A 230,686-nucleotide genomic window follows, 5' to 3' on the forward strand; every position below is an offset into this window, starting at 1 on the left:
TGCGCGCCAACATCGAGCTGAACAACGTCTCCTTTAAATACGACCGCGCCGAGCGCTACGCGATTCGCGACATGAATCTCAAGATCAAGCCCGGCCAGCACGTGGCCTTTGTCGGCTCCAGCGGCTCGGGTAAGAGCACCATGGTCAACCTGATCCTCGGCTTGTATCCCCCGACCGAGGGCGAAATCCGCGTCGACGGCATTCCGCAGGAAGAGCTGGCCATCCGCTGGTTCCGCCGCCACTGCGCGATCGTCATGCAGGACAACTTGCTCATCTCGGGCTCCGTGGCGGATAATTTGCGCTTCGCCAAGCCAAGCGCCACGCACGAGGAGGTCGTTCACGCCGCCAAGGTCGCCAACGCGTGGGACTTTATTCAAGATATGCCGCAGGGCTTGGAAACCAAAGTCGGCGAACGCGGCGTCGCGCTCTCCGGCGGACAACGCCAGCGCATCGCCATCGCCCGCGCCGTGCTGCGCGACCCGGTGCTGCTGATCCTCGACGAGGCCACCAGCGCGCTCGACAACGAGAGCGAGCACATCGTGCAGGAGGCATTGGAACGCGTCGCCCAGAACCGCACCACGATCACCATCGCCCACCGCCTGAGCACCGTCCGCAAGGCCGACCTCATCGTGGTCCTCAACCAGGGCCAAGTCGTCGAAATGGGTCCTTACAAGGAGCTCTCTACGAAGAAGGGTGGCGCCTTTGCCGACCTGCTATCCATGCAGGAGCGGTAGGTTCCCCACATCTTGCATTGTAGTTGAAAAGGTGGCGCGGACCGAGACGGTCCGCAAGGATTGAGGAATTGCAATAGAAGGTTCACGCGACGCGCCTTGCGCTAAACCGATTTAACGAACTGATTCGACTCATTTGCCACTGCTTGCGGACCGAGACGGTCCGCGCTACCTCGATCTCGCGCAACCACCAAACCGTCTAGGCGCTTTCCGCGGTAAAAAAACGTCACGCTGCCCATAACCTGAAACCTACCCGGCCTACTCCGAAAAAGACTAGTGCTGCTTTTTAGAAAAACCCCATGCTTCTTTTTGGAAAAGCCTAGTGCTGTTTTTTGAAAAAGAAGCATGCTGTGTTACTCCAACAACACTACTGTTGTTGCCTCAACATAGGCACTGTTGTTGCCCTAACACCACCAGTGTTGTTTTCGAAAAGCCTCATTAGGCTTTTTTGCATCACCCGCTGCGGGGTGTTCGGCTTAAGCGCAACGACGGCGAATCATCATGGCCAGCTGGGCAGTCGGTTCTCCCATGCGGGTTGCGCCAAGGTGCCAGTTACGAACAGATTCGACTCACTGCCACTGCCTGCGGCGCGAGACGCGCCTGCGCTACCCTTTCCACGACTCAGATATTTTCCACGACTCAAGTAGCTACCCGCTCACGCCAAACCAATGGCCGATGACGCCGGTGACAATCATCGCCAGTGCGCCCCAAAACGTCACCCGCAGCGCAGCGCGGCCCACCGGCGCGCCGCCCGCCTTGGCCGCGATGCCACCCAGCATCGCCAAGCTGATCAACGACACCACGGACACCACCCAGACCAACGCCTGCCCTTGGGCGATGAACGCCGTGAGCAGCGGGGCCAACGCGCCGGCGGCAAATGCTGCCGCCGAAGAAAAGGCCGCCTGCAAGGGCCGCGCCGTGGCAAGATCGGTGATGCCAAGCTCGTCCCGCGCATGCGCGCCGAGTGCGTCCTTTGCCATCAGTTGGCGCGCGACTTTCATGGCCAACTCTTTATCAAGACCGCGCTTTTCGTAGATTTGAGCCAGCTCCGACATCTCCTCGGCGGGGTGGATCGCCAGCTCGCGTTTTTCGAGCTCCAGGTCCGCCTGCTCGGTGTCGGCCTGCGAAAAAACGGAGACATACTCGCCCGCCGCCATCGACATCGCGCCCGCTACCATGGCCGCCAGGCCCGCCACCAAAATCGCCTCGCGGCTGCTGTTGGCCGAGGCCACACCCACGACGATGCTCGCGGTCGATAAAATGCCGTCGTTGGCACCAAGCACGGCGGCGCGCAACCAGCCAATTCGATCACTACGATGCATTTCCGGAGAGGGCATGGCTTCATCAAATGCGTGCCCTCGGAACTGGCAAGCCGTTTGAGCGCGTTTGACACCAACGCGATTTCCCACAAGCGTGTTATTAGAAACGCAACGACCAACCTATGAAGCAGCTACTTATTTTAATCACCTGCCTGATTGTTTGCACTGGCCTCTTTGCCCAAGACGAGGCACCCGCGCCAGCCGAAAAGAAGAAGCTTATCGTCGCCACCAAGGATGCCCCGCCCTTTGCCTTTAAGGACCCCAGCGGCGAGTGGACCGGCATCACGATCGAGATGTGGGACGCCATTGCCAAGAAGCTCGGCTACGATTACGAGCTGACCGAAGACTCGCTGGAGGGCGTCCTGCGCTCGGTTTCCTCGGGCAAGGCCGATATCGGTGCCGCAGCGATTTCCGTAACGGCGGAGCGCGCGCAGATCATGGATTTCACCCACACGTATTACGGCTCGGCGCTCGGCATCGCCACCTCCTACCAGCGCACCGACATCTGGTCGCAGCTCTTCTCGCGGTTGTTTACGTGGAATTTCCTCAAAGCTCTCTTCGCGCTGATTGTGGTGCTGCTGATCGCCGGCGCACTCGTGTGGGTCTTTGAACGCAAGCGCAACCCCGAGCACTTTGGCGGCAAGCCAATGCATGGCCTCGGCGCGGCATTCTGGTGGTCGGCGGTGACGATGACCACCGTAGGCTACGGTGATAAAGCACCGGCAACGCCAGCCGGGCGCGTCGTTGGCCTGGTCTGGATGTTCACCTCGATCATCATCATTTCCGGCATGACGGGGGCCATCGCCACAGCCCTCACCGTCGGCTCGCTGACCCCGCGCGTCAAAGGCCCGCAAGACCTGCACAAGGTCGAGGTCGGCACGATCCAAAGCTCCGTCGCCGACGGGTATTTGAAGTCCATCGGTGTGAATCCTACTTATTACAATAGCGTGCAGGAAGGCCTCCAGGCCGTGGACGACGAAGCCATCGGCGCCTTCGTCAACGACCACGCCATCATCGGCTATTGGGCGGGCAAAGACTTCGCGGGCGATGTGGATGTGCTGCGCGACACCTTCGAGCCCAGCTACCTTGCCCTGGCCATGCCGCTCGACAGCGAGCATCAGCGCGAGATCGACCTGGCCCTCTTGGAGTTTATCCAGACACCAGCGTGGGACGCGATTCTGGCCAAGTATCGCGCGGCGCAATAACGGTAGTCTAAAACAGGAAGATCGGGGAGTTTCAATCTGCTTTCCGGTCTTCCCGTTTTGAAATCCCTCGCCGAGGGCGGGTATGCAAGGCGATTGTAATTCGATGGCAGCCTGGAAGGCTGCTACTTAGTAGCGAGGGGCAACGCCCCTTGAGAATGCAAATCTTAAGTCTCAAGCCTGGAAGGCTTGTCCTAAAGACACGGGCATCCTTCGCTTAGGACAAGGCCTTCAGCCTTGGATATCCTATACTTACTCTACGAGGGGCGCTGCCCCTCGCTACTAAGGATTAGCCCGTTGGGCTATAGGTTTACAAATCGAATAGCATATGTCATTCGATTGAACCTACTCCATCAGCGCCTCGACAGCGTCGATGGCATTCTCCGCCGCGAGCGCTGCCGGCAGTTGCTTTGTATCGCAAAGTAAACGGTAGCTCAGCCCATGCGATGAGCCGCGACGCTCGATTCCGATGCGCACTTCGCGTGCGAGGGCCGCCGCGCCGATGCCCCAACCACGCCAGGCACCGATGGATTCCGCGAGGCTCGATCCCGGCAAAAACGCCACCGTGGGCACACCGGCGGCCGACATTTCCAGCACGGCGCGCGCCTGCTCGACGGACGATACATCCGTGAATACCGCCACCGATGCATCGAGTGCAAACACGGTTTTCAAGGCCTCGTCGAGTGAAGGCTGCTCCTCGCCATCGCCATAAACAATCTCCGTCAGGAAGCCTTCGCGGCGCAGCGTTTCGTGCTTGGAGATCAGCACGCCCGCGCGTTGCTCCGGGCAAAGTCGACGCGCCAGCGACAGCACGTGGAAGGCCCCCGGTAAGTCGCGCGGCGTGGACATCAGGTAGAGTCCGCCCGGCGTGGCCAACGTTTCTTCCAGCTTCGCGCGCTGGTCATCGGGCAGCTTCCAGATGCGATCAAACTCCGGGTGATCCTGCTCAAAGCGAATGATGTGCACACGCTCGCTATCCACCGCCACCGCATGCGCGGCGTGGAACCGCGTTTGCACGCCATCAGCGGAAAAGGTAAAGGCCGAGCGCGCGGCCGTTGCCTCCGTGTTCAACGACGCCGTTTCGCAAAGACTGGCGGCGATTTCCTGGCCGAGCTTTACTTCGAGCTTTTCGAGCAAATGCGTTTCACCGCCGATGTTGTAGATCAGCTCGGCGCGCTGGCCCTCTTTGTCGATGCGCAGGGCCAGGCTGTCCCACGCGTCGCGCGCCATGCGGCGAAAGAGGTCGTTGACGAGCATGCCGACTTCCAGCTTGGCGTCTTCGGTGTGGCCTAAGGGTTCGGACAAGCCGGTACAGACTTTGTGATGCAAAGCTTCCAGCGCACCCACGTAGGTATCGCGGTTAGCGGCAAGCTCATCGAAGAGCGCATCCACATCGGACGCATTCAACGTTACTTCGTTGCGGTGGACCTTGGGCTTGATGCGGCCGGCGGTGATAAACTGGTAGAGCTTGGCAATGCTGACGCCCAGGCGCTGAGCCGCCTCGGCTGTGGTGAATGTCTGCGGGCTGTCTTCTTTGTCTTGCGCCATGGCCTACTCCTCCACCTTCAGCTTCACGCCCTTGGCGGGCAGTTTCACGTTCATCCCCGCTTCGGCAAACGCCTGCCGCAGGTCCTCCACGAGTTGCGCAAACACCTGCACCGCGTTGGCGCGGCACTTGGCCTTGAGCACCGAGCGCACGCCATCGGGGGTGACCTCCGCGACGTCCAGCTCGGGCGCCGGGTTTTGCAAAATGTGCTCATTGGCGACCAAGACCTGCGAGGCCAAATCGCGCACCCAGGCCAGCTCCAGCGTAGGGTCGATGGTTAAATCGAACCGGATCGTGCGCTCCTGATTGCTGGAATAATTCTTGATCATGTTACGCCAGAGCACGCCGTTGGGCACGACGATGCGCACGTTGTCCAGCGTATCGAGCACGGTGCTCGACATGTAAACATTCTGCACGATGCCGATCTGAAACGGCGGGCCAAACTCGATCAAGTCGCCCTTGTGAAAGGGGCGTGCCGCGAGCATCGCCACCCCGGCAAAGTAGTTGTTGAGCTGCGCGCGAACGCCCAGGCCGATGATGACGCCCGTGATCCCAAACGAGGCCAGCATCGAGTTGACCGGGAAGCCCAGCGCCTTGAGCGCCGAGATGAGGAACATCGTCATGATGCTGATGAAGATCACCAGCGCCAGGTATTCGGTGATGGCTTCATCCCACTCACGCGCCGCACCAAATTTGATAAAGAGCGCGCGCACCAGTCGTGCAATCAGGAATCCGATCAGCGCAATGGCCAGCGCCTCAATCGAGCCCGGCCCGTATTTCTCAAAGGCCTGCTTGGTGATGGTCTCGTATTTGTTCGCCTCGTGCTGGACGGACTCCTTGCCGGTCACGACCTTGGCCACGTCACTCGCGGCGTTGTCAATCGCGTCGGGCTGGTCGGGGGTCTTCGGTTTGGCAGCCGGTGCCGCTGCCGTGGTGGCGGGAGCCGCAGGAGTTGTCGTTGACGTGGCGGCGGGAGCCGCAGTGCTTGCGTTGTCCGGCGCGGCTTCCGGTTTGGCCGGGGCATCCGTCGCCGGGTTGGTCTCCGCGGGCTGGCTGGAAGCCGGGGTGGCCGCATCCGGCGTGGCGGCAGGAACCGCGCTCTCAGGCACATCCGCTGGCGTGGGCTCGGTTTGCGCGGCGTCGCCCTCAGCCGTATTCTGCTGGACAACCTTCGTCGCAAGCGAGTTATTCGACTGGCTTCCGCCGCTGGTGTCCTTACCCGCGGCAAACGCCACCGAACCGGCGGCCCACAAAAGCAACAACCACGCGCCAGCCCAAAAATGCCGATGCATCAACATGCCTCCATGGGAAGCATTTTCCTGACCAGCGTCAAGGCGCACGTGGCATAAACCAACATCTGCGAGCGGTCTTTCGCAATTGGTAGTTTAATTCCACTGTGATAGATTAAAACATTCCTCATGCCGCGAGTCTTTGAGCAAGACGGGTTCCTGTTTTTCTTCTACAGTAACGACCACCACCCGATTCATGTCCACGTTCGCTACGGGGACGGTGAAGCGGTTTTCATCATTGCAGATGAAGTAACCTTAAGAGAATCCGTAGGCTTAAAAGTAAAGGAACTTTCCAAAGCCGAGAAGCTTGCGTCGGACAACAAATCTCTTATTGTTCAAAAGTGGAATGAGCACATTGGTTGACAAAGCTAAAGCGGCAGCCTTTGCCAACGGATACGTGACTGTCGTGATGGAGAGTGGCGTGGAGGTGAAGTTCCCCATCAAGGGCAATCCACGCCTGGAGCAGGGAACCGAGGTGCAGCTCAATAACATCGAGCTGTCTCCGTTTGGGCTGCATTGGCCGGACTTGGACGAAGATCTGTCGTTTCGAGGACTGTTTGAAGGCAATTACGGGCAGCGTAAATAGCCGCTGTATTCGCTATACCCCCACCACTTCGCGGCGGCCGCTGCGGAGGGCGTCGAGGATGCGGTCTTCTTTGTTGCCGATGTGGTCCCACATGAGCTGACGGGCACGGGTGGCGTCGCGTGCGGTGATGGCGTCGACGATCGCCAGGTGCTCGGTGGAAACTTCGGCCGGGCTCGTGCAGACGCCCAAATCGATGCCGTAGTAAATTGGCTGCTGGTCTTTATCGAGCGCGGAGAGAATCGCCTCTTCGAGCAGCAGGTTGTCGATACTCGCGGCGACCGAGGCGTGGAAGGCGCGGTTGGCCTCGCAGTAAACGCGCCCGCCGTCGGGGTCGTCCAGCTCGACCGGCACCGTGGCGGCGCGGCACATGTCTTCGATATCCTGCGCCGTGGCGCGCTCGGCGGCCAGCGCGGCGGCCTGGCTCTCCAGCACACGGCGCAGCTCGCAGATATTGCGGAACGACTCCTCGGTCAGCGGCGCGACGCTGAACCCGCAATTCGTCTTTAAAATAACCAGCCGCTCGCCAGACAAGCGGTTCAGCGCTTCCCGCAATGACGCGCGCGACACCTCCAGCTCTTCACAAAGCGTCTTCTCAATCAGCCGCGCACCGGGCGGCAGCTCGCAATGCAGGATGCGGCGCTTGAGCTCGGCATAGAGCTGATCGGACAATGCTGCGGGTTTGAAGGACATGTGACGTTCGAAGGTTCGAATGGTTTGAAAGTTCGAAGGTTCAGGTAGCTTGAGCGAAGCCAACTTTCGAACCTCTGAACTTTCGCACCTTCAAACCTATATCCGCCAGAAAGGCAGATGTTAGTCAATATTGTAAGATTGTCAGACGATTGAGCCGACCTCAGCGACGGCGACGCCGCACCATCAGGCCGAGCACCGCAGCGCCCGCCATGAGCGCGTAGTGGGCTGGCTCGGGGACGTTGTTCGTTAGGGTGATTTCCAGATCGTAGTAGTTGCTGTCGTTTGGATCGAGGCCGGAGAAGATACCCGTCAAGCCGGTGTTCTCACCCGGGTCAAAGACCAACCGCGACAGGACGCTCACCGCGCCGTTCAGATCCAGATTTTCAACGGACCCAATAATGGTATAAGTTTTCGGCTCACCCGGAGCGAGCGTGTCGCCAAACTCGTCCAGGCGAATGGTAATGGTACCCGAAGTGCCCCAGAAATCCAGCGTGCCCGTCGGCGCGCCCATGCTGATCGGGATCGTCGAGTTGCTGTAAAGATCGATGACGATGATGGCCCCTTCATAAATGGCCAAATCGTTGGTGATGACCGCGGAATAAATTTCACCCACGTCGCCGTTCATGTGGAGATCCAGCGTTGCCCCGTCGAAGACGGTGATGCTGTTCGCCACAGTCTCCAGACTGGGCAAGGCACTCGCACCGACGAACCGCAAGGTAGGCGCACTGCCCAGAAAGCTGGCGTTGGCGACGAATGAGGAATTCTCGAAGTTGCCGCTAAACTCCGCCAGTGAGTCGAAGCCAGTGGTGTATTGATGCGTGCCGCCATTGTCACCGCCGATAAAGGTAGCCTTGCCGCCAGATATCGTCACGGTGCTCGAGCCACTGGGGTTAAATTTGCCATTGTGCCGGAAATCACCGCCCAGGATCAGCAGGTTGCCATTTAGCGTCAAGGCATGGTTAAATCTCGCTTGGCCGCCCTGCATCGTAAGGCCGTCCATCGTGACCGGTTCGCTGGTTTCAAGCATGCCGCTCACGAGCGTCACCAGTTGCGTGAAGGACACATTTTGCGCATTCACATTTACCGTTGCCCCGGAAATCTGAACCGTGCCGTCGACAGTCGTGTTGTCGCCATCGATGTTAAAGACGCCTCCACTCAGGCCCAGCACATCCGTGATCGCCGAGGGCGTGTATTGATTGGCAATGATCGTGTTGCCCGATCCGGTGATGTTCACCGTGCCCGCACTTTGAGTAATCGGCGCGATGTTTTGGCTGGTTTGCGCGATGTTCAGCGTCGCCCCGCTTCCGTAGACCTGGTAATCGCTGGTCGTGCTTGTCGAGCCGGCAGCGAGCGTAACGGTGCTGCCGTTGACAAACGTTGTACCAGCGTATGACTGGGAGCCTTGGATGACCATTTCGCCGCCGCCCTGGACAGTCAACCGGCCCTTGGCGTCGTCATTGGAGTCATCGCCAGCGCCAGCGAAACCGGCGCCCCCCAGGCTGTTGTCGCCAAAGGTGAGCGTTTCCCCGCCGTCGATGTTGAAGACCACATCGCTGCCAAGAAAGAGGTCGTTACCAATGGCCATGCCCGCATCGCCATTAGAAGTGCCGCCGACCGCCGAGTTGTTGTTAAAAGTAACGCCATCAATGGTGACGGAAACGCCCTTCATGGCATAGACGGCACCACCCGCGCCCAGGCCACCGCCGCCGGAATCTTCACCACCATCACCGGCGCCAAAGCCGCCCTCTCCGGCAAAGTCCGAGCCATTGGCGCCACCGCCACCACCGCCAAAACCACCATTGCCAGCGAATGCCGCCGAAGCCGCGCCACCACCACCGCCGAAACCGCCAGCGCCAGCCTGACTGCCTTTACCGGCACCACCGCCACCGCCGCCCCAGCCGCCAGCGCCGCCGTAGGCTTCCTCGTCTGACCAGAAAGCATCCTGGCCACCGACGCCACCACCGCCACCGGCACCATCGCCGCTGCTCAGAAATTCGTCATCATAATAGGCACCACCGCCGCCGCCATTGAGGCCGCCGCTTTGGCCACCCGTGCTGGAGCCAGCGTAACCGGCAGTCAGGAAATCACCCACTCCGCCATCATTGGCCCCGCCATCGTAGGCGCTGCCACCGGCTCCGCCGAGACCGACGCCACCGCCGCCACCGGCTGAGCCAGCCTCTAAAAAGCCGTTGCCATAACTGGTTCCGCCATCACCGCCGAGGCCGCCACCTCCCCCACCGCCGGAGTCTGTCGTGTAGGAGGAATTGCCTCCCTGCGCCTGGTTATTGGTAAACGAGACATCCCGCAAAGTGAGCGCAGTGGGCGTCCAGTAGCCGCCATTGCTGATGGACCCGCCATCGGCAACAAAGATCGCGCCTCCCGCGCCCATGCCGCCACCGGCCCGGTCATTGGAGCTACCGCCCTTGGCGACGGCGTTGGCGATTTCCATATTTTGGATCGTCACGCTCCCGCCCACGACGAAAAACGCCCGGTCGGCCGATTGCATGTCCAGGCTAAAGCCGCCGCCATCAATCACCAAAGGCGATCCGTCCTTGGTCAGCGTAAACAAATTCGTGGCCGAGGTTCCGTCATAGATCAAATCTTGCGTGAACTGAATCGTGTATTGGCCGTTGTCCGGCGGCTGCCCGCCGGCATTGTTCACGGCGTTGACCAATTGGGCGTAGGTGGAAACGTTGACCGTGGTATCGGCCCAAACGGGCGCAAGGGAGGCCGCCCCCAGCATGGCGGCACAGGTGAAGCGCGGAATGCGTATCATAGTGGCAAATATAGTGTTATTACATCATAACAGAATAGAGGCAAGTGCCAGTATTCCAAAGACATGAGATGAGCGAATCAATTCATTTTTTATTCCAATCCATCCTCAACAACGTGATTTTATCCGCATTTGCGCAAAATGAGGCGTCCAATTACCGCCATCATCGGATCCGTGACTTTCCGTGTTCTTTGACTTGAAAAAGAGCGCTATCTGTATTGTAAGATTGTCAGACGATCCGACAATTTTCCAACGACCTACATTTCATGTCTTATTTGAGCGACAATCCACGCGAATCCGCCCGCCACTACATCCCCGCCGGGGACGCCGACACCAGCGCCATGCTGGAGAAAATCGGCCTGAAAACACTCCGCGACCTCTATAACCACATACCCGCCGAGGCCTTTCAGGACGGCGAACTCGCGCTGCCGGACGAGCTGGGCTACGCCGAAACGCAGACCAAAATGCAGGGCCTGGCGGACAAGAATACCATCCGCGCCAACTTCATCGGTGACGGCCTGCCGGACTACTCCGTGGACCCCATCGCGCCCTATGTTTGCACGATTCGCAATCTCGCCACGGCCTACACCCCCTACCAGCCAGAGCGCAGCCAAGGCACGCTCATCACGCACTGGATCTACCAATGCGCCCTCACCTCGCTGACCGGATTTGAGGCAATAAATTCCTCCCTTTACGACCGCGCCACGGCGCTCTTTGAGGCCATTTGCTGCTCCCTGCGCATCGCGCGCAAGGCGGACACCGTCCTCGTCGCGGGCAACCTCTACCCGGGCGACATCGAGGTGCTCGAAACGCTCCTGCCGGAGACGGACATCAAGGTCGACTACATCGCGCCCAACCCTGCCACCGGCCTGCTCGATGCCGACATGGTCCGCTCGCGCGCTGAGGCTTTGGGCAGCTCTCTGGCCGCCGTCGCGTTCCCACAGGTCAACAACCTCGGCCTGCTGGAAGACGTCGATGCGCTGACCGACGCCATCCAGGCCGCGGGCGCGCTGGCGATTGCCGTGATTGACCCGATTTTGCTCGCCGACGGCGGGCTCAAGCCACCCAGCCAATACGGCCAAAAGGGCGCAGACATCCTCGTGGGCGAAGCGCAGCACCTCGCCATCGGCCCCAACTTCGGCGGGCCGGGCCTCGGCTTGTTTGGCGTGCGCCACAACGACGAAGTTAAAAACCACGTCCGCTCGACGCCAGGTCGCTTCGTTGGCCAGGCTAAGGACGAGGCCGGCCGAGACTGTTGCGTAATGGTCATGTCCACCCGTGAGCAGCACATCCGCAAGGACAAGGCCACGTCGAACATTTGCTCAAACCAGGCGTTTATTTCAACCATCGCCGGTGCCTCGCTGATTGCGCGTGGTGACGCCGGTCTTGGTGCCATGCTGGCCAAGAGCCGCGAGCTGGCCGCGAAGTTTGTCGCCTCCTGCAGCGCGCAGTTGGCCTTCCCGAACGCGAGCTGCCTGAACGAGGTAACCATCGTCGTGAACAACGCCGAAGCCTTCATTGAAAAGGGCCGCGAGTCCGGTCTCTGGGCCGGTGTCAACGTAAGCAGCCGCATCAACGACGGCCGCCAGTTGGTCAAGCTGAGCTTCACCGACCGCCAGAGCGATGAGGATGTCGCCAAGCTGGCCGCGCTGGTCGGCGGCGAGTCCGACTCCGCCATTCCCGAGGTCCCCGCCGCGCTCCTGCGCACCGAGGCACCCGGCATCCCGGCCTTTTCCCAGGAGCAATTGCAGGGTTATTATCAACAACTCGGCGAGTTAAACGTCTCTCCGGATGACGCCTGCTATCCGCTCGGCTCCTGCACGATGAAATACAACCCCGCGCTCAACGAGTGGGCCGCCGGGCTGACCGGCTTTACCGACGCCCACCCGCAGGCCCCACACGCCGACATGCAGGGCTGCCTCGAAGTGCTTTACGATGTGCAGGAGTGGTTCAAGGCCATCACCGGCCTCCCCGCCGTGACCACGCAACCGGTCGCGGGCGCCCAGGGTGAGCTCGTCGGCCTGAAGCTTTTCCAGGCCTACCACCGCCACGCTGGCGAGGAGCACCGCGACGTGGTGCTGATCCCCCGCAGCGCCCACGGCACGAATTTCGCCACGGCATCCATGGCCGGCCTGGCCACGGGCAAGATCGACGGCAAGATGCGCGGTATCGTCCTGCTCGAAGACGGCGAAGACGGCCGCATCGACATGGAAGATTTCGACAAGAAACTCGCCGAATATGGCGACCGCCTTTGCGGGGTGATGATCACCAACCCCAACACCTGCGGCCTGTTCGAGACCGACTTTAAACTCGTCGCCGACAAGGTGCACGCGGCCGGTGGCCTCGTCTACATGGACGGTGCCAACATGAACGCCATCGCCGGCTGGCTCGACCTCGACAAGCTCGGCGTCGACGCCGTCCACAACAACCTACACAAAACCTGGACCATTCCACATGGTGGTGGTGGCCCGGGCGACGCCATGGTGGCCGTCTCCTCCCGCCTGATCGACTTCCTGCCCGGCTATCAGATCGAAAAGCAAGGCGAGCAATTCGTCCCGGTTAAGCCTAAGCACAGCATCGGCTCATTCCACCGCCATTGGGGCAATTTCGCGCATAAAATCCGCGCCTACACTTACCTGCTGCGCCTCGGCAAAGACGGTGTCCGCCGCATGTCCGCGATGTCCGTTCTGGCCTCGCGCTACCTGCTCAGCCGTCTGCGCGAGCGCTACCCGACGCTGCCCGCCGGTGCCCCCAACGCCCCGCGCATGCACGAGTTCATCCTCACCCTGAGCGAAGACGACTTCAAGCGCCTCGAAGCCGCCGGCGTGCCCCGCGCCCTGGCGATCACCCGCGTGGGCAAGCTCTTCCTCGACTTCGGGTTCCACGCGCCGACCGTCGCCTGGCCCGAGCAGTTTGGCCTGATGATCGAACCTACGGAAAGCTACACGCAGGCCGAGCTCGACCGCTTTGCCGACGCCGTGATCCGCATCAAGGACGTCATCGAGCAGCACCCGGACGCGCTCAACACCGCGCCGCGCTTCACGCCGGTGGACCGCGTGGACGAAGTCTCCGCCAACCGCCAACTAACGCTCTCCGCCCCGCTGACCGGCCTCCCCAGTCTGCACGAAAACCGCCTTTCCCCGCGCGTCATCGCCGAGATGCCGGTGGACGAGATTTTCGAGCGCGTCACCGGCTGCTGCGTGACGGCCTAGCGGCACACGATCAGGTCTCTAAAATTAAGTGGAAAATCAAAACGGATGTAGTAATATGCATTCGTAATGATTTTTCGCTGTACTCTTTTTCTATTGGCTGCACTCACCCTCAGTGCGGCCAACGAAATACTCATTCAAGATTTTGATATCGCGCTTGAAGGCGGCGAAGATCAGGAAGTAATCGTCCTCTTCACCGGGCCCAACGGGACACCACACGACATCGCGCGAATACTGCCTGGCCCCTGGTCGATCGATCTAGCTGACCTTCCGCCGGATTATTACACAGTGACGCTTTACAGCGAGGGATATGCAGAGACAGATATGAGGCTCAAGTATACCGACGATGGCTTCGTTGTCACCAGCACCTTTCCCAACAACACGGTAACGCTTTATCGCAAGCGCTATGTCACACTGGAAATCATTCGCAACACCAAGCGAGGCCGCGAACTCACCGGCCCTGATGTTGAGCGCAGCATTAAAACGTACACTTACCGCTCAACGCCAGAGTCCATACGCCACGATTACCGGCTAACACAAATACCGCCAGATGCAGACCGCAACGACACGTCTCGCGAATCCGGATCGGACCTGATATTGAGAAGACATCGATTCAGCGGTTTCTTCGGCACAGCGATTCCCAGCAAGAATGATGAGTTTGAACAAGCCAGCCTGGCACCCTCCAATGACGAGTATGATCAAGGAAGAGTGACACCCTTAATCCCGGGCTCGTGGTTTTTCATGCGGATCAGCGGACATCGACCAGAAACCATAGCCTATTTAAAAGTTCGCGTATTGGCTTATGGACTGGAGCCACCCAATGACATACCCGTTGAAGAAACTATCAGCTTAAGATGGGAACGGGCACTCGACACCGCCGAGCGCCTCGGCATCGACCTGCCGCAGTAGCGGTCGCCGACAAACCAAGCGCGGCACCCGAATGGCCGAAAGTCAAAGAGAAAAACGAGTTAGGCTTGAATATTGCAAAGCTTCGATCAAAGCTTTGCATCATGAAACGTTCCCCACTCCCCTTGTTGGGCCTATTGCTGGCCCTATCGACTAACACGTTTGCCGCGAATTATTACATCGACTACACCGGCGGCTCCGACACGGCAGACGGCACATCTCCGCAGTCTGCCTGGAAGCACAGCCCCGGCGATAAGAACGCCACCGGCAACCCCAAGGCCGCCGAGCTAAAGCCTGGCGACATCGTTACCTTCAAAGGTGGCGTGCAATACCAGGGCGAAATTTACTTCCGCGACCTAAAAGGTGCCGAGGGGCAGCCCATCGTGTTCGACGGCAACTCCGCGGGCAACTACGGCGAGGGCCCGGCCATCCTCGACGGTGCCACCATGATTACCGGCTGGAAGAAGGTCACGTCCGCGGATCAGGTCGACGGCAACCCGAAGTGGCGGGATATCATGTTTGCCGATGTGGACATGGACCTGACCAGCAACTTCACGCAGGACAAATTCATCCTGCACCGCGACGGAAACCCCGCTCGCCAGGCCCCCTGGCAGCGCCTCTTCCTGATCGATGGCGAAAAGCGCGTGCTGCCTATCGCCCAAATGCCGAAGCCCAGCGACGAGTTTTTCCCCGATATGCCACACGATTTCTACTCGTCGCCCATCGCACTCAGCGACAGTTATCCGCATAAGATTTACTACCCCGAGGGTTCCAAGGGCAACCGCAGCCTCCCCATCATCGGCATTACCAATAACGGGGCCGCGCCGGTTATCGAGCCATTCAACGGCGGCGAGGTCGCACTGGATTTGGCTCAGCCGGAAACCATTGCCGAGATCGGCGTAAAGCTCCACCGCCCGAAGTCCAATGAACCACCCGAATCGGTCGCCTTCTATGCCGACGGTAAGGAAGTTTATGTGGCCAAGATCGATCCGGAAAAGTCCGACATGCAGCGCTTCAAGCTGGATAAAAACATCACCGCCAACCAGATCACTTTCCAACTGCGCGCCCCCGGCACAGACAAAAAGTGGACCAAGCTAGAGCAACTCGCGGCCTACTCTCCCCAGGGCGTCAATATAGTCGAGCACGACGTGACCTCCGTCATTGAGGACCCCGAGCGCCTCACGCAGAAGGATGCCGATTGGTATAACGGGATGTTCGTCGGTGTGCATGGCGGCAATAACCACGTTTACTTCGCACCCGCGCGGCGTTTCGATCCGGACTCGCACCGCCTCTACGTGCCTCACTTTACCTCGACGACCTACAAGACCACGCAATACGCCTTCTTCAATTCGCCCAAGTTTATCAGCCTGCCGGGTGAGTGGGCCCTGGAGCCGGCCGATGGCGGCAAGACCCGTATTTTCCTGCTGCCAGAAACCCTCGAAAATGGCCAGCCGATCAATATCGGCTACCCCGTTCTGACCACTGCTTTGTCCATTAACAGCGCCTCCGAGCACATCGAAGTGCGCGGCTTTCTCATGCAGCGCTATGCCGGCGGCAAGGGCGGTGTGGCCGTTAATGGCAGCGGCGACGCACGCCCAAGCCACATCCGCATCGCCGACTGCGAGGTGCGCTTCATGAGCGGCCAGTCCGGCATCAGCCTCAACCACAGTGACAACGTGACGGTTGAAAACTGCTACGTGCACCACTGCCCGGGCTGGACGGTTGGCATTTATGTGAACCGCATTACGGGCTATAAGCTGCTCAACACCCGCGTAGACTACAACTCCGGCTCCGGCATCCGCCACTACGAAGCCAAGCAAGGCGTGCTCAAGAACAACGTGGTGCTCAACCACTACGGCATGCACTCCTCCGGCCTCAACTTCTACGAGGGCTGCCGGGACATTCTCTTCGAAGGCAACTACGTGCAGAACGTAATCCCGATCAACCGCAGCGCCGAACGCATCACCTTCCGCAATAACGTGGTCGACAGCCAGCATCGCAACGCCATTAGCGTCGCCATGTGGCAATCAGGCAAAGTTGGCGGAACACACATCAAGGACATCACTTTCGAAAACAATACGTTCATCAACTCTGACACCGAAGCCAACTGGTATACCGCTATCTTCGTTCAGAGTGGCGCTAGTCGGCCAGAGGGTCTCGTGGCCCGCAACAACGTGCTTTCGCGCCTTCGTGCACCATTTCCTGGCGTTGTGGAGGGCAACGTCTACCTGCACGAGACCGACACCAACGTCGCGGGCACGGATAGCATGGTCGTCAGCGACCCGGCCGAGCTCTTCATCGACCCGGCCAACGGCGACTACCGTCGCAAGCCCGGCGGCCCAATGATGAACGCTGGTGCCAACGTCCCCGCCCCACCGGCTAAGTGGTCGCGCAAGTAATACCAGCAGCGATTCGACAGACAGTTCGGCCCTTCTGGGCAAAACGGAACCTCCGGCGATACCAACCGGAGGTTTTTTATTCGAGCGAGGAAAGGTTACCTGAGGCCTCAAGGCGTCGCGGCGTCTACATAAGTGGTGACAGTCCATCTCCAGCCTTCGACAAGCTCTTGGAGTTCTCAACTCTTCGCGGACAAAATAAAACCTCCGGGGAATGTCCACCGGAGGTTTTGAAATTGGAGCGAGCGAAGAGGTTCGAACTCTCGACATCCACCTTGGCAAGGTGGTGCTCTACCAACTGAGCTACGCTCGCATTTGAGAAAGTGCAAAATAGTGCTGCTTCAAGAGCCTTTGTCAAGCTCTACGAGCATTCTTTTTCGAACATTTTCTGGAAGTGGAACAAATCCCTCATCATCAAGGCGTTCCGCAAGATCATCGCCCAGTAAACTGCGCAAAAGTGGTTTTAATTCTGCCTGTTTGTTAATCGGAAAAACCAAGTAATAGCTCAAACGCAGCGGATACTCCCCATAGTGCACATTTTCCGGAGTTGGGCCGAATGCAAACTCGTCATCACCGGATACCGACAGCGCTCGCACCTTCTCCCCAAGGAGGACTTGGTTGGAGATGCCGATCGAGCCGCTGTCGCTGGCAATCATCTCCATTAACTGCAGGTTGTTGTTTACGCGGTTCACATTAGCCTTAAGCGATCCGCTGTTGAGCACCTCAAATTTGAAAAGCTCCAGCACGATCGTTCCATCGTTATCCAGAGCCAGTGGCAGGATGGAGCGCTGAGCGATCGGCCCCTGTAGGTTGAGTTCGCCCCAGCGGTTAAACTTCTCCTGGGAAGCCCCGTAAATACCGGCCAGCTGAGAAGTGGAAATCTCCGTAAGTGGATTGAACTTCTCCACCACAATGTAGGCTACCTCGTAGGCGATGGGGATAGCCTTGAATTTCGTGCTATCCGGCAAGTGCGTCTCATCCGGTGCGGCAAGCACGGCTAGATCTGCATCACCGCTTTTGAGGTTCTCTTTGCCGGGGACAGAGCCGATAAATTCCGTGCTTATGCTCAGGTCGTTATGCTGAGCGTATCCCTCAACGACGGGCAGAACGGCGGGAGCTAGCAGGTCGGAGCCCACCACCGTCCACTCAGCCATTGAGCAGAGTGGCGTCAGCAGGGCGATGAAAGGGATAAAATTTCGCATAACCGGAGATTTGACAGGGAGTTAAAAGCGCCCTGGAGCAGCTATCAATGTAATTCTCAAGTGCATGACCCATTGTAACCTCAAAAGTTCCCTCACTTTAGCCATCACGGTCAAAGCGTTAAAAAGATCAGCAAGATCGAACGTCATTTGAGCGTAGTCCAATAGCACAACCAAAATGAACGATAACCGCATCCCATCATAAGCATAAACCCTCATTTGTATCATTTCAACTTTACATGGCCAGCGATCCATCCTTCTGTGATAATTAATCTAGCATTAAAGGAAATGAGCATGCCAACAAACCATAGCCGAAGCGGAGATTTAGACGAACTGGAGCATGACCTGGAGAAACTGGCGGATAAAAATGAGCGACGTGGCCTCATTTTAGCCAGCACATGCGCCGTGATGGCCTCGCTAATTCCAGCTCTGGCCGCCATGCTAATGGGCTTTAGCTTAACCGGCCGATCATTTACCTTTTGGGCTCTCTCAATCATAGCAGGCTGCATCCTCGCATTCACTATCTGGTATTGTCTGCTGCTGACACTCGTTCCCCCGCGCGACCATCTGAAAAAGATGATTCATGCCATCCAATACGCCGGAAAGCACCCCAACTGCGTGAGCAGCAATCTCGGCGGTCAAGAGATCAACATCCACCTACCCGAAGAACGGATTATCCTGACAGGTCCAGAGGCAATGCTCTTCCGCAAGCACTGGACCAATGCAAAATAAAAGCGACCCATTCCTGGATCGCTTTTAGCAAAGAGATTGGCGAAGCAACTAGTAGTTCTTCTTTTTCGCCAGCTTTTGAATAACTGCGAAGCGGACCACGCGCTCGAGTTCTTCGATCTGCGCCGGGTCGACATTCTCGTCCTTGGCCTTCTGCAGGGCTGCCTCCGCACGCTTCTGCGCCTCTTCCACCAGGTTGATATCGATCTTCTCGATGTCGATGGCGGCTTCGGTTAGGATGGAGATCGTGTCGTTCTGCACACGGGCAAAGCCCTGGTCAATGGCGAGGTGTTCAACGGAACCACCTTTTGCGGTCACTTCGCCGCCTTCGACAACAGTCAAGAGCGGTTGGTGCCCGGGCAGGATGTCGATTTCGCCCTGCTTGGTCGGCAGGACCACCTCATCGACCGACTTGCTGTAGACGATCTTTTCGGGCGTGACGATTTCGAGTTTAAGAGCCATGTGAGCTTAGGCCTTCGCCTTTTCGAGGACGGAGTCGATGCCGGCCTTCATGTAAAAGTCATTTTCGTTCACGTGGTCGAGCTCACCATCGAGGATCATCTTGAAGCCCTTGATGGTTTCGGCAACCGGAACGTAAACGCCGGGGAAGCCAGTGAAGATTTCCGCCACGTGGAACGGCTGAGACAGGAACTTCTGGATCTTACGAGCGCGGAAGACGACTTGCTTGTCTTCTTCGGAAAGCTCGTCGAGGCCGAGAATCGCGATGATGTCCTGCAGGTCCTTGTAGCGCTGCAACACCTGCTGAACGCCACGGGCCACTGCGAAGTGCTCTTCGCCCACGATGTCCGGAGCCAACGCGTTGGACACCGATGCCAGCGGGTCAACCGCCGGGTAAATGCCGAGCTCGGCAATACGGCGCTCAAGAACGATGGTGGAGTCCAGGTGAGCAAAGGTGTTCGCCGGAGCCGGGTCAGTCAAGTCGTCCGCCGGAACGTAAACGGCTTGGAAGGACGTAATCGAACCCTTCTTGGTGGAGGTAATACGCTCCTGGAGGATGCCCATTTCCTGAGCCAGCGTCGGCTGGTAACCCACCGCAGACGGCGAGCGACCGAGCAGCGCGGACACCTCGGAACCGGCCTGCGAGAAGCGGAAGATGTTGTCGACGAACAGGAGCACGTCCTGGTTCTTTTCGTCACGGAAGTATTCGGCCATGGCCAGACCAGACAGCGCCACACGCATACGTGCGCCGGGCGGTTCGTTCATCTGACCGTAAACGAGGGCCACCTTGGACTTGGAAAGATCGTCTTGGTTGATAACGCCACCTTCGGACATTTCCCAGTAAAGGTCATTACCTTCGCGGGAACGCTCACCCACACCAGCGAACACGGAGTAACCACCGTGCGCCTTAGCGATGTTGTTAATGAGCTCCATGATGACCACGGTCTTACCAACACCAGCACCACCGAAAGCGCCAACCTTACCACCTTTAATGAAGGGGCAGATGAGGTCGATAACCTTAATGCCGGTCTCAAGGATGTTCGCTTCCACGTCTTGGTCGACGAGCGCTGGCGGCTGGCGGTGAATCGGGTAACGCTTCTCCGTGACGCAAGGTCCGCGCTCGTCCACGGTGTCGCCGGTGACGTTGAAGATGCGGCCCAGAACGGGCTCACCAACGGGAACGGTGATCGGGCTGCCGGTGTCGGTGACATCCATGCCGCGAACGAGGCCCTCAGTGGAGCTCATCGCAACCGCGCGGACAGCGCCTTCACCCAGGTGCTGCTGCACCTCGATCGTCAGGCGGGTCTCTTTGCCCTGCACCGTGAAGTCGATGTGCAGTGCGTTAAAGATTTCGGGGACATTGCCCTCTGTGAACTGCACGTCTACGACGGCGCCGAGGATTTGGACGATTTTACCGATGTTAGCCATGGGACAAATGTGGTGAGGGTTCTTCTTAAAGTTAGTTGAATTGCGTAGCGGCGGCGATTTCCAGAATTTCCTGGGTAATAGCAGCCTGGCGGGCTTTATTGTATTCGAGGGTCAGGTCGCTGACGAGGTTCTTGGCGTTGTCGGTCGCCGACTTCATCGCCACCATACGGGCGCTGTGTTCGGAGGCCTTGGCACCGAGCAGACTCTGGAAAATGAGCTGCTTGACGTAGAGAGCCGGCAGCTCTTCGAGAATCTCGTTCGGGCTGGGCTCGAAAATCATTTCGCGGTCATCCGAGCTGGTGTCGGATAGCTCGATCTTGTTGCGCTTCTTGACGTCCTCAATGAGGTCGTGGATGTCAGTCATCGGCACGATCGGCATCAGCGTTGGCTGCTGCAAGAGGGTGTTGATGAATGCGCTGTAAAGGATCTCGATGGTGTCGATCTTGCCCTCTTCGTAGAGCTCGAGCATGTAGTTCACAATCGCGCGGACTTCGGCGTAGGTCACCTTGTCCGAGAGCGGGAAGTCCGCCATCAGCGGGCGCTTGGTGCGCGAGAGGAACTGCGTGGCCTTCTTGCCGATGGCGATGTAAACCGCATCGTCCTTGATGGCCATGATCTCCTTGAAGAGGTTACCGTTGAGCGGTCCGCAAAGGCCCTTGTCGGTGCCGATAACGAGGATGCCGCGGCGCTTCACTTCGCGCTTTTGCAAGAGCGGGTGATTCTGGGCAATTTCCTGACCGGCGACGGACTCAAGAATCTCAGCGAGCAGCACGGCATAGGCGCGGCCAGCCGTGGCTGCATCCTGCGCCTTCTTCATCTTCGACGCCGCCACGAGCTGCATCGCGCGGGTAATCTGCGATGTGTTCTTGACCGACTTAATGCGGCCGCGAATTTCCTTGGTTGAGGGCATTGATCAAAAATTCAAAATTATAAATGCAAAATTCAAAAAGCAGGACGCTGAGCTATGCTTTCGATTTCTTTATGATGGTCGTGAAAATTGCGGTCAGTTGCTTGGTTTCTGCAATGATTGGTTCGAGCTTATCGGCGGGAAATATGTTTTCAGCATTGAGCAGTTGAAGCCAGTATTCGGATTCGTTCAGCTCGCGAAGGCAAATCCCCATGGTTGAGATAAATTCGGCTTTGGATCTACCACGCTCCGCTTCTCGGTAATTAGCCCCGACTGACGTGCCAGAGCGAAGCAGCTGTTTTCCGAGAACTTGAGCGACAGTTGATTTCGGCAATGCAGAAAACAAACGCACAACTCGGCGCGCATACTGGAAAGTACGCTCGCTGAGATCACGCTCACTTTTTTGCATTTTGAATTTTGCATTTTAAATTTACTTGAAGCTGCGCTTCCACTCTTCGACGGCGGACTTGAGCTTGCCAGCCACTTCGTCGCCGATCTTGCCACCACCGCGCACGGCGTCGAGGACGTCCTGCTTGGCAGTGGAGAGGAATTCGTGCAGGGACTGAACAGCGTCGCGAACGCGCTTCACCTCGATGTCCGAGAAGAAACCTTCCTGCATGGCCCAGATCAGCGCGATCTGCTCTTCAGCCTTCTTGGGCGAGAGCGGCGGCTGCTTGAAGAGCTCCACGAGGCGGTCACCCTTTTCGAGGATGGACTTGGTTTGCGCGTCGAGGTCGGAACCAAACTGAGCGAAAGCGGCCAGCTCACGATACTGGGCGAGCTCACCCTTCAGCTTACCGGCAACCTGCTTCATGGCCTTAACCTGAGCGGCCGAACCCACACGGGAAACGGACAGACCCACGGAAACCGCTGGGCGGATACCTTGGTTGAAGAGGTCGGTTTCGAGGAACACCTGACCGTCGGTAATCGAAATCACGTTGGTCGGAATGTAAGCCGAAACGTCGCCAGCCTGAGTTTCAATGATCGGCAGCGCGGTGAGCGAGCCGTTGCCATTGTCTTCGTTCACACGAGCGGAACGCTCGAGGAGGCGGCTGTGCAGGTAGAAAACGTCACCTGGGTAAGCTTCACGACCCGCCGGGCGCTTCAGAATCAGAGAGATCTGACGGTAGGAAGCCGCGTGCTTGGAAAGGTCATCATAAACGATCAGCGCATCCATGCCATTTTCCATGTAGTATTCACCCATGGCGGCACCAGCGAACGGAGCAATGTATTGGTTGGCCGGATTGTCAGCAGCCGGAGCAGCAACGATCGTGCAGTATTCCATGGCGCCGGAGTCTTCCAGGGCCTTGATCGTGCGGGCGATATTGGACTGCTTTTGGCCAACCGCGACGTAGATGGAATACATCGGGCGGAAACCTTCTTCAAAGGTTCCGTCTTCCTTCTTGTGCTGGTTGTTGATGTTGGCCTGGTTGATGATCGTATCGATCGTAATGGTGGTCTTACCCGTGGCGCGGTCACCAATGATGAGCTCGCGCTGGCCACGGCCGATCGGAATCATCGCGTCAATCGCCATAATACCGGTTTGCACCGGCTGGTCGACGGACTTACGGGGAATGATGCCCGGGGCAATCTTTTCGACCGGATAAGTGGTGTCGGACTCGATGGCACCCTTGCCGTCGATGGCTTGGCCAAGGGCGTCGACCACGCGGCCGAGCAACGGCTTGCCGACGGGAACGGACAGCAGACGACCGGTTGCCTTGGCTTCGTCGCCTTCCTTCAGGTGAGAGTAGTCACCGAGGACAACGACGCCGACTTCGTCTTCTTCGAGGTTCAGTGCGATGCCGTAAACGCCACCGGGAAACTCGATCATTTCGTTATACATGCAGCCGGACAGGCCGTCGAGCTTGGCGACGCCGTCGAAAACGCTCGTGATCTTACCGACATTGGTTTTGACGGTCTTGGTTTCGAGCTTGGCGATTTCCTGTTGGATCTGTTCGAGGACGGAACTCATTGGGTGCTTTCTAATTAAAAATTATAAATGCTAAATGCAAAAATGGTGAGGCAGATTGGTGAGGGAGGGAAACTTCGGTCAGATGCTTTTTTGAATTTATCCTTTTGAATTTTGCATTCCCTAGGTGACGTTTTGCTCGAGTTGAGCGAGGCGGGTGGCGACAGATGCATCGAAGACATCGTCTCCCACGGTAACGCGGATGCCGGCGATCAACTTGGGATTTTCCTTCGTGGTCGCGACGATCTTGCGGTTGTATTGTTGAGTAAACTGCTGCTCGATCTTGGCCAGCTCACCGGCTGGCATCGGGCCGGCGAATTCCACCTTGGCGGTGCCTCGGGCGACTTCAATTTCGAGGTATTTGGCGTATTGCTTGAGGAGCTGCTTGTATTGGCGCGGCGGCTCCTGGGCCAGGGCTTCCAGTACGGCGGACACACGTTCGCTGCTCGCCTGGCCATCCGCATCGAGGGACATGGCGACGAGCTTCTTGGCGAAGTCCTTGAGATGTTTGTCCTGGGCCATGAATTAGTTGGCGTAAAGTTCCTTGGCGGCGGATTCGCTGAAGCGGCCCTTCTCGTCGGAGGTCAGGTCGCGGTCGAGGACCTTGGCGGAGGTGGCGACAACCAGCTCGGCAACTTCCTTGCGGACGTCGGCCAGCATCTGCTTGCGCTCCTGCTCGGAGGCGGCGTGTGCCTTGGCAATGATGCCTTCGGCGGACTTGACGGCCTCGGCCTTTTGGGCCTCTTCAAATTTGTGGGCGTTGTCGCGGGCTTCGTGGACGATCTTGGCGGCTTCCTCGGAAGCTTCGCGGATCTTCTCAGCGCTGTCCTTCTCGGCGTTGGCGAGAGCGGCCTTCATTTCTTCGGCGTATTGGAGACCGTCCTGGATTTTGCGCTGGCGCTCCTCCATGGTGGTCATGACCGGCTTGAAGGCGGCCTTCCAGATGACGATGGCCACGATAATGAAATTCAGGCCTTGGGCGATCAACAGCGCCGGCTCGACGTGAAAGTAACTGGCCAACTGCTCGACGGTGCCACCGTCGGTTGCCTCTGGCGAAGCGGCGGCGATCGTTAACAAGCTGCTTAACATGGCTTAAGGGTCTTAAGTTTACTTGGAGGTGAGAGGGAAAAGGGTCGCGGGGCGACAGTTGCCGCCCCGCGCAAGTGGTTTAGCTGCGACCGAGGAACAGTGCGTAGAACGCGACCGCTTCTGCGAGCGCCATACCGATGATGGACTGGACGAGCACCTTACCGGAAGCGCCGGGGTTGCGGCCAACGGCTTCAACAGCCTTGGTGCCAACCATGCCTACGCCGAAAGCAGCTGCGAGACAGCCGAGGCCGCCCTGCAAACCGAGGTGAATGCTACCAGTGATTTCTGCGAGTGTTTCGATCATTTTAACTAGGTGTTTTTGTGTTTTTTAGAACCCGGCCGCCCACGCTCGTTGGTCAATGGTCCCGGCCAGGAAATTGTTGTTCTATTATAGAAAGGGAAATTAGTGGTCGTCGTCGCCGTGGTTGACGATCAGGCCGATGTAAACGGCAGTCAGGAGGGTAAAGACCAAGGCCTGCACGAGGCCGATCAAAATTTCGAGGAAGAAGAACGGCACCGGCACCACCCACGCGATCATGCCATGCATGCTGGTGAGGAGGTTTTCGCCACCGAAGACGTTACCAAAGAGTCGGAACGGCAGGGAGACCAGGCGGGACAGAATCGAAACAACTTCGATCAGGCCAACGCCGGCAAAGACAATAAAGAGCGCCAAATAGATCGGCCCGGGGACTTCCTTTTTGTCGGCCTTGTTACCAAAGAGGTCGTAGGCCAGCACCTTGACGCCCGCATAACGGAGCACATACCAGATCCACGCGATGAACGAAATGATCGCCAGCGCGAGCGTGGTGTTCAGGTCGGCATTGGCCGGACGGAAGTAATAATAGAAGTGGCCGAGGACATACTGGCCTTCCTTGGAACGGATTACCTGACCCGCGTGCTGGGCAGCTTCTGCCGCTTCAATAGTAGGGAACTCAGCATCGACCACGAAATGACCGAACGAGCCCACACCCGGGAGCAAGCCGCTCCAGTTGTTAATCAAAATAAAGACGAACAGCGTAATCAGTAGCGGGAAAACCTTTTTAATCAGCTTTTTGCCGATGATCGGCTCCATGATGTCGAGCACGCCAGTGAGCATGCCTTCGACGACGGCTTGGCCGCCGGAGGGAACGAGCTTGGGCGTGCCCACGAGGAGCTTAATGCCAACGATGAGCAGGATGGAAATTACCCAACCGGTGATCATCGCGTTGGTGACGGGCAGGCCGAACACCGAGAACAGTTCGTAGGCATACGGGCTGACGCCACCACCGCCCGCAGCCATCAAAGGCGCGGCGCTGAGGAGGAAACCAGTTGGAAGGAGAAACTTGCGGAAATGAGCCATTCCGAGTGATCGGGTATAGTCAGAGAGTGAATGAAGGGGCCTATGAGTTGACTGATATCTGATAAGCGTCAACACTAGAAATTATAGTATTGCCCTCATTACCAGCATTTCTGCTCGCCCTGATCAGATCGCCTTATCTAACGCCCAAACCCGAAGCCCCTAACAAATGGAAAAACCAAACACCGGCAACCCGGCGGCATCCAGCCCAGACCGCCCCCACGCAGCACCCACACGCAAAACAGGCGCTGGCGAACGACGCCTGCGCCTGGATCTGTTCTCCGCAATCGTGCTGATCGCGCTCCTTGTAGCCCTGCTTGGCCAGCTGACACTCCTCGCCTCAATGGGCTAGGAAAGGTTTGTAAGGTTCGTAGGTTAGAAATGTTCGAAAGTTGATGTAATAGAGGCAACGTTGGGGCTTCTCACCGAGCTTGATGGCGAAAAACCTTTCGAACCTACAAACCTTCGAACGTTTCGAACCTTCTAACCTCAGTTCATCGAGTCGCCGTTGACCGGGCCGTCGTTGATGAGGTTGCTCGGCATGTCGGAGAGGATGTTTTCCGGCATGTCCTGAATTGGGTCCTTAGGCATGTCCTGGATCGGGTCCTTAGGCATGTCCTGGATCGGGTTGGCAGGCATGTCTTGAATGGGATTCTTCGGCATATCCTGGATCGGATTCTTGGGCATGTCCTGGATCGGCGCATAGTAGCCATCTTCGCTGTATTGGCCAGCAATGGCGTTGGCGTCCTTCTGATCCGTAATCGTCAGGCGAACGCTGTCAGCTGCCTGGCGGAAAATGTAGAGGTCGGGCGTCACCGTGCTGCCATCCTTGGAATGCAGGCCACGGTTTTCACCCTGCTGCTCGAAGCGAATGACCATGTAACGGTCGGTCAGGTCGCGGCCGATCAGCGGAGAGACGTCATAAGTTTGCGCGCCAGTCTGGGAATTTTTGTCGAGGGCGCGGTTGATTTCGTGGATCGGCTGACGCTGAAACTGAGCGCGCAGGCTGCGGTCGGAGTTAATGTCGCTCGTCGTACCGATATACATGATGCGCATTGGAGCGGGCTGGCCTTCGATCTTATCGAGGAATACACTGAGCAGGAGCTTGTTACCCGCAGCGGCCTTCAGCTTGTCGCGCAGGCCGTCTTTTTCCAGGTCGAAAATAGCGATGCCCTTGGCGGTAGCCGTCTCGCGGTAGGTCCAGTTCATGCCCTGAAGGGTCAGGATGTCGCCTGCCTCAAAATGCTGGTGGTCGTAAGTGTCATACACGCCATTGGTGCCGGGCTTGCCGGTGAGCGTGTAGGTGTGGGAAGCCGTGGCAACGGTCTCGGCGTTCAGGGATATGGCGCTCAGCGCCGCGATCAGCGTGGTAAAAGCAAGGCGTAAATTCATGACGGGCGGATTGTTATGAGGTTCTAATGTATCACCTTGGCGCGGATTTTTGCTCTGGCAATGGAAAATCTACGCTGATGAGAGCGGCAGAGGAAATTAATATTCCCCGCCAGACCTTGCAGAATTGGCGGTACCAGTCACAATTCAGAAAAAGTTCTGGGAATCGTCTAAATAATAATGCTTTACTGACGCTATTCCTTTGCCAGAATTTCCATTTACAATAATCCCTCCAGCACATATATAGTTAGTTTGATGCAGTCGTCTGATAAAGCGTCACCGGGTTCCGAGATGGCTCGTGAATTCACGGTTCAAAACAAGATGGGTATCCATGCCCGTCCCGCCGCCATGATTGTACGCGTGGCCAACAAATTCAACGACGTCGACGTCTGGGTGGACAAGGATGACGAATCCGTCAATGGCCGCAGCATTATGGGCCTCATGATGCTGGCCGCCGGTCAGGGCTCCAAGCTCAAGTTTGTCGCCTCCGGCCCCGGTGCCGAGGAACTTCTCGCCGAATTGGGCGAACTCTTCGAGCGCAAGTTCGAGGAAGCCTAGCCAGCATCCTGCTGGACCGGAGAAATTCGCGCAGTGCGCGAATGCGGTTAATTCGATGGTGCTAAGGTTCAGGCCAGTCCAGACGCCAAACCCCTGCTTCCTTCACGAAATAGAAATTACGGATTTCTTTTTGCGAGTCATCACTAGCCTGGAGATGGACCACCTGCTTCGTATTCCCATACGATGCCCAGCGGTATTTCAAATCCAAGGCAGCTATATCTTGGCAAATCCCCTGGAAGCCATCTTCCGGGTAGGCCCTATTCATGTAGGCAACAGAACCAGCAGACCAGAGCTTTTCCGCACCTGCAAAGTCGCCTGATTGGCAGTGTTGAATGTATTGAGCCACCACATCGCGCGGACGATTCCCTAGATAATCCCGCTCAAAGCGCGGCAAAAAACGAAAAGTTAGCGCGAAAAAATACAGCACCACCAGATAACCGAAAATGCAAACTACGCCACAGCCCGTAAAAAACGTCGCCCATCCGGAAAACGATTTTTTGCAGTTCGTTTTCATTAACTAATCGGCGACGCTGGTTGCCATTAGCGCGGCCACCATCAGCCCAGAACAATTAATTTTCCGAAACATCTACACGATCAAAATATTCGCGAGCACCATAAAGAGCTGGAAATTCCTTGGGGATATCGTATGCGACGTAATATCTGTCGGGCGAAACAAACTGAAGGGTCTGTTTGGTAACCTCGCCCGTCTCTGGATCGGTGGTCACGATAAAAAGCTTATCCTTGGTCTCGACTTCAACCCGATATTCTAAGCGATCTGAGGATTCCCCAAGCTCAAAGGACGAGGGCCAAGAAAATGAACACTCACGATCGGTGTAGGTAACGATCATTTGTCCGTAGAGATCAAACCAGCGGTCACGCACATCCTTCGGCATGGAATCTGGAAGCGAAAAAGTCGCTACTGTTAATTCCCGGTTTGATTTCCATTGGCCTTTAAGTTCCGGCGCGGCATTCGCGGCGGAAACTTGGCAAGCGATCATTAATAATACCAGAAGTCTCATAACTTAGAGGATACCACTACCCCTCCACGTAATCCGCGAGCGAAACCGCCATTTGCGGGGCGGCTTTGACTAATTCTTCCTGCGTCGTGACCAAGCGTAGATTCAGCTCCTGCGCGAGGGCAAGGTATTCGCACTGATAGGCGGAGAGGCCGGTTTGCAGGGCAATCTCCAGCACTGCCTGATCGTCGATGTTATATTGGCGCGGGTGCATTTTGTCTTCGGCGGTGCGGAGGATTTCCTGGGCGGCCTTGGGCGTCACCCAGCCTTCGCGCACGTAGCGAACGACGATATTGCGAAACTCCGAGCGCCAAATTGGCGCAGAGGACCAAGCCGGGTCCTTGGCATAGGCCCGCTGCGCGAGATCGGTCATCTCGCCCGGTAACAGCAGGAAAGCCAGCGGCCCTGTATCCACAATGACCATAATAAAGACGATAAGTGCTAACGGCCTGATTGTCAATCAGTTCCCATGGACAAGGAGTTTGAAGGTTCGAATGTTCGGAAGTTCGAAAGTGGAGGCGAATTTTAATCAACCTCCATACTTTCGAACATTCCAACTTCCGAACTTCCGAACCTTAACTCCTAGGAGCCTCTCAAAAACTCATGCAACTGGGCGGCCAACTTGGGGCCGATGCCAGGAGCGGTCTGCAAGTCCTCCACTGAGGCCTGACGCAAGCGCTCAAAGCTGCGAAAGTGCTCCATCAGAGCCTCACGGCGAACCGGCCCCAGGCCCTCGAAATCGTCCAGCACACTCTCGCGGATTTTCTTACTGCGCAGCTCGGCGTTGAAGGAATTGGCGAAGCGGTGAGCTTCGTCGCGCAAGCGCTGCAGCAGGTGCAGCGCCGGACTGTAGTCAGGCAAATTGATAGGCTCGCGGTCGTCGCCAAAGACGATCGTTTCTTCGCGCTTGGCCAAGCCAAAGAGCATCGGTGGCTCCAGGCCAAGGATCAGGAACGCCTTCATCGCGGCGCGGACCTGCCCCACCCCGCCGTCGATCACCACGATGTCGGGGAACGGCTTTTCCTCCTCGTGTAGACGGCGGTAGCGGCGGCCGACCACCTCTTCCATTGCGCGGAAGTCGTCGTTGCCCACGAAACTCTTGATCCGGTAGCGGCGATAGTTCGACTTGTCTGGTCGCCCGCCATCGAAGCGCACCATCGAGGCGACCACGAAACTGCCCGAAATGTGCGAAATATCGAAGCACTCCAGCGTCTGCGGACGGCGCGGCATGCCGAGGCATTTCTTCAGAATATCCGCAGCCTGATCGGCACCCGGCATCGCCAGGCGCGGCTCCCTTACAAAGCGGCGCTGCTGCCGGAGGGTCTTCTTGAGGGCAAAGAACACATCGCGCAGCTCGGCGGCTTTCTCGAAGCGTTGCTCGGCGGCGGCCTTTTGCATTTCCGCCTCGATGTCCTTGACCCACTCCCGGGTTTTGCCGTCGAGAAACTCCAGCGCCTGGTCGACGCGCTCGTGGTACTCTTCGGTAGAGATGTCCTCCGTCTGCGCGTAAATTTCGGCCCGGGCGTCATCGTAGAGCCGCCAACGGCCGTCCTCCAGCCGCTTGGGCTTGGCGTCGCCCAGCAGGATGCCGAAGCGCTTCCGCATCTCGGCCAACGTCTTACGCAACAACCCGCTGTGGGCAAACGGCCCGAAGTAGCGCGCGCCGTCCTCCAGCTTATTGCGGGTCAGCCGGAAGCGCGGCAGCTCGCTGGAGACATCTACCCGCACCAGCAGGAACTGCTTGTTGTCCGTGAAGTCGGTGTTGTATTTGGGCTTGTACTGCTTGATCAGCTTGCCTTCGAGCAACAGCGCCTCCTGCTCACTGCGCACCTGAATGATCTCGAAATCGTGAATCAGGTCGATCATCGCAACCACCTTGGGCTGGGCAATGGCCTGCTTGCGCGAGGGCTGAAAATAAGTCGACACCCGGTTCTTCAGGCTCTTGGCCTTGCCCACGTAGAGCACCCCGCCGAAGCGATCCTTCATCAGGTACACACCCGGCCCGCTCGGCAAACGCCGCACTTTTTCCTTAAGCGTGCTGGAGATCATTTTGGGAAGTTCGAAAGGTTCATGGGGTTCGTAACGTTTGAAAGGTTGTGGCGGGAAATCAACCCATCAACTGAAATACAACCATGCGCCAATGCATCCCATTCGCAAGTCGCCAACTTTACGAACATTTCGAACCCCACGAACACTCCAAACCTTTTAAAATACCGCCTCTGGCTTGCAGGATGGGGATTTCTCCTTTGACTATGGGATGTTACGCCAAAGGTTTTGCTTATGACGCCATCGATTAAAGTCGATTTGATTACACTGGGAGACGAGCTGCTGCTCGGGATTCGCGAAAACGGACACCTTCAATTTATTGGAGGCGAGCTGGCGCGCCACGGCCTCGCACTGAGACGCAACGTCAGCTGCCGAGACACGGCCGAGGAAATCATCCACACCTTTGAGGAAGCCTGGAAAACGGCGGACATCATCATCACCACCGGTGGCCTTGGCCCCACCAGCGATGACAACACCCGCGAGGTCATTGCCCAGTGCCTCGGCCTCAAGCTGGAATACCAGCCCGAGATCGAGGCTGCCATCCAGGCGCGTTTCGACCGCATCGGCCGCGTCATGTGCGAGAACAATCTCAAGCAGTGCTACATCCCCACCGGCGCGGAAATCATCCCCAACCCACACGGCACCGCGCCAGGTATTTACCTGCAGCACAAGGGCAAGCGCCTCTTTATGCTGCCCGGCCCGGCTTCCGAGTTGCGCCCGATGTTTCACGAGCAGGTGCTGCCGCGCATCTGCGACGACGGCTTTTGCAGCATCGAAGACGCCTACCTACAAATCCGCACCATGGGCGTCGGCGAGAGCGCATTGGAGATCAAACTACAGCCCATTTTGGAGCGCAACCCCGACGTCCATATCGCCTATTGTGCGCACCAGGGCATGGTCGACGTCCGCCTGAGCCAGGAAACCATTCCCATCGACCACGCCCACCTCCGCGCCGTCGCCGACGAATGCCGCGAGGCGCTTGGGCCGGACTTCGTGTGCTTCGGCCACTGTCATCTGGCCAAATCCATTTTTAACTTTCTTCGTGCGCATGAGCGCACCCTCGCCGTGGCGGAGTCTTGCACTGGCGGCCTGCTAGCCAATGCCTTTACGGACATCCCCGGTGCGAGCAAGGTCTTCGCTGGCGGCATTGTTTGCTACAGCAACGAGTCCAAGATGGAGCTGCTCGGCGTGCCCGAGTGCCTGATTTTGCAGCATGGTGCCGTCAGCGCGGAATGCGCCGTAGCCATGGCCGAAGGTGCTGCCGAACGGCTGGGCACGGATTACGCGCTATCCGTCACAGGCTACGCCGGCCCCTGCGGCGGCACAGAGGAGAACCCCGTCGGCACGGTTTACATCGGCTACCACAGCCCCCTCGGCACGTGGTGCATCCGCATGGTCCACCCCGGCGAGCGCAGCGCCGTCAAGGTCCGCGCCGTCAACCGCGCCTTGGACATCATGCGCCGCAAGCTCCAGAAATATAACCTCGAGGAAGCCCTCGTGTGTGAGTGCCACGCAAAGCCGGCCATCGCCGAGGATTAGCCAACGCTACTTGAGCAATTGGCAACCGTCCAGCCGGGCCATGCGTTTGTCGTTCGTCAGCACCTCAAAATCCCGCGCAGTGTATTCTTGTGCGATGAGGCGGTCCAGCAACCCCGCGCCAGTTGTTTTTTCCAGTATCTCAATCACCGCATGTCCATTCAAGGGCTGCACAGCACCAGCACTAAAAAGCGCCAGCATCGCCTTTCGCGCATCGGCTTTGGATATTTCATAAAAATGCTGCAGCGTAATGTAAGCTTCGCCGATCACTTGATTCGACACGAATAATTGAGCTGCAGCTTTCTCAGCAAAGAGCCGCTCCAACGCCTTGGTTGTTTTCGTAAAATCTGGCTCCGGATGCCCGGTGAGCAGCCGAACAAAAACCGAGGTATCAATCCCGTAGTTTGATGTCTCTGGCGGCATGGCGAATCGCATCCATATTTGGAGCAGGCAGGGTCATGTTCACTTTGTTTCTCAGAGGCGCAAGCAAGCTCGCGTCAAAGCGCTTGGGCTTCAAAACATAGCCCTCGCCGGTATCCTGCAGCTCGATGACATCACCCGATTGCAGGTGCAGCTTGTCCATGACCTCCTTGGGGAAAGTCACTTGGCGCTTGCTGGTGATCTTTAAAAGCATGCCTTACTTTATAGCCTAGAGGGTAAGGCGTCAAATACATTACTTCGTCTTGCGCATGGTGCGGGATTGGTTAGACTGATCACAATCTTAACCCCCGTTTGCCCAATGAATCGCGATCTTGCCCTCGATAAACTAAAGAACCACGACGAACCGTTTGACTTCGTCATCATCGGCGGCGGCGCTACCGGCCTCGGGTGTGCGGTCGACGCCGCCAGCCGCGGACACTCCGTCGCGCTGATCGAAATGGCGGACTTCGCCAAGGCTACCTCCAGCCGCAGCACGAAGCTCGTCCACGGCGGCGTGCGCTACCTCAAGCAAGGTAACATCTCACTCGTGCTTGAAGCGCTCAAAGAGCGCGGTCGCCTCTGCGAAAACGCGCCGCACCTCGTGAGCCATCAGGCGTTCATCGTGCCGATCTACAGTTGGTGGGAAGGCCCGTTTTACGGCATCGGCATGAAGGTTTATGACATGCTCGCTGGTCGCCTCGGCCTGGAGCCATCAGAGAACCTGAGCCGCGAGGAAACCCTGAAGCGCATCCCCACGCTGGAGCAGGAGGGCTTGCAGGGCGGCGTCATTTATTACGATGGCCAGTTCGACGATTCGCGCCTCGCGGTCAACCTCGCGCAAACGGTGTTCGACCAAGGCGGCATTGCGATCAATTACGTGAAGGCCGTCGGTCTGGAGAAAGAAGCCGGCCTGATCTCCGGCGTCGAATGCGAGGACGTCGAGACCAATGAACATTTCCACATTCGCGCCAAAGCCGTCATCAACGCGACCGGTATTTTCAGCGACAGCGTGCGCCACCTCGACGACCCCAGCGCGCAAAAGATGATCACCGCCAGCCAGGGCGTGCACCTCGTGTTGCCCAAAGAATTTGTTCCCGGCGACGCCGCAGTAATGGTCCCGCACACCACCGATGGTCGCGTGCTTTTCGCCGTGCCGTGGCACGAACATGTCGTCGTCGGCACCACGGACACGCCACGCGACAACATCGAGCTGGAGCCCCGCGCGCTGGAGGAAGAGATCGACTTCATCCTGGCCAACGCCGCGCAATACCTCGCGCGTGACCCGCAGCGCAGTGACGTGCTAAGCGTCTTCGCAGGCTTGCGACCACTCGTCAAAAGCGGTGGCAGCGGCAACACCGCCGCCATCTCGCGCGACCACACCATCGTCGTCGCCGACAGCGGGCTGATCACGATTTGCGGCGGCAAGTGGACCACCTATCGCAAGATGGCCGAAGACTGCATCGACCAGGCCGAGATGATTGCCGGAATTGAAACCCGCCCCTGCGCAACAGCGGAATTAAAGATCCACGGTGCCACCGACACCCCCGCCACGGACCATGCGCTGATGAGCCTCTACGGCAGCGATGGGCGCGACATCCATGCGCAAAACGAGGCCCAGCCAGAGCTCGCCGCCCAGCTCCACCCCGACCTGCCCTACACCGTGGGCGAGGTCCACTGGGCCGTGAAGCACGAGATGGCCCGCAAGGCCGAAGACGTCCTGGCCCGTCGCACGCGCGCTTTGTTTTTAAATGCGCAAGCCGCCCATGACAGCGCCCAACCGGTGGCGGAAATCATCGCTGCCGAGCTTGGCAAAAGCGCCGACTGGGCCACCGCCGAAGCCCAGCGTTTTCAAAAACTCGCCAGCGGCTATCTCGTAAAAAAGTAAGCAGTCGCACGCGGTCTTCGACCTTCAAGCTGGCACCGCAACCCGTGACGCCAGAGACCCAGCCCACCAAGGCGGACGGGCAGCACTGGGCGCCAATCGCTGCCCGACAGCAACGTTCTTTAAATACGCAGACGAGCGGCCCGAGGGATAACTTTACGCTGGTCTCTGCCCGCTCACGCTTCAAGCTCTGGGGCCATGAAGCGGAAAATTTGCAAGGAATGCGACACCCCGTTGCAACCGGGTGCCGAGTATTGCGGGCGCTGCGGTGCCGGGGTGCGCCAGGTGCCGGTGGGCTGCGCGATCTTCGTGCTGCTGGGCATCCTCGGGGCCATCGTCTTCGCTCTCCTGTTCTTGAAATCCGCCCTTTGACACCATGCCCAACCGACTAGCCGAATCCCCGAGCCTCTACCTGCGCCAACACGCCAACAACCCCGTGGACTGGTATCCCTGGGGCGAGGAAGCCTTTACCGCCGCCCGCGAGCAGAACAAACCACTGCTGGTCTCCGTCGGCTACAGCGCCTGCCACTGGTGCCACGTGATGGCCCACGAGTGTTTTGAAAACGCCGGCATCGCCCGCCTGATGAACCAGCACTTCATCTGCATCAAGGTCGACCGCGAGGAGCACCCCGATGTGGACCAGATCTACATGGAGGCCGTGCAAATGATCACCCAGCGCGGCGGCTGGCCCCTGAACGCCTTTTGCCTGCCAGACGGCCGCCCATTCTTTGGCGGCACCTACTTCCCGCCGGAAGACCGCGGCCATGGCATCGTCCCCTGGCCTCAGCTGCTCATGCGCGTCTCGGACTACTACCACAAGAACCGCGACGAGCTGGAGGAAAACGCCGACAACATTCTTAAAAACATGGCCGAGGGCAACAAGCCCATCGGCGCGACCGGCGAAGACCTCGAAGGCCAACACCTGATCACCGCGGCCGAAGGCATCTGCACCCAGCACGATGACGAGTGGGGCGGCTTCGGCGAGGCGCCGAAATTCCCGCCGTCGATGACGCTCGACTTCCTCATGGCCGTGCGCGGTTCGGCCGCCTGCGAGTCCAAGCCCACCCTTGCGCAGCGCATCGACCAAGTCACTCAAATGACGCTCAAGGGCATGGCCCACGGCGGCCTCTTTGACCAGGTCGGTGGCGGCTTCTCCCGCTACAGCGTCGACAAGCTTTGGCTGATTCCCCACTTCGAAAAAATGCTCTACGACAACGGCCTGCTGCTCGACGCCTACGCCAAGGGCTGGCAGCGCTACGGCGACCCGATGTATCGCGCCGTGGCCGAGGAAACCGTGGCTTGGCTGGAGCGTGAAATGCGCTCCCCGGAAGGTGCCTGGCGCGCCGCGCTCGACGCCGACAGCGAGGGCGAAGAAGGCAAATACTACGTGTGGAAGCCGGAAGATATTCAGACCATCCTTGGCGAAGAAGATGGCACCACGTTCTGCGACGCCTACAACATCACCGAAAAGGGCAACTTCGAGCACGGCACGACGAACCCGGCCTTCGTTTACGACAGCTTTGAAAAGCGTCAATCGCTGGAACCTTTGCGTCGCAAAGTATTGGCTGCACGACAGCAGCGAGTGGCACCCGGACTCGACGAGAAGATCCTGCTTTCATGGAACTCCCTCGTGGTGCGCGGCCTGACCAACGCCGGCTTTGCCTTTGGCGAAAAGGCCTGGGTCGAGCGCGCCCGCGAAGTTGCCGACTGGCTGTGGGACACCTTCGCCAGCGAAGACGCCGATGGCTACACGCGCCTGCAAGCCGTCTACTACAGCGGCGAAGGCGCGCGCTACGACGGCCGCCTGGATGACTACGCGTGGTTCGCCGAGGCGCTGCTTACTTTGTGTGGCAAAGTTGACTGGATCGAGCCCGGTGCCTCGAAGGTTTACCTCGACCGCGCCACCGCACTCGTCAACACGATCCAGGAACGCTTTGCCGACCCGAACATGCCGGGCTGCTTCTTTACCGCCGACGACCAGACGGACCTCGTTACCCGTAAGAAAACGTGGTTCGACAACGCCACGCCGGCAGGCAACTCCGCCATGGTGCAAGTCTACGCCGCCCTCTACGCGCTGACCGGCGCGGGTGACTACGAGGCGCAGCTCCAGGCCCTCCGCCCAGCCTACACCGGCATTGCCGAGCGGGCACCCAGCGCCGCCGCACATGCGCTGTCCGGCTTTACCCACAACGCCGTGGGCATCCCGGTGATCAAGATCAAGGGCGCGCAAGACCTCGACGCCCTGCGCGCCGCGATCAGCGCCCGCCCGTGGCGCCCGGTCTACTTGCAAGTGACTGATGACGCCGCGCAGCCCGACGGCTTCCAACTGTGTGTGGCCACACAATGCCTGGCGCCAACGACCAACATCCCCGAGCTCGCGGAAAACCTATGAGCCTACATCGTTGTGAATGGTGCGGCGAAGATCCCCTCTATGTCGCCTATCACGACGACGAGTGGGGCGTCCCCGTTCACGACGACCGCAAGCTGTTTGAGTTCATCATTCTCGAAGGCGCACAAGCTGGCCTCAGCTGGATAACGGTCCTGCGCAAACGCGAGAACTACCGCGCCGCGCTGCACAACTTCGACTACGAGCGCATCGCCAAATTTGGCCCCAAGGACTTGGAAAAGCTCCTCGCGAACGAGGGCATTATCCGCAATCGGCTCAAGGTGGAATCACTCGTGAAGAACGCGCGCGGCACGCTGGCGATCATTGAAGAATTTGGCAGCCTCGACCAGTATCTCTGGCGCTACGTCGACGGCGCGCCGATCCAAAACAACTGGCGAAAAATCACCGACGCTCCGACGAGCACCCAGGCGTCCGACGCCATGAGCAAAGACTTAAAGAAGCGCGGCTTCAACTTCGTCGGCACCACGATCTGCTACGCGTTCATGCAGGCCGTCGGCATGGTCAACGACCACACGACGGATTGCTTCCGGCATGCGGAGCTGAAGGATTAATTCGCAGCCAAAGAGTGGAGCGCGATGCGGCCTAAGCTCGGGTTGGCATGTATGATGCGCCATTAGTATTATATGGAGATCCCTCGGCAATACATGTTAAATTGCAATGCTTCGCTGGACAGCGATCTTGCGATTTGCAACACAACTCGCACGACGCCAGCCGTTGATCGTGCTCTGGTCAATGTCGGACCAGACCAAATGACGCAGTGGCACCGAGATCAAAGCGAGGGCCGATAACATCATTTGCTAATTCAATGAAAGGCACCCACTATGAAAAAGAAAGCGACAATTTACCGAATGGTTGCGCCAGATCATTTGTGCCCGTGGGGCATCAAGGCGCTCGATCTGCTCAAGCGCAACGGCTACCAAGTCGATGATCGTCATCTCGAATCGATGGAGGCAAACAAGGCCTATAAAGAAGAAAACGGCTACGACGAGACACCGCAAATTTTCATCGAAGGCGAAAACTTGGGCGGTTACGATGAGCTGCGCGAGCACCTTGGCAAGAAGCCAGATCCAGAGGAGGGAGAAACCTACCAACCAGTCATTGCGATCTTTGCAGTAACCTTCCTTATGTCGCTCACAGCGACTTGGGCAATGCTGGGCGCATTGAATTTAATCCGTGTTCTTGAACTGTTTATTGCCTTTAGCATGTGTGCGCTAGGCATTCAGAAATTGCAGGACCTCAAAGGCTACGCGACCGGTTTTGTGCAGTATGACTTAGTGGCTCAGCGTTATGTGCCTTACGCCTATGTCTATGCGTTTATCGAAGCAGGTGGCGGCATTCTGATGATCGCTGGCATACTAACGTGGGTTGTCGCACCAATCGTTCTCATTGCCAGCGTCATCGGTGCCGTTTCGATTTTTAAAGCGGTTTACCTTGAAAAGCGTGATCTCAAATGCGCATGCGTCGGCGGTGACAGCAGCGTTCCCTTGGGGTTCATCTCGCTGACGGAAAACCTAATGATGATCGCCATGGCAGTTTGGATGATGGTGAAGGCCAGCACTCTGGCTTAACGCCCAAGTATCGCTTGGATCACGGACAACTTCAGGCAGCCATAGCTCGCTTCCTGCGAGCGGAGCACGGCCAGCGGTGGACTGTCAGCACTACAACTCCACAAATACACAATAGCCGCCGATCAGCGAACCGCAAAGATGCAACAACCAGCCTGCCACCAAAATCTCCCCGATGACCACTTAACCAAAAGACCGAGTAGGCTTTACTCAAACAACAGTGGTGGTGATGCCTCAACAACAGTGGCTATGTTGGTCAGACAACAGTAGTGTTGTTAGAGAAACAACAGTATAGGCTTTTCCGAAACACAGCAGTAGGCTTTTTGAAAAAGACTAGGTAGTCTTTCTTAATTTGGCTCAGTTGCTTCGGTTGGCTGACGGGTTAGCGGAGCCATTTTGGACACTCATCGTGAAGCGAGACCAGAGGTAGCTAGCTGATGCCGGTTAGATGGGCTCTATTCTCTACGTTTGACCCCTTACCCTCAGTCCCCATCACATAGACTCTGGTCAATATATAAATTCTACGTTTGCCCCATCCCCCGATCCGCGTATTGGTTGGCTGACACTTTACAGCAGGATGATAGAGAAACAGTTCAGATTTTTGATCTATTGGGCTCTCACTTTTCTATTCGCTTCCAGTCCACAGCGATTCGAACTCGAGCCCAGTAAATCCGAGGTTATGGTATTGGGTGTAAAACTCATCATCCTCTGACATTCTACCCGTGTCACAATAGATGTGTGTTCTTACGGTCTGAGGGAGCTTGAATGGAACGGCATCTCCGAGACGACTAGGATAAAATGAATGGCGACGAATCATTCCAGGCGTGTGCTTGAACACAGGGCTACGCTCGATGTAAGAGTTCTCAACATCAAGCGCATTTATACAATACGTGACGTTAAGGAAGTATAGATTTTCACCGGTATCTGCTAGTTTTGCCGGGAGAACTTCGCCTGCTCTTTCCAGTATGTCTAATAAATCACTTTCATAGACATGCTCATCAAAAACAAATTTATCAGAGATCATGCCAAAGAAGTTTCCCCTCCTACTCAATGGAGTTGATACATAAAATTCATAGTCACCCCATCTATCCCGGCGTTCAGTGCCATCAAAAACGAATGAACCCTGCTCGTCAGCAAATTTGCTATTGCACGGCATCAGACATTGGAAGTCATTGTCAGGTAATACTCTAAAGATTTCCATACTGCTTAATTATGAATCTTGATATCTCCATCAATAATTTTTACCGCGATTTCTTGTAGTTTATCCCGAATCTCATCGGCGGTAGGATCGGGCCCCAAGGACTCTAGCTCAGCAAGCACATCTTGGTAATACTTTCTTGGATGGGAACCATTATGCCTCACTGGCCCCAAAACAGCCGCATAACCTTGAGGAGCCTTAGTGTTTGGTAGAAATACCCCGTTAGCCGCCTCATCCAAGTGCACCTTGACCTTGTCTCCTTTTCCTAATATTTGACGTATCTGATCACACTCTGGATACCTGTAATCTCCGTGCGCAACAATATGATGTGGTGTAGTATATGGCGGTCGGGTAACGCCCGAAATCTCAAGATTCTGGCCAAGCTTTCTAGCGCTGTAGTTCGTATGACTTATCTTCTGATCTTGAATATTCCTTCTCCAAGTAGGCTTAATATTGGAGCCGAAAATGAAATAGCTTTTCCTGACCTCATTGAATGTTCTTAGCTCAACGGGTAAATTTCTAACCGCAGATGATGTAGCTAAAGCTTTAAACTCGTCATATGCTTTAATTACATCATTATTATGCTTATACAGCAATTCCGACATAACTTCGAAAGCTTCCTGACATGACCTTAAGGTCATATTATGCACCCACACTCCAGGCTCTCCGGCGAAATAGGTGTGGAAGTCAGCGACTTCGAAGTTATACGTCGTGAACGTCTCGCCCAGTGGAGCATTCTCTATTTGGATCGAGACAATCGTGGCATTGGAGCCGTTATGTAAAAGAACACTATCCCCTATTGTTAATTCATCGGCGGGGATAAATTCCGCGACGGATTCAATCCAGAACGGGTGTTCGCCGGTGCAAACGAGGGTTTGCTCGCTAGACCACGCATCATCGCCATCATCGCCCGAGCCACTCTGGATTGTAATGTGGTATAGACGCTCCGGATGGGTGATAATTGTGTCCAGCACGACTTTGTCCGCCATCACGCCGGTTTCGGGATCACGCGAGAGGACAAAATCGCCAGGTTGAACTGTCTGGATAGCCTGATAGCCATGCGGCGTCAGGACCGGAGTACCGGCAACAAAACACATTTTCGTAGTTGCGAGCTCACCCGCATTGGTCGCTAGCTTAACGCCCAGTGGCTTAAGCTTTTTGAGTTCGTCAGTGGAAGGGATGCCATCCACCCAGCTATCGGCAGACGTGCTGGGCCACTCACCTACCCAATCCTTTAAGCCTGGCCGCTTACACAGCCGCTCAATAAACTTAACCTTGGATAATTTTGCCGGCGGCACGACCATCGATACGATTTCGAAAGCAAACTTACCAACGATGAAACTCTTACCAAACGTCGAATAACTATCGTACTGCTCGGCAATCGAATCCATAATGCCAATAGCCTTTTCCACATATTCCGTATATTCAGCCACGAGCTCACCAACCTCTTCGTCATCACCGGTCAACACTGCCAATACATAGGCATTTCGATCAGCTTGCAGCTTGATAACTATTTGGCCAAATGCTTTAACAAAGTTACCTGCGGATTCGAGGGTGGCAGACATGGCTTGAATACTCTGCTCATGCATGATTTCAACAACCTCATCATCATAGAACAAGCGAAGCACAGTCCGCCCATCGTTCGAATTTATGATAGCGAAGCTGGTAAGATTTACCGCGATTTCGTGAATATCAGTTACAGTGGTCCATCCTCCATTTCCAAACCCATAAAGGACACCAAATACTGCAGCATCTTCAGGAGACATTTTTGCAACTGCCTCCTGGAGCACTGGAGGGATATCGCCAAGTGGGTCACCCTGAACAAGGTTTTCAAGATCCACAGTAGGCTTAGACCAGCCAAAACTTAGCGCCAACCATACCTCTGGAGCGCTAGACTCAGACAATTGCCAGTAATTATCGTTAGGCCTATCCAACCCAGCAGGGCCCATGGCCATGTCTATTGCAAATGAATCAACGGGATTCATTACATAAACAACCGTATCAAATCCATCTTCAGTCGGCGTGGCTAGTTCAGCTTTAAGCTGTTCCAACAACGCACCTGGTCCTTCATGTATTTCAGTAAACGGGTGGAATACCCGATCATCTCCCTGTGGAATGAGAAGCTCTTCCCCAGAGCTGATGGTAAAGCCATCGTAATCTGGATATTCCCATATTTCGACTTCCCGCTGAATGACGCCGGTAAAGATGTCCAAATCACTGACGGAATTACTAACCGAATGGATGGATATAATTCCCGTAATCTGATCATCCAGCGTAGCCGTAAATTGCGATACGCTACCTAGGTCTGGATCTGGCAGACAATCCAGTTGAACAAAGGGTATCGGGTCACCATATTGATCGACTTGATCCGTAGTGAATACATTCGTCGCTATGCCAGTCTCGACCAATGTATATGACAGCGTTGTACCGCCCTCCAACCAAAGAGAAGCATTCACCGTGTCAATGACGGTATCATCTAAGCCTGACGGAAACTCAACGGTCAATTCAGACGAGTTCACGTACTCCGTTGTCGTCAACTCGGCACTCACGGTGACGGTGGCATCCGCATGCCCCCATAAACCATCTTCCCCTGGGTCTTTAACCAGGATGGTTACCAAGTTCACTCCTTCGAGCAATTCAAGATCACCCGTAATGAAATCATTGATCGGCCCGCTGTAGGGATAAGGTCGGCGGTAATTCTCCTCATCAACATCCTTCTCATAGTCATTGATATCGATGATCGCTACCGGCGATTCACCTCCATTCAAGTACACTTCTGCTGTGTCAATAATACCAGCATCGCCATAGCGGATATCGCATAGATCAGATAGGATTGTGCCCTTGATCTTTAATTGACCAATAATCGATTTGTCATCAGCCGACACCCCAATGCTGTTTATTTGAACGTAATCTAATTCAATTCGCGGGACAGGTTGAGACAAGGTAATCCGGCGCGTTTCCTCCAATCCGCTGCCATCCTCCTTGGGCTGAGCAATGAATCGCCGCAGATTCGTCGTGGCTATTGTATCACTAAAGACAGGTGATGAATCATCATCCAAGGAACCATCATCCGGATAGAGGCTTAACGTAATCGTCTCACCCGCAACTTCCTCGCTGGAAGCCACCGCCTCTAGATATACCGTAATTTGAGCGCCTCCAGGTGCTCCAATACTATCTGGGCTTAGGTATACGTCTGAAGGAATAAAATCACCGGTAGAACCACCCAGTTCAGATACAGCGGAATTCGCTGAACGAATGACTGTATTATCCTCTAGCCAAAGACGCATAGTCCCAGATGCAGGTGTATATACATCGTTGTCATCTGAATCCAGTGATGCAGTCGCAACCAATGGGTCTGAAGCATTATAAGTAAACTTCACCTTGTAGTTTCCGACAACCCCGGGATCGGGCAACCGAACCGAAACGGGGGTGAAAGAAGCACTTTCCAGAATACCCAACTCCTCAGGATAGCGAACACCGTCCAGTTCAAACATGTCCGACATTCCATCCGCATAGTCTGGCACAAAGTCAGAATCGATATCACCGTTGTTGGCATATACAATTTTTCCGACCTTGGAAATATCTGGATTCTCGGCATTGAAACCAGTTAATTTGTTGGGATCTTCAACAAGCTCTTCAGCATACGATTCATCTGGGCTATCCAAGCCATTCGTATTATCCGAATCGATATCGATATCTACCCATTGGAAGCTGAAGCCCTGCACGTATTCAACAACAGGTGGCGTGTTATCGACGACCTCATCGATACTTTCGTCGGCGTAGCTGATATACAGGAAGGTGGGTTCCAGAAATGCGCCGAATTTTACCGCTTCAACGTAGAGTGTGGTTGAGATTACACCCGTGTCAGAGTCAGCAACAAACCCAAGCTGATCCAGGTCAACGTATTTACCAGATGGAACGAAGTGGGCACCGCTTGAGTTATCAGTAATCGTGGAGGCACTGCGAAGGGCATCACCGTTTTGCGTCCAGATACGAATCGTGCCATCGCTTGGCAGTTCGTAATCGTAACCACCCGATCCATTGGCCGTGGCGCTCATGGCATTGGGGTCAGAGGCATCATAAACGATGCGCAGCTTAATGCCGCTAGTGGAGGAGAACTCATCTGGGAGCACTAATTTTAAGGGATAGAAGTCAGCGCTTTCAACGAATGGCTCTTCGAGCGTCGGATGCACACCATGGCTTTCAAATTTGTTTGAGAGGCCATCCGCAAAGTTCGGCACGCCATCCCCATCGATATCGCCACTGTTAACCGACAGCGCGACGTTGGTAGGCGTCATGAAGGCCGAGGTAAATGCCAGAATCTGAAAATCCTCTCCCCAAGCTCCGGGACCATAATTTTTATCAAATGTGCTTGCAGGCTCCGTTGGCTCTTTAGTGTCGTCTATTTCAGATGGTGTTGCTTCACCACCATCGACCACAGGTACAGCATCCAATTCTGAGCCCGTTTTGCCTATAGAGTGCTTTTCAGGCAAATAGAACTTCCCCCACGGCTCATCGAGATTTCCGCATAGCTGTGTTCCATAATAGACAATCTCATACTCTACCATTCCGGTTCCCTCCTCGCGCGCGAGGCTATTGATGAATTCGGTGGCCAGTATTGGCTGGTGGTAGAACGGCTCTTCCTCCGAATGGAAGGACAATGGATCCGTTAAGGTATAGTTTACGATATCGAATGGGTTACCCTGATTACCAGGAAACTCCCAGACCAAGAGCGTTCGATTGTTATCCTCATCGTGGATCAACTGAGTAAAGTTTTCATTTACCTCAAAATCCTCAATATCAGTCCTCAACAAACCCGTAACACGGACCATACCCGCATTAGCAAAATAGCCCCGCGTTTCAGCGCCTCCCATCAGCCAAACATCCCATGGGGCATCCGATTGAACTTCCGCTTCCACAACGCCAGTCACCGGATCTTTAACATAGTCGTAGGTGACAGGATAGTAGATACGGTGATCTACCTCAGCATGATCAACCCCACCGTGTTCACAATCATACATCCGGAGAATGTTGCGTACATTAAGCTGATTCTCACCAGTAAGCGGATTCGTCCCATTTTTATACTCATCCAGGTTAGTGTATCCATCGCCATCGGGATCAGCATCAAAATCATCCGCTGCAAATGTGTCATTCGCCGGATCCAAATAGTCATCAGGGTCAAAGCCATAGTGCACCTCCCATTCATCAGGCATACCGTCATTGTCTGTGTCGACTAGACTTCCACCACCACTTCCGGGATTTCCGCCACCATTGCCAGGGTCTCCGCTGCCATTGCCAGGGTCTCCGTTTTGATACGGGGCCAGGGGCTCATCATCAATACCAACAAAGCGGGTAGGATCTAGATACTCAGTGTAATTGTCTTGCGAATCCCCATCCAGGTTACCCGTAGCATCAGACGGATCTTTAGGGTTTAACCCGTCCATGAAAGTTTCAAAACCATCATCAATTCCATCCCCATCAGTATCCACCGAGAGCGGATTCAAACCGTTGGCGACTTCGAAACCGTCACTAAGCCCATCGAACTCTCCGACCTCACCACTAATATAATCACTGTCGCTTTTCATGGGATCAGTGATCACAAATACATCAATGGGAGTTTGACCAACAATTGCAATAGTTACGGTTTGCCCAGCAACCTCTTGGTAGTCTGTCAGACCATCCCCGTCACTATCATCCCATTTCGGATGCGATGTATAGTAGCCTACCGGCAATTCTACGCCAAGAGGAGCCGGAATAATCACTCCACCGTCAATTTTGTAGCCAGCTATTTCAACACCATCTGGAATCGTATCGCCGTCTGAGTCAATTTTATCAGGGTTCGTGTGATTGACATACTCCTGATATTCATTACTTCCATCGTCATCTCGATCCTTGTAGCCATCTCTGGATGGGTGAGCTGGATCAGCAATTACATCCAACTCAGAAATGGAAAGCGCTCGATCATAAGTGCGCCAATCATCAATCTTCATTCCGAGTGCCGTGATGGGCACAGTTCTTAACGCCCCGATATGGAATGGCCGATCATTATCAATAAATGAGATACCAGTGTCAGCCGGAATCATTGGTCGATGTGCTAATTCAACCAGACCAGGCTGCTCACCCTCTACATAGTGATAGCCAGCGGGCTTATCTTCACGCAGAACACGAAGCGTAAGATCTGACTGATCATATATAATTTCCACGTGGTGCCAAACCCCTGGCTCGATACCGAAAATTGTTGCAGTTAAATCGTCGGTAGGCAGTCCACCAGTATCCAAACAAGCCGCTGTAAAGGTCAGTGTTTGCTCCCAAGGATTAATCGTCCCCTTATAGCTACCCGCTTTATTAAATATCGTGCATTCACCAGATAAATTCTCATAAGAACCTGGCTCAGTCCAATTCAACCAAAACGCTATGGTGAAACCGACCTCATTTAATTCCAAATCGTCGTCGTCTGGTACCGTCAAGTAACCGATATCATCCATTGAACTCTCTTCGTCGCCCAACGATAGGCTACTGGAGTATTCTACATCGAAAATATTGAGTTCTTTAATCGAAGCTTCGCCAATCATAAAGGCGTCATTGAAGCGATGAATCTCCGACTGGACAGAACTGGTAAGTAAAGAACGGTCATACACACGATTCTTGTCGAAATCATCGAATGTATACCAAACAACCAAACCGTTCATTCCACTTATTGGATTCAAAGGCACCGGATGAGCTGGATTGATACCCAGCTCATAAGCATCAGGCAGGCCATCGGCGTCCGTATCGTAATAGTTCGGCAGCAAACCAGCATTGAATTCTGTAATATTAGATAACCCATCGTTATCTAAGTCATCCGCACTATCATCAGTCGTAGGATCGAGCTTATGAGCTAGCTCATATCCATCGAACATTCCATCCCCAGACTGACCTTCACTATCCGACCTTGTAGAATGTAAGCCTGAATATAATGTCCCCTCTAACGCATCAGGGACTAAATCATTGTCACTGTCGCTGAAGCTATTCCCCAATTGATAATAATCCCAGATAGTCACACCCGGTAAACGCACCGCATCCCATAACGAATCGAAAGTGCCGTTGGGATCCCACCCCATGCGGACTTCCAAGCCATCAAGGATACCGTTTTCATCTGTGATAAATCCGGCGGAATCCAAATCCCACACAAGTTCCCCTACATTGGGAACAAACTTATAACGCGACAAAGTAATCGCATTCCCTTGACCATCAGTTACTGGCTCCCCGAAAAGCTCCAATTCAACCTGTTCAACTATGTCGACTGCTACATCTAATGCGTCGTAGGGCCTAAGATAATAACTAGGGTAAACATAATCTAGATAATCAAAATGAAATACGTCGAAATACTCTTCAGGAAATTGCTTGCTGGAATTGTCAATATTGAGGAATGGGGCAGCCGTTAGCGGGTCCAAGTAATAAAAACCCGGATTTATCGCGGCATCAGGCACAGGATAGCCATCCTCACCAAATATGACTTCATTCTGAGAAAAATCTGCATGGCGATATGGGATGTAGCCTAAAGGATAAGCATCAAAGTCTTTTGTTGCTGGATCCAAAAATGGACGCCCATTCTCATAATCAAAAACTTCCTGCCACTTTCCAGGAATGTTTACAGGAATGCTCTCACTGCCTGCCGAGACCCTCAGTGGCTGCATGTTTTCTATATCGATTTCAATATCGCTGTTAACCTTTGTGGGATTAGCAGCGTATTGATACTCTTCAACATTCAACAACCCATCTCCATCAAAGTCAGTGCCCCCATCCGCCCAATCAAGCGGATCAAATGCATAGAGCATTTCCCAGCCGTCTGGCATGCCATCACCGTCGGTATCCGGATACCTTGGGTCAGTATTTGACACCAACTCCTCATAGTTAGTTAGACCATCCCTATCAGGGTCGCCTTCCTTGCCAAAATCAGGATTAGACTGCTGATCAAAAGGATTGTTCGTTCCATCATCAAGCGGATCCAATCCATACTTAATCTCCCAGTTATCAGGTAAATCATCCGAGTCGGTGTCGGCGCTGCGGGCATTTGTGCCGTATAACGCTTCAATCAAGTCATCAAGCGGGTAGTTCGGGTAAGCGCTTTCGTCAACCAAGTCAGAATTCGTATTATTGATCAGACCCCCGGTGTAGAAGCCTTCTGTATAATCGGAAAGCTTGTCACCATCCGAATCCGTCGTCGCCCCCATCATGAATGCAGCAGGCCTTCCTCGATAAAAGCCTCCGCCGACAATAATTCCGTTGTTATTTATGTCATGAGCAACCGTTAGTTCCCAATCGCTACCAACCAGATCGTTCAGGTCGACAATCGAGGTGGTGTCTGGAGTACCAAGTTCATATCGATACAGAAATGCGTGCTTCTCATTACGCTTAAATTCAAAGGGAAAATCAAAATCTAGATCCGTGTCTTTATCAAAAGAATCGTCAACGGCTACCCCAATTAATGAAGTTATCTCTAGGAAGGGGCTACCAGCCCGAGTATACGACGATCCAACGATGTTAAGATGACCATCAATAATTTCGGCCGACAAAGCTTCACTACCAAATCCTCCTAGCGCGGCGATACCATTGCTCACCAGCAATATTGGAGCATTTAAATCATCGTCGTCACCCTGCCAATCGCGTTCCCCTAGAGCCTCGAAGTTACCAAAAGCAGCAAGCTTCGGCCGAGCCAGGTACCACATGCCAGAAATGCTTGGAATATGATTTCTCCAACCTATTTTATAGCCTAGGTAGTACCAGAATCTAGACTCCCCTACCCAAAAGCTCTCTTCTTCGTTTTTTACAACATCTATGGCCCGTCCATTATGTGACCACGGATCGTCCGCCTTTGTGGATGCAATGTATGAACTATTTGGCCAGTACCAAGGCAAGGTAGGTAGCGTCGGCCAATCCGCAGCCATACGGAAATAACCTTCAAACTCAAATGGTCGATAATCAGCCTCCGGGTGCCAATCGACAACGAGAACTCGTCTGCGTTCGTCCAAATCTGGCGATATACGCCATCGCTCTACATTATGCTGACCGACAACCACCTCACCCGAATCTGAAATGCCCCATGCCCTGTTCAACCCCGGATTCTCTTTCCAAATGTCGTATTCTTCAAGCGCACCACCGAGGTGAGCATAGAATGCGCGCGAGAAATCTGGCGATATATCATAGTAGCCAACGGAAACATCATTATCGCTGATATCCGTCAACATAGACGCGTTTCCGCTAAGCCAGCGTCCAGCCCACTCGGCGTTTTCATACCGCCACTCAACCGCTCGCTGCAAGCCCGTGCCATCCCGCGCCCATCCCGCAGCATGCCCATTAATGTTGATTGCCCGCGCTTCGCCATAGTACTCACCACCGTCAACCAAAAGACGCTTCCCAAAAGGTACATCCAACGACCAAACCATAGGGTAACCGGAACCCGTTCCAGATACAAAGGGCAATTCGTCTACTGTAGTATCAGATATCCCATACGCCATATCCCCCCCCTCAAGCTGCACAATTTCGTAGCCCCCTTGCTGAAAATCCTCTAAGGTTATCGCGATGGGACGAGTTCGGGCGATCACGCGATTACCTCGATACGCAACCGCATAGACATAATATGAGCCAGGAAATATCTCATAATCAATAATGCGATATGGCGCGGATGACACCTCTCCTAGCGCCGTGTGATTTTCTGGATTTTCTTGGTCGCCAAATCTACCCGCACTGTAAAAAGCTACTTTATCGACGTGAGCACTACCGATATCCAATACTGCATCCAGTACAATCTCAGCTGATGCACCCACGAGCGATAGTGGGCGCCGTGGAGACGCTAGACGCAGCGTAACCGTTTGCTCTCTTAGATACTGCTCAAACAGTTTATAATTCAGACGATTAATTTCCTTATTTGTGAGAGCTCTGCTGTATACACGGAAATCAAAAATATCAAAGGGTGTTGGCTCCAACTCACCGTCGGATGCTCCTAAAACCATATCGTCCGCCAAAAACGAGATGACGTTTTCGCTTGCATCGAATACAGATTCCGAGACGAGCATTCCATCTTGAAAAATGGAAACCGTGCGAGTGCTCGCAACTTCATCTAATTCCGAAGTAATGATTAGAACCTGTCCCAGCCCCCCCTCAAGTAAACCGTCTATTTGGTCATCCTCACCTGAATCCGGCAATATACTCAGATAATTTGACTCCTGATCTCGGATCAGCTTCCACCCCCCCAGATCTCCAGTCCCAGGATGCGAATCAAAGACCTGCTCGCCGTAAGATCCGTAACCACCAATGGCCGTGGTTAACGCTACAGTGAAATCACCGTTATAGCCAAACGTGCCATCCCCACTCGCAGGCGAGAAGGTTAACGCATCATTAACACCATCAAACCGAAGACGCAAAACTCCATTCTCCTCAACATATAGAGGCATCTGATCCGACAAAGATGCATTAAATGCATTCCCCCTACCGCTCACATCATACCAAGCAGAGACACGACTAGTGCCACCGCTCAACTCGACCCCCTCAAGTGCATTAGCATGAAATAATAAGCCGCCACGTTCGAGGAATAGTAATTCAATTGTCTCAGCAGATAGTGCCGCGTCATAAACACGAACTTCGTCTAGAGCACCCCATAGGCCCGACACACTGCCAGAGGGGAAATCGCCAAGCGTCAATGAATGAGGGCTTGCAGCTAACCCTGACATGAGACCGCTGCCTACAATGCCTCCGCCCGGCTCGCCACCTAACCAAACATTACCACCGAGCAACTTCTGACCATTCACATAAAATGTAGGCTCATAACCATCAAGAACATTATCCCATTCAAGTGTGAAGGCAATATGATGCCAAGAACCATCCTCTAAAGCTACTCCGCGGACCACATACTGCTCAGAGCTGTTCCCACCAAAAGTTAATCGATTCTGCAGAGGGTTGTATTCAATTTCATAGCCCCCGAGAGCATTCCATTGGGACTTGCTTGAAATCAACCTTTCATAGCGAGACAAATCCGTTGTTCCTTCCTCAAATTTCACCCACAGTGACAGCGTCAACTCTCCAGTAATAGCAAGGGCATCATTATACTCTGCCTTCAACTTCCGACCACCATCATTCAATGGATTTGCGAAATGAATTGCTTCAGCACCTATACCATCAGTGTAATTTGCATTATAAATATCCAAGTCGATTCCGCTGGCACCGTGATCATCGACTGTTAGTAAATTGCCTTCATCAAACCTCCAATGACTAACCAATGAGAACAATGTGGGGTTAATATCAATTACAGTAAATTCAAGTGCATCAGAAGCGATGTAGGGCATTGAGCCGGATTGATCAGCAATCGAATCATAAGTCACAGCTAGAGCAAAACCAAATGTGCCCGCTTCAGTAGCATTGAAAGATGGACTCAACGCTATAGGATCATCAATCGTTACGTCTTCTAAATCCTGGCCATCGGATGCACTTTCCAAGGTCCATTGATAGCTGTCAGGCACTTGTTCAACTATCGAGCCAATACTAATACCAGAATACACCCTGACAGATGGCTCATAAGGCAACTCATTTATAAACGCCAATACAGCGCCACCAGAGTCAACAGTGGGGAGATAGGGTGGCAAAGAAAGCGCAGACAAAGGAACTACATGTCTTGACACATCCTCATATTCCCAAGCCAACTCAACACTCCCGCCTCCAGAAGCTCCTGACACCTGACGTATCTCAAAATAGTATTTATTCCCCGATTCGAACTCGCATATGCCTTCCTTAGCTTTTGACTGATCAGTTACACCATCCAATTCAATAAATGTATGAACAGAAGCAGGATTAGAATTTGAGCTGAGGAGCAGTTCAGCATCAGATGTTCCTGATAAGAAAAACGTGTACCGGCCAGATTTTGGCGCATGGATATATCCACGAATGACATTTGCTGTTCCCGCACCACTAAAATTTTCAATTTGTAAAGAATCAATTACCCGGCGCTTATCCGGCAACCCCGGGAACGCAGGCAAGGAAACAGCATCAAGTGTCTCAGCCAATACTCCTGAACTCCAGTGATCCAGCAGGACATATCCGCGCCAATTGGCGGGATCGTCCGGCAAAGCCGGAAATGGAATGTCTGCCTCCGTCGGATTGGTTCCGCGAAGAAATTCTGTGATGTTATCTAGATAATCCCCATCAAAATCTGCCCCTGGCAATACGTCGTCAATGGTTAGGATGTCATCAGCAGGATCAAAATCGACGATCTGCTGCTCCCAAGAGTCGTCCATACCGTCGCCAGAACCGGATGATTCACTATCCACATTGACCTCACCGCTTAAATCAAAGCTAAAAACAAATTTCAGTTGGCCCAAATTAGCTACAGCCGAATTATCATCGTCTGCGGTAGTCGCTGTCCATGGGCGATTTTCGGTCCACACCCCACCCTGGCTTTGTGAAGCAAGATGCCCATCTATATCGAAGCCATTGTTTTCCAAGATGGCGTATATGCCATCGGCAACAGCTTTCAACTGGCCAATATTGACTACAGAATAATCGCCAACATTCGATTGGAAAGGAAAAGGATTGAAGTTAACATACTGCCCATCAACCAAATGCGTGTAAGCATCATCCCATTCCTGTGCGCTTGGGCTCAAATACAGATCGACATGTTTTTTAGCCTCAGTCGCGATATGCTTCAATTGTCCGACATTTGCGGGGCTTGAGTTTCCTCGCAACCACTCATTCCATGCTTCGACGTGCTCGACGTTATTAGGATCATACCCTGGATCGCCAGGCCCGACCGGCTGCGACTCTGCCACACCTTGGTCTAGCCACCACTGAGGATACGTTGGCGCTACCTGCCCCAGAAATAAAAAAGCCGAGCCAAGAATCGTGACTGACAGAAGTATTTTTTTTAATATGCTCATATCCAGAGACCCTCACTTAGCAACAGATAAAGAATACCTGGAACTATTATAGAGATCGATTTCAGTCCGATGTCAGCGCGATCCCACACAAGCAATGTGGTTTCATTCCTATTATTGGGCTTATATTGCAAAGCCAACGAGCACGCTGGTAAATCTTACTCATTTTATTTCATCAGTGTTTTTTAGTATCAAAAGAAACTATCTCAGAGTGATGTAGCCTACATCGTACAAAAGCGACAAGATAAAAATTTAAATTGATACTTCACCTAGCAGGCTATCAGATGCAATCTCATCATACTCAAGGTAATACCATCAGTTACCGGATAGTTTTTGCCATACCCAATCAGAAACGCCTCGGCTCTTTCAAGTTATTTTCCATTATTAGGTTACTGAGGATGGCCCAACACATATAATTCCGGAAGCTTCGAACAACCTTGAGTTTAGCTTTTTATGGTAAAGCATCGTAGAGCAATCAAGGCGTAGTGTTCACCAAGGATGCTATTGGCACAACTGATTTAGCCACGGATTTTTTAGTTACCAGTGAAGCAAGTGCGCGACCGACCAAAGACGTGTGCCGTGACCGGCAAACCCATCCGCCCCCTCCTGCGCAATGAGCGCGATTCACTACGCCTAATAGGTAATAGCTAAGCAGCAACCCTACCTCGGGTGATGACAGCCCATATCGTCAGGCCATGTGCAATGCACCGAGCTCGGAACGAGCTAGCGCGGTCAGTCCCACCGTACCAGTAGTGAGTCTACTCCGGCGACACCAGGAGACTTAACAACTGCTGAAGCTGCATAGGCAAATATACAACGACATCTCAAGCTGCCACACGCTCCTAATAGATGGGGTGCTTATCTGTGCGAACTCAAAACTTAATAAATAATAATAGATTTAATGATCACGCAATAGTAAGCCCAACAATCAGGACACCGATAATAGAATCATCCCGCCTCCTGCGAGCGCAGCACCGCCAGCGGTGGGCTTTTCGAAATACCGCGGCTGTTGACCAGGCCGGTGAGCAGTGTCAGCGCGGTGGTTACGACAATCGTGATCGACGTTTCGATATACGGCAGTGGCGGATCGGTTTCAAAAACCCAGATTGCCAGGCTAGCGGCCGCGCCCCAAGCCAGCAAGGAGCCAACGATGCCGGCCATCAACCCGACGGCCAAATACTCCACAGACATGATCGCGCGGATCTGCGCCGAGCTGGCGCCGATGGTCCGCAAGAGTACGCTTTCGCGGAAGCGCTGGTAGCGGCTGGTGATCACCGCCGAGGCGAGAACCACCACGCCGGTCAGCAAGGTAAAGGACGCCATGAACCGCAGCGCGAAGGCCACGCGGCCCATAATTTCACGCAAGCCGTCGAGCACGATGCTCAGATCAACCGCCGTGATGTTTGGGTAGGTCTGCACGACTTTGCGCTGCAAAGTAGCGAGTGTGTCCGCATCCGGCGCCCGTAGAAAAGCGATGTGCCAAGTGGGCGCGCCTTCGAGAACGCCCTCCGGGAAGACGGCGAAAAAGTTGGGGCGCATGCGCTTCCAATCCACCTCACGCAATGAGGATACTTTGCACTGCAAAGATAGGCCCTGAATGTTAAAGGTCAACGTGTCGCCGACTTGCACACCGAGGTCTTCCGCCATACCGGTTTCCAGCGAGATGGGCACCGGCTCCTCGAAGCCATTCCACTGGCCCACGAATTCGCCCGCCACGACCTCCTCGGTAATACTCGGCTCACTGCGCCAAGTGGAGCGCCACTCGCGGTTAAGAATCCAGTTGTCGATGTCCTGTGTCGGGTCGGCCTTGATCTCGGTGACGCTCCGGCCATTAACCTCTTCCAGGCGCATGGCCACGATCGGCGCGCCTGCGGTAATGCTCATCCCCTCACCTTCGACAATGTCGCTAAAGCCATCGAGCTGCTCGGACTGAATATCGAAAAACATCGTGTTCGGCTCTTGCGCGTCATTCACCAATTCGGTGTCGCTGAGCAACACGCCTTCGATGAGGAACAAGGTCTGAATCAGGAACGCGCCCATGCCGAGGGTCACGATTAAAAAGAGCGTGCGGTTGTTCGGGCGGTGCAGGTTGGCCAGCCCCTGGCGGCATACGTAGTTACTCGTTTTGCCCGATACCATGGACAATACTTTGCGAAGCAAAGCAGACGTGAGCGTGAAGACGCCTAGCGCGACGAACAGGCCACCCGCGAAGGCGGCACCGTGCCAGGCGGTTTCGGTTTGCGCCGAGCAATAGCCAACGAGCAGCACCGCGATCACGCCCCAGACCAAGGCCACAAGTGGATCAAATTGGCGGCGCGGCTGATAGCTGGCGCGCAGAGCCCGCAGTGGGCTCACCCGGCGCAGCGGCAGCAGCGGCAAGAGCGAAAAGAGCGCAGCAATCAACCAACCGAACAACATGCCCTCGAGCACACGCGGCCAACTGACGAAGCTTTCGATTTCAAAGGGAAGCAGCGGCCCGATCACGGCGGGCAGCCAAACCTGCGCCAGCACCCCGATGGCGGCGCCGATCAGTGCGCCGACCAGCGTCACCCCGAGCACCTGCCAGAGAAATACGACGCACGCCGAACGCACCGAGCAGCCGAGAAAGCGCAACACCGCGACCGACTCCAGCTTACTACGCAAGTAGGCCTGCACTGCGCCGGCCACACCCACGCCACCCAGCAGCAGCGCGATCATGCCCACGAGGTTAAAGAAGCGGTAGAGGTTTTCCAGCGACTGGCCGAGGTCTTCCTTTTTCGTGGCGACGGTGTTGTAGCGTATGCGCTCGTCGTCCAGCATTGGCTTGGCGTCTTCGGCAATCGAGTCGGCGTCGGCACCATCGGGCAGCTTGATGTCCACGCTGTGGAATGCAATGGTGCCCAAGCCGATCAGCCCAGTCTCCTCCAGATACTTCGCGGGCATATAAACGCGCGGCGCGAAAAGGCCGGCAAAGGCAGACTCGCCCGGCACTTCGATGATTTCGGCCGCGATGGTAAACTCCACCTCGCCAAGCTTGATCGGATCGCCAACCTTGAGGCCGAACATGGAAAGCAGCACCGGATCAACGACGACGATGGGCTCATCGGTCTGGCCGATCAACACGCCGGCGGGCGCGGTTTCGAACTCACCATAAAACGGAAAACCGCCCGCGACCGAGCGCACCTGCACGAGGCGGGTGTCCTCCGTCGTCGGAAAATACGCCATCGAGCTAAACCGCGTCTGCCGCGACTGCTCGCCGCCCACATCACGGATAAAAGACTCAGCGCGATCGCTAAACGGCGTACGCGACGAAAAGCGCAGGTCCGAGCCGAGCAGGGTCAGCGCCTTCGCGTCCGTAGTCGCGCGCAGATTGTCGCCAAACGAGTTAATCGCGACCAGCGCCGCCACGCCGAACACAATCGAAATGGCGCAAAGCAACAGGTGCTTCTTCTGGGAGCGCGCGTCACGCCAAGCTGTCAGCAAAGTAAATCTCATGAATCTAATAGCGAATCTCGAATAGCTGATTACGAATGACGGAAGATTTAAAGTTGCACGATGCGGCCGTCGCGGACGGCGAGGCGACGTTGGCAGCGGTTGGCCAGATCGAGGTCATGGGTTACCAGGACGAGCGTGGCGCCGTGGTCGCGGTTGAGTTCGAAGAGGAGCTCCTCGATGCGCTCGCCGGTTTCGGGGTCGAGGTTGCCCGTGGGCTCGTCGGCGAAGAGAACCTTGGGGTCATTGATAAACGCGCGGGCCAGCGCGACGCGTTGCTGCTCGCCGCCGGAGAGCTGGATCGGGTAGTGATCTTCACGGTCGGCAAGGCCCACCTTTTCCAGCCACTGGAGCGCCAGCTTGTCGACGCCGCGTTCGCCGCGCAGCTCCAGCGGAGCCAGCACGTTTTCGCGCGCGGTGAGCGTCGGGATGAGTTGAAAATTTTGAAACACGAAGCCGACGTGTTCGTTGCGCAAGCGGGCGCGGCCGTCTTCGGAGAGGCTGCCCCAGGGGACGCCCATCAGGTTGATATCGCCCGTGGTCGGGTTATCCAATCCGGCACAAAGTCCGAGGAGCGTTGTCTTACCACAACCGGATGGCCCGACAATCGCCAGCGACTCGCCCGCGCCGATCTGGAAATTCACGCCTTTGAGAATTTCCAGCGACCCATGGGCACCATGGTAGCTCTTGTGCACGTCGATGGCCTCCAGGACCGGCGCCCCGGCGTTGGTTTGATTCATATCAGGCATTGCTATTGTAGGAACACGATTCAGACTCTTTTGCAAACGATGGACTTATTCAACAGGCAGTTTTACAGCAGGTTCCGTCGCACTTTCGCGGCGTTGGCCATCGCTTTTTTCGTAATCGCGCTCACGCCGCTGGTCAATGCCAAGCCAGCTGTGGTGATGTTTTACGGTGACAGCCTGACGGCGTCCTACGGGCTCGCACCCGAGCAAGGCTACCCGGCGCTCATCCAGGAGAAGATCGAAACCGAGGGCCTGCAAAACGAATACACCGCGCTGGCCTCGGCGGTGAGTGGCGAAACCTCGGCCGGTGGCCTAAGCCGGATCAACTGGGCCCTCGCCGGGCTCGACCGCGGCAAGCAGGAGCTGGCGGTCTTCGTGCTGGCCCTCGGTGCCAATGATGGCCTGCGCGGGCTGCCCACCGACGCCATGGCCAAGAATTTGCAAGCGATCATCGACCGCGTGAAAGAAAAGCACCCGGAGGCGCAGATCGTCGTCGCCCAGATGTTCATGCCACCCAACTTGGGCGAGGCCTACCGCGAGTCGTTCGCCGAGACATACCAAAATGTCGCCAAGGCCAACGACGCCGTGATGATTCCCTTTTTGCTGAAAGACGTCGCCGGCGATCCGAAGCTGAACTTGCCCGATGGCATTCACCCGAACGCTAAGGGCCAGCAGATCATGGCTGACAACCTTTGGCCGATCCTTAAGCCACTACTGACCACTCAATCACCACAATCATGAAGTTATTGACCGCTCTTTGTGTCGGCGCACTGCTCGCCGGCTGCGCTACCAGTCAACCTACCGAGGCTCAAAAACAACAGGAAGCCAAAGCGCGCGAAGCGATGGGTGCCGGAGCGGGGCAGTTGGAAAACTCGGGGGCGATCCAAGATGGCACGATGCTCAACCCGCCAAACTCCGCTTTTAGTGTGGAGCTATAGGCTACGTTGGAAGCTAGGCCTCTTTTTGGTTCTGCGCCAAGGAGTCCGAATTGGATTTAGCATGAAGCGCCTGAAAAATCCGCTGCTGCTCCTTTAAGTTAGCGCTGACGAAATCTTCTACCGACATGCCATTAAGCCGCGCCCAGCGTTCCAGTTCGAAACGCTGTTTGGCTGACATATCATCCGGGAAACCCGGCTGTGAGTTATGAGACATTTTCACCTTTGTATAAAACATGGGAAGAAGTAGTATCGCTTGGGCCTCTCTATCGACGAGAGTCAGAAGTGATTTAGGCGAAAATCCTAAAATGAGTGAAAATCACTACGTTCGTTAAAGCCGTACAGGTAACCATTTCACGCCAAAAGCCCCACCGAGAGCGTTAATTTTTTAGCTTTTCATGCCAGCCCGCATGCCCCATCGTTCTGGGCTTCATGTCGCTTTTTCTCGCAACATTGCTGACCGGCCTCGTGCTGATACTCTGGGGACTCCCATTTTTCAAGGGGGGTACCGGGGTGCGCACACGCGCGTTCTCGCTGCTACGCTCCAAGCCAGCCGCGATGGTCCTGTTCGGCGGAGCCGCGCTATGGTTCCTCTACCACGTGACACAGCTCGGCAAGGCAGATTTTGGCGACTACAAAATGATCATGCTAGTGGTTTTTGGTGCATCCGCGCTTGGTGCCTTTGTTTACACACCGGATTTTCTGGCGGTGCGCGGCCTGGCCGGGCTCATGCTGCTCAGCGCCAGTCCGCTGCTGGGCTCGGCCTACATGCAGTATGATGAACCACAACGCCTCGTCCTCGTGAGCATCGTTTACGTGCTGATCATCGCCGCGATGTTTATCGGCACGATGCCCTACCTGATGCGCGACCTGTTCGAGTGGCTCTGGGCCAAGCCCAAGCGACTCAAGCTGTTTGGTGGTGCGTTCATGGGCTATGGCGCGCTGCTGGTGATCGTTTCGTTCACTTACTAGCTTGTCTCCCGGGGCTGAGCACCTCACATTTCGCGCATGCACCCCAAAGAATCGTCCGGACTGATGCTCGTTGTTTCTGGTCCCGCGGGCAGTGGCAAGACCACCGTCTGCGACCGCATGCTGGCGCACTACGACACGCTGGGCCGCGTCATTACCTCCACCAGCCGCGATCCACGCGAGGGTGAGCAACACGGGGTCGATTACTACTTTTTCCCACCGGAGCAGTTTCGCGAAATGATCGACAACGGCGAGTTCTACGAACACGCCCAGGTCCACGGTCGCTACTATGGCTCCCTCAAGCGCGAGATCGACGCCAAGCTCGCCGCCGGAGTCGACCTACTGCTGAATGTTGACGTCCAGGGTGCCGCAACCTACCGCCAGGCTTCCAGGGAAAACGAGGCCCTGCGCGGCCGCGTCGTCACGGTGTTCATTCAAATTTCGCCGGAGCAGGTCCGCGAACGCCTGGAGTACCGTCAAAGCGACGACGAAGCGGAGATCGAGCGACGCATCCAGACCGCGAACAAGGAACTGGAGGAAGCGCCGCTTTACGACCACGTGATCATTAGCGGCACGCGCGAAGAGGACTTTGCCCGCTTGGCGGCCATCTACGAAGCCGAGCGTAAATCGCGGGCGTAGTTCAGAAGTTACCTCCCCATCGGCGGCGTGGAGCGTCCCTCGCCTGCTCTATAATACTGCCACTCTTTGCAAATCAGGCTTGGACAAATCACTGAAATTGCCAGAATTTCGAACCATGGCCGAAGTCTATTTCATCCTGGGTGCCGAGGGCGCTGGTCGCCGTGAAGTCGTGCGTGATTTGATTGATGGCGGATTCGCCGAAGACGAGCAGATCGCAATCGCCCTGCATACCAGCGAACCAACAACCCCCGTCAACGAAGAGCTGACCAGCCGCGACGCCACGCAGCTCATGACCTACGAGGATTTGCGCCAAATCCAGACCCCGGCCGCGGCCGAAGCCATCTTCATCGTCGCCTCCGGCCGCGGTAATCCGCTGGACTTTATTGAGGCATTTGCCGAGTGGCTTGAAATCAGCGGGCAATCGCTGGCGCGTATCATCACCGTGGTTCATTGCCAGCTCCTGCATGCGCAGCCGAAGCTGGAGCTTTGGCACCGCGCCTGCATTCACTTTTCAGATGTCGTGCTGCTCGACCGCCGCGAGGACGTGCCCAACAAGTGGTTTAGCGACTTCAAAAAGCCCTACGAACACGACCATTATCCCTGCCTCTTTGAGCTCGTGAAAAAGGGCCGCGTTAAAAACCCTGCCTTGATTCTGGAGCCGCAGCCACGACGGCTTTCCCTGGCTTTCGACGACGATTTGGACGCAATCGACCTGCTGGAAATCGATGAAGACGACCTGCCCGAAGAAACGATCGACCTAACCCGCCCCACCGATCCCTGGCTTGTCCGCCTCCCCAGTGGCCAGTGGGAAAAGCACTTGCCCGACATCGCTAAGTTCCTCGATCAGGACTAAGCGCCGGGCAATATGCAGCCGACAATTTTCTCGGCAAAGATTTCCTCTAATGGGCATCGGCGCTCGATTCTAAGGTTTTCCATCCTTAAAAGCTTAGATGCTAGCACCCCTTTTTGCTCAAGGTTCTTGATAACGACTTAATCATCTTGAACAGCGGGACGTTTTCTCAGGGACTGACCCTAGCCCTCTACTCACTCATAAACTTCCTGCTAAACCTGCAAGATGGACATTCAGAGCGCGCACCATGCCCAGCCGACCAGCGGCAATGCCAATTCCGGCGTGGACAATGTCCTATTAAAGCATAATATATGCTGTGATTTCAGCGGAAGCCTTACCCCAAGGCTGTCTAATCGGCCGCCAACCAGCTAACCCCACCCACGCACCAAGCCATGGCATCGCAGAATTCAGCGTTAATCAGCAAATGTCCGGTCGCAACCGGTATTTCGCTCTTAACTGGCGTGATGTCCCTACTGGTCTTGGTTGGTTGGATCACTGAGTCCCGTGTGATCGTTCAGATTGCGCCTGGGCTGGCCCCGATGCAGGCTACGACCGCGATTGGCTTTTTCCTGTTCAGCGCCTGCATTTTTCCTCTGGCGGCCTCGCCCCAGTGGAATCGTTGGCATATTGAGCGAATTGCCGCAGTGTTGTTTGTCATCTGGACCGCGCTTAATTTGCTTCAGCACGCACTCGGGGCAGATTTGGGCATCGACCGCATTCTTGGCGAGCCCTTCATCGCCGATAATTCCCCCGCACCAGGCCGCATGTCCCTAATGACGGCGATGTGTTTTGGCCTCGCTTCAATGGCCACGCTGATCTCCACCATTGGCCATCGAAGCCCCAAGCTGGAGGTACCCATCGTCTTCCTGGCCAGCCTGACCTTAGGCGTCTCGGGTGCAGCGCTGTTCTGCTACGTACTGGATGTGCCCCAGGCAGTCTGGCTGGGCAAACGATTTTCCGAAATGGCGATCCTTACCGCCAGCGGATTCTTTTTGCTGTCTGCCGCATTGATTATGCAGCGCTTCAAGTGTGGCCGTGCGCTTTACCAAGGAGCCTTCCGCTGGATGTGGGCCCCCGTGCTGGTGAACTCTCTCATCGCGGTGGGTATTATCTTCCTGGCCTTCCACTCTCAGTCGGTCACCAATCAAATCGAGGTCGCTAATGTGCGCGCGAACGTCATCGCCAACACCTTGCGTTCCCAAGACACCCAGTTAGAGCAAGCCCTGCGCCGCATGACCCGGCGTGCTACCTCGCCGCTGGCCAATCTGGAATCCCTATGGGAGCACGATGCGCTGTATTACATCCGGGATTTTCCGAGCCTTAAGTATATACGGCTCACCGAAGAACTGTCTCAGGCGGATTGGGGCTACCCCAACGAACTCACCCTGGTCTATAATGATTGGTTGGATGAGCACCCACCTGCAGATTTACTTGAGTCAGGCAAATCCGTCACATTGACAGGAGATGAAGCCACCGATAAAATTTGCTATTGGGTAATGGAAGATACCCGCATGGCTGGCCGTCCGACCGAGGTATACTTAATGGCCGTCATCGACGCCTCAGAATTCGCACAGAACGCGATTCAGCAGTTGGGCACGGATCTATCGCAAATCTTCGATTACTCGATTAGGCCCTATGTCCCCGACGGCTCAGCGGAATCCCAAAAATTGGGGCCGGGAAAGACGCTAATCTACCTAAGCCCGAGCTTCGCCTATTATGTCGACGTTGAGCCACAGTATAATCAGGGCAACCAGCAAGCCGAGACGGTGTTCCTCATGGGCGGTGTAGTCATGTCCTTCGTCCTCGCGCTGTTGACGCACCTGCTCTATCTGAACCGCAAGCGCTACCAGGACATCGAAGTCGCACAATTGGCGCTCAACCGGCAAAAGGACCGCCTCGAAGCCTACGTGAAGCACGCCCCGGCCGCCGTTGCCATGTTCGACCGTCGGATGCGGTATGTAGCCCTCAGCCAGCGTTGGAAAAAGGACTACGGGCTGTTGGACAGGGACGTTGTGGGCAAGAGCCATTACGACGTATTCCCAAACATTTCCGATGAATGGAAAGAAATTCACCGCCGCTGCCTGGCGGGTGAAGAAATGTTTAATGACCGCGACCAATGGCGACCCGAAGGCTGGGACCACGACCAATACCTGCGCTGGGAGATCCGCCCATGGTACCAAATCGATGACTCCATTGGCGGTATCATGATGTTCACGGAAGACATCACGCAGAGCGTTTTACGCGAGCAAGAGCTGATCGAAATGCGTGAAAAGGCCGACAGCGCCAACCGCGCCAAAACGAACTTCTTGGCCAACATGAGCCACGAAATCCGCACGCCGATGAACTCCATTCTAGGCTTTTCTGAGCTGCTCGCCGACGAAGTGAAAGAGCCCCGGCAAGCGCAGTTCCTCAAGTCGATCCAAACCAGCGGCAAGGCGCTCCTGAGTTTGATCAACGACCTGCTCGACCTCGCCAAAATCGAAGCCGGTAAGATCGATCTGGAATACAAGCCGGTAAACCTTCACCAAACCGTAAATGACCTGCTCGCCATCTTCCAGCTACAGGCCGAGAGCAAGGGCATCGAGCTTATTGCGAAGACTGCAGACAACATCCCGGACTTTCTGATTCTCGACTCGTTCCACCTGCAGCAGGTCCTGCTCAACCTCATGTCCAACGCCGTCAAATTCACCAAGAAAGGCTCGGTGACGGTCAACGTGTCATGCCAACAGCGCGGGGAAAAATACGACCTATATTTCGAAGTCATCGATACCGGATGCGGTATACCGGACTCCTTCCGCGAACGCGCATTTGGAAAATTCGAACAGGCGGGCAGCGGCAGCCATGGTGGCACCGGCCTCGGCCTCGCGATCAGCGCCAAACTCGTGACACTCATGGGTGGTGAAATCAACTACACCAGCAAACTGGGCCACGGCACAAAGTTCTTCTTTAACCTGCACAACGTCTCCCCGGCCAGCCCCTCATACGAGCAGAACTACGCAACCCGGGACATTAAAAACCTACAGTTTCCCGCCACCAAAATCCTCGTGGTGGACGATGTCAGGGAAAACATTGATCTGGTCGAAGCCGTCTTTGAACAAATTGACGCGGTCCAGATCATCACGGCCAACAATGGCAACGAAGGGCTGGCGATGGCCAAGCAGCATCACCCCGACATGATCCTGCTCGATATTTCCATGCCGGACATTGACGGCACCGAGGTTTGCCAGCAACTCCGCGAGCTGGAAGCATTTCAGTCTACCCCGATCGTCGCGATCACCGCCAGTTTGCAAAAGTCCAACAGCGACTTGTCCCCCTTTGGCTTCAGTGAATGCCTCTTTAAACCGATCCCTCCGCAGTTATTGATTAACACCTGCCACCGCTGGCTCAAGGGTGCCACTATACGGTCAAACACCCCGTCACCGATGAAAATTGAGGGCCAGGAATCCTCCAAGCCACCCGTCAATTTACCGGAGCCCGTCGCCCAGGAATTCCGCGAGCAGATCGCGCATCTGCAAGGAGGCGTCGCGCTGAAAGACATCGAAGACTTCGCCGAAAAACTGCTCACCGCCGGTCAGAAGCACCAGTGCGAATTTCTCACCGGCACCGCCCAGCAACTGAAGCTCGCCACACAGTCATTTGACATTCTTGGCGCGCGCCAATGCTTGCAACAACTCTCCAACCACCTTAAGAATAATTGATAGCCGTCTGCATGAATATTTTAGAAAAGCATACGCCCGTCGATCAGCCACTGCTGCTGGCGGTGGACGACCAACCGGAAAACTTACGTGTTCTGGGAAGCTCATTGGCTAAGAAAAACCTCAACATAGCCTTTGCGACGAGTGGCCACGAAGCCTTGGAGTGGTTGGACAACAACACGCCCGACATTATTTTGCTCGATGTCAACATGCCCGGTATGGACGGCTTCGAATGCTGCCGACAGCTCAAGACACGGCCAGAGCTGGAGCATGTGCCGGTTATTTTTCTAACGGCGCGCGTGGAATCAGAAGATATTCAAGCCGGCTTCAGTGCGGGTGCCGTCGACTATGTCACTAAGCCGTTCCTTGCCGCCGAGCTACTGGCGCGTGTAGACACCCACCTGAAGATACAGGAGCAGCGCCGGGAACAAGAGTGGCAAGTAAATCGCCTCAATGAGCTCATTGGCATCATCGCGCATGACATCCGTGGCCCGGTGTCATCAGTTCGCTGCCTGGCTCAAATGCTTTTAGAGGATTTTCCCGATCAAATCGATGAGGATACCGAAACGAACAGCCATGAGTTATACCGGATCATCAGCCAAAGCTGCGAGCGCACCATCAGCGCTCTCAACGGCCTGCTCAATACCAAGATGACGCTCAATGGTGAGTTCAGCATACAGTCCGAGTTTATCCCAATAGCCGAGGTCTTCGATATCGTGCGCCAACGCAACTACGGACAAAGCCTCAATAAAAGCATTCTCCTGGACTTTAAAGGTAGTGAGAGCATTGTCTTCGCCGATGAAAAACTACTGACCGAAGCCATCGACAACTTGGTGAGCAACGCCATCAAATATTCGGACCCGGACAGCACAGTTCATATTGAAGCAATCACCGATGGCGGCAACCAGGCCTTGATTCGCGTATCGGATGAAGGTCCGGGATTTACCGAAGAAGATTACCCGCGCCTCTTCAAAAGATATGAGCGTCTCTCCGCCGGTCCCACGGGTGGTGAATCGTCATTCGGCCTCGGCCTTTCACTGGTTAAGGACATCATGAGTGCACTCAATGGCGATGTAAAGCTGGTCAGTAAACCAGGCGAAAGTGCCGTCTTCGAGCTAACGTTACCGTTACCCGCCAAACCCTAGATGGGAGCCGTCTAGGGAAAGCACAGCGGCCATCAGCTGCTCGAAGCAGGCAGTCAACCATACCCATGCCATGGCAAAAGCGTCCCTTCTGCTTTACAAGCCCACAGGCTAACGCGTATGGTTCTAGTTTTGATGTCCTCATGCAAAACTCAAAAAGCCTCATTCTTCGCCTGATTCATTGCTCACTCCTGCTGCTTTGCGCAGGAGCCTTGTCTGCTGAACCGATCTCATTCCCCAACGCCCAGCAGTGGGCCACGCGCGGGGATGACATCTGGCAGCTCGCCAAGAACGGCCAGCTCACTCAGCTTAACGATGCCAATGGTACGCCACACCCGGTAAAGGTCATTGGCTACGCGGACCTCCTGGTCAGCGAGACACCCGCCAACCTGGAGATCGATGCGCAGTATTACGACTCGTTTATTGATGCCAACGGTCAGAAAATCTCCCCGGATCTCCGCAACATGGTCGACCCCATTAACGGCTTTTCCGCGAGCCAGACTGGCGGCGAATTCCTCAACTTTCCGGCACCCTTCGATCACGACGCCGAAGGGAATCCCCTCGGCCTCAAGGTGGCCAACGAAAAGGCGACAGCAACAAGCGCCACCTTCTTCAATCGAACCGGCGTCCGCTTTAACAACACTCCACCCGGCCGCCTGATGTTTCTCTACGAGATGGCCAGCCCTGCCGCCGAAGGCACACGCTGGTACGCGCGCGAGTTCACCGCCCCAGTTGCCGGCTGCCCCTGGCGCCCCACCAAAGACATTCTGGAGCAGCCCGAGGTTTACCTCACAAAGTTACTCGTTGTGCAGCTCGAAGCATGGGACGACCCCGCTGCCCAGATTCCCGCTAAACTCCAAAGGGGCAGCGTAAAGATCGACTTCGATGCGCATGCCGCCGGTCTCGACTGGCAGGGCACGATGGACTGGATTGCGGCCAACGTTAGCGACGAACTTTTCCCTGCCAATAGCACCTACGTCATCCAACTGCCCGGCCAATACTTGACCGATCCCGAGACACTCGGCATCCAGGCTAGCCAATGGACTAAGTGGGGCAAGGCCGTGCATGAGCTAACCGATGGCCGCCGCGTCTGGCTAATCGGTCATCCCGATACGCGCATCGCGTCCTGGCGCAGCATTGGTGACAACCTTGGCTTGCTGTTTTGCCGTATTACGCGGCCGACGGAGTTCCCCGTCGAGGGTCGGGGCGCGGCCGCCTCCTATGAGGAAATGGTTCAGCTGAGCGGCAACCAGGTTGACTTTCGCAACAACTGGATCGAGTGCCCCGACGGTGCCGCGCAGTTTGGCATTAACATCACGAAACTCGATAACGCCACCATCCTCGATAACATCATCTCGGGCGTTGGCGCAGGCTTCTCCACCGGCGGCAACAGCCAACTGACCAATACCATCATCGCGCGCAATTGGCTGGAGCGCGGCTATGACGCGGTGCAAATGTATGGCAGCTGGGTCGATGTCATCCTGGCCTACAATCACTTTGCCGGGGCGAGTGGCTTCCCTAATCGCCAGGACACCAGTGGCCACCTCGGTTCCAACCTGCACACCGACGGATTCCAGAGCCAGGCCAATCAAAACGGGCGGCGGCCACAGCGCTTCATTGTCTTCAGCAATTTCTCCCAGTTTGGTCGTCACAACTGGCCCGCCGCCTGGCACGAGATCGGTGGTGCCACGCAAAACTTCATCATCGATAGCGACGCCTACGTCGACAGTCATATCTACTGGAACATCTTTCAGAACCTCATGCCCGCCGGCCATCGTGGCATCAAAACCATCGGCCCGGACAAAGATTTTGCCCTCAGTGACCCCAAGACGCGTGAGACCGATTACATTGTCAACATGGGTATTTTCGGCAACGCCTTCCTCGAACGCTGGGACCACAACAACCACGAACACTATGGCTACATGGTCGAAGGCAGCGGCATCGGCGGCAGTTTGTTCCACCCGTTCTACGAACTCATCAACTCCGAGAACGCCTACTTCCGCACGCATGTCGACCGTCAGCCCGCGCAGTTCAAGCAAGTGATCGACGCGCGCCCCGACCCCGCCGCCCGCGAAGGTTGGCAAGCCAATGCCCCCACGATTGCCGACGTTTACGAAAAGCCCATCACCTTTAGCGGAACGTGGGACACCCACTACGAGGCCGACTTCTCGCAGACCACTTACTCGGGAGATAAACTCCTCGAAGGCTTCGTCTCCCCGCTCGATTACGCACCGAAGCCGCATTGGGAAAAATCGCCCGGCGGCGCGGCGCGGCTCACCCCCAAGAGCGAACTGGCCCAGGTCGCGCCCATGCCGACCGATCTGGCCGACTTCCTGGGTGATCCGTCGCGCAAAGGCAGCTTCTTTGATGAGTTTTCTGCGACGCCCATTTCCGCCAAACGGCAGACACTCGACAACCCGTGGCGCGAAGGCTCACCCGACGACGGCTTCGTGCTACACGTCAAATTTGGCTCCGTCGGCACGCCCGGCACGCTGCGCGAGATCATCAGCGAAAGCAACGGCGGCAAGCGCTACGAAGTTGCCTTGACCGAGCGCGACACCGCGCGCTATCGCCTCTACGATGGCGAGGCTCTCGTCAGCGAGATCGAGACCACCGACACCTTCGAAGACGGCGACCACTTGAGCATGCAGGTCCTCACTCCCTACTTTCAGCTGTGCGCCGAAATCGGCTACCCCACCATGCTGCTGACGCGCCAATACCTTGAAAACGGTCTGCGCAAAATCCGCTACGTTAGCAGCACGACAGCACCCGACGCCAACCAGCTCAAGGACGAAAACACACTCTACGTTTGGATGAACCCCGAGGACCGCTACCGCATCCGCGAGCTCGTCAATGGCGAGTGGCAGCTCTGCATCAGCGGCATGGACTCGGTTCACGCCAATGCGTTTCGCTCCTTCTCGCCGCAGCGGCAAGACAGCTTTCACCGGAATCTTCAAAGCAATATTCCCGGCACGCCCGAAAACTACTGGCGCGACATGTATCCGCTCACCGACGGCCAGTGGCACACGCTCTACATCGACGACGAAAACACCGACTCCACCACCGAGTGGCAGGAGGCCGATCTACGCTTTGTCTACTCGCCCAATCGTGGTCCGGGAAACATCGCTATCAACCTCAACGGCAAGTCCGTCGGTGCCAACCGCTACTTCAACGGTATGGCGATGGGCACCGGCCGCCCGCGCGCATTCCTCCGTCACAACATTGACCACCAAGCCAAAGAATGGGATTGGACTTGGACGCCCAACGTCGATCTTCCCCGCGGCCAGGTAACACTCTTTGACTCCTTCGACGGCAGCTATGAGACATTCCGCGTCATCCGCGGTGGCCAGGGCGAATACGGCCTCCCACCAAACACACCCGCCTACCGATCACTGGAAACCATCGGCGCTGCAATATCCTTCATCCGTAGCCCGCTGGATGAATCAGGCCGCGCCCCCGGCTGGGGCAAGCCGGACATCTACCTGCACGGCGAGTAAGCACTTCGCATAAAAAGAGGTAGCGCGGAGCGTCCCCGCTCCGCAAGTAATGAGACGGCAGTCAGAAGTTTTACATCGGGCGATCTGTGGCGATACACATTTCCAGATCGACCTTGATGTCTTGCCGCTGCTTGCGGAGCGAGGACGCTCCGCGCTACCATTTCCACTCCAATACCAAATGAATCCACATAAAAATCCCGGGCGCTTAACACACCCGGGATTGTCTAACTAAGGAATGCCCGCTGGAGCGAGCACAAGCAATAAACTATTCGTCGCCAATTTCCACGGAAAGCACCGGACGATTCGCAACCGTACTGTGGTTCGCTGTGGCGAGTGACCAGTAACGATACGGCGAGTGGTCGGTCTCACTGGAGTTTACCCGCAGGAAGACGTAGTCGCCGCCCGTAGCGCCGTTGTCGTATTGATCGTTCAGGAAGTCGGTTAGATTCCAGTCGCCGGTCGCGTCCGTGGAGACCACGCCCAATGCTTGCGTGTTCGACATGATGCCCTGCTGCAGCTCAGTCGCGCCGGTGTCGCCGCCATAGGTGCCGTTGTAGAAATCACTGGCCAGCACCGCGCTACTACTGCGATAGGCGATGCCGTATAAGTCGCCCTCTCCAGCGAAGGTTCCATTGGAAATACTCAACAAGGTGAAGTCCAGGTTCGCATTGAGAATCGTCTCCCCTGCGGCGAGCACGGGCAGCTCGAAGACGTAAACCATCACACCTTCCAAGGTTCCCGTTGATCCACCGACACGGCCCGATTGGTTGTTCACCCACGGCGAGCTGCCGTCATCATTGAGTTGGGTATCCGTGGACGCCCCCTCAATCAAGATCGCAGGCGCGAATTCGTAGGCACCGACGTCATAGCCGCTGCCCTGGGGACGCGGGTCGCCCATCAAGTCGTCCGCCGGTGCACTGCTGGATGTGCCCGCATCAATTGCCGGGCTGCCGCTCACCAAGCGGTAGTCATTCACCGTGTGGTCGATGAAGTACGTGGAGTAACTCGGGATATCAATAATGATGTTATTCGACTGAGTCACACCGCCCGTGGTGCGGTCGCGCACTTGCCGTGTGATGTTGTTATTGATCACGTTGCCCGTGCTGGGTGAACCGTTTTTATGCGGACCGATTTCGATCCATGGGCGGTTGCTGCGTATGCCCAGATCGACAACGGTATTGTTGACGATGGTGCAGTCCGTCGCGCCAAGCAAGGTGATGCCATGCCACTGGTCGATGGCGACGACGTTGTTTTCAATCACCCAATCTTCAAACATGCCGTCGAAGCAGCCAATGCCTTGCAGCGGGCCATTCAACGCGCGGGTCGGGTCGTCGGTTTCGATAAAGATGTTGCCGCGCAACTCGATGCCATAGCGCACGCCCGAGCCCGGGCCACCGCCATCATCCGCCCAAGACTGGAAACCGTCATCGTGGTTACCGTCGACGTCGTAGCAGTTCATCACTAAGTTGTATTGGAAGACACCGTAGTCACCGAGACCACGCAAGCCGTCGCCGGAGAAGTTGATAACCTCGTTGTATTCCACAAGACCATCGTCACCGCCCACGGCGATACCGAAGGAAATGTTACGCACGAGGTTGCCACGCGCAGTCATGTCGTCGCCATACAGCTTGATGCCGCTCGCCGCAGTGCTGGTCCAATCCGTAGCCGTCCAACTGGAAATATCGTCCACGGTGTAAATCTCGGAGTCTTCAATTGTGCACTGGCTCGCAGGGCCATGCCAGCCATGCCCTTCAAAGCTGACCAGCTGCCCGGTGCCAGGCGTACCATAAGGCTCCGCGCTGATCGTCAGCCCACGCAGCGTCCAGTTTTTGCCGCCTTTTAGAATCCACTTTTGCAGCACGGGGGTTTCGCCGGGCGCGGCTTCAATGGTAATTTCGCCAGTGTTATACCAGCCGTATAAGTTGATCGCGCCGTGATCGCCGGACATGAGTAGAATCGTATCACCAGCGGTAATCGCCGCACCGGAATTGCGCGCCGTGAGCGTGCCGTCGTAGGGGTAGTTGAGCGGTTTCTCGGATTCCACGTGATCCTCAATCACGTCCTGCAAGTCAGCCCAGGGATTGCCCGCACTGCCGTCGCCGGAAGCGCTGCCATTGACTGGATCAACGTAGAACGTCGCCGCGTTAACACTTGTCGAGAGGCACAGCACAAGCACGCTGATACCGCCCAGGTTCAGGGGATGTTTTAACATAGGGGGTTCGTCTCCAATTGGAGTTTAGTGGTTGGGGGACACGCCACAGGCAGTCACCAGTAGCGCAGTTAGGGGTGTTGAGTGGCAGCATGTACCGCCACCGCCCCGCGATCTATCAACCCGCCACGCATACCTGTCAACGCCACATCGTGAAAGTCGGGTGAAAAACCATATATCGTTAGGCTAAAGCACCTAATGCGTTATAGCTACCATAATTGAACACACCGGCTCACCCCGCCGCATTAACAATTCGAGAATAATGCTTGTTAAGCACATTCAATCACTGCCAAATAAGCGCCATGAGCACCCCGAAACCTAAGCCCAGCAGCCAGCGCATTCACTTCGCCTACACCCTGATCCCCATGGTTCTTGAGGGCAGCCGCCGAGCCTTCCTCGGCATGGCCCAACCCCAGGAAGCCACCGCCAATTTTCACAAGCTGTGGAATACCATGCTGGAAAAGGTGGCCGATAAGCTGGACGGCCCAGCTATCCCGCCCGACGGCATGGAGGCGCATGTTTTTAAGGACAATGGCCGCTGCATTGTACTCATTGAGTTTCCGCCCGGCGCGCAAGACAGTGATCCACTTTACGCCGCGGCCATCATCGGCCCGTGCGAAGATAATCAATGGAACAGCGACGCCGCAGAGCGCGCGCCGCATCGCTACATTGTCGGCATCAAGGGCGGTGATAAGCTCTACATGACCGAACTTATCGAAGGCGAATTAAAAGACCATAACGTTGAGCTGGAGCCCGATCTCTACATTTTCCAGGAGTGGGTGCGCAACACAGCAGTGCATCAGTCCAACATTCGCTCGATCCACAATGAAGACCCGTCGATGGAAGCCGCTATTGCCCAGGCACGCACGGAACTACCCGCCGTGACCGAGCGCTTCGTGCGCGGTGAATTACAGAACTTCACGGTCAAAGTAAAAGTAACGGACGGCGACCAGGCCGAGCACATGTGGCTCTCCAACCCCACTTATCGCGATGGTGTTTTCACCGGGACCTTCGAGTCAGAGCCGATCAACGTCACCAACATCACCGTCGGCCAAACCTACTCAGCGCCGGTCGAGCAAATCACCGACTGGATGTATCTGGAAAATGAACAGATGGTCGGCAACTACACGCTGCGCGCCATGCTGCCTCGCATGTCATTCGAGCAGGCCAATCAATACCGCAAAGTGCTCTCCGGCATGGAACCGCTGCCGGAAGAACCGGCAGACAACAGCGCCGGCATGAGCCCGGAGGGCCGCGAAGAGCTACGCCTAAAGGTCAGGGAGTTCATCCTGAGCCCGCGGTTTAACAACTATGCCGCCCGCGTTTACCCCTCAAGCATCAAGGGCTCCAAGCGCTCGTTTAGCGACGCGTTCCTTGAAGTCGCCACGGAAGGGAAAGTCGAGATGGCCTGCATTGTCATGGCGAATTCAGCGCTCACGAGCGGTCGGGTAAAGAAAGCCCCTGCCCTGATCATTGCCGGTGCCGGTGGCGATGAGCGCTCAGAACAAGTGGCCTTCGACATCATGTCCCGCATGGCAAAAGAGGACTACGAGGGCATCCCTCCGGAAGATGTTCAACGGCTCAACGACATGCTGGCCGACGAGGAGTTTCAACTCTTTCGCATGCGGGAACTGCCCCGATCATTCACCGGTGGACAGCCGGTTTATTTCTTCGATGTCATGCTGTCCAGTGAGTGCCTGATGCCCGGCGGTGACCAGATCATGCCGATCTGCCCATGCATCGTCGCCCCCAACACGGAAGCGAAAATTTTCCCGATTCCGATGGAAAGCGTGCATCGTACCGAGTCGGCCCCCGGTACGCCACCGCCCCTACCAACCGCAAAAGACAAGACCCCGCTATCTGCCATCTTCGCACTGATTTTTGGTATCCTAACTTGGCTATTCTTTCTGTTCGCGATACCCGCGCTGCTGTGTGGCCACCAAGCCAGATCCAAAATAAAAAAGGGCGAGTTCACCAAAGGCAGCGGCATGGCATTGGCCGGTCTGATATTAGCCTACGTCAAACTGGCGCTCATGATCACGTTTCTCACGATCACCATCATCAGAGGGCCGAGTTAATTCAACTACATCTGCGCAACTGCAGTTGCCCATTGCCAACACCACTACCGCGCCGCCCTCACCTGCGCGCGGTACTGCGATGGCGTCATGCCCATCGAGCGCTTGAAAACTTTGGCGAAATAAGCACGCTCGGCGAAACCACAAAGCATCGCCGCCTCTTCGATGCGGATGTTCAGGTTGCGCAGGATTTCTTTGGCCAGGTTCATCCGGCAATGCACGATGTAGGGCACCAGTCGTTGATTCTCCTGTTCAGAAAATAGCCGCGATAAATAATCCGGGTGCACATCCAGTTGCTCGGCGATGCTCGCGACCGTGAGACCAGGGCTATGCATTTGATGCTGAATCAACTGCTTGCATTTAACCACCAATGGGTTCGCCATCCCCTCCCACTGGGGGCTCCCTAGTATGATTGCAAGCTGGCGTAGCAATGCCTCGGCCAGCGTCCGGGTTAGATGCGCAGACGGATCATCCCCCTCTGTGGCACACTGGCAAAGCTCATCCAGCAGGCGTTGGGCAAAGTCACATTTTTCGTTGTCCGTAAACGCGGTGGCAATGTGCTTTTGCCGCTTTCGCTTATCACCGCAGAGCACAAAGGCATTATAAACAAAACGATGACCAGAAAGGTTGGTGTAAATGTGCGCGTATCGCTTGCGCTGATATATACGCCGCTCCCGGTGTGGTGCCCGCGCGCGGATGATCAACATCTCTCCCGGATCAACCACCGTTACCCCACCGAGGTGCGTGACTTCGTTTTGCCCGCGCAGTTGAAAGAACATCTTTGGGCGGGGGTTAACTTCCAACTCCGTCTCGCCGCTCTCATCCAGGCCACCGATGACTTTGATCACCTGCTGGCCGCGCTGGAGTCTATCCGTGTGCTCGCCAAGCGCCTGCTCCAAAAATTGATGCAAGCCGACCTTCCCCGAGCGGATATCCCATACTGTCCAGCGCTTCTCCATAGATCAGAATTTTACCCTTTTATGTCAGAAGCTTCCCCTTGGCGGCAATCCGGAATGTTGCTAAGGTATTCCCGCAACCACCTCATTGATTTTCAACAACCCAGCACATGACTACCCAGCCCACCAAAATAAAACTTGGCTTCCTTGGCGTTCACCCTGGCCCATTCGGCATCCGTGGTTTCGCCACCGCAGATAGCGAAGGCGTCTATACGCCGATACCCGGTGTCGAGCTCACCGCCATGGCCGAGATCAACGAAGAGGCCGCCACGAAGGCGCAAACCATGTTTGGCTTTCAGCGCCGCTACTCCGATTACAAGGAGATGCTGGCCAAGGAAGACCTCGACGCCGTTGTGATCCTCCTACCGACCTTCCTCCACAAGCAGGCCACCATTGACTGCCTGGACGCCGGTGTGCACGTGCTTTGCGAAAAGCCGCCCGCCAATGACTACCAGGAAATGCTGGAGATCGAGCAGGCCGTGGCCCGCAGCGGCAAGCAATACATGTTCGTGCGGCAGTCACGCTTCAGCGCCAATGCGCAAGCCACGCGTCAACTGGTTATGGACGGCAAGCTCGGCTCCGTTTACGCGGGCGAAGCTAAGTGGGTGCGCACGCGCGGCAGACAAGTGCTCGGCGACACCTGGCGCACCGATAAATCCAAAGGCGGCGGTGTGCTGATCGACCTCGGCATCCATGGCCTCGACCTGCTCTGGTATTGCATGGGCAACCCGATGCCCATCGAAGTATCCGCATCAGAAATGCCCGCCTTTAAGCAGTATGCGCCGAACCCCGATGTCTATACCGCTGACGATAACTTCTTTGCCTGGATTCGCTTCGAGAACGGTGCGGTGATCCAGGGAAGCTTTGCCTTCGGCATGAACCAAGTCGGCGAAAAGAAGGAAGGTGAGAGCGAGTATTCCGATGAATGGCAGAGCTACAAAATCTTTGGCACCGAAGGCGGGGTGGACATCTTTAAGAACCAACTCGTCTCCGGCCCCAACAATTCCTTTACCGTATCCGAGTTGCCACGCGATGCCTCCCTCATCGGCGTGAGCGATTTGGTCACTCAGGCCAAGCACTTCGCGGAATGCGTCGCGCAGAACAAGCGTCCGCAAAACTCCGTCGACCAGGCAGTGCAGCTCATGAAGATGCTCAGCGCCTTGGCCAAGTCCGCCGAAACCCAGCGCAGCATCCGCCTCGAAGATTTTTAATCCACCACCCTCCCCACCTATGTCTGACTCAGAAAAACCGAAGTTCATCATCCCGGAAACCGGCTACATGGCCCAAGACCCGGAGCGCCCACAGCCAGCCTACGTCGCACCCGCCATCGAACAAGGCCCGCCCTCCGACGCCACTGTGCTCTTCGACGGCAGCGACCTGAGCCACTGGCGCATGGCCGACGGCTCACCGGCCAAGTGGAAAGTCGAGGATGGCTACTTCGAGGTCATCCCGAAGAGCGGCAGCATCTTTACCAAAGCAGAGTTCGGCAGCCTGCAACTGCACCTGGAGTTCGCTTCTCCGGTCGAGTTGCAAGGCCAGGGCCAAGGCCGCGGCAACAGCGGTATCTTCTTCTATGAGAACCGCTACGAAGTGCAGATCCTCGACAACTACGAGAACCCGACCTACGCCGATGGCATCGTCGGCGCGATCTACAGCCAGCACCCACCGCTCGTAAACGCCATCCGTAAACCCGGCGAATGGAACACTTACGACATCGTTTGGCAGGCCCCGGTCTTCGACGGCAAACGCCTGGTCGCACCTGCGATAATCACTGTGCTGCTCAATGGCGTAGTCGTGCAGGCCCACACGAAAGTGCTCGGAGGCACGCGCATCAAGAAGGGGGAACTCCCGCACTACGAAGCCCACCCCGCCGAAGGCTGCATCCAACTCCAAGACCACAACAACCCCGTCCGCTTCCGCAATATTTGGCTTCGCCGCCTAAGTTAATCTTCAACCAACAACATTTCAACCGATACAAAAACGCCGCTTAGGTTACTCCCAAGCGGCGTTTTGCTTAATCAAACTTTGCGATGCAGAGTATCTACTGTGCCGTTGTCGGTTAGGCTTGTTTGAGCGAGTTCATGTCGATGCTGAAGCGGTATTTGACGTCCGACTTAAGCATGCGCTCGTAAGCCTCGTTGATCTGCTGAATCGGGATCACCTCGACGTCAGCGGTAATGCTGTGCTCGCCGCAGAAATCGAGCATTTCCTGCGTTTGCTTGATGCCGCCAATGATCGACCCCGAGATCGACTTGTTGCCAAAGAGCAGGCCAAACGCCTTGATTGGCAAAGGTTGCTCCGGTGCGCCAACGAGCGTCAGGTTGCCATTCACGCCCAGCAACGCGATGTATTCGTTGAGGTCGTGTTCGGCCGCCACACAGTCGAGAATGAAGTCAAACTTTCCGGCTACGGCCTTCATCGCTTCGGGATCGGTGGAGATCACCACATCGTCCGCGCCGAGCTCCTTGGCGTCCTCCACCTTGCTTTTTGAGCGGGTAAAAACGGTTACCTCCGCGCCCATCGCATGGCCCAACTTCACGGCCATGTGGCCAAGGCCACCCAGGCCGACGACACCCATCTTTACACCCGGGCCCACCTTGGCGCGACGAAGCGGCGAATAGGTCGTGATGCCGGCACAAAGCAGAGGTGCCGCGCCCGCCGGGTCCAGGTTTTCCGGCACTTTAAGAACAAAGCGTTCGTCGACTACGATGCTCTCCGAATAGCCACCATAGGTAACGGGTGCCGTGCCGTGCTTGTCCGGGGAGTTGTAAGTAAAAGCCGTGCCCGGCCAAAATTGTTCTTCGTGCTCATGGTCGTGCTGGCAGCTGTGATCGGCGTCGACCATGCAACCAACTCCGACGAGATCGCCGATTTTATATTTAGAAACACCGGTGCCAACTGCCGTCACGCGACCGATGATTTCGTGACCCGGCACACACGGGTAAACTGTCGGCATGACGCTTTCCCATTCGTTGCGCACTTGGTGAAGATCGGAGTGGCACACGCCGCAGAAGAGGATGTCGATCGCGACATCACGATCGGTTGTATCGCGGCGCGGGATGGAGTCTTGAGCGAGTGGCGCAGTGGCGCTCGCAGCGGAAAAGGCTTTGGCTTGATACATGATGGATGGGTGTTGTTGGTTGTTTTTAAACGTCTCCTATTTTACATCATCGGCCCACAAATCGGGTAGACCGATCCTGTCGGATTCTTGCCTGATTCTCCGAACCCGCAGAATAATTTGATTTTGCCGACAACGAAGTGCTACAATGGCGCATCGCCAAATCGCGAGAATACCGCATAAACAAAGACAGTATCGATGAACGCTGAAAAATCAATCGCCGCGCCCATAAAGGCTTTAATCAAGGCCATTGCCCATTTCACCGAGAAGGGTAACCAGGAAGAAACCGCCATTGATGGCCTGGCGCTCTACACCAGCCGAACCACGACGGACCCCTTTACCGGCGTTTACGAGCCCAGCATCTGCATCGTCGCGCAGGGGGCCAAGCGCCTGCACCTCGGCGAAGATTCGTTTGTCTACGACGCCAGGCACCACCTGATCACCTCCGTCCAGTTGCCGACCGTGGTGCGCATCATCGACGCCAGCCCGAAGCAGCCCTACTACGGCCTGCGCTTGAAGTTTAATCTCCGCGAAGTGGCACAGCTCATGGTCGACAGCGACCTGCCGCCCCCCAAAGCCCAGCAATCCAAACGCGCCATGGCCGTCGGCGCTAACACCGTGGAACTGCTCGACGCCGTGACGCGCTTGATCAAGCTCCTCAACAACCCGCAAGACATCCCCATCCTGGCACCCACCATTCAGCGCGAGATCATCTACCGCCTGCTCACCGGCGAGCTCGGCGGACGCCTGCGCCAGATCGCATCCGGCGGCAGCCAGGGCCACCAAATGGCCAAGGTCATTGATTGGCTCAGTGATCATTACACACAGCCGCTCAAGGTCGAAGAACTCGCCCAGAAAGCCGGCATGAGCGCCTCGACCTTCCACCACCATTTCCGGAACATCACCGCGATGAGCCCGCTCCAGTTTCAGAAGCAACTGCGCCTGCGCGAAGCGCGCCGCCTAATGCTGATGGAAAAACAGGACGCCGCCACGGCCTCATTCAGCGTCGGCTACGAAAGCCCCTCGCAGTTCAGCCGCGAATACAGCCGACTCTTCGGTGCCCCTCCCATGCGCGACATCGCCAACCTCCAGCAAATGGCGCAGGCGAGTTAGCCTTGGCGACGGTCAGTACGACTCAAAGCCCCCCCAAAAAAACGCCGTGCCCCAAAGCCGTGCCCCATGCCGTAGCACGGGCGTCCCGCCTGTGCCCTAACCCAACATGCCCCCACGCATGAATGTAGGGCTCGCGCTTGCCCGACGCCGCCATTGCCCCTCCGCCAGCAGGATGCGGCATCGCGCAAGCGCGAGCCCTACATGACGACGCCCCAACCACCCAACGCCTCGCTGGCTTTGCTCAGCCCACCCTTTTCCGCTCCCCGAAATTATTTTCACTTTTCGAAAAATAATTTCCTGCCCACCCCATAATCCGCCGCCAAACAGAGCTGCTTAACAGCACTGAATATTATTCAACAGCACCCAGCAGCATTCAACAGCATCGCACTGCGCCATTTCGGCTCAACGTAGGCGCAAAAGCACGCCAACCGAAGCAACTGAGCAAACTGAAGCAACCGAGCCAATGGAAGCATGGCCCGTTTTCATGTTTTTTGATAGGATGCACACGTTCCTCGGGACAGGGCCCACCCGGGGGACACAACAACATCAACCACAACGTAAATAACGCTCGAGCGTTCCCACTACCGAACCTTCGAACCATCCAAAATAAAAACATGAAAACAAACACACTGAAATACACCCTCCATCCCAACCCGCTGACTGGCGACGGCTACAACGCTGTCATGACGCCGTCTCGCGCCGTTGAGATCGAGGACCTCATCAAACAAATGAAGCTGCTGGGCTCCACCGTAACCGAGGCCGACATCCGCGCCGTCATCACCGAGCTGCTCCGCGTCGTCGAGCTACAGCTCCTCGATGGGCGCAGTGTCAACCTCGGCGGCATCGTGCGGCTCTGGTTCGCCATCCGCGGCCAGTTTGCCAACGAACACGACGCCTACGACCCCACGCGACACCAGCTCTACCTCCACGCCGTCGCGGGCAAGCCCTTCCGCCAACGCCTCCAAGGCTTGATCGTCACGGAAAAGGTGGAGACCGTCGACCGCGCGCCGCGGCTCTACCGCCTCATCGATAAGGGCTCCGGCCAGGAAAGCGCCACGCTCACGCCCGGCCGCAGCGCCATCATCAAGGGCAAGCGCCTGAAGTTCAATGAGGTCGCGCCCGACGAAGGCGTGTTCTTCATCCACCAGGCCACGGGCGCGGAGACCCGCGTCGGCGAGATCACCCGCAACGACCCGCAGGAGGTGACGTTCCTCGTCCCGCCCGAGCTGGAAGACGGCGCGGACTACATCGTCACCATCCGCACCCGCTCCCTCGGCACCAACGACGTCCGCACCGGCACGCTCGACACCGTCCTCTCCACCGAGGCCCTCGCCGCCTAACGCGCAACACCGCTCTCCCAATCCGGTAAACGCCGCGCGCAAATCAGTCGGCTCACCGACGCCCCCGCCCTCACCGGCGGGGGCGTTTTTTTTGCGCTGTCCAGCTAAGCTCTGCGCGACTACTAGATAAATTGAATCGTCAACGTCCTCACTTTTCTTTGGGGCAACGTATCTCTTAACCACGAAGGGCACGAAGAACACGAAGCCGACACACTGCTCGTGCCCCAATTGTTAATCACGATTCGTTAACTCAAATAATTACTTGGTGCACTTTGTGTCCTTCGTGGTTAAAAATCCCCGGCCACCTATCGGCGCCTCCAAAAAGACTACCCGGCCTTTTTGGAAAAGCCTAATGCGGTTTTTTCAAAAAGCCCTATGCTTCTTTTTCGAAAAGCCTACTGCTGTGTTTCGAAAAAGCCACTACTGTTGTCTCCCCAACACAGCCACTGTTGTTGCCTTAACATAGCTACTGTTGTTGACCCAACATAGCAGGCGGTGTTTTTGAAAGCGAAGGTCGTGATTTCTGCCGCCTCCCCAGCGAACTCAAAAAACCAGTCTCTTGATGCCACATTTCGGGATTCACATTTGCCCATTGCCCCACGATAGTCGGCGTCGCCCTATGTTTGAACAGACCTTTAAGAACATCGACGACGTGCTGTGGAAAGAGGCCGGTTGCGCCTCCGAACTCGACTACGCCGAGCAAACCTCCTGGCTGCTCTTCCTGAAATACCTGGAAGACCTCGAGCCCGCCCGCGAGATGGAGGCCCAGCTCGAAGGCGCGCGTTACCAGCCGCTCTTGGAGGACAAATTCCGCTGGACTCACTGGGCAGCGCCGAAGAACGCCGAGGGCGCGTTCGACCACGACAACGCCCTGACCGGCGACGACCTCGTGGACTTCGTCAACCGCGAGCTGTTCCCCTACCTCCAGCGCTTCAAGCAGCCGGACGCCGACCCCAACACGATCGAATACAAGATTGGCGAAATCTTTTCCGAAATCCGCCCCAAGTTCAACAGCGGCTACCTGCTCCGCGACGCGCTGGAGCTGGTCGATGCGCTGGAGTTCAAGAGCCAGCAGCAAAAGCACGAGCTGAGCGACCTCTACGAGACGCGCATTAAAAACATGGGCAACGCCGGGCGCAACGGCGGCGAGTATTACACGCCCCGCGCCCTCATCCGCGCCATGGTGAAAGTGACCAACCCCGAGATCGGCGAAACCATCTACGACGGCGCCTGTGGCTCGGCGGGCTTCCTTTGCGAGGCCTACGACTACCTGCGCCCGCAAGTGCAGTCGCCCAAGCAGCTCGACTTCCTTCAGCGACGCACCTTTACCGGGCGCGAAAAGAAGTCCCTGGCCTACATCCTCGGCGTCATGAACATGATCCTCCACGGCATCGAGGCGCCCAACATCATCCACACCAACACGCTGGCGATCAACGTCGACGACATCCAGCCCAAGGACCAGCACGACATCGTCCTGGCCAATCCGCCCTTCGGCGGCAAGGAGCGCAAGGAGGTCCAGCAAAACTTCCCCATCAAAACCGGCGAGACCGCCTTCCTCTTCCTCCAGCACTTCATCAAGTCGCTCAAGCCGGGCGGGCGTGCGGCGGTCGTCATCAAAAACACCTTCCTGTCCAACAGCGACAACGCCAGCCGCAGCCTCCGCCGTCGCCTGCTGGAGGACTGCCAGCTGACCGCGATCCTCGACTGCCCGGCCAAGACCTTCCTCGGCGCGGGCGTCAAAACAGTCGTCCTCTTCTTCGAGAAAGGCGCGCCCTCAAAGAACATTTGGTACTACCAGCTCGACCCTGGCCGCAGCCTCGGCAAGACCAACCCGCTCAACGACGACGACCTTGCCGAGTTCATCGCGCTGGAGAAAACCAAAGCCGACAGCGAGCGCTCGTGGACAATCCGCGCCGCCGACCTCGACCCCGAAACCTGCGACCTCTCGGTCAAGAACCCCAATGCCCCCGAGGCCGACCCCATCCGTGACCCCGCCGACATCCTCGACGAAATCGCCGCGCTGGAACGCGAAACCGCCGAGGCCCTAACCGAAATCCGCGCCCTGCTATGAAGAACTGGAAGACAGTGAAGCTGGGAGAAGTGTGCAAAACAGCCTCTGGAGGAACGCCGTCTAGATCAAAGAAAGAGTATTATGAAGGCGGCACCATACCGTGGCTAATGAGTGGCGAAGTCAATAAAGGTGAAATTTGCGAAGTAGATAATTTCATAACTGAATTAGGATTTAAGAACTCCTCAGCCAAATTATTTCCCGAAGATACTGTTCTCGTAGCGATGTATGGCGCTACTGCTGGAAAAGTTGGTATTCTGAGGTTACCGGCAACCAGTAATCAGGCTGTATGCGGAGTCTTTCCAAACAAGCTCTATGATCCTAGCTTTATATATTACCTTCTTCGATCAAGGGAAGCTGAGCTGGTAGGACAGGCAGTCGGAAATGCACAGCCAAACATATCTCAACAGAAAATTAAGAACCTCGAAATCCCCCTCCCGCCGCTGGAGGAGCAGCAGCGCATCGTGGCGATCCTCGACACCGCCTTCGCCGCCATCAACACCGCCACCGCCAACACCCAACAAGTCCTCGCCAATGCGCGGGAGGTGTTTGAGCGAGGAGCCAAGAAGACTTTCGACTCAATCATTCCATCCGATTGCGAAACTAAGACTGTTGCTGAACTTGCAGAGAACAAAAAAGGTTCGATGAGAACCGGTCCTTTCGGCAGCCAGTTACTTCACAAGGAATTTGTTTCTGAGGGAATTGCTGTCCTCGGAATTGATAATGCAGTGAACAATCAATTCGCATGGGGAGAACGTAGATTTATAACACCAGAGAAGTATGAATCTCTCAAGCGATACAAGGTATATCCAGGCGATGTCGTCATTACCATCATGGGCACTTGTGGACGGAGCGCTATTATCCCGGCTGACATTGGTGATGCGATAAACTCCAAGCATCTTTGCTGCATTAGTCTTAATCGGGAGCTCTGTTTACCCGAGTATTTGCATGCTTATTTCTTGCACCATGATCGATCCATCCAGCATCAGCTAGAACACGGCAAAGGCTCTATCATGAATGGACTGAACATGGGCATTATCAAAGAGCTTCCCGTTCTGACGCCCAACATCTTCCAACAACACCGCATCGTCGAGCAGTTGGACGCGCTCTCGGAAAGGACCAGCCACCTCGCCACCCTCGCGCAAACCAAGCTGGACCGCCTGGACGAGCTGAAACAATCCCTGCTGCACCAGGCCTTCACCGGTCAGTTGACGCAACACGCACGCCAAGCCGAAGCGCAAGTGGAGGCGGCGGTGTAAGGTAGGGCCATTTAAGTGATTGTGAGTGCCGCAATGATCGTTTACGACCTTTAGCCATTCATGCAGGAAAAGGTGCAGCAGTTGATCGCCGCGGGCGAATCTCGAGGCGTTGAGTTCAAGAAGGCCGCCAACAAGATTCCGTCCAGTGTCTACGAAACGGTCTGCGCTTTCCTGAACCGCGATGGCGGCTACCTGCTGCTTGGCGTATTGGACGACGGCGCCGTCGCGGGCGTGGACCCGGCCAGCATTGGCCAGATGCGCAAAGACTTCGCCACCTGCATCAACGACCCGGGCAAGATCAACCCGCCGTGCTACCTGAGCGTGGACCAGGTAGAGATCGACGGCAAGCTGCTGCTCGTGATCTACGTGCCGCCGAGCTCGCAGGTGCACCGTTGCGTCGGGCGCATCTACGACCGCAATGAAGACGGCGACCTGGACATCACCGAGCAGCAGGACGCCGTCGCCGCGCTCTACCTGCGCAAGCAAAGCCACTACAGCGAAAACAAAATCTACCCGCACGCAGGCTTGGCCGATCTGCGGATTGACCTGATCGAGCGGGCGCAGAAACTCGCCGCCCGGCGTAACCCTGAGCACCCCTGGAAGGGCTTAACCCCGGAGGAGTTGCTGCGCAGCGCTAAAGTCTGGCGGAAGGATTTCCAAACCGGTGCCGAAGGGCTGACGCTCGCGGCCATCTTGCTCTTCGGCAAAGATGACACGATCTTGTCCGTGTTGTCGCATCACCGGACCGACGCGCTCCTGCGCCGGGACAACGTGGACCGCTACGACGACCGCGACGACATCCGGACGAACCTGCTCGAAAGCCGGGACCGCCTGATGGCCTTTGGCGAAAAGCATTTGCCCGACCCGTTTTACCTGGAGGGCGACCAAAGCATCAGCCTGCGCTCCATCATTTTGCGCGAAGTGGTGGGCAATATCCTGATCCACCGCGAGTTTACCAACGCTACGCCGGCCAAGTTCGTGATCGAGCGCGGGCGCCTGTGGACTGAAAACAGCAATGTGCCCCATGGCCATGGCTTGATCGATCCACGGCTGTTCTCGCCCTACCCGAAGAACCCTCTTATCGCACGCGTGTTCAAGGAAATTGGCTGGGCGGACGAGCTGGGCTCCGGCGTCCGCAACCTCTTCCGCTACGCCCAGCATTTCGGCGGCGAGGCGCCCCAGCTGCTGGAAAACGACATCTTCCGCTTCACGCTGCAAGTGCCGGAGGAAGAGGAGGAAGGTGGTGCAATATATGGTACAGAAACAGAAAATGGCGGTGCAGAAATCGGAGCAAAAAGTGGTGCAAAAACAGGAGTAAAAACAGGAGTAAAAACAGGAGTAAAAACAGGAGTAAAAACAACAAAAGAAAGTCTGAATAGAACATCAGTAAGAATACTAGAGATTCTAGCTAAAAAACCACACACAACGGTCAAGCAACTTAGTCAGGCAATTGGCGTAGCTGAAAGTGCTATTAATACTAACATTAAGACACTGAAAGACCTCGGCTACTTAAAGCGCAAAGGATCGCGTCGCGCTGGCCACTGGGAGGTCAAACAATGACCGAGGCTGATACCCGCGCCGAGTTGATCGACCCCGCCATTGCAGCGGCTGGTTGGGTGTCGGGTGACGCGATCCGCATCGCGCGGGAGTATACGATTTCCATTGGACGCTTGCAGGGCGCGGGGCGGCGGACCCGGAAGCAGGCGGCTGACTATGTCCTCTTTTACCGCGATCAGGCGCTGGCGGTCATCGAAGCGAAGAAGCGTGATCTGGACGCCGCCGAAGGCGTGGCGCAAGCCAAAGACTATGCGAACAAGCTCGGCGCACCGTTTGCCTTCGCCACAAATGGGGACGAGCTTTACCGCATCGATATGCGGCGGGGCGTGGAGGGCGTCATCGAGGCCTACCCGACACCCGAGGAGCTTTGGCTGGATGTCTTTGGCCAGCGCGAAGCCCGCGAGCAGAGTTGGCGCGAGCGTTTTGCCGCCGTGCCCTTTGAGGACAAGAGCGGCCAATGGCAGCCGCGCTACTACCAGCATGCCGCGATCACCAAGGCGCTGGGCGCCATTGCCGAAGGAAGCGAGCGCATTCTGCTCACCTTGGCCACGGGCACCGGCAAAACCGCGATTGCCTTTCAGATTGCCTGGAAGCTGTTCCACAGCCGCTGGAACCGGCGCGAGTTTGCGGAGCTGCCCGCTGGCGAAGAGCCGACGCGCCGCCCGCGCATCCTGTTTCTCGCCGACCGCAACGTATTGGCTAATCAGGCCTTCAACAGCTTTTCAGCCTTTGCTGATGATGCGCTGGTGCGCATTGATCCGGCCGAGATTCGTAAGCGTGGACGCGCCCCGAAGAACGGCTCCATCTTCTTCACGATCTTCCAGACTTTCATGACCAGTGGCGCGGATGCAGACGCTGCTGCGCTTTGCTACGAAGAATACCCGCCCGACTTCTTCGACCTGATCATCATCGACGAATGTCACCGCGGCGGCGCGAATGATGAGTCTTCGTGGCAGGACATTCTGAAGCACTTCGGGCCTGCGGTGCAACTCGGCCTCACCGCGACACCCAAGCGCAGAGATAACGTCGACACCTACGCCTACTTCGGCGAGCCTGTTTATGTGTATTCCCTCAAGGACGGCATCAACGACGGCTTCCTGACGCCGTTCAAGGTAAAGCAGATCCAGACCACACTTGATGACTACATCTACACCCCGGATGACGACGTGCTGGAAGGCGAAGTCGAGCAAGGCCGTCGCTACGAAGAGCGCGACTTTAATCGCATCATCGAGATCAAGGAGCGCGAAGCCGCGCGCGTGAAGCTGTTCCTGTCGCTGATCAACCAACGAGAGAAGACCATCGTCTTTTGCGCCAACCAAGCGCACGCCGCTGCGGTGCGCGACCTGATCAACCAGCACGCCGAAAGCAGCGACCCGTTCTACTGCTGTCGCGTAACGGCGCACGATGGCAAGTTCGGCGAAGAGAAGCTGCGTGACTTTCAAGACAACGAACGCACGATTCCGACAATTCTCACGACCTCGCAAAAGCTGTCTACTGGCGTCGATGCGCGTAACGTGCGCAACATTGTGCTGATGCGTCCGGTGAACAGTATGATCGAGTTCAAGCAGATCATCGGTCGTGGCACTCGCCTTTACGACGGGAAGGACTTCTCCACGATCTACGACTTCGTCAAAGCCTACCATCACTTTTCCGATCCGGAATGGGACGGCGAGCCCATCGACCCAGAGACGCCTGAACCGAAGCCAGGCCCAAAGTTGCCCCAACCGGAGCCACCGGAACCTGGTGGCGTCACCGAACCGACCAAGCGCAAGCCCAAGGTGAAAATCAAACTGGCAGACGGCAAGGAGCGCACCGTCCAGCACATGATGATGACGAGTTACTGGAGCCCGGACGGAACGCCTGTTTCCGCGCAGCAGTTTATCGAGCAACTCTTCGGAGCATTGCCGCAATTTTTCCAAGACGAGCAGCAGCTACGCGACATCTGGGGCCGGCCAGATACGCGCGAACAGCTCTTGGAGCAATTGGAAACCGCAGGCTATGGCCGCGAGCAACTCAGCGAACTGGCAGACTTAATTGAGGCCCGACACTCCGACCTGTTCGATGTGTTGGCTTATGTCGCATACACGACACAACCAGAGACCCGCGAGGAACGTGTCGACAGCCACCGAACGGCCATCTTTGAGGGCTACTCTAGCCCACAGCAGGAGTTCATTGATTTCGTGCTGAACCAATATGTCCAAAACGGCGTAGAGACGCTGGCTTACAGTGAGTTGAAGCGATTGTTAACGCTAAAGTATCACTCCCCCATGGATGCGCCGCAATATCTCGGGCCCGTATCTGAGATTCGCGAGCTCTTCAGCGGTTTCCAACACCATCTTTATCAGAAGGGTACTGTAGCTTAACATTCGAATGCCAATCAACACCCCCGCAAAGGCCCAATCCTTAAGGGGTTGGCTGGTGGGGATTGGGTAATGGGCAGGGACTAAGTTTCGTGGGGCGCAGCCAAAGGGCTAACGGACATTCATTTTGTATCTTGATTGCTGCAAATACTGCCCCAACGGGGCTACGCAACCATAGCCCAGGGTTAAATCAAACCGCTTGCGGGAAGCGCTACCCTGGGAAACCAGATGCTCGGTTATCTCCCAGCCCCAACGGGGCTGCGCAAGATGTCGTTTTGCGCAATCCCGTTGGGATAGGCAATTTACGTATTCGCATTCCCAGGGTAGGCGTTCAGCCGCTCTGCGGCCTCAAGCCAACCCTGGGCTGTGGTTGCGTAGCCCCGTTGGGGCAAATTTACTGAGAGTTGAATGTCCGTTGGCCCTAGGTTTCAGGCAGCGCTCACCTTCTCAAACCCTGAAGGGGTGGCCCAAAAAACGCCGATGAAGCCGTGCTTTCAGCACTCCAATATAAGAGGCCTACAATTATTCCTAGGGCTGCCCTTCGTCGCTTCGCTCCTTGCTGACCCTAGGCTAGGATGATCTTGCGCCGTTGGCGCTCTAAATGAATGTCCGTTGGTCTGCCTGCTAACCCTTGCGGCACTCAATCAAAAAGACACTTTAAGTAAGGACGCACATCGACACGGTTGAATTCGTCGCACCTCCGGGGCGTCCCGCATCAACGGTTGGCGAACTAGCTGAAACGCGGACGTACCAACCATTTAATGGTATTCAATATATGCGCACAACACCGCGCCTCACCACACGTCCTTGTGCAGCTTGTCTTCGAGCTCGGGGAGGTTGCTGCGTTTGAACTCCGGCATGCCCTTGCCGCCGAGTTGGGACTCGTAGTCGCGCAAGAGCTTCATCGCCACGCCGCCGAGCAGCAGGATCGCGACGAGGTTGATAATCGCCATGATGCCCTGGCTCATATCGGCCATGTTCCAGACGAGCGGGGCCTTGCCCACCGCGCCAAAGTAAACCATGCCCAGCACGATCAGCTTGAACACAAAGATCGCCCGCGGGCTGCGATGGATGAACTCCACGTTGCCCTCCGCATAAGCGTAGTTACCCAGGATCGACGAGTAGCCAAAGAAGAATATCGCCACCGCGAGGAAGTGTTTGCCGAAGGCGCCGATCTCATCCGTGAGCGCCAGTTGGGTGAGCTCGGGGCCCACAGTGCTCACGGCTGGATCATAAGCGCCGGAAAGGAGAATCATGAACGCCGTCGCTGAGCAGACCACAATCGTGTCGATAAACGCGCCGAGCATTTGCAGCAGCGCCTGGCCCACCGGGTGGTTCGCTGTGGCCGTCGCCGCGGCGTTTGGCGCGGAGCCCATGCCGGCCTCGTTCGAAAACAGGCCGCGCTTGATGCCCATTGTCATCGCCTGGGAAACGGCAAACCCGGTCAAGCCTCCCGCGGCTTCCTGCAGGCCAAAGGCGCTTTTCACGATCAGCATAAACACGCCGGGCACGTCCGCAATATGGCGGATGACGGAGTAGCCCGCCATCGCGAGATACACGACCGCCATGACCGGCACGAGCACCCCGGCAATCACGGCGACGCTACGCACGCCGCCAAAGATCGCTGGTGCCGCCAGCAGCGTGACGCCCAGGCCCACGGTCCACGCCGGGAAGCCGTAAGCCTCCTGTAGCACGACGCGGATTGAGTTGGTCTGCACGGCATTGAACACCAGCCCGAAGCACAGCACCAGGGCGAGCGCAAAGGCGATGCCCATCGGCCGGCTGCCAATGCCTTGTTGAATATAATAGGCTGGGCCACCGCGGAAGGTGTTGTCGTCGTCGCCATGCTTCACCTTGTAAAGCTGAGCCAGCGAGCACTCCACGACGGAGCTCGCCATGCCGACGAGCGCCGTCATCCACATCCAGAAAATCGCACCCGGCCCGCCCAGCGAAATCGCCACGGCTACACCGGCGATGTTCCCCGTGCCCACGCGGCTGGCCAGGCCCGTCGCAAACGCCTGAAAGGGCGAGATGCCGCCATCGACGCCCTTCACCCCGCCAAACATTTCGCGGAACGACTGCACGAACAGCCGCACCTGCACAAACCGGCTGCGCACCGTGAAGTAGAACCCCACGCCAAGCAGCAAATATATCAAGAGGTAACCCCAGAGAATGCCGTTAATTCCTTTTATCGCTTCATTGAGCCACTGCATAAAATCTATCAGTTTAGTCCAGGTAGAGGGCACTTAAGCCGGTGTTGTACCGGATTCTTCGATTTAGGCGAATGAGCAATATTACTCAATCCCGCCACACATCAGTCGGCCATAGTGATGCGCAGAATCCTGATTCAGCGGCAAAGAAAGGTCAACCGACCAAATGGCCCGACCTCAATCCAAAGATCAGAAAGCGTGATCAGTATTGATTGATTGACTAATCAGCCGGTAGCAAGGACATTACCGGAGCTACAGCCAATCTAGCCGAAAGGCAGGAACCACCCCAACATGAGTTTAAGCACCGAGAGCGAATCCAGCGCCGAGCTACTGCAGCATTGGGAAACCGATACAAATCGGACCATTCTCAAGGACCAGCCGCGCAACCTGATCAGCTCATGGGTCCTGGCCACTTCGTTCGCGTTGGTCGTCAGTTTCGAGTTCACCTGGTTGCCCGTGTTTCTGTGGCTTGGGCTGATGGCGATTACCTCGGCCATACGGGTGCTCATTTGGCGCTCTATCCGCCGCAGGCTGGAGCATGGTGGCGGCAATGAAGGCTCAAGCCGGCTGCTGAACATCAATGCTTTTGTCGGCGGCATCCCCTGGGGCGTGATGGGCTTCTACTTCTGGCCGCTGCAAGATGCAGAGATCTCGGCCTTTTGCATTTTCATCCTGGGAGGCGTCACGGCTGGTGCCATGCCGGGGATGGCGGCCTCCCGCCGGATGTATCCCATATTCATCATCACTTGCCTCGCGCCGATCGTCATCCGGTTTTGCCTCGCGCCGTCGTTTTCGCCCAAGGTGATGGCGCTGGTGATGGTCTTCTACTCAATCTTCATGATCCGCCAGGCCACACGCCAACGGAACATGCTCTGGGAGCGCTTCAAGCTTACCTCGGAAAAAGACTCACTCATTGAAGACCTTGGCCGCGAGATCGACGACCACCAGGAAACCGAGGACAAACTGCGCCACGAAAAACAACGCGCCGAAAAGGCCAGCCGCGCCAAGACCGACTTCGTTGCCACGATGTCTCACGAGATTCGCACACCGCTCAATTGCCTCGTGGGCGGCGTGAATTTGATCCGCAGTAAATCCGTCAGCCCCGATATGCAGGAAACCATTGAGCTGCTCGATCTGAGTTCGCAAAGCCTGCTCGCCATCGTCAACGACATCCTCGACTTCTCCAAGATCGAAGAGGGCAAGCTCGAGCTCGACCGTGCACCCTTTTCTCCCGCCAAAACCTTGCAGCAGGTGCGCAAGCTTTACAAAGCCGAGGCCGCCAACCGCGGGCTGAAGCTCGAGCTGACCATCTCCACCAAGCTGCCCGCCTACCTGATGGGCGACGCCAACCGCGTGCGCCAGATCGTGACCAACCTCGTGGGCAACGCACTGAAGTTTACCGAAGAAGGCGAGGTATCCGTCGCCGCGCACTACCAGGAGTCGGCCAAGACCTGGCAGGTCATTTGCAGTGATACGGGCACAGGTATTTCGCCGGAATACCGCCACCTGATCTTCAAGCCGTTCACCCAGGCCGATAGCTCCATGGCGCGCAAATACGGCGGCAGCGGCTTGGGCCTGACGATCTGCAACAGCCTCGCCCAAGCCATGGGCGGCAGCATCACAGTCGATACCGAATACGGCAAAGGCTCGCGCTTCACGCTGACGCTGCCCGCCGAGATTGCCGACGCGCCACCGCAACCCGAGCCCGAAAGCACTCCAGCCGATCCCAAGCCCAAGCACTACTCCGGCCGCGTCATGCTCTTTGAGGACGACCCCGTGAGCAGCCGCGTGATGAACATGATTTTAAAGAAAGAAGGTGTGGCCATCCTGCACGCCAAGACCGGCCCCTCCGGCCTGGAGATCCTGCAAAACGAGAAGGCAGACCTGGTCCTGATGGACTTGCAAATGCCGGGCATGGACGGCTTTGAGACCACACGCTCCATTCGCCAATTACCCGACTCTTCGGCAACGCCAGCCAACGTAACGGTGGTCGCCCTAACGGCTAACACCACCGCCGACATCCGCCAAAAATGCCTCGACGCTGGCATGAACCAATTCCTGACCAAGCCCATGCAGATCGACCAGCTTCGGGCTCTGCTGGCCAGCCACTTCGCCGACACCACCACGAGCGCCGAAGTCGGCTAAGCGCATCGGCGCGACTTATCCCTTAACCGTTGTCGCGGCCACGAGGCGCTCAATGCGCGCGGGAGATTGCTCAAAGACAGCGCCGTCAACCAAGTCCTGCGCCGGGTGTGCCTGGCCATTGATCTCGCACTTCATGAGGTCGATGTAGCGGAAGCGGATCGTGGGCTTGCTGAACGCGAGGTCTTGCGATTCGTCCCGGGTGAAGTCGCTCACCACAAAATTACGCATGCGCTCCTGGATATCGATCAGGGCCTTATGATTGTCGGCCACTTTGTGCACAACAACGTCGGCGATATCGATGTTTTCCAGCAGGCCCACGCCGTCGGTGTAGGGCGGGTTGGCTTCATCGAAAACCGGCACCCGGCAGCCCCGCGCGCCATCGCCATTGATGGCCGCCACCTGACAACCGCCGCGCAACTTGCGTATCCGCACATTGCGAATAGGCGAGGTGATGCTGAGCAAGCGGACAAAGGTGTGGCAGCTGTGCGCGGTGATATCCTCGATCACGATGTTTTCGATGGGACCATTTTTCATGCCGCGTACTTCGGTGCGGTTTTCTGCGTCGTCGGCGTTCAGCGCGACCATGTCGTCACCGCAGACGCCGGGTGTCGTCGCGCGCAGGCGACGGATAACGGCATTGTAGCAAGACCCGCCCAGATGGATGCCATCGTTGTTCTTGCGGACGAGGTCGGAGTCGAAAAAGATGTCTTCCACCTCAATGCCGTCCACCCGGGTAAACCGCGCGTAGTAGGCCTCGGCATTGCGCAGCGTGGCGTTGGCCAGCCGGATGCCTTTGACGTTTTCAAAGTGAAACATCGCGCCGGTGTAGCCATCGTCAAAGAGGCCCTCCGGCCGCGGATTGCCGCGCTGATTGCCGTCCCAAATGCCGCCCTCGATCAGGATGTCCGTATTGCCCGCAGCATGGTCGGCATTGGTCAGCAGGTAGTCATCGCGCGTCTGCATCGCACCATCGGCCAAACGAAAAATTGCCTGCGCATCGGCTTTTAGCTGAACGCCACTGGGCAGGCGAAGCCCCGCGCTCAAGTGATACTCGCCAGTTGGGAAATGCAGGCTGCGGCAACCTTGGTCGAGCAGTTGTTGAATCGCGGCGGAGCAGTCTTCGCCCGGTGCTTTCGGAGAAAAGGTCGAGATGGTTTCGGAATGGGCCATGGGTAATATCTTCGCCCACCATCACGGGGCCAGCACCAGCCGTCAAAGCAAAGTGCGCATCTGATTTACGTAATCTGTTACATGCCGCCGCTCCAGCGCGGGTCGACTCACCTGACACGAACAGAAATTAACTGCCGCCTAAGCCACTCGCTGAAAATGCGGTCAATGGATTTTTAACGATGCGATCGCCCGGGAACTTTCCGCTTGAAAGCAGGTCATTCCATCACATCCTAATCATTTCGTGAAGCAGCGCTTAACAGCATGGGTTTACTCGCTCTTGGCCGCCGTCGTATGTTTGTCGGCGGCAGAAGGGTCGGTGCTGCTTTGCTGGCACGCAACCGGCGTGTTGCACACCGATAGCGCGCCTGCGTTTGAGCAAGCCGAAGTCGAGGTTGACTGTGGTGAATCCCACTGCTGCGAGGGCGAATCGCATGATGCATGCGTGGACTTGCAGATCGACGGGCTTTCGCTGGACTTCAGCATCGATCAAGCCAAGACCATTGCCCCGGCACTGGTCGACCTTGGCGGTTTGCATTGGAGTGAGTTGATCGCTGCACCGACTGCGGAGAGCATCGCGCAGACACCTGCCCGTGGGCCGCCCATCGTGGGGCCACGTGTGCATGTATCCGTCCCGTCGACGGTGCTGCGACTATAATTTTGCCTGATTGGTTTCGCCGCCGGGATTGTCCGGAGGCTGTTTTGTGCGCTCGCATGCGGGCGCGTCACCCAAACCTTTCAGGCTCATGTTTAAAATCACTTTTGTTCTCATTACCGCTGCGTGTGCGGCCGTCTTACACGCCCAGGAATCTCCCCCGCCCACTATCACTGTGGACCGCGCCAGCGCCATCCACCGCGCACTCTATGGTAACCGCGACCTGCTCGCGGCACGCTACACCGTGCAACAAGCCCAAGGCCGGACCATCGACGCCGGCTCATGGCAAAACCCAAATCTCAACCTCACCGGTGCGTCGGATTTTGCCTTCGCCAACGAGGGCGAATACGCGTGGTCCGTCGGGCTGGAGCAACGCTTTCCCGTTACCGATCGTCTACGCCGGCTGCGGAACATCGCCTCGCTGGAAGTCCAGCTGGCCGAGCTGGAGATACGCGATGCCGAGCGTCGGCTGGCCTACGGTGTGGAGCAAATCTTCGACACGCTCGAGCTGATCGACGCCGAGCTGGCACTCCACCGTGAGCAAATCGCGCTCAACCAAACCTTCGCCGATTTCCTGCAAAAGAAGATTGAGCGCGCCGAAGCCTCATCGCTTGACCTTGGCCAAACCAAAGTAGCCCAGGCCGCGCTGAAGCAAAAGATTCTCCGCCTGCAACGCGAGCGCACTGGACAACTCGTTCACCTGCGCGAGCTGCTCGGGCTGGAGCTGCACCAGGGCATCGAGATCGACGCCACCCCCGACGCCACGCCACCGCATGCCTTGCCGGAGTTTAACCGCAGCGACCTGCCCGACCACCCGGCCTACCAACTCCGCCTGCAACTGGTGGAGATCGCCACCGAGCAAACCGCGCTTGCCCAGGCCGAGCGCTGGCAGGACATCGCCGTGGAAATCTTCTACGAGCAGGGGCTATCCAATAATGCGCTGGAAGACCCTTCGACGAACAACCTCTACCTCGGCGGGGAAAAGGAGCAGTTTATCGGCGTCGGCCTGAGCATCCCCCTGCCCCTGCACAACCAGAATCGCGGCGAGGTGATCAGCCGCCGCGCCAAGGAGCGCCAGCTCGAAGCCGAGGTTGGCGCGCTCGGCTTTCGCCTGCAAAACGAAGCCGCCGAGCTACGCGAGGAATACGCCGAGGTCGAAGAGCAAATACACGACTATGAGCAAGCCGTGCTCAACCAAGCCACCGACAACCTTCGCCAACTGGAGGACGCCTACGCAGTCGGCCAAGTCGACCTGACCTCCGTCTTCCGCGCACAAGAGCGCGTGCTCGATCTGCGGGTGGACTTCGCGATGCTCCAGGCTGAGCGCCGCGAAATTCTATCCCAATGGCGCTTCGAGACCGCCGCCAACCTCCCCGAAAGCGCAATCGAAGTAAAGGAGGCCGACCATGAAACTTTGTAATGCAAAGCTAAATACAGCATACACTAAAATGACTTTCAATAAGCTCGCTCTCTGCACCCTCTTAGTCGCGCAAGTTACGCTAACGCCGTCAATCTACGCCCAGGACCGCGCAGCGAACACCATCATTCTGGATGAGGCTGGGGCGCGCAATCTGCGCATCGAAACCGTGGTCGCCGATGAGGGAACTTTTGAATCAACGCTGTTCGCCATCGGCCGCATCGAAGAAATTCCCGAGAACCGTTCCGTCGTGTCGTCGCGGATTGCCGGGCGCGTAGTCGAGCTGAATGCCTTCGAGGGCGACCGTGTCGAGCAGGGCCAACTGATCGCCGTCGTTGAGAGTCGGCAGCTCGGCGACCCACCGCCCACGGTGAAGCTGTTTGCGCCGCAGACGGGGTTAGTCGTTTCCTCGCACGTGCGCCTCGGTGAGCCCGTGGAGCCATCTCAGGAGCTAATGGACATCGCGGACCAGTCGCAGTTCTGGGCCGTCGCACAGATCCCCGAGCAGGAAGCCGCGCAAGTGAAGCTTGGCGATATGGCGCGCATTCATGTGCCCGCGCTGGGCGACCAGTGGATCGAGGCCGAGCTAGTGCGCTTCGGTGTGAATGCCGACCGGCAAGCCGGCACGGTGGAAGGCATCTTCGTGATCGATAACACCGAGGGCCGTTTGCGCCCGGGTTTGCGGGCGGAGTTTTCCATCGTCACCGATCAGCGCGAGCTGGTTCTGTCCGTGCCGCTCAATGCAGTGCAGGGCGACCCGAGCAACCGCTATGTCTTTGTCAAAGACTTCGATTTGGAGAATGCGTTTGTTCGCGCACCCGTCGTATTGGGCGAAGAAAACGAACAGCGCGTAGAAGTCATTAGCGGCCTTTTTCCAGGTGATGAAGTCGTGACCACCGGCTCGTATGGGCTGAGCTTTGCGGGTGCCGGTTCCGGCATGTCGCTCAAGGAAGCGCTGGACGCCGCGCACGGCCACGAGCACAACGAAGACGGCTCAGAAATAACGCCTGAGCAACGTGCCGCAAAGAAAAGTGGCGCGGATGGGCATGGCCATGACCATGGTGAAGGAGGTCACAACGACAGTGAACTTTCTCTGGTGCTGATGGGTTATGCTGGCGTCGTAACGCTGCTTGCGCTCGTGCTCGCGCAGTTACTTTGGAATGCAAAGCGAACGAAGGCGGAGGCCAGTAATGCTTGATTGGCTGATTCGTTTTTCCCTCGGCCAGCGAGTGTTTATCCTCGTGGCCGCGATCGTGGTGCTTGTCTTTGCCTGGCGCACCACGCAAGAACTACCGGTGGAAGTCTTGCCCGACTTGACGAAGCCGACAGTGACCATTCTGACGGAAGCGCCCGGCTACTCCCCTGAGGAGGTCGAGACGCTGATCACCATACCCCTCGAAAACGCGCTCATGGGCGTGAACCAGGTAACGCGTTTGCGGACCGTAAACGACATCGGTCTGTCGCTGACCTTTGTCGAATTCGAGTGGGGCACGGACATCTACCAGGCACGGCAGTTTGTGCAGGAGCGGCTGGCCAGCGTGCAAGAAGTGCTGCCCGACGGCGTGTCGCCCTACATGACACCGGTCGCCTCACTGATGGGTAACATCATGCTGCTCGGCGTGGTCGACACCAGCGGGGAAATGGCACCGCGGGAGCTGCGTACCCTGGCCGACTGGACCGTGGCGCGCCGCCTGCAGGCGATTCCCGGCGTGGCTGAAGTGCTCGCGATGGGCGGCGGCGTGGCGCAGATCCAAGTGCAGCCCGACCCGGACCGCATGCTCGCCATGGGCGTGAGCTATGAGCAGATACGCCATGCAGCGGCCAACGCGGTGAGCAACACCACGGGCGGCTTTCTAACCGAGCGTCCGGAGGAGATCATGGTGCGCAATCTCGCCATGACCACCGACCTCGACGACATTGCCGACACGGTCGTGCTCCACGAGAACGACCGGCCAATTTGCCTCCGAGACGTGGCGACCGTCGTGTGGGATGTGCAGCCGATGCGCGGCGACGCCGGGCTGGCGAGCCGCGAAATCGAAGACGGCGAACTGAGTCGGCGCGGCGTGATTTTAAGTGTCACCAAGGCACCCAACTTCAGCACGCTCAACCTGACCGACCAACTCGAAGACGCTATTGCCCAAATGCAGGAAACGCTGCCCGATGGCGTGAAGCTAGTGACGGTTTATCGACAGTCGGACTTCATCAACCTCTCGATTCATAATTTGGAGGAAGCACTGCGCGACGGTGCGATCATGGTGGCGCTCGTGCTGCTGTTGTTCTTGCTCAACTTGCGCATCACGCTGATTACACTGACCGCGATTCCTCTATCACTCGGCATCACGGTGCTGGTGTTTGACTGGATGAACCTCTCCGTCAATTCGATGACGCTGGGTGGACTCGCGGTAGCAATCGGCATGGTGGTGGACGACGCCATTGTCGACGTGGAAAACGTGTTCCGCCGCCTGCGGGAAAACGCGGGCAAGACCTCGCCGCTGCCCAAGCTGGAAGTCATCGCACGCGCCTCGGCAGAAATTCGTTCGTCGATCTTTTACGCGACGGTGCTGATCATTCTCGTATTCCTGCCGCTGATGGCGCTCTCGGGATTGGAGGGGCGTTTGTTCCAACCAATTGCGGTCGCGACCATCGTCAGCATGGCGGCATCGTTCCTGGTTTCACTTACGGTAATTCCGGTGCTATGCTCGTTCTTACTGAACCCGAAGCCCGGCGGCCGGGCCCACGAAGGCACGGTCATCGAGCGAGCGGCCAAGAGCGTTTTCCGGGCGACCGCGTTGCGCATTGCGCTCGCTCAGCCGCTGCTCGTGATCGCCGGAACGCTGGTGCTCTTTGCCGTCGCGGTGGGAGCCCTCAGCCAGATGAGTGGCAACTTCCTGCCCGCGTTTCGCGAGCCGACAACCCTGATCGCGACCACGATGGCACCGGGCACCTCGCTCAAGCAAACGACTGAAGTGGCCGACGTCGCCACCGAGCTGCTCATGGAAATTCCGGAGATTAAAACCGTGGGCTATCGCGTCGGTCGCGCTGAAAATGGCGACCACGTGGTGCCGGTTTCCACGGTGGAATTCGACATCGAGTTCATCGAAGAATTCGAGCGCCCACGTGAGAAAGTGATGGAGGAAATGCGTGCGACCATGCGCAGCATCCCCGGCACGTTTAGCGCAATGAGTACGCCGCTGGCCGACCGCATTGGCCACATGCTCAGCGGTGTTTCCGCAAAGATCGCGATTAAGATCTACGGGCCCGACCTTGATGAACTTCGCGCCCTAGGCACCGAAGTCGCCGAGATCGCACGTGGCATTCCCGGGCTCGAAGAAGCGCGCATCGAACAGCAGGCACCGATTCCGCAACTACGCATCGAAGTGGACCGGCAACGCGCGCTGGCCTACGGCGTGACTCCAGGCGCACTGAATGCACAACTCTCCGCGATGATCGGCGGCGAGGAAGTTGCTGAGGTTTACTCCGGGCAACAGGTGTTCGACCTGGTGGTGCGTTTGCCCGTCGAATGGCGAGAATCCCCCGAGCGTTTGGAGCGCATGTATATCGATACGCAGAGTGGACAACGCATACCGCTTAGCTACGTGGCGAACCTGCGCTACGCGACCGGGCCAAACACCATTCTCCGCGAAAACACACTGCGCCGATTCGTGGTATCGATCAACCCAACGAGCAACGACCTCAATGCGCTCGTGGAAACTTTGCAGCGCAAAGTAAGCGAAGAAATCACCTTGCCCAGTGGCTATACGCTAAGCTTTGAGGGTGAGTATCAGGCACAGGCCGAGGCCAAGCGAACGATCCTGTTTTCCTCGCTGCTGGTCGTGCTGGTGATCGGCGTGTTGCTCTATAGTTACTTCCGCAGTTTCGCGTTTGTGCTGCTGGTGTTTAGCATCGTGCCGGTCTCACTGGTAGGCGGCGTGCTGCTGACCTCGTTTACGCTGAACAACATCAGCATTGCGACGCTGGTTGGCTTCATCGCGGTCAGTGGTATTGCCGCGAGAAACAACATCATGCTGCTCGCGCATTACCTGCACCTGATGCGGCAGGAGGGCATGACATTTTCCCGGGAGCTCGCCATGCGCGGCGCTGAAGAGCGGTTGTTGCCGATCCTGATGACCGCCATTTCCGCCGGTCTCGCACTGCTGCCACTCGTGCTTGCGGCGGATGATCCCGGCAAAGAAATCCTCAACCCGATCGCCATCGTGATCCTCGGCGGCCTGGCGACATCGACCGCGCTGGGGCTGATCATCACCCCGTCGATCTTCTACGCCTTCTATCGGAAGGCGGCGCAAAAATCCATTGAGCGCGAATCCCGCGCCAGCGAATAACCTTAAACCAACAACGATTATACAACACATAATGAAAACCAAACTCCTCCTCCTTGCCCTGGCCCTGGGCGGCGCACTCAACCTCTACGCGCAGCATGACCACGATCATGATCACGACCATAGTCACGATCACGGCAAGCATAGCCACGCGGGTGAGGCCCCCGCAGCCGGCCCGAATGGCGGCAAGCTGTTTAAATCCACCGAGCCGCATTTCGAGCTGTTCATGCAAGACGACCGCAAGGTGCGCGTAACCTTCGTTGACGACGACGGCAAGCCTGCGGACCACGCCGGTGCCAGCGTCTCCGGCATCGGTGGCGAGCGCACCAAGCCAACCCGCCTCAGCTTTGAAGCAGTGGACAGCGCGTATGTCTCGACGGAGCCCTTGCCCGAGGGGAACATCGTGCCGCTCATCGTTCGCGTAAAGCCCGATGCCAGCAGCAAAACCGTGACCGAGCGCATCAATATCAACTTGGCCCAATGCGGCTCCTGCGATTATCGCGAATACGCCTGCATCTGCGGCCATTGAGCCAGACAGCCCCGTATCCATTCAAACTCCCTGGCCGCTCATTGCAGCCTGGGAGTTTTTTTATCCTCAAGCTTAGCGACCAGAGACTGGCAGCAAATGCCGCATTTCACCTTTAGGAAATGGGCGATTCACCCGTTAATGCACCAGTAGGTGTCGGCAATTAACAACAAAGCTGCCTGCAACCGACTTGTCCGTAGGCAGACAATCTGGTATCATGGTGCAACCATGACCGGTTAGCGTAAATCCGGTCAGTCAAAAACAACCCGGTTCACGTCGCAGTATCGAAAAAGAGTCACCACAATTGCTGAATCCCCGCCATTGCCTCGCGAGCCAATTTCGAGTATCCCTAGTCCGTTGAAACCCCTTACCCCACGTATGAAGACGCCGAATCTCCGGCGACGCATGCAAGCCGGATTCGCGCTGGTGCTGAGTCTCGTGCTGATGGGCTTTTTGGTGATTCTGCTCCTTTCGCTGACGACGATGGTCTCAATCGACGTCCAAAACGCCAGCCATTCCCAGAAACTTTCCGAGGCGCGTCAAAACGCCTTGCTCGCGCTGAGTGTCGCCATCGGCGAGCTGCAGCGCGCCACCGGTCCCGACCAGCGCACCACCGCCCTGGCCGAGCTGCAATACGACGGCGCGCCCAACGCAAAATGGGTCGGTGCCTACGCCCACGCGATGACGCCCGACTACGAACTCGGCCCGGAGGCTATCGCCACCGAATGGACCGACACGGAACTTGTCGACGATCAGGGCTCCGCGGCCAAGCTGCTCACCTGGCTCGTCAGCGGCAATTCCTCGGCGACCGACTGGCCGGACTTTCGATCAACGGGCGAACTCAGCGACCCCAGCGCCAGCCCCGAGCAATCGTTTTTGCCCAATGCCGCCATTTCCAATTTAACGGCAACATCCGAGCCGAGCGCGCGGGATATTAAAATCCAGGACGCCACTGGTGCCGCCCAACCCGCCCGCATTCTGGTTGGCTCCGGTTCCGTTGAGTCGGTGGAAGACTTTGTCGTCGCGCCGCTGGTTGAGCTGGAGGGCGAGAGCGGCGGCTTCAAGGGCGGTTTCGCCTGGTGGGTGGGAGATGAAAACACGAAGGCCCGCGCCAACCTCGGCATCGAGCAAGACCCTGACCACGCGATCGATTCCTTTGCCAACGCCAGTCGCAGCGCGATTGAGCTCATGGCCCGCAACGACACCCCCGCCGACCTCGACACGCCGACCATTGATAATCTTTACAACCGCGACCTGGGCGAGCGCGCCCTGAGCAAAGACGACCTGATCATCCTTTCGCCAAACCGCCTCGACTACGCCACGGTGCAAAAGCGCCGCTTCCACGACATTTCCCTGCACTCGACTACGCTCCTCACCGACAGCTTTGCCGGCGGCCTCAAGCGCGACCTGTCGAAACTTCTCGACCCCAGCCATGTCGAGTCGGCCAACGACCCCACGAACAACGCCAACCGCATGTGGACTCCCCATGCCAATGACATCACCGGCTACGGCATCCCCACTTGGCGGCACCTGCGCTCATTCCTGAACACCCGCGCGGATAACAGCGGCTCGGTTGAGGCCACGCTACCAATCTTTGACGACGACACCCAGACTGACCATGTCGGCGTAACGCCGGTGCTCACCTATTTCTCAATGGGCTTCGGCTTCTCCGCAGAGGGCCCATTGAGCGGATCAAAAATTAATCTAAACCTGTATCCGTTGGTCGTCTTGTGGAATCCCTACAACGTCACCTTGAAGGCACCGCCTACGGATAGCCGGGGGGCCAACTTTGAAGTTGGCATGCTTCTGGGCGGCGACTCGCGAATTTCCGTGGATGTGTTCGACCCCGGCAAGCACTCTTATCAAAACGCCCAAGGTGAAACCATAGAACAAGACTACCTCTGGCGCACGTTGGGCACCGTCGACCTGCAGCGCAGCATCGAGCAAATCGTTGTTGGCTCGAATAACCAGGACACCGAATTTATTCGATTTGGGCTAAACTGCCCGGACATCCCCCCGGGACAGAGCCTGATCTTCTCCTTGCCGTATTCGCACCGTGGCGATGACTACGACCAGTATCCCGTGCTGGAAAACATCGAGCCCGAGCCGGATTCCTACATGTCGGTAACCGCTGCAATTCTCGATAAAGACTTTGAGCCACTCACGCTGTTTCGCGCCGGTCCGCGCTATAGCTTGAGCTACTTGGGCGACCCCATCACCAACCTCAGCAAAACCCTGCTCAAGGGTGGCGATGGCGGCCTCTTCACCTACTTGGGCAAACCGACCAACGGTGCCGTAGTCATAGAGATTGACGGAAGCTCCAAGGAGCTCGATCCAGCCAACCCCGAACACGATTGGTACCAAACCATTCAGAGCATCACTTGGGATAATGCCAAAGTGCAAACCATGCCCAATGACACCGTGCTCTCCCCCGTAACTAAGGGCGGCCAGTCTGACGTGCATGTTTTTGGAGGCAATAACAGCGAAGACATTTCCGCCATCCAGGCACCCATGTCACTCAATGCAGACCCCACGATTTCCTACGTAATCATGGCGCACGCGCTTTTCTCCGGGGATGGCAATAATGCGCAGTTTAATCAGGATCAGTTCATGTTCCCGACCCGTTGGATTGCCCAGGGCAACATGCGGGCACCTCGCTCCGGCAGAACACGCCGGGATAACAATTTCCTGCCGCTCTACATCGCAACGGCCGGCAGCTTGGGCGACAGCAGCGCGTGGCAGAAATTCGCCAACGACCAAGGCTCAAACAGTAACCGCACCTCGGCCGGCTCCGGTCATGACTGGTCGTCGTCCGGGCCAGTCGATGCCGTGTTGTTTGAGTTCTTCCCCGAGGGCCAGCCATTGCTTTCCATTGGCCAACTGCAGCACGCCAATCTGTCACTCATTGGCGCGTATCCCTCCTACCCCATTGGCAACAGCCTCGCGGACTACCGCCTGCATGAAAAGTCAAACACCGGCCAAACGCTGGCCCCATCGGAATACGCTCTGGCGCGCACGGATTCAGTTAACAGCAACAAACACCTGAAGGCCGACCAGCAGGCGTATTACGACATCTCTTATCTGCTAAACCGCACGCTGTGGGATGCCTACTTCGTCTCCAGCGTTCCGCAAACCGGCAACCTCCCCGCCCGCCTGCCCAACCCACGCATGCAGCACACCGGCAACGAACAACGCCTGCGCGACGCCGATACCGCAGCCGCCGAGATGATTCTGCAAGGCGGGTTCAACATCAACAGCACCTCCGAGCAAGCCTGGCGTGCAGTGCTTGGCGGCGTAAACGGCTTAAAATATAATCCGGAAACGGGCGCATTCGGCATTCAGCCCAGTGATAACACGCCGATGCCGCGCTTCACCCACCCAACTTCCGGCGACGACGTAGACGACCCCTGGCAAGGCTACCGCAGCCTGACCAATGAGGAGATTGCCCAACTGGCGCACAATATCGTGATCGAGATTAAGAACCGCGGACCATTCGTTTCGTTGGCGGAGTTTGTCAACCGCCGCTTGGTCGATAACCCCGATACTGATGACAGCGAAGTCCTCGACGCCCCTTACGAATACGAAGATCTGCGCGGCGTCATTCAGGCCGCCATTGATCGCACTTGGAGCAGTAGCGATCCAGACAGCGCCGGCGACACCAATGCCGTCTTCCCAATCAATGACGCCGATGACGATTTCTGGATGAGCGACGAGCTAACGGGCCACCCCAACTACACCACAAGCAGTCAGTTCAAAGGCGGCGGTAAATATGCCTACGACCTCCGCCGCATTAGCGGCGGAGACAAAGAGCGCAAGCCCTACAGCAACCGCTCCGCCTTCTCGCCAAAATATCTGACCCAAGCCGACGTGCTCTCCACCATCGGTGCCAGCCTGACGGCGCGCTCCGACACCTTTACCATTCGCGCCTATGGCGAAGTCGCTTCCGAACTCGACCCCAGTGATGTCGTCGGCGTCTGGTGCGAAGCCGTCGTGCAGCGCACCATCGACTACATGGACGAGACCGACAACCCCGAGGACGCGCCCTCGACCAGCGTCAATCAGCAGTTCGGACGACGCTACAAACTCATCAGTTTCCAATGGCTCAAGGACGACGAAATCTAATCCTTCTCGCATGCGCTTTGCTCTGCGGCCAGCTCTTTGCAGCCGACGCCGAGCCCATCAAGTTCCGCCTGCTATCGACCTCCAACTCGATTAGCGTGCTCTACGATGAAGACGGCGAGACGCGACGGATTTACACCAGCCCGGGTTATTTTTCCGACTGGCTCATTGCGCCCCCCAGTCGCGAAGTAACACTCTACCAAGAGGTCCCCTCCCCCGACGGACAAGGTGCCAAGCTGAAGAAGATTCTCGCCCAGACCAAGCTGCCCAACGGGCCTGGCCCGTTCCTAATCATGGTCCACCAACAACCGGGAACCGGCAAGCTGCTCACCTCTACGCTCAACCATTCGCTGGATACGTTTCCCAAGGGACAATACCGGCTGGTTAATTTATCCAAGCGCCGCATGGCGGTCAATCTGGCCGACAAAAACATGCTGCTGGAGCCGGGTAAAACCGAAATGGCCTCCTATCCCAATGGCCGCAAAACGTGGCTGAAAGTCGCCGTGAATGACAAAGACTCCGGCTGGATAAAAGTCGTCAGTAAGCCTCGCCCGGTTCAGGATACCACGCGCACCTCAATCGTTATTATGGACATTCCGCCCTCGGACGCCGACCCGGACCCCATCGGCATTATTGTCCGCGAGGCACGCGAGCAAATCTACGAAACGCCTGAGGGCGTGGCCACGATTCAGTAGTGACGCAGGGTAATTTCGCGGGCCGACTTTCGACAAGCCGATGTCATTTTCTGTCTTTCCATGTGCGCGGGGCGTCGTTATTCATTGAATTCCTACAACCCCATGAGCGGCGCAGATACCAAATTCCCCGACGGCTTTACCTGGGGTGCCTCGACCTCGGCATACCAGATCGAAGGTGCCTGGAACGAAGACGGCAAAGGCCCATCCGTGTGGGACCTTTTTGTCCAAGAAGAGGACAAGATGTGGCGCGGCCAAACGGGTAAGATCGCCTGCGATCATTACCACCGGTTTAAGGAGGACGTCGCACTCATGGCGCAGATCGGCATCAAGGCGTATCGGTTTTCCCTATCGTGGTCGCGTATTTTGCCCAAGGGAACCGGCAAAGTAAACAAGGCCGGCATCCGCTTTTATAATGCACTGATCGACGAGCTGCTGAAGAACGGCATCGAGCCGTGGATAACGCTCTTTCACTGGGACTACCCATACGAGCTCTACTTGCAGGGCGGCTGGCTAAACCCCAAGAGCCCCGAGTGGTTCGAGGAATACACGCGCGTGGCGGTGGAGCACTTTTCCGACCGCGTGCGCTACTGGGTCACGATCAATGAGCCGCAGGGCTTCCTCGGCCTCGGCCACAGTGAGGGCTACCACGCGCCGGGCCTCAAGCTCTGCCTCCGTGAGTGCCTGCTGGCCGGGCACAACACCTTGCTCGCGCACGGCCGCTCGGTGCGCGTCATCCGCGACAATGCCAAGCTGGAGCCGACGATTGGCTGGTCACCAGCCTCGTCCGCCTATCGCCCAAGCACCAACAGCCTCAACGACATCAACGCCGCGCGCGAGGCGACCTACGCCATCTACCCCGGCGGACTGTGGAACACCTGCTGGTGGACGGACCCCGTCTTCCTCGGTGCCTACCCCGACGAGGGCCTGAAAATTTACGGCAAAGACAGCCCGCAGGCGACCAAGGCGGACATGAAGCTCATCAACCAGCCCATCGATTTTTGCGGCTGCAATCTCTTCCAGGTCGTGCCGGTTAAGATGGGGGCCAACGGCGCACCCGTTGCCGTGGAGCTACAGCCCGAGGAGCCGATCTCCACCTACGAATGGTCGCTCAACACCGAGGGACTTTACTGGGGGCCGACGTTTATTCACGAGCGCTACCAAACTCCGCTCGTCATCATGGAAAACGGCTGCTCGCTGCTCGACCGCGTGGGCCTCGACGGTGCCGTGCATGACAGCGGCCGCAAAGACTTCATTATCGGCTGCCTGCTTTCGCTGCACCGCGCGATCGAAGACGGCGTCGACGTGCGCGGCTATTTCCACTGGTCGCTGATGGATAACTTCGAGTGGCAGCAAGGCTACAAGCACCGTTTCGGCCTCGTGTATGTGGACTTCGAGAGCCAGGACCGCATTTTAAAAGAGTCGGCATTTACCTACCAGGAGATCATAGCCACGCACGGCGAGTCGCTGCGCAAATACACGCACAACCAGGAAGAGCCTGTCCCCTACGTGGTCAAGGAGGCGCAGCGCTACATCGAGAACAACATCTCCGAGCCGTTTAACGTAAAGACCATCGCCGCGCATTTAAACTGCCACCCGGACTCGCTCAGCCGCCGCTTCAAGCAATACACAGGCACAAGCCTTAGCACACACATCCGCCGTGTTCGCCTGGAGTGCGCGCGCAACATGCTCCGCGATCCCAACATGCTGATCGGCGTCGTGTCGGACTACTGCGGCTTCAGTGACCGCATCCACTTCACCAAAGTATTCCGCAAAGAAATGGGCATGACTCCGGGGCAGTTCCAGCGCCAATTCCGCGCCCGCGAAGACGCCGAGGAAAAGGCCGCCGTCGAGATATCAAAAAACCCGCGCGTCAAATAACGCGCGGGCTTTGCAATGCAAAGTTCGTAGCGACTAGCCATCATTGCTGGCGTAGCCATCGGCCTCGGTGGCGAGGTCGGCACGCTGCCAGACGCGGACGTAATCAATGTAGAAATTGTCCGGGAGTTGTGAGTCGTCGATGGGCTCATTGTCCCAACCACCACCGACAAACGTAAAGATGATGTTCGACGGCACGTCGGAGATGCGTTCCGATTCCCAGCGGGCGACTTCCTTGCCGTTGTTGTAAACCACGGCCAGCCCCGGCAGCCAAAGCAGGCCGGTGGTGATGTAGCCATCTTCGTCGACGCCGGTGTGGACACCTGAGCCGGTTGCTTTGTGCTCCTTACCATAGCCGTCGTAGTGGAAGGCCGTGGTGAAGCGGTACGGGCCCCAGCCGGAGAGGAACTCCATGATGTCAAATTCCATGCCGCCGTTCTTGGTATCCTGGCGGATCCACTGGTTGCCGGCAGCTTCGCCACGGTCGGGCATCAGCCAGAAGGCGGGCCAGAGACCGGGCGCGTTCGGCAGCTTCATCCGCGCTTCAAAATAGCCGTAGCGCTGAACCCACTTGCCATAACTGTCGAGGTAGCCGGTGGTGTAGTCGTTGTGGCGCGGGTAATCGGGATCGTCATTATGGTAACCGGATTTCTTCTCAAAAGTTAGCACGGCATTGCCGTCGACGACGTTCGCGTTCTCCTTACTGAAGCGGCTAATCTTATCCCAGTAATTCACGGCATAGTAGCGCCACGTATCCATATCAAAAGAGTCGCCCTCAAACTCTTCGCTAAAGGTCAGCTTCCAATCACCCTCGACCGGCGGACGCTTGCCCACCCAGTCCGGCAGCTTGATCGGAGGTGCCGTCAAGCGAACGGCGGTTACCTCAAATTCCTGTGCGCCATCTTCGTTCGCCAAAATGACGACGGACTTTGCCTTGTTGTTTTCGAAGAACGGGTTGTCACGCCCCTTGCTGACATCCATCGAGGCCTCGCGAATAAAATCAATAACGAGCGTGCCCTGCTGCCCGGGCGCAATCGCCGCGTCGAGTTGAGCCACGTCGGTATCGCCGCGGCCGCTGGTTACCTTGCCGGCAAGGTTGATCGGCGTGCGTCCAGTATTCTTCAAATCAACTTCCATCAGGTAGCCCTGACGCAGATCGAAGGCCGGGCTCTCCTTGGGAGAGATTACTGCGGCCTGCGTTTTGCCGTCAAAGGCCACCTTGAGCGGGCCATCCTGGCCACCGCTTACCTTGGCACCATTTTGGCCGGCAAATTTCAATAATGCGGCATCCGCGCCACCGCCAAACACGTAGCCATCCACGGGTTGGATGTTCGGGCGGAACGGTGACGGTGTCTTACCGAGCTTGATCGAGTCGACCTTGATCTCCTGCCCCGCCGAAGCTTTGCCGGTAAAGATCTGAATCGCCGAAACATTTTCCGTATCGAGCGGGTGCCCCGGCTTGCGCGCACTGTAGCCAAAGAACACGCGGATCAACTTGGTGTCGCCCTGAGCCAGGCGCGCGGCCTCGTTATTCCACGGCTTGTCGCGCCAGTGGCCGGGGTTGTCGACACGCACGGTGGCGTAGATCGGCTTGGGGCCTTCGTTCGTCAGCGTGACGTCGAGGCAGGTGAATTCCGAGAAGTTCCAGGTCTCGCCTTCGGGCGGAAGCAGGCGCACGCCCGGGTAGCTGCCGCCTCCTTCTTGAAACTTCAAGACCATGCCCTGTAGTGCTTCGGGCTTGCCTTCGATCACGGTCACCGAGTTGTCAGTCGGCCGCAGCGTTACGTCAAAATCCTGCAGACTGGTATCCCAGTCGCGCGCATGTGCACTCGTCGCAACCAACAACCCGGCAAGCAGGGCCAGGGTGCGGGTGAAAAGGCGTGGCTTCGTCATAGGGGAATCAAGCATTTCTAAATCATATCGCATTAAGATGACAACGACAAGTCCTGCGCCGACAAGGTGTATGTTAAATACTGACACCCGCATTCGTGCTTTGTCGCACAAAAAAGCCGACGCACTCGGCGTCGGCTTGTAGGGCTAAACAGTGCGGCGCATCACCACGGCGTGAAGCTTGTGCCGGTGACGCCAAACTCGCCATCGGGCGAATCGTTAAACCCACCCCAGACATCCACCTGGTAGCTCAGATCACCCGAGGCATAGCCGAGCGGGATGCCCTGGTAGCTACTGTTCGTGCCTTCGAGCGAGCTGACCGTGTCATTGGTAAAATCGATGCTCGCAAGCAAGACGTCGCCCGTCTGTGGCGTGAACTCGATCTGCCCGTAGTTGCGGTCAGCATACCACTTGGCTTGAGCCACGTTGTAGTAAACCGCGATCACGTGGTCGGCATTACCGGCGAAGGCGTTGAAGCGCGTTGTGGTGTCCGTCGCGGTATACATCAAGTAGCCCGTGCCGGTGCGCCAGTCCGTGCCTGCCACGCCGTCGTTGAGATTTCCGATGCTGACGCCGCTGCCATTGAGCGTAAACGACGTGCCCGTGACGGTGAATTCGCCGTCATTCGCGGCGCCGTTCCACCAATCAGCAATGTAGCCGAGGTCGCCACTGTAGTAGCCATACTCAATGCCATACTCCGTGCCCGCCTGGCCTTCGAGCGAAGTCACCGTGTCATTGGTGAAGTCGACCGTCGCCACGAGCACATCGGTAGCCACCGGTGTGAACGCCGTCTGGCCGAAGTTGGTGTCGGCATACCACTGGCCACTGTTATACATAACCGCAATGAAGTGGTCGGCGTTGCCGGTATAGGCACCGAAGCGGGTCACGACATTCGTCGCGCTATACATGAGGTAACCCGTGCCGGTGCGATTGTCCAGAGCAGCAACACCGTTGTTCAAGGCACCCGCGCTGATCGAGCTGCCCGAACCACCACCAGTGCTGGCGTCCTCATAGATGCTGATGTTGGAGAAGCGCGCGTAGTTCTCACCGCTCACATCGTTGTCCGCGCTGAACGCCAGGTGGGTCATCGCGCCAGTGTAGTATGCGCCAATGTTAATGGCGTAAGTCAACGGACCCGTTGCGACGGGATAGTCGTTGGCGTCCTGATAGCTGTCCGCCCAAGTCTGGCTACCGGCCAGCTGGAAAAGGCGCTTCACGTCGTTAATCGTGTCGTTGTCCTCCAGGCCGACGGCGAGGATTTCGCCCGCCTCGGAGGAGTCGACCGTGAACTCCAACCAGGTATCCGCCGTGACGGTGTAGCTGAGCGGAAACTTCTCCCAGCCGTTCTGACCAATGGCCATGTAGCTGCCGTCGTCGGCGATGGTTACCTTACCATTCGCGTTGCCCGAACCGCCATAGACTGCGTTGTCGCTACCGATGGTAACCACGCCGCTCCCATCAATCGAGGTGCTCGTGGGAACGCTGCCAGACTTCGTGCCCGACCAGGCGCGCACCCAGTCAACATCCATGCCCTTGCCATTGATTGCGGCGCTCGGCGTATTGCCATCCCAGCCGCCGGTTTGCAGCGAGAGGATCAAGTAGGCCGGCACATCGGGCACGCGGCTGTCTTCGTAAGTGGCCGTCTTCACTTCGTCCACGTAGAACTCGATCAGGCCGGGCTCCCAGTAAACGCCGTAGGTGTGCCACTGCGCGGTGTCGTCCACTGGCGGGCGGCCCCAGCCGGTGCTGGCGTTACTAATGCCGCCCGAGTAGCCGTCCCAATGCAGGACATGACCGGCGACCTTGTCACCCCACTTGCCGAGGACTTCGAGGATATCAATTTCCATCCCCTGCCCGATGCTGTCCGTGCCCGTGCTGTTGTTTCCGCTGACGTAGGTTTCCCAAATGCTCAGCGTATTCAGCGTGCCGTAGTTATTGTTAGCCGCCGTGCCGCCAATCACTTTCGCATCGGCAGTGGCTTGATAACTCGTGCCATTAATGATTAAAACCGGGCGGTCGGCAGTGTTGGTCGCCTCCCGGCTGTGGAACTCGATTTGGTTCCATTGACGCAGGGTGTCGGTCAGGCAAATCGAAAACACCTGGTCGCTGTCATCGGCTTGCTCGATAATGAAATCAGTGACGTCCAGATCAATCGTCGCACCCACAGTGCGGTTGTCATAGGACTGGTCGAGCCAGAGCGGATCGGGCGTCGGCATGTTGTTCCACTTGATGCCGGTCTCCGTCCAAGAATCATCCTGCACGGCCAGCGCGACGGTGTTGGTCTTGCCGTCATTCGTGCCCGGATTGGGCTGTTGGATGTCGGCAATTTTCAGCCGTAGAACGGCGCTGGTGATCGTGCCGGGCAGCGTCTCGCTGCTCAGGTCGAACTTAATGAACGAGCGATTGAAGTAGTTTTGATAACCATACTCGCCACGATCCGGCATGGTCCAAAATGCAGGCCAGAGCCCCTGCACACTGTCCCAGCGCATGCGGGCCTCGAAGTAACCGTAGGTCTGCTTAAAGCCTTGGTCGCCCGAGCTCGGTGTGAACATGCGAAATGTGCTGATCTCGCCGGAGGAATAGTTCATCACGAGATTGCTCTGCGTGGCGATTTCCTGCTGGGCGGTCATGGTCAGCATGCCATCGGCGACCACGATGTTTTCGCGCTTAATTGCGGCACCAGTGCCACTGTCGCGGTAGCCGGCCACACTGCCATCGTGGCTGCCCTGACGCCAGACACTGCCATCTAAGGTGTCGCCGTTAAATTCATCTTCAAAGGTCAGGGTAAAGCTCCCTGGGGGCGGCGCCGCGCTAAGCATTAGGCACGAGAACGCAACAAACGCCGAAACCGAGTTCGACACGATTCTATGGATCATACAACGAGGGGTTGGGGTTGGGTCACAACCAGCGTTTTCGCTTGCTGGCTGACACAGGTAAAGCGGCCTGCGATGCCCAAAGCTTAGCAAAGATTCCAGTGCAGGCGTTAGTCACCTACCGCCAAACAATGTGCGATCTGCTGACCCATCCGCGTGCGGCTACTGCTGCTGCCAGACGCGAATGTAATCGATCTCCCAGGCATCGGGCAACGATTCGGTGTCGACCTGCTTTGAGCCGTGGCGGCCCATCGGCATCGTCACCGAGAGGTAGCACGGCACATCGGCAATCGCATCGCTTTGCCATTCACCGGTCTTCTTGCCGTCGATAAACCACACCAGCCGATCGGCCTCCCAGAGCATCCCGTAAACGTGCCAACCATCTTCCGTCGCGCCGTGGTAAACATAGCTGTCGCCCCAATGCTTTTGAATGTGCGTGCCCGCCGGGCCACCCCAACGTGTGCTGTAGGCAACGCGGCCGGGACCCCATTCCGCCAGCTGACGGACGACATCCATCTCCATGCCTTTGCCGTTGAAGTCGTGCGAGGTGCGACGCTCGTGCATGCTTAAATTACCCTCGGCACCGCGATCCGGAATCAGCCCGAACACGACCGCCGCGCCCTTGGCCGTGGGCACCTTGGCCCGAATTTCAAAATAGCCATAGCGCTGCGTCCATTTGTCATAAGACGAGAGCATGCCCGCCGCATAGTCGCGCTTCGGCAGCTCGGGGTCGTCGTATTGATGCCCCGGGGAGTGCTCGACTTTGAGCGATGCAACGCCGTCGGCGATTGCCACATTTTCGTCGCGGTAGCGTTGCGACTCCTCGCGCGCAGGACCAACAAATGCCAAGCGCGTGGCCCAAACCGACGTATCCAACGTCTCGCCGTTAAACGACTCATCGAGCGTCAACTCCCAGTCACCCGCGACCGGTGGCTTCTCCCCCAACCATGCGGGCGGCATAACCTTCGTGTCGCGATCTGCGGGCTTGCTGAAGCGCGGGCTCCGCTGCGCATCACTGGCTTCACCATACGCCATCGGGGCGCTGAGTTTGACCTTCACCGCGTCCTTCGGATTGGCTAAAAAGAATTGGTAAGCGGTTATTTCCGACGCGTCCAACGGGTATGCCGGGCGACCATTATTCTGCCCAAAAACCGACTGGATGGTAACGGCCTCACCCGGCTTGAGCAGCGCGGTTTCCATATTCCAAAATTGATCGGAAGCATCGCCCGCATTGTCCACTCTCAGACCACCCCGGATCGGCGTATCACCCATGTTTGTCGCGATGATTTCGATACCGCGATACGCAGAGAGATCCAGCCCTTCCGCTGGGCACGGGAAATCAACACGCGGATACCCGCCGGCCTCAAAGTTAACGAGCAGTTCAGCCGGGCTTGCCTCAATGATAGTCGCGCGGTTGCCGACGGCGTCGCCACCTTGCTGAAGTAAATTCAACGGAGTGGACGCATTGAGCAGCGGAACAATCAGCAGCGCGGCGGCCACTGGATAGAGCACAGAAAAAGTCATGGGATTCGGGGGTTAAAAAAGCCCGCTATCCATTACGAATAGCGGGCCAACATATCAGCTGTAACGAGATAAAAATCTTAGGCGCGGCGACGGCGAACCGCCACCAGAGCGAGAATCGCCAAACCCGCAATGCCTGCGTAAGTCGACGGCTCTGGGATCACGGCTGCCACTTGCATACCGCTCAGGAAACCGCGGTCAAAGGAAGGCAGCTTGGTGCCATCGATCGCGAAGTAAAGGGACTCGCCTGCGGCGATGGTGATCGTTGCCTTCGAATAGCTCACGCCGTCAGTCCAGCTTGCGTTGCTGGCGTTCGTCAGCGTGGAGCTGGGCAGGCCGGTGAAGTCGTAGGTGCCAGCCGCAGAGTCGGACAACACGTAAACGGCTTGCTCGATATCGCCAAGGTTGGCGTTGCCATTGTTGCCCCAGATGAGCACTTCGTATTGCCCCGCCGCAAGACCGGTGATTTGACCCGCGACCCAGTTGTCATCGACGCCCGAGTTGCCCGACCAAATCGTGCTGCGCATGGTGATCAGCGAGTAGATGCCACCGTCGTCAGCCAAGGTATTAGAAGAAACCGGATTCGTCGAGAAGTCGACCGTGGGACCAGAGTCCAGCGGATTACTGCGGCCCAGATCGAGAGCAATGCCCGTTGCTGAAGAGTTGTCCGCGTAGACAAGCGAGCTGCTGTCGGAGTTACCGAGCTGGTTCCAAGTTGACTGCGTGAAGCTCGGGTTCTCCGTGTGATAAGGGCTGTTGGTTGCCTCACCACCGGGAACGGCGGTGCTGCCAAAGTTGAACATCAGAACTTGAGCGCTCAATTGAGCGGCACCAAGAAATAGAAACACTGAGGACGTAATTAAGGTAGATTTCTTCATGTGGTGAGGGGTGGAGGTTGTTTCGGTCGCGGATGACTGAATTTGTGCCAGGAGTTTAGCACAGAATTCCCCAAGCCTGTAGTCTTTCACCGGCGCACTGTATGTCTTTTGCCGACAGCTGGAGTAACGCTTAAAAACGCCATCCCCCGATCAAAGCGCCCACTAGAAGGCAGGCGTACGCCGTATCAGAATATCCGCTGTCGGCAAAAGCCAACAACCGGATCGCATTACGACTAACGGTGATACGATCGATTGCGCTAGGATGGTGCATTCACGCAAACGCCCGCGCAAACAACCCGAGCGCCGGCGCGCATTTTAACCGCACAACCGATTCGCCGAATGTCCGAGACGGCCTTGAGTCCCATCACCCAACACACTGAATCCGCCGCCCCGCAGACCAAGGCGTCGCTCCGGAAAGAGAACGCGAAAGCTCCAGTCGCCCTGACCATCGACACCCAGGGGCCGACCAAGGTGCGCAGCCAGATGTTTCGCGAATGTGTGGGCTCGTGTCATGCCTACGTGACGCTGCGCAAGGACTGGTATGAGCAATCGGCGCTCGTGCAGGAATCCGTTGGCTTTAAGCAATGCCGCTTTCACGGAATTTTCAATGAGCTGATGGGCTGCTGCAAGCGCGGCGAAGATGGCGTGGTCACCACGAACTTTATCAACGTCGACAAAGTTTATCAGGGCATTCTCGACCTCGGCATGAAGCCCTTTGTCGAGATCGGGTTTATGCCCGAGCCTTTGGCCAGTGGCGACCAAACCTGCTTTCACTACAAGGCCAACGTCACCCCGCCACGCGACTACGAGGAGTGGAGCCAATTCATCCGAGACTTCGTGCTGCACCTCATGGAACGCTTTGGCCGGGAAGAAGTGCTGAGCTGGCGCTTCGAAGTGTGGAACGAGCCCGACCTGAGCTACTTTTGGAAAGACGCCGACCGCGATGAATACTTTAAACTCTACTCGGTGACGGCGCGCACGATCAAAGACATCGATCCGGCGATTCGCGTCGGTGGCCCCGCCACTTCCAAGAACGCCTGGGTGCGCGAGATGCTGGAGTTTTGCGAGGAAGCCGATGCGCCATTGGACTTCATCAGCACGCATCACTACTGCTCCGACAGCGCACTGGAGCTCGGTATGCCGTCCGATGAGATCGTTTACTTCGGCCAAAAGAAAATGCTGAGTGACGTCTCCAAGGTCCGCGAACTGATCGACCAGTCGGCCTTCCCCGATGCCGAGCTGCACTACACGGAGTGGAACATATCACCCGCGCACAACGACCGTTTCGGCAAGGACAGCGAATTCACGATGACCTTTATTCTGCAAACGCTGAAGGACCTGGGCGACATTCCGGACAGCTATGCATTCTGGACCATTAATGACATCTTCGAAGAAAGCGGCCCCGGCGAAAGTCCCTTCAGTGGCAAGTATGGCCTGGTTAACATTCATGGCATTAAGAAGCCCGCGTTTCATGCCTATGCGTATCTGGGCCGGCTGTTCGACCAGGAATTTGCGACGGAATGCGATTCGCTCATCGCCACGACCGACGGCCAAGCCTACCGCCTGCTGGGCTGGAACCATTGCGAGCCGTCGGCCTACGACTTCGGCGGCAACGACTGGGATATCATTGCCGAAGATGCTACGACCAACATCCAACTAGAAGGTCTCACGGGCAAATTCCGCGTCCGCGCCTGGCAAGTCGATCAACAACACGGTAACAGCTACCGCGCCTGGAAGGCTATGGGAGCGCCCTATTATCTGAGCCCAAAACAGGAAGCCAAACTCAAAGCCGCCGCCGAGCCAAAGCGCATACTGGATGCCGAGCATTGCGCGAATGGATTCCTGAAGCTGAGTTTCACCCTTCAGGCGAATGCTCTAATCTTCTACGAAATCGATCCCATCAGCTGATTCGTAGCTGACAAATATTCAATCCACCTTCGCGGGTGGATTTTTTATGCCCGTTTTCTTAATGCAAATAATTTGCATTATATATTGACGCCATACTTTCCGTGCCTTGGGTTTGAGGGATGACCAAAAGCATACTGACATTCTCACTTTCCATCATAAGCGCATCGGCCCTGTCGGGCGCAGTTTACACGTTTGGCCATGGCGACATCGGCATTGCCTACGAAGACGAGGGCAGCGGACCGGAGTTCTTCTTCCACTACCACCTGGGTGAGAATTCCAATATCGGCGAAGGCGAGTACGAGGCATCCGACATCATCACCCAAGTTCCCGCCAGTCGCGAAGGAGTTGCCGCCAACAACGCGACCTTCAACACGATGACCGGTACGACCGCAGGCTCGCCAATCTGGACCTTGCCTCAGGGTAACGTGGCCGGCGTGCCGTTCCTGGGCATTGCCACCGAAGAACTACTGGCCAGTGAGTTCCCAGGAAACATCATCTTCTCCTTTGACAGCGTAACGTCTCCCTCCGGCAGCGGCAATTTTTCGGTTTGGCAATCCGACGGCCTAGGCGGCTTCGATTTCTTTTTCTCCTCGGCTAATGAAGCTGGCACGGTCAACGGCAACAACACGATCTCCATGCCCGCCGGTCAACACGACCACTTCAACTACGGCTTCACTGAAACGGGTCTGTGGGAAGTCGTGCTCACGGTCTCCGGCACGCACGTGACCGACGGCTTTATGAGCTCGACCGAAACGTTTGCCTTTCAAGTCGTGCCCGAGCCCTCCACCTACGCCATTGGTCTCGGCATTGGCGCACTCGGCATCTGCCTGCTTCGCCGCCGCGCACGCAAGTAAAACGGCGGAGAATTATTTCCCAAGCAAAAGGGCGACCCGGGCTTCCCGAGTCGCCCTTTTTAATTTCAAAGAAGCAAAGTTTAATCGTGCTCGCACTTCACCTTGCGGCAAAGGCGATAGTTTCGCACATGCGCACTGGCCAGGAACAGACCACCCATGACATTCAGCAGCGTCACTCCAGTTAACCACTCATCGGCACCCGCCTCGACACAGTGCTCACAGTGCACATGCGCGGCGGACGCACTATCGGCGTGGCTGACGGACTCATAAATCGCAGTCGCCATCAAAGCGCTCAGCCCGATAATGCTCAGCGCGAGGATCAGGCGATCTTTATGTTTGCGGCAGCCCAAAAACATCGCGAGTGCAGAGGTGGGCAGCACAAAGAGCAGCATCCACAAATGGAAGTCTTCGTGCACCCAAAACGTCGTCGCCAGAATCGGCAGAAAAACGATCAGCACCGGCGTCACCAAACAATGAATCGCACAGACGATCGACATGCCAATCGCCAATGAGTCCAACCAACCATTGGGCCGACACGAAGTTTTCAACGCAGTCGTCATAGACATAAAATTGCCGCTCTATTAGTTCCGGGGTTTCAGCTTACTCTGCTTGGGTAACCACCACCCGGCCGAATCGCTGGCCGTCGCCAGTCGACGTATCCACAACGGTAACACGCTCCCAATCCGCATCGATGGAAACAACGGTTTCGCCAGTCGCCGTCTGCCAATCTCCGGCATCGAGACTTGAGGTAAACTGCGCCTCGTAAACAATGCCCGGCAATGTCGATTGCTTCCGACGCACGTACTCGATTTCCAGTTGGCCAGTGCCCGATATTGAGGCCGCCGGAAGGCCGGACTCACCAACGCCCGGCTCCAGCAGCTGGCAATCCGGAACCACCGGGTCCATGTTAAATGCATACTCCAGCAAAAGCGGCGCGCCATCGGAATCTCCGTCCGAAGCTTCACCCGTTGCCGCTGTACTGAACAAGTCATTGCCCGAGAAATAATTCGCCTTCCAGATCGCAAAGGTGCCGACGGCAAAGATCGCGCCTTCCACATTGCTTTGTGTGAGGTTCGTTTGGCCAGGGCCGGCGTAACCACTCGCCTGCAGACCAAGGCGATAAAGCCCCCTCTCGGCAAAGCCCCAATTCAAGTGGCTATGCCCGTTGGCTGGCTGGTAGAAAACATCACTGGCATCGAGCCCGTCCGAGGTAGCCGCCCAGACGACCGGATTATTAAATTCGTCAGGTGTCCACATCGAGACATGTGGATTCTCTCCAACGCCGATGTAGTCCACACTCACCAACCGAATCGTGATCCACGCTTGTGGAATCTCACCGTTTTTGCGTGGATCACTTAACGAATAGATCGCCAAATCCCCTGTATCCTGAGAATTACTAAAGCCAGGCCAAGTATAGAGACTGTTGGCTTGCGGAGCGATCCAAACGTCATCCCCCGGCGGTGCCCCAAGAAAGTCGAAGCCCTCGGAAGGGATGACATAGCGCTCCCCTCCCGAGTTGACACTTAAGTCTCTGAGCGGCAAGGCGACTTTGTCGAAGGGGATACCAGCCTCCTGGCCGCTATATACCCCTGACTTGATTACCGCCTGCCAGCGGGATGTCGCTGGCAGATACTTAAAGCTCAAGTCGACGTGCGAATCAATGATCAGGGAACCCTCGCCATAGGCAACGGATGCCCCAAGGAGGCACAGAGTCAAAGTGCGTTCTAGCATATGCTTTATTTCACTGCGGCGATATTCTCGCCCTTATCTACTTTCGCCTTCACGTCGGCCGCGAGAATGCTTTCCACATGCCCATCGGCAAACAGGTAGTTTGCCGAGCCTGAGGTGGAGTCGCCGTCACTACCCCCATGACGGTTCGGTTGTATGTCACTCAACATGGCACCCCAGCTAATCCACGCACTGGAATGAGTGTGATCACTTTGCGTCCCAGTCTCCATTCGATCAGAGATGTTGAAGGCGAGCATCGTTTGCGATGGATTCGGGATCAGCGAAGGCCGGTCATAGACTTTACCGATTTTGTTGCCAAACGGATCACGCTCCTGAACAAACAAAAAACTGTTTAGAATGTAGCTAGACCCATTCTGCTCCAGACGCTCTTCCCCAAGTGGATCGGCCGGGCAAATGCGCACTTCATCAACATCATCCAAGTAATCGGCGATAGAATAAATCCATGACTGGCTCAACTGCGAGGTATGTGTCGACGACGGATACTTACCATGATCGCTGGCATACATTTGCAGCCCCATGCCGACCTGTCGCATATTGCTCGCGCACACCGACTGGTAAGCCCGGGATCTCGCCATGCCCAAAGCCGAAATCGTTAAACCGCCCAGTATTGCGAGCACAGCGATCACCACCAGTAGTTCCACCAGCGTGAAGGCGCTGCGCGTTTGCTGATATCGTTCCATTTGCGGCCACAGTAGGAACGATCACCCATATTGCAAATGTTTTGCGTTTAAGTTTTCGCGGAAAAGTTGCCTCACAATCGGAATCCGCTTCAGCCGCCTCCGCGTGGAGCTTAGATAAAAATTCGAGGGGCACTTTTCACCACACAACACGACCGCATGGCCAATAAAAGTCGCCTACGCGGTTGGAAATATTGTGTTTATTGATTTGGCTATCGGTGAATAATCAGACTGAATAAACCGAACACCTGCTTTCACTACGGATGGGTAATTTGCTGACTCCAAACAGCGCTGGCCTCAACAATTGCTTGGACATTCTTCTCGTCGAAGATAATTCGGCAGTGCTCGAGCTATCCCGCCGACAGCTGCAGCGCCAATTTGGCAAAGAGACCAACTTATGCATTGCTCGGAACCTGCAGGAAACCCTTGGGTTCATCGACAAGCAGCGGTTCGACGTCATCGTGCTCGACCTGGACCTCCCCGACAGCACCGGCCTGAACACCGTCGAGCAGGTATGCGCCGCAGCGCCCAACGTCGCTGTCGTCGTGCTGACTGCCTCCACCCAAAAGGACATCGGGGTGCGGTCAATCGAACAAGGCGCACAGGACTTTTTGGAGAAAGGCAGCTACGATGCCCCCACTCTGGGCAAGGCAATCCGGTTTGCCATCCAGCGCAGCCGGATGACGGCCATGCTCACGCAGCTGGCGGTGCAGGATCCACTCTGTGGCGGGTTCAATCGACGCGGCTTCCAGCAATCGGCCGACGCCATGCTCGACGACGCAGACCCTAGCCAGGAGTGCTTCCTGATCTGTCTCGACCTCAACGGATTTAAGCAACTGAACGATGAATACGGCCACGCTGCGGGCGATGAAATGCTCATACGGTTTGCGGAGTTCATGCACACCTCCCTGATGGGCGAAATGATCTGTGGTCGCCGCGGAGGTGACGAGTTTGCCGCGCTTGGCATCGGCGGCGGTGAGGAAGCAGCGATCGTCTTTTTAAAGCGCTTGGGCAACCTCGTGGATCTCGTTGCCGACAACCAAATGCTGCCAGCTCCAATTCGTTTTTGCGCAGGCTACTTCATCTTTCGTCGAGCCGACTGGCAGCGTAAATCCCTCGATGCCATTCTGGACCTCGCCGACCAGCACCTTTACACGGCAAAGTTTGCTTACAAGGAACAGGAAGCGCAAACGCACTATTCCTGGCACGGCGGCGATCTGGACGTGAACAGCAAAGGCGCGGCCCGCACCACGCAGACCCACTCATCCGGAGCGGGCCTGGATTGGCCCATGGGCCGGGTAATGCTTAAGCTATGCCGCTGGGTCGACCCCGCACTATGGGAGCACCAAAAATCCGTGGGCCTCATTGCAGAAATGATCGGCAAGCGCATGGGCTGGAGCCGCAACGACCTAGTGCGCCTGCGATGGGCGGGCGAGCTGCATGACATTGGCAAACTTGGCATCGATAAAGACTTGCTCTGCCTGCCCCGCAAGCTGACTGAAGCAGAATTTTCCGACGTGTCGAAACACACTGAGCTCGGTGCCGAGCTCATCCGAAGCCTGGAATCTCCTAAAAACGAGCTCCAGGCGCTGGCCGCGCTACATCATCATGAGCGCTGGGATGGCAAAGGCTATCCTCACGGCCTGTCCGGCGAGGCAATTCCCGCAGCCGCACGCATCGTCGCCGTGGCCGACGTATTCCATGCGATGATCAGCGCCCGCCCCTACAAGGACCCCATGTCCATCGAGTCATCGGTCAACGAAATCAAGCGCATGTCCGGCACGCACCTGGACCCGCAGTCGACGGAAATCTTTATCTCACTCCACGAAAGCGGCGCGTTAAAATCCATATTAAAGGAATACTATGAGCATTAAAAACATTGCGGGCAAACGAGTCGTCGTCACCGGTGGAGCAGGCTTTATCGGCTCACATACCTGCGAACTCTTACTGGAGCAAGGGGCTGAAGTGCTCGCGTTAGACAACCTTGCCACCGGCCACTTGGCAAATCTGGATCATTTAAAGTCCGTTGTCAGCCTCCGCTTTGAGGAGCTGGATGTCGCCACGGGCAACGCACTCGCGAACGCCGTGGAATCTTTTAAACCGGAAGCCATCATCCACCTGGCGGCGCTGGTTAGCGTGCAGGAAAGCATCGTGAACCCGGAGCTGAATTTCGAGCGCAACGTGACGGCAACACAGCGCGTCATCGAAGCCGCGCGCACGAACAATGTTAGCCGCCTGGTCTTCGCTTCCTCGGCGGCGATCTTCGGCGACAACACTGAGCTACCGCTCAACGAAAGCAGCGACAAGCGCCCGCTCTCGCCCTACGGCGCGGCCAAGCTTGCCAGCGAATACCTCCTGATGGGGGCCGCCTATTCCTACAATCTCACGGTCACCGCCAACCGCTACTTCAATGTCTATGGCCCGAGGCAGGACCCGAAGTCGCCCTACTCTGGCGTCATGTCCATCTTCCTCGATCGTTTTCGCGCGGGCAAGGGCGTTACTGTATATGGCGACGGTCAGCAGACCCGTGACTTCATTTTTGTCAAAGACGTTGCCCGCATGAACGTGCTCGGTGCCGCATCCGCGCAAGCCGGCTTTCAGCCGTTCAATGTTTGCACGGGCCGCTCAACCAGTCTGTTGGATTTGATAGCCGAGTTCCGCAAATACTTCCCAGACGCGCCTGAAACCGCCTTTGCCGAATCCCGCAAGGGCGACATCATTCACTCGCTTGGCGACCCATCCGCCGCGCGCAACGCCATGGGCTTTGACGCCACCACGACGCTCAGCGAAGGCCTTAAGCAATACCTCGATGGAGAAGGGGTCGCCGTTTGAAGTCTCGGTGGATCACCATCTGCGCCGTAATATTGCTCAATACGCTCACCGCGTTAGGCGGGTCGCCCGACCGCTACCTTGTTGATTACCGCTCGTCGATCAGCGCGGACTACCTGCAGGCTTGGCCGATCAGCATCATCCATTCCGAGGCCGAGGTCGACCTGACCGCCGTTAAACAATCGGGTGCCAAGGTGCTCGCCTACGTGAGCGTCGTCGAAGTCGCCGCCGACGCCACCTATGCTAATGTCGTCAAAGAAACCGGCCTCCAACCGGCAACTCGCAATGCCACCTGGAACTCCAGCGTGATGGACCTACGTGATCCGGCGTGGCGCAAATTTGTAGCTGAACAATTGGTGAAAACACGGGTCGAGCAAGGCTTCGATGGCTTCTTTCTCGATACCATAGACTCGGCAGAATTCTTGATCGCAACGGATCGTGCTAACGAAGCGGAGGTTCGCGAAGCCACCGTCCAACTACTGCGCGAGATACGCGCCGCGGCACCCGATGCCTACCTGCTGATGAACCGCGCGCTGCCCATCACCGATCAAGCCAGCAAGATCGTGGACGGCGTCATGGTGGAGTCGCTCTACCAGGGCTATAACTTTGCATCGCAAAGTTACCAAGCGACCAAGCCTGAGGAAACGCAGCATCTCGAAACCGTACTGCAAAAAGCGCAGCACCTGGGCATGGATGTTTACGTGCTAGATTATGTTGACCCCGCCAAAGCCGGGCTCGCTTTCGAAACAGCTGCACGTATCGAAGCCAAAGGCTACCATGCGCTAATATCCGAGCCTAGATTAATGGGTGCTAGCTTCGCGCCACTGCGTCCGGTCGCGCGAGATATCTTGGTCTTCTACGGTAACCTGCCGTCGAGCGAAGGCTTGGAGTTTCCCTCCGAGACGACCACGTATCTCGCGTGGCAGCCATCACTCGAATGGCTCGGGTTTGAGCTACGCTACCACAGCCTGCTGAACGAAGGCCTGCCTGCGCTGCCCGATCCCGTGGACTGCCGCGCCATCATCATCGATGGCGACATGACCGTGCCCACCGAGCTGCAAACAAAATTTTGGCGCTACCTCGGCGCAGCAACTGAGCGCGGCATCAAAGTTTTTTTCATCAGCGAGCTGCCAGAGATCACCGAAAACCAGTTGGACTACGTGCGCAAAACCTTTGGCCTAAGCGGCTCCTTTGAGTCCATTCGCCTGCTGAACTCGCCCAAGATCGAGCAAGTGAAAGCCGACCTGTTTGGCTTCGAGGCCCCGCCAATGGCACCGCCGAGCAACTTCATCGATTTGCAAGCCCCCACCAGCGCCGACATCTGGCTGGAAACCAGCGCGACCGTCGATGGAGAGCATTACACCATGGATCCCGTCTTTGTGGCGACGTGGGGTGGCGCTATTTTGCGCCCATTCGATGGCATGGTGGACCCGCTGAAGTTTTTCCAACAATTCTTCGATCCACTCATCCTCGGCGAGGCCGTGCTTGGCCCGGTGGACTACCCCGTGCCGGATGTCACCACGGCCTTTGGCCGGCGCATTTACTTTAGCCATATCGATGGCGACGGCTTTTACTCAAAGAGCGCCGTGGATGTCGGGAAATATTCAGGCGAGGTCATCATGGAGCAAATCATCGAGAAGTATCCGCTCCCCGTGACCGCGTCGATCATCACCGGAGAGGCGCAGGGACGCGTGGCGATTCTCAAGGAACCTGAGCCCGGCAAATTCGCGGAGCTCGCGCGCGAACTATTTGCCCTGCCCAACGTCGAGGTGTCCTCGCATACCTTCTCCCATCCGTTTTTCTGGAGCACTGAAGATCACGAGATCGGCGTCTATAAAACGCAAAGTCTTGAAATCGAAGACAGCTACAGCACTGGCGAGATCAACTATAATCAGGAGATCGTTGGCTCGACAAATTTCATCAATGAAGAACTCGCGCCGGAAGGCAAAACCTCGGAGCTGGTGCTTTGGTCGGGCAATTGTCGTCCGCCACCCGAGGCGTTAGCCGTCGCGCGCGAGGCCGGTGTGCTGAACATGAACGGCGGCCAAACGGTCATCAGCCGCGTCACGCCGTTTCGTAGTTTGATCGGCCCAAAGGCACTTGAGTGGCGCGGCGAAGTGCAAATACATGCGCCCAACCAGAATGAGAATGTTTACAACAACGCTTTTGGCGACGGATTGTTTAACGGCTTCTCCAAAGTCATCGATACATTCGAGCTAACGGAATCACCCGTCCGCTTTAAGCCGGTGGACGTTTACTACCACTTCTACAGCGCAGACCGCCCCGACGCCTTTCAGGCGCTCGACACCGTGATGGAATGGGTGATGACCCAAGAGCTGTTCCCCATGACGGCGACCAACTACGTTCGCTTAGTGCAAGACTCGCGCAGCGCTCGCATCTACCGCACCGCAAATGGTTTCTTGCTGCAGTCCCAGGGCCAGCTTCGCACTTGGCGCATGCCGGAAGCCTTGGGCTACCCGGACATGCAGCGAAGCGTGGGCCTGCTCGGCTACACGGATTTCCAAGGGCAGCGATACCTCGCCACCGATGGCCGCGAATTTGTCCAGCTAGTGCTAAGCTCAAGCCCGCCAACCACGCCATTTCTCGAAGGTGCCACCATCCCGTTTAAGGTTACGCGCAACGGCGACCAGTTCACACTCCAAGCCGATGGCTGGGGCCCGGGCTACGTGACATTCGCCAATGCCAAAGACCTGAAATGGGCGGACGGCATTGAGCCAACCCCAACCGATGCCGGCGTCCGTATCGATTTAAAACCCGGCGAGACGATCGCACTCCCAGCCGCGCTAGGAAGGATTTTCAATGGCCAGTAAAGGCAAGGCACCGTTGCCGTGGGTGGGGCTCGCGTTGGTTTTGACCGTGGCGATCGGAACCGCGATTTTTCTGATCCCGTCCAAATCGGAAACGTTCTCCAACCTGATCAAGGACCGCGAGTTCGACAAAGCCCGCGAGCAGATTGATCAGATGGCGATGAATGCCACCACGCCGGAAGCACGCGCGGAGGTCGAGCGCGCCCGCATCGAAGTGGCCATTGCGGAAGCTCGCAGTGAGGGTGAACAAATCGATGCCCCCACAACCGAGGCCATCATCCGCCAGGTGCTCAGCGCCAGTGCCCACGATGCGACGACGGCCGACTATTTGGAGGCACTCGCCTTAACGCAGGAAATCCCCGCGCCCGCGAAGTTCACCCCACTGGAGCCCTTCGCGCTCGCGCCAGCGCTACGCGACGCACTGAGGAAAACGCTCACGCAGCAAGCGGGGTTTCGCGGGCAGCCTGCAGTTGCGGCTCAGTGGCATGAAGCGCTGCTCACCTCGCCCGCCTCAGCTGAAGACTTGAAAACGGGCGTCGCGCTCTGGCGCTCCACGGGCGACCCGGCCCGCGCATTCGAATTTTGGCAAAAGTATTCGGCAGGCTCCAACGACTTCAGCCCCGTGCATCTAGCTCTACTCTTGGAGCTGAACCGCGCGCCAGAAGCCTTTGCGCTAGCGCAAAATTATCTCACCGAAAATCCGGAGAAGCTCGGCAAAGAAATTTCGATCGATGAGTATATTTCTTTGGCGACAATGTCCGACCAGTTCGCGCAAGCCGTGCCGCTGATCGTCACCTACTCGGAAGCGCACCCGGAAGATTCCCTGGCGCACGAAAAATTGATCGAATACTATATTGGCAATGGCCGACTGAACGAAGCACTTCGCCTGCTCGAATATGAGCTCTCGCAAACCAACTCCTCCGCAACGCAAGCGAAACTCGCCCAAGTGCGCGAGTGGGCGGGCGATCCCGGCAAGGCTTTCGACTTGTATTTACGCATGGCTGCGGATGGCGATCCACACGCCGTTAACCGACTGCTTGAACTCAACCCCGGACTCTACCGTTCTCGCGAAGTCATCAAAGCACTCAAGGCTTACAACCCGGAAAAGCTGACGCCCGATCAGCAATCAGCGCTCTTCGATCTGGAGGTGCAAGTGGGTGCCTATCGTGAAGCAATCACGATCAGCGATCTGTTACTGGCGGAATCACCCGACCGCCCCGAACTCTGGAAAAAGCGCGGCGACCTGATGCGTGCCGACCACCGTCTAACCGAGGCAGTCGCCAGCTACACCAAGGCGCTGGAATACGCACCCGACAGCATTGCGATTCGTCGCGAGCTTGCGCGCACGCTGCTGTTTGCCCGCGACTACACCCGCGCCAAAGAAGAATACGCTAAAGTTTACGCACAAAGCGGTGCCGCGCCAGACCTGCAAAAGCTGCTCGAGCTGAACCGAATGACCGGCGACTGGAACGCCTATTATTCCGTGCTCAACGAACAGTTCACCAACAATCACTTGACCGAGCCTGCACTCTACAGCGACCTGGCAAATCACTACATAGCACAGAAGAAATCTCAGGTGGCAGAGTCGGTTTTACGCAATGGCATTGAACGTTTCCCCGACAACGACAACCTGAAAATAGCGCTGCTATACCACCTTTCTAATTTGGAGAAAAATGCCGAGGCCCTGGCTTTGATCGAGCGCTATCCCGCGTTGCAAAACGACCAACAGCTGCGCTCGGTCCGCCTCTACCTCCTCACCCGCGTCAATCGCAACGAGGATGCCTTGGCGCTTCTGGAAACCTTGCCCAAAGACGAGTGGCAAAACTCAGCCGACATGCTGGAGATGGCCGCGATGCTTTACCAGGAAACCAGCGATTCCAAAACCGCAGAGGCACTTTACGAACGCGCCTACCAGCTCTTTCCCGACAAACCGGAGAACGTCCTGCGCTGGGCTTCGATCCTGGCCGCACGTGGCGATTACCAGGCGTTTCGCGCGCTGGTGGATCCGCTGCTGGAAAACCCGACGCCCGAGGTGCTGCGCCTTACTGCGCAAACCCTGGCCGACGTTGGCCAGTATCAGGAGGCCGAGAAAATGATGATCCGCTACGTTCGCCTGGTGCCGGTCCCCACCCCCGCGGACTGGGGCATGCTGGGCGACATCCGTCTTTCGCGTGGAGACAACCGCGGTGCCAAGCAAGCCTACCGCCTTGCGGCCAACGAACTCATTCGCTCTTCTAAGGGATAATTTTCACCACTGTGTCAGCCCACCCCAAACAACATCTCAAGCCTATGCTGCGCCACTTGACGGCGGCCATGCTGCTGCTTGGCCCGGGTGTGCTGTGCGCGGAAGTATTGCCGCAAACCGAGACCGTGCAGGAGTTGAGTGTGCTCTCCTACAACGATGCAGAAGTGCTGGCGATGGCCCAAACACTCGACGCCAAAGAAGTTAAATATCTGTGCTACCTCATGGCCCGGCTCAACCGGATGGGTGCCGCGGAAGACCTTGCTGAATTGGTTCTCGCAGAAACGCCGGAAGATAAAAACACCCTGCTGGCCATGGCCTCCATGTATATCGAGCTGCAGGAAAAAGAGAAGGCCCTGCGCACTTCCGAGCGCCTGCTAAAGAGTTATCCCAACGACGACCAGGCGCTCTATTTTACCGCTGCCGCTTATTATCAGGCGGGCATGTATCAAGCCGCGAACGATCTCTTTGCCGAAATCAAAACCCGCTTCTACGATGACGAACTCTACCCCTACGAGATCGATCTCGCTGCGTCCGCCGACCGCGCCGGTGATTGGTATCGCTCGATGCAGTCCTACCAGACGCTCCTCCGTGAGCACAACCTGAACGACCAACTCCGCCAGCCCGTGCGCGATGCGCTCGACAATATTTACCGCGAGCGCATGGACCGGCTGGAACTCACACCCGAGTTCGCCTTTCAAGATAACGGTTGGACGCTTGTGGCTGGTGCCGATGTGTCACGGCAGATCACCGACCGCGTGCGCCTGGGCATGTATGGCGAAGGCCAGACCACGCACCTCGACGCCCGCGATGGCATTCGCGCCGGTAATGCGCAGCGCGGCGAAGCAGGTGCATGGACGGAGTTCGACATGACCAAGCAATGGAGCTGGCAGGCCGAGCTGGGTGGCTCCACCGGCGAGGGCACACACGTGCTCGCGGGTGCCTCTACGCGCTACTATTTTGACCCGCTACTATCAGTGGAAGTGGGCGTCGATTTCGGTGAGGCCGCGCGCGACACCCTGGCGCTGGAATTTATCGACGGTCGGCAGGACCGCGTGTTCATCCGCGTGGAAGACACATGGGACGACACCTGGCCGGTTTCGCTGGGATTTTCCGCCCGCCAAGTTCGCGTCAATGACGACATAGATCTGGGCAACGGCCTCAATGCGATCTGGTCCTTCGGCAAACGCCTGCGCCTGGCGGACCCGGAAATCATCGTGCGCTACGTTGGCTATTGGCAGGGATTTTCGCGCGACACCTTTAACCCGCAGGGAGTCGCTCCGCTGGTCTCACCGATTACCCCACTGGCCGATCAGGCCGCGATTTGGGACAACCTCGTTTCGACCAATATCAACAACCAGGGGCTGAACGTGCAGGTGACCGATCGCTTTTGGCGAGCCTGGCGCTACGAGCTGAACGCAGCCGTGTTTTACTCGTTTTCGCGCGAGGCGATGGAGTTTGCTGGGGGCGGTCGCCTCGTTTACTATCCACGAAAGAGCATCGAAGTTTTCACCGGGCTTACTTATTACTCATCAACCTTAACCAATAATTCCGGCAACTACCGCATCGAGCTGAACAGCGGCCTGCGTTGCTGGTTTTAGCGACTACTCGAAAGCATTATGAAATCACACATCACTGTTCTCTGCGCGCTCCTGGCGGGGCTCATGCTTGCCGGCTGCGGAACCCTCACCTACGACGGCGGCTCCGTGGCACATCTCGACAAAAACAAAACGACGATCCTGCTACCCCCTTTTGACAACGCCACCAATGACGAGTTCGCCGGCGTCGCGTTAACGGAGATCACCGCTTCGGCGCTCATGGCGAAAGACGTGCAGCTCTACCAAACCGAAGATGTGCGCAACCGCCTGGGCCTGCCGGAAAACGCGGGCGACGGCTCCTACTCAATGCTGGCCAAGGAGGTCGGCGCGCAATACGTGCTGCTGGGCACCGTGCATGAATACCGCTACAAGACCGACCTCGACGGCGACCCCGCCGTGGGCGTGACCATGCGCCTGGTCGACGTGCAGGACGGCCGTACCGTCTGGCAAGGCACGGCGTCCGACGTGGGCTTCATCAACGCATCGGTGACCTCTGCCGCGCAAGTGGCCGCCAAGGACCTCGTCAACCGCATGCCACTGAACAGCCACCTTAAGTAAGCGCATGAGCGAAACGACTCCACCCGCCAACGCAAACCGGCGCCAGCGAAGCGCCTGGTTCGATGGCGCAGTCGTATTGGCTTTGCTGGCGGCCGTTAATTTCATCGCCGCACGGGGAGACGTCGGCATGCTATCGCTGAACCCTACTCCGGCGATCCTCGCGCCACTCGTCGTCGGGCTGTGGTATGGCGCGATGCCCGGCACCATCATCGGAGCCGTCACCGCCGGGCTGATCATTCTCCTGCGTAGCGTGGGCGGGCAAGACGTTGGCGCGGTTGTTGCCGAGCATCCGTTCGCGCTGATCTCGTTGCCCGTTCTCGGCGCATTGGTGGGTGAGCTGTTCAACGCCCTACGCAAAGATCAGGAGCGCGCGCAAGCCCAGCTACAGCACAACAGCGAACGCCTCGCGCAGCTCGGTGCAGACGTGGAGCACATGCGCCAAGTCCGTGATCAGCTCGAGCGCATCCTGCTAAAGCGCGATGCGTTAACCCTTTCCTTCGACAACGAAATCCGCGCACTCCAGGAAACACCCGCAGAGAGTTTTCCCTCGGCGCTGCTGCAAATGCTCAGCCGCACCGAGCGCGTTTACGACGCGGCGCTGTATTGGCATAAGGACAAAAAACTGCAGCGCGCGGCGCTGCTTGGGGACGAACGTTTGCTCCCGCCCGAGCTAAGCGACGACGACCCCATGATTGCCACGGTTCTTGAAAACGCAGAACTTGCCGCGCTGCCTGCATTCCTCCGAAACGGCAATAATGAAGACCCGGGCACACCATTTCTCGCAGCATTTCCCCTGCTTGATTCCGATCGCAGAGTGCTGGCTGTCCTCGTAGTAGCGGGCTTGCCGTTTATCAGTTTTGAACGCACGACGCTGAGGCGCATTGATGCGTTTTGCCGATGGGCCGCGCAAATCGTCGAGCACCGCGAAACGGTGAAGTCGCTCGCCGCGAGGCAGCTCAGCAAGTATGGTAACCGCTACGTCGTCCCGGAAAATATCTTTAACTCACGCCTTCAGTTGGCGCAGCAGACTTACCGCGAGCTACAGGCACCATTCATCCTGGTGCTGATTGCGGACACGACCAAAAGCCTGCAACAAGAAGCGCTCGAAAACGCAATGGGCGGCGTATTCCGCGCAGGCGATACGATAACCGTTTTGCCCGGGCCACGGGCCAACCTCGTGTTGCTCGCCCCCTTTGCCGGAGAGCGCGCCCGCGATGCCATCGACCAGCGGCTCAAGGGAGTCGTCCGCCGCAATAATGGCATGGACTGCGAAATCATTTATTGGGAAAACACCATGCGCGACCACGCGGAGATCCTTCGCGAGGCCAAGCAAAAAGTGCAATGAAGCAAACTGCCGCCAAGTTAATCGTCATGCTCGCGCTGGCCTTGGAGTGCGGGGCCATCGCCGCGTTTGTCAAAGGCGCGGGCGCACTCAGCGGCGGTCTTCACTTGCTGGCGATTGCGGGCTGCATCTACGGCATCGTGCAGTTGGGATTTCAACGCCATGAGCGCACCGCGAAGTTCAATCTCACTCTTTGGCTGCTCCTGTTGGTCTGCGCCGTGCCCGGCTTGGGCCCGTGGATGATTGGTGTGCCCGCGCTTATCTGGACGCGTCCATCGCGCACGGCGCGTCGGGTGCAATTCCTCGGGCCGGAAGACGTTTATCATGGCGACGAGCAACGCAGCGCCGACCCCGACTACGAAGCCTCGGACATGCTCGCGATCATACGCAGCGATTCAGACGACGAGCGCCGACGCGCAATCCTTGGCCTGCGTACCTACGATCCCTCTGCTGCCATTCCCGTGCTCAAGCGATGCCTGCAAGACAGCGATGAGCTCGTCCGCATTTACGCGCAGGGCATCTTACAAAACCTGCAGGAGAATCTCGAGAAACGCTCACGCGCGCTGCAAGCCGAGCTCACCGATGAAACCGATACCGACGCCCGTATCAACCTGGAGCTTCGCCTGGCGGAAACCCAGCATGAGTATGTGTTCCTAGGATTGGCCGATGAGGAGGTCGCGCGGCGATCCATTATGGAAAATGCGTTGGCCTCGGTGAAGCGTGCGGTCGAGCTGGCCCCCGAGCGCAACGATTTGCAACTCGTTCAACTGCGCTACGAGATCGAGCTACGCGCCACGGTGGCAGCGGAAGCCACGATGGAAAAACTGCGCACAAACGGCTTTGACCGCTTTCTCCTGCAACCCTGGGCTTGCGAACTGGCTTACCTCAAACGCGACTGGGCGGCGCTACGTCGACTGGCCGCCGAGGCCGAAGAATCACGCATGGCCTACGGCCGCATGCTCAGCGCGTGTGCATTTTGGCGGGAGGGCATGGCATGAGTGAGGAGACGCTGGACCTTTGCCTCATTGCCGAGGGCACTTACCCATACGTCGCTGGCGGCGTGTCGGGCGTCGTTGCGCAAATGATCAACGGCATGCCCGATAAAAAGATCGGCATTTTCTATATCGGCAGCTCGGCCGAGCTTGCGCAAAAGGCCGTGTATCCCGTGCCTGACCACGTAACACATATCCAAAAAGTATTTCTGTTCGAAGGTCTGGGCCCCAATGAAAAACACCGCCACTGGAAAGCGAATGCCGCCCGTAGCGAGTTTTATCAACGGCTCGGCAACTTTCTGCAGCAAACCCAAAACGAGCAACGGGACGCCGCCTTCGCCCAACTGCTTGACCACTTTTCCGCATTGGGCGATGCGCTGACCTTCGAGGATTTCTGCGAGGACGATGAGGCATGGGAAGTCATTTGCGATGCATTCAAGCGCTACCTGCCCAACGTATCGTTCATCGATTATTTTTACACGACGCGGTTTATGATGCTGCCGTTGTGGATTCTGTTTCGCAGCCTGGAGCGCACGCCCAAGGCCCACATCTACCACTCCCTGTGCACCGGCTATGCGGGCGTCGTGGCCGTCGAGGCTGCGCGTCGCAACAACGCCCGGTCAATAATCACTGAGCACGGCATCTACGTCAAAGAGCGCATCTCCGAGATCAGCCTGGCCACCTGGATTCACGAGGCTCGCGAGGCCTACGTAACGGTGGACTCCGACCTCGGTGCCTTGAAAAGACTTTGGATTGCAAAGTTTCGCTACCTCGCAGAATACTCTTACCGACGATGCGACGCATTGACCACCCTCTACGGCGGTAACCGGCGCATGCAGGAAGAGCTCGGCGCGCCCCTGAACAAAAGCAGAATCATCCCAAACGGCATCGACCTCGGGGCCTTCGAGCCCGCGTATCACCGCCGCCGCGAACGCCTCGCCAACGCCAAGCCCAATGTAATCGGATTCGTCGGCCGCGTGGTGCAAATCAAAGATGTCAAAACGCTCCTGCGCGCGATGGCAGATGTCTCCGCGCGTTTGCCCGACGCGCGACTGGTCTTGATGGGGCCCACCGGCGAAGAGCCGGAATACTTTGAAGAGTGCCAAAAAATGGCCGAGCAGTTAAAGATAACGTCCGTGATTCATTTTGCCGGAAAACAAAACCTGCGCGAAGCACTGGCCGACATCGACGTAATGGTGCTGACGAGTATCAGCGAAGGCCAGCCCCTCGTGATCCTGGAGGGCTTCGCGGTGGGTATCCCCTGCGTATCGGCGGATGTCGGCAGCTGCCGCTCGTTGATCCTTGGTGACTCGGATGAAGACCGCGCACTCGGCCCGGCAGGTGACCTGACGAAAGTCGCCTCGCCAAGGCAGACTGCAAACGCGTTGGTCAACCTGCTCAGCTCGCCGGAGAAAGTGCAAAAATACGGTGAGAACGGCCGCCAGCGTGTCACGCGGTTTTATCAACAAGCGGACATTCTCGGTGCCTACCACTCGCTCTACCAGGAATTCATGCCCACGGGCGCAAGCGGCTAACGAACATGGCAGGAATCGGATTCGCAATTCGCAAAATGCTCGCCCGCGGGACCGTCCGCGATTCCGTGGCGGCCTACGGCTTTGCCGCATTGATGGGCAGTGGCCCGTGGGTCATCTCGATCCTCTCGCTCGCACTGCTCGGCATCGCGGCAGGTGGCTACGATGGCGACCAGGATTTCGAGGTATTTTTCGTTTCGGTAACCTACGCCTTCAGTTTCAGTTTGATCGCCACTGGCGGCATCCAGCTGCTGCTTTCCCGATGCGCTTCGGACGTGTTGTTCATCGGCGATCAAAAACGGATCGGCGAGCTGCTGCTCGGTGGCTGCCTGCTATCCATGGCGGTCTCGCTCGCAATCGGGCTGCTGCTGTTTGGCTTTACTTACCCGGGTAACGCCGTTGCCCAATGGTCGTCTATTGCGCTGTTTCCGATCCTTGGCGCGGTTTGGACTACCGTGCTCTTTGCCTCGGCACAGAAGGATTACCTCGTTGTCGCCGGCTCGTTTGCCGTTGGCTACGGTCTCAGCTTTGCCTTGGCGCTCGGGGCACAAATAATGTTTGGCTCGGCCTACATGATGCCCGGCTTTGTCCTTGGCCAATTGTTGCTGTTCTTCCTGTTGCTGTATTGGCTGCATCGTGATTTCGGTATCGACCGCACGATCGACATCGGCTTCATCGCCGACGCAAAGCGCTACCCGGCACTCTTTGTTTGCGGCTTTGCTTACAACCTCGGTATTTGGTCAGACAAGCTGATCTACTGGTATTTCTCCCCGTTTCAAGTTCACCTCGGCGGCGTGCTCTACGCCTGCCCAGTTTACGATGTGGCCGTTTATTTAAGCTTCCTGTCGATCGTTCCCGGTATGGCGGTTTTTCTACTGACCATCGAGTCTTCGTTCGCTATCGAGATGGCCGAATACATTGAGGCAATCGAAGCAAAGGCCAACCTTGCGACACTCGAAGAGCGAACACAGCGCATCATCGAGAGCGTGCAGAACGGCTTCTTCACCATGATCAAAGTGCAGGGCTTGGTGACGATTCTCTTGATCGCGGGCGCGGAGTCCGTGGTATCCAGCTTGGGCATCGGTGCACTGCAGCTATCCATCTTTCGCGTGACTTTGGTGGCCGCGTTTTTATGCGTGATATTGTTCTCGTTGCTCACGGTGCTCTTCTACCTGGACTGCCTGAAAGAAGCCGCCATCTGCGCCTGCGTGCTCGCGGTGAGTAACATCGCCTTCACCCTGCTGAGCCTGCGCGTTGGCATCGAGGCCTACGGCGTAGGGCTAATCATGTCCGTCGCGCTGTCGATTGCCGTGGCGTTTACCTACACCAACCGCAATCTGCATGGCCTGCTGATGCGCACCTTCACCCGAGTCCCGCTCGGCATTTGAGCAACTACAGCTTGATCCGCGCATCGTTTCCAGCCGACGCGGCTGCGGGCGTGCTCCGCGTTATCAGGTTGATTTCAGCGCGGTCTTAGACTAAACCATTCAGCCCTTACCAGCTAATGTCTGCAACGAGCGAAGAACCCTTAACCCCACTGCCACAAGGACTTCAGGTCTTACACGACCGCGACTCCTTCATCATTCGTCGGCGGTGGTTTTCGCCACTGGCCATCTTTTTGGTGTTTTTCACCATCTTCTGGAACGGCTTCATGGTCGTCTGGATGAGCATTGCCCTCGGCAGCGGGGCTTGGCACATGGCCGCCTTTGGCTCACTGCATGCCCTGGTGGGCATTGGCATGGCCTACTTCTGCGTAGCGAGCTTTGTTAACAAGACGGACGTCTCCGTCGACCCCAACTACCTGAGCGTACGGCATTACCCACTCCCCTGGCCAGGGTCAAAGCGACTGCGCGTGCATTCGATCAAACAGCTCTACACCAAGCAGCACATCAGCCGCAGCAAGAACGGTGTCAACATCAGCTACCAGCTGTTCGTGATCACGGACGACAACCGCGAGCAAAAGTTACTCAGCGGCTTGGCGGATTCCACGCAGGCCAAATACATCGAGCGCGAAATGGAAGACGTGATCGGCATTCGCAATGTGCCGGTCAGCGGTGAATACCAATAAGGCCATGCCCGAACACCCACCTGTCGAAAGCCGGGCGTGGCTTCTGCTCGGCCCCGTAAAAAGCCTCCCCGGCGCGTTGCTCTGGGACGGCCAGCGCGTGACCTTTGTTGCGTGCGGCACCGGTAGCTTTAGCGAGTCCGACCTGCGCGAGATTGCCGAAGCTAATGCATTACCAGCGGAAGCCTGTGAATCCATTTTTGCCGAGAAGCCCACGCCGCTGATCGTCGCTACACCGGCGGAGATTAGCGGGGTGAAGATGCCCTGGTATTATTTCAAAGGCGGCATCCAGATCACAGTGCGCAACCACGGCTACAAGTTTTCCTTCATCCGTCCGCAGAACACCGTCGAGCCGACCTACTACCTCGAAGACCAGTTTCGCTGGACGGGTGGCGCCGGCCAGGAAGATGTGGACATCGCCGGGGGCAAGACCGCCGGTGCCAAATGGAAGCAACTGCTAACCGCCCTTACCCAATAACGTATGACGAAACACCTTCGCCCGTTGACTCTCGCGCTGCGCTGCCTGGCATTGGCCACAGTTGCCAGTTGCTCACTGCTCTTGGCCCAGGACGCCGACCCCGAAGAAGCCTTTGGGACCGGGCTGGTGTTCGATGTCGAGGCCTACCGCAGCGTGCCTTACAAAGCGCCCGTCACGGCCGAGACCTACGCCGACTTGCCCAAATCAGTGTCTCTGGAAAAATACTGTCCCACGCCCGGCGACCAGGGGCCCCACTCCACCTGCACGGGTTTTGCCGCGGCTTACCACCTGCGCACAATTCTCTACGCCATCGAGAACCAGATGACCAACCGGCGACAGATCGACGACGCCATTTTTTCGCCGACCTTTGTCTATGAAAAAATCCGTGATCCCGAGGGCGACCCCAATTGCAAAAAAGGCACCAGCCCCGTCGCCGCGTTGGAGCTGATGCGCAGCGTGGGCGTCGCCCCGCTGGACGCCGTGCCCTATCTTTGCGGTGCGGGCATAGACTCGGACGACCTGCTCATTGCCACGGAATTCCCCATTGTCGACTACCAGATTCTCTATACGACGAACCTGCCCGAGAACGATCCGATCAAAGTCCTCTCGGTTAAAAAGGCGCTCTCCGAGGGCAGCCCGGTGCTGATCTGCTTCAAGGTGCACAAGAGCTTTTACCGCGCAAGCGAAGTCTGGCGGCAGCAGGCCACCGACGCCGGCCCCGAGGGCCAACACGGCCTGCACGCAATGGTCGCCGTCGGCTACGATGACAACCGCTACGGCGGTGCTGTGCGCGTCATTAACAGCTGGGGAACCAAAGAATGGGGCGACCGCGGTTTTGTCTGGATTCCGTATGACGACTTTGCCCGCAACTGCATTGGCGCGCTTCAGGCCTATGGCAAGCAACCCAAGCCCAAGCCATACCAGAAGAGCGTGCCTGTCACTCCGGAGACGCCGCTCCTGCTCGCGGGCAGTGTCGAGTTCGAGGAGCGCGACGGCACCGAGATGCCCGCGATCAAAATCGTGAAGGACGGCGTCAATGCATCGGGCCAACACTTCGAAGGTTACCGCCTCGCGCGGGCCTACCCCTCCGGCACGCGTTTCCGGTTTTACGTTAACACGAACTCCCGCGCCTATCTCTACGCTTTCGCCACAGACTTGACGGGCAAGATCACGCAAATCCTGCCCTTCGAAGACGGCATGTCTCCCATGATCGGCAAGGGCAGCACCATCGCGTTTCCCTCGGAGAAAAAAGTCGTCCGCATGGACAACGTCCCCGGCACCGACTACCTGCTGATGCTTTACTCCGACGAGCCGCTCGATCCCAAGGCGCTCGCCGAAGCCATCGAGGCCAACGAGGGCACGCTCTCGGTGAAAGTTCACCAGGCCCTCGGCCCGCGCCTGATTCAGCAGGAGCACATCAAGTATGCCGACGACGGTATCGGCTTCGCGATTCAGCAGCAAACGCGCGGACACGTCGTCCCGCTGATGGTCGAGATCGTGCACGACTAGCCCGCCCATTTCGCGCAACGATATGATCGAGTATCGCCAACGTTTACATGCCTTCAGCCCGGAGATGCACTACCAGTTGCATGAGGGCCAACTCACCGTGAATTCGGCGAAGGGCAATACGAGGCTTTACTCACTCAAAAACGTTCAAAGCGTCCACTTGCGCTATGCGCCGACCCGCGTTCAGCGTCAACGTTACCTGGCCACCATTCGGCTAAAAAACAGCCGTAGCCTGAGCCTCAGCAACGAGCATTATCGCGGCGTTTACGATTTCGAGGACCGCAGCGCCGACTACCGCGCGTTCGTGCAATCGCTATGCCGCGAGCTCGCCCAACAGCCCAATTGCGGCTTCCACGGAGGCAACTCACCCGGCACCAATCTTGCGATCTGGCTAAGCTATTTCGCGGTCATGGGCCTGCTGCTCCTGGTGATGCTTTTCCTCGCGGCGACCTTCCCGCTATTGATCATTTTGCAGATCGCCATCATGCTTTTTTACACTCCGGCGCTGATCCGTTACGCGCGCCGCAACAAGTCCCAAACGTTCGATCCCCAACAGATCCACGACAATCTTTTACCATGAAAAACGACCGACTCCGCTACGGCATTGCCTTGTTAAAAATCGCCTGCCTTGCGCTGCTCCTTAGCCTTAAGCTGCAAGCTAAAACCGATGTAACCGACCACGGCTGGAACGCAATCAGCGGCTGGTCGCCGGATGGAAAACACATCGCAGTAGCCGACTCGTTTGGCATTACGATCTACAACGCTGCGACGCTGAAGAAACGCTTCAAAGTGGACGGTGATGCGTCCGCGGTCGGCTTCTTTTCGGCCGACGGGCGCTATTATTACTCGGTCGATTCGCAGGGGCTAAACCGGCTCAACCTCTCCAACGCCAAGTCCACTCGAGTCGCCGCGATTGAGAATATTCACCGCGTTTACACCATAGGCAACAATGGCGAGATGGTCGTCGTGAGCCGTGATAAACCTTACGACGTCAACCGCTACCAAATCCACCTGATCCGCGATGGCAAAGCTCCGCGCGCACTGGCCGAAGTCACCCCCACTGCGGGCAAGTTCGTCGACGATGTTTGTGTGTTCCCGCACAAGTCCGACGACACCGTACTCATTTATGCCACCGACCAAACACCCCCGAAAACCAATTGGGATTCGGCCACGATTGCCGGCCACCGCTTTTACTCACTCGACCTGAAAACGGGCAAGCTAGCGCCGCTCTCCACCGTCTCCGAGGAAGATGCCTACAGCTACGGCTTTAGCTCAATGCGTCCCGTAGTCGGCAAAGATGAGGTCTTCGAAATCGCCGACGGCCTCAAGGGTAACTACGACCTCTTTAACCCCTACACCGGCAAACCCGTGCGCACGCTCTCGGTGCCGGGAGTGGAGTTCGAGCTCGGCGCGCCGGGCGTCGTCATTTCCAAGCGGACAGTCACCAAGGACGGCTCGACCCAATACTTTCGCGACTACCTCCAGAGCGGCACGCTAAAAACGATTCGCAATGTCGAGCTGCCCGGCGCCGACACACTCAAGAAGCTGCATGGCTTCGCCCCCTACAATGTCGACAAGAACACCGAGTGGCTCAGGCTCGACAACAAACTCGTCGCCCTCGATCTGGAGCAAAGCGCCATCACCTCCGAGCACCCAACCGAGTTCACTTTCTTTCGCCCCTTGGGTCAGCCAAAGGGTGAGGCCGACACCATGATCCTCCTTGCATCGGGCGACTACGGCACGGGCGACAAGCTGATCAAGTATGACCTCACGAACAACACCATCCAGTCCACCCAAGCCGCGCCGAACCCGATCAAGTATTCCCGCTTCGCCTTTCACCCAACCGAGCCGGAATTCGTCGCCATCTCTTCCGAAGGAGACGTCCACGCTTACCGCATTGGGCGCGCCGGGCTGAGCCACATTAACCGCGGCCCCGAAGCATTTTTCGCGGAGTATGCCTCCGATGGCGAAACCATCTTTGCCCTCGAAAGCTACGACTTCCCCGAGGTCGTCCAGTTCGATGCCGCGCAGTTTCCCGTAGACCCCAAAGCCATACGCTATGAGTCCTCCCCACCGGCGACAACGATGCCTAACAGCTTAACCGATTTGGTTGTCAGCAAATCCGGCAAATGGCTGATCCAAACCGATAGCTACCGCAGCTATCTCAACCGCACCACCGATGGCAAACAGCTCGCGACCTTGGGCGAACACGGTATTCCGCGAGACAGTATTGGCACCATCGATAGCTTGCCCACGGCCTATGCCATTGCCCCGAATGATGCCAGCTTCGCGAATCTTTCCACCCAAAAAGATTGGGATCAAAACGGTGACGTGATCCACCGCACGACGCTCAACCTAACCCCCATCAGCGACGACATCTCAGATGAGACCGAGCCGACATGGAGCGTCAAGCTGCCCAACGCCGCCTATCGCCTGATCGGCTATACCGATGACTCACAGGCCGTGCGCTTGCTCAACCTGCAAAGCGGGGACATCGAAAGCTACGCCGCCAGCAATGGCGAACCAACCGGTAAACAGTCAACGCAGCTTCAGCTTGCAGCGGATTCATTTGAAGATCCGGACCTGTTTTCTCCACACGACCTTTCACAGAGCCCAAGCGGCACGCACCTCGTCGTCAAAGACCGCCAGCGCATCGACGTGATCAACTTGAGCACCGGGACCGTAACCACGCATACGCTTTCCGATCCCATCAACGAAGTCCACTTTCCAGCGGGCGGTGAATTATTCGCTGTTCAGACAGAGTCCGGCGAGCTGCTTTTCTATCCGCTCGATGCCACTGAGTCCAATGAGCCAAAGGCGGTGCTCACGTTTTACAACGACGGCAATGACTACCTGCTCCAATCGGCCAACGGCCAGTTCGACGCCAGCCGTCTGTTGCAGGAGCGCGGTGTGTATCAACAAGGCGTCGCGCTCCTGCCGCTCAACCAAATCTTCGACCAGTCCTTCGAACCAACACTCTTCGGCAGCCTGATGAGCGGTGCCGATCTGCCCGAGACGGCCCTGGACTTCGAGCAGATCGCCCGCGCGCCCACTGCCGAGATTCGGCATAACACAAACTACACTGATCGCGTCCAGCTAAAGCTCTCAGCCAAGAGCCCGATTGGCCAGCTGACCACCGTGCAGCTTTATCAAAACGACAAGCTCGTGAAGGAGTTCGACCCCAAGGCGCGCGATCTGTTCTACGAAGAATTCGAGCTACCGCTGCTGCCCGGTGAAAACCAACTCCAGCTCATCGCGACCAATGCCGACGGCATTGCCTCCACACCGGCAGTAGCCACCGTCACCCCACCGCAGTCAGCCAACGAGGCCATTGAAGAACGCAGCGCCGAGCGCACCCTGCACCTGCTCGTGGTCGGCGTTAACGAATACAAAAACTCGAAGTATAACCTGAACTACGCACTGCCCGACGCCGAGGCCATGCTCGAACAAATCCGTAACGCCAGCGGAGATCTTTACGACAACATCGAGGTGTATTCCGTCTTCAATCTCGATGCGACCTCAGCCGGCATTATCGACGAGTTTGAGAAAGTCCGCGCCAACGCGCAGCCGCAGGATGTGTTCATCTTTTACTTCGCGGGGCATGGGGTTATGTCGACCGAGCTGGAGCAGTTTTACATCGTGCCCAGTGACGTCACCCAAATTTATGGTGCCGCCGACAGCCTCGAAGCCAACGGCATTTCCAGCCGCCAGCTCCGTGCATTGGCCGAGACCGTGCGCGCGCAGAAGCAGGTCTTTATCCTCGATGCGTGCAACTCGGGTGGCGCACTGGAGGCCTTTTCCGAGCGTGGGGCTTCACAAGAAAAAGCCATTGCCCAGCTCGCCCGCGCCACGGGCACACACTGGATCACCGCGTCCAGCAGCTCGCAGTTTGCGACCGAGTTTGCCGAGCTTGGCCACGGTGCCTTTACCTACGTGCTTCTGCAGGGGCTCAATGGCAAGGCCGACGCCGGCGACCAGCGCGTAACGATCAACGAGCTTAAGGCTTATCTGGAAAGTGAGCTACCCCGCATCAGCAAGGAATACAAGGGCAGCCCGCAGTATCCAACCAGCTACGGTTACGGCCGGGATTTCCCCATCTCCGTGCAAAACTAAACTTCCGCAACGATGAAACGACTTAGCCTAATCCTCCTGTTGCAAGCCCTCATCGCCGCCACTTCCTGGGCGCAGTTTGAGGACCTTTTTCAATCCGAAGAGAGCGACCCGGAGCACATCGCCCAGAAGGAAGCCGAGGCCAAACGCGACCGTGAACTCGGCCCGATCCGCCTGCTCTCGCCCACCACGCACACCCAGCCAGTCCTCGGGGCGCAGGCCTCGGCCAACGGCCAATACTTGCTGACCTACGACGCCGACCATTTCAAAGTGTGGGACATCGAACAGCGCATTCCCCTCGTCCAGCAGTTGGCCAGCGAACTGCCTTATCAAAGCGAAGGCTCCAAAATCCTCGGTGTGTATTTTACGAAAACCGAACGCCAAGTGTGCGTCGTTTTGGAGCGGCAGGTTCATTTTTACGATGACTTCAATTTCAGTAAACCGACTGCATTCGGGCATCATTACAACGCGCTGGCCCACTGCTTCCACGGCCCATCGCAAAGCGTTTTTCTTCTCAGCACAAAAGAGAAAAATTATCCCCGTGAGACTGATAAGCCGGTCGCGCTCGTGGTCCGCCAGTGTAAAAACAGCGACGAGAATGCAATGGCCGTCATCGCCGAACTGGAAGTCCCCGGCAACGCCTTCGACGTCACCCGGCGCTACGCCAGCCAACGCAGCGACTGGCAACTCTCGCTCAATCCCGATGCGACCGAGATGCTCTTTTACACGGGCCCGGAAAGCCCGACACTAAGCATTATACCAGGCGATACACCGTCTTGGAAAAGCATCGACACCAGCAAGGCCATCGTCGGCTTCCTGCCCGATGGGCGGTTGCTTGCCGCGCAAAAAAACAGTGATGGCTATCAGCTAAGTTTCGGCACCAGCGCGGCCGACATGCAAAACCCATGGGTCAGCCTTTCCGAGCCGCATGCCTCGCGCCAGCTCAAGATCAGCATCCCACCAACCGATGAAGGGCTCCTCTTCGCGACCACTTCAACGACGTTTGCGACTTACGATTTCACCAACACGATCGCCAGCCAGGGCATTCATTTAACCGGCCAAACCGCGGAAGCCGCAGCCCCGCTAATCGCGTCTCAAAAGCATGAGCAACTGGTCCTGTTTCGCAACGCAGAAGACGTCAGCCAGATCGAGCGCTTTAGCCCCGAGCGCAGCCTCATGCTCGGTGCCTGGACCACGCTCGCCTGGACGCCTGACAGTGTCTACCCGCTGGACAATGCTTTTCGTTTTATCGCTAAGCGCGGTCGCCAAATGCGCCTCGTCGAGCTGCTCGACAACGGCGTGAATGGACGCGATCTCAGCAGCCTCCCTGTCAATCGCCCCATTGCCGCCATCGCCGCCCCACTCGATGGTGAGCACTGGTATTACTTCTTCCATGGCGGAGAGTATGCTCGCTTCAACCCGAAGTCGGGTGAAGCGCTCGCAGTAAAATCACTCGGCCCGAATCGCTTTAAACACGCTAATGGCTACTCCTACTCGCTTGGCGGTTTCTATGGCAGCTCGGCCTCGGCAGACCAGCGATACATTGCGCTCCATTACAACACGCAGGCCTTCGTGTTCGACACCGATCAAGGCAGCGTTGTCGACACCATGCAATTTCCCAACAACATCGCGTTTGTGCCGGGCAAGGGTTCAATGGTCGCGCTTTCGCCCAACGGCCAACTGCTCGCTTATGGCTACGGCACATCCCAAGACGGCAAGGCGATCTACCACCTTTGCCTCTATGATCGCGCCACACGCCGCGAGCGATGGCATAAAGAGATGGACCCACACCAAGGCGAATCCTTTTTGTTCAACCTAAACTTTTTCGAGCAAGGCCAACAGCTTTTCGCGACCGATAGCGGCGGGCGGCAATACGTTACCATCGATGCGCAAACCGGCGAATTCACCCGCCAACCGACCTTCGCATACCAAGGCCCGGGGCCTCTCCATTTCTCTGCGCGCGGCAACCAATACTTCACGACAAAGGAGACCAAGCTGCTGCAATATGCTTTACCCGGTGCGTCGCTCAAACAAAGCATCGACCTCGGCTCACAGCCTGATTTTTACGGCCCCATCGGCAGTGAGCGCTTTATCCTTTCCTATCGAAGCGGCGCTTCTCAGCTACAGCTCACGGACTTGTCCAAGCAAGCGGTCGTGGCCGACATCTATCTCTTCGACGACGAAAAGCAGTGGCTCATCCGCAATCCGCAGACGGGTTTATTTACCTCCAACAACGACGCGCAGGAACACCTTTTCTACGTGCGCAGCGACCACCTCAACCCGCTGGCCGCCTACTTCGATAAATTTTACCGCCCACGCCTGATGGGATCGCTGATTCAAGGACTCAGCCCGAAGCCCACGCTCGACGTCGAGCAACTGCGGTTCGCTCCACGCCTCACGGTCCAGATCGACGGTCCACAAAAGCGCGGGCTCACAGTGGAAGACGAGTTCGAAACCGTCGAGGTCCCCGAGGAAAGTGTCACGCTGAAAGTCACTGCCAGCTGCGAAGGCAGCCCAATCCAGGACATCCGCATTTACCAGAACGGCAAACTCGTAACCGGCGGCACACGCGGCTTATTTGTCGAGGACGACGAACCAGAAGAAGCCGACGAGGATCAACTCTATGAGCGCGAGGAGAGCTTCACCTTCACCCTCGCCGAAGGCCGCAACCGCTTTCGGGCCATCGCAATCAACGACCAAGGCACGGAATCCATGGCCGATGAAATCATCGTCTATTCCGCAGACGCGCCCGAGCCGACCAACCAAGGCCTCGCGCTACACCTGTTCGTGGTCGGCATCAATGAATACGCCAATCCGGACCATAACTTGAACTACGCCCAGGCAGATGCCACCGCCGTGCGCGACCTCTTGCAAAAGCAAAGCGCCAACATCTTTAGCCGCACGCAGGTTTATTCGCTGATCAACGAGGAAGCGACCCGCGAGAACATCATCGCAACGTTGGAGAACATCAAGGCCGAAGCTTCACCGCGCGATGCTTTCATCTTCTACTTCGCAGGCCATGGCGTGGTGTCTGACGATGCGCTGGCCGCGTTCTACCTGGCCCCGAGCGACCTCACCCAACTTTACGGCAATGCGCAGTTGCTCAGGCAGCGCGGCATTTCCAGTTATGAGTTGCTGGAATACTCACGCGACATCGCAGCACAAAAGCAGCTCTTCATTCTCGACGCCTGCCAGTCCGAAGGCGCATTGAAAACCGTCGCCCAGCGCGGGGCCGCCGAAGAAGAAGCCATCGCTCAACTCGCCCGCAGCACGGGCACGCACTGGCTAACCGCGACCGCCAGCGATCAGACCGCCACCGAATTCGAGACGCTGGGCCACGGCGCATTCACCTATACTCTTCTCGAAGCTTTGCAGGGCAAAGCTGACAGTGGTGACGGCATCGTATCCGTCAACGAGCTCAAGGCCTACCTCGAGAGCCAAGTGCCCGAGATCACCGAAAAGCACAAAGGCCAAGCCCAATACCCCGCCAGTTACGGCTACGGCCAGGACTTCCCCATTGGCACATACTAGAACCGGTCATTAAAACAATTGCTTCATCTTCTGGATTCACGCATCCGAAGTGCTTAACCAGTCCAGACACCACTTCTCCTGAATGCTCTAGTTCTTAGCATTCGTTTGCAGCTGCTTTAGGCGATCTTTGAGTTTTACCAATTCGTCTTCAATCCGAGTGACTGAACTTAATAGCTCAGCATCCTTTGAAGATAAGTCTGGCAGTGTCGACAGCTCCTGCATCGTCGATACGATGATGCCGATGAATAAATTCAAAATGGTGAAGGTCGCGATGACGATGAACGGGACAAAGAATGCCCATGCCCACGGATAAACCTCCATCACCGGACGCACAATTCCCATGGACCAGCTTTCCAGAGTCATGATCTGAAAGAGCGAGTAAAGGCTCTTACCCAATGATCCAAACCAGTCTGGAAAGGCGGTGCCAAACAGTGTGGTCGCGAGCACGGCGGTTACATAGAAGAATATCGCCATGACCAGAATAACGCCAGACAGTCCCGGGATCGCATGCAAAAAAGCTGCTACGACTTTTCGCAATTGCGGGACCATAGTCATAAGGCGCAGCACACGCAAGATGCGCAGCGACCGCAAAATAGACCAAGGCCCTACATTTGGCACCAAAGCAATCGCCACGACTGCAAAATCAAAGACGTTCCACCCACTGCGCCAGAAGTGTCGCCGGTAGGCGAAGAGCTTTATTCCCAATTCGACGGCGAAGACCAGCAGGCAGAGCTTATCGATTATTTTTAGAGTCCCGCCATATTGAGACCTCAGATCGGCGCTCGTCTCCAAGCCAAGGACAGCGGCATTGATCAGAATAACAGCAATTATCAATACCTGAATAGGCTTGGATTCGACCCACTGCGCCAAGCGCAAACGCGTCACTGAGATATCGGGCTGCTGCCGCAGACGCACTAAATCATCTTCACTCATTGTCGTTAAATAATGGAGCAGCGTTACTCAGTCGCCACGACTTCGAGTAGATCGCCAATCGTGCGGTGGGACTCGAGTGGATGCCTCAGCGCAATTTCAGGATGGATAACGTAGGTATTACGACGTCCGCATTTTTCTCGCTTGAGATAACCGCTCTGCTCCAAGTCGGAAACAATTCTTTGAACTGCCCGTTCGGTAATACCAACCTGGATGGCTACCTCTCGCAGCGACTGCTGCGAGTTACGTGCTAAACAGACCAAGACATGGGTGTGATTCGAAAAAAATGTCCAATTGGTTTCTGAATTCATGCTGCTACCTTGTTGAATTTTAGGCGCTTTTCAATTCACGAAAAATAATTCGCTAAAAAACTTGCGCAAGCCAAATTGCGAAATATATTTCGTGAATTATGAAACGCTACAAAAGAATCGTGATACCCTTATCGTTAACTTCTGGCAGCGAACTCATCGTGCAGTGGGCTGGGAAGGTCGCTCAATTGGCGGGGTCGGAACAAGTCATTTTCGTCCACCCCATGGACATTGGAGATATTCCAGAGAAGGCCAAAGAGAAGTACCCCTGGCTCGCCGCCCCCTTGGGCGAGCAAGCCATCAACGAAATGAAAACTCTCGTGGAAGAGAGTTGGACCGGCCCAGAGAATACTCATGTGGGCTATCGCGCCATCGATCGCTCCAGCCAAGCCCTTGCCGTTCTAGAAGTCGTCGTCGAAACCGAGGCAGATCTGGTCATCGTCTCGCGGGAAAATTTCGGGCATGATTTGGCTATCCGCCTTGCTCGCAAAGCCCCTTGCTCCGTCATGGTAATCCCCAAAGACTGGCCCTGCCAACTGCGGAACATCCTTGTCTCAGTAGATTTTTCGAAACATTGCGCGCACGCAATGGATATCGCGACCGCATTTGCCCAAGCAGAAGGGTTATCGTCAATCGAGAGTCTACACGTCTATGATGTTGGTCGCTCAGCTCACCGCGTTACGATTCCTCAGGAAGAGCTTTTGCGCACAACCCAGGAATATGCAGCGCAGCAACACCGTGAATTCGTGGACACCTTGGACACGAAAGGAATCACGGTCAATTGCCAGGAAGCCTGCAACCTGGTTGCTCCGCACGCCGTATGCTATGAAGCGCAGGAGTTAAACTGTGATCTCATTGTGGTTGGGTGTCGCGGCAAAGACACCGTGACCGCTTTACTTCTTGGAAGTAATGCCGAGGACATGCTGCGGCTGTCGCCCGTGCCAGTAATTGCCGCCAAGGCAAAGGGCTCAGGTATGCAGCTTCTGGAAGCACTACTAGCCGAATAGCGAGATGCTCCTGCCCATCACCATCGCGGTTCTGCTACTAGCAGTGCCATGGTCTCTTCTGGCCAATCAACTGCCCAAGCCGGTGCGGGGTCTATGGTTGATGTTACCTGCGGTCATAGCATTCGGCCTACTGGTCGGCCCGCTTGCCGGTGAGCTACTTGCGGGTAACGCACCGAGCTTCCGCATGGATTGGGTCCCTGCGCTTGGGCTCGATTTCTCGTTGCAACTGAATGGCGTCGGGCTGTTGCTTGCGCTGTTGGTTACGGGCATTGGCGCGCTGATCATGCTTTACGCCAGCGGATATATGCATGGCTACCCGCTTGCGAGCCGACTCTACGCATACCTCTACGCGTTCATGTTGGCCATGGTTGGCCTGGCGTTATCCGACCATCTGTTACTCTTCTTTGTATTCTGGGAGTTGACCAGCATTACGAGCTACTTGCTGATTGGCTTTAATCATGCGGATCCTCTGGCGCGTCGTAATGCACTACAGGCATTGCTGGTTACCGGCCTCGGCGGCATGGCGCTGCTCGCTGGTTTTATCTTGATGGCAAACGCTGCCGGCACATGGCATTTGTCAGAGCTGCTGACCACTGGTGACGTGATTCGCGAGCATGCGCACTATCCGGCAATTTTCTCACTGGTCATCCTGGGCGCTTTCACGAAATCCGCACAGTTTCCATTTCATTTCTGGCTGCCCAATGCGATGGCGGCACCCACACCGGTGAGTGCCTATCTGCACTCGGCGACGATGGTTAAGGCCGGTGTGTTTCTGCTCGCCCTTATGTTGCCCATACTCGGAGGCACGCAGATGTGGGAACTCACCCTGAGCATTGCCGGAGGATTTACGCTCCTGCTTGGCGGCTACTTCGGACTCCAACAGCATGACCTCAAAAAGATGCTCGCGGGCACCACGCTCGCCGTGCTCGGTCTCTTAACATGCCTGCTTGGGTTGGGGACTGAAAAGGCGGCTCTCGCGGCGCTGTTGTTCCTGCTTGGTCATGCACTTTACAAGGCAACGCTGTTTATGGTTGCGGGATCCATTGACCACGAAACCGGCACACGAGACGCGCGCATCCTTGGTGGATTGCGGGTGCTCATGCCCTGGACTGCGGGTGCCGCTCTCTTGGCAGCCATTTCTAAAATGGGACTGCCGCCACTCTTCGGATTCATCGGCAAGGAATACACTTACAAGGCATCGACTTATGGCGAATGGGGCTGGCTGGTGACAACGGTGCTCATTGCGGGAAACGCAATGCTGCTCGCGCTCGCCTTGAAAGCTGGCGTGCTGCCGTTCTGGCGCAAGGCCGATCTCCACGCACTGCCGAAGCATCCCCACGAAGCCCCCTGGAGCATGCGCATCGGTCCAATTATTTTAGCCGGACTGAGCATCATCCTGGGACTAGCCCCCTTTCTACTAAATCCAATTATGGCCTCCGCCATGTCGGTCATGGCCCCTGATGCGGCGTCCGCCGAGGTCAAACTTTGGACAGGGGTCAATGTCGCACTCCTGCTGAGCGTGCTCACCGTAGTCGCAGGTTTCATTGTGCTTCGTTACCACATGAAAGCGCTGGCCATCACCTCGAAGCTGAAGGTGCCCTCCGCAGATAAAGTCTACGACTTGGCGCTACGCGGTATGGTCGGCTTGGCCAACTGGCAAACGAAATTTCTGCAATCAGGTTACCTGAGAAACTACCTGCTCACCATCATCGGCAGTACGGTTGGCTTGATCGGATTCAAACTCTGGCGTTTCGAAAGCTACTCGCTGGGGGACGGGGTAGACGCCTTTTCATGGCCAGCTTTTGTCGTCGCGATCATCATGCTAATAGCCATCGCCTTGGCCATTACAGCGCAAAAACGTCTAACCGCCCTCATCGCTCTCGGCGTGATTGGTTACGGCGTGGCGTTGATCTTTGCAGTCTACAGCGCACCGGACCTGGCGATTACACAAATATTAGTCGAAACGCTGACCGTGGCGCTATTCGCCTGGGTCGTCTACAAGCTGCCCAACATGAAGAAACTTTCGCAGACGCGGACAGTGTTGTTCGACGCCATTGTCAGCATCGCCGCGGGTGCCCTGGTCACGCTACTGATCCTAAAGTCCAAGGCGCTGCAACTCGCACCCAACATCTCGGAAAAGCTGGCTGAATGGAGTTATCCGGAGGCGCATGGTGCCAACGTGGTGAATGTGATCCTGGTGGATTTCCGGGCATTGGACACCTTTGGTGAAATAATCGTGCTCGCGATCGCGGCAATCGGTGTCTGGGCCCTCCTACGGAAAAACACCAAGACGTCCCCCAAAACAAAGGCAAAGTCATGACATCGACCCTGCTAATTATCGCCAGTCGTTACATCAGCCCGTTGCTCTTGGTTTTATCTTTCATCGTGCTCTACCGCGGACACAACTTACCGGGTGGCGGTTTTATCGGCGGGCTGATTGCGGCCTCATCGGTGCTGCTGATGGCAATCGCCCAAGGTTGGGACAAGACAGAGAGTCGTCTGCCTCTCCAGCCAATGACGCTCATGGCCATCGGACTCGCAATGGCCGGAGCCAGTGGATTCTTTGGCATGGCATATGGTGGTGCCTTCATGCAGGGAGTTTGGTTGCCATTCTTTGAGTTGCCTTTGCTTGGTAAGGTGAAGCTCGGCACACCGCTGCTTTTCGATATCGGTGTGTATCTCGTAGTGATCGGGTTCACACTCAAGTGCGCACATGCGCTCGCCACCGAAGAGGAGGAGGACGCCTGATGGACCTACTCATTTCCATACTGATCGGAGCGCTTTTCGCGGCGGGTATTTTCTGCCTCCTGCGCCGCAGCCTCATGAAGCTGATCATCGGCATCATTCTGTTGAGCCAAGCTGCAAACCTATTGGTCTTCGCCGCTGGAGGCCTCACTCCTGATCGACCAGCCTTTGCGCTCAGCGAGACCGAGCTTCCGCCCGCTGGCTATGCCGATCCATTGCCCCAAGCACTTGTGCTAACAGCAATCGTCATCGGCTTTGGCCTGGTAGTCTTTGCCATTTCTCTGCTGCTCAAGGCTTATCGGGCCGTCGGCAGTGATGACGTCAACGCATTTAACGAAACGGACCGTATATCATGATTTGGCTTTTGGCATGCATTATCATTCCTGCGCTGAGCGCGCTGTTGTGCCTCTTGACCAGCCAGCGGACGGTCTGGAATCGCGGCATTGCAGTCGTCGGTGCCGGCGCGCTTTTAGCTGCATCGACCAAGCTCTTTACGGAAGTTTGGGACAATGGCTTTGTCACGTTTCAATCCGGCGGCTGGCCCTCGCCATTTGGGATTACTTTGATCGCTGATCTGTTCAGCGCATCGATGGTATTGATCACCGGCATCGTTGCCTTGGCAGTCGTTATATACTCCCTGCGTGATATCGAAGAACGCCTGATCCACTCTCATTACTACGCTCTGTTTCACTTGCTGATAACTGGCGTAAACGGGGCCTTCATTACGGGCGACTTATTTAACCTCTACGTTTGGTTCGAGGTGATGCTGCTGGCTTCGTTTGTCTTAATAACCTTGGGCGGTAGTCGCGCCGAGCTGGAAGGCGGTGTCAAATACCTGATCATCAATCTGGTTAGCTCAATACTGTTCCTCTGCGGCGTCGGGTTGCTTTATGGCAAACTCGGCACGCTGAACATGGCTGACATTGCGGCAAGACTGGCGGGCTCAAATGACGCGTTTCTAATAAACTCCAGCGCGATGTTCCTGCTGGCAGCCTTCGGAGTGAAGGCGGCGTTGTTTCCCTTCTTCTTCTGGCTACCCGCGAGCTATCACACGCCACGTGTGGCGATTTCGGCGCTCTTCGCCGGTCTACTGACCAAGGTTGGCGTCTATGCACTGATCCGCTCTTACACGTTGCTCTTTCACAGCCAATTTGAAGTAGTCCAGGGGATGCTCATCTTCTTGGCCGGAGCAACGATGGTTACCGGGGTTCTCGGGGCGGCCGCGCAATACGAAATTAGAAAAATTCTTTCATTCCACATCATCAGCCAGATTGGCTACATGGTGATGGGCCTGGCAATCGGCAGTGCGCTGGCGCTGACAGGAGCCATTTTCTACACGCTGCACCACATCATCGTGAAGACGAATTTATTCTTACTCGGAGGCGTCATCATACGGCGTTGCGGAACCGCAAATCTAAAAGAAATTGGCGGCCTCTATCGCTGGGCACCAGGGCTATCGCTGCTATTTTTCATCCCTGCATTCTCCTTGGGAGGTATTCCGCCGTTATCCGGTTTCTGGGCGAAGTTCAGCGTGATTAAAGCTGGCTTGGACGCCGAACTATACGTGCTGGTGACGGTTGCGTTACTAGTCGGCGTGCTGACGCTTTACTCCATGACGAAGATCTGGGCCGAAGCGTTCTGGAAAGACGCTCCGCAAGGCAATAAGCCGGAAAACCTTGGTCAAGCAGGATGGAGTCTAGTTACACCATGTGTCGCCCTTGCCGTCATGACGGTAATCATCGGTCTGTGGAGTCAGCCGCTGTTTGCATTAGCTGAATCTGCCAGTGCTCAGCTCCTCGATCCGCAGGCCTATATCGACGAGGTCCTTAAACCGCAAACAACCACCCACTATGGCCCAAATTAAAAAGTTACTTTGCATTGCAGAGTTTGTGTTGGTGTACTTGCGAGAAGTCATCAAGAGCAACCTATCCGTAGCCATGGACGTGCTCACCCCCTCGCATCGAATGAAACCGGCGAAGGTAGAGCTATTTGTTGGCGACCTGAGCGAGCGGCAACTTTTAGCCTACACAAATCTGATTACAATGACACCAGGCACGCTAAGCTTAGATGTGTCGCCCGACCGCCAAAAGCTGCTCATCCACGCCATGTATGTGGACTCACCAGAGGCGGTAGTCCGCGAAATGGAAAGCACGTTGAAGGAAAGGATTGTTCATGTATTCTGAACTGCCCGTCATTCCTCTTTGGGTAATTGTCTTCGCGCAAACAACCGTAGGAGGTGCCATGCTCTTGACTCTTTGGCGCATTGCACGGGGACCCACGGTGATGGATCGCATTGTCGCGCTTGATCTGTTTGCTGCGCTCATCATGGCGCAGCTAGTCACGCTTGTTTTGACTAGTGGCTTTGTTTCTTACCTCAACGCCGCAGCGGCGATCGCGGTGATTAGCTTCATCGCTACAGTCGCGCTAGCTCGCTACTTGGAAACGCAGGAGGACGCATCGTGATGACCATTATCGCCAGCATGTTTCTGCTAGTTGGAGCAGCCTTTGCGTTCATCGCAGCACTTGGTGTGGTGCGAATGCCAGACCTGTATTGCCGCACCCATGCGGCGACCAAAGCAGGTGCATTCGGTCTAAGTCTCATGTTGATTGGGATAGTCATCACCATGCCTGAGCTACGCGTGTTCATCCAAGCGCTTATGATTATTGGTTTCTTCTATCTCACCGCACCGGTCGCCGCACACATGGTGGGACGAGTTGCTTTGCAACGCAAAGTTAACTGGTGGCGCCGCGCGGATGCATATGAGCAGCCCAAACAAATTTCCCGTTCTGCAAAAGACGCTCAAAACAAATAGAGATCCGAGCTCCAGTGAAGAATTCAACTTCCAAGTAAGTCGGCTAACGACCCATCAACTGGCACAAAAGCACTCCGCATATGACCAATATAAAGCTCAAGAAACGCAAAAACAGGTCGCCCGAGTAGCCTGGTTCACTAAACGCAAAACTTTACAATAACTGCGTATCTTCAGAGCAAAAATTGCTGAATCAACTTCAAGCCCCGCAATAGCTGGATCTTACAGTTCTAATCTCGCACTGGCACCCCATGCAGGGTAGAAATTCCGCCCGCACAGAATAGAATTCTGAAGCCATTGTAAACCGTCTACCAACAACCAAAATGGTGCTCAGGGCGGGAGTCGAACCCGCACGCCCGAAGGCACTGCCACCTGAAGACAGCGTGTCTGCCAATTCCACCACCTGAGCAAGGACAGAAGCGCGAAAGCAAACAGGGTTGCTATGCTGGTGTCAAGCGCTCGTTTTCAAGAAAATTAACCCTTTTTTGGTCGGTCGCAACGCGTGGATGATCACCAGGCTCACTGCCATACCTAGCTCCGCATTGCCGTATCGACGGGCGGCGGCGATGCGATTCGTTGCCAGCCGCCTCAAGCTTTGCGCCTAGGATAAAAAATGTCGACCAGACTCCAGCCGCCGAGGTCGGAGTCTATCCGTTCCGCAGACCCATTTCACGAATCTGAATGATTTCCGCGCTTAAAAACGCAAAGCCGGATAGCGCGAACAAAACCGAGTAAAGGGGGAGCATCGAAGCCGCATCATGAATATACCAGGCGATGCCTGGCAATTGCCTTTTGAGGAGAGAGTTTTCCGAGGACCCATTGACATAGAATGCACAACGGCGGTCATAGCATGCGTTTTTCGCCAGTTAGTGAAGACGAGATGGTCCGACTCGATTAAAAACTTATTCATTTGAATAACAACACCTTACAAAAAATTCGAGCATACAAAAACCACAGTTGGCACGGGATGCGATGAAGGTTGGGCCAATCTTCAACACAAGGAATACACGATGAAAAAATGGTTCAAACGATATCGCATTAGCCTGAGCAGTCATTTCGAGAACGTGCTCGACCGGGTGGAAAATCACGAAGCCGTGGTCAACGCTGCCGTGATCGAAGCCCGCGAACACGCGGCGAAAGCCCGGGTGAAACTTAACCGCGTGCGCCGCGATGGCGAGTCCCTGCGGCAGCGTGCCGAGCAGCTATCCACCGATGCAAAACTCTGGGAAGAACGCGCCGCGAAGTGCATCGAAACCGACCGCGAACGAGCACGCGAATGCCTGCGCCGACGCACTGCAGCACAAGAGGAACAAGCGCGACTGGAGCGGGAAGCCGCCGAACATGGACGCCTGGAAAAACAACTAACCAGCGATTTGCGCCGCGTCGAAGAACGCGTCCGCGAACTCCAACGCCGACAGCACACTCTCGCCGCCCGGGAGCAGCGCGCTGAAGCCGCCGCCCTCACCACGCCGGGCGAAGTCGCACTACTTGATGACATCGAGGATGTCTTTGAGCGCTGGGAGGGCAAGCTGGTCGAAACCGAAATCCGAGCCGATCTCGACGCGGACGCCTTCACCGATGAATTCACCGAGTCGGAGAACAACGCCGAGCTGGACGCCGAGTTAGATGCCATGCTGGCAAAACAGCAGCCGCCCGCAGCCCAATAACCTTCAACCCACGTAAGCCATGAACACTGACTCCTCGCTCCACGACACGCCCATGTCTCCGCCCCCACTTCCGCCACAAGCTACTGAAGACACCCCAGCCAAGCCAGCGGCTGGCCCGGCCCGGGAATGGCAGTGGCCGCCCTTGCCCAAGCTGCTTCGTTGGCTGGGCGCGACCACCCTGCTGGCCTCGGCGCTAGCCTTCCTCGTCAAAGACTGGATGCAGACCGACGAGGTCTTCCGCTACCTGCAATTCCTCGGGCTCACGGTGCTGCTCAGCGGCTGCGGTTGGTTCTGTATTTCCCGGTGGAAGGACGACAAAGGCGCGCGAACATTTTTTGCCCTCGGGGCCGCGCTACTGCCGGCAAACTTCGCGCAACTCGGCGCCATGCTCTACGCCAAGCAAATCGGCCAGGAATCCTTTAACGGGTTCCGCGAGGCCTTTGCCTTTACCGATCCGGGGCCGCTAATGTGGCCAACGTTTGCCGGTGCGCTTTTGCTACTGATCCCGCTCACGTATCTGGGCTTTGCCGCGATGGCGCGTAAGCAGGCGAAGAAACTGACGTTGCTCTACATCATCGGCAACAGCCTGCTCCTGCTAACAACGCGCGATCCCAACCTCGTCGCCATGCTTGGGTTTGCGCAGCTGGCCGGTTTGATCTGGGCCGACCGCCGTTACTTTGCATCACAAAGTTCGATGAAAACCTGGGACGGCGTTGCCATGCGCACGCTGCTCTTTGCGCCGTTCGGCTTACAAATTGGCCGCAACTTGATGCTCCATGGCAACGACTCCGAGTTGCTAATCAGCCTGTTATTTACGACGCTAACACTCGTCTTCTACACCGGCCTGCCGCGCGTGCTTAAAAACAGCGCATGCGCCAACGCCTCGCGCCTGATCTCGCTGGCACCGGCCGCCGTAGCCTGGGCAACGGCGATCAATGCCACCGGACTGCACGGCGACCAGTGGTTTGTTCCCGTAACGCTAATTCCGTTAACCATGATCGCGGCCTTGATGTCGACGAAGATGACCCGCGGCGGTCATGCCGTACGGCGCACCGCCGCACTGGTCGCCGTTGGTGGCGCGTTGATTCAACTCATGTTCTTTGAGTCCGCCTACTCGTCGTTACTCATGGTGGGCACGTCGCTATCCGTGATCCTGAGCGGCTACGCGATGAAGGAGCGCTGGATCTTCCGCATCGGCCTTGGCGGTCTGGGCGTTGGCCTGGTCTACCACCTGCGCTACGCCGCCGATCTCTACCAAAGCGACTGGATATGGCTGTCACTCGCGGGCACGGGCGTGCTCGTCATTCTCTGCTCGTCCTACCTGGAGCGCTACGGGCGCCAAGGCTGGCAGTCGATCCGAACTTTGCATCACAAAGTTTCACAGTGGAAATAGGAGTCAGTCCACCCAGGCTTCCGTGAAGCCGCTACAAGCCGGGAGGTCCGCAATGGCCCTCCCGGTTTTTCTTTGTGACAAAGATGAGGGGAATCCGTGGTTGTCATTTATCCTCGCAGTCATATTGTGCACTAGCATGAAATCGCCACTAAGCCGTCCCCGCATTTGGCTGACCATCTTCACGCTACTCTTCGCTGCAATCGCCCAAGGGCGCACGTTCACCATGAGTGACGGCGCATCAATCGATGGCAAGGTGGTCACGTTTAAAAACGGCATGATCGTCTTTGCCAAAGACGGTGGCGGCAAATCACTCTACTCGCTGGACGCTTTTTCCGCCGAGGACCAAGCCTACCTCAAGCAGCAGTTTCCCGATGGGGACACCCGCAGCTCACCGCGAACCACCAAGACAGCGACTCCCGCACCAACCCCGGGGCCCAAGGTGCAAACCGTTCCGCCAACACAGAAACAGGCACAGCAAGCCGCACCCGCCGCCGACTCCGGGCACCCGGGTTTGCAAAAGCTGAACATCGGCTCCATGGCTCCGGAGATCAAGGCGCGCCCACAGGGCCAATCTGACTTCATCTCGATTAAAGACTATCGCGGCAAGTTAGTCGTCGTGCATTTCTGGTCGTCCAGCGTGCCGCAATCGATTGAGGAATTGAAGGGTCTCGCCTACCTGCACCACAAATATAAGGACCGCGGCTTTGAGCTGATTGGCGTGGCGATGGACACCAGCCGCCGACGCGTAAATTCGATTGAAGAAGCCATCGGCGTCAGCTGGCCCATGCGCATGGATGAAGAGCGCGAAACCATTACCGAGTGGGGCGTTACCGCGCTGCCCACCAATGTGCTGATCGACCAAGTCGGCGTGATCCGCCGCCCGCACATCACTGCGAATGAGCTGCAATACGTTCTGGCCGAACATCTTGGACCAGCAAACTAACCGGATACATGCTCGACAAGACCCCCATCTCAGGCGAGACTGCTCCCTCAGCAATCGCCTGTGTTGACCAAGTATGAAACCACGCAATTTACGCCATCGCCTGGAGAAAGCCGCCAAACTGCTCGTGATCGTGCAGAAGCATCACCCCGAGGTGCAATGCCAGTTTGCCGATGACAAAGGCGAAAATGGCCACTTGATGATTCGCCTGCCACTGGGGGGTGACCCCTCAAAACTCGGGCAAGAACTGGAGAGCCGCGGGTTCGCCTTCACCAAGGCCCGCAGCCCCTGGCTCGGTGCGGAAATCTACCGGGGCGCCAAGTCCGACCAGCCGCGCATCATTATCGAAGTGGAGATCCCGGCCAACCGCCTGAGCCGCGGCCCGGAAGTCGCCGAGCTCGCATTCAGTTTCAAAGCGAAGTAATCAGCGCAGGCTCCAGTGCGATTCCAGTACTGTCCGCAACGACTCCAGCGTAACTGGCTTGGGCAAAAAATCGACCATGCCCATGGCTGCGCATTTCTGCTTAACGTCCTCCGAAGCATGCGCGGTAACGGCAATTACTTTTGGCTCAGTGGAGCAGCCCGCGAAGATTTGCTGCGTCGTTTCAAAGCCGTCCATCTCGGGCATGCTGATATCCATTAGCACGACGTGGAAATCATATTGGCGGCAGCGCTCCACTGCAGTCGGCCCATCGGGTGCAGTCATGACATCCGCGCCGATTTTTTGCAGGAAGCCCACGATGAGTTTGCGGTTGTCGAGGTTGTCCTCCACCACCAGCACGCGAAACTTCGAGAAGAGCTGGGCGTTCATTTCTTCGGCGGTTGCTTCCCCATTGGTGCCATCCACGCGAACGGCAGGCAGCTCAAACCAAAAGGTCGAGCCTACGCCGATCTCGCTTTGGAAAGCCATCCTGCCATTGAGCACTTCGATGAGCTTGGAGCAAATGGCCAGGCCAAGCCCCACGCCCTCATAGCGTCGTGTGTAGTTCGATTCGACCTGAGTGAACGGTTGGAAAATCGTATCGTGCTTGTCGCGGGGAATACCAATACCAGTGTCACTCACCTCATAACGTAACACGCCGCCATCCTCATCGCGCCACCCGACGTGCAGGCATACTTTGCCACGCAAAGTAAACTTGAATGCATTGGTGATGAGGTTGCTCAATATCTGGCTGGTCAGCTCGCTATCGAGCAGCACAGTGAGCGATTTATCTATCGCCGGTGCCAGCGAATCGCAGCCATTGACGACACTGAATTCATTACCATTGGACATACTTTCCAGATCGCGGACCACGTTATGGCTATAGGTCCAAACCTGCGTCGGCTTTAGCTCCACCTTTGTCTTTTGCTTGTCGATGCCGATGAAGTTCAGGATGTCCTCGATCTGGTGAAGCAGCTTGTAGGCGGAGCGCTCGATGATCTCCAGGCCTTCCCGGGCTTCCTCGTCTTCGCAGTCCTGCAAAAGCATATTGGAAAAGCCCAGTATTGGATTGAGCGGCGTGCGCATCTCGTGACTGATCACGGCGAGAAATTCATCTTTGGCGCGGTTGGACGCCTCGGCACGCTCCTTGGCCAAGCGTAAGTCGTCCTGCACTTGGAGCTGGTTGGTAATGTCTTCCGCCACCCAGAGAAAGCCGATGATCTCGCCATCGTCATTGCGCACGGCGGTGACGATCAGATCGACCTTAAACTTCGAGCCGTCCTTGCGGACAAATGTCCACACCCGTCGATCCGGCAACCCCCGACGCGCATAAGCCACAAAAGTCTCGAAGCCCGAAACGGGTTCACCCAACTCGGCGGTTAGCTCCTCCGCGCAAGTAATTACCTCTGCCGGCTCGTGAATGGCGATCGGCGTCTCCTTGCCCACCATTTCCTCCGCGCGGTGATGCAGCAGCTTCTCGGCACCACGGTTGAATGTGGTGATGACGCCGTCGGTATCCGTCATGATGACCACGGTTTCGGTCGCGGCATTCAGAATGTTGTTCAACTTGGTGTTCGTGATCCGCAGCTCGGACTGCGCCTCCACCAAAGGTGTCGCATTAGCGATAAAGCCCTCAAGTGCGGTCACTTTTCCCTCAGCATCAAAAATGCCCACTCCGCGCTCCCATATCGTGCGAATCGCCCCACTCTTGGTCTTTATTCGGTAATAAAGGACAAACGCTTCTTGTTTGCTCAGTGCTTCCAGAACGGTGTTCCAAGTATAATCGCGATCTTCGGCGATGATCAAATCCTCGCCCCAGGAGATTTCTCCGGACTGTAGTTCCTCGCGAGAGTAACCGGTCAATGCCACCACGCCTTCACTGACGTATTCCATCGTCCAGTCCCGATCCAAACGACAGCGGTAAACCATGCCCGGCAAATTGCCCATCAGCCGGTCGTGGCGGCGGACTCGTTCAGCGAGCAAATCATAGCTCTTGCTTTGATTGCTGGCATCTTCGACCACATTGCCCAGCAGGATTACATTGCCTTCCACCAAGTCAATTTCGGCATCCCATAGCACTGTTTTGTCCACTTTGGTATACTCCACGACCAGTGGAAAACAGTCGCAATCGACTTCACACGACAGCGGCCACATCTCCCGATGAATGCCGGGTAAAATTTGATCGTAAACCGGATAGCCGATCAGCTTGTCCGCTTGCAGCCCGAGAATGGCCGCCTTGCTAAGGTCGAAGTGCAAGATTTTGCCATCCAACGCAATCACGGCAAAGAACGCGCCAAAATTTTCAGAGATCAGACGCGTGAGGCGTTTAAAACGAATGGATTCCCCCTCAGTCATTCGAGCAATCAGTAAAGCCAGTTTCCCACAAAATGTCGAGTATTGTGATCGGAGAGATTTCCGCTGGCGTCACCATGATTTCTGCCTATAGCTTATCACAGATGGCTCTTTTTCGAATCCTTTCCTTTCTTGCACTCGTCGCTCTCGTGGGATGTGCGCCACAGCCAAATAACCATGCGACCGACGATGCCTACGGGCTGCTTTACAGCGTCACCAGCCAGCAGCAAAACGTCGACAAGCTACTCTGGATCAAAGATCCCGGGCCGGACATCACGGCGTGGGTAGAGCAGATTGCCAAGTTTAATACGGAAGTCACCCAACAGCTCGATGCCTGGAAAAAGAGCGGCCATATCCAGAGCCTCAAGATTCTCGGCTTACCCAAGGCTGAGCTTGAGGCCCGCGAACGCGCCACCAAGCGCACGACTGGCGAGCTGCTTTTCAGCGAAGACGTCAGCCTGCGCCTGTCGCTGGTCATCGCACAGCTCAAGGCACTCGGCTACTGCTCCGACCTCTGCTACGCGATCCAACAAGAGACGACGAACGCTGACATCACCGCCAAAGCCAAGGACTGGGAGCAGCGCTTCAAGCAACTGAACGCCGACGGCATGAAGCTGCTCGAAACACCAGCCGTCACCACGCCCGAGACGAAATCCGCGCCTAAGACCATGTCACCCCCGCACAAGTAAGCCGCGCAAAAATGCCCACCAGGGATGACAAGCAGGCGTTCCGCGTTAAGCTCGGTTATGTCGCCAGTTTTCGATAGCCGCCAGTTCGCGGAAGACACCGCCCAGCTAGCCCCGCAACACGGCTGGCGCACCCATGCGCTCAATGCAGTGGACGGATTTCCGCGCCCATGGTTTCACCTGCCCGCCGCCGAGGCCCAGCCGCTACGGCTTTACATCTCGGCCGGTATCCATGGGGACGAGCCTGCCAGCAGCTATGCCGCGCGCGAGCTGCTCCGCCACACCGATCAATTTGTGGGCATCGAGGTCTTTCTGTTCCCCCTGCTCAATCCGGCAGGCATGGCGCGTGGCTCACGGGAAAATGCGCACGACATCGACCTGAACCGCGATTACCTCAACCCCGTCTCGGCTGAAGTTTCCGGGCACCTTGCAGTCCTGCGCGAGCTGCCGCCCTGCCACGCCTACCTGCATTTGCACGAAGACTGGGAAGCCCAAGGTGCGTATCTTTATGCGCTGCGTCGGGACGATATTCCCAACGCGACTGACACCCTCCTCGCCGCCATGGCGGAGCATTTACCCATCGAGCAAGCCACGCTCATCGATGACTTCGAGGCGGAAGGCGGCGTCATTGCCCGCCCCTACCCACTGCCCCCGCGCGACGACTGGCCGGAGCCTTACTACTTCGAGGATCAGCATGGTGCCTACCATGGCTACACGCTCGAAACGCCGTCCTCGCTGGAGCTTCCGCAACGCATCGCCGCCCATTTGTCCGCCGCTCACGCGTTGGCGAATTTCCTCCGCGAGCATCGCGCCGTGTTCCTCCGCTGAAATTCCCGCTCCAAATTTTTCATGATAAATGGGTAGGGACGCACCTCCGGGGCGTCCGCGTTTCAGCAAGTTTAGCCAACATAACGTGACGGACGCCCCGGAGGTGCGTCCCTACCATAAATGCCTCCGCTCATAATATGTTACCCGGAACTGACTTACGGTTGCGCTGTCGTTTTAATCCATTAAGTTCCAAGCACGAATGAAACGCGTCGGCATTTTCCCCCTGTTAATCCTCCTTTCCATGGCATCGATTGCCTGGAGCAAGACGCCCGCGCCGAGCACGCCCACCATGCCGCTGTCGGAGATCAAGCCCGGCATGAAGGCCACTTGGCGCACCGTCGTGCAGGGTAACGAGATCGTCGAGTTCAACCTCAACATCCTCGGCATTTCCCAGAATTTCGCCGGGCCCAATGAGCCCGTCATCATCGCCGAAGCCCTCGACGCCTCGCAGGTGCTCAGCGGCCCTGTCGGCGGTATGAGTGGCAGCCCCTGCTACATCGATGGCAAGCTGATCGGTGCCTACGCCTACGGCTACCTCTGGCCCAAAGAGCAGGCCATCATCGGCATTACCCCGATCGATAACATGCTCGCCGTTTTTGAAAAAGGTCGCCCCGATACCAAGACCGCCAATGGCAGCGCCGCCGCCCCGGCCAGCGGCGCGATCCGTATCGAAGACCTGCCCCGCCCCACGCAGCAATTTGCCACGGGCAATGAAATCCAAACCGCGCACACTTCCAGTGGCGACATCCTAACCGATCTCAAGCCCGCGCCGACGCCACTCACCATGTCTGGCATTTCTGCGCAATCGCTGGAGCCCTTTCGCGCCTATGCCAAGGCCATGAACCTCGACCTGATGAGCGCCCCCGGCGGCGTGGCGGATAACCTCACGGCAGACGACATTTCGGCTGGCGCTCCCGTGGCGGGCGTCCTGCTCGATGGCGATTTTTCCATGGTCGCAACCGGCACCTGCACCTGGCGCGAGGGAGACGACTTCCTGGCTTTTGGTCACCCGTTCCTCTTGGGCGGCCCGACGAATATCCCTGTCGCTCCGGCCGAGATCATGACCATCGTGCGCGCCGTTCCGCGCTCGTTTAAGCTGGCCAATGCCGGGCCCGTCGTGGGCACGATTTACCAGGACCGCCTGACCGCCATTGCCGGCGAGATCGGCCTGCCACCACAGCTCACCGATTACTCCGTGCACCTCACCGACCCCTCCGGTGAGACGCATACCTACACGGGTAACCTTTTTCAGAACGATCAGATGTCGCCCTTCATTGCGGTGCTCGGCGTTTACAGCGCAGTGACCTCCACCCTCGAAACCGCGGACGACCTTACCTACGCGCTCACCGTCACGGCCGACTACGAGGGCTACGATCCGCTGGTGTGGTCGCGCAGCTCATCGGGTAACATTCTCGGCTCGATCTTCGAAGTCTGGGACCTCCTCGGCATGCTCGCGCAAAACCCCTTTGAGCCGACGAACCTCAAGTCACTGCGCTTCGATGTCACGCTGACCTCGCCCCGTGAGTCGACCACCATGGACCGCCTGCAGATCCTCAGTGGCAACGCCGAGCCGGGCAACGAGGTCGAGCTCGCCATCCGCCTGCGCAGCTACCGCGACGAGCAATCACGCGAGGTCATTAAAGCACCCGTGCCGACCAATGCCGCCGGCGATACGCTGACGCTGTTCGTGGGCGATGCTTCTGCGGCCGACCGCATCGACGACGGCTACTCGCCCAGCGTATCCAGCTTTGGCGAAATCCTCGACTACTTCCGCACCCGCCGCGACAACCAGCGCGTTTACGTGAAGCTGCTCCGCCCCGCCCGCGGCTTCCGCGCCAACGGCCAAAACCTCGAAGACCTGCCGCCATCGGCGCGCTCGCTTATGAGCTCCAGCCGCACGATTGAGCCCATTGCGAGCACCCACGAAGTCACCGTTTGGGAAACCTCTTTTGCCACGCCGGGCGTGTTCTCCGGCTCCTATCGCATCCGCCTGCCCGTCGAAAATTAATTTGCCAACCATGATCCAATCGCGCCTCACCCTTGCCGCGCTGTCCACCCTGACCGCTCTGCCGCTACACGCCGTCCGCACCGAATCGCTGACGCAAAATTCCTACGCGGACTTCTTTGGCGGCAAGCTGGAAAACGTCTCCCTCGACAACCTCGGCGGCCTCTCCGCCAGCCCGACGCTGGAGGAAGTCGCCGTGCTCGACGACACCAATATCTGGACCGCCGTCGCAGGCCCCGATGGCAAGCTCTACCTCGGCACCGGCACCGAAGGCGTGGTTTACTCGCTCGACCCCAACGTCGAGGAGCCCAAGGCCGAAATCGTCTTTAAGCCCGACACCATCATGACGCGCGCACTCGCGCTCGACGCCGAGGGCAACCTGTTCGTCGGCACCTCGCCCGATGGCGCGGTATATCGCATTGCACCCGGTGGCCGCCCGGAGGTTTTCTTCGACCCGGAGGAGCTCTACATTTGGGACATGACGTTTGACGCCGATGGCAATCTCTACGTCGCCACCGGCGCTCAGGCCCGCATTTATAAACTCGCGCCCGACCACCAGCTCAACGCCGAGACCGAGCCGTATTTTAAAAGCGACCGCACCCACCTGACCCGCATGGCGTGGGACGACAACGGCGCGCTGATTGCCGGTGCCGGGCCCAATGCCTACCTCTACCGCATCACCGGTGAGGAAACTGGCGAGGTGCTCTACAGCGCGGGCACGGACGAAATCGCCAACATCATGGTCGACGGCGAGGACATCTATTTCACCACCTGGCACAAGGGTGGCGGCAGCGACAAACCACCGCAGAATCTCGCCACGCTCCTGGCCAAGTTTCAGATGAACTCTGGCGACAGCGACGCCGACAACGGCGACAGCAGCAAGGACAAGGAAGATAAACCCGCCGCCGCCGGTGCGCCGAGCTTCCTGCTCAAGCTCGACGCCGAGGGCTTTGTCTCGCCGGTGTGGTCCCCGGGCGGCGCGAACATGCAGTTTACGACCCGCGCGGACGATGGCGCATTCCTCGTCGGCTCGGATATCGACGGCCGCCTCTACTCGGTGACCAACGCCGACGACTGGCGCATGCTCAACGAGGCCCAGCGCGGCGGCGAGGTCTCCGTGATTTTAACCGACGTCGGCGCAGACAAGGAAACCTTCGTCTTCACGAGCAACCCGTCCGCCGTTTACCGGCTCACCGATAAGTCCGGCGATTCCATCTTCACCGCGGATCCGATTGACGCCGGTGCCGTGGCCCGTTGGGGCCGCCTGCGCACCCTCGGCGCACCCGGCCAGTCCGCGGGCCTCACCATCGAAACTCGCACGGGCAACGCTGCCGAGCCCGACGACACCTGGAGCCCATGGACCGAGCTCGACGAAGGTGCCGTCGCCAGCCCATCCGCACGTTACCTGCAGTATCAAGTCAAGTTTGCCGACGACGCGACCCTGCGCGGCCTCACCGCCTACTACGGCACGCGAAACCTCGCTCCGCTCGTGGGTGTGATCAATGTCATGCCGATCGGCCTGAGCATTTTCACGGCGGAAAATTCCTCGCCCACCACGCTCAACCCCAAGGAGCTCGCCTACGCCTCGAAGACCACGGCTGCGCTCAACAAGCCCAAGCCCGACAACCAGAAGGTGCTCGTATCCGACGAAACCGGCCATGTTTCCGTGGCCTGGAAAGCCTTCGACCCCAACGGCGACGAGCTGCGCTACACCGTGCAGATCCAGCAGGACGGCGAGAGCGACTGGATCACACTCGCCGAGGGCCAGGCCGACGCCGCATTTTCCACGACCACGCGTGGCTATGCCGACGGCTACTATAGCTTTAAAATCACCGCCAACGACGCCCCCAGCAACCTACCCGGCGAAGTGCGCAGCGGCTCGATGGTCAGCCAGCCTTTCCTGATCGACAACACCAGCCCGACCGTCACCTTGCACAATCAGACCAAGGACGACGACGGCGCAACCGTGCTCGTCTTCGTCGCCAACGATGAGTGGGGCAACATCGTGGAGGCCAGCTACCGCCTCGACGGCCAACCCGTCACCGAAGCCATTCCGACGGACCTCCTTTTCGACTCCAACGACGAAGTCTTCCGCCTCACCCTGCCCGACCTCAAGCCCGGCACCCACAGCATCGTCTTCGAAGCCCTCGACGAAAACAACAACCGCGGCCTCGCCAAGGCAGTGTTTACGGTGGAGTAGGGGCTAGCTAATGCGCGTGCTCCTGCCCGGCCTCGACGGCCTGAGCCGTCGGATCACACGGCGATAGATTAATTTTCTTCGGGCTGGTTAACCTCGCGGCGGCGCGGGATGTGCATCATCGCCTCCTCGATCTCGCCTGCTGGCACCTTGAGCAGCCGTGCGATGCGGTAGCACTCGTCGATCTCTTCCTTGAGAATGCGGCCATCGGCAGCGGAGATCGCGAGCAGCGTCTTGAGCATCAAGCTGCGGTCGGCCTCACTAGTGGCCTCGTAAAGACGGCGCACGATGATGGCCAAGTCCAGATCACGCGCGGGGTCAGACTCCATGATCGCGCAAATGTAGTTAGCCACGTCAGCGCTAAACTTCCAGCGGCGCAGCATGTACTCACGCGCGACTTGCTTTTCCGATGGGTCCAGCGACCCGTCGGCATTCGCCACGACCGCCAGAAGACAGCCGATCAGGCAAATCCGGTCACGATCCATGTCCGACACTTCAATTTCGAGCCCGCGATTCGCGAAAAATACGCTGACGGATTCCGGGAAACCGGCGGCTTTTTCTTCCGCTAATTTACCAAATGGCGAAGCGCTGTAGTTAGACTTCAACCGGGCAAGATGAGCCTTGATCACGTTGCTCATTTCCGCATCGGAATCTTCCTCCGTACCTTGCAGAATTCGGGTGATCTGGCGCGCAGCCTTAACCTCCTCGGGCAGCACGCGGCCGTCGGCAAGAAACACCTGACGCACCGACTTGGTCACGAGGTGCAGCTGCGTATCGCGGGTCAACAGGCGGCGCAGCTCCTGCAGCAAAAACACGCGCTCGGCATCGTCGACAGGACTTTCAAAGTAAGTTTGCAGACTACTCCAGGTCGATTCATCCATGTGAGGCAGGCTGAAAACGAAATCCTTGAGGTAATCACGCTCGGCGGGTTGGATTTCACCATCCACCCATGCGGCGGAAATCAGCATCTTTGCCAGTGCGAGCGAGAATTCAGGTGAGTCGGGAGAGTCCATATGGGCGGCTACAGATGGTTTCGTTATTAACAGGGTGATTATCAGTATGGCGCCTAGTTGTAAACCTTCATTACCGAATAGCGGCATTTTATATCGCGTGCAAATGGGCCTGCAAGGCCGATGCGACATACGTGCATGCCGTCTCCGCCCTAAGCACATGAGGCCCTAAGTCAACCGGCGTAAAGCCCGTAGCCCGGATGCGCGCATACTCTTCGGCGGAGAAATCGCCTTCGGGCCCGATCAGCACAAGGATTGGTCGCGACGGCTCGCGCACGGCGGCCAGGATAGGCACCGCGCCGGGCTCCAGGCTGGCCACGAGCTTGGTGGCGTTACTCAAATCGCCCTTCAGCCAATCCTCCAGGGTAACGGGTGTAGCGACTGAAAAGGCGGCCAAATTTCCACTTTGCTTGGCAGCTTCGATCGCGGTCGTGCGCCAGTGGGCGGCTTTGGACTCCGCCCGGTCGGCGTCGAGCCGCACCTCGCTGTGTCGGGTGAACAAAGGGACAATGCCTGCCGCGCCAAGCTCGACCGCACACTTGATGACGGCATCCAACGCCTTGCCTTTGAGCAGTCCCACCGCGAGCGTCAGCTGGGCGGCAGGCTTGGCGGGCGCGAGCTCTGTTTCCACGCGAACCACGGCGTCGCGACCGGTCTCCGTGAGGACGCAATCCCAGGCGGTCCCCCGGCCGTCGAACAGCGTCACCGCGTCCCCCGGTCGGGCGCGCAGAGCCTTGGTCAGGTGCCGGCTCTCGGCGACGTCGAGCTTGGCCGTCTGCCCGGCGCTCAGGGCTCCCTGCGGGAAAAAACTGCGAAATCCAGCCACGCGATGAATCTAGCCTTCGCCCGCCGCGTGTAAAGTCCGCTTCACAGACGGCACGCTCGAAATCCGGGCAAAGAAAAAGACCGCCCCTTGGGACGGCCTTTCTCTAACCTAAATGCAAACTACAAACTAGACTGAAACTAACGCTGAACTAACTGGTGTTAGCTTACATGAAGTAAGACGACCCCTGGGCGGAATTCGTTCAAAAAAATCGAAGAAAAATTCAGCTTTTTTCTGATAATTCCTTATCGCGTTGATATTCAGCCGCTTGCGTTTCTTAAAAAAGTGCGCTTGCGAGGATGCCCACGGCGGTAATTGGGCCGCTGTCGTCAAATCGGCTCACGGCACCGTTGACCTTACTCAGCGTATCCTGGGCCTGGACGTAGAGATCGTCGTCGTTCAGGAAGCGGCCCAGCGAGCTCTCCTGAGAGTTCAGCTTGCTGGAGAAATCCTTCACGTTAGCGATGGTCACCTTGATATCCTCGCCCGTTTGCTGGTCGTAAATGATTGTGCCGAGCGCGCCCTTGCCCTGCTTGACCTCGTCCATGATGGACTGGGCCTCGGTCATGAGCGCGGAGGCGTTGTTGGCGGCGATTTTGATGTCGTCCGCGGTCGACATGATTTTCTCGTAGGCGGCGGGGTCCTGGATCAACTTACCAATGGTGCCCTTGCCGCTGGCGATATCCGCGCTGATCTGGTCGAAGTTCGCCAGCGTGCTTTTAATCGTCTCGCGGTTTTCGATGACGATCTGGTTGAGGTTGGAGAACAAGTCGCCCTCGCCTTCCTCGTCGCCGGAGCCACCACCGGTCAGGCCGCCCAGGCCGTCGAGTGAGCTTTCCACTTTGGCAAATACCTGGTCGAGCCGCTCGCCGAGCTGGCCGACCTCGGCCACCACGTCGTTAAAGCCCGGTGTCTTAAAGGTCGCAATCGGCTGGTTCGCGGCAAGCATCTCCAGCGAGGTGCCCGGGACGATGGCCACGTAGTTCGTGCCGAGCAGGCCGGCGGTGGTAATCGTCGCCTCGGAGTCGGCAGGGATGCGGATGTTGTCATCGATCAGGAGCACGGCGACGGCCTGCGTGCCGTCGAGCCGAGTCTCGGCAACATTACCAATACGGACGCCCGCCATGCGGACTTCGTCACTGGCTTTGAGCTGTTGGATGTTTTCAAAAGACGCGTCGAGCCGGTATCCACTAGCCCGCTCAAGGCGCGCGCCGGACAAGGTTTCATACGCAATCCAGATCAGGGCGACCCCCAAAACGAAGAACAAACCTACGCGAATAGATTGACTAGCGGTATTCATATTTCGGCGAATTTAAACGAAATGTAATTTTTAGCAAGCGAGAGATAGCTTGCGCGGTTGCATGATTGCCATATCAAATCTAGTTAGCAATATTTCTGATATGGATCGGGAATTCGAAGTAGAAGCCGGCAACACAATCATCGAACAAGGTGAGCAAGGACAGGGGTTTTATATCCTCAAATCCGGCGCCGTTGAAATTTACAAAGATGGCTTGTTGCTCAATGTACTGATGTTTCCCGGTACCATCTTTGGCGAAATGGGTGACATCCTCGGAAAGCCCCGAACCGCCACCGTTCGCGCCAAAACGGACTGCCGTCTCGTCCACTGTGGAGATTCCGACGTGGAGCACCTCATCCAGGAGCGCCCACAAATCGCGGTGAAGATCATTAAGACCCTTGCCGCCCGCCTTGAGCGGACCACGCAAAAACTCGCCGACCAGTTTAAAGAGCCGCCTGTCTGGTCGGTCGAGCCCGGACCCAAATAACCAGGCGCGCGTTTCCACCCCCTTCCCCCTACTCACGTTGCCAGACCTTATCAAAAAAATCACCCGGTCGATCCCATTCGCCCGGTCGTTCGCTGGGCTCCTTATCCTGGCCCTCGCGCCACTGAGCGCTGACCCCAACGCTTCACTCAGCCTGCTTCAGGCCGTGAAAACCCAAGACGCACCCGCGATCGCGCCCACCGCGACGCTGGACATGCTGGCCCTGCTCTACTACGGGGCCGACGGGCGCACCGCCACCCAGCTTGGCGCGCTCTTTGGCGGAGCCAGCCAACAGCAAGTCACCGAGACCGCCGCCAAGGCCCAGCGCCAGCTACCCGGCTATCAGCGCATCGGCTCGGTGTGGTTCAGCGAGCGCGTCGCCGTGACCCCGGAATTCCTGCAAGCCGTCGACGGCCAGTGGAAATTCTACACCGGTGCCGCCCCCCTGCGCACCGACCCCGCCAAGGCCGCCAGCCAGATTAATTTCTACTACGAACAGCAGACAAACGGCCACATTAAGAACGTGGTCAGCGCTCGCGAGCTTGTCAACCAGCCCGACATGCTGGCCGTAATCGTCTCGGCCTTTGTGTCCAATTGGGCAACGCCGTTCGACGCCGGCAAGACCCGCGATGACGTTTTCTACCGCTCTGGCGACGAGAAATTCTCCGTCAAAATGATGTCCGACGTGCGCGATGTTCCTTATTTCGCAGATGACACGTTTCAGGTCGCCGCGCTTGATGTGCAGGCCAAGGACTTTAGCGTGCTGTTCTTCCTCCCGAAAAATGCCCGACAGTTCGATGCCGCCCTTTCCGCGCTGAATGGTGCCTACCTACTCGACGTGCAGGGCAAGCTCAAGAAGCAGACGGTCAAGCTCAGCCTACCCCGGGTTAATTTTTCCAACACTACCAACTGGCGCGACGTCTTCGCCAAGTCCAAGCTCGCCGACCCCTTCACTCCGGGCAAGGCCAACTTCTCCCGCATCAATGCGAACCAGCCCGAGCCGCTCTATATCTCGCACCTAATCGAGGAAACGCAGATCAAATGGAACGAAGTCGGCATCGAGGCGCGTTCGGCAGGCACAGCGATAGCCGGCCCGTTTGGCGAGATCCCCAGCGAAATCGAGTTCAAGGCCAACCACCCCTTCGTCTTCGTCATCTATAATAAGCAGGAGCAAGACGTCGCCTTCGCCGGTATCATCCAGTCCAAGACGCAGATGGTCGGGCAGTGAGTGTTGGCTCCGAGACAACCAATGACACCCCAAAATCAAAAAACTTTACTTAAGGCCGTATCTCGTCTATATAACGCGCTATGAATTACCCCTATCTACCCTCATTCATAATTCTTAGCGTTGCTGCTAGCCTATCGGCCAATACTTGGGACGGGGACGGCGTCGACAGTTTTTGGAACACCGGCGGCAACTGGGTCGAAGGTGGACGCCCGGGCTTTGCCGGCACGGCCACCTTCACTGGCGATCCGACGCTAATTACCAACCCTGACCTCAATGGAAACAGCCAGACTGGCATTGGCCTCGATTTCCAAACCTCGGGTTGGACTATTTTCGACGGCGTGGGCGGTGCCAACTTCCGCACTGACGGCGGCCAAGTGATCAACTCCCTGGGTACGGGCGAAAACCGGTTGATGTCCAACGCCATCAGTAGCGGCGGCAATGCCATCTTCACGGTCGATCCCAATAGCGTATTGCGCTTTTCCGGCGGGGTAAACCATGCCTTTTCGACGGCCACCGGCGGCGGCCTGATCGTCGTCGACACCGTGGCCAACACAGGCGGCAGCGGCACGCACAATATCTCCGGCGACATCAATATCCTGATCAATACGGAATACACTTTTTTCCAGTTCAACGCTACCAGTGGCGTCATCGGCGGCACCGGCACATTCCGTGGATTCGGATTCCAAACGAGTAATTTTGGCGGCACCGCGGTGCTTTCCCCCGGCGGTAACGGCGTCTATGGCTCCGAGATCGGCACCATGACTTGGCAGGCTCAGTCTGCCACCGACCGGCACAATCTGTCCTTCAACAGCGGTTCGTCGCTCGACATCCAGATCGGTGCCACCCTCGGCGAGAACGACCTGCTCCAATTTGAGTCCTATGGCAACGGCGCGATTTCCATCGGAGCCGGCACCACGCTGAACCTCTACGGCGAGGCCATTGAGGACGGCTCATACACCATCGTCAGCAATGTCGACCCCGGCCAAGCCAACATCAGCGGGGCCTTTGAAACGGTCAACTTCAACGGCCAGCCAATTAACCCGGCCAACTTCACCGTGAACTACAATGGCGACAATATCACGGTCGACATCACCGGCGTTGTCCCCGAGCCCAGCCACTACGCGCTGTTGGCCGGCACCCTTGGCCTCGTGGCGATGCTCTGGCGTCGCCGCTAGAAGCAGTCCAAAAGCTGAGCCAAGATACCGCGGGTTGAGAAAATTTTCCTGCCGCCTGCAACTTTGGTCGGGCGCGCGGGTTACAGGCAGTTGTGAAAGCTGCTCACGCCCAGATGGTTCCCGCTTGGCAATCCGCATCGGGTTCTCCTAGAATTTCCAACATGTCCGATGCCCCCGCCACCCCAACCGACGCCCCGGCAGAGCCAGACGTCGATGCCGAGCGCATGCTGCGCGTGGCCAAGGGGGATCAGCAAGCGTTGCGCGAGATCATCGAGCACTGGCAGGGGCCGTTGATCAATTTCTTCTACCGTTCATTACGTTCGGTCGAGGCCTCGGAGGACCTCGCGCAGACGGTCTTCATCCGCATCTACCGCGCTGCCGACCGCTATCAGCCGACCGCAAAATTTTCCACGTATCTCTTCCACATCGCGCGGCGAATTTTGATCAACGAGTTCCGCCGCCAGAGCCGTAAACCGCTCGATGCCGTAGACCCCGCGGATCTCCACGCCAGCACCCCCGGCATCGACAAAATACGTATGCTGGAGCTGGAAGAAGCCTTTGCCCTGGCCTTGGAAACTCTCCCCGAAAACCAGCGCACCGCGATCCTTTTGCTCAAGCAGCAGCAGCTCAGCTATGAGGAGATCGCCGCCGCCATGGACGCCTCGGAGTCCGCCGTAAAGAGCTGGATTCACCGCGCCCGTCAAAAACTAAAGGAAGAACTGGCCGACTTCTACCAACCCGAGTAAGCTACCAGCCGCCATGAAATTTTTACGCATCCTCGCCGTTCTTATAGTAAGCCTCGCCGGACTCCACGCCGGGGTCATCGCCCCACCGGTGCGCCCGCAGCATCTTTCGCGCATTGTCCACTACAATGGCCCGGCGGGCTCCGAGAGCTTTTGCGCAAAAAATTATATTTACCGTCACGGCGTTCCGGCGAACCCAAGCACCCTCGGCTGCGGCTATGAGGGGCAAGAGGCCGAAATCCGCTGGCAGGTGATTCGCACCAGCGCAGAAGGCGACGTTTACCTTTTTGATATTGATATCCCCGTGGCGGCAGGCCAGCCCGCCGTCCAACCACAGGAAGTGGTGTTTCGAGGAAAACCCGTGGTGGTTTACCAGGACAGAGAGCGCACCATCGTCATCGAACCGCTAAAAACCAAAGATTCCGCCGATTCCTGAAACTTTTTGCGCCCGCGAGCGTTTGCGTATTTAAAGAACCAACATGAAACCAGACGACCAACCCACGGATCCCCTCGACGCGCTGCTCAGCCGTCAGCCCGTGAAGCCCAAGGCGGACTTCGCGGAGCGGACCCTTGCGCGTCTGGATAAGGAGCTCGCCGAACGCCCCGAAGCTGCGGCCTTCGATGCCGAGCTGGACGCGTTGCTCGCCGCCCAGCCACTCAAGCCCAGTGCCGAGCTGACGGACAAAGTCTTGGCCGAAATTTCGGCTGATCAAACTGCGCAGCCAGAGGAAAACAAAATCATCGGCTTCCCCTCATGGGTGGTCGCGCTGGGCTCGATCGCCGCGCTGATGGTGCTCGGCATGTTCAGCTTTATCACGCTTTTCGACTACGCCAAGAGCCAGAAACAACCCACCGGCCCGGCCATCGTCCAGAACGACGCGTCCGCGCAAACGACTTCTGACCAAACGCCGGAAACCACAACCACACAGCCAGACACCGAGACCGAGGTTTACGTGGCCAGCGTCGAGTCCAGCGACATCCCGCTGCCGGGCAACGCCATGGACGAGTCGACCGAAATCGTGGAATTTGAAAACGTCCTGACCCTCGACGAAACGTTGGACGATATCCTGTTGCTCGCCGATCTGGAAACCCTGGACAGCCTTCAAGCCTTTCTTAACTAGCCATGTTCGCCGTAAAATACAGTCGCCCTCGCATCCTGATCGCCACGCTTTCGCTGAGCGCGCTGACGCTGGGCGGATTGTTCGCGCAAAACCAGCGCTACCCGGGCCTGGCCGCACCGTTCGCACCACCTCCGCCACCTCCGCCCGCCGATGCGGTTGATGCGCCGCCACCACCCGACAATCGCCCATCCATGGAGCAACGGCAGGAGGCCAAGCGCCTCATCAATGAATTTAACGACTCCAGCGCCACCTACGACGAAGAGCAAAGCGACCGCGTAACCATGGAGCAGCTTCACGCGCTGGAGCGCTTCCTCGAAATGCCCCCCGAGCAACTCGCCCGCATTCGCCAGACCATTGAGCGCGTCGAGGCCATGAGCCCGGAGGAGAAAGACGCCATTCGCGCCCGTATCGCCGCCTTCCGCAACCTGGAGGAAGAAAAGATCAACCGCATCCGGAAATTTCACCAGGTGTGGAGCAATCTGGATCCGCAGGAGCGCCGCCTCGTCCACCGTTATATCATGACTCTCCCTCGCGATGAGGCGGAGCAAATCCGGCAACAGACCGCCTCCATGTCCGCACAAGAGCAACTGGCACATTTTAATGAGCTGCTAGCCCGCGCCGAGGCCGCAGATGCCGCTGGAGAGCTGCCCTCGATGGCGGACAACATCCGCCGCTGGCGTCGTGACCGTCGTGACAATAGCGACAACGGCCGCGACCAGAATGGCTACATGAACACCCGCCGCCAGCAGGAGGAGCCTCTTCCCGGCCCCCCGCCAAGCCAACCAGCGGAGTAATTTGCGCGACCAAATCAAGCCACCGTTGCGGGCAGCGATAAACGCACTACACGATGTGCCGGTAAGAAAAGCTGTCATATAAAATCTCGCCGAGTCTAGCTAGCGGTCGATCCGGTGTTCGTGCTCGCTGCAGACTTTTTGGCGGCTCTTTTTCTAGCCGTCTTTTTGGTGGCAGCTTTTTTCGTCACTTTTTTCACGGCTTTTTTAGTGGCCTTCTTAGCGACGGCCTTCTTAGCGGCTTTTTTCACCGACGCTTTTTTAGCTGCCTTTTTGGCGGTCGCCTTTTTGGCTGTTTTCTTCGCGGCGACTTTCTTGCTAGCTGCCTTCTTGACCGCTTTCTTGGAAACTTTTTTAGCCGCCTTTTTGGTCGTCACCTTCTTGGCCGCGGACTTTTTCGCGCCGGCTTTCTTTTTACCGGACTTCTTCGACTTCTTAGGCGTGGCCTTGGCATCGGCCTCAGCCGCGGCCTGCTCGGAATAGACGGTCTCGTGGATCTTGCTTAAGTTGTCCTCGATCTTGGCAATGACCGGCGAGGTCAGCTCGTAAGTGGAGTTGTAGATATTCGTGAGGGTATCACAGGTCTTATCCAGGAGGTCCTCGTGATAGTCGCGGGACTTCACTTTCTGCGTGCGCAGAAACTTCTTCATCTTCTTCGCGAGCTGGCCTTTTTTTAATTTTTTCATAGTCTTGCCTTTCAGTCGTTTAGGCAATGTTAGGAACCATATCAGCGTTTGGCAAGAAAACGTTACGAAGCTTGGGCTTTCTGCATAAACCTTCCTATCGAAGTGTGCAGCCTAAAGAATCTTTGGGCTGCGGCGTATAAAAACACATATGAAGATCGCTGAACCAGCCAAAGCGCAAAAGCTTGCTGGCTCAGGTATACTGGAGCTGGTAATTTTAACCGGCTGAAAACCTTCACCCGATAATCGAACGCCAAGCAAAAGGTTTTGCCCAATCAAGCCCTCGAGTTTGGCTCGTCCTTCTGCTCCAAGACCTGAGTAGGACTGGTAATAGCCATTGCCGGTAATCGTCTGATAAACTGCATCAGTAACATTGAGTTGGAAAATGATATCGCCTCCAGACCAGATTTGAGAGGCCAAAACTGTATCAGAGTAATAGCCTCCAGGATGACCAACATTCGTATCGAAAGCTTTTTCGTTCCAGTAATCTACGACGCTGTTTGTCGTGCCGCCAAGGTCTCGAAGACTCCAAGAAATAAGTCCCGCTCCCCCAATATCATGTGGAGTTCCACTATCTGAGCCAAAAATCGCGAATTCTTTGGTATTGGTGTTGAGTCTGAGTTCTAGAACCGCTGAAGCATTGCACGCCAATATCAGGAATAGTGAAAGACAGAAGAATTGACGAATTAGAGTCTTGTTCGGTTTGCGCAGCATAATGTGAACACTCGAACTATTAACAAACACACGCACAAGAAAAAGCATGTAGCAATATGGTTAATTATTACACCATAAAGCCACATAACTTTTATATATGCTGCAAAACTCAACAATAAAAGCGGGCAGAAAACACGAGTAAAACAGCTATTGCAAAATAAAAATGGTTACAAACTAGCAATACCATGTCGCATCATTTTGGAATCTATCGGTCCAGCCGGACGTTGCCTAGTAGCCGACGGTGCGGCCGAGATAATTGATCATCCAGTGCTCTTTCCAGAGGCGGTAGCGGCCCTCGAAGGACAGGCGACCGTGCTCTTCCTGAAACTCGTGCGGGAGCAGGTAACCGGACTGCAAATTCGCAATTTCCAGGCTGGTTTGCTGGCGATTCATGTCGTCCAGCGAATCGTCGTCTTCCCACATCTCGACGTTGACGCCCTCACGAAGCAAGCGGCGGCGATGGTAACGCAGGAGCTTGTCGAGCTTGCGCATGAGCGGCTTGCGGACGATGAACCATTTCTCCGGATAAAATCCACCAAAGGGCATGGTGAGGTTCGACGTGATGACTCGCTCGCCCTCACGCGTCTTGGTGGTGAGCACGTAGCACACTTGGTGCGAGTTAACGCCGTTGGGGAAAAACATGACCTGTAGCCGTACGAGGCCCTGCTCATCCTGATAAATGCTGGAGCGGATCACGAAGTCCTTAATCAGCTCGGCCTTCAGGGAATCCATCTTCTTAAAGCCCGTGCTGCGGAGCCAGTCGCGCAGCAGAATAAAGCGCTTGTCAGCCGGCCACTCGTCACCCTCGGAGTTCTTGCGAAAGCGCGGAAACAGCGGGATCGGCCCTTTGCTCACCGCACACACCTCCAGCCAATTGTAGAGCGTTTCGAGCAAAAACCAGCCCAGAAACGAGACCGCCGCGAGCACCCAAAATGGACGCTCCGACCAGCCAAATTCACGCGCCGCCGCCGCCACTGTAAAGGCGAACAGCAACCAGCGAAGCCAACGATTGAGTATCGACAGAACCGGGCTTTGCCAGTGATTGTTCGCCAAACTGATCCCCAGCGAGAGGATCAACAGGCCGAATACAATCTGTGTGCAAACTGACATTTAGCGGTTTAGACGGCGAAATAGGGGGTTGGGTTCCATATTTCACCAGGGGCCGAAACCCGGGCGGGAGACGCTCCCTTAGTTCAAGCGCAACGGCATGATGACGCACAGGAAACTATCCAGGGTCTTAAACACGCCAGGGCTGAGCTCGTCCTTAAATTCAAAGTAAACCTCGTCTTGGGCGAGGGCCTTGAGCGGATCCAGCAGGAACTGCGGATTGAAGGCCACGGTGACCTCGCCGCCTTCGTAGCTGATGGCCATGGACTCGTGGGACTCGCCGTATTCGGGCGACGAACCGGTGATCTCGAGCAGATTGTCCGACAGCTTCAACTTCACGGAGTTGTTTTTGTCGCTCGTCACGAGTGCTGCGCGCTGCACGCATTCAGCCAACAACTCACGTTCGATTTTGATCCGGTTTTCGGTCTCCTTGGGGATGACCTGCTTGTAGTCCGGATACTTGCCCTCGACGATCTTGGAGACGAGGTAAATGGAGTCCACCAGGCCACTGTCGTCATCGGTTGCGATCTGGATCTCGAAAGCCACCTGACGGTCGCTAAAGGTAATTTTCACGTCCTCGCCCTGGCCGAGCAAGCGCTGCAGCTCGTCCACCGTCTTCGCTGGCAGGATGAGGTCACCGGCGTTGTCTTCGACAACTTCCACTTCGTTGCTGCACAGGGCCAGGCGGCGGCCATCGGTGGCGACGAGGGTCATCGAATTATCGCGGAACTGGAAGAACACGCCGTTGAGGATGTAGCGGTTCTCGTCCTTGGACTGAGCGTAGGAGACGTTCTTGAGCATGCCCACGACGTCGTCCTGCTTGAGATTGAAAATGTGCTGGTCGGCAAAGCTCGGCAGTGGCGGGAACTCGTCCTCGCTGATGCCCATGATGCGGAACAGGGAGCCGCCGGAAGTGATCTTGGCCTGATTGCCGGAAGAGGCGTCCACTTCGACCTCGCTGTTGGGCAGGGCGCGGACGATGGTGGCCAGCTTGCGGACCGGAAGCGTAATGCCGCCGGGCTGGGAGACTTCGGCCTTGATGCGGCAACGGATGCCGAGGTCGAGATTCGTAGTTGTCAGGGATAGCTGGTTACCTTCGGCCTGGATGAGCACGTTGCTGAGGATGGGCATCGTGGCGCGGGAGCCCACCACGTTCAGCACCTGTTGCAGGCCGGTAGCGAAATGATCACGGTGAATCTTGAACTTCATTGGAACAAAAAGTGGGTGTTTTCGGACTTACTGGCAACGTTAGATTATTAGGAAAATATTTTATAAAATTCTCTATTCCCTATTATAGGCGGAGCATGAGTGTAACAAGCCTGTAACTGCCTGTTTTCAAACAGCTTGCGCCAGAGATTGAAGGGGAATAACTTTGAGGGCAAGCCCGAACAAAGAATAACATGTCAGTAAGTTGCCGCTTATTCGCAACTATCCCCTGAGTTACCCCCACGTTGTTCCGAATGAGTTTCGGCCGCGTTTCGAAGGTGTTTCCTTGAAGATGTTTCGCTGCGTTTGCTGGGAGGATGTTGAGAAATATGGTGAGGCGAATTTGAAAATTGGCACCCAGAAACCACATGGAATTATGACTGTTCGCGCTGGACATTGATGGTGTGCTGTCGATCGGCCGATGTGGATATAAAAGTATCCTCATACTGCTCAGCGTTGAATCGGCTGCCGCGCATCGTCGACCAAACTTCACTGCCCTCACTGACTAATTCATCGAACAAGTGAAATGCATCCGTTGCCCGGATGAAAATACAATTCGCTTCGGTGGCGTATTTTGCGGCTTCAGTCTCGGCTTTGAGATACGCTTCGTTTTCCGAGGCGCATTTCCACAGGGTGATCCTCTCTTCAAATAACGTTTCTCCTTTCCTGGCTCGCGTGGGATGCGAGAACAGGCAGCGGACGGCATACCAGGGCTCTTTCATATCAAAGCTGTTGAGTGGCGTGAAATGCCTGACGGTCCAAGGCAATAAGTGGAGAGAAAAGATAACCGAGGAAATTTCCCGAATACTCAATCTGGCCGTCGATCGTTTGGCGCTTGTGGAATTCCATTCCTTTGGGCTGCCATACCATTTCATTCGTAATTGAGAGGCCCACGGCGTAGCGCGTTTCACCATTCTGCCAAGGCTGATACTTTCCCAGTAAGCTTGCGGTCAGGTATAAACCAAAATACGCGGCGGCAACGATTGCACATCCGTATCTCAGCTGTTTCTTCATGTCTTAATAGGTTAATCATTGTCTGTTAGATGTCCAAGCGAAAGCGCCAATCAACTTGATCGCAGGCATAGCCGCGCCATTCTGTTGACACCCGGCATGGCGCTGTCATGACTTAACGTGTAAGGGTTTCTCCCAATCTTAACCATTTGCCGCATGTTGCGAACTTTGCTGAGTGCTCTCCTATTAATGACGTTGGTTCCCGCCAGCGCCGATTTGCCGCCGCCACCAGGTTACTCATCCGAGGTGAAAGAACGCCCGAACCCGCGTCAGCGTTCGCGAAGCAGCATCCCGGAATCAGGCGAGCGTGGTTCAGCCCCCATCGTGCAGTCCGGCATGATCGTGATCAATGACGCGGTGGGCGATATCTCCAAAGCAACGGCTAAGGAACACCTGGACTTTGTCCGCGTAACCTTGGCACCCTTAAGCGAGAGCGACATTCTCGTAACGGTGGAGTTCGCTGAGCCGATGCCCAGCGATGCGGCGGAGGACGAGTATTGCGATATCTTTTTCAGCCTCGATCTGGATCGCGATTCCGGCACGGGCACCGAGTTTGGGCAGTTGGGCATCGATTGCGCCATCAAATTTAAGGGCTACGATGCGGTCCAGCCCTGGGAAGGCCGGGTAAAGGCCCATAGTGACGTTGCCAATGACTACGGCCTGAAAGTGCAAGATGTCCAATACGGCGATCAGGCTTTGTCATTTCTCCTGCGCGCCACTGGCCCGAAGAAATTGCAGAACTTCGGCCTGCATATGGGCGCAATGGCGAACTACCGCTCCGTGGACACGATACCGAATGCCTCGCCGCTCTACATCGATCTCAGCCAAGTGGGCTATTAGAGTGCAGGGCGAACGGACATTCAACTTTCAGCAAATTTGCCCCAACGGGGCTACGCAACTATAGCCCAGGGTTGGCTTGAGGCCGCAGAGCGGCTGAACGCCTACCCTGGGAATGCGAATACGTAAATTGCCTATCCCAACGGGATTGCGCAAAACGACAGCTTGCGCAGCCCCGTTGGGGCAGTGTTTGTAGCAATCAAGATATAAAATGAATGTCCGTTGGCCCTAGCCTTTGAAAATCGGCTGCGATCGCGGTGATCCTTTTGTTAACCGATCCGGCACGGCTCCCAAGTGCATAGAAAAGGAGGCGCATTGCGGCACCTCCTTTGGGGAATCTACGATCCCTATCGAGAAAATTGGTATGCTGGATGGTTCAGGCTGCCGGCTCGTCCTGCCGACTATCGTCCAGATATTGGTGCAGGCGCCAGGTTCCGATAACGAGGCCGAGCAGACCGGAGGCGAGCATCAGGCGCTGGCCGGCGTGCCAATAGATGACGGCGAACACCAGCAGGGCAAAGCCCAGCGAGAGAAAGATGAGTGATTGAGCGAAAGTTGAGCTGTTTTCATCTGGCGTGGCAACGCTCGCCAGGGTGGTCAGATGTTTTTCGATGTCCCTCATGATGGGACTTAAGATACTGGATTATGCATACAGGCTGCAAGAAATCAGGTGGTCATTTATCCTTCACCAGCTGAATTTTGAAATGCGTATCTTTCGTTGGTAGAACACCTTAGCCGATTCTCATTTCTGAAGAAATGCAGCGCTGCCGATACAGTCGCGACAAAAAGAAAAAGGGGTATAGGCCCTATTTGCGACTTTTCGCCATTGGGCTATTTACCTTACTAGCGGAAGAGCATCACCGGGATGAGGCAGCGGCGGATGAGGTCCGTGGTGGTGCTACCGATGAGCAGCTCACGGATGCGGCTGTGGCCATAGGCACCCATGATGAGCAGGTCGATACCGCTGCGCTCGACATAGTTCACGATCTCGTCTTCGACGTCGCCGGTGAGCAGTTGGCAATTGGCGTTGATGCCGGCTTCTTCCAGGCGGCCTTCTGCGACACGCAGGGAGCGGGCCAGCTCGTCATCGCCGTGGCCGTTGCTCACGGTGACCACGCTTAGCTCGATTCCGCGCAGGGCCGGCTCGGCAATGAGCCAGTCGATGGCCTTCTGAGCGCTGGCGCTGCCATCGAAGGCGATGACCGCCTTTTGGATGTCGCGGAATTCGCGGTTGCAGATGAAGCAGGGTTGGCGCGATGCGCGGACCACACGCTCCAGGTTGCCGCCCAGGTGGTCCTTGGCCTGGCTGGCACCTTCGCCGCGTTTGCCGAGTAGGATCAGGTTGGCGGCGTCTTCACCGCTTTCGTAGGTATCGAGTGCGTCGACCAGCAGGCCGGTCTCGTGGCTAAAGACGATATTCTCCGCCGACACACCGGCTTCCATCAGCTCGCGGTGAGCGGCTTGCTCGACGAGTTTGGCCTTGTTGCTTTCCATCTCTTCGAGGGCGCCGGTCATCCCTTGATAAGGCGAAGCACCGAGGCTCCCGCCGAGATCAAGCAGGAAGGGCAGTTCAAATTCCCAGAGGCTGGAGACGTAAAGCGCCTCAATACGGGCCCCGGTTAGGCCCGACAGCCAAGCGGCGTAACGACATACGACGCGCGCGTAATCCGAGGCGTCTGTGCAAGCGAGTATCTTATTCATGGGGTTGTCCTTTGGTTAACGACAACCTATGCACGAATGACACTAATCACAAGCCGAACCCACCGGAAATCAGTTATTTATGACTGTCGATTGGGCGCAAAGCCAACGTGGAGCAGCTAAGGTGGCGGCCGGTGCCTGTCCCGCTGAGCGGCGATCCCCACCGGCCAGAGCTTGAAACTAAAAGCTTGAATCGGTCCGCGATTAAACATTGTCCGCGAAACACGCTGGTTGATAAGCATCAAGTCCCCGCCTACATTGTTGCCGGTGAGACACCGGCCGCTACCTTCCTAGGGGCAAATTTTAAGGCTCCTTGCGCGGCACGTCCGACGTCGATTTTTCCTCGGCTGCTTCCTCTTCTTCGGGAATGTCCACTTTGGGGAAAGGCGCGGACTCGGCCTGCCAGAGGTTATCTTCCTCCTCGGAATGCTCAATTTTGCCCGGCTTGGGGAAAGGAGCGTTTTCGGCCTGCCACAGGTCGGCGTTGTCCTCTTTGGGCGCGGGTGGCTTGAGCGGTGAAGGGGGTGACTCAGGCTGAGGCGGTGTTGCGGCCAAGTTGGTATGGGCGGGTAGCGGCGGCGGGGTGCGCGTTACGGGCGCGGGTTGTGGCTCCGGTTGCGGTTTGCTGCGCTTCAGATCCGACGCGGCAACGCCCAGACCGGCAAACAAAACGCCGACGCCAAAAAAGAAAATGTGCCCCAGCCAGCACAGATTTGCCAAGCTCATGAAGGGCTCTGCCCAGTCAATCTCCGGCAGGATCAAGATCTGCAGTATCCACTCGGTAATGCCGAAGACCAGGCCCAGAAAGCCACTGATCGCCGCCAGCACGCCGAAGATGGATCGCGAAGTCATGGCGCGGGAAATATCCGCTTAGGACTTGGCCCAGGAATCTTCCTGACGCTTGAGGAACTCGTTGTAGATCGCGAGCACGACGAGCAGCTTTACCGCAACGCCCAGAATACCCAGCACCATCAGCGGTCCCAGCAGGTTATTGAATTCAAATGGTGGATACATGGCGGCGATTAAAAGGATTAATGGACAAAGATTAAAGGAAAAAGAAAGGCCGTTTAAAGGTGGATTTGGCCCTCCAGATAGAGCACGGCGCGCCCGGAGATGAACACACGCTCGCCGCGGAGCTCACACGACAGGCTACCGCCACGGGGCGAGAGCTGGCGTGCGGTCAGCGTAGTTTTGCCGAGCTTTTTGGCCCAGTAGGGAGTGAGCGCGCAGTGAGCCGAACCCGTCACGGGGTCTTCATTGATGCCGTAGTTGGGCGCGAAAAAGCGGGAAACGAAGTCCACCTCCGTGCCCTTGGCAGTGATGATCACGCCGCGCTTTTTCAGCGGACGCAATTGGTCAAAATCCGGCTGCACGGCGCGGAGGGTCGCCTCATCCGGGAGCACGGCCAGGTAGTCCATGCCGCGGCGACACTCGATCGGCATGACGCCTAGCGCCTCGGCCAGGTGATGTGGCGGGTAGCACTTCTTGGTCGGGATGGCGGGAAAATCCAGCGTAATGTCGTCACCCGCGGCCGTGACTCTTAGCGGGCCGCTCTGGGACTGAAACGTGACCCCGGCCCGCAGCTCCGGCTGTTGTCGAAAGAGCACAAACGCCGTCGCCAAGGTGGCGTGCCCACAGAGATCCACCTCTTTCGTGGGCGTGAACCAGCGCAGCCGGTAGCCATCGCCCTCGGGGACGTAAAACGCCGTTTCCGCCAAGTTATTCTCAGCGGCGATGGACTGCATGACGTCGTCATCCAGCCACTCATCCAGTGGGCAAACTGCAGCGGGGTTCCCCTGAAACAGCGCGTCCGCAAAGGCGTCCACCTGAAACAGAGGAATCGCAGCCATAGCTTAAGCGCGGACTTTGGTGCCGGATGGCACGATGCCATTCTTCATCACCATGATGATGCCGTCGCGCACGTAGAGATCGCCTTCGGACCAGCCGTCGGGCTTGCCCGCGGGGGAGAGCTCCACGTCGTCGCCGATACGGGCGTTTTTATCGATGATGGCGCTGTTGATCTTGCAATTCTTGCCTACGCCGAAGTTGGGGCGCTGGAGCTCGGCATTTTCCTGGCGGTCCTCGTCGGTCTCATACCAGTCGGCACCCATCATGACAACGTCTTGCAGCTCAGTGCCGGTGCCGATCATTGAGCGAACACCGATGACGCAGTGCGTTACCTTGGACTGCGAGATGATGCTGCCGCCGCCAAAGAGGGTGCGGCTTACCTCGGCACCGTTGACCTTGGTGGCCGGCAGGTAGCGGGCACGGGTGTAGATCGGTGCTTTGTCGTCAAAGAAGTTAAACGGCGGAAGCTCGTCGGTGAGGGCCAAATTGGCGTCAAAGAACGCGGCGACCGTTCCGATGTCTTCCCAGTAGTCGTCGTAAATGTAGCTGTTGAGCGATACCTTGCCGAGGAGGCCGGGGATGATTTCCTTGCCGAAGTCGGTCTCGTCACCCGAGAGGGCGTCGCGCATGACGCGGGCCGAGAACACGTAAATACCCATCGAGGCCAGGACGACGTCATCGGGGTTGCCGTCGAGCGTGGAGCGCAGCTTGTCACCGATGATGAGGCTCTCGATCACGGCCGGGTCGGTGGGCTTTTCGACGAATTCCTGGATGGAGTAGTCATCATCGACGCGCATGACGCCGAGGCCGGTCACTTCGGACTTGTGCATAGCCTTGGCGGCGATGGTCAGATCGGACCCGAGCCTGTTGTGGTGCTCGATGATCTTGCGGAAGTCCATGCGGTAAAGCTGGTCTCCGGAGAGGATCAGGAAGAGGTCGTTTTTGCCGTCGTTAAAGTGGTGCAGGTTTTGGCGAACGGCGTCCGCCGTGCCTTGGTACCAGGTCTCGCCGGAGTCGGTCTGCTCGGCCGACATGATGTCCACATAACCGCCGCCAAACGGGTCGAACTGATACGTCGACTGGATGTGGTTGTGCAGCGAGGCGGTGTTGAACTGGGAAAGCAGGTGGATGCGGTTGATCCCCGAATTGAGACAGTTACTAATTGGGATATCGACCAGGCGATATTTGCCGGCGAGCGGCACAGCTGGCTTACAACGTTCCTTAGTCAGCGGGTAAAGCCGGGTTCCGCGGCCGCCGCCCATGATGACGCTTATGACATTTTGATCCATGGCAATTCAGGGTATAAGTGAGTTTATTCTCACCGTTGGCCATAGGGGAAAAAAAATCCAGACTCTTTTGTTACAAAGGCAGATATTAACGTGACTGTCATTTTCTAAAACCCTTGCTTGCGAAACCATCGGCCAATGCCCAGCATCGGCGCTCATGGAATTGAAAGTAATTCTTGCCGACGAAAAAATCTCCCACATTGCCCTGATCGGTCGGATGGATCACGCCGGCGTTTCCGCCGTTGAACTAAAGTTTCTCGCCGCTACCGCCAGCCGGCAGAAGCCGACCCTCGTCGACATGAGCGAGGTTACCTTTGTCGTCTCCCTGGGCATTCGTATGCTCTTGGGTGCCGCCAAGAGCCTCGAAGCCAACGGCAACAAATTGGCCCTGGTTAACACCCAGCCCCTCGTCGCCGAAACCCTCCGCCTGGCCAAGCTGGACGAAGTGTTCATCCTGGCCGATTCCGAAGAAGACGCCCGGGCGAAGCTGGGTGTGTAAGGATCTATTTACTGCGCGTCAGCGAATAAAATTTTAGAACGCGATCGCTGGCGGAACGCGAACCTCTGTGTTCGCCATTTATTCCATCATTCTTCAGGTAGCGCTGGCGCGTCTCGCGTCGCAAGCAGTGCCGTTATACGCAATCAGTTCGTGAAGACGCGTTGGCGATATCCGCTTTCAACGAACATTCCATTTCGTTTCTCCAATCCTTGCGGAGCGGGGACGCTCCGCGCTACCTTTTGAAGTCATGGGATGTCGGCGAACACAGAGGTTCGCGTTCCGCCAGCAATTGCCCTTCTAGTCAGACAAGCCATTTGCCCAATGGGCAAATCCGGATGCGAGGCATCCGAAGGTGCAGCGGCACGCTGCCTAGCCGATCTTGCGGAAGCGCGGGTCCTGCATGTCGATCTTCGGGTGCATGAAGTCGGCGACTTGCGGGTCGGTGCTGGCTTGGAGCTCATCAGGGGTTGCGAGGGCGACGAGTTTGCCGCCCATCAGCAGGCCCACGCGGTCGGCGATGCCGAGGGCCAAGTCGCGGTCGTGAGAGACGACGATGCTGGTCACCGAAAATTCTTCTTTGAGCGTGCCGATGATCTCGGAAATGTTGGCCGCGGTCACGGGGTCGAGCTCCGAGGTGGGCTCATCGTAGAGCAAGAGCTGCGGTTCCATGACGAGGGCACGGGCGATGGCCACGCGCTTGCGCATGCCGCCAGAGAGCTCGGCGGGGAGCTTTTTCGCGGCGTCCTGGATGTGGAGGATTTTCAGGACGCGGTCCACCTTGTCGCGGAGGGTGGACTTGTCGTAGAGGCGGTGCTCGCGCGGGTAAAAGGCGAGGTTGTCAAAGACGCTCATCGAGTTGAAGAGCGCGCCGGCCTGGAAGACGAGCGCGGTGCGGATCTCGCGGTGCGTTGCGGGTTGTTCGGCGTCTTTGCCGTCGATGAGCACTTGGCCGCTGTCGGGCTTTTCCAGATTCACGAGGTGGCGCAGCAGGACGGATTTGCCCGCGCCGCTGGGGCCCATGAGCACAAAGATTTCGCCCGGCTCGACGCTAAAGGAAACGTCGTCCAGCACGACTTGGTCGCCAAAGCGCTTGCTGAGCTGTTTGACTTCGACGCCGACGGGTGTGGTGGATGGTTCGGCCATGGCTTACAGGAAAAGGCGGGTTAACACGTAGTCCAGCAGCAGCACCAGGAACATGCTGGTGACGACTGACCGGGTGACCGAGAAGCCGATCTCGCGCGGGCCGCCGCGGGTGATGAGCCCTTGGTTGCAGGCGATGAGCACCACGACGAAGCCGAAGACCTCGGCCTTGATCAGGCCGTTCATGACGTCGGTGAACTGGGTGACGCTTTTCAGGTTGGCCCAGTAAACGGTGGGGTCCAGCCCGATGAAATCCACGTGCTGGCCAACGACCGCGCCGCCGAACCATCCCATCAGCACGGCAACAATCGTCAGCACCGGCATCATGAAGAGGATCGCGACCAGCCGGGGCATCACCAGGATGCGCTCGGGCGGCGTCTGCATCGTGCGCAGGGCGTCGACTTCCTGGTAAACCTTCATCGAGGCGATCTCGGCCGTGATCGAGGAGCCCACGCGGCCGGCCAGCAGGAAGGCGGTGATCAGCGGTGCCAGCTCACGGGCAACGGCCAGGCCGACGATGCGGCCGATCAGCTCCTGTGCGCCAGACATGCTGTTGAGGCTGTAGCCGGTTTGCAGGGCCAGCACTGCGCCGAGGAAAAAGCTCAGGATCGCGACGATGGGAAACGTCAGGTAGCCGATGTGGAAGCAGTTGTCGAACACCCGCCCCAGCTGTCGCGGCAGTGACGGCAAATAGGCAATCGAGCGCAGCAGCAGGATCAGGCTGCTGCCGATGACTTCGAGTATGTTGCGCGCGGTGTTCATGGTCGAACGGATGTTTTAATTATAAGATTCCTGTGATCAGCCAAGAACCAAAAAGATAAGTTATTATCCAGTTGGTTCGGGATGGTTAATAATATTTATGTAAGTGTGTCCATCGAGGCCAACGAGTGCTTCAGCTTGAACCAGTGAATTACCTGTTTGAAAGGTGTATCGTGCGAACGGCTGATCCGGATTATAAGGGATATCCTGAAAGCCTTCCAGAACGTCTCCCATCACGTTTCTTTGATCCCAATCCATTTGATGTGGAGGAAGTTCGCTGACTACATGCGAACTATTTTTCTGAATAAACGAGGGAGTGTCAAAATGTAGAATATACGAGGTGTAGCGATAGTAGTCTGTTTGGTAACAATCAAACCCATCACCGCAGTAAGATAAGTCACCTAGCTCCATACCCTGGACTTCAACAACATTCATTCGCGTTGCTTTTGCATGGGTCGATGTCTCCCAAAACATCCAACCAGCAAGTATCATCAGAAATCCGATCAGACCAATTCCTAACCATGTTTTCAATGTGCTTTGGTTGGTCGCGTTCATAGCTCAATGTCGAACCACAGGAGTTGCAGGGTTTCTTTGCCGTCTTCGTAGGTGCCCTCGCGCTTGTAGCCGAGGAGGCCGCCGCCGAGCTGGAACTGGGCACGGTCTTCGCCGACGTCGTGGACGAAGATGTAGGGGTTGATCTCGAAGCGGGTGTTGTCGGGCGTTTTCTCCTCGACCATGAAGTCCCACAGGAAGCTTTGCTTGGACTCGCCGGTGTTGGTGTTCCACTGGCAGCGCCAGAAGGCGAGCATGGGCGTGTAGAGATCGCGCACGGTTTGGCTGTGAGGATAGAAAACCTCGAATATGCTGAGCAGCTGGGCCTGCTTGAGCCCGGCACCGTTGTCGTATTCGCTGATCCAGGGCCACACGTGGGTTTCGTAGGCCTCGGCGAGGTTGGGGTTGGTGGCACTGCGTTGGGTCTCGTTCCAATAGACGAAGTAAAAGAACTGCGTGCGGTCGATGATCAGGTCTTTCTCGCGTTGGGTGCGAAACTTGTAGGCGGGCCACATATACCAGGTCTTGTCGACGCCGGTTTTGATCGAGTGCGTGTAAAACGGTGCCCAGCGGTTGGTGTATTCGTTGTCGCCGCGGCCCTGCATGAAGAACGGGTAAAAGTAGCGCTCCTCGGTGTAGCCCTTGGTGCGGTCTTCCTTCCAGCCGAAGAACGGCCAGATGATGGTCACGTCGTCCACGAACTCGCCGTGTTCGGTGGCCCAAAATGGCAGGAAGCCCTCGCGCACGCGGGGGATGGGCCGGTCCAGCTGGTCGACCTTGCGATAGATGAACGGCCAAAAAAGGAACTGGTAGTCCATCTTGCCCTCCTGCCACCAGTGGCCCATGATCGGCCAGACGAGTGCGCCGCCCGTGCCCGGCCCGTGGAGGGTCTGGATGAACGGCCAGGGCGTGCCCATGCGGGTGGTGTCGCCAGTGGTAATCGTCCAGTAGAGCGGCCAGAGTGCCCAGGTGGTCTTGTCGAACATGAACTCCTGGAACTCACCATAGATGGGAAACAGGCCGTAGTAGGATTTGTCCGGGCGACCGGGCTCGTAGTGAAACCACACGAAGGGCACGATGAGAAACGTCTCGATGACGTTCTCGTGCAAGAGGCCGGTGCGTCGGCGCTGGATAAAGGTGTAAATTTCCCACCGCACGAGGTTGGGGTCGCGGTAGTGGACAAAGAACGGTGGGACGAAATCGTATTGGTAGGTCTGCTTTTCGTAGTTGTGCTTTTCGATCCAGAACGGGCGCATGGTGGCCATGTCGTTGACGCCGTCGTAGGTTTCCTCGAAAATGGGGCCCAGCGCCTTCCAGTGGGTGACGGCCTCGCGCTCGACTTTTTCGCCCTCTTCGTTCTCCTCGACGACGGTTCCGGTCTCTTTAAACCAGAGGGGCGACCAGTCCACGGCGTCCCCCAGCGCCGCTGTGCTCAACCACAGCAGGCACAGCAGAATTTTCGTCAGAAAAGTCCCAGCGCATCGCATCCGAAGCGCGCAACAAAGCATAACCGCTGCCAGAGTGCAACTGCGAGTTGCGGCAAAGGTGATTGGACGGGCAACCTTGAGCGACTGTGCCCAGCTTTGCCGCAAAATCTGTTGCCACTCGGCGCGACTTGCGTTGATGCTCGCGGGATGAAGGCAAACCACAGCAGCGCATGCGCATAACCGGCGGACAGGCGCGGGGTATTCCGATCAAGGCCCCGGATCGCGGGGTGCGCCCGGCGACGGATTACCTGCGTGAGGCGGTGTTTTCCTCGCTCGGGCCCGATCGCGTGCGTGATGCGCGGGTGCTGGACTGCTTTGCGGGCACGGGTGCCTATGGCCTGGAGGCGCTGAGCCGTGGTGCCCAGCTGGCGGTGTTTGTTGAGCAGGACCGCGGCGCGCTCAAATGCTGGGAGCATAACCGCGCCGCCGTGGCGAAATCCCTCCAACAAAGCCCGGGCGCAATCAGCGATTTATGGCGCGGGGACGTCTTCCGCGTGCTCGCCAAGGGCAGCGAAACCTTCGACCTGATTTTTGCCGACCCACCCTACGAACTGTGGAACGAGCGCGGCGGCGAGCTGCTGGAGCTGCTGTTTGCGCGCCTGAGCGAGCAGAGCGAGGCGCGTGTCATTTGCGAAGCGCCGGGTGCCTGGCAGCCGGAGTTGCCCGCGGGCTGGGAGCTTTATCGCCGCCTCGCGAAAGGTCCACGGCAGCCGAGTGCGCTGATCATTGGCCGGTAACCTTTAAAAGAATCCACGGAACCCGGTGGGCGTTTTACTTCGCCGAGTTGCGCATGTCTTCTTCGGTAATTTCGATGCCCTTCAGCTTCTCGTCGTTGACGAGGCTTTCCACGCCGGAACCGGTCATGCTGGATTGGCTGCCGGTGCCGACAATACGCTTTTCCAGCTGATCGCTATTGAGCTTCTGGTTGCTGTAGCCTTCCTCGCGCACGGATGCCACGGTTTGCGATGAGAGGAACTCGGCCTCCTTTTGCTCATTGAGCACCTGCTTGCGCAGGCTCGAAAGCATGCGGCTAAAGGGATAGGCGGCCATGCCGGCATTGAGGATGCGTTCCGAGGTCTCGTAGGCGCGCACTTTGCGCATTGCCTCGGCGGCTTCCCAGTAAATTTCTGGCACCATGCGGTGGGTCTGCATGTATTTGACCAAGTCGTTGTATTCCCCGGCAGACTTCTGCGTGGCGGCCTCCAGTATTTGCTTATACGCGCCCAGGATTGGGGCGGCACTGGGGTCTTTGGGGGCTGCCGGTTTCACGGCCAAGTATTCTTGATAAGCTTCCTCAAACTTACCCTCGGTCACGAGGGCTTGGATGTAGTAAAACCACAGGGCACCGAAAAGATCGGGGCTTTCCAGGCCGACAATGCGCATGAGGCGCTTGACCTTCTGGGAATCGGGCTGGTCGGTAAATTGGGCCGCGATACTGGTAATCGCTTGCATGTTACGGCGGTGGACCGCGAGGTAAAGGTCGAGCAAGGCGTCGGCCGCAGCGGTGTCGCCATTGGCATACATCAGGATGATGGCGTCCATCTGCGCGTTCCAGGCCTGGGGATGGTCGCGGAAGAGGCTGTGGTAAATTTTTCGCGCCTTGGCTTCGTCTTCCTGAGATTGGGCGAGGTAGCCCTGCATGAGCGTCAGCTGAGGCTCGCTGAGGGTCTCCGCATCGAGCGTGTTCAGGTATTGTCTCGCATCTTCATAGGCCCCCATCTTGAGGTAGGCAAAGGTGATGGTGTCGTGGTAATGCGCATTGGGGTCGACCTCGTTCAGGTGGTCGGCGGTGGTGATGGCGTTGGCGTAGTCCTGCTCGATGATCTGGGCGCGCAGCAGGAGCTTGAGCAAGGCCAGCTTGAGCGGCTGGTTGTCCTCGATTTCCGGATAGTTAAGGATTTTAGGGGCCGCGCGCATGATGGCCGGATTATTTTCCGTGTATTGGCACAGCTGGATGAGGCTGGTCAGGTAAACCGACTTTTCGGGGTATTTGTAATCCAGGCCTTCGATCAGCAGGTCCACCGCTTCCACGTAAAGCCCGGCGGCGATGTAAAACTGCGCCAGCTCCAGCCGGGCGTCGAAGTCTTCCGGCACACGGCGGACGCCGGAGCGGTATTTATAAAAGGCCTGCATAACCTGGCCATTGGCCAGATCGTCCCGAGCCTGGAGGATTTGAGTTTCCCCTTGTTTTTGCACGAGGCCCTTGGCGTTGATCGGGGCCATGAGCACATCGGCGTAGCTGATCTGGTTGTACGGCTGCCGGGCGCGCAGCAGATAAGCCCCGAAACCAATGCCCAAATACAACAGAATCGACATGAACATGCCGAACCACACGAGACGCTTTAACTCCAGCTCGATGGAGATCGCTTTATTGTGCTTGCGGCGACCCGGCTTAATCCGAATGCAGCTCCAACACCGGCGAAGACTTTTCAGCCAGGTGTCGGAACCTACTAGGACGATCTGAACGTTCATGGTCTGCGGCGCCGCCGGCTGGGGCGCGGGGTTGATTGAATAAAAAATAGTGGCCAGGCACCCTGCGGCACACGTGAATCCTGGTTGCCCTTGCTTCCTTCCGGACCTGGGGGAGTTCACCGGTTCGACGTTGCACAGGACCCGGCCAGTGGGGAAAGCAGATTATAAGCAGCTGCTTTTCAATGTTTTTCTTTCACGGGAATTAGGGGCTATTTAGGCCAGAGAATTTACCTTGCGCTTGCAGATACATTTGTTTGTAGTTTACTGCACTATGCGGGCTACAAAGAAAATCCTCCTCACACTTCCAATTGTTGCGCTTCTGGGCGCTGGTTGTTCGATGAACGATAAGTCGACCATTACGCCGATGGAATACGTGCGTGACGACTGGAACGACAATGTTCCGATGTCCGTCACTGCCCAGCAATCGGCTTACAGTGCCAACCAGAACCTGGTTGAATCCGGTATCGTCTTTCACGACTATGTTCAAAAGGACATGGGCCTGAGCCCAAGCGGCGTCTGGTACCCAACCTATGACATGGCCGAAGGCAAAGTGCCAGTCGATGGACCGGCTCCGCAGTATTGCCCGATCACGGGCCATTCCGTGGAAGAGTAAAACATTTCCTGAAACGCCGTCCCTTACCGGACGGCGTTTTTTTGGCACTTTTCAGGCGTAATAAGCGCTTGAACCGCTTGGCGTTCTCGCTTCCAATCGGCGAATGAAATTTTTGGCCGCATTTTTACTCTTCGCCGCATTCGGCTTGGCGGGTTGCGAAACCCAACGCACGGAGACCGTTAACGACGGCTTCGGCATGGAGTTCACCGAGAGCTCCGACGCCGACCAAGCCAAGGTGATTGATTAATATGGGCAACGTATTCGGCTCCCTCTTCCGTATCTCCACCTGGGGCGAAAGCCATGGTGGTGGCATCGGCGTCGTCGTGGACGGCTGCCCGCCGCGGCTCCCTCTCAGCGAGGCGGACATCCAGCTAGAGCTCGACCGCCGGCGCCCCGGCCAGAGCGACATCACCACGCCGCGTAAGGAGACCGATACCGCAATGATCGTCTCCGGTGTCTTCGAGGGGCAGACCCTGGGCACCCCGATCGCCGTGACAGTGCCCAATGCCGACCACCGTCCCGAGGCCTACTCGGAGATGAAGGCCAAGTTCCGCCCATCGCACGCGGACTACACCTACCAGACCAAGTTTGGCATTCGCAACCACGAGGGCGGCGGCCGCTCTTCGGCCCGCGAGACCATTGGCCGTGTGGCCGCTGGCGCGATCGCCAAGAAAATCCTTCGCCTCGGCCCGGACAGCCCGGTCGAGATCAGCGCCTACATTGAGCGCGTTCACAATATTTCCATCCCCGGCCAAGACGGCCCGGATGGTCCGACACTCCCCTTCCCCACGCTGGAAGAAGTCGAGGCCAACGCCGTGCGCTGCCCGGACCCCGAGACCGCCGAAAAGATGATTGCCCGCATCAAGGAAGCCCGCAGCGAGGGCGACAGCGTGGGCGGCGTCATCGTCTGCCGCGTCCGCGGTCTGCCAGTCGGGCTCGGTGTGCCGGTGTTCGACCGCCTGGAGGCCGATTTGGCCAAAGCCATGCTCTCCCTGCCCGCGACGAAGGGCTTCGAGGTCGGCAGCGGATTTGGTGCCGTGGGCCTGACGGGCCGCGAGCACAACGATCGCTTCGTCAACCGCGATGGCAAGGTCCACACCGAGACGAACCGCTCCGGCGGCGTCCAGGGCGGCATCAGCAACGGCGAGGAGCTTTACTTCCGCATCGCGTTTAAGCCAACGGCGACAATCCTGCAAAGCCAGGCCACGGTTGATCTGGCCGGCCAGGAAACCGAGCTCATGGGCCGTGGCCGCCACGACCCGTGCGTGGTCCCACGCGCCGTGCCGATTGTGGAGTCGATGACGGCCCTGGTGATCGTCGACCACTGGATGCGCCATCAGGCCCAGTGCGGGACGTTTTCCTTCGCCTAAATTGGCCGAAAAAATTTCCGGAATAATCCGCCTACCGTGTTCTCTTATTATCGAATGCAACAATGCATTCACAATAGAATAGCAGGTTCAGGTAGGCGGCGGCTCCAAGGGATTGGGGCCGTCGTCGTTTTTAGGCCGATTGCAGCTCTTCTATCAGGCTATGGACGTGGCCTTCGATCTCCGCCAGGGCTTTCTCCGGCGTAGCGAGATCCACGTCGTGCACGGCCCAGTATTCCACGCGGTCTTCCCAGCCGGGAAACTGATGCGCCAGCATGGGAAAATGCTCCTCCCGCTTGAGGGCGATAACACGATCCGAGCTATGTAAGTCCATGCCCGACAATGGCATGCGCCGCATTCCGGTGTGCTCTAGGCCGATTTTTCGCGTGCGCAGAGCCTGCTCGGTGAATGGCGAGATTTGCGAATTATCGATGATCCAGTTAATGTTCAGCCCGCGTGAGTAGGCCCACCACGGCAGCCCCAGCTGGCTGGCCAAGTGGTTGAATAAGCCCTCGGCAAAGCGGCTGCGATAGTAGTTGCCCGTGCAGATAAACAGCAGGCGTTGAGTCTCGTGCTCCAGCGTGCTCATAGTGAAGTGGTTAATATAACTTCATGCATAAACCGCGCCAGAGCCAGGCACTGTTGTCACAGGAATTTTAGAGATTAAAGTGAGCCAATTAAAAATTAAAGAGATCCAGAAGCACCTGCCGCCGAACCGGCGAGATCGCGTAATGAATACTTAGCGAATCATGGCTTTCTTCGCGGGCCCTAATCTCCAAAAAAACTGAGCCGCCTTCCCGGGCAGGAAGGCGGCTCTACACAGACGACAGATACCTAAAAATTGAGGTCCTGCCTGATACTTCGGTTGCTATGCTACGCTACTTTGATTGCCACACTCCACTGGGGAGCATGTAATATATTGGGTGTAACGATTATATAGACGCAGGGCCGTGGATTTCGTTCAAAAGATTCCGCGAGTTTCACTCCCCAAATACGCAAGCCCTTCACTGCCAGCAGGTTTTACTGATATCGATTTTGTCGACGCGCTGAAAACTTCTATGAAGGCACGCTTCACCTGTAATTGGTCACAGAGGGCAGTGTTTTGAGCGAGGGCGGTTTTCCTTCCGCCTCCGGGTTTTCCGAACTCAACTGGCACGTGGGTAAAACGTCGCTCTGAGGACGGTCCGCCTTTTGCCAATGGTACAAAGCAAAAGCGCCTTCCCGAAGGAAAGCGCTTTTTGAAATTGAAGGCGGGCGGCCTACCCCTAAACCGCCCGCCATTGTTTTCTACTTTATCTCGTTGCTTGTTACCCCATCTCCCGTAGGAGAAAGTTGATTATGCTGCTACAGTAGCTTCGATTGTGCCAATGTCAACGGCTTTTTTAAGAAATTTTCGATTAGCAAAGATTTATTGATTAATCAGTTATTATTGTGGGACTTTACCCAGGCAGGAAAGTTCCCTAATTTTTCTCTGCGGTCTATTTTTTCTCACTACCGGCGCAGATTCATTGAAATATTTTCGGTTTACTGACATATATATACCTGTGAGTGCTAAAAATAAGTGTATGATCTGTGGCGAAACCGCCACGGTGTTTGTCAATCTGGTCAAAACCGGCCACACGGCTCACAGTGCTTATTGCGCAGCGCATGCTGAGGAGTTGGGCATTCTTTCTCCCGGGGCGTATGCGTTGCTCGATGCGAGCGACAGCGGGCATGAGTCCGATAACCATTTGCACGCTACGAAGTGCTCGAGCTGCGGCTTTAGCCTGCGCGACTGGAAGCGGACCGGCCGTTTTGGCTGTGCCGACTGCTACAAGGCGTTTGCGGAAAAAATCGAGCCTGCGCTCAAGCGCCTGCACACCGATACGGTCCACCGTGGCAAGATTCCGCGTAACGCATTTACCCCTGGGCTGATCGCCAACCGCATTCAGGATTTGCAGCGTCAGTTGGATTCCGCCGTCCAAGAGGAGCGTTTTGAAGACGCCGCGCTGACGCGCGATATGATGACCGAGTTGCTTTCGTGGAAGGATGATGAGGAATAAATAGCGATTTTCACTATCGCATATTAGTTAGTATTCCTTATCTCGTTCGTTTGCAATGTGCTAAAACGGTGCACATGACTGGTTTTTGTTGTATTTATTTGCTAACTTCTGCTTACTAATCGCTCGAAAATTTCAACTCACTCACTTATCATGATTGAAGGTGTATTTTGGCTAACTTTCTCTGTCCTCGCAATCGGCTCGGCCGCGCTGGGGTGCTATTTGGTGTTCGCGCCGCGTGACGCATTGGCCGTTCGCTATCAAAATTACATGTTGGCCAAGACCATGCGCCCGCTTAAGGACGAAGATTTTGGCCACTTGCCCAAGATTGTTTGGGGCCTCAAGGGTGCCGGGCTGCTTTGTCTGACCCTGAGTGCCGGCATGATCGTGGGCGTATCACTGATCCGCTAAATCGGCAGCGATAGTTTCAATCCCCGGAGGCGATGTTGAGAGACATCGCCTTTTTACTGTGCGGATTCTCGGAGAAACGGCACACTACGCCTAACCGCAGCGTGACGCTCAGCTGTCGTCACCCTGCGGAACATCGAGTGTTAGCGCGCGAGTGAGCGGCAACAACGGGGCTTTGCCCTCCGGATTCGAGCGGGCGGCTGCGAAAGCGGCACCCAACTAAAAAACTTGAGACGGCTTAGCCTAGCTCGCCAATGGCGGCTTTGACGTCGTCGGCTTGCTTGGCGGTGGAGGCCTTTTTGTCCACCCAGACCAGCTTGCCATCTTTAAAGAGATAGGCCTGACGGGCGGTCAGCTTGCCGTTGGCAATCATGGGGACGCCAAAGGCCTCGGCCACGGCGTGGTCCTGATCGGCGACGAGGGTAAACGGAAAACGATACTTGTTTTTAAACGCCAACTGATCCGCCGCGTTGTCAGTGCTGACGCCGATCACGGTCACACCCATATCGGTCAACTCCGCATAGGCATCACGCAGGCTACAGCCTTGTTGGGTGCAGCCGCCGGTGTCGGCCTTGGGGTAAAAGTAAACGAGTAAAAACGGCTTGTCCGCGTAGTCCTCGAGCTTGAGCTCTTTGCCGTCCTGGTCGACGGTGGTTACGTCCGGAAGTTGCGAGCCGAGTTGGAGCTCTTCAGCGGAGCAATTAACGGCGGCAACAAACAGCAGGGAGGCTGCGAGAGAGAAGAATGATCGAAGCATGCCCTAATGTGTATGGGCTTTCTTCGCGTTGGCAAGTGCAGTGCGCGGATTAAGCGCTCTTGCGGCCAAGAATTCGGCGGAAGAATGACGGGCGCTCAGCGACTTCGTGCTTGCCGATTTGCTCGCTGCAGAGCTTCATCAAGCCAGAGCCCTGCTCCGGTCGCGTCTTGTATGCGGTAACCGATGTGTGAAGGGGCATGTGGTTGAGTGCTGATAGGTCTGCTTTGGTCCGTTTCATATTTTTGTATGTTGGATTAAACGGACGGATTTGCCAAAAGTTAAATGAATCGGGTATTCCCTATGTCATTGGTTTACAACCATCTAGGCAGTTGTTAAAGCCAGGTAAAAGCACGGCCTACACTGAGTGCCCGCCCCCGCCGATGGGGCTCGGGTGTAGCCAGTAGATTGCTGTACAAAAAGCCCTCGGCACGGAATATTTCCCTTGCTCAAGGCTCATTAATGCAGGCTTTTTACTGGCTTTTACATTCACAATCTCTCACACTGCATTTTTCCACGAACCACTTGAGTAACGATGAAATACCTTACCACACTTCTGATACTTTCTTTCGCCGCGACAGCGGCACACGCGGACTTTTTCGGCAAGCTGAAGGAATCCGCCAGCGAGCAGGCTGATAGCGCGCAATCGAGTGCCTTGGACGCCGCCACCAACGCCATGGGTGAAGACAACGCTGCCAAGGTCAAGCAGGCTGCTGACATGCAGAGCATGGTCTCCAGTGCCGTCGATACCTCCAAACAGCTCGGGGCTCTGCTGGGCAATAATCCGGAGCTCAAGTCGCTCCTGACCAATTCCATGACGTCGCTGGCGCAAGGGCAGGATTTCATTGCCTTGCAGGACATCAACAAGCTGATGGACGCCAAGCTGACGCCCGATCAAATGGGCTTGGCCAAGGATTTGCGCAGCGATGTCGAGGTGCTCGCCTTGAAGCGCCAACTCCCGCAAAGCGGCCCCGTGACCGCCGCTACACAGGCGATTCAGGGTGGGGATTATCAGAGTGCGGTTAGCCAGCTGAACACGGTGATGAAGAGCGGCACGCTGACAGACCCGCAGAAACAGTTGGTTTCGTCCATCATCAGCTCCTATCCGTCCGCGGCCAAGTAGCTGGCTTCCATGCGCCAATTACGTAAAGTATCGATGGCTGGCTTGATTTTGCCGGCCATCGGCATGCTAACGGGTTGCCAAAGCGCCAACAATACTCAAGCTGAGCCTGTAGCTGCGCACGTGCCGCTGCCCGACTTCTCACCGGAGCGGGCTGCGCAAGAGGCGGCTGCTTTCGAATCGTATAAATCCAAACCAGATTTCACCCAGATCGACGTCGTGGCGATCGTCCCGGCCGAAGATCAATAAGTGCACCGCCATGTCATTTGTTCAGGAAAATCTCTACGGCCTCGTTCTCGCCGGTGGCCGCAGCCGTCGACTCGGCCGCGATAAAGCCACTCTCGTTTTCAAAGGACAGCTGCAGCTCGACCGCAGCATTGGCGTGCTCAAGCGCTATTGCGAAAAGGTGTTTATCTCCGTTCGCGAAGATCAGGCATACACCGTCGGGGCCGACCCGATCATCGACCGCATGGGCGAGATTGGCCCGCTGGGCGGCATTCTCTCGGCATTTTTCTACCACCGCGACAAAGACTGGCTCGTGCTCGGCGTCGACATGCCGTTTATCAACGTGTTTACGGTGAAGGAGCTCATTGCCGCCCGCGATCCTGACAAGCTGGCCACCTGCTTCCGCGCCGCCGATGGCCAGCCCGAGCCCCTGTGCTCAATCTATGAAAACAAGTTTAAGGACAAGCTCCTCAATGCGGCCAAGTCCGGCGAGCGTTCGCCCAAGCGTATTCTCCAGGAGCAGGCGGACTCAGTGAAGCTGATCGACCCGAAGGACCCAACCCACCTCGAGTGCATTATCACGGCCGAGGATTACCTGGCCGCGCAAACACGCCTGCTGGGCGGAGGCCGTTAAGGGGCGGTAATTAAGGTGGCGGCCGATGTCCCCATCGGCCAGAATCTAGGCTGTAAGTGTGTGGCGAAAGTGGGTGTGCTTTCCGCGATATTGGCCAGTCGCGGACAGATTCTATCTGATGCATCTCGCCTCTGGCCGATGTGAGGATCACCGCTCAGCGGGACAGGCATCGACCGCCACCTTGGCCATGGCAGTGGTGCGTTTCGGCGATGTGGAGAATTATTCCTCCGTCGCTTCTTCGACGTTTTCCTGCATGCGTTCCTTGAGGGAGTGGGAGAGCATCCAGTCGTAGAGGGCGTCGTTGTTGTAGGCGGGGTCCCAGGAGTTGTGGCCGACGCCTTCGTAAACGGTAAACTCCGGGTTGCCGCCGGATTCAGACACGGCGGTGATGGCCTTTTGGCCACGCTCGAGCTTAACCGCCTGGTCTTCGCTGCCGTGGAAGGCCCAGATCGGCATGTCGCTGAGCACTTGGTAATCCACGTCCGGGCCCCATCCGCAGACGGGCGCAATGGCGGCAAATCGTTCCGGGTTGTTGGCCGCCCAAGTCCACGTGCCGTGCCCGCCGAGGCTGAGGCCGGTCAGGTAAACGCGGTTGGGATCGACGCGGTATTTCTCTATCATGTCGTCGTAAAACGCATTGAGTGTCTCGACCTCCCAGCTATGGCCGTGGGGGCACTGGGGAGCCACGATGATCATGGGAAACTCTTTTCCGTCGCGCACATGCTTGAGCGGGCCGTGCCGGGCGACTTTGGCCAAATCGTTGCCACGCTCGCCGGAGCCGTGGAGGAAGATCATCATCGGCCATTCCTTGGCCTTGTCGTCCTCGTAGCCCTCGGGCAGATAAAGAAGATAGCTGGCGCTGACGGTCTTGGTGATTTCCCGCTCAAACGACTCGTTGGACAAGCGGTCTTGCTCGGTCTCAGCTTGGGCGACAGGTGCGCACAAGCCAACGATTAGCGCGAAAAGACCGAGCAGGCGCTTGGTGAGATCGATTTTGCCGGGGGGCTGCATGGTCTGGAAATGTTGCCTGGAAAAAATGAGGCCCGCAAGGGAGAAAATAAACCCGGCTGGCGGGCCAATTTCCCGTGGTGCCTAGTCCTCTTCGCGGATATCGGCTGCTTTGGCGAGGGCTTCAGCGATGCCCTGGCCGATGAAGTCCATCTTGGCGAACTGGTGGATTTTCTTACGGCAGTGGCGAAGCTCATCGCCGATGAAGATCACGCGGTAAAGCTTGGTGGCCTCCATGAGGGCGATGATGACTACGTCCTTCGGGTCCGGGATGACGTCTTCAGCGAGAATGGTCATGCGGATGCGGGTGCGCACTTCCGTTTCTTCCTTGCCGTTGATCATCGGGTAGGTGCGCTCGCCCTTCATCCACAGGAAGCGCTTTTCGCGCTCTTCGAGGATGCCTTTGTGGACGAGGCCAGCGAAGATACGGGGCTCGAAGTGCTCGGCCTTGGCCGCTAGGGCTTCGATGGTCGCGACAATGCTGGGCTGCGCGCCCAGGCCGCTGACGATCAATAGCGCTTCGTCGAGCAGGGGATCATTGGTTGGCTTGGTGTCGAGCATGATCACGTTATCCGCATCGGTGTCGAGCTGGTTGAGGAAGGCCAGTTCCATCATCAGCGCACCGGCGATGGCGTAGTCAAAGGCGCGGCGGGGGACGTTGCGGTGCATGACACCGGTTTCGTCGTTGAGGGCAAGTAGAGTTATTTCTTCGGCAAATCGGAGCATGGCAGGGTTTATTACGACCACATAGCCCGGCGGCAAGCGCAAAGCGGGTGCCGGTTTTGTGGCATTGCGTGTTGTCTCCCGGCGAAAATTCGTCCCTGCTGCCCGCATGCCCATGAGCTGGAAGGAACGGATGTTTGCGCTGCCCTGGTGGAAATCCATTGGGGAGACGCTCGCCATTACCACGTTTATGGTGGTGTATATTTGGGTGATGCGTAATCCGCTGTTCCCCGTCCGCGTGGTGCCCGTCACGATGCCGGATTTATGGACGCCCCTTCTGCCCTGGACGGCATGGATTTACTTTTCCCTGTGGGTTTACATCTGCCTGCCAACCACGCTGATGGGGACCAAGGCCGTGCTGAGGCACTATTTTCTGGGCGCGTTGCTGATGGCCATCGTTGGCTTGGGCGTGTTTGTGGGCTACCCGACGGCGGCACCGCTGTGGGACGTGGATTGGAGCCAATATCCAGGCTGGTTTTCGTTTTTGAAAACGGAAGAGCTCTCCGGTAACGCCTGCCCGTCCATGCACGTGAGCTACACGGTATTTGCCTGTTTGTGGAGTGCGACGCTGCTGCGGGTGGTGAAGGCGGCCAGCTGGGTGCACGTGGTCAATGTCTTGTGGGCACTGGCGATTTTGGTCTCCACCATGACGACGCGCCAGCACGTGTTTATCGACGTGGCTTTTGGCACGCTGTTGGGCTCGCTCATATTCGCGATAAATATGTATTGTGTGCGCCGTGAGCGGGTGGCACTTTGACGTAGCTCCTATGAAGTGGCAGTTAACGGTAACTTGCGTAATCCTTAAGCTGGCTGGATTGACGATGGTCTTTGCTGCGGATTGGGTATTGCTGGGTTGGGCCACATTTTTTGCGGGCGGGTTGCTGGTCACGGCGCACATGCTGGTGCCACAATGGCAAGGCCTCTGCGATGTCGATTCCGCCTTCGAGCCCGACTCGAAATCCGTCTGGCTGACGATCGACGACGGGCCCGACCCGGAAGACACTCCGCAGCTCCTCAAGCTGCTGGCCCGGCACGACGCCCGGGCGACATTTTTCCTCGTCGGTGAGCGCGCCGCTGCCCACCCCGAGCTGGTGGAGCAAATCCGCGCCGCCGGACACGAGATCGCCTGCCACACGCATACCCACCCGCGCTTTTCCTTTTGGGCAATGGGGCCCCGGCGGTTAGCGGCCGAGATCGACCGCGCCCTCCCCCACTTGCAGAGCGAGCCGGGCGAGGTCCTGTTTTTCCGCCCACCGGTGGGCATTAAAAACCTTTGGCTGGGCCGCATCCTGAGAGCACGTAACCTGCGCTGCGTGGCGTGGACGGTTCGCAGTGGTGACGGCGTTGGCACCAGCGCGCAAGCAGTCATTGCCCGAGTGAGGCGCGAGGTCCGCCCCGGTGCGATTATCCTGATGCACGAGGGGCCCTCGATGGCGTCCGGCGTTCGGGTCCATGCAATGGACGGCGTGCTGTCCGCACTGAGCGACGAGGGCTACACATGTATTTTACCGACGGCGGATCAATTGCGCACAATGCCGGTCAAATTTTCCCTACCACCACAAACCTCAACGAAGGAACTACTATGCAATTAGGAATGATCGGCCTCGGCCGTATGGGTGCCAACATCGTGCGCCGCCTCATGAAAAATGGACACACCTGCGTCGTCTTCGACACGAATGCAGACGCCATCAAAGAGCTTGAAAACGAAGGTGCCGTCGGTGCCACCACGCTGGAAGAATTCGTGGCCAAGCTCGAAAAGCCCCGCGCCGCCTGGGTCATGATCCCCGCCGCGATCACCGAAAAAGTCGTTTTCCAGCTCGCCGATCTCCTCGACGAGGGAGACATCATCATCGACGGCGGCAACTCGTATTTTCGCGACGACCGCGCCCGCGCCGCCAAGCTCGAGCCCCGCGGCATCCATTACATCGACTGCGGCACCAGCGGCGGCGTCTTTGGCCTGGAGCGCGGCTACTGCCTGATGATTGGCGGCCAAAAAGAGCCCGTGCAACACCTGGACCCGATTTTCGCCACCATCGCCCCCGGCGAGGGCGATGTGGAAAAGACCCCCAACCGCCCCGAAGGCGGCACCGCCCACAAGGGCTACCTGCACTGCGGCCCCGCCGGTGCCGGCCACTTCGTGAAGATGGTCCACAACGGCATCGAATACGGCATCATGGCCGCCTACGCCGAGGGACTCGACATCCTCTCCAACGCCAATTGCGACAAACAAGCCAAGGAGGTCGACGCCGAGACCGCGCCCTCCATGCATGGCGACCTCGACTACGATCTCGACCTCGGCGAAGTCAGCGAAGTCTGGCGCCGCGGCTCCGTGATCTCCTCCTGGCTGCTGGACTTGACCGCTGCGTCCTTTGTGGGCGATCCGAAGCTGGAAAAGTTCTCGGGCAAGGTGTCCGACTCTGGCGAAGGTCGTTGGACGATTGAAGCCGCGATCGAGTCCGCCACCCCGGCACCCGTCCTGACCAGCGCGCTTTACGAGCGCTTCCGCTCGCGCGAAGACCACGCCTTCGCCGACAAGGTCTGCTCCGCGATGCGCTACCAGTTCGGCGGCCACCTGGAAAAGAAGGATTAGCACCCCCTTTTTTTAGACCAGAAGGCAATCCTGCTGAGCGGGATTGCCACCACTGGCCCGCTAACGCTGATCGTTCCAAGGGTTGGCAACAATAGAGTGTTGCCCTCCGGTGGAATCGCATCCGCATATTCGATTGTGCGATAAACGTGCGCTTCTGGGTATTTATCTTTACCAATCTGGGCCTGCCACGTTATGCTTTGCGGACTTATCACCCGGACACACATCTAAGAAATGCCCAAAGTTACCATGATCGGCCTGCGCTCATCCGCGGCCAATTTTGACATGTGGCCCGAGCTTTCGGAAGAAAAGCTCGAGGCCGCCTTCAAGCAAGTCGTGCTCGAAATGGATGAAGCCGGCTACGAAGCGACCTGGTGCCTCCTGGCCCCTGGTGACACCGCCATCGAACAGGCAATCAAGACCCTGCTCGCTGAGCGGCCCGACGTGGTGCTGGTCGGCGCGGGAATCCGTAGCGACGCCGACCATTTCTCCCTGTTCGAAAAGCTGGTCAACGTCATCCACAGCTACGCCCCACAGGCCTACATCTGCTTTAACAGCAACCCCTTTGACTCCGTCGAGGCGGTGAAGCGCTGGGTTTAATCGAGTGCGATTTGAACGTTTGAGCTAGGCGTCGGCGTTAGCCGTCGCCTACGCCGACTGGTTGTGATTTAATAACTCGATTTATGAAGACAATGGCCAACGCGCTGAATGCGAATACTACCCATTCAATAGGGCTAACTGAACGCGCTCCATAGAAATGAATAATTCCGAGCGTACCGAAGATGATGAAAATCGAGGTAGTGTATGCGATGCCCAAGGCCAAGAGGCGAAGTCGAAATCCTCTTTTGTCTTTCTTCCACAAAACAAACCCAGCTCCAGACGCTAATGCAATGCCGCATATTAGCACTATCCGTCCAAACTGGAAGTCCCTTTTTACCATACCAAGAAAGGTAAGGGATATTGGAACCGCGAACGGGATCGATACTATGAAAGCGAAGATTAGCTCACTGATTGATTTCTGAATTTTCTTATCTTTCACAACGGTTAGGTGTCTCTAGACTGAAGCGCGTAGCGCGAAAGGAATTGATGCCAGCTGTTTGTTCGGATCCTTTTTACTCTTTTAATAGTATTCTATGTGATGCTAACGTTCACCTAACAGCTTGCAGTGTGGCACACGGAGCGCCGGGTAATTTCTTGGTGGTTGGTTAAGCGATGATCGGGGATTCGACGGAACTTAGGAGTATTGGTTAGGCGGCAGGCAGTAAAGTACTATTAATCGGAACCTGGCAAACGTGCAAACATTCAAGTGCTAGAACTTGCTAAGGCGCAGTGAGCGGATCACTATGTGCTTATTCGACCAAACGTGGCGGCAACGACAGAGCGTTGCCCTCCAGTCGTAAACACTACGCCGCTGGCAGATCCACAAAGAAGGTGCTGCCTTTGCCGGGGGTAGACTCGACTTGTATCTGGGTGCCCATCAGGCGGGCGCAGTCGTGGCAAATTTGCAGGCCCAGGCCGATACCGGTCTCGCCGCGTAGCCCCTCAGAGGGGGTAAGGCCGATGCCGCTTTGAATGCGTTTAACCCGCTCTTCGTCCAGGCCGATGCCGTCGTCGCTGACCTTCAGCCGCACCTTGCCCTCAATCGATTCGGCGGAGATGATCACCTTGCCGTTCGCGTCGGTGTGCTTGATGCTATTCGAGACAAAATTGTTGATGATCTGGGAGAGCAAACGCTGGTCGCCAAGCACTTGTAGGGCGGAGGCCTTCGGCGGCTGCACCACCAGCTTCACCTCGCGAATCGCGGCTGCAGCCGCAGATTGGTGGGCCGCGCGGTTGAGCAGCTGATTGACATCGACTGGCTCCTTGGCGGCGGCTTCACTGCTGCCCTCGGCGATGGCCAGGCGGAGCAGGCCCTGGATCAGCTCCAGTTGTTCCCGGGCGGTCGCGTCAATGTCGGACAGCAGGCCGTTGCGCTCTTCTTCGGACATGTTGTCGCCCTCGAGTTTGAGTAGCATGCAGGCATCGTTGATGCTCGCCAGCGGGGAGCGCAGATCGTGCGAAAGTGTGCGGAAAAAGCGGTTCTTGAGCCCCAGCAGTTCGGCCTGGGCCGTGAGGCAGCGTTGGGTCTCGGCCATGAGCACGCCCACCTCGTCCTCGTAATTTACGGGCAGGTGCGGGGCTTTGCGGCTGGAGTTGAAGTCCTTGAGCGCTTCGGAGGTGCGGCGGACGGGGGCCAGCATCTTAGACTGCACCAGCAGCGTGAGCCCGGTGCCAACCAGCGTCGCCAGCAGGCAGGTGATCACGATCATCACCGGAAACGGATTATCGCGCATGCTAATGACCGCAAAGCCGACGGTGGCGATGAGTGGGATGTGCACCCCGACAAACGCCACCACCATCAGCTTCCCGGTGAAGCTTTTGGGCCAGGGAAGCCGGCTGATGATTGCGTATAACTTGAAGGCCGGCGAATGCGCGTTGGGGGAAGTTGCCATTTGGGGACATGATGCAGACTTGATACATGAATAATCAAGCGCATAGGGACCAGTTGATCCACTGATACGGCTATAAAACAGCCCCCAGCGCCAGGTGACGCGGGGGGCTGATATTCGCGCAACGACGTTCTGCGCTTACACCTGCATGAGGAAGTAGGCGTTTTGGATGTCGTGCTCGAAGCGGTGGATGTCCACCTGGTCAAAGCCGGCTTCGGTGAGCATGCTCTGGGCCTTCTGCACGCCCCAGGCCGCGCCCAGGCCCATGCCGCCCTGCGCGAGGGAAACCGTCATGCAGTGCATGCAGGAGATCGCGTAAAACAACGGGCCGAGCGGGTGGCCGATGTTGTCATTGGGCTCGGAGGAGGCGTCGATATCCTGCATGAGGAAACGGCCACCGGGCTTGAGCGCTTCGCGGATGTTGGCCAGCACCATGTCGGGCCGACCCTGGTCATGGATGGCGTCCAGCGCGGTAATCCAGTCGAAAGTCTTGGGCTCGCGCCAGTGCGTGAGGTCCTTCACTTCGAAGTGGACGTTGCCCAGCCCCTTTTCCATGGCGCGGTTGCGGGCGAAGTCGAGCGCCTCAAGGCTCAGGTCGTAGCCGCGGAAATGGCTCTGGGGGAAGGCTTCGGCGAGCTGGATCAGCGCCATGCCACGGCCGCACCCGATGTCGAGCACCTCAATGCCGGCCTCGAGATCCGCGCGCAAGCCGGGAAAGAGGTCCACCACCTGATCGGCGATGATCGGCACAATGGACTGCCCGCTGTCTTCCGCCATCACGGCGTGGAAGCGTGGATACTTCGAGTAAGGCACGCCGCCGCCGTTGCGGAAGCAGTCGATCACGTCGTCTTCCACGCCCGCGAGCACCGGCAGAAACTGCGCGAAGATGGCCAGGTTGTCCTTGGCCGACTGGCGGCTGAGCCAGTGCGCGTGCTCCGGCGGCAGGCGATGGGTGGAGAGCTCGGCGTTGCGCTCGACGATCTCCGCCGCGATCAGGCAGCCTAGCCATTCGCGCACGTAGCGTTCGTTGAGGCCGGCGTCGTCGGCCAGCTGTTGGCTGGTGCGCCACTCACCGTCGGCCATGGCGTCAAACAGCCCCGTGCGGTGGCCGATGGAGATCATCAGCATGGTCATGCCGCCATTGAGCATGCCCAGGTATTTCTCCGCGAAGGCCTCCTGCTTGGGGAGATCGCGGCTTATCGTATTGCAGACTTTACACATGTTGTTTTCGTAGTTGAGAGATAGACAGACAGGTCTGTCTGTTGTGGGAGAATGAAAAAGACAGGCAGTGGAGTGGTGCCCCTGGGTTGCCGCCTTTAGTAGGCGACAGGCTCGACCAGGCTCTTGACGGTTTTCACCGCCTGATCGATGGGCCAATTGTCACGGTAGGCGACGGCGGCGGCGATGGCACCGTCCATCAGCACGACGAAGAGACGCGCCAACTGCTCGTTGTCCACCGGCTTGAGCGAGGGATTCGCCGCCTGGTAGTCCTCCAGGAGCTCGCGGGCGAGGTCGATCATCAGCTCGTGGTGGCGCTTGGCCACGGCGTGCAGCCGCTCATCGCCCGAGGGGGCTTCGGCCAGAATGATTTGAAACGGGCAACCGCGAAAATCATACTCCTGCAGCCACCCGGGCAAGAGCGTGAAGAGCCCGTAAAAGCGGTCGCGCGGGGTGTCGAGCGTCGCCAGGCCCGCCCGCATTTCGGCCATTTCCTTGGCGGAGATCGCCTCGGCGTAGGCTAGCAGCAAGTCGTCCTTCGACGGAAAATTCGCGTAAAACGACGCCTTCGCCACGCCAGCCTCGGCAATGATCTGGTTGATGCCGGTGGCCTGATAGCCCTGCCGGTAAAACAGATCGATCGCCGTGTTCAGAATCCGCTCGCGCGGACTGGACTGGGTGGTGGTGGTCATGAAGCGACCGACACTAGACAGACTTGTCTGTCCGTCAAGCGCGGATGTCGTTAAGGATTTGTAAGAAAGCCGTCGGCGGCCTATTCCAATCTCAATGAAACCTCTCTTTGTCATTAATACGAAAACAGAACTTCTTGCGCTCCATCGGGTATTTATTGAGGCAAAGTTTTCGCTCGATCCAAATGATTTTGATATTGGTCCATCTTCAATTGTTTCAGCTCTCTATGATAGCATCTTCCAGGCTCTGAAAAAGGATGGGCAAAATTGGGATAAGTGGTTGGAAAATCAAAGACCACGTATCTTAAAAGCTGTGAAGCTCGGTGTTGCTCGAATACAAGAATGTGAGTGGCAGAAATGGAGCCATGAGCGTCGAGTAGAATATGTAAGTGATTATGCGTCGCCACTGACACTTTCTTCTGCTGAAATCGAAATGCTAATATCAAAGAAATAAAATTTGAGTCTATGCTCACAACCATCTTCATGATCGGCGACTCCACCATGGCGAACAAGACGGAGCCCGACATCAACCCCAGCATGGCTGGGGCCAGCTGCTGCCCGAGCGGATCGATGACTCCGCGACCGTCGGCATCCACGCCGCCAATGGCCGCAGCACGCTGAGCTTTATCGAGGAGGGCGCTGGGCGGTGACAGGGGCTGGCGTTTCCCCTTTGCGCGGCGGATGTGTAATGCGTTCGGCGCGCTGAAGTTAGCCGCTTTCATCGAAGTCATGAAAAGCTTTCACGCCAGCGTGCTGGGCGGGCGGTGCGCTTTTTTATTGCAGAATCAGGTTGGCCGGTGACAATGGCCCGCTGTCAGTCTTAACGCGGTTTGCCGCGATTTCCACCCACTACCAAACACGTGTAAGTTTATCATGCCAGAAGCAAGCTCCGACATCGGACTCATCGGCCTCGCCGTCATGGGTCAGAACCTCGCGCTCAACATCGCCGACCACGGCTTCCAGATCTCGGTTTACAACCGTACGACCGCCAAGATGGAAGAATTCGTGGCTAAGCACCCGGACACCCCCGGTGGCCTCGTCGGCAGCCCCACTCTGGAAGAGTTCGTGGCCAGCCTCAAGCGCCCCCGCAAGATCATCATCCTCGTGCAAGCCGGTCGCGCGACTGACGCCGTGATCGACGGCCTCATCCCGCTGCTCGAAAAGGACGACATCATTATCGACGGCGGCAACGCCTACTGGATGGACACGATCCGCCGCGAAAAGGACCTCAACGACAAGGGCCTGCGCTTCATTGGCAGCGGTGTTTCCGGTGGTGAAGAAGGCGCGCGCTTCGGCCCGAGCCTCATGCCCGGCGGTAAGGAATCCGCCTACAAGGAACTTCAGCCGATCTGGGAAGCGGTCGCTGCCAAGGTCGACGCCGAGACCGGTAAACCGCTCGAAGGCGCTGCCCCCGGCAAGCCCGTCGAAGGCGGCGTGCCTTGCACCGCTTACATTGGTGAGAACGGTGCTGGCCACTACGTGAAGATGGTTCACAACGGCATCGAATACGGCGACATGCAGATGATCTGCGAAGCCTACGACCTGATGAAGAATCTCCTCGGCCTCTCCGCTCCGGAGATGGCGGAAATCTTTAAGAAGTGGGACGACGGCCTGCTCGACTCCTTCCTCATCGAGATCACCGCTGAGGTGCTCGCCCAGAAGGACCCTGCGACCGGCGCTGACTTCGTGGACATCGTGCTCGACACCGCTGGCCAGAAGGGCACCGGTAAGTGGACCTCCATCAGCGCGCTCGACATGGGTGTGCCTTCGCCGACCATCGCTGAGGCCGTCTTTGCCCGTTGCGTATCCGCGATCAAGGAAGAGCGCGTGGCCGCCAGCGAGATCCTCTCCGGCCCGAACAAGAAGTATGAAGGCGACAAGCAAGCGCTGATCGACGCCATTCACGACGCACTTTACTGCTCCAAGATTTGCTCCTACGCGCAAGGTTTCCAACTGATGCGCGCCGCCCAGGAGGAATACGACTGGAAGCTCAACTTCGGCGAAATTGCGCAGATCTGGCGTGGCGGTTGCATCATTCGTGCCGGCTTCCTGCAGAAGATCACCGACGCATTCGACGGCAACCCCGAGTTGGCCAACCTCCTGCTCGACCCGTATTTCAAGGATACCGTTGCCAAGTTCGAAGGCAGCTGGCGCAAGGTCGTTGCCACGGCTTGCGAATACGGCATCCCGGTCCCCTGCTTCGGCAGCGCGCTGTTCTACTTCGACAGCTATCGCAGCGCCCGCCTTCCGCAGAACCTCCTGCAGTCGCAGCGTGACTTCTTCGGTGCCCACACCTACGAGCGCACCGACACGCCGCGCGGCAAGTTCTTCCACATCGACTGGCCCGACCCAGCCCGCCCCCAACTCGACGCCTAAGGCAGCGTGCCGCTGCACCCAGAGATTTGCACATTGTGCAAATGCTGAGGGGCAACGGCGGCAGGTAGGCCTTCAGTTAAAGGTAGGGCGCAGCTTACAAGCAAGCCGCCACGCCTCGCTGGCAAACCAGTCCATCATTTCCCAAACCGCCGGGTTCGCGCCCGGCGGTTTTTTATTGGCATAGCCGGTAGTTTTCCTAGGTTGTATCCAGCTACTCTACGATTATGGAAAAGGTAACGCCTGCTTACTACGCGACGAACCTGCGCGCACTCACCTTTGGGGAAATGATGCGGTTGGGTGGATTGGTTAACGGATTGCTCGGCTTTGTGATCGGGCGTTTCATGCCGCCGCAAGGCCGGGAGCTGATGCCCACAAGTTATGAGGAGATCGAGGCGCAGCGTACCGATATTGCGCCGCACATTCTAAGCGTCTTGGAGAAAATTGGTGAGCCTTTCATGGCGGCCGGTTTTCGCGAGATCGGCTATCAAGTGATGCCCAACGCACCGGACGACAGTGGTAGCATTATCTACCTGTCGGACTGCGGCGAGATCGTTGGGCTGGCGACAGTGGCCAAGAAAAACGCACCAGAGACCGGCCACGTAAAAGTCGGCGCACTTTGCAGCTACGACCGCGAGGGGCATTGCCTGTCCGTGGGAAATTCCAGGATCTCGCTCGACCCGGCCCCGGGCAATGTGGTCCATCGCCTGCCGGACAAGGCCCCACAAGATCTACTGCCGATCTTTCGTAAATACAAACAAGCTTCGCGCCAGGAGTTTATCTGCTTCCGCGATTGGCCTCAGGTGCGCGCCAGCATGGAGCACGACGATGCCCGCTCATTTATCCACCGCCGCGACGTCCGCAAGCTCTTTGTCCCCGTCCCCTAGTGCAGCGTCCCGTGCTCGACTGAGCTTGTCGAAGTCTGCACCGTCGGATGCTTTGCATCCGGATTTGCACATTGTGCAAATGGCCTATCTAACTAATTAGAGGTAGGGCGCAGCTTACAAGCAAGCCGCCACGCCTCGCTGGTAACCCACCAACCAGCCCCCTGCCCTCACCGCATTTCGCCAATGGCGAAATCTATCGATGCAACCGGAGGTTGCCTTCAGTTGGGGCCGTCCTGGCCCATGAAGGTGAGCGTTTCGGCGACGTAGTTGAGTGCGCGGCGCGCCTCGGTGAAGCGGGTGCCGAGGGCCTGATAGCAATCGCTCAGGCAATACTCCTGGGCAAGGTGATGGTCGCCGGCGACGCGGTAGTGCGACTGCCCGATGTTTTCATAATAGCTCAGGTTCGGCGCGCCGCGATAAGCAGCGCGGTAGTCCAGATGCGGGCGGAACAGGCCGGTGACGACCAGTGATTTCTCCGCCAGGCATACGGTCAGCCAGAAGCGCTCGCAGAAGCCGGCCTGCTGTATGTGGGCCATCTCGTCCATCGCGTAAAACGCCGCTTGGCGCGCACTGCCGCTGCCCGCGCGAAACAGGCTGGAGTGCGCCATGGAATTTGCCATCAGCGAGGCCACATAGTCGGCCAATCCGCGGTCATCGAGGCCGCATTCGTTGAAGCGATGGCGCACGAGGACGTAAAAATACAGGCGCGGCGATATGTTGATCGGCAATGGCTGTTCGAGCACGGCTTGGAAAACCGCCGGTTCATCCAGCAGCTGGTCCCGCATGGGCGGGTCAGCGAGTAAATTTAGCAGAGCCTCGACGGCGGAACCGTCGGGAGCCAGGACCGACTGCAAAAACGCTAGGTCATTGTTCGTCAGCCCGTCGCGACAGATTGGTTGCACGAGCTTCATTTCATAGATGTCTCAGCATAGGTTATGCCAGCAATCAGCATTTGGCAAGTCTGCAACTGTCAGCTACTTGGGCAGCAAAAAGCCCGGCAGACTCGCGCCATGCCGGGCTTAATGAGGGTATGATGAGAAAATTAAATCGCGTCGTATTCGCCCTTGCAGATCTTGGACACGACGGAGTAGCTGATTTCGCGGGCCTTGGCGACCTGGTTCATCGAGGTGCCGCCTTCGACTTCAGCCTTGATCGCGTCGCGCAGCTCAGCAGTTACCTTGGTACGGCGGCGGCGGGGTGCGCCGTCAGCCTTCTTTTTTACGCTGCCCTTCTTACGGCCACGGAAGGTAATACCGAAGTGCTCAATGAGTGCCTCTACGAGCGCCTTTGGCGTTTCATAGTCGCTGGACTTAAAGAGCTGTTCCAGCTTTTGAGCAGCGGCCTTTTGTTCTTTGGCCAATTCCTTGAGTTCTTTTTCGCGCGCAGCGAGAGCTTTTTTTTCCGCTTCAAGCGCTTTTAATTCGTCGGCAATTTCCATGGTATCTATAAATCTATTTACTGTGTAGAATGTAGATGCAAATGGCGCAGGATGCTGCGTGCAAGTGTTTTTTTAAACTATAGCGAATTAATTATTCCGCTAGTTTAACATTATTCACATTCTGAAACGGGAATGCGAATATGTACCATGCCATCGGAGATGCCTCCAACGCGCTTGCCGTGATACTTCTCAAACAGGCGCAGCATCGGTATGTTGTCCGGGGCCACGAGCGCCCATAGGCACTGTAATCCACGGCGATGCGCAATGGACATCATCCGTTTTAAAAGGAGGCTGCCCAGGCCATGGCGGCGCATGGTTTCATCTACCACAAAGGCGACTTCCGCGCTGCTTTCATCTTCTTCCAGATAGTAGCGGCCAACGGCGCGCAAACGCTGGCGGGGCCCACGACGCTCGAAAACGCCCAGCGCCAGGTCTTGTTCCTGATTGACGCCAACGAGCTCACTGGCGCGTTCACGTGACATTCGTTGCACGCTATAACCATAGCGTTTTTGAATCGTCTCGGCCGTGTGTGAATAAAAGAACTCTTGCAAATTGCGTTCGTCAGACGGGTGCAGCGGGCGCAATACATAGTCCTTGTCTTGAATGCGGATGCGTTGAAATTCCACGCCGCCGATTTCTTTTACCGGGCGCGGAACGACTTTTTCATACGCGGCAATGAGTTTTCTTTCCCGCGCCGAGCGCAGTAATTCTTCGCGGAATTTAGGATCGGCGACCTGAATTAATTCCAAGGCGCGCTCCCGGACATTGCGACCGCGCAGCGTGGCAATGCCATGCTCGGTCACGACAAAATGGACGTCCGCGCGACTGCCCACCAGGCCCGCGCCTTGCGATAAGAACGGCACAATGCGGGAGCGCTCGCCGTTTTGCGCGGTCGACGGCAGCGCGATGATCGGCAGGCCGTCAGAGCTCAGCACGGCACCGCGGGTAAAGTCCATCAGCCCGCCAATGCCGCTGTAAAATTTCCCCTGCACGGACGCGGCAACCTGGCCAGTCATATCGACTTCCATGGCGCTGTTGATGGCGACCACTTTGCGGTTTTTGGCGATCTGCGCGATGTTGTTGGTGTATTCCGTCGGGCGAAAACTGATGTGGGCGTTCTCGTGGACGAAGTCATACAGCGCCCGCGAACCCACACAAAACGACGCCACTGTATGCCCGCGATTGAGCTGTTTGCGGGAGTTGTCCACCGCGCCGGCTTCGATCAGCTCGCGCACGCCGTCGCTAAACATCTCGGTATGAATGCCCAGGTGGCGGTGGTCCTTCAGCGCGCGGATTGCCCGATCGGCGATGTCGCCAATGCCGACTTGGAGCGTCGATCCGTCCTCCACGAGCTGGGCGAGGTACTCGCCAATTTTATCGGCGACAGCGGCGTCTTCCTCATCGGGAGACCACTCCGGGAGCTCGGCTTCCGCCTCCAGGCAGTAGTCGATCTCGCTCACATGCAGGAAGGTTTCGCCAAACGTGCGTGGCAAGCGGGGGTTAATCTGCGCGACGACAACCTGCGCCGCCCGGCATGCCGCATGGACGACATCCACGCTGACGCCGAGCGAGCAGTAGCCCTGGTTGTCCGGCGGGGAGACCATGACTAGTGCTGCGCGCAGCGGCACTACGCCCTCCAGAAACAGGGACGGCAACTCACTTAAAAAACACGGCGTATAGTCGGCGACCCCCGCGTTTACCGCTTCGCGAATACCCGGCCCCATGAAAAACGCATTAGCCTTAAAGGTGTCGCGGCGCTTTTCGTCGATCCAAGGCGTGGGCCCGTAGGTACGAATGTGGGCGAGCTCGATATCGGCCAGGGTGTTTTGCGCCGCCAACATATGTGCGACCAAGGCCTGCGGGCAGGCGGCGCCACTGCCGATAAAAACACGGCTACCCGGCAGCGCTATCCGCGGCCAATCTTTTGCGGTCAAGGGCTTCACTCACGTCAACTTACGCTGACTTGCCGCGTTTTTCACGCATATAGTTATCTTAGAAATCATCGAGCGAAATTCATTTTGATAACTTATGGAAATCGGGAAGCTTACTTAAACAAGGGCTTTTCGCGCTCGTACTTTTCCATGTCAGTAATGCTGAGGAAAAATTGTTTGCGCTTATAGGCACGGGTGAGAAAGACCACCGCGGCTGCGCTCAGAACGGTGAGGGCAATCCAAATCATGGGTATATATATAACATCGGCTTAGGGCTTTGCGACTTAAGTCCGTGCTTTTATACATCCTTTAAACTTTGCAATGCAAAGTTAATTCGCTGGCCGGCATTGAATAATGTGTGAATTCCCTTTTTCCTTTAACCTTTTTCCTTTAAGCTTCACCGCCATGTCCACCGAACACAAAGAGCGACTCCGCGGATTGGTCGAAGCCGAAGGTTTCGAAGCCTTTGGCGTGGCCCCGGTGGATGTCGAGCTGCGGCGCAGCTATTACCTGGAGTGGATTTCCGGCGGGCAGCATGGCGAGATGGCTTGGCTGGAGCGCAACAACGACCGCCGCCTCGAGCCGGAGCAAATTATCCCGGAGGCGCGAAGCATCATTTGTGTGGGTCTGAATTACTACCAGCCGGACCCGCCGCGCCGCGGACGTATTGCCAAATATGCGCTCGGCAAAGATTACCATAAGGCGATGACGCAGAAGCTAAAACGCGTTTGCCGCGCGATGCGCGAAGAGTTTGGCAGCGCGCAACGCCCCTATGTCGACACTGGGCCCGTGATGGAAAAACCGATCGCGGCGACCGCGGGCCTTGGCTGGCAAGGCAAAAGCACCATCCTGCTAAACAAAGACAACGGCACCTGGCTTTTCCTCGGATTCATTTTCACCACGCTTGAGCTGCCTGCTGACGAACCGGCGCGCTCACACTGTGGCAAGTGCACGCGCTGCATCGACGCCTGCCCGACTAACGCGATTGTCGGCCCGTATCAGTTAGACGCGCGTCGCTGCATTTCCTACCTGACCATTGAGCACAAGGGGGCCATTCCCCTGGAATTCCGTCGCGCGATGGGCGACCGTATTTACGGGTGCGACGAGTGCCTGGATGTATGCCCGTGGAACCGATGGGCCAAGCAAACGCAGGAAACGAAATTCGCAGCCCGGCCCTACCCCGATCTCACGGAGATGCTCCGGTGGACGGAAGATGATTTTGCCGAAACTTTTGCCGGCACACCGATCAAGCGAGCCGGCCTGAGTCGTTGGCGTCGCAATGTATGCGTCGCGTTGGGGAATATTGGCGAAGCGGATGATTTGCCCAGCTTGCGCGAGGTCGCCGCATCCGATGATGCACTCGCGGCAGAGCATGCCCTGTGGGCGATTAGCGAAATCGAAGCGCGCAGCTAAAAACTGACGAATGATATAGAAAAATAAAATACGGGACAAAATGCCCTTAGATCAAACGACGAGATTATTCGATTTTGCGCGGTGTTGCATGTATCGGGTCTCGTCGAAAGTGAAAACGTGGCTATGGCTTTGCTTTAGGCCTTCTCGCCGTTGGCGGTTTTTTCCAGCTCGGCGATGTCGATTTTCATCATCGTCATCATTGATTCCATCGCGCGCTTGGCTTTGGCGGAGTCCGGATCGTTGATTAGCTCCAGTAAGCGAGTTGGGACGATCTGCCAAGTGAGCCCCCAGCGGTCTTTTATCCAACCGCATGCCATTGGCTGGCCTCCGTCGAGGAGTGCGTCCCAGACTCGGTCGACTTCTTCCTGGTTGTCGCAATGAATTTGAAACGAAACCGCCTCGCTGAACTTAAACATTGGACCGCCGTTTAGGCCTACGTAGCGCTGGCCGGCCAAGGTGAAATCCACTGTAAGCACGGAATCGCTCGGCCCGCTATGCGTGTCGGTCGGGGAGCGAAATTTGCTTTCGATGCGGGAGTCCGGAACCAGGCTCACGTAAAATTCGGCGGCTTCCTCCGCATCGCCATCAAACCATAAGCAGGGGGTGATTTTGTTTTTCATGGGTGTTCATTAAGCGATTTGTCCTGGTTTGGAAAGTGAGACTTGCGAAACTAGGGAATACTTGTCACCGACGAAAAATGGGCCTGGCTTGCAGGTTGTGGTTGAGGATTTCGCAAAGCGTGTTCTGCTGTAAGCGTGAACGCGAACCCCACGATGTCTACCACCAGCATGTCAAATCCAGGAGAAGTAACCGAGCAAACGCTGAAAGGACTGCGCTACACCCGCGCGATCGGCGTGGCAACGGGTGCCTTCCTCATCGGATGGATACCGTTTAACGCTTCGCGATGGATGGGCCAGGCACCGGGAGGATTGCTGGAGTTGGAGGCGCTGTATTTTATGATTTTTGGGGTGATGCTGATGCTGCCGTGGAGCCGTATTCAAAGCCCAAAAGCCTGGAAGCCTTTGTTTATCATCTTTTGCGTGCTAACGCTCGGCTTCGGTTTCCTGATGGTCGTCGATCTGATGTTCCTCTACATGCTCGCTGCGGGTGCCGGGCAAAAGATCGCACCCCCCGCTTTTCAGAGCCTCCTTTTGTTCACGGCGCTGATTCAGGCACCGACGGTCTACTTCGTTCGCAAGCCGCACGCACTGAATTAGCCCTAAAAACTAATGCACATAAAAATATGTGAACAATAACGCATAATGAACTTGCGTTTCCCACTGAACCTGATTTTCTCCTGAATAATCAACTTTAATAAAGAACCGACTAGCACTCATGGCCGCAAAGAAATCCACAAAATCCGCTCCCACTCCCGACAAACGCGACAATAAAGCGCTCGATCTGGCAATTTCCGCCATCAACAAGCAATTTGGCGATGGTGCCATCATGAAGCTTGGGGAATCCGCCAAGAAGAACATTGATGTGATTTCTACCGGCTCGGTTGCCCTCGATCTGGCGCTGGGTGTGGGTGGTTTGCCCAAGGGCCGCATCTGCGAAATCTACGGTCCGGAGTCGTCGGGTAAGACCACTTTCTGTCTGAGCGTGATCGCTGAATGCCAGCGCCAAGGTGGTAACGCGGTCTTCGTCGACGTCGAGCACGCGCTCGATCCCCGCTATGCTAAGGTCGTGGGTGTGGACCTGGAAAACCTGATGGTCGCTCAGCCGGAATCCGGTGAAGACGCGCTTAATATCACCGAAACGCTGATCCGCTCTGGCGCGGTCGACGTGATCGTGATCGACTCGGTTGCCGCGCTTGTCTCCAAGAACGAGCTGGATGGCCAGTTTGGCGATTCCACTGTGGGCCTGCAGGCCCGTATGATGAGCCAAGCCATGCGCCGCCTGACGGCCGCCATTAACCGCACGCAGTGCATCTGCCTGTTTACCAACCAGATACGCGAAAAGATCGGCGTCATGTTCGGTAGCCCGGAAACCACGCCAGGTGGCCGCGCATTGAAGTTTTTCTCGTCCATTCGCATGGACATCCGCCGCATTGGCCAGATCAAGGCCACCGACGGTGTCGTTATTGGTAACCGCACACGCCTGAAGGTCGTGAAAAACAAGGTGGCTCCGCCCTTCACTGAGTGTGAGTTCGACATCATGTATAACGAGGGCATCTCGCGCACTGGTTCTGTGCTGGACCTCGGTATCGAGCATAAATTGCTCGAAAAGAAGGGTGCCTGGATCAGCTATAAGGGTGATTTGATTGGCCAAGGGCGTGAAAACGCGAAGGAATATCTGGGCGAGCATCCCGAGGTAATGCAGGAGATTACGGACACGATTCTTGGCAAGGTCGAAGTCCATGGCGGTGATACCATCGGCTCTGACGATGTTGAAGACGAATTGGATGCCGAAAAGGGGGAATAACTGCCTCCGGTAATCCCCTCATAAAGAACGGCAAATTCAACGCTTTTGAATTGCCGTTTCTTTATATTACGGTTTAGGTTGTAATTAACATGAATGCAGTTGCCACGAAGCATCCTTTCCCGCTGACGCCCCGGCCTAATCAGTGGTTTCTTCCTGCGATGCTTGCACCGAGCCTCTACATCATGGTCAGCTTTGCCTTTTATTGGGGCTCAGGGAATCCGGTGCTTTGCTCCCCTGCCCTGCTGCTGATTACGGGATTTATATCGCTGGCTTACTGTGGGCGGGCTATTTACCGCGACTCACGCGAGCCACGCCACCGGCAGATCTCTCTCTTCGTGGGCATTGTATTTCTGATTTACTTGCAACAGTTGCTACCCCGCCTGTGGGGTTGGCCTGTGCATTAATGCCCCAAAGCGGCTCCGCAATGGGGCTGGAGTGCTTTTTGCGTGAACTTTCCGCCAGCGATGCTTTAATGCGCGGCCATGTCATTGATAGACACCATCGTTGCACCAGCCACGCCTTATGGAGAGTCTGCGCTTGCGGTCGTCCGCGTGTCCGGCCCGCTGTGCGCTGAGCTGGCGAACTCCTGCCTGGGTGCTGGCGTGGCTGAAACGCCCCGCAAGGCCTTCGTTCGAAACTACAAGGCGTTGGATGGCAACGTGTTGGACAATTGTTTGGCCGTGTTTTTTGCCGGAAAGCGCAGCTACACCGGTGAACCGCTGCTGGAGCTGTCGCTGCATGGCAATCCACTGATCGTTCAGCGGGTCACGGAAGACTTGCTGGCGCGTGGCTGCCGGATGGCGGAGCCGGGTGAGTTTACCAGGACGGCGTTCCTTAACGGCAAGCTGGACCTCAGCCAAGCCGAGGCGGTGACCGACCTGATCTCTGCGCGCAGCGAGCAAGCGCTGCAGGTTGCGCAGCGTCAGCTGGATGGCTCCATCGGCCGTAAGATGGCGGAGCTGACGGATCGGCTGTTGGGGATCATTGCCTCCGTCGAGGCCTATATTGATTTCCCGGAGGAAGATTTGCCGCCAGAGGATCAGGCGGGTCCGGCGGCGGAATTGGCCGCCCTCTCCCGTGAGCTTAGTGAGCTCATTGAAACCAGCCACTACAAGACCCTGCTCCATGAGGGCATCCGCACGGTGATCATGGGTGAGCCAAACGCGGGCAAGAGTAGCTTGCTCAATGCGCTTATGGGCGAAGACCGCGCGATCGTGAGTGCCGAACCCGGCACCACGCGTGACTTCCTGACCGAGCGTGTGATGATCGGCAGCTACGGCCTCCAGCTCGTCGATACGGCCGGGATTCGCGAGTCCGATGCGGATATTGAGCGTCAGGGCATCGAGCGCACGCTCAAGCAGGTCAAGGATGCGGATTTCCTCTTGGTCGTCGTGGACCAAGCCGCCCTACCCCCGCATTTTCCAAAAGTCGTCGAGGAGCGATTGGCGCAGCACCGCGTATTGGTCGTGGAGAATAAAATCGATTTGCCGCCCCACCCTGCTTTCCACGATGTGCTGCCCGGGCATCCCCGGGTGCGGATTTCCCTGGCTAAGGGTGACGGACTGCCGGAGCTGCGGGCAAAGATTCAGGAGACCCTGGAGGCGGACCGCGTGGTTCCGGCTGCCGATGAGCTGATGGTCTCCGCTCGCCATGCTGACGCCCTGGCCCGCGCCCGGGCCTCCGTGGATGAAGCGCGCGTAGGACTGCGCGACGGGATCGCTGAGGAGCTCGCGGCCGCCGGCCTGCGTGATGCCTTGGCGGCCTTTGGGGAAGTCATCGGGAAGATCGACAACGAGGATATGCTGGATAAGCTGTTTGCCAACTTTTGTATCGGGAAATGAAGCCACCATTGAAATTTGGACCAGAGCAGCGCTACGATGTCATCGTCTGCGGTGCCGGACACGCTGGCGTGGAAGCCGCCCTCGCTGCGTCGCGCCGTGGCGCTGATGTGCTGCTGCTGACGGGGAATGTCGACACGATCGGCCAGATGAGCTGTAATCCGGCCATTGGTGGCCAGGCCAAGGGGCACATGGTCCGCGAGATTGATGCGCTCGGCGGCGAGATGGGCGTGAATACCGACACGACGGCCATTCAGTTTCGCCTGCTGAATGCCTCCAAGGGCCCGGCCGTGCGTGGACCGCGTGCGCAGTGCGATAAGAAGGCCTACCAGTTCCGCCTGAAGCACGTGATCGAGCTCCAGCCGAATCTCACCTTATTCCAGGCGATGGTTGAGGGACTGATTTTTGAGAGCGACGGTGTGGCGGGTGTTAAGACCAGCTTTGGGATCGACTTCTACGGCAAAACGGTGGTCGTGACCACGGGCACTTTTCTGCGTGGCCTGATGCATATCGGGGATAAGAAGAATGAAGGCGGGCGCCTGGGCGACTTTTCGGCCCGGGGTTTGTCCGGGAGCTTTCTGGAGGCCGGGATTGAGCTACAGCGATTGAAGACGGGCACGCCGCCGCGCATTCTTGGCTCCAGTATCGATTTCTCGCAGTGTGAGCGGCAGGATGGTGATGCCGATCCGACTTTCTTTGGGTTTTACGATACGCGACTCGGCGAGGAAATGTTCCACGTGGAACAATTGCCGGATGATTCGCCCGCGTTGAACCGATTGTTCCACGTGGAACAATTCGGGCAGCGTAAGCTGGGTTGGCGTCCCGGGCAGGATCAAGTTAGCTGCTGGACGACGGAGACCACGGAGCAGACCGCGGATACGGTGCGGACGAATCTGCATCGCTCGGCGCTGTATGCTGGTGAGATCGAAGGCGTTGGCCCGCGCTACTGCCCAAGCATCGAGGACAAGTTCGTGAAGTTTGCCGATAAGGCCACGCACAAGGTTTACCTGGAGCCCGAGGGGCGCAATACCGACGAATGGTATGTAAACGGGGTTAGCACCAGCTTGCCCTTCGATGTGCAGCTGGACATGATGCGCAGCATTCAGGGGCTGGCCAATGTGGTGATGCTCCGCCCGGCCTATGCGGTGGAGTATGATTTCGCGCCGCCCACGCAGCTGTTCCCGTCGTTGGAGTCCAAGAAGGTCGCAAACCTGTTCTTTGCCGGTCAGATCAATGGCACCTCAGGCTATGAAGAGGCTGCAGGGCAGGGGCTGGTTGCGGGTGTGAATGCCGTGGCCAAGGTCCGCGGGGAAGACCCGCTCGTGATCGGCCGAGACGAGGCCTACATCGGTGTGTTGATTGATGACCTGGTGACCAAGGGCACACGGGAGCCGTATCGGATGTTTACGAGTCGCGCCGAGCACCGGCTGCTCTTTAATCACGGCAGTGCGGAGATTCGCCTGCTGGAGAAGGTGAAAGCTTTTGGCCTCGTCGATGCCGAGCGGTTGGCACGCATGGAGGACAAGGCGACTGCGGTCAAATTCTGGACCGAGGAGCTGGAGCGTGTCCGCATTCGCGGCGGGCTGGCCGGTGACATGGTCCGCAAGCATGATGACTTGTCGGATGTCGAGCTGCCGCCCAATTTCCTCGCGCAAAGCGAGCCAGTGCAGCAAGAGGTGCTCAATCGCGTGAAATACAAGGGTTACTTGGAGCGCGAGGAGAAGCACATCGCGCGTTTACGAAATCTGGAGAAGGTGAAGGTGCCCGCCGGGTTGGACTTCCTCCAGGTGCGTGGTTTGCGCAAGGAGAGCGCGATTAAGCTGAACGAAGTGCAGCCTCGCACACTGGCGCAGGCGGGCCGCATTAGCGGCGTTAACCCAGCGGATATCAGCTTGCTCTTGGTGGCATTTCAGTCGGCGTCTTCGAAGTAGGGACTGCCGCAGAAAGTGGTAAAATGCTCTAGTAATCGCTGTCACAATTGCGTAACCTATGCGTAACAGTAAATTTGCGAAGGCGAATTTGATGCGCAGGTACTTGTATTTCAGTGGTTTAGGGGATTGTGTTGCGTTGTTTGTAACGCGAATGGGACCGATTGTAACTTTCGTTGTTGGCCCATGAGAGTGGTTCTATCTATTTCAGGAGGTAATTATGAGCCAGGAAGGTGAAAAACGCATTCTCGTAGTCGATGATGAACCCGATGTCACCGAGCTGGTGGAATATAAGCTGCGGCAAGCCGGTTTCAAGGTGGCGACGATTAACGACCCGTTGCTAATTATGGGCACTGCCCGTGAATTCCAGCCGGACTTGATCATCCTCGACATTATGATGCCCGAACTGAGCGGCATTCAAATCTGCCGGATGCTTCGGGCGGATCCCAGCATGTGCGAGATTCCGATCGTCTTCCTGACCGCGCGCGGTGAGGCCGAAGACCGGGTGAAAGGGCTGGAGACCGGTGCGGATGACTACATCGGCAAGCCGTTTGACTCGCGGGAACTGCTGCTGCGTGTGTCGGCGGTGTTGCGCCGACTGGAGCGCCCGAGCGACGAGCCCGGCAGCACGCTGAGTATTTCCAACGTGACGCTGGATGTCGAGAAGCACCGCCTCACGCTCTGTGGCACCCCTGTGGAGCTGACCGCGACGGAGTTTAAATTGCTGCGCCTCTTGATGGAGCGCAAAGGGCGCGTGCAGAGCCGCGAGCACCTGCTGGTGAATGTATGGAACTACGAGGCCGACATCGAGACGCGCACGGTGGATACCCATATCCGGCGGTTACGCGAAAAGCTTGGCACTGAAGCGGGAATTATTGAAACGGTTCGGGGAGTGGGCTACCGTGCGGTTGATGGGCAATAGTCCGCGCCGCACATGATTACATTTCTCTGCATATTTTTTGCCGCTACGGCGGCTTTCTTCTACCTCCGTCACCGGAAGGTGCGTAATATTTTGCGAACCATGGTGGCTGCTGTGGAGGAGCGGCGCGCTTATCTGTTTGAGGAGGATGCCGGCTGGGTGAAAGATATGGGGCTTTGCCGACTGGCGCTGCAGCTGAATGAACTGCTCGCCGAGCATGAGCGCTCCTCGAAGCAGGAGCTTGGCTACCTGCGCCAAATCGAGACTACGCTGAGCAATCTGACTGAGGCCGTGCTGATCGTGGATGACCGCAGCCTGCTCGTCATGGCCAACAGCGCAGCCCGCGAGTTGTTGGGGCTGGGGCCGGATTGCGAGGGCCGTCGATTGGAGGGCGTGCTGAAGAGCGCGGGCTTCCTGGAGTTTATGGAGCTGGCCGAGGAGGGCTCCGCACCCGCCTGGCAGGAGATCGAGATCGTGCGCGGCCGCGATAGCTTGTTCGTTGAGGTGACCGGCGCGCGCATCCCTGAGAGTGATTCCGAGGGGCGGCCGTTGACGCTCTTTGTGCTGCACGACATTAGCCGACTCAAGAAGCTGGAGAACGTCCGCCGGGACTTCGTGGCAAACGTGTCGCACGAGCTGCGGACTCCGGTGACGGTCATTAAGGGCTTCACCGACACCCTGATCGAGGACCACGAACACCTCAAAAGCGAGGAGCAGATCCGCTTCCTGCAAAAGATTTATAAGAACGTCGAGCGCCTGCACCTGCTGTTGGAGGACTTGCTGACGCTCTCGCGCCTGGAAGGGGAGGCGATCAATCTCAACCGGCAGCCGTGCTCGCTGCGCAAGCTGATTCACGACATCACGGAGAACTTTCTGCCGCGCTTGAATCTGGACGAGCAAACGCTGGTCTGCGACCTCGACCCCGAGCTGGACATTGTGAATGTGGACCAGATTAAGATGTCGCAAGTGCTGCAAAATACCCTGGATAACGCCTTGCGCTATGCCAAGGGGTTTTCGCGGATCATTGTTCGCACGAGCCGCGATGGGAACTACTTCCTGATCGAGGTGGAGGACGATGGTTGCGGCATTCCGGAGAAGGATATGGCGCACATTTTTGAGCGTTTTTACCGGGTGGACAAGGGGCGTTCGCGTGAGCTGGGAGGCACGGGCCTGGGCCTGAGCATCGTTAAGCACGTGGTGCAGCTGCATGGTGGCACCGTGGCGGCGCGAAACGTTTCCGGTGGCGGGCTTTGCATCACTTGTCGTATCCCGATCAAGCCGCCAGCGATTAAAGGACACCTCGGTCTAGTCGGAGAGAGCGTTGCCCAGTAGCGCCCAAATCGCAGGGCAGGGGAGGGTGCCGGCACTTTAGTCTTTAATCTTTTCGCGATAGGGTTACTCCATCCCACATGTCCGAAGGATATCAAGAAGCTTTAAGGCAGCGCGCAGAGCGCATTGTGCGGCTGCGTGAATGGCAGCAGGAACACCTGGCGCGTGCGGAGCGGCGCGTGCTGGAGATCGGCTGTGGGCACGGCCACTTTCTCACCACCTACGCCACCGCGAACCCGGAGCAAAGCTGTGTGGGGATCGACCTGGTAACGAAGCGCATCGACAAGGGGAACGCCAAGGCGGAAAAGCGCAATCTGGGCAATCTTCGCTTTCTGAAGGCCGAGTTAAGTGAGTTCCTGGAGGCGCTGCCCGAGGGCCTGCTCTTCGAGCGGGTGTTCATGCTTTTCCCGGACCCCTGGCCGAAGAAGCGTCATTTTAAAAACCGCATGCTGCAGCCGGCGTTTCTTGAGCGCTTGGCGGAGATCACGACTGCGGATGCCGACTTCTGCTTTCGCACGGACCACGAGGGCCTGTTCGCATGGGGCGTGGAGCACATTGAGGCGAGCCCGCAGTGGGCGATTAAGGCCGATGCGGAGTGGCCGCTGGAGGAGCGCTCTTACTTCCAGGATCTGATGGACTCCTGGCAGTCGCTGATCGCTGTGAAGGCTTAGATGCTTTGCAGCGCAAAGTAGCTTTGTAGTGCAAAGCTATGTTAGCGGTCGTCTTTAATGAGTTGGCCGTTCATGGCGATCATGGCCGCCTGTTGGCCATTGCGGATTTCTTCGTAGGCTTCCACCTTGATCGCGGGTTGTCCGTCGACGGTGGTAAAGCTTTCGCGTGTGGATGAGCTCAGCTTGTTGGTGGCAAAGGCAATGCTCCAGTTCACGGACTTGCCATCTTCGGAGATGATGCCGAGGAAAATGCGCTTCTTGTCATCCTGTTCAACTTCGGTGACCAGATAACCCTCCCAAAAATAGGTGACCGACGACGAGTAGCCGATGACGTCACCGGAGGCATAGACGGATTGGTTTTTGAGCACGCGGGTTTTGTCCACGAGATCCCATTCGTAATTGGCCTGGGCTTCCATGCGGGTGAGCACATCGCCGCGCATGGTGGCGATTTTGTAGGTGCCTTGCCACGTGCCGACGAATTGGTTGAGGAAGTTTTCAACGACTTCTTCGGAATAAGAGCCGTAGGCTTGGCCGGGCTTAAATTCTGAACTGTCGATCTTGTCGATTGCGGTGAGGTCATCTGCAGTCAGGCCGGTATCATGGTCGCGCAGCACCGGCGGAGCGCTGCTGGTGGCGTCCTGGGCGTGAAGCGTGGCGGCGATGAGGGCCATTGTCCAAATGGCAAAATGAGCGCAGAGGGATTTCATGGGTCGATGTGATACCCGACACGTTCCGGCATTGCAAGTTCCGCCATAGAGGCTTAGCGATTATAGCATGAACGACAGCACGGCCACGGTTTCGACCCTTAAGCAGCAGGTGCACGCGTTTGCCGAAGAGCGTGATTGGCTGCAGTTTCATTCGCCTAAAAACCTGAGTATGGCGCTGGCGGCAGAGTCGGGGGAGCTAATGGAGCACTTTCTCTGGACGGATTCCCCGGCCTCGCATGAGCGGGCGGCGGATGCTAAGCGACGCGCCGATATCGAGGACGAGTTGGCCGATATCGTAATCTACGCGCTGGAGTTTGCTAACGTGACCGGTATCGATCTCGCCTCCGCTATCGAGGCGAAGATGGCGCAGAACGCGGCGAAGTATCCCGTGGAGAAGGCGAAGGGCCGCTCGGATAAATACACGGAGCTTTAGTAGGAAAAAGGAAAAAGATTAAAGGAAAAAGGGGAGGGTGTAGGCTGTGCGTAAGCTTGGTTATGGAGTGCGCGAGATTGGTTATGAGTGCGCCAGCCCTCTGGCGCTTTAGCATTTTCTACGAAGCAAAGAAAACTGAAGCGCAGTCTTATGGTGAGCAGCCAACAGAATCGCGCCCACAAAATTCTGAAAGCGCCAGAGGGCTGGCGCACTCCATATCCTAACAATTCGAGGATTCATGCGCGCTGTTGTCTGTAAGATTGTGCTCACGTCATCCTCAACTTTTTCCTTTTTCCTTTAATCTTTAATCGCTACACCTCAACCATGCGTAAGGCCCATCAATGTCTCGTCCTGCTATTCTTAGCCATCGCTGCCACCGCCACCGCCCATGCTGCATCGACGGCGGAGGTCGCCGCGCGTAAGCAGGTGGACGAGTGGCTGGCCGTCGTTGACCAGGGGCAGTATGGTGAAGCCTGGGCGCAGTGTGCGCCGTTTTTCCGCCTGCAGATACCGCGCGAAGAGTTTTCCAAGTCGCTGGCGCAAGTGCGTGATTCGCTGGGAGCCGTGGAGAAGCGTGAGCTGTTGAAAATTTTTTATGCGACTACGCTGCCCGACGCACCCGAGGCGCATTACGTGATCGTTCAGTTTAAGACGAAATTCGCCGGTCGCGCGGAGCCGGCGATTGAGATCGTTACCCCGATGTTGATCGACCCCGAGGGGGACCCGGTGCCGGTGATTGAAGACCCCCTGACGGCGGCTGGCCAGTGGCAGGTGTCGGGCTACTACATCCAGTAGACGGCGATCCCGTTTGCCATTTTGGCCAGCTTTGGTATGGTTGAAGCTGGAGAAATGAGCGAGATGTTCACGGATTGCCAGGCGGTGTTTTTTGACCTCAGTGGGGTGCTCTATGAGGGGGAGGACGTGTTTCCCGGCGCGTTGGGCGCGGTGCAGGCCGCATTGGATCAAGACAAGACCGTGCGCTTTGTTACCAACACCGCCACGCGCAGCGCCGACGATATTTTAAAGAAGCTGCAGCGGCTCGGCTTTCCGGCAGAGGCGGACATGCTCTTCACCGCGCCCATGGCGGCTCGGGCCTACGTAGCCGAACGCAACTTGCGGCCGTTGTGCATTGTCCACCCGGCGATTGAGGGCTGCTTTGACGGGCTCGCTACGGAGGACAATCCGGACTGCGTCATCCTCGGCGATGCGCGTGAGGGCCTGCACTATGAATCGCTCAACCGCGCCTTCCGGCTGTGCATGGAGGGCGCGCCGCTGATCGGCATTGGCCGCAATAAATACTTTAGCAGCGACGGCCAGCTGATGCTCGATGCGGGGGCGTTTATTCATGCGCTGGAGTGGGCGGCGGGTGTCGAGGCGGTCATTATGGGCAAGCCGGGCCAGGCGTTTTTTGAGCAGATTGTGGCGTCAACCGAGTTTGAGGCTGCGCAATGCCTGATGATCGGCGACGACGTGCAGGGCGACGTGGTGGGTGCGGTCAACGCCGGGCTCCAGGGCTGCCTGGTGCGCACTGGAAAATACCGGCCCGAGGACGAGGCTGAGCTGCCGCAAGAGGCGAAGGTTATCGATTCCATCGCGGACTTATCTTAGGTAAATAGGTCAAGTATGATGAATATTCATGCGGCAATTCTTCGTTGCGCGCACGGTTTCATTCGCCCAACTTGGCGGCGTGAACTCCCCAAAACTATCCTACCGTTACTTTGGCGGCGAAGGCAAACCGCCTCTTGTCCTGTTGCATGGCCTGCTCGGCTCGTCGCGCAACTGGGTGAGCGCGGGCAAGGAGCTGACGAACGACTACGAAGTCTTTGCGCTCGACCTGCGCAATCACGGAGACTCGCCGCATTGCGACTCGATGGACTTCGGTGATCTCGCGGCGGATGTGTTGCGCTTTCTCGACGAGCAGGACTTGGGCAAGGTTCACCTGCTGGGCCACAGCCTTGGCGGGAAGGTTGCCATGCGCGTGGCGATGGAGGCAGCTGGCCGACTGGAAAGCCTCGTCGTCGTGGACATCGCTCCGCGCGAATACGCACCGCACCACCAGCGGGATTTCGACGCCATGAACAGCCTGCCCCTGGCCGAGCTGGAGAGCCGCAAGGACGCCGATGCCCGTATGACCGAGCTGGTGCCCGACTGGGCGCAGCGCCAATTTCTGCTGACCAATCTTGGCCGTAATGGCGACGCCTTCGCGTGGACCGTTAACTTGCGCGCGCTGACCAAGGCGCGTGACACCATGCGCCAAAGTTCGATTGGCCCGGATGACGCCTTTGCCGGGCCGACGACCTTCATCCTCGGTGGTCAGTCGCGCTTCGTGCTGCCCGAGGATTGGCGCATCATCAACAAGCACTTTCCCAAGGCCCGCATCGAGGTGATTGATGAGTCCGGGCACAACCCGCACATCGAAAAGCGCGACGCCTTTTTGGCCGCGATTGAGCGCCACCGGGATGCGGACTGGGGCATCGTCGTATGAACCGGGATGCGGTCATCATCTGGGGCGTGATCCTGCTGGGTGCGATTGGCCTGGGTGCCTACAAGCTGAAGATGTTCCTGGATTTTAGCGCGGACTACCGCGAGGCCGAGCCGCTGGTTGAGCAAGTGTGGCCGCTCGCGGAGGCTAGCAAAAAGTTCTACGTGGAACATCAGCGCCGCCCGGTTTCGCTGGATGAGGCCGTGGCGTTCGACAACGCATTAGCCGTAGATTTGATCCGCCCTTACCCCCATCAGTTCTTTGCTGAGGGCCCTGAAGTGTTTCGCGTGGACATTAACGACATGCACTCGCTCGTGATCGACGGCGATTTCCGGCCAAACTGGGGCAAGCCGGAGTAAGGCGGGCGGAACACTGGTTTGGCAAGGCAGTCAAACAACCTCGATGAGAGCCTTCCTTTTTCTGTGTTTGCATCTGCTTACACAATGCGCCAACGCCGATACGGAGATCCTTCCTGAGTGGCCAGAACTGTCGATGGATTACAAGCTGCAAGCTGGCGACATTGTATTTGCTCAGGGTAGCAACAGCTCTAAGTGGGATGATTACGTTTTTACCGTTCCGGAATCATTGGATGCATCCTGCATTTATCAGAAAAAGCCCGGAATTTTGGTTAATGAGCTCAATGAGCAACTGAAGGACCGTTTCAACTCAGAAAATAGGACTTTCCGCTTTTTCAAAGTCACGACGCACACAGGTGTTGTCCATGCTCACGGGATGTTCAATTTTCCTGCGACCTATCTGATACCTCCGGAGGGAACAATGCTGACAGCTGTTATGCTGCAATGTGCAGGCCTTACGCGGATTTCTGACGATGTGGTGCATGTTTCGCGAGCAAATGTTAAGGAGCCCACGCTGATCAAAGTCAGCGTTACAGCACTTCTTGAAGGGGAGATTGAGGATGTCCCGATTTACAACGGCGATACGATCACTGCATTTGAGCGGGAGCAATAGCCCCAATGGTGGCGGCCGATATCCTTATCGGCCAGAGGCGTGACAGAGTGATGGAATCAGTCCGCGCTATGCTTTATCCGCGAATTGAGGCTATTGGATAGCCACTCACATTTGGCCTACACTGTGGCCGATAGGGATCACCGCTCAGCGGGACAGGCATCGCCGCCACCTTGAGCCGCTTTGCGTGTGGACAGAGCGATCGCCCCAAAAGAAAAACCCCGCTCGCACGGGGCAAGCGGGGTTTGTGAAATGTATCGTGGCGAACGCTTCGACAGGCTGGCCTCTTAGCCGGTGATGGCGTCAAGGGACCAGATCTCCTTGGCGTATTGGTGGATGGTGCGGTCGCTGGAGAACTTGCCGACGCAGGCGGTGTTCATGATCGCCATCTTGGCCCACTTCTTTTGGTCGCGGAAGGCTTCGTCGACTTTCTTTTGGGTGTCGATGAAGGCCTGGTAGTCTGCGCAAACCAGGAAGGGGTCGCCGCCGTCGAGCAGGCTCTTGCGGGTCGCCGCCAGTGCATTGGGATCGCCGGGGGTGAAGTAATCCGAGGCGAGCCAATCGAGCGCGGACTTCAGCTTGTCGTTACTGTTGTAGTAATTGTAGCTGTTGTAGCCGCTAGCGCGCAGGCGGTCGACTTCTTCCACCGTCAGGCCGAAGATGAAGATGTTGTCATCGCCGACTTCCTCACCGATTTCCACGTTGGCACCGTCGAGCGTGCCGATGGTCAGCGCGCCGTTCAGGGCGAGCTTCATGTTGCCAGTGCCGGAGGCTTCCTTACCGGCAGTGGAGATTTGCTCGGACAAGTCGGCAGCCGGGATGATTTTCTCGGCCAGCGACACGCGGTAGTTCGGCAGGAAGACGACCTTCAGCTTGTCGCCGACGCGCTCGTCGTTGTTGATCTTTTCGGCGACCTTGTTGATCGCAAAAATGATCTCCTTGGCCAGGACGTAGCCCGGGGCGGCCTTGGCACCGAAGAGGATGACGCGTGGCACGAAATCGCCTTCCGGATTGTCCAGGATTTCCCGGTAGCGCGTCAGGATGTGCAAGAGCTGCAGGTGCTGGCGCTTGTATTCGTGGAGACGCTTGATCTGGATGTCGAACAGGGCGTCGGGGCTGACCTTAATGCCGCAGTCCTTCTCGATGATCTCGGCGAGGACGACTTTGTTGTCCCGCTTGATCTTCATGAATTTCTCTTGGAACTTCGAGTCGTCGGCGTACTTGGTGAGGCCCTGGAGCTTGTCGAGGTCAGTCGGCCAGTCGTCGCCGATGGTGTCGTCGATCAGTTCGGAGAGCTCCGGGTTGCAGGCCTTCAGGAAGCGGCGCGGCGTGATGCCGTTGGTCTTGTTCTGAATCTTGCCGGGATACAGGTTGTCGAAGCTGTTGAAGAGGTGCTGCTTGAGCAGCTCGGTGTGGAGCGCGGCGACGCCGTTGACCGTGTGGCTGCCGATGACGGCCAGGTAGGCCATGCGGATCATCTTGGGCGTGCCTTCCTCGATGATGGAGAGCTCCATCTTCTTGCGGCCATTGCCCGGCCACTTGGCCTCGACTTCCTCTTCCAGGAAGCGGCGGTTGATCTCGTAAATGATCTGTAGATGGCGCGGCAGGACCTTCTCAAATAGCGGCACGGACCACTTCTCGAGCGCTTCGGGCAGGAGGGTGTGGTTGGTGTAGGCGAAGCAGGCGCGGCAGATGCCCCAGGCTTCATCCCAGTCGATGCCTTCCTCGTCGATCAGGATGCGCATCAGCTCGGGGACGGCCACGGCGGGGTGGGTGTCGTTGAGCTGGATGGCGGCCTTCTTCGGGAAGTCTTGCCAGTCGCTGTTCTTCTTTTTGAAGCGGCGGATGATGTCATGCAGCGAGCAGGTGACGAAGAAATACTGCTGCACCAGGCGCAGCTCCTTGCCGGACTCGGTGGCGTCATTCGGGTAAAGCACCTTGCTGATGGTTTCGCTGATCGCCTTTTCGCGAACCGCCTCGGTGTAGCCGCCGCGGTTAAAGGCTTCCAGGTCGAACTCGGTCGAGGCCTTGGATTCCCACAGGCGCAGGAAGTTGACCGTCTGCGCGCCGTAGCCGACGATCGGGATATCCCACGGCACACCGATGATTTCTTTGGCGCCGACCCAGGCCGGGGCCCAGTCACCGCTGCCGTTGGCCTTGTATTCGACGTGGCCGTAAATCGGCACCTTCACCTGGTATTCCGGGCGGACGATGTGCCACGGGTTGCCGTGCTGCAGCCAGTTGTCCGGGCGCTCGTTCTGGCGACCGTTGACGAACTCCTGGCGAAAGAGGCCAAACTCGTAGTGGATGCCATAGCCGACTGCCGGGTAGTCCAGCGTGGCGAGGGAGTCCAGGAAGCACGCGGCGAGGCGGCCGAGGCCACCGTTGCCCAGGCCCATATCGACCTCGGCATCGCTGATGTCGCGCAGGTCCATGCCGAGCTCCTTGAGGGCCTTTTCCGCGATATCGAACATCCCGCAATTGACGAGGTTGTTCTCCATCAGGCGGCCCATCAGATACTCCAGGGACAGGTAATAGACGCGGCGCACATTGTTACTGTTGTGCACGCCCTGCGTGGCGATGTAGCGCTCGAGAATGCGGTCGTTGAGCGCGTGGCACGTGGCCAGCCACCAGTCGCGCGGTGTGGCGGTCTCGGTGTCGCGCGCCAGCTCGTGAACGAGGTTTTCCTCGATCCGCTTCTTGAACTTTTCCACCGTGGTATCGATGGCGAAAGTGGACTTAGACGCAGTTGCTTTGGCGGCCTTCTTGGTCGCCTTTTTCTTTTTGGTAGCGGGCATAGTCTGTGTTTAGTGGTGGTGAAAAATTTAACGACAGGGACGTCGTTGAAGCAGGCGTTATGCCGTGATTTCGCCCCCACGTCAATTGTAGGAAAACAGAGTGACGCGATAATTACATCGACCCACCCGGCAGTGGCGGCGGTGTCTTCTTTTGGGGGCGACACAAGCCGAACAGAATAAACGCCAGCAGCGCCAGGACGCCCAGTGGAATTCCCGCTCCGAGGGCT

At 57.1% G+C, this 230,686-nt stretch carries 194 protein-coding genes, 2 tRNA genes, 1 other RNA gene and 2 pseudogenes (2 of these 199 running past the window's edge); 118 read left to right on the forward strand and 81 right to left on the reverse strand.

Features of this window, described 5'->3' with window-relative positions:
* A protein-coding gene (locus O3S85_RS07560; protein WP_269539313.1) for an ABC transporter ATP-binding protein crosses the window boundary here: on the forward strand, nt 1-734 show its final stretch. Its footprint begins 1,012 nt before the window's first position; only the last 734 of its 1,746 coding nucleotides appear in the window; the start codon falls outside the window, past its left edge; its stop codon occupies nt 732-734.
* A gap of 644 nt (nt 735-1,378) precedes the next feature.
* On the opposite strand, the gene O3S85_RS07565 is transcribed toward O3S85_RS07560, so the two are convergent.
* Entirely contained in the window at nt 1,379-2,068 is a 690-nt protein-coding gene (locus tag O3S85_RS07565) for a VIT1/CCC1 transporter family protein (protein ID WP_269539314.1), read from the reverse strand.
* A gap of 104 nt (nt 2,069-2,172) precedes the next feature.
* Between O3S85_RS07565 and O3S85_RS07570 the strand changes: the two genes are divergently transcribed.
* Nucleotides 2,173-3,255, forward strand: coding sequence for a transporter substrate-binding domain-containing protein (locus O3S85_RS07570; RefSeq protein WP_269539315.1), 1,083 nt, complete (start codon nt 2,173-2,175; stop codon nt 3,253-3,255).
* A gap of 342 nt (nt 3,256-3,597) precedes the next feature.
* Here O3S85_RS07570 and O3S85_RS07575 read toward each other — a convergent pair whose 3' ends face one another.
* Nucleotides 3,598-4,800: a helix-turn-helix domain-containing protein gene (locus O3S85_RS07575; protein ID WP_269539316.1), complete on the reverse strand. Its 1,203-nt coding sequence runs from the start codon at nt 4,798-4,800 to the stop codon at nt 3,598-3,600.
* A 3-nt stretch (nt 4,801-4,803) separates the two neighbouring features.
* Nucleotides 4,804-6,090, reverse strand: a complete 1,287-nt coding sequence (locus O3S85_RS07580) for a mechanosensitive ion channel family protein (RefSeq protein WP_269539317.1) — start codon at nt 6,088-6,090, stop codon at nt 4,804-4,806.
* A gap of 126 nt (nt 6,091-6,216) precedes the next feature.
* On the opposite strand from O3S85_RS07580, the gene O3S85_RS07585 reads away from it, so the two are divergent.
* Together O3S85_RS07585 and O3S85_RS07590 are read left to right on the forward strand one after the other, a co-directional pair.
* The gene (locus tag O3S85_RS07585; protein ID WP_269539319.1) at nt 6,217-6,450 is read left to right on the forward strand and encodes a DUF4160 domain-containing protein; all 234 of its coding nucleotides are present in this window, start codon (nt 6,217-6,219) and stop codon (nt 6,448-6,450) included.
* Entirely contained in the window at nt 6,434-6,673 is a 240-nt protein-coding gene (locus O3S85_RS07590; RefSeq protein ID WP_269539320.1) for a DUF2442 domain-containing protein, read from the forward strand. The genes O3S85_RS07585 and O3S85_RS07590 overlap by 17 nt, the downstream gene beginning before the upstream one ends.
* 12 nt (nt 6,674-6,685) lie before the next feature.
* On the opposite strand, the gene O3S85_RS07595 is transcribed toward O3S85_RS07590, so the two are convergent.
* Together O3S85_RS07595 and O3S85_RS07600 are read right to left on the reverse strand one after the other, a co-directional pair.
* Nucleotides 6,686-7,363: a GntR family transcriptional regulator gene (locus tag O3S85_RS07595; RefSeq protein ID WP_269539321.1), complete on the reverse strand. Its 678-nt coding sequence runs from the start codon at nt 7,361-7,363 to the stop codon at nt 6,686-6,688.
* Between the two features lie 160 nt (nt 7,364-7,523).
* Nucleotides 7,524-10,139, reverse strand: coding sequence for a PEP-CTERM sorting domain-containing protein (locus O3S85_RS07600; protein WP_269539322.1), 2,616 nt, complete (start codon nt 10,137-10,139; stop codon nt 7,524-7,526).
* 263 nt (nt 10,140-10,402) lie between these two features.
* Between O3S85_RS07600 and gcvPB the strand changes: the two genes are divergently transcribed.
* The 3 genes from gcvPB to O3S85_RS07615 all read left to right on the forward strand — a co-directional run bounded on the left by gcvPB (nt 10,403) and on the right by O3S85_RS07615 (nt 16,650).
* Nucleotides 10,403-13,348, forward strand: coding sequence for an aminomethyl-transferring glycine dehydrogenase subunit GcvPB (gene gcvPB / locus O3S85_RS07605; RefSeq protein WP_269539323.1), 2,946 nt, complete (start codon nt 10,403-10,405; stop codon nt 13,346-13,348).
* A 66-nt stretch (nt 13,349-13,414) separates the two neighbouring features.
* The gene (locus tag O3S85_RS07610; protein ID WP_269539325.1) at nt 13,415-14,254 is read left to right on the forward strand and encodes a hypothetical protein; all 840 of its coding nucleotides are present in this window, start codon (nt 13,415-13,417) and stop codon (nt 14,252-14,254) included.
* Nucleotides 14,255-14,355: 101 nt separating this feature from the next.
* Nucleotides 14,356-16,650, forward strand: a complete 2,295-nt coding sequence (locus tag O3S85_RS07615) for a right-handed parallel beta-helix repeat-containing protein (RefSeq protein WP_269539326.1) — start codon at nt 14,356-14,358, stop codon at nt 16,648-16,650.
* Nucleotides 16,651-16,884: 234 nt separating this feature from the next.
* Here the strand turns inward: O3S85_RS07615 and O3S85_RS07620 are convergent.
* Together O3S85_RS07620 and O3S85_RS07625 are read right to left on the reverse strand one after the other, a co-directional pair.
* Nucleotides 16,885-16,960: transfer RNA gene (locus O3S85_RS07620), tRNA-Gly, on the reverse strand.
* Nucleotides 16,961-16,988: 28 nt separating this feature from the next.
* Complete coding sequence (locus tag O3S85_RS07625; protein ID WP_269539328.1) at nt 16,989-17,849, reverse strand: PstS family phosphate ABC transporter substrate-binding protein; 861 nt, start codon at nt 17,847-17,849, stop codon at nt 16,989-16,991.
* A 291-nt stretch (nt 17,850-18,140) separates the two neighbouring features.
* On the opposite strand from O3S85_RS07625, the gene O3S85_RS07630 reads away from it, so the two are divergent.
* Nucleotides 18,141-18,578, forward strand: coding sequence for a hypothetical protein (locus tag O3S85_RS07630; protein ID WP_269539330.1), 438 nt, complete (start codon nt 18,141-18,143; stop codon nt 18,576-18,578).
* A 48-nt stretch (nt 18,579-18,626) separates the two neighbouring features.
* Here O3S85_RS07630 and atpC read toward each other — a convergent pair whose 3' ends face one another.
* The 9 genes from atpC to atpB form a co-directional block, all read right to left on the reverse strand.
* The gene (gene atpC / locus O3S85_RS07635; RefSeq protein WP_269539332.1) at nt 18,627-19,037 is read right to left on the reverse strand and encodes an ATP synthase F1 subunit epsilon; all 411 of its coding nucleotides are present in this window, start codon (nt 19,035-19,037) and stop codon (nt 18,627-18,629) included.
* A gap of 6 nt (nt 19,038-19,043) precedes the next feature.
* Entirely contained in the window at nt 19,044-20,462 is a 1,419-nt protein-coding gene (gene atpD, locus O3S85_RS07640; RefSeq protein ID WP_269539333.1) for a F0F1 ATP synthase subunit beta, read from the reverse strand.
* A 31-nt stretch (nt 20,463-20,493) separates the two neighbouring features.
* A complete protein-coding gene (gene atpG / locus O3S85_RS07645; protein WP_269539334.1) occupies nt 20,494-21,372 on the reverse strand; it encodes an ATP synthase F1 subunit gamma in 879 nt (292 codons plus the stop codon).
* 52 nt (nt 21,373-21,424) lie between these two features.
* Nucleotides 21,425-21,778, reverse strand: a complete 354-nt coding sequence (locus O3S85_RS07650) for a four helix bundle protein (protein ID WP_269539335.1) — start codon at nt 21,776-21,778, stop codon at nt 21,425-21,427.
* Nucleotides 21,779-21,799: 21 nt separating this feature from the next.
* A complete protein-coding gene (gene atpA / locus O3S85_RS07655; protein WP_269539336.1) occupies nt 21,800-23,341 on the reverse strand; it encodes a F0F1 ATP synthase subunit alpha in 1,542 nt (513 codons plus the stop codon).
* Between the two features lie 120 nt (nt 23,342-23,461).
* Complete coding sequence (locus O3S85_RS07660) at nt 23,462-23,860, reverse strand: F0F1 ATP synthase subunit delta (protein ID WP_269539337.1); 399 nt, start codon at nt 23,858-23,860, stop codon at nt 23,462-23,464.
* A 3-nt stretch (nt 23,861-23,863) separates the two neighbouring features.
* Nucleotides 23,864-24,427: a F0F1 ATP synthase subunit B gene (gene atpF, locus O3S85_RS07665; RefSeq protein ID WP_269539338.1), complete on the reverse strand. Its 564-nt coding sequence runs from the start codon at nt 24,425-24,427 to the stop codon at nt 23,864-23,866.
* A gap of 79 nt (nt 24,428-24,506) precedes the next feature.
* Nucleotides 24,507-24,731 (reverse strand): ATP synthase F0 subunit C, encoded by a 225-nt coding sequence (locus O3S85_RS07670; RefSeq protein WP_269539339.1) that lies wholly within the window; start codon nt 24,729-24,731, stop codon nt 24,507-24,509.
* Between the two features lie 99 nt (nt 24,732-24,830).
* Nucleotides 24,831-25,766, reverse strand: a complete 936-nt coding sequence (gene atpB, locus O3S85_RS07675; protein ID WP_269539341.1) for a F0F1 ATP synthase subunit A — start codon at nt 25,764-25,766, stop codon at nt 24,831-24,833.
* Between the two features lie 166 nt (nt 25,767-25,932).
* Here atpB and O3S85_RS07680 point away from each other — a divergent pair, with 166 nt between their 5' ends.
* A complete protein-coding gene (locus O3S85_RS07680) occupies nt 25,933-26,115 on the forward strand; it encodes a hypothetical protein (RefSeq protein WP_269539343.1) in 183 nt (60 codons plus the stop codon).
* 137 nt (nt 26,116-26,252) lie between these two features.
* Here the strand turns inward: O3S85_RS07680 and O3S85_RS07685 are convergent, their stop codons facing one another.
* A complete protein-coding gene (locus tag O3S85_RS07685) occupies nt 26,253-27,155 on the reverse strand; it encodes a hypothetical protein (protein ID WP_269539345.1) in 903 nt (300 codons plus the stop codon).
* 288 nt (nt 27,156-27,443) lie between these two features.
* Here O3S85_RS07685 and O3S85_RS07690 point away from each other — a divergent pair, with 288 nt between their 5' ends.
* Nucleotides 27,444-27,710 carry an HPr family phosphocarrier protein gene (locus tag O3S85_RS07690; RefSeq protein WP_269539347.1) on the forward strand — a complete coding sequence of 89 codons (267 nt, stop codon included), beginning with the start codon at nt 27,444-27,446 and terminating at the stop codon, nt 27,708-27,710.
* Between the two features lie 61 nt (nt 27,711-27,771).
* Here O3S85_RS07690 and O3S85_RS07695 read toward each other — a convergent pair whose 3' ends face one another.
* From O3S85_RS07695 to O3S85_RS07710, 4 genes are all read right to left on the reverse strand, one after another.
* Complete coding sequence (locus O3S85_RS07695) at nt 27,772-28,224, reverse strand: hypothetical protein (RefSeq protein ID WP_269539349.1); 453 nt, start codon at nt 28,222-28,224, stop codon at nt 27,772-27,774.
* Between the two features lie 55 nt (nt 28,225-28,279).
* Entirely contained in the window at nt 28,280-28,729 is a 450-nt protein-coding gene (locus O3S85_RS07700; RefSeq protein WP_269539350.1) for a hypothetical protein, read from the reverse strand.
* Between the two features lie 16 nt (nt 28,730-28,745).
* Entirely contained in the window at nt 28,746-29,141 is a 396-nt protein-coding gene (locus O3S85_RS07705; protein WP_269539352.1) for a type II toxin-antitoxin system VapC family toxin, read from the reverse strand.
* A 167-nt stretch (nt 29,142-29,308) separates the two neighbouring features.
* Complete coding sequence (locus tag O3S85_RS07710) at nt 29,309-30,775, reverse strand: excinuclease ABC subunit UvrC (protein WP_269539354.1); 1,467 nt, start codon at nt 30,773-30,775, stop codon at nt 29,309-29,311.
* A 231-nt stretch (nt 30,776-31,006) separates the two neighbouring features.
* On the opposite strand from O3S85_RS07710, the gene O3S85_RS07715 reads away from it, so the two are divergent.
* Nucleotides 31,007-32,311, forward strand: coding sequence for a competence/damage-inducible protein A (locus tag O3S85_RS07715; protein WP_269539355.1), 1,305 nt, complete (start codon nt 31,007-31,009; stop codon nt 32,309-32,311).
* 6 nt (nt 32,312-32,317) lie between these two features.
* Here the strand turns inward: O3S85_RS07715 and O3S85_RS07720 are convergent, their stop codons facing one another.
* Both O3S85_RS07720 and O3S85_RS07725 read right to left on the reverse strand, forming a co-directional pair.
* On the reverse strand, nt 32,318-32,731 hold the full coding sequence (locus O3S85_RS07720) for a type II toxin-antitoxin system VapC family toxin (RefSeq protein WP_269539357.1): 414 nt from the start codon (nt 32,729-32,731) through the stop codon (nt 32,318-32,320).
* Entirely contained in the window at nt 32,700-32,942 is a 243-nt protein-coding gene (locus tag O3S85_RS07725) for an AbrB/MazE/SpoVT family DNA-binding domain-containing protein (RefSeq protein WP_269539358.1), read from the reverse strand. Before O3S85_RS07725 ends, O3S85_RS07720 begins: the two co-directional genes overlap by 32 nt.
* Nucleotides 32,943-33,047: 105 nt before the next feature.
* Between O3S85_RS07725 and O3S85_RS07730 the strand changes: the two genes are divergently transcribed.
* From O3S85_RS07730 to O3S85_RS07750, 5 genes are all read left to right on the forward strand, one after another.
* On the forward strand, nt 33,048-34,613 hold the full coding sequence (locus O3S85_RS07730) for a glycerol-3-phosphate dehydrogenase/oxidase (RefSeq protein ID WP_269539360.1): 1,566 nt from the start codon (nt 33,048-33,050) through the stop codon (nt 34,611-34,613).
* Nucleotides 34,614-34,808: 195 nt separating this feature from the next.
* On the forward strand, nt 34,809-34,982 hold the full coding sequence (locus O3S85_RS07735; protein ID WP_269539362.1) for a hypothetical protein: 174 nt from the start codon (nt 34,809-34,811) through the stop codon (nt 34,980-34,982).
* Nucleotides 34,983-34,986: 4 nt separating this feature from the next.
* Complete coding sequence (locus tag O3S85_RS07740) at nt 34,987-37,002, forward strand: thioredoxin domain-containing protein (RefSeq protein ID WP_269539363.1); 2,016 nt, start codon at nt 34,987-34,989, stop codon at nt 37,000-37,002.
* Nucleotides 36,999-37,568 (forward strand): DNA-3-methyladenine glycosylase I, encoded by a 570-nt coding sequence (locus O3S85_RS07745; RefSeq protein WP_269539365.1) that lies wholly within the window; start codon nt 36,999-37,001, stop codon nt 37,566-37,568. Before O3S85_RS07740 ends, O3S85_RS07745 begins: the two co-directional genes overlap by 4 nt.
* A gap of 270 nt (nt 37,569-37,838) precedes the next feature.
* Entirely contained in the window at nt 37,839-38,585 is a 747-nt protein-coding gene (locus O3S85_RS07750) for a glutaredoxin family protein (protein WP_269539367.1), read from the forward strand.
* A gap of 622 nt (nt 38,586-39,207) precedes the next feature.
* Here O3S85_RS07750 and O3S85_RS07755 read toward each other — a convergent pair.
* From O3S85_RS07755 to O3S85_RS07770, 4 genes are all read right to left on the reverse strand, one after another.
* Nucleotides 39,208-39,783 carry a hypothetical protein gene (locus tag O3S85_RS07755; RefSeq protein WP_269539369.1) on the reverse strand — a complete coding sequence of 192 codons (576 nt, stop codon included), beginning with the start codon at nt 39,781-39,783 and terminating at the stop codon, nt 39,208-39,210.
* Nucleotides 39,784-39,788: 5 nt separating this feature from the next.
* Nucleotides 39,789-52,685 (reverse strand): LamG-like jellyroll fold domain-containing protein, encoded by a 12,897-nt coding sequence (locus O3S85_RS07760; protein ID WP_269539370.1) that lies wholly within the window; start codon nt 52,683-52,685, stop codon nt 39,789-39,791.
* 945 nt (nt 52,686-53,630) lie between these two features.
* The gene (locus tag O3S85_RS07765) at nt 53,631-56,156 is read right to left on the reverse strand and encodes an ABC transporter permease (RefSeq protein WP_269539371.1); all 2,526 of its coding nucleotides are present in this window, start codon (nt 56,154-56,156) and stop codon (nt 53,631-53,633) included.
* 47 nt (nt 56,157-56,203) lie between these two features.
* Nucleotides 56,204-56,902 (reverse strand): ABC transporter ATP-binding protein, encoded by a 699-nt coding sequence (locus O3S85_RS07770; RefSeq protein ID WP_269539372.1) that lies wholly within the window; start codon nt 56,900-56,902, stop codon nt 56,204-56,206.
* 93 nt (nt 56,903-56,995) lie between these two features.
* Between O3S85_RS07770 and O3S85_RS07775 the strand changes: the two genes are divergently transcribed.
* Nucleotides 56,996-57,640 (forward strand): arylesterase, encoded by a 645-nt coding sequence (locus O3S85_RS07775; RefSeq protein ID WP_269539373.1) that lies wholly within the window; start codon nt 56,996-56,998, stop codon nt 57,638-57,640.
* Nucleotides 57,637-57,837, forward strand: a complete 201-nt coding sequence (locus O3S85_RS07780) for a hypothetical protein (RefSeq protein WP_269539375.1) — start codon at nt 57,637-57,639, stop codon at nt 57,835-57,837. Before O3S85_RS07775 ends, O3S85_RS07780 begins: the two co-directional genes overlap by 4 nt.
* A 13-nt stretch (nt 57,838-57,850) precedes the next feature.
* On the opposite strand, the gene O3S85_RS07785 is transcribed toward O3S85_RS07780, so the two are convergent.
* Nucleotides 57,851-58,072 (reverse strand): hypothetical protein, encoded by a 222-nt coding sequence (locus O3S85_RS07785; RefSeq protein ID WP_269539377.1) that lies wholly within the window; start codon nt 58,070-58,072, stop codon nt 57,851-57,853.
* A gap of 194 nt (nt 58,073-58,266) precedes the next feature.
* On the opposite strand from O3S85_RS07785, the gene O3S85_RS07790 reads away from it, so the two are divergent.
* From O3S85_RS07790 to O3S85_RS07815, 6 genes are all read left to right on the forward strand, one after another.
* Nucleotides 58,267-58,806: a hypothetical protein gene (locus O3S85_RS07790; protein ID WP_269539379.1), complete on the forward strand. Its 540-nt coding sequence runs from the start codon at nt 58,267-58,269 to the stop codon at nt 58,804-58,806.
* Between the two features lie 36 nt (nt 58,807-58,842).
* Nucleotides 58,843-59,442: a guanylate kinase gene (gene gmk / locus O3S85_RS07795; protein WP_269539380.1), complete on the forward strand. Its 600-nt coding sequence runs from the start codon at nt 58,843-58,845 to the stop codon at nt 59,440-59,442.
* A gap of 115 nt (nt 59,443-59,557) precedes the next feature.
* Complete coding sequence (locus O3S85_RS07800) at nt 59,558-60,295, forward strand: hypothetical protein (RefSeq protein WP_269539382.1); 738 nt, start codon at nt 59,558-59,560, stop codon at nt 60,293-60,295.
* A gap of 389 nt (nt 60,296-60,684) precedes the next feature.
* Entirely contained in the window at nt 60,685-63,990 is a 3,306-nt protein-coding gene (locus tag O3S85_RS07805; RefSeq protein WP_269539384.1) for a PAS domain-containing sensor histidine kinase, read from the forward strand.
* 11 nt (nt 63,991-64,001) lie between these two features.
* Nucleotides 64,002-65,132 carry a hybrid sensor histidine kinase/response regulator gene (locus tag O3S85_RS07810; protein WP_269539385.1) on the forward strand — a complete coding sequence of 377 codons (1,131 nt, stop codon included), beginning with the start codon at nt 64,002-64,004 and terminating at the stop codon, nt 65,130-65,132.
* Between the two features lie 140 nt (nt 65,133-65,272).
* Entirely contained in the window at nt 65,273-68,626 is a 3,354-nt protein-coding gene (locus O3S85_RS07815) for a hypothetical protein (protein WP_269539386.1), read from the forward strand.
* Nucleotides 68,627-68,891: 265 nt separating this feature from the next.
* Here O3S85_RS07815 and O3S85_RS07820 read toward each other — a convergent pair whose 3' ends face one another.
* Nucleotides 68,892-70,838 carry a choice-of-anchor Q domain-containing protein gene (locus O3S85_RS07820; RefSeq protein ID WP_269539388.1) on the reverse strand — a complete coding sequence of 649 codons (1,947 nt, stop codon included), beginning with the start codon at nt 70,836-70,838 and terminating at the stop codon, nt 68,892-68,894.
* Between the two features lie 299 nt (nt 70,839-71,137).
* On the opposite strand from O3S85_RS07820, the gene O3S85_RS07825 reads away from it, so the two are divergent.
* Nucleotides 71,138-72,913, forward strand: a complete 1,776-nt coding sequence (locus O3S85_RS07825) for a DUF2314 domain-containing protein (protein WP_269539389.1) — start codon at nt 71,138-71,140, stop codon at nt 72,911-72,913.
* A gap of 44 nt (nt 72,914-72,957) precedes the next feature.
* Here O3S85_RS07825 and O3S85_RS07830 read toward each other — a convergent pair whose 3' ends face one another.
* Nucleotides 72,958-73,869, reverse strand: coding sequence for a helix-turn-helix transcriptional regulator (locus O3S85_RS07830; RefSeq protein ID WP_269539390.1), 912 nt, complete (start codon nt 73,867-73,869; stop codon nt 72,958-72,960).
* 107 nt (nt 73,870-73,976) lie between these two features.
* Here O3S85_RS07830 and O3S85_RS07835 point away from each other — a divergent pair, with 107 nt between their 5' ends.
* Together O3S85_RS07835 and O3S85_RS07840 are read left to right on the forward strand one after the other, a co-directional pair.
* Complete coding sequence (locus O3S85_RS07835) at nt 73,977-75,077, forward strand: Gfo/Idh/MocA family protein (protein ID WP_269539391.1); 1,101 nt, start codon at nt 73,977-73,979, stop codon at nt 75,075-75,077.
* Nucleotides 75,078-75,096: 19 nt separating this feature from the next.
* Nucleotides 75,097-75,813, forward strand: coding sequence for a 3-keto-disaccharide hydrolase (locus O3S85_RS07840; protein WP_269539393.1), 717 nt, complete (start codon nt 75,097-75,099; stop codon nt 75,811-75,813).
* A 112-nt stretch (nt 75,814-75,925) separates the two neighbouring features.
* Here the strand turns inward: O3S85_RS07840 and O3S85_RS07845 are convergent, their stop codons facing one another.
* Nucleotides 75,926-76,987: an NAD(P)-dependent alcohol dehydrogenase gene (locus tag O3S85_RS07845; RefSeq protein WP_269539395.1), complete on the reverse strand. Its 1,062-nt coding sequence runs from the start codon at nt 76,985-76,987 to the stop codon at nt 75,926-75,928.
* Between the two features lie 195 nt (nt 76,988-77,182).
* Here O3S85_RS07845 and O3S85_RS07850 point away from each other — a divergent pair, with 195 nt between their 5' ends.
* From O3S85_RS07850 to hsdR, 6 genes are all read left to right on the forward strand, one after another.
* Nucleotides 77,183-78,097 carry an AraC family transcriptional regulator gene (locus tag O3S85_RS07850; RefSeq protein ID WP_269539397.1) on the forward strand — a complete coding sequence of 305 codons (915 nt, stop codon included), beginning with the start codon at nt 77,183-77,185 and terminating at the stop codon, nt 78,095-78,097.
* A 614-nt stretch (nt 78,098-78,711) separates the two neighbouring features.
* Nucleotides 78,712-79,437: an HU family DNA-binding protein gene (locus tag O3S85_RS07855; RefSeq protein ID WP_269539398.1), complete on the forward strand. Its 726-nt coding sequence runs from the start codon at nt 78,712-78,714 to the stop codon at nt 79,435-79,437.
* 619 nt (nt 79,438-80,056) lie between these two features.
* The gene (locus tag O3S85_RS07860; protein ID WP_269539400.1) at nt 80,057-81,508 is read left to right on the forward strand and encodes a class I SAM-dependent DNA methyltransferase; all 1,452 of its coding nucleotides are present in this window, start codon (nt 80,057-80,059) and stop codon (nt 81,506-81,508) included.
* Nucleotides 81,505-82,764, forward strand: a complete 1,260-nt coding sequence (locus tag O3S85_RS07865; RefSeq protein WP_269539402.1) for a restriction endonuclease subunit S — start codon at nt 81,505-81,507, stop codon at nt 82,762-82,764. The genes O3S85_RS07860 and O3S85_RS07865 overlap by 4 nt, the downstream gene beginning before the upstream one ends.
* Before the next feature lie 60 nt (nt 82,765-82,824).
* Nucleotides 82,825-84,324, forward strand: a complete 1,500-nt coding sequence (locus O3S85_RS07870) for an RNA-binding domain-containing protein (protein WP_269539403.1) — start codon at nt 82,825-82,827, stop codon at nt 84,322-84,324.
* On the forward strand, nt 84,321-86,684 hold the full coding sequence (hsdR, locus tag O3S85_RS07875) for an EcoAI/FtnUII family type I restriction enzme subunit R (RefSeq protein ID WP_269539404.1): 2,364 nt from the start codon (nt 84,321-84,323) through the stop codon (nt 86,682-86,684). The genes O3S85_RS07870 and hsdR overlap by 4 nt, the downstream gene beginning before the upstream one ends.
* A 791-nt stretch (nt 86,685-87,475) precedes the next feature.
* Here hsdR and O3S85_RS07880 read toward each other — a convergent pair.
* Nucleotides 87,476-88,894, reverse strand: coding sequence for an alanine/glycine:cation symporter family protein (locus O3S85_RS07880; RefSeq protein ID WP_269539405.1), 1,419 nt, complete (start codon nt 88,892-88,894; stop codon nt 87,476-87,478).
* A 288-nt stretch (nt 88,895-89,182) separates the two neighbouring features.
* On the opposite strand from O3S85_RS07880, the gene O3S85_RS07885 reads away from it, so the two are divergent.
* Nucleotides 89,183-91,036 (forward strand): ATP-binding protein, encoded by a 1,854-nt coding sequence (locus tag O3S85_RS07885; protein WP_269539406.1) that lies wholly within the window; start codon nt 89,183-89,185, stop codon nt 91,034-91,036.
* A 15-nt stretch (nt 91,037-91,051) separates the two neighbouring features.
* Here the strand turns inward: O3S85_RS07885 and O3S85_RS07890 are convergent, their stop codons facing one another.
* Complete coding sequence (locus tag O3S85_RS07890) at nt 91,052-92,206, reverse strand: glycoside hydrolase family protein (RefSeq protein WP_269539407.1); 1,155 nt, start codon at nt 92,204-92,206, stop codon at nt 91,052-91,054.
* Between the two features lie 241 nt (nt 92,207-92,447).
* Between O3S85_RS07890 and O3S85_RS07895 the strand changes: the two genes are divergently transcribed.
* The 8 genes from O3S85_RS07895 to O3S85_RS07930 all read left to right on the forward strand — a co-directional run bounded on the left by O3S85_RS07895 (nt 92,448) and on the right by O3S85_RS07930 (nt 105,830).
* The gene (locus O3S85_RS07895) at nt 92,448-92,861 is read left to right on the forward strand and encodes a hypothetical protein (protein WP_269539408.1); all 414 of its coding nucleotides are present in this window, start codon (nt 92,448-92,450) and stop codon (nt 92,859-92,861) included.
* A gap of 88 nt (nt 92,862-92,949) precedes the next feature.
* Nucleotides 92,950-94,278, forward strand: a complete 1,329-nt coding sequence (locus tag O3S85_RS07900; protein ID WP_269539409.1) for a TolC family protein — start codon at nt 92,950-92,952, stop codon at nt 94,276-94,278.
* A 28-nt stretch (nt 94,279-94,306) separates the two neighbouring features.
* The gene (locus tag O3S85_RS07905; protein WP_269539410.1) at nt 94,307-95,473 is read left to right on the forward strand and encodes an efflux RND transporter periplasmic adaptor subunit; all 1,167 of its coding nucleotides are present in this window, start codon (nt 94,307-94,309) and stop codon (nt 95,471-95,473) included.
* Nucleotides 95,466-98,615, forward strand: a complete 3,150-nt coding sequence (locus tag O3S85_RS07910) for an efflux RND transporter permease subunit (protein WP_269539411.1) — start codon at nt 95,466-95,468, stop codon at nt 98,613-98,615. The genes O3S85_RS07905 and O3S85_RS07910 overlap by 8 nt, the downstream gene beginning before the upstream one ends.
* Nucleotides 98,616-98,646: 31 nt before the next feature.
* Nucleotides 98,647-99,141 (forward strand): hypothetical protein, encoded by a 495-nt coding sequence (locus tag O3S85_RS07915; protein ID WP_269539412.1) that lies wholly within the window; start codon nt 98,647-98,649, stop codon nt 99,139-99,141.
* Between the two features lie 375 nt (nt 99,142-99,516).
* Entirely contained in the window at nt 99,517-103,260 is a 3,744-nt protein-coding gene (locus O3S85_RS07920) for a pilus assembly PilX family protein (protein ID WP_269539413.1), read from the forward strand.
* The gene (locus O3S85_RS07925) at nt 103,236-103,952 is read left to right on the forward strand and encodes a hypothetical protein (protein ID WP_269539415.1); all 717 of its coding nucleotides are present in this window, start codon (nt 103,236-103,238) and stop codon (nt 103,950-103,952) included. The genes O3S85_RS07920 and O3S85_RS07925 overlap by 25 nt, the downstream gene beginning before the upstream one ends.
* 102 nt (nt 103,953-104,054) lie before the next feature.
* A complete protein-coding gene (locus O3S85_RS07930; RefSeq protein ID WP_269539417.1) occupies nt 104,055-105,830 on the forward strand; it encodes a GH1 family beta-glucosidase in 1,776 nt (591 codons plus the stop codon).
* A 33-nt stretch (nt 105,831-105,863) separates the two neighbouring features.
* On the opposite strand, the gene O3S85_RS07935 is transcribed toward O3S85_RS07930, so the two are convergent.
* The 4 genes from O3S85_RS07935 to O3S85_RS07950 all read right to left on the reverse strand — a co-directional run bounded on the left by O3S85_RS07935 (nt 105,864) and on the right by O3S85_RS07950 (nt 112,989).
* Nucleotides 105,864-107,720, reverse strand: a complete 1,857-nt coding sequence (locus tag O3S85_RS07935; RefSeq protein ID WP_269539418.1) for a glycoside hydrolase family 16 protein — start codon at nt 107,718-107,720, stop codon at nt 105,864-105,866.
* Between the two features lie 161 nt (nt 107,721-107,881).
* The gene (locus O3S85_RS07940) at nt 107,882-110,593 is read right to left on the reverse strand and encodes a CBM96 family carbohydrate-binding protein (RefSeq protein ID WP_269539419.1); all 2,712 of its coding nucleotides are present in this window, start codon (nt 110,591-110,593) and stop codon (nt 107,882-107,884) included.
* 159 nt (nt 110,594-110,752) lie between these two features.
* Nucleotides 110,753-112,114: a glycoside hydrolase family 16 protein gene (locus O3S85_RS07945; RefSeq protein WP_269539420.1), complete on the reverse strand. Its 1,362-nt coding sequence runs from the start codon at nt 112,112-112,114 to the stop codon at nt 110,753-110,755.
* A gap of 77 nt (nt 112,115-112,191) precedes the next feature.
* Complete coding sequence (locus O3S85_RS07950) at nt 112,192-112,989, reverse strand: PEP-CTERM sorting domain-containing protein (RefSeq protein WP_269539421.1); 798 nt, start codon at nt 112,987-112,989, stop codon at nt 112,192-112,194.
* A gap of 339 nt (nt 112,990-113,328) precedes the next feature.
* Between O3S85_RS07950 and O3S85_RS07955 the strand changes: the two genes are divergently transcribed.
* Both O3S85_RS07955 and O3S85_RS07960 read left to right on the forward strand, forming a co-directional pair.
* Nucleotides 113,329-114,897, forward strand: coding sequence for a GH39 family glycosyl hydrolase (locus O3S85_RS07955; RefSeq protein ID WP_269539423.1), 1,569 nt, complete (start codon nt 113,329-113,331; stop codon nt 114,895-114,897).
* Between the two features lie 119 nt (nt 114,898-115,016).
* Complete coding sequence (locus tag O3S85_RS07960) at nt 115,017-115,751, forward strand: choice-of-anchor M domain-containing protein (protein ID WP_269539425.1); 735 nt, start codon at nt 115,017-115,019, stop codon at nt 115,749-115,751.
* Nucleotides 115,752-115,831: 80 nt separating this feature from the next.
* On the opposite strand, the gene O3S85_RS07965 is transcribed toward O3S85_RS07960, so the two are convergent.
* The 3 genes from O3S85_RS07965 to O3S85_RS07975 are packed head-to-tail and all read right to left on the reverse strand — an operon-like array spanning nt 115,832 to nt 118,180.
* On the reverse strand, nt 115,832-116,317 hold the full coding sequence (locus tag O3S85_RS07965) for a MerC domain-containing protein (RefSeq protein WP_332107539.1): 486 nt from the start codon (nt 116,315-116,317) through the stop codon (nt 115,832-115,834).
* 34 nt (nt 116,318-116,351) lie between these two features.
* The gene (locus tag O3S85_RS07970; protein ID WP_269539428.1) at nt 116,352-117,482 is read right to left on the reverse strand and encodes a choice-of-anchor M domain-containing protein; all 1,131 of its coding nucleotides are present in this window, start codon (nt 117,480-117,482) and stop codon (nt 116,352-116,354) included.
* Between the two features lie 5 nt (nt 117,483-117,487).
* The gene (locus O3S85_RS07975; protein WP_269539429.1) at nt 117,488-118,180 is read right to left on the reverse strand and encodes a prepilin-type N-terminal cleavage/methylation domain-containing protein; all 693 of its coding nucleotides are present in this window, start codon (nt 118,178-118,180) and stop codon (nt 117,488-117,490) included.
* Nucleotides 118,181-118,440: 260 nt separating this feature from the next.
* Here O3S85_RS07975 and O3S85_RS21265 point away from each other — a divergent pair.
* The 17 genes and pseudogenes from O3S85_RS21265 to O3S85_RS08055 all read left to right on the forward strand — a co-directional run.
* Nucleotides 118,441-119,343: pseudogene (locus O3S85_RS21265) on the forward strand (diguanylate cyclase); the annotation flags it as partial.
* A 216-nt stretch (nt 119,344-119,559) separates the two neighbouring features.
* A pseudogene (locus tag O3S85_RS21270) lies at nt 119,560-120,051 on the forward strand (HD-GYP domain-containing protein); the annotation flags it as partial.
* Nucleotides 120,041-121,009 (forward strand): NAD-dependent epimerase/dehydratase family protein, encoded by a 969-nt coding sequence (locus tag O3S85_RS07985; RefSeq protein ID WP_269539432.1) that lies wholly within the window; start codon nt 120,041-120,043, stop codon nt 121,007-121,009. The pseudogene O3S85_RS21270 and the gene O3S85_RS07985, both read left to right, overlap by 11 nt.
* Nucleotides 121,006-123,837: an endo alpha-1,4 polygalactosaminidase gene (locus tag O3S85_RS07990; protein ID WP_269539433.1), complete on the forward strand. Its 2,832-nt coding sequence runs from the start codon at nt 121,006-121,008 to the stop codon at nt 123,835-123,837. The genes O3S85_RS07985 and O3S85_RS07990 overlap by 4 nt, the downstream gene beginning before the upstream one ends.
* Nucleotides 123,827-126,079: a tetratricopeptide repeat protein gene (locus O3S85_RS07995; RefSeq protein ID WP_269539434.1), complete on the forward strand. Its 2,253-nt coding sequence runs from the start codon at nt 123,827-123,829 to the stop codon at nt 126,077-126,079. The genes O3S85_RS07990 and O3S85_RS07995 overlap by 11 nt, the downstream gene beginning before the upstream one ends.
* Nucleotides 126,080-126,123: 44 nt before the next feature.
* Entirely contained in the window at nt 126,124-127,677 is a 1,554-nt protein-coding gene (locus tag O3S85_RS08000) for a tetratricopeptide repeat protein (RefSeq protein WP_269539435.1), read from the forward strand.
* Between the two features lie 18 nt (nt 127,678-127,695).
* Nucleotides 127,696-128,232: a hypothetical protein gene (locus O3S85_RS08005; RefSeq protein ID WP_269539436.1), complete on the forward strand. Its 537-nt coding sequence runs from the start codon at nt 127,696-127,698 to the stop codon at nt 128,230-128,232.
* Nucleotides 128,233-128,236: 4 nt separating this feature from the next.
* Nucleotides 128,237-129,577: a GAF domain-containing protein gene (locus O3S85_RS08010; protein WP_269539437.1), complete on the forward strand. Its 1,341-nt coding sequence runs from the start codon at nt 128,237-128,239 to the stop codon at nt 129,575-129,577.
* Complete coding sequence (locus O3S85_RS08015) at nt 129,574-130,572, forward strand: HEAT repeat domain-containing protein (RefSeq protein ID WP_269539439.1); 999 nt, start codon at nt 129,574-129,576, stop codon at nt 130,570-130,572. Before O3S85_RS08010 ends, O3S85_RS08015 begins: the two co-directional genes overlap by 4 nt.
* Nucleotides 130,569-132,101: a GT4 family glycosyltransferase PelF gene (gene pelF / locus O3S85_RS08020; protein WP_269539440.1), complete on the forward strand. Its 1,533-nt coding sequence runs from the start codon at nt 130,569-130,571 to the stop codon at nt 132,099-132,101. Before O3S85_RS08015 ends, pelF begins: the two co-directional genes overlap by 4 nt.
* Before the next feature lie 5 nt (nt 132,102-132,106).
* A complete protein-coding gene (gene pelG, locus O3S85_RS08025; protein WP_269539441.1) occupies nt 132,107-133,486 on the forward strand; it encodes an exopolysaccharide Pel transporter PelG in 1,380 nt (459 codons plus the stop codon).
* Between the two features lie 116 nt (nt 133,487-133,602).
* Complete coding sequence (locus tag O3S85_RS08030; protein ID WP_269539442.1) at nt 133,603-134,166, forward strand: hypothetical protein; 564 nt, start codon at nt 133,603-133,605, stop codon at nt 134,164-134,166.
* A 4-nt stretch (nt 134,167-134,170) separates the two neighbouring features.
* Nucleotides 134,171-134,641: a hypothetical protein gene (locus tag O3S85_RS08035; protein WP_269539443.1), complete on the forward strand. Its 471-nt coding sequence runs from the start codon at nt 134,171-134,173 to the stop codon at nt 134,639-134,641.
* Nucleotides 134,642-134,644: 3 nt separating this feature from the next.
* The gene (locus tag O3S85_RS08040; RefSeq protein WP_269539444.1) at nt 134,645-136,150 is read left to right on the forward strand and encodes a C1 family peptidase; all 1,506 of its coding nucleotides are present in this window, start codon (nt 134,645-134,647) and stop codon (nt 136,148-136,150) included.
* A gap of 22 nt (nt 136,151-136,172) precedes the next feature.
* Complete coding sequence (locus tag O3S85_RS08045; RefSeq protein ID WP_269539445.1) at nt 136,173-136,727, forward strand: hypothetical protein; 555 nt, start codon at nt 136,173-136,175, stop codon at nt 136,725-136,727.
* Nucleotides 136,724-140,260 (forward strand): caspase family protein, encoded by a 3,537-nt coding sequence (locus O3S85_RS08050; RefSeq protein WP_269539446.1) that lies wholly within the window; start codon nt 136,724-136,726, stop codon nt 140,258-140,260. The genes O3S85_RS08045 and O3S85_RS08050 overlap by 4 nt, the downstream gene beginning before the upstream one ends.
* A gap of 12 nt (nt 140,261-140,272) precedes the next feature.
* A complete protein-coding gene (locus tag O3S85_RS08055; protein WP_269539447.1) occupies nt 140,273-143,788 on the forward strand; it encodes a caspase family protein in 3,516 nt (1,171 codons plus the stop codon).
* An 87-nt stretch (nt 143,789-143,875) separates the two neighbouring features.
* Here the strand turns inward: O3S85_RS08055 and O3S85_RS08060 are convergent, their stop codons facing one another.
* Nucleotides 143,876-144,721 carry an ion transporter gene (locus O3S85_RS08060; protein WP_269539448.1) on the reverse strand — a complete coding sequence of 282 codons (846 nt, stop codon included), beginning with the start codon at nt 144,719-144,721 and terminating at the stop codon, nt 143,876-143,878.
* A 23-nt stretch (nt 144,722-144,744) separates the two neighbouring features.
* The gene (locus O3S85_RS08065; RefSeq protein ID WP_269539449.1) at nt 144,745-145,029 is read right to left on the reverse strand and encodes a helix-turn-helix transcriptional regulator; all 285 of its coding nucleotides are present in this window, start codon (nt 145,027-145,029) and stop codon (nt 144,745-144,747) included.
* A 98-nt stretch (nt 145,030-145,127) separates the two neighbouring features.
* Here O3S85_RS08065 and O3S85_RS08070 point away from each other — a divergent pair, with 98 nt between their 5' ends.
* From O3S85_RS08070 to mnhG, 8 genes are read left to right on the forward strand one after another with little or no spacing between them, the layout of a single operon-like run.
* Nucleotides 145,128-146,033, forward strand: coding sequence for a universal stress protein (locus tag O3S85_RS08070; RefSeq protein WP_269539450.1), 906 nt, complete (start codon nt 145,128-145,130; stop codon nt 146,031-146,033).
* Between the two features lie 4 nt (nt 146,034-146,037).
* Nucleotides 146,038-148,353, forward strand: coding sequence for a hydrogen gas-evolving membrane-bound hydrogenase subunit E (gene mbhE / locus O3S85_RS08075; RefSeq protein ID WP_269539451.1), 2,316 nt, complete (start codon nt 146,038-146,040; stop codon nt 148,351-148,353).
* Complete coding sequence (locus tag O3S85_RS08080; protein WP_269539452.1) at nt 148,350-148,781, forward strand: MnhB domain-containing protein; 432 nt, start codon at nt 148,350-148,352, stop codon at nt 148,779-148,781. The genes mbhE and O3S85_RS08080 overlap by 4 nt, the downstream gene beginning before the upstream one ends.
* A complete protein-coding gene (locus O3S85_RS08085; protein WP_269539453.1) occupies nt 148,781-149,134 on the forward strand; it encodes a Na+/H+ antiporter subunit C in 354 nt (117 codons plus the stop codon). Before O3S85_RS08080 ends, O3S85_RS08085 begins: the two co-directional genes overlap by 1 nt.
* Entirely contained in the window at nt 149,131-150,642 is a 1,512-nt protein-coding gene (locus O3S85_RS08090; protein ID WP_269539454.1) for a Na+/H+ antiporter subunit D, read from the forward strand. Before O3S85_RS08085 ends, O3S85_RS08090 begins: the two co-directional genes overlap by 4 nt.
* Complete coding sequence (locus O3S85_RS08095) at nt 150,629-150,961, forward strand: Na+/H+ antiporter subunit E (protein WP_269539455.1); 333 nt, start codon at nt 150,629-150,631, stop codon at nt 150,959-150,961. The genes O3S85_RS08090 and O3S85_RS08095 overlap by 14 nt, the downstream gene beginning before the upstream one ends.
* Entirely contained in the window at nt 150,951-151,241 is a 291-nt protein-coding gene (locus tag O3S85_RS08100; protein ID WP_269539456.1) for a monovalent cation/H+ antiporter complex subunit F, read from the forward strand. The genes O3S85_RS08095 and O3S85_RS08100 overlap by 11 nt, the downstream gene beginning before the upstream one ends.
* Nucleotides 151,241-151,591: a monovalent cation/H(+) antiporter subunit G gene (gene mnhG, locus O3S85_RS08105; protein ID WP_269540178.1), complete on the forward strand. Its 351-nt coding sequence runs from the start codon at nt 151,241-151,243 to the stop codon at nt 151,589-151,591. Before O3S85_RS08100 ends, mnhG begins: the two co-directional genes overlap by 1 nt.
* 321 nt (nt 151,592-151,912) lie before the next feature.
* Here the strand turns inward: mnhG and O3S85_RS08110 are convergent.
* A tRNA-Leu gene (locus O3S85_RS08110) sits at nt 151,913-151,997 on the reverse strand.
* Between the two features lie 601 nt (nt 151,998-152,598).
* Here O3S85_RS08110 and O3S85_RS08115 point away from each other — a divergent pair.
* The 4 genes from O3S85_RS08115 (at nt 152,599) to O3S85_RS08130 (ending at nt 156,012) form a co-directional block, all read left to right on the forward strand.
* Complete coding sequence (locus tag O3S85_RS08115) at nt 152,599-153,255, forward strand: PspA/IM30 family protein (RefSeq protein WP_269539457.1); 657 nt, start codon at nt 152,599-152,601, stop codon at nt 153,253-153,255.
* Between the two features lie 19 nt (nt 153,256-153,274).
* The gene (locus O3S85_RS08120; RefSeq protein ID WP_269539458.1) at nt 153,275-154,648 is read left to right on the forward strand and encodes a hypothetical protein; all 1,374 of its coding nucleotides are present in this window, start codon (nt 153,275-153,277) and stop codon (nt 154,646-154,648) included.
* Between the two features lie 136 nt (nt 154,649-154,784).
* A complete protein-coding gene (locus O3S85_RS08125) occupies nt 154,785-155,591 on the forward strand; it encodes a TlpA disulfide reductase family protein (protein WP_269539459.1) in 807 nt (268 codons plus the stop codon).
* Between the two features lie 73 nt (nt 155,592-155,664).
* On the forward strand, nt 155,665-156,012 hold the full coding sequence (locus O3S85_RS08130) for a hypothetical protein (RefSeq protein ID WP_269539460.1): 348 nt from the start codon (nt 155,665-155,667) through the stop codon (nt 156,010-156,012).
* On the opposite strand, the gene O3S85_RS08135 is transcribed toward O3S85_RS08130, so the two are convergent.
* Nucleotides 156,013-158,364 (reverse strand): ATP-binding protein, encoded by a 2,352-nt coding sequence (locus tag O3S85_RS08135; RefSeq protein WP_269539461.1) that lies wholly within the window; start codon nt 158,362-158,364, stop codon nt 156,013-156,015.
* A gap of 101 nt (nt 158,365-158,465) precedes the next feature.
* Between O3S85_RS08135 and O3S85_RS08140 the strand changes: the two genes are divergently transcribed.
* The 4 genes from O3S85_RS08140 (at nt 158,466) to O3S85_RS08155 (ending at nt 164,080) form a co-directional block, all read left to right on the forward strand.
* Nucleotides 158,466-159,050: a hypothetical protein gene (locus tag O3S85_RS08140; protein ID WP_269539462.1), complete on the forward strand. Its 585-nt coding sequence runs from the start codon at nt 158,466-158,468 to the stop codon at nt 159,048-159,050.
* Between the two features lie 57 nt (nt 159,051-159,107).
* On the forward strand, nt 159,108-159,875 hold the full coding sequence (locus tag O3S85_RS08145; protein ID WP_269539463.1) for a M14 family metallopeptidase: 768 nt from the start codon (nt 159,108-159,110) through the stop codon (nt 159,873-159,875).
* A gap of 241 nt (nt 159,876-160,116) precedes the next feature.
* Complete coding sequence (locus O3S85_RS08150) at nt 160,117-161,883, forward strand: SpoIVB peptidase S55 domain-containing protein (protein WP_269539464.1); 1,767 nt, start codon at nt 160,117-160,119, stop codon at nt 161,881-161,883.
* Nucleotides 161,884-161,893: 10 nt separating this feature from the next.
* A complete protein-coding gene (locus O3S85_RS08155; protein ID WP_269539465.1) occupies nt 161,894-164,080 on the forward strand; it encodes an NHL repeat-containing protein in 2,187 nt (728 codons plus the stop codon).
* Nucleotides 164,081-164,148: 68 nt separating this feature from the next.
* On the opposite strand, the gene O3S85_RS08160 is transcribed toward O3S85_RS08155, so the two are convergent.
* The 3 genes from O3S85_RS08160 to O3S85_RS08170 form a co-directional block, all read right to left on the reverse strand.
* A complete protein-coding gene (locus O3S85_RS08160; protein WP_269539466.1) occupies nt 164,149-165,090 on the reverse strand; it encodes a tellurite resistance TerB family protein in 942 nt (313 codons plus the stop codon).
* Nucleotides 165,091-165,178: 88 nt separating this feature from the next.
* Nucleotides 165,179-165,913 (reverse strand): 16S rRNA (uracil(1498)-N(3))-methyltransferase, encoded by a 735-nt coding sequence (locus O3S85_RS08165; RefSeq protein ID WP_269539467.1) that lies wholly within the window; start codon nt 165,911-165,913, stop codon nt 165,179-165,181.
* Nucleotides 165,914-166,187: 274 nt separating this feature from the next.
* Nucleotides 166,188-167,210, reverse strand: coding sequence for an MlaD family protein (locus O3S85_RS08170; protein WP_269539468.1), 1,023 nt, complete (start codon nt 167,208-167,210; stop codon nt 166,188-166,190).
* A gap of 100 nt (nt 167,211-167,310) precedes the next feature.
* On the opposite strand from O3S85_RS08170, the gene O3S85_RS08175 reads away from it, so the two are divergent.
* From O3S85_RS08175 to O3S85_RS08205, 7 genes are all read left to right on the forward strand, one after another.
* The gene (locus tag O3S85_RS08175; RefSeq protein ID WP_269539469.1) at nt 167,311-167,694 is read left to right on the forward strand and encodes a cyclic nucleotide-binding domain-containing protein; all 384 of its coding nucleotides are present in this window, start codon (nt 167,311-167,313) and stop codon (nt 167,692-167,694) included.
* 37 nt (nt 167,695-167,731) lie between these two features.
* Nucleotides 167,732-168,919, forward strand: coding sequence for a serpin family protein (locus O3S85_RS08180; RefSeq protein ID WP_269539470.1), 1,188 nt, complete (start codon nt 167,732-167,734; stop codon nt 168,917-168,919).
* A gap of 80 nt (nt 168,920-168,999) precedes the next feature.
* Nucleotides 169,000-170,094 (forward strand): PEP-CTERM sorting domain-containing protein, encoded by a 1,095-nt coding sequence (locus O3S85_RS08185; RefSeq protein WP_269539471.1) that lies wholly within the window; start codon nt 169,000-169,002, stop codon nt 170,092-170,094.
* A gap of 161 nt (nt 170,095-170,255) precedes the next feature.
* On the forward strand, nt 170,256-170,840 hold the full coding sequence (locus O3S85_RS08190) for an RNA polymerase sigma factor (protein ID WP_269539472.1): 585 nt from the start codon (nt 170,256-170,258) through the stop codon (nt 170,838-170,840).
* A gap of 13 nt (nt 170,841-170,853) precedes the next feature.
* Nucleotides 170,854-171,273 carry a hypothetical protein gene (locus O3S85_RS08195; protein WP_269539474.1) on the forward strand — a complete coding sequence of 140 codons (420 nt, stop codon included), beginning with the start codon at nt 170,854-170,856 and terminating at the stop codon, nt 171,271-171,273.
* A gap of 43 nt (nt 171,274-171,316) precedes the next feature.
* Nucleotides 171,317-171,958 carry a hypothetical protein gene (locus O3S85_RS08200; protein ID WP_269539476.1) on the forward strand — a complete coding sequence of 214 codons (642 nt, stop codon included), beginning with the start codon at nt 171,317-171,319 and terminating at the stop codon, nt 171,956-171,958.
* Nucleotides 171,959-171,960: 2 nt separating this feature from the next.
* Nucleotides 171,961-172,752, forward strand: a complete 792-nt coding sequence (locus O3S85_RS08205) for a DUF3106 domain-containing protein (RefSeq protein WP_269539477.1) — start codon at nt 171,961-171,963, stop codon at nt 172,750-172,752.
* Between the two features lie 95 nt (nt 172,753-172,847).
* Here the strand turns inward: O3S85_RS08205 and O3S85_RS08210 are convergent, their stop codons facing one another.
* From O3S85_RS08210 to O3S85_RS08235, 6 genes are all read right to left on the reverse strand, one after another.
* Nucleotides 172,848-173,435 (reverse strand): hypothetical protein, encoded by a 588-nt coding sequence (locus O3S85_RS08210; RefSeq protein WP_269539478.1) that lies wholly within the window; start codon nt 173,433-173,435, stop codon nt 172,848-172,850.
* Nucleotides 173,436-173,546: 111 nt separating this feature from the next.
* Nucleotides 173,547-174,194 carry a hypothetical protein gene (locus tag O3S85_RS08215; RefSeq protein ID WP_269539479.1) on the reverse strand — a complete coding sequence of 216 codons (648 nt, stop codon included), beginning with the start codon at nt 174,192-174,194 and terminating at the stop codon, nt 173,547-173,549.
* Between the two features lie 180 nt (nt 174,195-174,374).
* Nucleotides 174,375-175,256, reverse strand: a complete 882-nt coding sequence (locus tag O3S85_RS08220) for a hypothetical protein (RefSeq protein WP_269539480.1) — start codon at nt 175,254-175,256, stop codon at nt 174,375-174,377.
* A 78-nt stretch (nt 175,257-175,334) separates the two neighbouring features.
* Nucleotides 175,335-176,462 carry a DNA polymerase III subunit beta gene (dnaN, locus tag O3S85_RS08225; RefSeq protein ID WP_269539482.1) on the reverse strand — a complete coding sequence of 376 codons (1,128 nt, stop codon included), beginning with the start codon at nt 176,460-176,462 and terminating at the stop codon, nt 175,335-175,337.
* 371 nt (nt 176,463-176,833) lie between these two features.
* A complete protein-coding gene (locus O3S85_RS08230; RefSeq protein WP_269539483.1) occupies nt 176,834-177,181 on the reverse strand; it encodes a DUF4288 domain-containing protein in 348 nt (115 codons plus the stop codon).
* 1 nt (nt 177,182) lies between these two features.
* Nucleotides 177,183-177,473, reverse strand: a complete 291-nt coding sequence (locus tag O3S85_RS08235; protein WP_269539484.1) for a hypothetical protein — start codon at nt 177,471-177,473, stop codon at nt 177,183-177,185.
* 186 nt (nt 177,474-177,659) lie between these two features.
* Here O3S85_RS08235 and O3S85_RS08240 point away from each other — a divergent pair, with 186 nt between their 5' ends.
* Complete coding sequence (locus O3S85_RS08240; RefSeq protein ID WP_269539486.1) at nt 177,660-178,310, forward strand: hypothetical protein; 651 nt, start codon at nt 177,660-177,662, stop codon at nt 178,308-178,310.
* A 373-nt stretch (nt 178,311-178,683) separates the two neighbouring features.
* Here the strand turns inward: O3S85_RS08240 and O3S85_RS08245 are convergent, their stop codons facing one another.
* The 6 genes from O3S85_RS08245 to O3S85_RS08270 all read right to left on the reverse strand — a co-directional run bounded on the left by O3S85_RS08245 (nt 178,684) and on the right by O3S85_RS08270 (nt 183,142).
* Nucleotides 178,684-178,929 (reverse strand): hypothetical protein, encoded by a 246-nt coding sequence (locus tag O3S85_RS08245; RefSeq protein ID WP_269539487.1) that lies wholly within the window; start codon nt 178,927-178,929, stop codon nt 178,684-178,686.
* Between the two features lie 221 nt (nt 178,930-179,150).
* The gene (locus O3S85_RS08250) at nt 179,151-180,008 is read right to left on the reverse strand and encodes a universal stress protein (RefSeq protein ID WP_269539489.1); all 858 of its coding nucleotides are present in this window, start codon (nt 180,006-180,008) and stop codon (nt 179,151-179,153) included.
* Nucleotides 180,009-180,308: 300 nt separating this feature from the next.
* On the reverse strand, nt 180,309-180,857 hold the full coding sequence (locus tag O3S85_RS08255) for a hypothetical protein (RefSeq protein WP_269539490.1): 549 nt from the start codon (nt 180,855-180,857) through the stop codon (nt 180,309-180,311).
* An 18-nt stretch (nt 180,858-180,875) separates the two neighbouring features.
* Complete coding sequence (locus tag O3S85_RS08260; protein ID WP_269539492.1) at nt 180,876-181,019, reverse strand: hypothetical protein; 144 nt, start codon at nt 181,017-181,019, stop codon at nt 180,876-180,878.
* 53 nt (nt 181,020-181,072) lie between these two features.
* Nucleotides 181,073-181,855 carry a PhzF family phenazine biosynthesis protein gene (locus O3S85_RS08265; protein ID WP_269539494.1) on the reverse strand — a complete coding sequence of 261 codons (783 nt, stop codon included), beginning with the start codon at nt 181,853-181,855 and terminating at the stop codon, nt 181,073-181,075.
* A 3-nt stretch (nt 181,856-181,858) separates the two neighbouring features.
* Nucleotides 181,859-183,142, reverse strand: a complete 1,284-nt coding sequence (locus O3S85_RS08270) for a glucose-1-phosphate adenylyltransferase (protein ID WP_269539496.1) — start codon at nt 183,140-183,142, stop codon at nt 181,859-181,861.
* Nucleotides 183,143-183,296: 154 nt separating this feature from the next.
* Between O3S85_RS08270 and O3S85_RS08275 the strand changes: the two genes are divergently transcribed.
* Complete coding sequence (locus tag O3S85_RS08275) at nt 183,297-183,638, forward strand: STAS domain-containing protein (RefSeq protein ID WP_269539497.1); 342 nt, start codon at nt 183,297-183,299, stop codon at nt 183,636-183,638.
* A gap of 369 nt (nt 183,639-184,007) precedes the next feature.
* On the opposite strand, the gene O3S85_RS08280 is transcribed toward O3S85_RS08275, so the two are convergent.
* From O3S85_RS08280 to O3S85_RS08295, 4 genes are all read right to left on the reverse strand, one after another.
* Nucleotides 184,008-184,781: an ABC transporter ATP-binding protein gene (locus O3S85_RS08280; protein ID WP_269539498.1), complete on the reverse strand. Its 774-nt coding sequence runs from the start codon at nt 184,779-184,781 to the stop codon at nt 184,008-184,010.
* Nucleotides 184,782-184,784: 3 nt separating this feature from the next.
* A complete protein-coding gene (locus O3S85_RS08285) occupies nt 184,785-185,540 on the reverse strand; it encodes an MlaE family ABC transporter permease (protein WP_269539500.1) in 756 nt (251 codons plus the stop codon).
* A gap of 63 nt (nt 185,541-185,603) precedes the next feature.
* A complete protein-coding gene (locus O3S85_RS08290; protein ID WP_269539502.1) occupies nt 185,604-186,092 on the reverse strand; it encodes a hypothetical protein in 489 nt (162 codons plus the stop codon).
* Nucleotides 186,089-187,498 carry a hypothetical protein gene (locus O3S85_RS08295; protein ID WP_269539503.1) on the reverse strand — a complete coding sequence of 470 codons (1,410 nt, stop codon included), beginning with the start codon at nt 187,496-187,498 and terminating at the stop codon, nt 186,089-186,091. Before O3S85_RS08295 ends, O3S85_RS08290 begins: the two co-directional genes overlap by 4 nt.
* A 248-nt stretch (nt 187,499-187,746) precedes the next feature.
* Here O3S85_RS08295 and O3S85_RS08300 point away from each other — a divergent pair, with 248 nt between their 5' ends.
* Complete coding sequence (locus O3S85_RS08300; protein WP_269539505.1) at nt 187,747-188,313, forward strand: RsmD family RNA methyltransferase; 567 nt, start codon at nt 187,747-187,749, stop codon at nt 188,311-188,313.
* 34 nt (nt 188,314-188,347) lie between these two features.
* On the opposite strand, the gene O3S85_RS08305 is transcribed toward O3S85_RS08300, so the two are convergent.
* On the reverse strand, nt 188,348-190,048 hold the full coding sequence (locus O3S85_RS08305; protein ID WP_269539506.1) for a tetratricopeptide repeat protein: 1,701 nt from the start codon (nt 190,046-190,048) through the stop codon (nt 188,348-188,350).
* A gap of 48 nt (nt 190,049-190,096) precedes the next feature.
* Nucleotides 190,097-190,195: signal recognition particle sRNA small type (gene ffs / locus O3S85_RS08310), an RNA gene on the reverse strand.
* A gap of 124 nt (nt 190,196-190,319) precedes the next feature.
* Between ffs and O3S85_RS08315 the strand changes: the two genes are divergently transcribed.
* The 3 genes from O3S85_RS08315 (at nt 190,320) to aroC (ending at nt 192,031) form a co-directional block, all read left to right on the forward strand.
* A complete protein-coding gene (locus O3S85_RS08315; protein WP_269539507.1) occupies nt 190,320-190,661 on the forward strand; it encodes a hypothetical protein in 342 nt (113 codons plus the stop codon).
* 103 nt (nt 190,662-190,764) lie between these two features.
* The gene (locus O3S85_RS08320) at nt 190,765-190,908 is read left to right on the forward strand and encodes a hypothetical protein (protein WP_269539509.1); all 144 of its coding nucleotides are present in this window, start codon (nt 190,765-190,767) and stop codon (nt 190,906-190,908) included.
* Nucleotide 190,909: 1 nt separating this feature from the next.
* Nucleotides 190,910-192,031: a chorismate synthase gene (gene aroC, locus O3S85_RS08325; RefSeq protein WP_269539510.1), complete on the forward strand. Its 1,122-nt coding sequence runs from the start codon at nt 190,910-190,912 to the stop codon at nt 192,029-192,031.
* A gap of 130 nt (nt 192,032-192,161) precedes the next feature.
* Here the strand turns inward: aroC and O3S85_RS08330 are convergent, their stop codons facing one another.
* Complete coding sequence (locus O3S85_RS08330; protein WP_269539512.1) at nt 192,162-192,617, reverse strand: low molecular weight phosphatase family protein; 456 nt, start codon at nt 192,615-192,617, stop codon at nt 192,162-192,164.
* A 955-nt stretch (nt 192,618-193,572) separates the two neighbouring features.
* On the opposite strand from O3S85_RS08330, the gene O3S85_RS08335 reads away from it, so the two are divergent.
* Both O3S85_RS08335 and O3S85_RS08340 read left to right on the forward strand, forming a co-directional pair.
* Nucleotides 193,573-194,070: a UvrB/UvrC motif-containing protein gene (locus O3S85_RS08335; protein WP_269539514.1), complete on the forward strand. Its 498-nt coding sequence runs from the start codon at nt 193,573-193,575 to the stop codon at nt 194,068-194,070.
* A gap of 150 nt (nt 194,071-194,220) precedes the next feature.
* A complete protein-coding gene (locus O3S85_RS08340; protein WP_269539515.1) occupies nt 194,221-194,478 on the forward strand; it encodes a hypothetical protein in 258 nt (85 codons plus the stop codon).
* 235 nt (nt 194,479-194,713) lie between these two features.
* On the opposite strand, the gene O3S85_RS08345 is transcribed toward O3S85_RS08340, so the two are convergent.
* Complete coding sequence (locus O3S85_RS08345) at nt 194,714-195,232, reverse strand: peroxiredoxin (protein ID WP_269539517.1); 519 nt, start codon at nt 195,230-195,232, stop codon at nt 194,714-194,716.
* Between the two features lie 49 nt (nt 195,233-195,281).
* Entirely contained in the window at nt 195,282-195,470 is a 189-nt protein-coding gene (locus O3S85_RS08350; protein WP_269539518.1) for a hypothetical protein, read from the reverse strand.
* A 294-nt stretch (nt 195,471-195,764) separates the two neighbouring features.
* On the opposite strand from O3S85_RS08350, the gene O3S85_RS08355 reads away from it, so the two are divergent.
* From O3S85_RS08355 to O3S85_RS08365, 3 genes are read left to right on the forward strand one after another with little or no spacing between them, the layout of a single operon-like run.
* Nucleotides 195,765-196,352: a hypothetical protein gene (locus O3S85_RS08355; protein WP_269539520.1), complete on the forward strand. Its 588-nt coding sequence runs from the start codon at nt 195,765-195,767 to the stop codon at nt 196,350-196,352.
* A 9-nt stretch (nt 196,353-196,361) separates the two neighbouring features.
* Complete coding sequence (locus O3S85_RS08360) at nt 196,362-196,598, forward strand: hypothetical protein (RefSeq protein WP_269539522.1); 237 nt, start codon at nt 196,362-196,364, stop codon at nt 196,596-196,598.
* 10 nt (nt 196,599-196,608) lie between these two features.
* Complete coding sequence (locus O3S85_RS08365) at nt 196,609-197,208, forward strand: NTP transferase domain-containing protein (RefSeq protein ID WP_269539524.1); 600 nt, start codon at nt 196,609-196,611, stop codon at nt 197,206-197,208.
* Between the two features lie 219 nt (nt 197,209-197,427).
* Here the strand turns inward: O3S85_RS08365 and O3S85_RS08370 are convergent, their stop codons facing one another.
* Nucleotides 197,428-198,219: a carboxylesterase family protein gene (locus O3S85_RS08370; protein ID WP_269539526.1), complete on the reverse strand. Its 792-nt coding sequence runs from the start codon at nt 198,217-198,219 to the stop codon at nt 197,428-197,430.
* A gap of 81 nt (nt 198,220-198,300) precedes the next feature.
* Nucleotides 198,301-198,942, reverse strand: coding sequence for a GOLPH3/VPS74 family protein (locus O3S85_RS08375; protein WP_269539527.1), 642 nt, complete (start codon nt 198,940-198,942; stop codon nt 198,301-198,303).
* Between the two features lie 112 nt (nt 198,943-199,054).
* On the opposite strand from O3S85_RS08375, the gene O3S85_RS08380 reads away from it, so the two are divergent.
* The 4 genes from O3S85_RS08380 (at nt 199,055) to O3S85_RS08395 (ending at nt 202,126) form a co-directional block, all read left to right on the forward strand.
* Entirely contained in the window at nt 199,055-199,696 is a 642-nt protein-coding gene (locus tag O3S85_RS08380) for a phosphatase PAP2 family protein (protein ID WP_269539529.1), read from the forward strand.
* Nucleotides 199,697-199,706: 10 nt separating this feature from the next.
* On the forward strand, nt 199,707-200,531 hold the full coding sequence (locus O3S85_RS08385; RefSeq protein ID WP_269539531.1) for a polysaccharide deacetylase family protein: 825 nt from the start codon (nt 199,707-199,709) through the stop codon (nt 200,529-200,531).
* A complete protein-coding gene (gene gnd / locus O3S85_RS08390; protein WP_269539532.1) occupies nt 200,522-201,529 on the forward strand; it encodes a phosphogluconate dehydrogenase (NAD(+)-dependent, decarboxylating) in 1,008 nt (335 codons plus the stop codon). The genes O3S85_RS08385 and gnd overlap by 10 nt, the downstream gene beginning before the upstream one ends.
* Before the next feature lie 231 nt (nt 201,530-201,760).
* Complete coding sequence (locus O3S85_RS08395) at nt 201,761-202,126, forward strand: hypothetical protein (protein ID WP_269539534.1); 366 nt, start codon at nt 201,761-201,763, stop codon at nt 202,124-202,126.
* Nucleotides 202,127-202,929: 803 nt separating this feature from the next.
* Here O3S85_RS08395 and O3S85_RS08400 read toward each other — a convergent pair.
* The 3 genes from O3S85_RS08400 to O3S85_RS08410 all read right to left on the reverse strand — a co-directional run bounded on the left by O3S85_RS08400 (nt 202,930) and on the right by O3S85_RS08410 (nt 205,925).
* The gene (locus O3S85_RS08400) at nt 202,930-204,018 is read right to left on the reverse strand and encodes a sensor histidine kinase (protein ID WP_269539535.1); all 1,089 of its coding nucleotides are present in this window, start codon (nt 204,016-204,018) and stop codon (nt 202,930-202,932) included.
* A 135-nt stretch (nt 204,019-204,153) separates the two neighbouring features.
* Nucleotides 204,154-205,236, reverse strand: coding sequence for a class I SAM-dependent methyltransferase (locus tag O3S85_RS08405; protein ID WP_269539537.1), 1,083 nt, complete (start codon nt 205,234-205,236; stop codon nt 204,154-204,156).
* A 95-nt stretch (nt 205,237-205,331) separates the two neighbouring features.
* Nucleotides 205,332-205,925 carry a TetR/AcrR family transcriptional regulator gene (locus O3S85_RS08410; RefSeq protein WP_269539539.1) on the reverse strand — a complete coding sequence of 198 codons (594 nt, stop codon included), beginning with the start codon at nt 205,923-205,925 and terminating at the stop codon, nt 205,332-205,334.
* Between the two features lie 94 nt (nt 205,926-206,019).
* On the opposite strand from O3S85_RS08410, the gene O3S85_RS08415 reads away from it, so the two are divergent.
* The 4 genes from O3S85_RS08415 (at nt 206,020) to O3S85_RS08430 (ending at nt 209,182) form a co-directional block, all read left to right on the forward strand.
* Complete coding sequence (locus O3S85_RS08415; RefSeq protein ID WP_269539542.1) at nt 206,020-206,376, forward strand: hypothetical protein; 357 nt, start codon at nt 206,020-206,022, stop codon at nt 206,374-206,376.
* An 11-nt stretch (nt 206,377-206,387) separates the two neighbouring features.
* Nucleotides 206,388-206,543 carry a hypothetical protein gene (locus tag O3S85_RS08420; protein WP_269539545.1) on the forward strand — a complete coding sequence of 52 codons (156 nt, stop codon included), beginning with the start codon at nt 206,388-206,390 and terminating at the stop codon, nt 206,541-206,543.
* Nucleotides 206,544-206,795: 252 nt separating this feature from the next.
* Nucleotides 206,796-208,298, forward strand: a complete 1,503-nt coding sequence (gene gndA, locus O3S85_RS08425) for an NADP-dependent phosphogluconate dehydrogenase (RefSeq protein ID WP_269539548.1) — start codon at nt 206,796-206,798, stop codon at nt 208,296-208,298.
* Between the two features lie 224 nt (nt 208,299-208,522).
* The gene (locus O3S85_RS08430; protein ID WP_269539550.1) at nt 208,523-209,182 is read left to right on the forward strand and encodes a hypothetical protein; all 660 of its coding nucleotides are present in this window, start codon (nt 208,523-208,525) and stop codon (nt 209,180-209,182) included.
* A 218-nt stretch (nt 209,183-209,400) separates the two neighbouring features.
* Here the strand turns inward: O3S85_RS08430 and O3S85_RS08435 are convergent, their stop codons facing one another.
* From O3S85_RS08435 to O3S85_RS08450, 4 genes are all read right to left on the reverse strand, one after another.
* Entirely contained in the window at nt 209,401-210,093 is a 693-nt protein-coding gene (locus O3S85_RS08435; RefSeq protein WP_269539552.1) for a hypothetical protein, read from the reverse strand.
* A gap of 131 nt (nt 210,094-210,224) precedes the next feature.
* Nucleotides 210,225-210,620 (reverse strand): hypothetical protein, encoded by a 396-nt coding sequence (locus O3S85_RS08440; RefSeq protein WP_269539555.1) that lies wholly within the window; start codon nt 210,618-210,620, stop codon nt 210,225-210,227.
* A gap of 110 nt (nt 210,621-210,730) precedes the next feature.
* The gene (locus O3S85_RS08445; protein WP_425499850.1) at nt 210,731-212,563 is read right to left on the reverse strand and encodes a GNAT family N-acetyltransferase; all 1,833 of its coding nucleotides are present in this window, start codon (nt 212,561-212,563) and stop codon (nt 210,731-210,733) included.
* A 101-nt stretch (nt 212,564-212,664) separates the two neighbouring features.
* Complete coding sequence (locus O3S85_RS08450; RefSeq protein ID WP_269539560.1) at nt 212,665-212,799, reverse strand: hypothetical protein; 135 nt, start codon at nt 212,797-212,799, stop codon at nt 212,665-212,667.
* Between the two features lie 157 nt (nt 212,800-212,956).
* Here O3S85_RS08450 and queG point away from each other — a divergent pair, with 157 nt between their 5' ends.
* Nucleotides 212,957-213,964, forward strand: coding sequence for a tRNA epoxyqueuosine(34) reductase QueG (gene queG / locus O3S85_RS08455; RefSeq protein WP_269539563.1), 1,008 nt, complete (start codon nt 212,957-212,959; stop codon nt 213,962-213,964).
* A 134-nt stretch (nt 213,965-214,098) separates the two neighbouring features.
* On the opposite strand, the gene O3S85_RS08460 is transcribed toward queG, so the two are convergent.
* A complete protein-coding gene (locus O3S85_RS08460) occupies nt 214,099-214,584 on the reverse strand; it encodes a VOC family protein (protein WP_269539565.1) in 486 nt (161 codons plus the stop codon).
* 153 nt (nt 214,585-214,737) lie between these two features.
* Here O3S85_RS08460 and O3S85_RS08465 point away from each other — a divergent pair, with 153 nt between their 5' ends.
* The 8 genes from O3S85_RS08465 to trmB all read left to right on the forward strand — a co-directional run bounded on the left by O3S85_RS08465 (nt 214,738) and on the right by trmB (nt 223,073).
* A complete protein-coding gene (locus O3S85_RS08465) occupies nt 214,738-215,181 on the forward strand; it encodes a hypothetical protein (RefSeq protein ID WP_269539567.1) in 444 nt (147 codons plus the stop codon).
* A gap of 118 nt (nt 215,182-215,299) precedes the next feature.
* Nucleotides 215,300-216,388, forward strand: a complete 1,089-nt coding sequence (gene recA / locus O3S85_RS08470; protein ID WP_269539570.1) for a recombinase RecA — start codon at nt 215,300-215,302, stop codon at nt 216,386-216,388.
* 89 nt (nt 216,389-216,477) lie between these two features.
* Nucleotides 216,478-216,792: a hypothetical protein gene (locus tag O3S85_RS08475; protein WP_269539573.1), complete on the forward strand. Its 315-nt coding sequence runs from the start codon at nt 216,478-216,480 to the stop codon at nt 216,790-216,792.
* A 78-nt stretch (nt 216,793-216,870) separates the two neighbouring features.
* Nucleotides 216,871-218,229, forward strand: a complete 1,359-nt coding sequence (gene mnmE, locus O3S85_RS08480) for a tRNA uridine-5-carboxymethylaminomethyl(34) synthesis GTPase MnmE (protein ID WP_269539576.1) — start codon at nt 216,871-216,873, stop codon at nt 218,227-218,229.
* Entirely contained in the window at nt 218,226-220,157 is a 1,932-nt protein-coding gene (locus O3S85_RS08485; protein ID WP_343218942.1) for a tRNA uridine-5-carboxymethylaminomethyl modification enzyme MnmG/GidA, read from the forward strand. Before mnmE ends, O3S85_RS08485 begins: the two co-directional genes overlap by 4 nt.
* 217 nt (nt 220,158-220,374) lie before the next feature.
* On the forward strand, nt 220,375-221,076 hold the full coding sequence (locus O3S85_RS08490; protein ID WP_269539581.1) for a response regulator: 702 nt from the start codon (nt 220,375-220,377) through the stop codon (nt 221,074-221,076).
* A 12-nt stretch (nt 221,077-221,088) separates the two neighbouring features.
* Nucleotides 221,089-222,405, forward strand: coding sequence for a sensor histidine kinase (locus O3S85_RS08495; RefSeq protein WP_269539584.1), 1,317 nt, complete (start codon nt 221,089-221,091; stop codon nt 222,403-222,405).
* Nucleotides 222,406-222,482: 77 nt separating this feature from the next.
* Nucleotides 222,483-223,073, forward strand: coding sequence for a tRNA (guanosine(46)-N7)-methyltransferase TrmB (trmB, locus tag O3S85_RS08500; protein ID WP_269539586.1), 591 nt, complete (start codon nt 222,483-222,485; stop codon nt 223,071-223,073).
* A 41-nt stretch (nt 223,074-223,114) separates the two neighbouring features.
* On the opposite strand, the gene O3S85_RS08505 is transcribed toward trmB, so the two are convergent.
* Entirely contained in the window at nt 223,115-223,780 is a 666-nt protein-coding gene (locus O3S85_RS08505) for a hypothetical protein (protein WP_269539588.1), read from the reverse strand.
* Between the two features lie 67 nt (nt 223,781-223,847).
* Between O3S85_RS08505 and O3S85_RS08510 the strand changes: the two genes are divergently transcribed.
* From O3S85_RS08510 to O3S85_RS08535, 6 genes are all read left to right on the forward strand, one after another.
* Complete coding sequence (locus O3S85_RS08510; protein ID WP_269539589.1) at nt 223,848-224,213, forward strand: nucleotide pyrophosphohydrolase; 366 nt, start codon at nt 223,848-223,850, stop codon at nt 224,211-224,213.
* 324 nt (nt 224,214-224,537) lie between these two features.
* Nucleotides 224,538-225,008, forward strand: a complete 471-nt coding sequence (locus O3S85_RS08515) for a DUF4019 domain-containing protein (RefSeq protein WP_269539591.1) — start codon at nt 224,538-224,540, stop codon at nt 225,006-225,008.
* A gap of 36 nt (nt 225,009-225,044) precedes the next feature.
* Nucleotides 225,045-225,821 carry a TIGR01458 family HAD-type hydrolase gene (locus O3S85_RS08520; protein WP_269539593.1) on the forward strand — a complete coding sequence of 259 codons (777 nt, stop codon included), beginning with the start codon at nt 225,045-225,047 and terminating at the stop codon, nt 225,819-225,821.
* A gap of 79 nt (nt 225,822-225,900) precedes the next feature.
* Entirely contained in the window at nt 225,901-226,698 is a 798-nt protein-coding gene (locus O3S85_RS08525) for an alpha/beta fold hydrolase (protein ID WP_269539594.1), read from the forward strand.
* Nucleotides 226,695-227,054 carry a hypothetical protein gene (locus O3S85_RS08530; RefSeq protein WP_269539596.1) on the forward strand — a complete coding sequence of 120 codons (360 nt, stop codon included), beginning with the start codon at nt 226,695-226,697 and terminating at the stop codon, nt 227,052-227,054. The genes O3S85_RS08525 and O3S85_RS08530 overlap by 4 nt, the downstream gene beginning before the upstream one ends.
* A gap of 43 nt (nt 227,055-227,097) precedes the next feature.
* Nucleotides 227,098-227,664, forward strand: a complete 567-nt coding sequence (locus O3S85_RS08535; RefSeq protein WP_269539598.1) for a polysaccharide biosynthesis/export family protein — start codon at nt 227,098-227,100, stop codon at nt 227,662-227,664.
* Nucleotides 227,665-227,948: 284 nt separating this feature from the next.
* Here the strand turns inward: O3S85_RS08535 and O3S85_RS08540 are convergent, their stop codons facing one another.
* Together O3S85_RS08540 and O3S85_RS08545 are read right to left on the reverse strand one after the other, a co-directional pair.
* Nucleotides 227,949-230,459, reverse strand: coding sequence for a glycogen/starch/alpha-glucan phosphorylase (locus O3S85_RS08540; protein ID WP_269539600.1), 2,511 nt, complete (start codon nt 230,457-230,459; stop codon nt 227,949-227,951).
* 112 nt (nt 230,460-230,571) lie between these two features.
* A protein-coding gene (locus O3S85_RS08545) for a GumC domain-containing protein (RefSeq protein ID WP_269539602.1) crosses the window boundary here: on the reverse strand, nt 230,572-230,686 show its 3' portion. Its footprint extends 755 nt past the window's final position; the window shows 115 of its 870 coding nt (coding positions 756-870); the start codon falls outside the window, past its right edge; the stop codon is at nt 230,572-230,574.

Origin of the sequence: Cerasicoccus sp. TK19100, assembly GCF_027257155.1 — a bacterium.
GTDB lineage: Bacteria > Verrucomicrobiota > Verrucomicrobiia > Opitutales > Cerasicoccaceae > Cerasicoccus > Cerasicoccus fimbriatus.

Excerpts from the sequence above, each read along its gene's own strand:
- O3S85_RS08125 (WP_269539459.1), top strand. The coding sequence starts at position 154,785 with ATGAAATCGCCACTAAGCCGTCCCCGCATTTGGCTGACCATCTTCACG.
- O3S85_RS07725 (WP_269539358.1), bottom strand. The coding sequence starts at position 32,942 with ATGCTTTTAAAGATCACCAGCAAGCGCCAAGTGACTTTCCCCAAGGAG.
- O3S85_RS07690 (WP_269539347.1), top strand. The coding sequence starts at position 27,444 with ATGGCTCGTGAATTCACGGTTCAAAACAAGATGGGTATCCATGCCCGT.
- O3S85_RS08535 (WP_269539598.1), top strand. The coding sequence starts at position 227,098 with ATGAGAGCCTTCCTTTTTCTGTGTTTGCATCTGCTTACACAATGCGCC.
- O3S85_RS08040 (WP_269539444.1), top strand. The coding sequence starts at position 134,645 with ATGACGAAACACCTTCGCCCGTTGACTCTCGCGCTGCGCTGCCTGGCA.
- O3S85_RS07945 (WP_269539420.1), bottom strand. The coding sequence starts at position 112,114 with ATGACTTTTTCTGTGCTCTATCCAGTGGCCGCCGCGCTGCTGATTGTT.
- O3S85_RS07955 (WP_269539423.1), top strand. The coding sequence starts at position 113,329 with ATGTCCGAGACGGCCTTGAGTCCCATCACCCAACACACTGAATCCGCC.
- O3S85_RS08520 (WP_269539593.1), top strand. The coding sequence starts at position 225,045 with ATGGTTGAAGCTGGAGAAATGAGCGAGATGTTCACGGATTGCCAGGCG.
- O3S85_RS08450 (WP_269539560.1), bottom strand. The coding sequence starts at position 212,799 with ATGATTTGGATTGCCCTCACCGTTCTGAGCGCAGCCGCGGTGGTCTTT.
- O3S85_RS08190 (WP_269539472.1), top strand. The coding sequence starts at position 170,256 with ATGTCCGATGCCCCCGCCACCCCAACCGACGCCCCGGCAGAGCCAGAC.
- O3S85_RS08345 (WP_269539517.1), bottom strand. The coding sequence starts at position 195,232 with ATGCTTCGATCATTCTTCTCTCTCGCAGCCTCCCTGCTGTTTGTTGCC.
- O3S85_RS07580 (WP_269539317.1), bottom strand. The coding sequence starts at position 6,090 with ATGCATCGGCATTTTTGGGCTGGCGCGTGGTTGTTGCTTTTGTGGGCC.
- O3S85_RS07595 (WP_269539321.1), bottom strand. The coding sequence starts at position 7,363 with ATGTCCTTCAAACCCGCAGCATTGTCCGATCAGCTCTATGCCGAGCTC.
- O3S85_RS07860 (WP_269539400.1), top strand. The coding sequence starts at position 80,057 with ATGTTTGAACAGACCTTTAAGAACATCGACGACGTGCTGTGGAAAGAG.
- O3S85_RS08145 (WP_269539463.1), top strand. The coding sequence starts at position 159,108 with ATGTCGCCAGTTTTCGATAGCCGCCAGTTCGCGGAAGACACCGCCCAG.
- O3S85_RS08050 (WP_269539446.1), top strand. The coding sequence starts at position 136,724 with ATGAAAAACGACCGACTCCGCTACGGCATTGCCTTGTTAAAAATCGCC.
- O3S85_RS07930 (WP_269539417.1), top strand. The coding sequence starts at position 104,055 with ATGAGCGGCGCAGATACCAAATTCCCCGACGGCTTTACCTGGGGTGCC.
- O3S85_RS08435 (WP_269539552.1), bottom strand. The coding sequence starts at position 210,093 with ATGAAGCTCGTGCAACCAATCTGTCGCGACGGGCTGACGAACAATGAC.
- O3S85_RS08280 (WP_269539498.1), bottom strand. The coding sequence starts at position 184,781 with ATGGCCGAACCATCCACCACACCCGTCGGCGTCGAAGTCAAACAGCTC.
- O3S85_RS07825 (WP_269539389.1), top strand. The coding sequence starts at position 71,138 with ATGAGCACCCCGAAACCTAAGCCCAGCAGCCAGCGCATTCACTTCGCC.
- O3S85_RS08215 (WP_269539479.1), bottom strand. The coding sequence starts at position 174,194 with ATGCTTTTTCTTGTGCGTGTGTTTGTTAATAGTTCGAGTGTTCACATT.
- O3S85_RS08400 (WP_269539535.1), bottom strand. The coding sequence starts at position 204,018 with ATGGCAACTTCCCCCAACGCGCATTCGCCGGCCTTCAAGTTATACGCA.
- O3S85_RS08065 (WP_269539449.1), bottom strand. The coding sequence starts at position 145,029 with ATGAATTCAGAAACCAATTGGACATTTTTTTCGAATCACACCCATGTC.
- O3S85_RS07935 (WP_269539418.1), bottom strand. The coding sequence starts at position 107,720 with ATGACGAAGCCACGCCTTTTCACCCGCACCCTGGCCCTGCTTGCCGGG.
- O3S85_RS07915 (WP_269539412.1), top strand. The coding sequence starts at position 98,647 with ATGAAAACCAAACTCCTCCTCCTTGCCCTGGCCCTGGGCGGCGCACTC.
- O3S85_RS07810 (WP_269539385.1), top strand. The coding sequence starts at position 64,002 with ATGAATATTTTAGAAAAGCATACGCCCGTCGATCAGCCACTGCTGCTG.
- O3S85_RS08140 (WP_269539462.1), top strand. The coding sequence starts at position 158,466 with ATGGCTCTTTTTCGAATCCTTTCCTTTCTTGCACTCGTCGCTCTCGTG.
- O3S85_RS07610 (WP_269539325.1), top strand. The coding sequence starts at position 13,415 with ATGATTTTTCGCTGTACTCTTTTTCTATTGGCTGCACTCACCCTCAGT.
- O3S85_RS08000 (WP_269539435.1), top strand. The coding sequence starts at position 126,124 with ATGCTGCGCCACTTGACGGCGGCCATGCTGCTGCTTGGCCCGGGTGTG.
- O3S85_RS08115 (WP_269539457.1), top strand. The coding sequence starts at position 152,599 with ATGAAAAAATGGTTCAAACGATATCGCATTAGCCTGAGCAGTCATTTC.
- hsdR (WP_269539404.1), top strand. The coding sequence starts at position 84,321 with ATGACCGAGGCTGATACCCGCGCCGAGTTGATCGACCCCGCCATTGCA.
- O3S85_RS07905 (WP_269539410.1), top strand. The coding sequence starts at position 94,307 with ATGACTTTCAATAAGCTCGCTCTCTGCACCCTCTTAGTCGCGCAAGTT.
- O3S85_RS08130 (WP_269539460.1), top strand. The coding sequence starts at position 155,665 with ATGAAACCACGCAATTTACGCCATCGCCTGGAGAAAGCCGCCAAACTG.
- O3S85_RS08155 (WP_269539465.1), top strand. The coding sequence starts at position 161,894 with ATGATCCAATCGCGCCTCACCCTTGCCGCGCTGTCCACCCTGACCGCT.
- O3S85_RS08085 (WP_269539453.1), top strand. The coding sequence starts at position 148,781 with ATGGACCTACTCATTTCCATACTGATCGGAGCGCTTTTCGCGGCGGGT.
- O3S85_RS08420 (WP_269539545.1), top strand. The coding sequence starts at position 206,388 with ATGCTCACAACCATCTTCATGATCGGCGACTCCACCATGGCGAACAAG.
- O3S85_RS08340 (WP_269539515.1), top strand. The coding sequence starts at position 194,221 with ATGATTGAAGGTGTATTTTGGCTAACTTTCTCTGTCCTCGCAATCGGC.
- O3S85_RS08375 (WP_269539527.1), bottom strand. The coding sequence starts at position 198,942 with ATGCTCCGATTTGCCGAAGAAATAACTCTACTTGCCCTCAACGACGAA.
- O3S85_RS08055 (WP_269539447.1), top strand. The coding sequence starts at position 140,273 with ATGAAACGACTTAGCCTAATCCTCCTGTTGCAAGCCCTCATCGCCGCC.
- atpC (WP_269539332.1), bottom strand. The coding sequence starts at position 19,037 with ATGGCTCTTAAACTCGAAATCGTCACGCCCGAAAAGATCGTCTACAGC.
- atpG (WP_269539334.1), bottom strand. The coding sequence starts at position 21,372 with ATGCCCTCAACCAAGGAAATTCGCGGCCGCATTAAGTCGGTCAAGAAC.
- O3S85_RS08315 (WP_269539507.1), top strand. The coding sequence starts at position 190,320 with ATGCGGGCTACAAAGAAAATCCTCCTCACACTTCCAATTGTTGCGCTT.
- atpB (WP_269539341.1), bottom strand. The coding sequence starts at position 25,766 with ATGGCTCATTTCCGCAAGTTTCTCCTTCCAACTGGTTTCCTCCTCAGC.
- O3S85_RS07790 (WP_269539379.1), top strand. The coding sequence starts at position 58,267 with ATGTCGCTTTTTCTCGCAACATTGCTGACCGGCCTCGTGCTGATACTC.
- mnmE (WP_269539576.1), top strand. The coding sequence starts at position 216,871 with ATGTCATTGATAGACACCATCGTTGCACCAGCCACGCCTTATGGAGAG.
- O3S85_RS08285 (WP_269539500.1), bottom strand. The coding sequence starts at position 185,540 with ATGAACACCGCGCGCAACATACTCGAAGTCATCGGCAGCAGCCTGATC.
- O3S85_RS08120 (WP_269539458.1), top strand. The coding sequence starts at position 153,275 with ATGAACACTGACTCCTCGCTCCACGACACGCCCATGTCTCCGCCCCCA.
- gnd (WP_269539532.1), top strand. The coding sequence starts at position 200,522 with ATGCAATTAGGAATGATCGGCCTCGGCCGTATGGGTGCCAACATCGTG.
- O3S85_RS07870 (WP_269539403.1), top strand. The coding sequence starts at position 82,825 with ATGCAGGAAAAGGTGCAGCAGTTGATCGCCGCGGGCGAATCTCGAGGC.
- O3S85_RS07785 (WP_269539377.1), bottom strand. The coding sequence starts at position 58,072 with ATGTTTTATACAAAGGTGAAAATGTCTCATAACTCACAGCCGGGTTTC.
- O3S85_RS07735 (WP_269539362.1), top strand. The coding sequence starts at position 34,809 with ATGAAGCGGAAAATTTGCAAGGAATGCGACACCCCGTTGCAACCGGGT.
- O3S85_RS07740 (WP_269539363.1), top strand. The coding sequence starts at position 34,987 with ATGCCCAACCGACTAGCCGAATCCCCGAGCCTCTACCTGCGCCAACAC.
- O3S85_RS07910 (WP_269539411.1), top strand. The coding sequence starts at position 95,466 with ATGCTTGATTGGCTGATTCGTTTTTCCCTCGGCCAGCGAGTGTTTATC.
- O3S85_RS08300 (WP_269539505.1), top strand. The coding sequence starts at position 187,747 with ATGCGCATAACCGGCGGACAGGCGCGGGGTATTCCGATCAAGGCCCCG.
- O3S85_RS07630 (WP_269539330.1), top strand. The coding sequence starts at position 18,141 with ATGCCAACAAACCATAGCCGAAGCGGAGATTTAGACGAACTGGAGCAT.
- O3S85_RS08265 (WP_269539494.1), bottom strand. The coding sequence starts at position 181,855 with ATGGCTGCGATTCCTCTGTTTCAGGTGGACGCCTTTGCGGACGCGCTG.
- O3S85_RS08320 (WP_269539509.1), top strand. The coding sequence starts at position 190,765 with ATGAAATTTTTGGCCGCATTTTTACTCTTCGCCGCATTCGGCTTGGCG.
- O3S85_RS08365 (WP_269539524.1), top strand. The coding sequence starts at position 196,609 with ATGTCATTTGTTCAGGAAAATCTCTACGGCCTCGTTCTCGCCGGTGGC.
- O3S85_RS07615 (WP_269539326.1), top strand. The coding sequence starts at position 14,356 with ATGAAACGTTCCCCACTCCCCTTGTTGGGCCTATTGCTGGCCCTATCG.
- O3S85_RS08290 (WP_269539502.1), bottom strand. The coding sequence starts at position 186,092 with ATGAACGCGACCAACCAAAGCACATTGAAAACATGGTTAGGAATTGGT.
- O3S85_RS07820 (WP_269539388.1), bottom strand. The coding sequence starts at position 70,838 with ATGTTAAAACATCCCCTGAACCTGGGCGGTATCAGCGTGCTTGTGCTG.
- O3S85_RS08210 (WP_269539478.1), bottom strand. The coding sequence starts at position 173,435 with ATGAAAAAATTAAAAAAAGGCCAGCTCGCGAAGAAGATGAAGAAGTTT.
- O3S85_RS07695 (WP_269539349.1), bottom strand. The coding sequence starts at position 28,224 with ATGAAAACGAACTGCAAAAAATCGTTTTCCGGATGGGCGACGTTTTTT.
- O3S85_RS08035 (WP_269539443.1), top strand. The coding sequence starts at position 134,171 with ATGCCCGAACACCCACCTGTCGAAAGCCGGGCGTGGCTTCTGCTCGGC.
- O3S85_RS08005 (WP_269539436.1), top strand. The coding sequence starts at position 127,696 with ATGAAATCACACATCACTGTTCTCTGCGCGCTCCTGGCGGGGCTCATG.
- O3S85_RS07835 (WP_269539391.1), top strand. The coding sequence starts at position 73,977 with ATGACTACCCAGCCCACCAAAATAAAACTTGGCTTCCTTGGCGTTCAC.
- O3S85_RS08135 (WP_269539461.1), bottom strand. The coding sequence starts at position 158,364 with ATGACTGAGGGGGAATCCATTCGTTTTAAACGCCTCACGCGTCTGATC.
- O3S85_RS07880 (WP_269539405.1), bottom strand. The coding sequence starts at position 88,894 with ATGCAGTGGCTCAATGAAGCGATAAAAGGAATTAACGGCATTCTCTGG.
- O3S85_RS07885 (WP_269539406.1), top strand. The coding sequence starts at position 89,183 with ATGAGTTTAAGCACCGAGAGCGAATCCAGCGCCGAGCTACTGCAGCAT.
- O3S85_RS07855 (WP_269539398.1), top strand. The coding sequence starts at position 78,712 with ATGAAAACAAACACACTGAAATACACCCTCCATCCCAACCCGCTGACT.
- O3S85_RS08465 (WP_269539567.1), top strand. The coding sequence starts at position 214,738 with ATGTCTACCACCAGCATGTCAAATCCAGGAGAAGTAACCGAGCAAACG.
- O3S85_RS07965 (WP_332107539.1), bottom strand. The coding sequence starts at position 116,317 with ATGTCTATGACGACTGCGTTGAAAACTTCGTGTCGGCCCAATGGTTGG.
- O3S85_RS07830 (WP_269539390.1), bottom strand. The coding sequence starts at position 73,869 with ATGGAGAAGCGCTGGACAGTATGGGATATCCGCTCGGGGAAGGTCGGC.
- O3S85_RS07970 (WP_269539428.1), bottom strand. The coding sequence starts at position 117,482 with ATGCTAGAACGCACTTTGACTCTGTGCCTCCTTGGGGCATCCGTTGCC.
- queG (WP_269539563.1), top strand. The coding sequence starts at position 212,957 with ATGTCCACCGAACACAAAGAGCGACTCCGCGGATTGGTCGAAGCCGAA.
- O3S85_RS07985 (WP_269539432.1), top strand. The coding sequence starts at position 120,041 with ATGAGCATTAAAAACATTGCGGGCAAACGAGTCGTCGTCACCGGTGGA.
- O3S85_RS08270 (WP_269539496.1), bottom strand. The coding sequence starts at position 183,142 with ATGGATCAAAATGTCATAAGCGTCATCATGGGCGGCGGCCGCGGAACC.
- O3S85_RS08495 (WP_269539584.1), top strand. The coding sequence starts at position 221,089 with ATGATTACATTTCTCTGCATATTTTTTGCCGCTACGGCGGCTTTCTTC.
- O3S85_RS08175 (WP_269539469.1), top strand. The coding sequence starts at position 167,311 with ATGGATCGGGAATTCGAAGTAGAAGCCGGCAACACAATCATCGAACAA.
- O3S85_RS07745 (WP_269539365.1), top strand. The coding sequence starts at position 36,999 with ATGAGCCTACATCGTTGTGAATGGTGCGGCGAAGATCCCCTCTATGTC.
- aroC (WP_269539510.1), top strand. The coding sequence starts at position 190,910 with ATGGGCAACGTATTCGGCTCCCTCTTCCGTATCTCCACCTGGGGCGAA.
- pelG (WP_269539441.1), top strand. The coding sequence starts at position 132,107 with ATGGCAGGAATCGGATTCGCAATTCGCAAAATGCTCGCCCGCGGGACC.
- O3S85_RS08350 (WP_269539518.1), bottom strand. The coding sequence starts at position 195,470 with ATGAAACGGACCAAAGCAGACCTATCAGCACTCAACCACATGCCCCTT.
- O3S85_RS07765 (WP_269539371.1), bottom strand. The coding sequence starts at position 56,156 with ATGAGATTTACTTTGCTGACAGCTTGGCGTGACGCGCGCTCCCAGAAG.
- O3S85_RS08540 (WP_269539600.1), bottom strand. The coding sequence starts at position 230,459 with ATGCCCGCTACCAAAAAGAAAAAGGCGACCAAGAAGGCCGCCAAAGCA.
- O3S85_RS07625 (WP_269539328.1), bottom strand. The coding sequence starts at position 17,849 with ATGCGAAATTTTATCCCTTTCATCGCCCTGCTGACGCCACTCTGCTCA.
- O3S85_RS08410 (WP_269539539.1), bottom strand. The coding sequence starts at position 205,925 with ATGACCACCACCACCCAGTCCAGTCCGCGCGAGCGGATTCTGAACACG.
- O3S85_RS08205 (WP_269539477.1), top strand. The coding sequence starts at position 171,961 with ATGTTCGCCGTAAAATACAGTCGCCCTCGCATCCTGATCGCCACGCTT.
- O3S85_RS07685 (WP_269539345.1), bottom strand. The coding sequence starts at position 27,155 with ATGAATTTACGCCTTGCTTTTACCACGCTGATCGCGGCGCTGAGCGCC.
- O3S85_RS07585 (WP_269539319.1), top strand. The coding sequence starts at position 6,217 with ATGCCGCGAGTCTTTGAGCAAGACGGGTTCCTGTTTTTCTTCTACAGT.
- O3S85_RS07575 (WP_269539316.1), bottom strand. The coding sequence starts at position 4,800 with ATGGCGCAAGACAAAGAAGACAGCCCGCAGACATTCACCACAGCCGAG.
- O3S85_RS08195 (WP_269539474.1), top strand. The coding sequence starts at position 170,854 with ATGAAATTTTTACGCATCCTCGCCGTTCTTATAGTAAGCCTCGCCGGA.
- O3S85_RS07840 (WP_269539393.1), top strand. The coding sequence starts at position 75,097 with ATGTCTGACTCAGAAAAACCGAAGTTCATCATCCCGGAAACCGGCTAC.
- O3S85_RS08240 (WP_269539486.1), top strand. The coding sequence starts at position 177,660 with ATGACGTTGGTTCCCGCCAGCGCCGATTTGCCGCCGCCACCAGGTTAC.
- O3S85_RS08095 (WP_269539455.1), top strand. The coding sequence starts at position 150,629 with ATGGCCCAAATTAAAAAGTTACTTTGCATTGCAGAGTTTGTGTTGGTG.
- O3S85_RS08080 (WP_269539452.1), top strand. The coding sequence starts at position 148,350 with ATGACATCGACCCTGCTAATTATCGCCAGTCGTTACATCAGCCCGTTG.
- O3S85_RS07845 (WP_269539395.1), bottom strand. The coding sequence starts at position 76,987 with ATGTATCAAGCCAAAGCCTTTTCCGCTGCGAGCGCCACTGCGCCACTC.
- atpF (WP_269539338.1), bottom strand. The coding sequence starts at position 24,427 with ATGTTAAGCAGCTTGTTAACGATCGCCGCCGCTTCGCCAGAGGCAACC.
- O3S85_RS07950 (WP_269539421.1), bottom strand. The coding sequence starts at position 112,989 with ATGAAGAAATCTACCTTAATTACGTCCTCAGTGTTTCTATTTCTTGGT.
- O3S85_RS08090 (WP_269539454.1), top strand. The coding sequence starts at position 149,131 with ATGATTTGGCTTTTGGCATGCATTATCATTCCTGCGCTGAGCGCGCTG.
- O3S85_RS07770 (WP_269539372.1), bottom strand. The coding sequence starts at position 56,902 with ATGCCTGATATGAATCAAACCAACGCCGGGGCGCCGGTCCTGGAGGCC.
- O3S85_RS08370 (WP_269539526.1), bottom strand. The coding sequence starts at position 198,219 with ATGCAGCCCCCCGGCAAAATCGATCTCACCAAGCGCCTGCTCGGTCTT.
- O3S85_RS07670 (WP_269539339.1), bottom strand. The coding sequence starts at position 24,731 with ATGATCGAAACACTCGCAGAAATCACTGGTAGCATTCACCTCGGTTTG.
- O3S85_RS08045 (WP_269539445.1), top strand. The coding sequence starts at position 136,173 with ATGATCGAGTATCGCCAACGTTTACATGCCTTCAGCCCGGAGATGCAC.
- O3S85_RS07720 (WP_269539357.1), bottom strand. The coding sequence starts at position 32,731 with ATGCCGCCAGAGACATCAAACTACGGGATTGATACCTCGGTTTTTGTT.
- gcvPB (WP_269539323.1), top strand. The coding sequence starts at position 10,403 with ATGTCTTATTTGAGCGACAATCCACGCGAATCCGCCCGCCACTACATC.
- O3S85_RS08355 (WP_269539520.1), top strand. The coding sequence starts at position 195,765 with ATGAAATACCTTACCACACTTCTGATACTTTCTTTCGCCGCGACAGCG.
- O3S85_RS08160 (WP_269539466.1), bottom strand. The coding sequence starts at position 165,090 with ATGGACTCTCCCGACTCACCTGAATTCTCGCTCGCACTGGCAAAGATG.
- O3S85_RS07565 (WP_269539314.1), bottom strand. The coding sequence starts at position 2,068 with ATGCCCTCTCCGGAAATGCATCGTAGTGATCGAATTGGCTGGTTGCGC.
- O3S85_RS08235 (WP_269539484.1), bottom strand. The coding sequence starts at position 177,473 with ATGAAGAAACAGCTGAGATACGGATGTGCAATCGTTGCCGCCGCGTAT.
- atpD (WP_269539333.1), bottom strand. The coding sequence starts at position 20,462 with ATGGCTAACATCGGTAAAATCGTCCAAATCCTCGGCGCCGTCGTAGAC.
- O3S85_RS07920 (WP_269539413.1), top strand. The coding sequence starts at position 99,517 with ATGAAGACGCCGAATCTCCGGCGACGCATGCAAGCCGGATTCGCGCTG.
- O3S85_RS07960 (WP_269539425.1), top strand. The coding sequence starts at position 115,017 with ATGACCAAAAGCATACTGACATTCTCACTTTCCATCATAAGCGCATCG.
- O3S85_RS07590 (WP_269539320.1), top strand. The coding sequence starts at position 6,434 with ATGAGCACATTGGTTGACAAAGCTAAAGCGGCAGCCTTTGCCAACGGA.
- trmB (WP_269539586.1), top strand. The coding sequence starts at position 222,483 with ATGTCCGAAGGATATCAAGAAGCTTTAAGGCAGCGCGCAGAGCGCATT.
- O3S85_RS07800 (WP_269539382.1), top strand. The coding sequence starts at position 59,558 with ATGGCCGAAGTCTATTTCATCCTGGGTGCCGAGGGCGCTGGTCGCCGT.
- O3S85_RS08510 (WP_269539589.1), top strand. The coding sequence starts at position 223,848 with ATGAACGACAGCACGGCCACGGTTTCGACCCTTAAGCAGCAGGTGCAC.
- O3S85_RS08100 (WP_269539456.1), top strand. The coding sequence starts at position 150,951 with ATGTATTCTGAACTGCCCGTCATTCCTCTTTGGGTAATTGTCTTCGCG.
- O3S85_RS07995 (WP_269539434.1), top strand. The coding sequence starts at position 123,827 with ATGGCCAGTAAAGGCAAGGCACCGTTGCCGTGGGTGGGGCTCGCGTTG.
- O3S85_RS07660 (WP_269539337.1), bottom strand. The coding sequence starts at position 23,860 with ATGGCCCAGGACAAACATCTCAAGGACTTCGCCAAGAAGCTCGTCGCC.
- O3S85_RS07730 (WP_269539360.1), top strand. The coding sequence starts at position 33,048 with ATGAATCGCGATCTTGCCCTCGATAAACTAAAGAACCACGACGAACCG.
- O3S85_RS08220 (WP_269539480.1), bottom strand. The coding sequence starts at position 175,256 with ATGTCAGTTTGCACACAGATTGTATTCGGCCTGTTGATCCTCTCGCTG.
- gndA (WP_269539548.1), top strand. The coding sequence starts at position 206,796 with ATGCCAGAAGCAAGCTCCGACATCGGACTCATCGGCCTCGCCGTCATG.
- O3S85_RS08260 (WP_269539492.1), bottom strand. The coding sequence starts at position 181,019 with ATGTATCCACCATTTGAATTCAATAACCTGCTGGGACCGCTGATGGTG.
- O3S85_RS07710 (WP_269539354.1), bottom strand. The coding sequence starts at position 30,775 with ATGATCTCCAGCACGCTTAAGGAAAAAGTGCGGCGTTTGCCGAGCGGG.
- O3S85_RS08275 (WP_269539497.1), top strand. The coding sequence starts at position 183,297 with ATGGAATTGAAAGTAATTCTTGCCGACGAAAAAATCTCCCACATTGCC.
- mbhE (WP_269539451.1), top strand. The coding sequence starts at position 146,038 with ATGCTCCTGCCCATCACCATCGCGGTTCTGCTACTAGCAGTGCCATGG.
- O3S85_RS08405 (WP_269539537.1), bottom strand. The coding sequence starts at position 205,236 with ATGTGTAAAGTCTGCAATACGATAAGCCGCGATCTCCCCAAGCAGGAG.
- O3S85_RS08485 (WP_343218942.1), top strand. The coding sequence starts at position 218,226 with ATGAAGCCACCATTGAAATTTGGACCAGAGCAGCGCTACGATGTCATC.
- pelF (WP_269539440.1), top strand. The coding sequence starts at position 130,569 with ATGAGTGAGGAGACGCTGGACCTTTGCCTCATTGCCGAGGGCACTTAC.
- O3S85_RS07940 (WP_269539419.1), bottom strand. The coding sequence starts at position 110,593 with ATGATCCATAGAATCGTGTCGAACTCGGTTTCGGCGTTTGTTGCGTTC.
- O3S85_RS07805 (WP_269539384.1), top strand. The coding sequence starts at position 60,685 with ATGGCATCGCAGAATTCAGCGTTAATCAGCAAATGTCCGGTCGCAACC.
- O3S85_RS08330 (WP_269539512.1), bottom strand. The coding sequence starts at position 192,617 with ATGAGCACGCTGGAGCACGAGACTCAACGCCTGCTGTTTATCTGCACG.
- O3S85_RS08030 (WP_269539442.1), top strand. The coding sequence starts at position 133,603 with ATGTCTGCAACGAGCGAAGAACCCTTAACCCCACTGCCACAAGGACTT.
- mnhG (WP_269540178.1), top strand. The coding sequence starts at position 151,241 with ATGACCATTATCGCCAGCATGTTTCTGCTAGTTGGAGCAGCCTTTGCG.
- O3S85_RS07680 (WP_269539343.1), top strand. The coding sequence starts at position 25,933 with ATGGAAAAACCAAACACCGGCAACCCGGCGGCATCCAGCCCAGACCGC.
- O3S85_RS07975 (WP_269539429.1), bottom strand. The coding sequence starts at position 118,180 with ATGGAACGATATCAGCAAACGCGCAGCGCCTTCACGCTGGTGGAACTA.
- O3S85_RS08230 (WP_269539483.1), bottom strand. The coding sequence starts at position 177,181 with ATGAAAGAGCCCTGGTATGCCGTCCGCTGCCTGTTCTCGCATCCCACG.
- dnaN (WP_269539482.1), bottom strand. The coding sequence starts at position 176,462 with ATGAAGTTCAAGATTCACCGTGATCATTTCGCTACCGGCCTGCAACAG.
- O3S85_RS07650 (WP_269539335.1), bottom strand. The coding sequence starts at position 21,778 with ATGCAAAAAAGTGAGCGTGATCTCAGCGAGCGTACTTTCCAGTATGCG.
- O3S85_RS07700 (WP_269539350.1), bottom strand. The coding sequence starts at position 28,729 with ATGAGACTTCTGGTATTATTAATGATCGCTTGCCAAGTTTCCGCCGCG.
- O3S85_RS08150 (WP_269539464.1), top strand. The coding sequence starts at position 160,117 with ATGGCATCGATTGCCTGGAGCAAGACGCCCGCGCCGAGCACGCCCACC.
- O3S85_RS08255 (WP_269539490.1), bottom strand. The coding sequence starts at position 180,857 with ATGACTTCGCGATCCATCTTCGGCGTGCTGGCGGCGATCAGTGGCTTT.
- O3S85_RS08440 (WP_269539555.1), bottom strand. The coding sequence starts at position 210,620 with ATGGAAATTGCCGACGAATTAAAAGCGCTTGAAGCGGAAAAAAAAGCT.
- O3S85_RS07760 (WP_269539370.1), bottom strand. The coding sequence starts at position 52,685 with ATGAGCATATTAAAAAAAATACTTCTGTCAGTCACGATTCTTGGCTCG.
- O3S85_RS07925 (WP_269539415.1), top strand. The coding sequence starts at position 103,236 with ATGGCTCAAGGACGACGAAATCTAATCCTTCTCGCATGCGCTTTGCTC.
- gmk (WP_269539380.1), top strand. The coding sequence starts at position 58,843 with ATGCACCCCAAAGAATCGTCCGGACTGATGCTCGTTGTTTCTGGTCCC.
- O3S85_RS08460 (WP_269539565.1), bottom strand. The coding sequence starts at position 214,584 with ATGAAAAACAAAATCACCCCCTGCTTATGGTTTGATGGCGATGCGGAG.
- atpA (WP_269539336.1), bottom strand. The coding sequence starts at position 23,341 with ATGAGTTCCGTCCTCGAACAGATCCAACAGGAAATCGCCAAGCTCGAA.
- O3S85_RS07780 (WP_269539375.1), top strand. The coding sequence starts at position 57,637 with ATGAAGTTATTGACCGCTCTTTGTGTCGGCGCACTGCTCGCCGGCTGC.
- O3S85_RS08490 (WP_269539581.1), top strand. The coding sequence starts at position 220,375 with ATGAGCCAGGAAGGTGAAAAACGCATTCTCGTAGTCGATGATGAACCC.
- O3S85_RS07600 (WP_269539322.1), bottom strand. The coding sequence starts at position 10,139 with ATGATACGCATTCCGCGCTTCACCTGTGCCGCCATGCTGGGGGCGGCC.
- O3S85_RS07890 (WP_269539407.1), bottom strand. The coding sequence starts at position 92,206 with ATGGCCCATTCCGAAACCATCTCGACCTTTTCTCCGAAAGCACCGGGC.
- O3S85_RS07570 (WP_269539315.1), top strand. The coding sequence starts at position 2,173 with ATGAAGCAGCTACTTATTTTAATCACCTGCCTGATTGTTTGCACTGGC.
- O3S85_RS08015 (WP_269539439.1), top strand. The coding sequence starts at position 129,574 with ATGAAGCAAACTGCCGCCAAGTTAATCGTCATGCTCGCGCTGGCCTTG.
- O3S85_RS08245 (WP_269539487.1), bottom strand. The coding sequence starts at position 178,929 with ATGAGGGACATCGAAAAACATCTGACCACCCTGGCGAGCGTTGCCACG.
- O3S85_RS08380 (WP_269539529.1), top strand. The coding sequence starts at position 199,055 with ATGAGCTGGAAGGAACGGATGTTTGCGCTGCCCTGGTGGAAATCCATT.
- O3S85_RS08395 (WP_269539534.1), top strand. The coding sequence starts at position 201,761 with ATGCCCAAAGTTACCATGATCGGCCTGCGCTCATCCGCGGCCAATTTT.
- O3S85_RS07865 (WP_269539402.1), top strand. The coding sequence starts at position 81,505 with ATGAAGAACTGGAAGACAGTGAAGCTGGGAGAAGTGTGCAAAACAGCC.
- O3S85_RS08475 (WP_269539573.1), top strand. The coding sequence starts at position 216,478 with ATGAATGCAGTTGCCACGAAGCATCCTTTCCCGCTGACGCCCCGGCCT.
- O3S85_RS07755 (WP_269539369.1), bottom strand. The coding sequence starts at position 39,783 with ATGGAAATCTTTAGAGTATTACCTGACAATGACTTCCAATGTCTGATG.
- O3S85_RS07900 (WP_269539409.1), top strand. The coding sequence starts at position 92,950 with ATGTTTAAAATCACTTTTGTTCTCATTACCGCTGCGTGTGCGGCCGTC.
- O3S85_RS08415 (WP_269539542.1), top strand. The coding sequence starts at position 206,020 with ATGAAACCTCTCTTTGTCATTAATACGAAAACAGAACTTCTTGCGCTC.
- O3S85_RS07750 (WP_269539367.1), top strand. The coding sequence starts at position 37,839 with ATGAAAAAGAAAGCGACAATTTACCGAATGGTTGCGCCAGATCATTTG.
- O3S85_RS08185 (WP_269539471.1), top strand. The coding sequence starts at position 169,000 with ATGAATTACCCCTATCTACCCTCATTCATAATTCTTAGCGTTGCTGCT.
- O3S85_RS08305 (WP_269539506.1), bottom strand. The coding sequence starts at position 190,048 with ATGAACGTTCAGATCGTCCTAGTAGGTTCCGACACCTGGCTGAAAAGT.
- O3S85_RS08430 (WP_269539550.1), top strand. The coding sequence starts at position 208,523 with ATGGAAAAGGTAACGCCTGCTTACTACGCGACGAACCTGCGCGCACTC.
- O3S85_RS08515 (WP_269539591.1), top strand. The coding sequence starts at position 224,538 with ATGCGTAAGGCCCATCAATGTCTCGTCCTGCTATTCTTAGCCATCGCT.
- O3S85_RS08250 (WP_269539489.1), bottom strand. The coding sequence starts at position 180,008 with ATGAATAAGATACTCGCTTGCACAGACGCCTCGGATTACGCGCGCGTC.
- O3S85_RS08505 (WP_269539588.1), bottom strand. The coding sequence starts at position 223,780 with ATGAAATCCCTCTGCGCTCATTTTGCCATTTGGACAATGGCCCTCATC.
- O3S85_RS07715 (WP_269539355.1), top strand. The coding sequence starts at position 31,007 with ATGACGCCATCGATTAAAGTCGATTTGATTACACTGGGAGACGAGCTG.
- O3S85_RS08200 (WP_269539476.1), top strand. The coding sequence starts at position 171,317 with ATGAAACCAGACGACCAACCCACGGATCCCCTCGACGCGCTGCTCAGC.
- O3S85_RS08060 (WP_269539448.1), bottom strand. The coding sequence starts at position 144,721 with ATGAGTGAAGATGATTTAGTGCGTCTGCGGCAGCAGCCCGATATCTCA.
- O3S85_RS08170 (WP_269539468.1), bottom strand. The coding sequence starts at position 167,210 with ATGAATACCGCTAGTCAATCTATTCGCGTAGGTTTGTTCTTCGTTTTG.
- O3S85_RS08385 (WP_269539531.1), top strand. The coding sequence starts at position 199,707 with ATGAAGTGGCAGTTAACGGTAACTTGCGTAATCCTTAAGCTGGCTGGA.
- O3S85_RS07815 (WP_269539386.1), top strand. The coding sequence starts at position 65,273 with ATGCAAAACTCAAAAAGCCTCATTCTTCGCCTGATTCATTGCTCACTC.
- O3S85_RS07850 (WP_269539397.1), top strand. The coding sequence starts at position 77,183 with ATGAACGCTGAAAAATCAATCGCCGCGCCCATAAAGGCTTTAATCAAG.
- O3S85_RS08530 (WP_269539596.1), top strand. The coding sequence starts at position 226,695 with ATGAACCGGGATGCGGTCATCATCTGGGGCGTGATCCTGCTGGGTGCG.
- recA (WP_269539570.1), top strand. The coding sequence starts at position 215,300 with ATGGCCGCAAAGAAATCCACAAAATCCGCTCCCACTCCCGACAAACGC.
- O3S85_RS08360 (WP_269539522.1), top strand. The coding sequence starts at position 196,362 with ATGCGCCAATTACGTAAAGTATCGATGGCTGGCTTGATTTTGCCGGCC.
- O3S85_RS08070 (WP_269539450.1), top strand. The coding sequence starts at position 145,128 with ATGAAACGCTACAAAAGAATCGTGATACCCTTATCGTTAACTTCTGGC.
- O3S85_RS08010 (WP_269539437.1), top strand. The coding sequence starts at position 128,237 with ATGAGCGAAACGACTCCACCCGCCAACGCAAACCGGCGCCAGCGAAGC.